The following is a 227299-nucleotide window of genomic DNA, read 5'->3' on the forward strand; positions in this document are numbered from 1 at the left end:
GTGGACGTTTCGGTCGTTCGGCTCGCTCGAGGGGATGGTGCTGCGAAGGCAAGTCGGCTCGATTCCGCTGAACTCAGAGCATTGTGGTCAGATCCCGTTCTGAAATACACCAACGTCCTTGACGGTCTGTTCCACCGGCTTGTGGTAGTCGCCGAGGCTGAAGGTGATTGTGCCTTCTTGGCAGCAGCACTCGACTGCGAGGGACGGGAAGAAAGTCCGCTGCCGCGGAACGAGATTCTCTTCGTTCCTACAGGTGGCAAGGATGGCATGGCGAAGGTGTGTGCTGCGCTCAATGCTGTGGATGTTCCAGTGGTTGCCGCGCCTGATCTAGACATGCTGTCGGACCGGTCAAAGCTCCGCGCTCTTGTCGAGGCGGTGGGAGGGGCCTGGACCGACGACATGGAGCGGGATTGGACTGTAGCGACCGCCAGCATGCGCTCGGCCCGTGAGCCTGCCCGCGTTGGCCATGTGCTCGACGCTGTAACCTCCGCCCTTGAAGACAACCGAGATGAGCCGTACTCGTCGGCCTATCGCGAAATCGTGCTGGCACAGCTTCGTACGAGTGGGTCCCCTTGGGGGTCGGTGAAAGAGCACGGGATGTCGGCGTTTCGAGGCGACGCTCGTAGGGCGGCTGCGGACCTCCTGCGTCAGCTCGACGCCATCGGCGTAGTGCTCGTGGAGCAAGGTGAACTCGAGCGCCTAGCCCCTGAAGTTGCAGTTCGAAAGGGGCCGGGCTGGCTCCACGCGGCGCTGTCCGAACGGGCCCAGTGCAATGCAACGACGCAGGCCCATGTTGACCGCGTTATTGCGGCGGGCAAGCGTGGCCTAGTGCCTCAACGAGACGGTTGAGTTTGCACGACGCACACATCGCGTGCCCGTGGTGCTACATCGGCAAGCGCCACCTCGAGGCCGGCCTCGCCGCGCTCGGCGACGACGCGCCCGACGTGGAGATCGAGTACCACTCGTTCGAACTGTCGCCCGACACCCCGCTCGACTTCGAGGGTTCGACGACCGAGTACCTCTCGAAGGCCAAGGGCCTGCCCCTCGAGCGCGTCGAGCAGATGCTCGACCACGTGACCGGCGTCGCCGCGCATGCCGGGCTCGACTACCACTTCGAGACCGTCGCGCACGTGAAGACGCTGAAGGGCCACGAGCTGCTGCACCTCGCGAAGGCGCACGGCGTGCAGCTCGAGATGAAGGAGCGCCTGCTGAAGGCGTACTTCACCGAGGGCGGCCGGGTGAACCGGATCGAGGAGCTCGTGGGGTGGGCCGAGGAGCTCGGCATCGACGCCGCGGAGGCACGCGACGCGCTCGAGTCGGGGCGCTACGCCGACGACGTCCAGGCCGACATCGCGCAGGCGCGGGCGTACGGCATCCAGGGCGTGCCGTTCTTCGTGTTCGAGGGCAAGTACGGCGTCTCGGGCGCGCAGCCCGCCGAGGTCTTCTCGCAGGTGCTCGCACAGGTCGACGGCGAGCGCGAGGGCGCCGCCGCGTGAGCGCCTCCGAGCGCACGGATGCCACGGTGCCGACGGATGCCGCGCCGCAGGAGCACCCGACGACGGATGCCGCACCGGCCCCGTTCACGATGCTCGGCGACGCCTCGGCCATGGCCTGCGAGGGCGACGCCTGCCTGATCCCCGGCTCACCCCTGCCCGACCCTGCGACCTGACCGTCCCTCGCCCACCCGGCGCCGAGGTCGCGCGAATCGACCCGCGGCCCGCCCCGCGAGTCGATTCGCGCGACATCGGCGGGTGCGCGCGGTGGGCGCGCGCGGCGGGCGGCTACTCGGGGTCGCTGATGTCGGCGACGGTCGCGTCGAGCGCGCGGATCAGGGCGTCCGCATCGACGAAGAGGCTGCGGCCGTGCTCGCCGGCGCCCATCGACACCCGCCGGCCGACGATCGCCAGGTCGGCGACGACCGGCCACTCCGTGCTCGAGCCGAGCGGCGTGATCGTGCCGCGCTCGTAGCCGGTCGCGGCCAGCGCGAGCGACGCGTCGGGCAGCTGCAGCTTGTTCACGGCGAGGAGCGCGCGCAGCTTCGGCCAGCTGATCTTGCGACCGCCGGGCACGAGGGCGAACACGTAGGTGTCGTCGCTGCGCTTGACGACGAGCGACTTCACGATGTCGCCCGGCGTGATGCCCAGCAGCTCCGCGGCCTCCTCGAGGCTGCGCGCCGCGGGGCGCTGGATCACCTCGATGTCGAGCCGCCGCTCCGCGGCATCCGCCCGCACGCGTTCGACGCCCTCGAGTCCCTCGAACCGCGCCATCGACGTCCTCCCCGCTCTCGGCCTGTCCGCATCCTACGTGCCCACGTGGCGCGCTCGGCCGGATCGGGCCGTCCGTCTGGGAGAATCGAAGGCGATGCCAACGACCACGACCCCCGCCCGCCCGCTCTCGATCGGCGGCCTCGACCTCGAGGTGCCGGTCGTGCTCGCGCCCATGGCGGGCATCACGAACACCGCGTTCCGGCGGCTCTGCCGCGAGTTCGGCGCCGGACTGTACGTCTCCGAGATGATCACGAGCCGCGCGCTCGTCGAGCGCACGCCCGAGTCGATGCGCCTCATCACGCACCACGAGTCCGAGACGCCCCGCTCGATCCAGCTGTACGGCGTCGACCCGAAGACCGTCGCCGAGGCCGTCACGATGCTCGTCGCCGAGGACCGCGCCGACCACATCGACCTGAACTTCGGCTGCCCGGTGCCCAAGGTCACGCGCAAGGGCGGGGGAGCGGCGCTGCCGTGGAAGTCGGGCCTGTTCCGCGACATCGTCGAGGGTGCGGTGCGGGCTGCCGGCGACGTGCCCCTCACGGTCAAGATGCGCAAGGGCATCGACGCCGACCACCTCACCTACCTCGAGGCCGGCCGCATCGCCGAGGGCGCCGGCGTCGCGTCGATCGCACTGCACGCCCGCACGGCGGCCGAGTTCTACTCGGGCCAGGCCGACTGGCCGGCGATCGCGAATCTGAAGGAGACGGTCTCCGGCGTGCCGGTGCTCGGCAACGGCGACATCTGGTCGGCCGACGATGCGCTGCGGATGGTCGAGGAGACCGGCTGCGACGGGGTCGTCGTGGGGCGCGGATGCCTCGGCCGGCCGTGGCTCTTCGGCGACCTCGCGGCGGCGTTCCGGGGCGAGCACGTCAAGGCCGAGCCGACGCTCGGCGAGGTGGCGCGGACGTTCCGCCGGCACGCGGAGCTGCTCGCCGACTTCTTCGACAGCGAGGAGCGCGGCTGCCGAGACATCCGCAAGCACGTCGCCTGGTACTTCAAGGGGTATCCGGTCGGCGGCGACCTGCGCGCCCGCCTCGCGACCGTCGAGTCGCTCGCGCAGCTCGACGACCTGCTCGGCACGCTCGACTGGTCGACGCCGTACCCGGGCGAGGGCGCCGAGGGGCCCCGCGGCCGCGCGGGCACGCCGAAGAACCCGGCGCTGCCCGACGGCTGGCTCGCTTCGCAGGACCTGGTGGGCCACGACCGGGCGACGCTCGTCGACGCCGAGCTCGACACGAGCGGCGGCTGAGCGCGTGCGCGACCGACTGTTCGGCGGCTACGACGACGCCGACGCCGAGCGCTACCTGCCCGAGCAGCACGAGAACCGGCGTCGCAGCGACTTCGCTCGCGACCGCGCGCGACTGCTGCACTCGAGCGCCCTGCGCCGACTCGCGGCGAAGACGCAGGTGCTCAGCCCCACCTCCGGGCTGGACTTCGCGCGCAACCGGCTCACGCACTCGCTCGAGGTCGCCCAGGTCGGGCGCGAGCTCGCGACGAGCATCGGGCTCGACCCCGACGTCGTCGACACCGCGTGCCTGGCCCACGACCTCGGCCACCCGCCCTTCGGCCACAACGGCGAGAAGGCGCTGAACGCGTGGGCCGCCGACATCGGCGGCTTCGAGGGCAACGCCCAGACCCTGCGGATCCTGACACGGCTCGAGCCGAAGGTGTTCTCGCCCGATGGCCGCTCGCTCGGGCTGAACCTCACGCGCGCGAGCCTCGACGCGAGCTGCAAGTACCCGTGGGCCGAGGCCGCGGGCGTCGGCGACCCCAGCGGCCGCACGAAGTTCGGGTTCTACGCCGACGACATCGACGTCTTCGAGTGGATGCGGCGGGGCGCGCCCGAGCGGCGCCTCTGCATCGAAGCCCAGGTCATGGACCTCTCGGACGACATCGCCTACTCGGTGCACGACTTCGAGGACGCCGTCGTCGGCGGCTACATCGACGTGGCGGCGCTCGGGCGCCGGGTCGACCACGACGAGCTCGTCGACTCGATGGTCGAGTGGATCGGCGGGGCGTTCGGGCACGACGAGCTCATCGCCGCGTTCGACCGGCTCGACACCCTCGACGTGTGGCTCTCGGAGTGGACGGGCAGTCGCCGCGACCAGGCGGCCCTGAAGAACCTGACGAGCCAGCTCATCGGGCGCTTCGCGCACGCGGCCACCGAGGCCACGCGCGCGCACCACCCCGTCGCGAGCCTCATCCGCTTCGACGCCGACGTCGTGGTCCCGCGCGGCATCCAGGCCGAGATCGCGGTGCTCAAGGGCATCGTGGCCGCCTTCGTGATGTCGCGGAACACGCGCCAGCCGATCTACTCGCAGCAGCGCCAGGTGCTCACGACCCTCGCCGACGCCCTCCATGCGACCGGCGACGCGCACCTCGACGCGGGCTTCGCGGAGGACTGGCGCGCCGCAGCGGATGACGCGGCCCGCACGCGCGTCGTCGTCGACCAGGTCGCGAGCCTCACCGACCAGTCCGCTCTGGCCTGGTACGAGCGGCTCGTGCAGCGATGAGGTCCGGACCGGGCCCCGTGGCCGGATCCGCGGAATAGGATTGACGACATGGCGGGCCGCATTCGACAGAGCGATGTCGAGGAGGTCAAGGCCCGCACGAACATCGCCGACATCGTCGGCGAGCACGTCTCGCTGAAGTCGGCCGGCGTCGGCTCGATGAAGGGCCTCTGCCCGTTCCACGACGAGCGCAGCCCGAGCTTCCACGTGCGCCCGCAGCTCGGGTTCTACCACTGCTTCGGCTGCGGGGAGTCGGGCGACGTCTACACGTTCCTGCAGCGCATGGACCACGTGACCTTCACCGAGGCCGTCGAGCGGCTCGCCGGGCGGATCGGCTTCGAGCTGCACTACGAGGACGGCGGCCAGCACGAGGGCCCGGGCAACCGCGCCCGGCTGCTCGCGGCCAACAGCGCCGCCGAGGAGTGGTTCGTCGAGCAGCTCACCACGCCCGAGGCGGAGGTCGGCCGGCGGTTTCTCGGCGAGCGCGGCTTCGACGCCGAGGCCGCCCGGCACTTCGGGGTCGGCTTCGCACCCAAGAGCTGGGAGTCGCTCACGCGCCACCTGCGCGGCAAGGGCTTCACGACCGAGGAGCTCGCGGCGTCGGGCCTCGTGTCGCAGGGCGACCGGGGCGTCTACGACCGCTTCCGCGGCCGGCTGATCTGGCCGATCCGAGACGTGACCGGGCAGACCGTCGGCTTCGGCGCCCGCAAGCTGCTCGAGGACGACCCCGGGCCGAAGTACCTCAACACGCCCGAGACCGCGGTCTACCACAAGGCGCAGGTGCTGTACGGGCTCGACCTCGCCAAGCGCGAGATCTCGAAGACCCACCGCGTCGTCGTGGTCGAGGGGTACACCGACGTCATGGCCTGCCACCTCGCCGGCGTGACCACCGCGATCGCGACGTGCGGCACGGCGTTCGGCGTCGACCACATCAAGGTGCTGCGCCGCGTGCTCGGCGACGACTCGGCCGACGGCGAGGTCGTCTTCACGTTCGACGGCGACGCCGCCGGGCAGAAGGCGGCGATGCGCGCCTTCGCCGAGGAGCGCAGGTTCGCCGCACAGACCTTCGTCGCCGTCGCCCCGGACGGCCTCGACCCGTGCGATCTCCGGCTCGCGCGCGGCGACGCGGCCGTGCGCTCGCTCGTGGACACCCGCACGCCCATGTTCGAGTTCGTCATCCGCCACACGCTCGCTCGCTTCGACCTCGAGACGGTCGAGGGCAGGGTCGCGGCGCTCCGGGCCGCCGCCCCCGTGGTCGCGGAGATCCGCGACGCCTCGCTGCGACCTGGCTACACGCGCGAGCTCGCCCGCATGCTCGGCATGGAGCTCGACGAGGTGACCCGCGCGGTGCGCGCCGCCGGGTCGCGGGCCCGGAACGGAGCTGGTGGTGGCGACGAGCGCCGATCGGGCGGTGGGGCGGGCGGTCGCGACGAGCCGCGGGCCGGTGGCTCCGGCCCCGCCTGGCCGCCGGGGCCCGGCGGCGCTCCCGCCCGCGGACCGGAGGACGGCGGATTCGACCCTGCGATCGCCGTGGCGACCGAGGACCGTCCGTTCTCGATCGCCCAGCTGCCGGCGGATCCGGCGACCCGGCTCGAGCGCGACGCGCTCCAGGCGATGCTCCAGTACCCCGAGCTCGTGGGCGAGGAGCTGCTCCGCCACGGCGTGGACTGCCGGTTCGGCAACGGCACGCTCGCGGTGGTGCGCGACGGCGTCGCGTCGGTGCTGGCCGCGGCATCCGTCTCGACCTCCACGACCGGTGCGCCGGTCGCGACCCGCACGATCACGGTCGACCGCGTCGTCGCCGAGGTGCCGCCGCCGTTCGCCTCCATCGTGCAGCAGCTCGCCGTCTTGCCCGTGCCGCAGCGCAGCGGCGCGGAACTCGAGGGCTGGGCCCGCGGCGTGGTCGGCTCGCTCGTGGACCGCGAGCTGCTCCGCCAGAAGCAGGAGCTGCTCGGACGGCTCCAGCGGACCGATCGCGCGGACACCGCGACCTACGCCATGATCCAGCGCGCCCTCGTCGAGATCGAGGGCGAACGGCGGGCGCTGCGCGGCGACTGACCGGGCGGCCCGACGGTGGGCGCCGACCGCTCCCGGCGTGCTCGGGGCGACCGGCTCCCGCGGGCGCCACCGCGTGCGGATCGACGATCGTCGGATGCGAGGACTGCTCATCGTGTGCGCTCCCCGAGGGGGGCAAGGTTGCAGATCGATCACATTCAGGCCCCGGGAGCTCCCCAGCACACCCTCGCGATCAGCCCCGTGTGCTAGCTCTGGGAGATACGCGATCGCGCGGCGGTGAACCCGCGTGCGCGGTCCCACTCGACAGGAAGAGGTAGACGGATATGGCATCCGCATCCACGAACCGCCGGCGCGTCCTCGCGCTCGCTGCGGGCTTGTCCGCCGCGACGCTCGCGCTCGCGGGCTGCTCGGCCGGCGGCGCCGACGAGGAGAGCTCGTCGGGCGGTGGCACGCTGACCATCGGCACCACCGACAAGATCACGACGCTCGACCCCGCGGGCTCGTACGACAACGGCTCCTTCGCGGTCATGAACCAGGTGTTCCCGTTCCTGATGAACTCGCCGTACGGCACCTCCGACGTCGAGCCCGACATCGCCGAGTCGGCCGAGTTCACCTCGCCGACCGAGTACACCGTCACGCTGAAGTCGGGCCTGACGTTCGCCAACGGCAACGACCTGACGAGCTCGGACGTGAAGTTCTCGTTCGACCGCCAGCTCGCGATCGCCGACGAGAACGGCCCCTCGGCGCTGCTCTACAACCTCGACTCGGTCGACGCGCCCGACGACACGACCGTCGTGTTCAACCTCAAGAGCGAGAACGACCAGATCTTCCCGCAGATCCTCTCGAGCCCGGCCGGCCCCATCGTGGACGAGGACGTGTTCTCCGCCGACGAGCTCACCGCCGACGAGGACATCGTCGACGGCAACGCCTTCGCCGGCCAGTACGTGATCACGAGCTACGACTTCAACAACCTCGTGGCGTACAAGTCGAACCCGGACTACGAGGGTCTCCTCGGCGCACCCGACACCGAGACGGTCAACGTCAAGTACTACGCCGACGCGTCGAACATGAAGCTCGACGTCCAGGAGGGCAACATCGACGTCGCGTTCCGCAGCCTCTCGGCGACGGACATCGACGACCTCCGAGGGAACGACGCCGTCAAGGTCGTCGAGGGCCCCGGCGGCGAGATCCGCTACATCGTGTTCAACTTCAACACGCAGCCCTACGGCGCCGAGACGCCCGAGGCCGACGAGGCCAAGGCCCTCGCCGTCCGCCAGGCCGTCGCCGACCTCCTCGACCGCGAGGAGATCGCCGACCAGGTCTACAAGGGCACCTACACGCCGCTGTACTCCTACGTGCCGGACGGCCTGACGGGCGCGATCAAGCCGCTGCAGGACATGTACGGCGACGGCTCGGGCGGCCCCGACGCCGACAAGGCGGCGCAGACCCTCGAGGACGCGGGCGTCGAGACCCCCGTCGAGCTGAACCTGCAGTACTCGAACGACCACTACGGTCCGTCCTCGGGCGACGAGTACGCGCTGATCAAGGACCAGCTCGAGGCGACCGGCCTCTTCACCGTGAACCTGCAGACCACCGAGTGGGTGCAGTACTCGAAGGACCGCACGTCCGACGTCTACCCGGAGTACCAGCTCGGCTGGTTCCCGGACTACTCCGACGCCGACAACTACCTGAGCCCGTTCTTCCTGACGGACGTCAACTTCCTCGGCAACCACTACTCGAACCCCGAGGTCGACGACCTCATCCTCGAGCAGTCGGTGACCCAGGACGCGGACGCGCGCACCGCGCTCATCGAGGAGATCCAGGAGAAGGTCGCCGCCGACCTGTCGACCGTGCCGTACCTGCAGGGTGCGCAGGTCGCGGTCGTGGGTGCGGACGTCTCCGGCACCGAGGACACGCTCGACGCGTCGTTCAAGTTCCGCTACGGCGCCCTCTCGAAGGGCTGACGCGGACGAGACGCTAGAGTCTCCTACACGAAACAGGAACGGGCGGCCCGCTTCTCCACGGAGCGGGCCGCCCGCCTTCGAGTCCAGAATGGCGAACATGGCTTCAACGGTGACCGCGCCGCCGGCTTCCGGCGGCACCGCGCCCACCCGGCGCGTCCCACGATCGGCGGGGGGTGGTCTCGGGCGGTACATCCTGGTCCGCGCCCTGCTCATCATCCCGACCGTCTTCATCCTCGTGACGCTCGTCTTCGTCGCGATGCGTGCGACGGGCGACCCGATCACGGCCGCACTCGGCGACCGGCTCACGGCGGCGCAGCTGCAGGAGCGCATCCACGAGGCGGGCTACGACCGGCCGATCATCGTGCAGTACTTCGAGTACGTCGGCCAGATCTTCACCGGCGACTTCGGCACGACGATCAGCGACAACCGCCCCGTCGTGCAGGTCCTGCTCACGTACGGCAGCGCGACGCTCGAGCTGGTGTTCTACTCGCTCATCGTCGCCTTCATCGTCGGCATCCCGCTCGGCATGGTGGCGGCCTACTTCCGCGACCGCGGGCAGGACGCAGCGCTGCGCGTGTTCGCGATCCTCTGCTACGCGACCCCCGTCTTCTTCGCCGGCATGCTGCTGAAGCTGATCTTCTCGGTCTGGCTCGGCTGGCTTCCCGTCGCGGGGCGCGCCTCGACGCGCGCCGAGCTGCAGATGCAGTTGCTGCCCGACCCCTCCGGCCTCTACACGATCGACGCGATCCGCACCGGGAACCCCGCGGTGCTCGGCGACGTGCTCGCGCACGCCGTGCTGCCGGCCATCGCGCTCGGGCTGCTCACCGCGGGCGTCTTCCTCCGACTGGTGCGCACCAACGTCATCGGCACGCTCGCGACGGACTACGTCGACGCGGCGCGCTCCCGCGGCGTCAGCGAGTACCGGCTCGTCCGCCGGCACGCGTACCGCCCGGCCCTCATCCCGATCATCACCGTCATCGGCCTGCAGATCGCGCTGCTGCTCGGTGGCGCGGTGCTGACCGAGACCACGTTCGAGTGGAAGGGACTCGGCTTCCAGCTCGCCGAGTACCTCCAGGCACGCGATTTCATCGCCGTGCAGGGCATCGTCGCCCTGCTCGCCGTGATCGTGGCGCTGACCAACTTCATCGTCGACGTCATCGCGGCGCTCATCGACCCGAGGGTGAGGTACTGACATGACCGGCACCGCAACCGCCGCCCCCAGCGCCGGCCACCGCTGGCGCGATCGCATCCCGGTCGTGCACCAGCTCCGCCAGAGCGTGGGCCTCCAGCGCGGCATGCTCGTGACGGGCCTCGTGATCACGACCGTGTTCGTGCTCACGGCCATCTTCGCGCCCCTCCTCGCCCCGTACGGCTACAACCAGCTCCGCGGCCCGGACGGGCTGTTCGGCGCGCAGCAGCCGCCGTCGCCCGAGCACCTGCTCGGCACGACCGTCGGAGGGTACGACGTGCTCTCGCGCGTGATCTGGGGCACCCAGACGGCGATCCTCGTGATCATCGTCGCCGTCGCCCTGTCGATCTTCGCCGGCGTGTTCCTCGGCCTCGTGTCCGGCTACCTCGGGGGATGGCTCGACCGGGTGCTCGTCGTCATCTGCGACGCCATCTACGCGTTCCCGTCGCTGCTGCTCGCGATCGTGATGGCGATCGTCATCTCGGGCGGCCAGTCGAACCTCTGGGGCGGCATCCTCGCCGCCGCGATCTCGATCACGGTCGTCTACATCCCGCAGTACTTCCGCGTGATCCGCGCCGAGACCGTGCGGATGAAGGCGGAGGCGTTCGTGGAGTCGGCGAAGGTGCTCGGCGCCTCGAATCCGCGCATCATCTTCCGGCACATCCTCCGGAACGCCACGCGGACGCTTCCGCTGCTGTTCACGCTCAACTCGTCCGAGGCGATCCTCACCCTGGCCGGCCTGGGCTTCCTCGGGTTCGGCATCGAGCCGACCGCGGCGGCCGAGTGGGGCTACGACCTGAACAAGGCGCTCTCCGACGTGACCAGCGGGATCTGGTGGACGGCGCTCTTCCCGGGCCTCGCGATCGTGATCACGGTGCTCGGCATCACGCTCGTCGGCGAGAGCCTGAACGACCTGGCCGACCCGCGCCTGCGCGGACGACGCCGGGTCGCACAGGCGGCGGGCGAGGTCGCCGAGACCTCGGTCGTGCCGGGCGGCACCCTCGACGCGGGCCCCGGCGGCCTCGACGGCCTCGAGGACGGGGAGACATTCGACGAGCACGGGATCGAGGTCAGGCAATGAGCACGGTGGTCGACATCCAGGGCCTGGGCGTCTCGTTCTCGACGGACGCGGGCGCCGTCAAGGCGGTCGACGACGTGAGCCTCTCCGTCGAGCGCGGCGAGGTGCTCGCGATCGTCGGCGAGTCCGGGTCGGGCAAGACGGTGACCGCGAAGACGATCCTCGGCCTCCTCCCCGAGACGGCGACGACGTCCGGCGCCGTCGTGCTCTCCAACCGCGAGGGCACCGACGAACAGGATGTCATGTCGCTGAGCGGGGCGGAGCTCCGCGGCGTCCGCGGCACCGACGTGGCGATGGTCTTCCAGGAGCCGTCGACCGCGCTGAACCCCGTCTACACCGTCGGCTGGCAGATCATGGAGGGCCTCCGCGCCCACGGGAAGGTCACGAAGGCGGAGGCGCGGAAGCGGGCGATCGACATCCTCGGCCGCGTCGGGATCCCCGACCCCGAGGACCGCATCGACCACTACCCGCACCAGTTCTCGGGCGGCCAGAAGCAGCGCATCGTCATCGCGATGGCGCTCGTGCTCGAGCCCGGGCTGATCGTCGCCGACGAGCCGACCACCGCGCTGGACGTCACGGTGCAGGCCGAGATCCTCGACCTGCTGCGCCGCGTCCGCGACGAGTTCGGCACGGCGATCGTGCTGATCACCCACAACATGGGCGTCGTGGCCGACCTCGCCGACCGGGTCGCGGTGATGTACCGCGGCCGCGTCGTCGAGGAGGCCGACGCCCGCGAGCTGTTCGCCGACCCCAAGGCCGAGTACACGAAGTCGCTGCTTTCGGCCGTGCCCTACGTCGGGCACGGTGCGGCCCGGGCCGTCGAGCGGGCCGCCGCGCGCCCGGCCGACTGGCTCGAGCAGCAGCCGGTGGTCGAGGCTCGCGGGCTCGAGATCGAGTACCCGGGGCGTCTCGGGCGAGCCGGCTTCCGCGCGGTCGACGGGGTCGACCTCGTCATCCGCCCGGGCGAGGTGCTCGGGCTGGTCGGCGAGTCGGGCTCCGGCAAGACCACGATCGGCCGGGCGATCGCCGGGCTGACCCGGGTGACGGGCGGGTCGCTCCGCGTGCTCGGCCACGAGATGCTCGGCATCCGCGAGCGGCAGTTCCGCCCCTCGCGCAGCCGGATCGGGTTCGTGTTCCAGGACCCGGCCTCGAGCTTCAACCCACTGCTCACGATCGCGGAGTGCGTCGCCGAACCGCTCGTCATCCACGACCGCGCGGTCGACGCGCGCGACGCGCGGCCACGCGTGAACGAGTTGCTCGAGGCCGTGCAGCTGCCGGCCGCGTACGGCGATCGGTACCCGCACGAGCTGTCGGGCGGACAGCGGCAGCGTGCGAGCCTCGCTCGCGCGATCGCGCTCGAGCCCGAGCTGCTCATCGCCGACGAGCCCACCTCAGCGCTCGACGTGTCGGTGCAGGCCCGCGTGCTCGAGCTCTTCTCCGAGCTGCAGCGCGAATTCGGCTTCGCCTCGCTGTTCATCAGCCACGACCTCGCCGTCGTCGACCTGCTCGCCGACCGGATCGCGGTGCTGTACCGCGGTCGGCTCGTCGAGGAGGGCACCGGCGCCGAGGTGCTCGGCGCGCCGAAGGATCCGTACACTCAGCGGCTGCTCGCCTCGCTGCCCGTGCCCGACCCGGTGGCGCAGGCCGAGCGTCGCGAGGAGCTCCACCGCATCCGCGAGGCGGCGGCGCGATGAGTCGCCCGGCCGCGCACGGCTACCCGGTCGTCGTCAGCGACCTGTCGGTCGAGTACCCCGCCCGCAGCGTGAGCGCGGCGCACGTCGCGCTCCACGGCGTCGACTTCCGGGTCGCGCCCGGCGAGGTGCTCGGCATCATCGGCTCGGCCGGCAGCGGGACGACGACGCTCGCCCGCGTGCTCTCCGGGGCCGCGTTCGAGCCGTCGCCGGCCGGCGGCGAGGTGCGGCCCGTGATCACGGGCGGCGAGGCCACGGTGCTGAACCGTCCGCTCCGGGGCATCTCGAAGCGGAAGCTCAACGAGCTCCGCTTCCACGTCGGCTACCTCGCGCAGGACGCCTCCACCACGTTGCCGTCGGATCGCACGGTGGCGGAGATCATCGGCGAGCCGATCCTCGAGCGGGACCACCGGTACAACCGGGCGGCGCTCGCGACGCGGGTCGCCACGATGCTCGACTCCGTGCGGCTGCCGCTCGGGATGCTCGAGAAGTTCCCGTACCAGCTGAGCGGCGGCCAGCGGCAGCGCGTCGCGCTCGCGCGGGCGCTGGTCCTCGGACCGTCGCTGCTCATCGCCGACCAGCCGACGGCGGGCATCGACGTCACCGTGCGCGACGCGGTGTCGCACCTGCTCACCGAGCTGCGCGACGGTCACACGTTCTCGGCGATCGTCATCTCGCACGACCTGCCCGTGCTGCGCCAGGTGGCGGACCGCCTCGCGGTGCTCGACCAGGGCCGGGTCGTGGCGATCGGCACGATGGACGAGGTGTTCGACGACCCGTCGCACCCGTACGTGAAGGCCCTCGCGGGTGCGATCGACGACGGGCACGCCCGTGTCGAGGACCCGGCACCGGACCGCCTTCGGTGAGCACGGGCGAGTCCGCGACCGGCCGGCACCGGCCGGTCGCCGGGGCGCCGGGGGTTGCCGCCCGGACGGGTGCTCGGCCTGAGCCCGGGCCGGTCGCGATCGAGCCCGAGGCGCAGCCGGCGTTCGTCGCGGCGGCGCGGTCGGCGGGCGCCGACGTGCAGCCGCTGTCGGCCGCGACCCGGGGGCTCGTGTGGACGAGCTCGTCGGGGGAGGGCGACCTCGAGGCCGTCCTCGCCGCACACCCGGGCATCTCGTGGGTGCAGCTGCCGTGGGCGGGCGTCGACGCCTTCTCGGGCCTGCTCGCCCGCCACCGCGGCGACGGTCGCACCTGGACGAGTGCGAAGGGCGCGTACGCCCAGCCGGTCGCGGAGCATGCGCTCGCCCTGACGCTCGCGGTGCTGCGGGAACTCCCGCGCCGTGTGCGGGCCACGGGCTGGGAGGCCGACGAGCGCGGCCGCAGCCTCTACGGCGCCCGGGCCGTGATCGTCGGGGCCGGCGGCATCGCCGTCGAACTGCTGCGCCTCGTGGCGCCCTTCGACGTGCGCGCGACCGTCGTGCGACGGGCTGATGCCCCGGTGCCGGGTGCCGCCCGGACGCTGACGTTCGACCGCCTCCACGAGGCGCTGGCCGATGCCGAGGTCGTCGTCGTCGCGGCGGCGCTGACGGCCGAGACCCGTGGTCTCCTCGGCGCGTCGGCGTTCGCCGCGATGCCCGACGGCGCCGTCCTCGTGAACGTCGCCCGCGGGGCGGTCGTCGACACCGACGCCCTCGTCGCGGCGCTCGCCTCCGGCCGGCTCGCGGGCGCCGGCCTCGACGTGACGGAGCCGGAACCGCTGCCCTCGGGGCATCCGCTGTGGCGCGCGTCGAACTGCCTCGTGACGCCGCACGTCGCCGACACGGAGGCGATGACGGTGCCGCTGTTCGCCCGCCGCATCGCGGAGAACGCGGCGGCGTTCCTCGGCCACGGAGCCTTCGCCGGGCGCATCGATCTCGGGGCCGGATACTGACCGACGTGAGGCGGTCTCGGATTGGGAGTCCGGCGATCGCTTTGCTAGAGTATCTCTGCGCGCAGCGCGCGATCCTCCATAGCTCAATTGGCAGAGCAATCGGCTGTTAACCGATAGGTTCTTGGTTCGAGTCCAAGTGGGGGAGCAGCAGAAGGCCCGGTCCACGACCGGGCCTTCGTCGTCTCCGGCGGAGGCCGATCCGGTCTCCGGCGGAGGCCGATTTGCGCCGCGCGGCGCGTCCCGGTCAACTGGGGGAGTGAGCACCCCCGACGTCGACGCCTCCGTGCGCGGCGCGCGCCGGGACGGGATCGCCGTGGGGCTCGCGACCGCCGCCTACGGCATCTCGTTCGGCGCGCTGTCGGTCGCGTCGGGGCTCGACGTCTGGCAGACGTGCGTCCTGAGCCTCGTGATGTTCACCGGGGGATCGCAGTTCGCGCTCGTGGGCGTCCTCGGCGCGGGCGGGGCCGCGGCCGGCGGCTCGGCGATCGCCGCGGCGGCGCTGCTCGGCGTGCGGAACGTCGTCTACGGCATGCGCATGCGCCCGGTGGTCGGCGAGCGCGGCGTCGCGCACCGGGTCGCGGCCGCGTGGCTCACGATCGACGAGTCCACCGCGGTGGCGCTGGCGCAGACGACCGAGCGCGGTGCGCGGGTGGGCTTCTGGGTCACGGGCCTCGCGATCTTCGTCGGCTGGAACGCGACGACGCTCGCCGGCGCGCTCATCGGCGACGCGCTCGGCGACACCCGCGCCTACGGCCTCGACGCGGCCGCGGCGGCGGCCTTCCTCGGGCTGCTGTGGCCGCGGCTGAAGCGACTGCAGGCCGGCGCCGTGGCGGTGCTCGCCGCCGTGGTCGCGACGGTCGCGACGCCGGCGCTGACGCCCGGGCTGCCCGTGCTCGTCGCGGCGGTGGTCGCGGTCGTCGTCGGCTGGTTCGACCTGTTCCGCCGGCGGGAGGACGCGCGATGACGGTGTGGCACGTCGTGCTCGTCGCGAGTACGGCGACGCTCGCCCTGAAGCTCTCCGGTCACCTCGTGCCGGCCGGCTTCCTGGAGCGCGAGCGTCCGGCCCGCATCGCGGACCTGCTCACGGTCGCCCTGCTCGCGGCGCTGATCGCGGTGCAGACGCTCGGCGACGGGCAGGCGCTGACGGTCGACGCGCGCGTGCCCGCGCTCGTCGTCGCGGCCGCCCTCTACGCCGTGCGCACGCCGTTCATCGTGGTCGTCGGGGTGGCGGCGGCGGTGGCCGCCGGCATCCGGTTCGTCGGCTGAGCGCTCCGGCCGCCCGGTTCCGGCACTCGACGACGGATGCCGCGGCTCAGGCCTCGAGGTCGTCGACGCCCGGCATCCAGCTCGACCCGGGCCGCCCCCAGCCGCGCTTGCGCGTGATCTTCTGCACGATGCGCTGGTCGTGGTCGTCGAGCCGGTCCAGGTAGAGCACGCCGTCGAGGTGGTCGTACTCGTGCTGGAAGATGCGCGCAAGCCATCCCTCCGCCGAGATCTCGTACGCCTCGCCCTCGAGGTCCGTGGCCCGCAGGATCGCACGCTCCGCGCGACGCAGTGCGAACCGCTCGCCCGGGAACGACAGGCATCCCTCGGACTCCTCGTCCTCGTCGGGCATGCCGGGCTCGAGCGGCGAGATCCACAGCTCCGGGTTGATCGCGACGCCGCGCCACTCGCGGTCGTCCTCGTCGATCCAGCCGTAGGTGAAGACGCGGAGGGGCACCCCGACCTGTGGGGCCGCGAGCCCGACGCCGGGCGCGGCATCCATCGTCTCGAACAGGTCGCGGACCAGGGCCCGGATCTCGTCGTCGATGGACTCGACCGGCGACGCCGGCGCGTGGAGCACGGGGTCGCCCGTGATTCGGATCGGGAGCACGGCCATTCGCCAAGGATATCGACGGACGAGCCGGTAGGGTCGAGGGGTGGATCCGGACCTCAGCGAGCTCACCGAGCTGATTCCGCTCGATCCGACGCAGTTCATCGGGATCCCGCTCGCGCTCGTCGGAGCGGTCTTCCTGTCCCTCGGGGCCCAGTTCCAGCACCGCGGCGTGGTCAAGGTCGAGGCGAACACCGCCGACACGCTCGGCAAGGGCCTCAGCGGCCGCCAGCTGGCGCTCCTGCTGGCGCGCCCGTCGTGGGTGCTCGGCACGCTCATGCTCGGTCTGGCCATCGCGTTCCAGCTCTCGAGCCTGTATTTCGCGCCCCTCATCGTCGTGCAGCCGCTCGGCGCGCTGGCGCTCGTGATCACGTCGATCCTCAACTCCCGCCTCAACCACGTGAGCCTGAACCGCAGGTCGGTCATGGCGATCGTCATGTGCGTGGGCGGCGTCTTCGTGTTCGTCGGGGTCGCCGCGTTCACGGCCGTCGACAAGCCCGTGCAGGCGCGGCAGCTGATCACGATCCTGATCATCCTCGCGGTGGTGCTCACCGCGGCCGCCATCACCTTCGCGCTCTTCCGCCAGCGCATCCGCGCCGTGTTCTACGTGCTCATGGCCGGCGTGCTCTACGGCTTCGTCGCCACGCTCGCGAAGGTCGTGCTCGCGCGGGTCGACCAGGGCGACTTCGAGTGGCTCACGCTGCTCTGCGTCGTCGCCCTGCTCGCCGCCACCGCGCTCGGCGCCTACTTCGTGCAGAACGCGTACGCCAGCGGCCCGCCCGACCTCGTGATCGCCGGCCTCACGGTCGTGGACCCGATGGTGGCGGTGCTCATCGGCATCGTCGTGCTCGACGAGGCGTCGCAGGCGCCGCCGTGGGCGATCGTCACGTTCGTGATCACCGGCGCCGTCGCGATCTGGGGCGTGTTCCTGCTCGCGAAGAACCACCCGCAGACGCGGCTCTGACGCACGCGCGGCCGCGGCCGGCACGGCACGTTCGCCGCTCATCTGCGCACCGAGAGGCGCGCGAGATCGCTGCTGCGCGGCCCGCTCTCGTAGACTAGGGTCGGTTGAACCCAGTCTGCGCGGCCCGTCACGACCATCGTCGGACGCCGCCGCGGCCCCACCCCGTTCCACGAACAGCGAGGTACAGCACCACGTGTCCGACTCATCGAGCGTGCCCGCCGAACCCGGCCAGGATCGACCCCTCCGGATCCTGATCGGCGCCGACACCTTCGCTCCCGACGTCAACGGCGCAGCCCGGTTCGCCGAGCGCCTCGCCGCGGGCCTCGTCGAGCGCGGTCACGACGTGCACGTCATGGCCCCCGCCGCGAGCCGCAAGCACGGCACGTGGAAGGAGGTGCATGAGGGTCAGGAGCTCACCGCGCACCGCCTGCTGAGCTGGCGCTGGTACCCGCACGACTGGCTGCGCTTCGCGCTCCCGTGGCGCATCAAGCAGAACAGCGCCCGCGTGCTCGACGCCGTGAAGCCCGACGTCGTGCACTTCCAGTCCCACATCGTGGTCGGTCGCGGGCTCTCGATCGAGGCCGCGAAGCGCGGCATCCGCATCATCGGCACGAACCACTTCATGCCCGAGAACATGCTCGAGTTCACGCTCATCCCGAAGGCGTGGCAGGACTGGTCCGTCGGACTCGCCTGGAAGGCGGCACGCCGCACGTTCGGCCGCGCCGAGGCCGTCACGACGCCCACCCGCCGCGCCGCGGACTTCCTCGAGAAGTACACGGGCCTGCACGACGTCCACGCGATCTCGTGCGGCATCGACGCCCACAAGTACTCGCCGAACTGGGAGCCGCGCACCGAGAACCGCATCGTCTTCGTCGGTCGCGTGACGGGCGAGAAGCACATCGACGTGCTCCTCAAGGCCGTGACGCTGCTCCCGGCCGAGCTGGACGTGAAGGTCGAGATCGTCGGCGGCGGCGACCAGAAGCGCAACCTCGAGCACATGGCCGTCGAGCTCGGCATCGCCGACCGCGTGACCTTCACCGGCTACGTGACCGACGAGGAGCTCCGCGAGGCGTACCACCGCGCGTCGGTGCTCGCGATGCCGTCGATCGCCGAGCTGCAGAGCATCGTGACCATGGAGGCCATGGCCTCGGCGCTGCCCGTCGTGGCCGCGAACGCGATGGCCCTGCCGCACCTCGTGCACGACGGCGAGAACGGCTACCTGTTCGAGCCCGGCAGCGCGGAGGACATGGCGGCGAAGCTGCGGCAGGTGCTGGAGGCGTCGCCCGACGACTACAACGCGATGAAGTCGCAGTCGCTCAAGCTCATCAAGGCGCACGACATCACCCGCACGCTCGACACCTTCGAGAGTCTGTATCGTGGTGAGCGCGTGACCGATCCGGTCACCGAGTCGATCCCGGTCATCGTCCCGGACTGAGGTCGCTCGCGGGGCGGTAGCTCAGCCGGTTAGAGCAGTGGACTCATAATCCATCGGTCACGGGTTCAAGTCCCGTCCGCCCTACTCCGAGGTCTTGATTCGATCTGTGGCCGGCCGCAGGCCCGCCGACGACTGCGTCGCGTGCGACCGCGCCGCCGCGATGACCGGCGGACGCGGTGCAGTGCGCCTACTCGTGCTCGGGCAGCATCGGCGGCGACCAACCCGGGTCGCGACCGAGGTGCGCGGCGCGCGCGACGGATGCCGCACCGAAGCGATCTCGGACCGCGTCGAGCACCGTGTCGAGGTGCGCGTCGTCGTCCCAGTCGATCGGCAGCTCCGGGTGCAGGCTGTCGGCGCGCGCCAACTGCGACAGCGAGACCCCGATCAGGGTGATGCCGCGCTCGGCGACCTCGCCCTGCGCGCCGTCGAGCAGCTCTCGGGCGACCGCCAGCAGCACGGCGGTGCGGTCGGTCGCGGGGTGGATCGAGTGCGACCTGGTGGCCCTCGTGAAGTCGCCGAAGCGGAGCCGCAGCACGACCGTGCGGCACACCCGGGCGCCGTCGCGGAGGCGGCGCGCGAGTCGATCGACGATCTGGGTGAGGATGAGTTCGAGTTCCTCGGCGGAGCGCGGGCGACTGCCGAGCGCCCGTTGCGAACCGATGGAGGCGCGGCGGCGGGTGGTCTCGACCGGGCGCGGGTCGCGGAGCCGGGCCAGCGCGTGCAGGTGCGCGCCGGCCGCTCTGCCGAGCAGTTGCTCCGCGCTCGCGGCTTCGAGCTCGGCGAGCTGCCCGACGGTGCGGATGCCGAGCCGGTGCAGCTTCTCGGCGGTGACCGCGCCGACGCCCCACAGCCGTTCCACCGGCAGGGGGAGGAGGAAGGCCGCCTCGCGTTCGGGCTCGACGACCAGCAGCCCGTCGGGCTTGCTGACGGCGCTGGCGACCTTCGCGAGGAACTTGGTCCGAGCGATCCCGACTGAGATCGCCAGCCCGACCTCCGCTCTGACCCGCTCACGCAGTCGAATCGCGATCTGCTCGGGCGTGCCCGCGATGCGTCGGAGACCGCCGACCTCCAGGAACGCCTCGTCGATGGAGAGCCCCTCCACGAACGGCGTCGTGTCGCGGAAGATCGCGAACACGGCACGACTGGCCGTCGAGTAGGCCTCCATCCGCGGCGGAACGACGACGGCACCGGGGCAGAGGTCGCGCGCCTGGCGGCCGCCCATGGCGGTCCGCACCCCGAAGGCCTTCGCCTCGTAGCTCGCCGCCAGCACGACGCCGCCGCCGACGATGACGGGTCGCCCGCGCAGCTCGGGCGCGTCACGCTGCTCGACCGAGGCGTAGAACGCGTCGAGGTCGGCGTGCAGCACGGTCGCCTCGCCCCGCATCCCGTCCTCCCGCCGATCGTCCGTCATGCGGATCGTCGCACGCACCGCGGACACCGGATGCGCCGTTCCCGCCACCGCCTCCCGGGCGCGCGGACGCGCTAGCCGCGGGGAGGCCGAGTCGTGGCATCCGGCCCGCGGACGAGGGCGCGTACGAACGCGACCACCGCCGCCAGGATGCCGACCGCGGAACCGACGATCGCGAGCATGAGCAGCGTGCGCACGACGATGTCCCACGGGAAGGTCGAGTCGCCGAAGTCGAATGGGTAGACCTGCCAGACCCGGATCGTGACCGCGAGGCCGACGCTGGTCGTCACGAAGTCGCCGAGGGCCTTGAGCCACGCGCGATCGAAGATGAACTCGATCAGGTTGACGACGACACCGGTCGCGAGGGAGACGTTGATCCACGGGAGCACGTCGACGGTCTCGGCGGTGAGGAAGGGGAGGACCTGCCACCCCGGCCAGACGTTCACGAACAGCAGGAGGAGCATGCCGACGACGACCCCGATCGCGGAGCCGAGTCGCCGCGCGGCGGGGCTCGCGGCGCGACGCCGTCGTGGCGTCGGCTGCCCGATCTCCTGCGAATCCGCGGTCACGGTGCCAGCATCGCGCTCGATCGGCTCGCGGGCCGGGTCGAACGACCCGCGCGCGTCGCCGAGTTCCGGCGGCGGCACCTGTCGACCGTCCCGCAGCCGAGGGCTCGTGAGGGGCGGACCGCCCAGGCTCACCGGACCGCCGCGGCCTCCGCCTCCGGCGCGTCCGAGAACGCCAGCTTCGGCACGAACGCCAGCACGACGGCCGCGACCGCCGCGGTCGCGCCGCAGACAACCCAGACCGTGACGTAGCCGGCGAAGGTACCCGCCGTTCCCGTCGCGGCCTCGCCGGCGGCGCCGAGGAGCGCGATGCCGAACACGCACGACGCGATCGCCCCGCCGACGGTCTTCACCGAGTTCGTGAGGCCCGTCGCCACGCCCGTCTGCTGCGCCGGAGCGGCCGCGGCGGCGGCGGCCGGCAGCGCCGCGACGAGGGCCCCGGAGCCGATGCCGGCGATGACCATGTTCGTGAGCGCCTGCGGGTACGCGTCGTGGAACGGCAGGAACAGCAGGTAGCCGATCGCGACCATCGCGCTCGCGCCGATGAGCGCGATGCGCGGCGTGACCCACCGCGTCGCCAGCGGGAAGAGCATGGCCCCGACGACGAGCGACAGCACGTACGCCCCGATCAGGAGGGAGGTCTGGAAGCTCGTCGCGCCGAGGCCGTAGCCGACCTCCGCGGCATCCGTCCTGGCGAAGGTCGACAGCGGCGCCTGCGCGCCGAGCACGCTGACGCCGAAGAGGCCCGCGGTGAGGAACACCGGCCACAGCGACGGCGAGCGGAACATGCGGACGTCGATGAGCGGGTCCGGATGCCGCAGCTCGTAGCGCACGAACGGCACGACCAGCAGCAGGCCGAGTGCCACGAGCGCCCACGAGAGCAGGTCGGCGGGGCCGTTCAGCCGCAGGAACGACAGGCCGCCGGTGAGCGCGAGCAGCGCGAGCGAGATGAGCACGAGCCCGCCGGTGTCGAGCGTGCCGCCGGCGAGGTCGGGCGATTCGCGGACGCCGAAGAGGATCACGAAGAAGCACGCGACGACGGCGACGGCCGGAACGAGCAGCAGTGCCTGGATCGGGAGCGCCTCGGCGAGCGCGCCCGCAGACAGCGCGCCGGCGATCGCGCCGGTCTCGAGCGCCGCGACGAGGAGGCCCGCGGCCTTGCGCGTCATCGCGGCCGGTCGGTCGGCCGATCGGCTGCGCGACCAGACCAGCGCGATCTCCAGCGGCAGCCAGACGACGTAGAACCCCTGCAGCGCCCACGCGACGAGGAACACCCAGAACTGGTCGGTGAAGGCGAGCGCGGTCGAGGCGACGGCCGTGATCGCGGTCGACCAGAGCAGCATCCGCTTGTGGCCGACCATGTCGCCGAGCTTCGCGAACGCGGGCACGACGAGTGCCGAGAGCATCAGCTGCGAGCCCTCGAGCCAGTTGACGTCGGCGTCGTGCACGCCGAGGTGGCGGGCGATGTCGGTGAGCAGGGGCGTGTAGTAGCCCTGGATGATGCCGCTCGTGAACTCGACGAAGGCGAGGAAGCCGACGATGGCGGCGACGGGTCCGAGTCTCGCAGCGCGCGCCATCGGGTCCTCCGGGTGGGTGGGTCGGGGGTGGTTCGGGTGGATTCACCCTAGTCCGCGGGAGGTCTCATTCCGGCAACGAACGGATGAGCGTCCGGTGGAACCGCTCACCCCGCTCCAGGCTGTCGATCGTGACCCGCTCGTCGACGCCGTGGATCGAGGCGCGCTGCGCGGCGGTCATCGCGAGCGGCGCGAACCGGTACACGGCCGGCGCGTACCGGTGGAAGTGCCGGGAGTCGGTCGCCGCCATCATGAGGTACGGCGCGGTGGTCGCCTCAGGGTAGGAGGCGGCGACCGCGTCCACGATCGCCGCGAACTGCGGGCCGTCGGTCGGCGACTCGGGCGACGGCGCGTACCCCTCGACGACGTCGATCTCGATGTCGCGGTCCCGGATCGTGCGGCGCAGGCGCCGCACGACCGAGTCGACGTCCTCGCCGATCGCCACCCGCAGGTTCACCGTGGCGGACGCGCGCGCGGGGAGCACGTTCGCCGCGCTGCCGCCGTCGAGCATGGTCGGTGCGACCGTCGTGTGCACGAGCGCGGCGGGCTCCCCGCCGAGCCGGGCGAACACCCGCGCCGTCAGCCACGGGAACGCGGTGAGCACGCGCAGCAGCAGGCGTGCGCCGCCGCGCGCGTGCGGCGTGAAGCTCGCGAGCATGGCGCGCATCGATCGCGGCATCCGCTTGGGGAACGGGTTCGGGTCCAGGCGCGCGACCGCGCGGGCCACGCGGGCGGCCGCCGTGAGCCGAGGCGGCGCCGATGCGTGACCGCCGTCGCCGCGCGCGCGGATCCGGATGGTCATCACGCCCTTCTCGCCGACGCCGACCATCGCCGCCGGCACCTTCAGGAACGGCAGGGGCGCATCGACGACCGCGCCGCCCTCGTCGAGCACGAGCCAGGGGATGACGCCGCGCTCCTCGAGCAGCCGGGCCGCCGTGATCGCGGCGTCGCCGTACGACTCCTCGTTGCCGCCGAACCAGAGGTACACGTCGCGCGCCGGCACGAAGCCCTCGGCGAGCAGGTTCTCGACGGCCTCGAGCAGCACGATGAGCGGGCCCTTGTCGTCGAGGGTTCCGCGGCCCCACACCGACCCGTCGTGGATACGGCCCTCGAACGGCGGGAACGTCCACCCGTCCTCCTCATGCGCCGGGACGACGTCGAAGTGCGCCATGAGCACGACCGGGTCGCCGTCGCCGCGTCCGCGCCAGTGGAAGAGCAGGCCCAGGTCGGTCACCGGCTCGAACGCGAGGTGCTCGTGGACGAGCGGGTAGAGCTCGGCGAGCAGGTCGCCGAAGCGATCGAAGTCGGCGGTCCCGCGTCGGTCGAGCTCGGCGGAGACGGTCTGCAGCCGGATCATGCGGGACAGGCGTTCGGGAGCGCCGGGTCGGACCACGGGGGAGTGGGACATGCGTCCCACACTAGAGCGCCGGATGGCGCCGGCCGACCGATCACCCCCGCGCGGGGCACGGACGGATCGCGGGGCCCGGTGGGACAATGACTCGGATGACCGGGGTCCCCACGGCAGCGATGATCGGACGCGAGACCGAGATGCACGCGCTCCGAGCGGCGTACGCGCGCTCGCGCGAGGGCGACCCGTCGGTGGTCGTGGTGGGCGGCGAGGCCGGCATCGGCAAGACCCGCCTGGTCGAGGAGTTCCTCCGCGTCGTCGACGGCGACGCGATGGTGGCGCGCGGGCAGTGCGTGGAGCTCGGCGACGACGGTGCGCCCTTCATCCCCATCCGTGCGGTCATGCGCTCCATCGTCGACCTCGCCGGGGCGGACGCCGTCCGCACGGCGGCCGGCGCGGCGCTGGACACGCTCGCCCCGCTGCTCCCGTCGGAGATCGCCGGTGGAGCGCCGGAGGCGGACCTGCGCGTCGGCCGGTTGCACGACGAGTTCACCCGGATGGTCGAACGCGTCTCGGACCTCGAACCCGTCGTCGTCGTCGTCGAGGACGTGCACTGGGCCGATGCGCCGACGATGCAGCTGCTGCGGTACCTCGCGCGCATGCTCCACGACGGCCGGGTGATGCTCGTCATGACCGCGCGCACGGCCGAACTGCCGCGACGTCATCGACTTCGCGAGGACCTCGCGGAGCTGGAGCGGCTCCGCTCGGTCTCGGAGCTCGAGCTGCCGCGACTCTCCCGGGACGAGGTGTCGCGCATGGTCGCCACGTCGGAGGCCGCGTCCGATGCCGGGGAGCTCTTCGAGCGCAGCGGCGGCGTCCCGTTCTTCGTCGAGGAACTCCTCGGCGCGGGCGCGGACGGCGCGCTCCCGCGACGGCTGAGCGACCTGCTCGCCGCACGCTACGAGCGCGCCTCCGCCGCCACCCGCGCCGTGCTGCGACTCATGGCCGTCGGCGGCGCGCGGGCCGAGCACGACCTGCTCGAGCAGGTCTACGGCGGCGACCCGGTCGAGCTGGATGCCGCGATGCGGGAGGCCGTCGAGGTGGGGCTCGTCGTCGCGGACGAGTCGGGGTACGCGTTCCGGCACGCCCTCGTCCGCGAGGTCGTCGAGTCGGAGCTGCTGCCCGGCGAACGTGCGCGCCATCACGCGACCTACGCCCGCGTGCTCGCGGACGGACCGGCGCGACCCGGCGTCTCGGTCGAGGTGTCGACGCACTGGCTCGCCGCCCGCCGCTTCCCGGAGGCGTTCGACGCGGCGGTCGCCGCGATGCAGGAGGCGTCGGCGAGCTACGCGCTCACCACGGCCGCTGCCATGGGCGAACGGTGCCTCGACCTCTGGGAGCTGGTCGACCGCCCTGAGGAGCGTGCGGGCGTGGACCACGCCGGCATGGCGGGCCTGACGGCGCGGGCGCATCGCCGCGCGGGCGACATGGAGCGCTCGGTCGCGCTGGCCGACCTGCGGATCTCGCTGGCGGACCCGGGAGATCCCGTCGAGCGCGCGGACCTGATGTTCGAGAAGGCGCTCGGCATGGGCCTGATGGGCATGCCGGGCGCTGCCGACGTGCTTCTCGAGGCGCTCCAGCTCGTCGCCGACCGCGACGACCGTCGGGCCTTGGCCGTCCGCGCGCGCGTGCGCTCGGAGCTCGCCGCGCGCCGCATGCTCGCGGGCGACCTGCAGGACGCCATCGACCAGGGCATGCTCGCCGTCGCGGACGGGCTCGCGGCGGGCGAGGACGGGCGCCGCGCCGCCTCGATCGCCGCGAACATCGCCGCGACGACGATGGCCGACCTCGACGGCGCCGGCCCTGAGGACGTGGAGCGCTCGCTCGAGATGTTCGAGCGCGCCCGCGAGTACGCCGGAGACGACTGGGACGCCCGGGTGCGGCTCGCGATCAACCGCTCGGACACGCTGATCAAGCTCGGCCGGTACCGCGACGCGCTCGGCGTCGCGTACGAGGCGCTCGACGAGGCGCGACGCCGCGGGGAGGAGGGCAACGTCGGCGCCATCCTCGCCACGAACGCGATCGAGCCGCTCATCGCGCTCGGCGAATGGGATCGCGCGCGCACGCTCGTCGACCGGGCACTCCGGTACGAGACGCCGCTCGTCTTCCGTCTCGGCCTGGAGGACCTGAAGCTGGAGCCGCTGATCTGGTCGGACGCCCTCGACGACGCCCGGGAGTTCGTCGACGAGATCCGGGAGCGGCACGCGGAGCTCGCTCGCGTCGATCGCCAGATCGAGTTCGGGTGGGTCCGTGATCAGTGCGAGCTCCACCTCGCGCTCGACGAGCCCGAGCTCGCATGGGCCGTCGTGGAGCCGCTGCTCTGGGACGGCCGCACCGAGCGACCCACCGACCGGATGCGACTGCTGGCGTTCGCGGCACGCGCGCACGCTGCCATGTCGCGCCGCGGTCGGCGGCCGTCCAGGTCGACGGACGAGGTACGATCGGCGATCGCGCAGTTCGACGTGTGGGAGCACGGTGCGATGTGGCGGGAGTTGGGCGAGGCGGAGATCGCCGACGACCTCGGCGAACGCATCAGGAGGTTCGGGCGCGTCGCCGAACTCGTCGATGCGGGATCGGGATGGCGTCATCTCGGCGGGTACGCGCTCGTGCAGCGCGCGATCGCCGAGCTCGAGTCCGGGGACCGCGCGGCGGCCGAGGCGAGCCTCGACGCGGCGCGTGCGGCGGCAGCGGAGATCGGTGCGCACCTGGTGACCAAGATGGCGGACGAGGTGGCCGCGCGCGGGCGCCTCGGCCGCACCAGGTCGGGCGGCGGCGACGAGCTGACCGCTCGCGAGCGGCAGGTGCTCGACCTCGTCGCTGCCGGCTTCTCGAACCGGCAGATCGGCGAGCAGCTCTTCATCAGCGGCAAGACCGTGTCGGTTCACGTGTCGGCGATCCTGCGGAAGCTCGGCGCCGCGAGCCGGACCGAGGCCGCGGCGATCGCGCGATCGAGGGGACCGGCGGCCGAGTCGGGACCCGGTTGAGGCGAACGGCGCTCCGGCGTCCCGCGCCTATCGCGGCGAGCCGGAGTTCGGATGCCACGCCAATCCGGTCCAGGCGGAGGGGCCCAGGCTCGGGACGATCCGACGCGCCGCCGATCCGTCCAGGCTCATGACGACGATGCCGCGCCTGCCCACGTAGTCGATGGCCGCGATCTGCTCGCCGTCGGGCGACCAGGTCGCCGCGATGAAGTGACTCGAGGCGATGGGCTCGGGGACGCGCGCCGGAACGGAGGTGTCGGGCGCAGCGTCCACCACGTAGAGGTTCGTGTTCTGGGGGCCCACCGGAGCGCCGGTCAGGTTCACGCCGTTCAGCTTCTGGTACGTGCCCGCGACGACGAGCAGTCGCGTCCCGTCCGGTGACCAGGTCTCGTGCCTGATGAAGTCGACCCCCGGGATGCGCAGCTCTCGAGTGGTGCCCGCGACGAGGTCGAGGACGAAGATCGACGGCCGGGTCCACCCCACCACGTCCTCGTACACGCGGAGGGCGACTCGCGTTCCGTCGGGCGACCACGCCTCCGCGATGACGGGCGGGCCGTCCTCCCGTCCGAATGCCGGATCGACGTCGACCAGGCGCGGTCTCGTGAGCCCGCCGACGTCCCGGAGCCGCAGCCGACCCGGCGCGACGAATTCGGCCACGGTGGAGCCGTCGGGCGCGAGCCAGGGGTCGCTCACGAAGAGGCAGCATCCGGTCCCGGCGGCCGTGACGACCGCGCCGCCGGCATCGAGGACGTAGAGCTTCCCGGCGTCCTCGGAGGTGAGGGCGAGCCGTGTCCCGTCGGCCGACCACCCCGACACCATCGCCAGGGAGTCCACCTCGTCGGGCAGCGCCACCCGTCGGACGTCCGTCGGATCGGCCGGGTCGACGGCCCGCAACTCCCCGTCCGCAGCCCAGACGATGCGACCGCGCAGCGGCTCGAACATCCCGAGTGTCGTCTCGCCCACGGTGCCGCTCACCGCCGTGCCCCGATCGTCCGACGTACCCCCGCCGGGTGTCGCCATGATGGTGATCGCGGCGACGCTGGCGGCCGCGGCCGCCGCCGCCGCCGCGACGCCCCCGATGACGAGTCGTCTGCGCCGTGCGCGCCGTCTCGCCTCGCCGATGAGCACTTCGACGGGTGCGCGAGCGGCGGATTCGTCGACCGCCTCATGCGCGCGCGGAGCGTCAGCGTCGGGCCGGCTGCCAGGCTCGCGCGATCCGGTCCCATCCGGCTCCGGCGGAGTGGACGACGACGTTGCGGGGCGAGTGGTGGTGATCATCGGGACACCTTGGCTTTGGTGCTAATGCTACTAGCAGCATTCGCGATGTCAAGACGGAGAGCGCCGAGCGTCCGCGCGGTTCGTCGTCCCCGACCCCGAACGGAACGGGGCCGGCACCGTGGATGCGGTGCCGGCCCCGTCCGGGGATCCGATGGGTCAGTCGCCGACGGTGTGACGGGCGCCGTCGCGCCCCGCGATCGTGCCGCCCGCGAGCCCGGCGAGGATGGCGCCCACGTCGAGGCCGGTGAGCGACTTCACGACCTCCGTGCCCTCGCCCAGCACCTGTCCGACCGTCTTCGTCATCGCCGACGCCCCGTCGGTCGAGACGACGGTGAGGGTGTCGATGCTGCCGATCGGCTCGGCCGCGGCGCGGACGATCTCGGGCAGGCGCGAGATGATCTCCTGCGCGAGGGCGGCCTCGCCGTACTTCTTCAGCGCCTCGGCCTTCGCGTCCGTGGCGGCGGCCTCGGCGACGCCCTCGGCCTGGACCGCATCGGCACGTGCCTCGCCCTCCGCGCGGATACCCGCGGCGAGGGCGACCTGGCGGTCGCGCTCGGCCTCACCCGCGAAGCGCACCGCGGCGGCGGCGGCCTCGGCATCCTGGACCGCGGCGACCTTGTTGGCCTCGGCGATCTTCGTGCGCTTGAACGCGTCGGCCTCGGTCGCGGCGTTCGCGGCGTCGCGCTGCGCGGTCGCGCGCTGGACCTCGGCATAGGCCTCGGCCTCAGCGGGCTTGCGGATCTCGATGTCGAGGCGCTCCTGCGTGACGAGGGCCTGCTCCGACAGCGCGTCGCGCTCCTGCACGGCGACCAGCTTGTCCTGCTCGGCCTTCGCGAGCTGGCCGGACGCCTCGGCCTCGGCGTTCGCCTTGTCGGTCTCCGCCTTGATCGCGGCCTGCTTCAGGCTCAGGGCCTTCTGGCGCTCGGCGATCTGCTCGGCGGCCTCGATACGGGCGAACTCGCTCGCCCGAGCCGCCTCGGCCTCGCTCACCTCGGCGACCTGACGGGCACGCGCGGACTCGGCACGGCCGAGGTTGGCGAGGTAGTCGCTGCCCGGGGTGGAGATGTCGCTGATGTTCAGCAGGTCGACCTGCAGGCCCTGCTCGGCGAGGTCCGCCTTGGTTTCGGCGACGACGCGGTCCGAGAGCGACTTGCGATCGGAGATGATCTGCTCGATGGTCATGTCGCCGACGATCGAGCGCAGCGAGCCCTCGAGGGACTCGGAGATGATCTCGGTGAGCAGGTGCTGCTGCGAGAGGAAGCGCTGCGCGGCCCGGCGCACGCCCTCCTCGGTGCCGCTCACCTTGAAGTTGATCGACGCCTTGATGGCGATCTTGATGCGGTTGCGGTCGACGCCCTCGACCGTGATGCCGATCTGGCGCTGCTCGAGCGAGATCGGGAAGCCCTGCTGCAGGATCGGCCAGACGAAGGTACGGCCGCCGATGACGACCCGCTGGCCGGATCCGCTCGTGGAGGCGCGGCCGGCGCCGCGGCCGACGATGATGAGGGCCTCGTTCGGCGGCACGCGCCGGATGCGGCCGGCGATGAAGCCGAGCAGGCCGAGGAATGCGACGACGATCGCGACGATCGCGCCGATCTGGATGACTTCGGGGGTCATCATGGGGTCCTTCCGTTCGGGGCGAGGGGGTGGAGGTGCGTGGGGTTGCGTGGGCGGATGGGGCGTCACGCCGTCGCCGCGGGCGCCGTCGCTGCGTCATGCGGATGAGGACGGTGCTGATCCGACCCGCGTCAGGCGCTGTCAGGCGTGCTCGGGCTCGACCTTGACGCGGCTGCCGGCGTGCGCGACGACCCGGATGCGGGCTCCCTCGTCGATCTCCGCGTCCGCGTATGCCATGCGCCGCTCGACCTCTGCCGGGCCGTCGAGGCTCACCTCGCCGCCGGCGGGGGAGATCGAGGCCGTGGCGACGCCCGTGAGCCCCACCGCGGAGGCGGGCACGCCGTCGCTGCTGCGCGCGAGCGACCGGACGACGAGGACCGACACGACGTACGCCGCGATCGCGAGGATCGCCGAGACGACGTAGGCCCAGACCAGGGCCAGCCCGCTCGTCGCGGTCAGCGCGCCGGAGGCGCCGAAGACGGTGAGCCCGATCGCGAGCGCCGTGCCGGAGATGGCGCCGTCGCCGATCTCGAAGTGGTCGAGCACGTCGCCGATGACGAGCGAGATCAGGAGCAGGACGAGGCCGAGGCCTCCGATGATGAGGAACGGGAGCAGCACTGCGGGGGAGCCTCTCTACATGGCGGCGTCCCCGCCCGGGTCAAGCGGAGACGTCTCTCACCCTATCGACGCCGAGCGGCGCCGCGCCAGAGCGTCGCCGCGTACCGGGCCCGTGACGAGCAGCGCGTCCACGGCCGCATCGCCGCGGATGTCGCGCAGCATCCGCACGACTGCGTCGGCCACGGCGGGCGTGATGCCCCGGCACGGGATGCTGTAGGGCCCGAGCGGCGCGAGCCCGCCCCCTCGGATCCGGATCACCTCCCAGCCGACCTCGCGCAGCACCTCGTCCTTCTCGACGTCCGAGCCCTCCTTGAGACCGCGGTGCGCGCGGCGCGACCGCCCCGGGTCGTCGTACTCGATCGCGACGCGGAGCTCGGCGACGAGGATGTCGGGCCACACCTCCTGGCGCCCGTGGAACATGCGCGCCGTGCGGACGGCGTTCGCACGGTGGTGGAGCCGGATCCGCTCACCGAGCAGCACGCGCAGGCGCTGCTCGGTCATCGACGTGCCCACCCTGAGGCCGTGCTTCATGAACGGCATGCCGGCCTCGCGGGCGGCGCCGGGTGCGGCTGCGTTCGCGCGGCACTTCGGGCACCCGGTGCCGGTCAGCACGTCCATGACGCTCGCGCGGTACCGGTCGTGGCCGCGCCGGCACGCCCAGTCGTACTCCGCACCGATGCGCGTCTCGGCGGCGAGCCGACGGCGCTGTGCCGGCGCGACGCGGCCGAGCAGCTCGGCGCGGGTCCGTTGCGTCTCCTGCAGGAGCATGCACACGGGGCATCCGCGCCGCAGGGTCGCCGCCGGCTCGCCCTCCGCTGCGCCATGGCCGCACCCGAACCTCACCGCGACCACGTCGCACTCCGCCCTCGCATGCCCACATGGTCGCGGACACCGCCGACATCGGGCGGGCATGCCGCCACGGTCCGTCGCGGCCGTGGGCGGCGCGCGTTCCCGACGGCCCGCCCACGCGCCATGTCGCCGGGCCGCGGGAGAATCGAGACGTGCGGATCGCGATGGCGACGACGGGCGCGGGGCGCGTGGAGTTCTTCGACCCCGACGGCGACCTGCACCACGAGCTGCCGGCCGCCGAGGCGAGCGCCGAGGTCGCGCGACTCGAGGCCGAGTCGTCGCCGCGGTGGATCTGGCGCGACGCACGCGAGTGGGCGCCGATGCTGCTCGCCGACGGCGTGCGAGTGGCGCGCTGCCACGACCTGCGGCTCTGCGGGGCGATCCTCGCGTCGTCGACGGCCGTCGCTGCGGGATCGATCGTCCGCGCCCGGCCTGCGTGGCTGCCGGCGGGCCCCGCCGAGTCCGGCGCCGACGCGCAGCCGGCGGCCGCGGCATCCGTCGACCGCGGGCCCGCACTCTTCGACCTCGACCGCGTGCCGGTGGCAGCCGCGGCGGAGGCGCCCGGCGCTGCGGAGCTCGCCGCCGAGCACGATCGCCAACTCGCGCTCGTCGCGGCCGCGGATCGCCCTGCGGCGCTCCGGCTGCTCCTCGCCGCCGAGTCGGCGGGCGCCCTCATCGCGGCGGAGCTGCACGCGGCCGGCCTGCCGTGGCGTCGCCTCGTGCACGAGCGCGTGCTCGAGGAGGCGCTCGGTCCGCGCCCGCCGTTCGGCCGCAAGCCCGAGCGCATGGAGGCGCTGGCCCAGCGGGTGCGCGACGAGCTCGACGCGCCGTCGCTGCGCCTCGATTCCCAGGCCGACCTGCTGCGGGCGCTGCGGGCGGCCGGCATCGGCGTGGACTCGACGGCGAAGTGGGAGCTGCGCGAGCACGACCACCCCGCGGTCGCGCCGCTCCTCGCCTACAAGCGGCTCGCGCGACTGCTGTCGGCGAACGGCTGGGCGTGGCTCGACGAGTGGGTCGTCGACGGCCGGTTCCGCGCCGACTACGTCGCGGGCGGCACCGCGACGGGCCGATGGGCGACCTCCGGCGGCGGCGCGCTGCAACTGCCGAAGGCCGTGCGGGCGGCGGTGGTCGCCGATCCGGGGTGGAGCCTGGTGGTGGCGGATGCCGCGCAGCTCGAGCCGCGCGTGCTCGCCGCGCTCGCACGAGATCCGGCGATGGCGGCGGCGGGTCGCGGTCGCGACATGTACCGCGCCATCGTCGACGCGGGCGTCGTCGCGACGCGCGACGAGGCGAAGGTCGCGCTGCTCGGCGCGATGTACGGCGCGACCACGGGCGACAGCGGCCGTCTCGTGCCACAGCTCGCGAAGGCCTACCCGCGGGCGATGGGCCTCGTCGACCGTGCCGCCCGCGACGGCGAGGCGGGCCGCCAGGTGACGACGCTGCTCGGCCGTTCGTCACCGCTGCCGCCGGCCTGGTGGCGCGAGGCGCAGGCGGCGGCGTCCCAGCCGGAGGCGACGGCGGCCGAGGAACGGCGGGCGCGATCCGCGGCGCGCGACTGGGGCAGGTTCACGCGGAACTTCGTCGTACAGGGCACCGCGGCCGAGTGGGCGCTGTGCTGGCTGGCGGGCGTGCGCACGCGGCTCTCGGCGATGGCATCCGGCGAGCGGAGCGCCGGCGTCCCCGGCCCGGCGTTCGCCCGCAGCCCGCACCTGGTCTACTTCCTGCACGACGAGCTGATCGTGCACGCGCCCGCCGGCATGGCGGACGACGTCGCCGTCGCGGTCCGCGAGGCCGCGGCGGAGGCCGGGCGCCTGCTCTTCGGCGAGGCGCCCGTCGAGTTCCCCCTCGACCTCGCGGTGACCGAGAGCTACGCGTCGGCGGGGGCCTGATCCGCGACGTTCGTCCGGGCGGGGCGACGGCCGCGCCTCGGCCGTTCCGTCGATGGTGCGAGGGCCGATGCCGCCGGGTCGGACGCGGCGACGCGGTCGAGCCAGGCCAGCATGGCGTCGGCACGCGCGGCATCCGCGTCGCCCGCCGTGGCCCGCAGCGCGGCGCGGGCGTCGGCACCCGGCGCGGTGCCCGGCGACGTGACGGCATCGCCGCGCCGGGCCCGCCATCGCTCCCGCTCCGCGTCGAGCACGGGCGTCGCGTCGACCGCAGGCATCGACAGGGCGATCAGCACGCGGTCCACGCTCTCGTGCCACGGGTCCGTCCCGGCGCCGTCGGCGCCGTCGAGCCAGCCGCGGGCCGCGGCGCGCCCGGATCGCGTGAGCCGATGCAGGGGGAGGCCGTCGTCGGTGGACCCGGCGGGCTCGACGAGGCCCTGTGCCGTCAGGCGCTCCAGCGTCGCGTACGTCTGACCCACGTTGACGTCGCGTCGCCCGCCGGTGCGGGCCGCGAGGTCGCCGTGCAGCTGGAATCCGTACGCAGGGCCGTTCATCAGCAGGACGAGCAGTGCATCGCGAACGGCCACGCCGCCTCCTCACGGGTCGATGGCAATCACTCACCGGGTAGGCAGTTTATCGCCCGAGGCGCGGATCGCCGGGGAACTCCCTTGTCAGTGCGGTCGATGCGGGGCATACTCGACCTGACGACACGCTCGTCACAACCGAACACGCACTGCCATCGGCACCGCCTCGAGGTCGTAGGGGAAGACGCACCTCACGAGGAACGGAGCAGGAGATGGCGGAACAGGTCACGCGGGCCCAGCGCGCCGCGCGAGGCATGCTGTTCGTGCACTCGTCCCCGCGGGCGGTCGGCCCGCACGTCGAATGGGCGGTCGGTCGCGCCCTCGGCACGCCCGTCAACTTCGAGTGGACGGAGCAGCCGGTGCTTCCCGGCACGCTCCGGTCCGAGTTCTCCTGGACCGGCGAGCCGGGTTCCGGCGCGCGCATCGCGTCGGCGCTCCGCGGCTGGGACCAGCTCCGCTTCGAGGTGAGCGAGGATCCCGGCCTCGGGACCGAGGGTGCGAGGTGGATGCACACCCCCGAGCTCGGGATCCACTACGCGCAGACCGACACGGCGGGCAACGTCGTGATCCCCGAGGACCGCGTCCGCTACGCGATGGAGGTGGCGGCGTTCGATGCCGCCGAACTCCACCGGGAACTGCGGCTCGCCCTCGGCCAGGCGTGGGACGACGAGCTCGAGCCGTTCCGGCACGCCAGCGACTTCGCCCCCGTGGTGTGGCTGCATCGCGTGGGTTGAGGACACCGCCGGTGGCGTGACGCGTCGGCTGGTCGACTCCGGTCCCGGCGGCGCACGATCGAAACCGTGTGCGGTGGAATGCAGCGGGCCCCGACGCCGTGCGGCGATCGGGGCCCGATGCATGAACGGATGCCGCGGCATCCGCCTCGCTCAGACGGCGCGGAACGCGGCGACCGCGTTGTGCCCGCCGAAGCCGAACGAGTTGCTGATGGCGATGAGCTCGCCGTCGCCGAGCTCGCGCGGCGACGTCACGACGTCGAGCGGGATCTCGGGGTCCTGCTCGTCGAGGTTGATCGTCGGGGGAGCGGTGCGCTCATGCAGCGCCATCACGGTGAAGATCGACTCGATCGCACCGGCACCGCCGAGGAGGTGGCCGGTCGAGGCCTTCGTCGCGGTCACCGCGATGTCGTCGAGCCCGTCGCCGAACACGCGCCGCAGGGCGTTGTACTCGGCGATGTCGCCGACCGGGGTGCTGGTCGCGTGCGCGTTGATGTGGCGCACGTCCGAGAGTGCGGCGCCCGCCTGCTCGATCGCGGCCTTCATCGCGCGCGCGGCCGCCGAGCCCTCGGGGTCCGGCGCCGTGATGTGGTACGCGTCGCTCGTGATCGCGCCGCCGAGGAGTTCGGCGTAGATGCGCGCACCACGGGCCTTGGCGTGCTCCTCGGTCTCGAGCACCAGCGCCGCTGCGCCCTCGCCCATGACGAAGCCGTCGCGGCCGACGTCGTAGGGCCGGGAGGCGATCGCCGGGTCGTCGTTGCGGCGCGACAGGGCCTGCATCGAGGCGAACGAGGCGATCGTGATCGGGTGGATCGCCGCCTCCGAGCCGCCCGCGATGACGACGTCGGCGACGCCGTCCTGCAGGTGCTCCCAGGCGTTCACGAGCGACTCGGTGCTCGACGCGCACGCGGAGACGACGGTGCGGATGCCGGCGCGCGCGTGCAGGTCCATGCCGACCGCGGCACCCGGGCCGTTCGGCATGAGCATCGGGACGGTCATCGGGAGCACGCGCCGCGGCCCGCGCTCGCGCAGGGTGTCCCATGCGTCGAGCAGCGTCCAGACGCCGCCGATGCCGGTCGCCCAGTCGATGGCGAGCCGCTCGGGCTCGACCTCGGGTGCACCGGCGTCGGCCCAGGCCTCACGACCGGCGATCAGGGCGAACTGGCTCGAGGGGTCGAGCCGCTTGAGCTCGTGCCGCGCGAGCACGTCGGCCGCGGGCACCTCGGCCGTCGCGGCGAAGGTCACGGGCAGCTCGTACTTGGCCGCCCACTCCTGCTCGAGGCTGCGCGCGCCGGACTCGCCGGCGAGCAGCGCCTTCCAACTGTCACGGGCGGTGCCGCCGATGGGCGTGGTGGCACCGATGCCCGTGATCACGATCTTCTTGGTCATACGAAATCACTCCGATGGGCGGTGGGGACGACACGGACGGGCCGGCCTGAGCCGGCCCGTCCGGACGTCACTAGGCCTGCGCGTTGACGATGAAGTCGACGGCGTCACCGACGGTCTTGAGGTTCTTGACCTCTTCGTCGGGGATCTTGACGTCGAACTTCTCCTCGGCGTTGACGACGATCGTCATCATCGAGATGGAGTCGATGTCGAGGTCGTCCGTGAACGACTTGTCGAGCTCGACCGTGTCGGTCGCGATGCCGGTCTCGTCGTTGATCAGCTCGGCCAGGCCGCCAAGCACTTCTTCGCGGGTCGCTGCCATGGTTCTTCTCCTTGCAGGGGTGTCTCGTATGACCGAGACACAGTCTAGATGGACGGGGGTCGGCGGCTCAGGGCAGAACCACCACTTGGGCGCCGAACACGAGTCCGGCGCCGAAGCCGATCTGGAGGGCGAGCCCTCCGGAGAGCTCGGGGTGCTCCTCGAGCAGTCGGTGCATCGCGAGCGGGATGGAGGCGGCCGACGTGTTGCCGGTCGTCGCGATGTCGCGCCCGATCACGACCGAGTCCGGCAGCTTCAGCTGCTTCGCGAACTCGTCGATGATGCGCATGTTCGCCTGGTGGGGGAGGAAGGCGGCGAGGTCGTCCGACGTGATGCCGGCGGCGTCCAGCGCCTGCTTGGCGACCTTCGCCATGTCCCACACGGCCCAGCGGAAGACGGTCTGGCCCTCCTGGCGGAGCGTCGGCCACCCTGATGCGCCGTCGCGGAACTCGACGAGCGTGTGGTTCATCCCCACGGCGTCGGCCTTGGAGCCGTCGGACCCCCACACGGTCGGGGCGATCGCCGGCGCGTCGCTCGGGCCCACCACCACCGCGCCCGCGCCGTCGCCGAGCAGGAACGAGATGGTGCGGTCGGTCGGGTCGACGACGTCCGAGAGCTTCTCGGCGCCGATCACGAGCGCGTAGTGGGCCGCACCGGCTCGGATGAGGGCGTCGGCCTGCGCGACCGCGTACGCGTAGCCGGCGCAGGCGGCGTTCATGTCGTACGCGGCCGCCGGGTTCGACCCGACGCGGTCGGCGACGACCGCGGCGATCGAGGGCGTCTGCTGCACGTTCGAGATCGTCGCGACGATGACGAGGTCGATCTGCTCGGCGGGGATGCCCGAGCGCTCGATCGCCTCGCGCGCGGCATCCGTCGCCAGGTCGACCGCCTGCACGTCGGCGCCGGCGCGGGTGCGCGTGATGATACCGGTGCGCTGGCGGATCCACTCATCGGAGGAGTCGATCGGCCCGACCAGGTCGTCGTTGGGGACGGCGTTCTCGCCGCGCGCGGCGCCCACCGACAGGAGGCGGGTGAAGGCGGGGCCGGTCGACTGGCTGAGCGTGGGGTGCGTCATGCGTTCTCTCGTGTCGTGGGTGCGGGCGTCAGGCGGCCTGGTCGAGCAGGTCGATGGCGGCGGGCAGGTCGTCCGGCGTCTTGACGGCGACGGTGGGCACGCCCTTCAGGGCGCGCTTGGCGAGGCCGACGAGGGCGCCCGCGGGGGCGAGTTCGATGAGGCCCGTGACGCCGGCGTCGGCGAACGACGACATGCAGCGGTCCCAGCGCACGGGCGAGGCGACCTGGCCGACGAGGAGGTCGACGAAGGCGGTGCCGGATGCCACGGTGGAACCGTCGCGGTTCGTCCACAGTCGCAGCTCGGGGTCGCTCGGCGCGAGGCCGGCGGCGACGTCGGCGAGCCGCTCACGGGCGGGCTGCATGTAGCGCGTGTGGAATGCGCCGGCCACCTGCAGCGGGATGACGCGGGCGCCGGCGGGCGGCTCCGACTTGAGCCGGTCGAGCGCGTCGACGGCACCGGCGACGACGACCTGGCCTCCGCCGTTGAAGTTGGCGGGCTCGAGGCCGAGCTCGTCGAGCCGGGCGAGCAGGTCGGTCTCGTCGGCGCCGATCACGGCGCTCATGCCGGTCGGCTCGAGTGCCGCGGCGGCGGCCATCGCGCGTCCGCGCTCGCCCACGAACCGCATGGCGTCGGCGTCGCCGAGCACGCCGGTCGAGGCCGCGGCGGTGATCTCGCCGACGGAGTGCCCGGCCACGCCGCCGACCTTCGCGCGGCGGCCCTCGGCCGTCAGCGCGTCGAAGGCCAGGATGCCGGCCGCCACGATGAGCGGCTGCGCGATCGAGGTGTCCCGGATGGTGTCGGCGTCGCTCTCGGTCCCGTGCAGCGCCAGGTCGACGCCCGCGGCCTCGGAGAGGCCGCCCAGGCGCTCGGCGAAGGCCGGCTCGGTGAGCCAGGGAGCGAGGAAACCGGGGGTCTGGGAGCCCTGTCCAGGGCAGACGACGACGATCACCGTCTCAGTCTGCCAATCCCGGCACGGTCGTGTGTGTGCACTCGACACAAGGTATTCGCCGGACGCTTGTATCGCCAGCACATACCGACGTTCAGTTCGTCGGTCGGCGGCGTGGCGTGGACTCGTGGTCGCTCATCGACCCGATGATCAGCGCCGATTGCAGGATGAGGGCCTCGCGCGCGCCCGTCGCATCCCAGCCGATCACGTCGGAGACGCGCTTGAGCCGGTATCGCACCGTGTTCGGGTGCACGAACAGTTCGCGCGCGGTCGCCTCGAGCGACCGCCCGTTGTCGAGGTAGCTCCAGAGCGTCGTGAGCAGCTCGGTCGAGTGCGCCTGCAGCGGCCGGTAGATCCGGTGCACGAGCGTGGCGCGGGCCAGCGGGTCGCCGGCGAGGGCGCGCTCGGGCAGCAGGTCGTCGGCATGCACCGGGCGCGGGGCATGCCGCCACGAGCGGGCCACCGCGAAGCCGGCGAGCGCCGCCTTCGCGCTCTTGGAGGCGTCGACGAGGTTCGGCACCTCGTGGCCGAGCACGAGGTGCCCCGGCCCGAAGTGCGGCTCGAGCTGGGTGGCGATCTCGATGAACGTGAGCGCCGGAGCGGTGCCCACGGCCTCCTCGGTCTCGGTGCCGCGCGGTTCGGCTCGGCCGATGACGACGACGAGCCGGTTGCCCTGCACGCCGACCAGGACGTCCGCCTGCATGTGGCGGGCGGCACGTCGCACCTGGTCGACGTCGAACTGCTTCGGCGCCGTGCCGACGAGCACCGCGACCTCGCCGTGACCGTGCCAGCCGAGGGCGGCGATGCGGCTCGGCAGCTCGTCGTCGTACTCGCCCGACAGGATCGAGTCGACGACGAGCGCCTCGAGGCGCGCGTCCCAGAGGCCGCGCGCCTCGGCGGCGCGGGCGTAGACGTCGGCGGCGGCGAAGGCGATCTCGCGCGAGTACAGCAGGATCGCCTCGCGCAGCGGCTCGCCGCCGTCCTTGACGCGCTCCTCGACGACCTCGACCGTCACGCGGATGAGCTGCAGCGTCTGCTGCAGGCTCACCGAGCGCAGCAGCTCGCGCGGCGCGGCGCCGAACACGTCGGCGGCGATCCACGGCGTCGACCGCGGGTCGTCGAACCAGGCGATGAACGAGGAGATGCCGGCCTGCGCGACCAGCCCGACGGCCGACCGCCGGCTGGGCGGCATCTCCCCGTACCAGGGCAGCGTGTCCTCCAGGCGCTTCAGCGTCTGCGTCGAGAGTTCACCCGAGATCGTCCGCAGCCATGCGAGCGTCTCCGCCTTGGTCCTGGGCTTCGCTGCCACCGTCGCGACGCCTGCTAGCTCTCGCCGCCGGCGTTGCCGGTCGTGCCCGCGTTGACGTCGTGCAGTCGGTAGCGGTCGATCGCTTGGCCGACGACCGAGCGGTCCACCTCCCCGCGGTCTGCGAGCAGCTGGAGGGTCCGGACGACCACCGACGGCCCGTCGATCTTGAAGAACCGACGCGCCGCGGGACGCGTGTCCGAGAACCCGAAGCCGTCGGCGCCGAGCGTCGCGTACTCGCCGGGCACGTACGGCCGGATCTGCTCCTGCACCGCGTGCATGTAGTCGGAGACCGCGACGAACGGACCCGCGGCGCCCTCGAGCTTCTGCGACAGGTACGAGACGCGTCGCTCCTCGTCGGGGTGCAGGAAGTTGTGCTCGTCGGCGGCCTGGCCGTCGCGTGCGAGCTCCGCCCAGCTGGTCACCGACCAGACGTCGGCCGAGACGCCCCAGTCCTGCGCGAGCAGGTGCTGCGCCTCGAGGATCCACGGCAGCGCGACGCCCGAGGCCATCAGCTGCGCCTTCGGACCCTCGCCGGAACCGGCGGAGACCCGGTGGATGCCGCGCACGATGCCCTCGACGTCGACGCCCTCCGGCTCGGCGGGCTGGACGAGCGGCTCGTTGTACACCGTGAGGTAGTACATGACGTTCGGGTCGGGGTGCGATCCGCCGTACATGCGCTCGAGGCCGGCACGCACGATGTGCCCGATCTCGTAGCCGTAGGCGGGGTCGTACGACACGACCGCGGGGTTCGTCGCGGCGAGCAGCGGCGAGTGGCCGTCTGCGTGCTGCAGGCCCTCGCCGGTCAGCGTCGTGCGGCCTGCGGTGGCGCCGATCATGAAGCCGCGCACCATCTGGTCGCCGGCCGCCCAGATCGCGTCGCCCGTGCGCTGGAAGCCGAACATCGAGTAGAAGACGTAGATCGGGATGAGCGGCTCGCCCTGCGTCGAGTACGACCCGCCGATCGCGGTGAACGCGGCGAGCGCGCCCGCTTCGTTGATGCCGACGTGGACGATCTGGCCCTGCGGGCTCTCCTTGTAGGCCAGGAGCAGCTCGCGGTCGACGGACGTGTAGTGCTGCCCCATCGGGTTGTAGATCTTCGCGTTCGGGAAGAACGCGTCCATGCCGAAGGTCCGGGCCTCGTCGGGGATGATCGGAACGATCCGGTTGCCGAAGTCCTTGGACCGCATGAGGTCCTTCAGGAGACGCACGAACGCCATGGTCGTGGCGATCTCCTGGTGGCCGGAGCCCTTCTTGGCGATCGCGTAGGCGGAGTCGTCCGGGAGGGAGATCGCGGTGTGCGTGGTCCGGCGCTCGGGCAGGTAGCCGCCGAGGTCGCGACGCTTCTCGTGCAGGTACTGGATCGCCTCGTCGTTCTCGCCCGGGTGGTAGTACGGCGGGAGGTAGGGGTTCTCCTCGAGCTGCGCGTCGGAGATCGGGATGCGCATCGTGTCCCTGAAGGTCTTCAGGTTGTCGAGCGTCATCTTCTTCATCTGGTGCGTGGCGTTGCGGCCCTCGAAGGCGGGGCCGAGGCCGTAGCCCTTGATGGTCTTCGCGAGGATGACCGTGGGCTGACCCTGGTGCTCGGTGGCCGCCTTGAACGCGGCGTAGACCTTGCGGTAGTCGTGACCGCCGCGCTTGAGGTTCCAGATCTGCTCGTCGGAGAGGTCCTTCACGAGTTCGAGCGCACGCGGGTCGCGGCCGAAGAAGTTCTCGCGCACGTAGGCGCCCGACTCGGCCTTGTACGTCTGGTAGTCGCCGTCGGGCGTGACGTTCATGAGGTTGCGCAGCGCGCCGTCGTGGTCGCGGGCGAGCAGGTCGTCCCACTCGCGGCCCCACACGACCTTGATGACGTTCCAGCCGGCACCGCGGAAGAAGCTCTCGAGCTCCTGGATGATCTTGCCGTTGCCGCGGACGGGACCGTCGAGGCGCTGCAGGTTGCAGTTGATGACGAAGGTCAGGTTGTCGAGGCCCTCGTTCGCGGCGACCTGGAGCTGGCCGCGGCTCTCGACCTCGTCCATCTCGCCGTCGCCGAGGAACGCCCAGACGTGCTGGTCGGAGGCGTCCTTGATGCCGCGGTTGGTGAGGTACTTGTTCAGCTGCGCCTGGTAGATCGCGTTGATGGGGCCGAGGCCCATCGACACGGTCGGGAACTGCCAGAAGTCGGGCATGAGGCGCGGGTGCGGGTACGACGAGAGGCCGTTGGGGGCGTGCGACTTCTCCTGGCGGAAGCCGTCGAGCTGGTCGGCCGAGAGCCGGCCCTCGAGGAACGCGCGGGCGTACGTGCCGGGGGAGGCGTGGCCCTGGATGAAGATCTGGTCGCCGCCGCCGGGGTGGTCCTGCCCGCGGAAGAAGTGGTTGAAGCCGACCTCGTAGAGCGCCGCAGAGGACGCGTAGGTCGAGATGTGGCCGCCGACCGCGATGCCCGGGCGCTGCGCGCGGTGCACGAGCATGGCGGCGTTCCAGCGGATCCAGGCGCGGTAGCGGCGCTCGATCTCCTCGTCGCCGGGGAACTCCGGCTCGTTCTCGGGGGCGATCGTGTTCAGGTAGTCCGTGGTCGGCACCATCGGCACGCCGAGGTGCAGCTCCTTCGAGCGCTTGAGCAGGCTGAGCATGATCTCGCGCCCGCGCTGGTGGCCCTTCTCGGCGACGAGGGCGTCGAGGGACTCCGCCCACTCGTTGGTCTCCTCCGGATCGGAGTCCATCGCCTCGACCGAGTACGGGTCCTGGTCGTTGACAGTCACACTCGACCTCTCTCTTCAGCAGATCGTGCCTCTGACTCGTGCGTCGGCACGACGAAGACCGGGTCACGGTCCGGGGGGCACCACGCCATCCTAGTGATTCTATGCCGGTGCATGACCGGGCTAGGCTGGCGCGCGTCCAGACCGCATCCCGGGGAGGCTCCGTGATCCTCGGACCCGGCGCCCGAGCGCCCGAGTTCGTCCTGCCCGACCAGTTCGGCGCGCCGCAGCGGCTCGTCGACCGGCTCGGCGTCGCGCCGACCGTGCTCGCGTTCGTGCCGTTCGCGTTCTCGCGCGTGTGCACGGGGGAGCTCCGGGAGCTGGATGCCGCGCGGCCGATGTTCGACGAGGCCGGCGCGCGGCTCTTCGTCGTCTCCGTGGATGCGAAGTACGCGCTGCGCGCCTGGGCGGAGGCCGAGGGCGTGGGCGTGGCGCTCCTGTCGGACTTCTGGCCGCACGGCGCGGTGGCGCGCGCGTACGGCGCCTTCGAGGAGGACGCGGGGTTCGCACGCCGCGCCTCGTTCGCGATCGGCGCCGACGGCGTCATCCGCTCCTCGTTCGCGTCCGAGCCCGGCGAGCCGCGTCCGATGTCGGCCTACCGGGAGGCGCTCGACGCGCTCCGGTGACGCGCGGCGGGGCGGATGCCACGGGCCGCCGACGCTACGATCGAAGTGCCGCCGCGCGCGGCGAGGGCCTTTAGCTCAGTTGGTAGAGCGCCACGCTTACACCGTGGATGTCGTCGGTTCGAGCCCGGCAGGGCCCACCCGGATCGTCCCGACCCCGGGTCAGGCGGGCAGCACCCACTCGTCGTCCGTGATGATCGGGATCACCCGGCCGTCGCCGGCCACCCCGGCGATCGACACCCCGGGACCGCCGACGACGACATCGGTGTGCACGGCGGCCACGCGGTTCACGCCGCTCGTCGCGTCGCCGTCGGGCACGACCATCGGGAAGCCCTGGCCCCAGGCGATGTGCGATCCCGCGTTCTCGTCGTACAGCATGTCGTGGAAGAGCACCCCGGCGCGGCGCACACGGGAACCGCCGTCGACGAGCGCGACCTCGCCGAGCCGGCGGGCGTTCGGATCCGAGTCGAGCTGCGCGATGACCGCGTCCAGCCCGCGCTCCGCGGTCGCATCGACGATGCGACCGCGCTCGAACGTCAGCGTCAGGCCCTCCACGAGCACCCCGCTCGGTAGGAGGAGGAACGGGCGGGTCGTCGCCACGGTGCCGTCGGCGCGCGCCGGATCCGGCGACGTGAAGACCTCCTCGGTCGGGATGTTCGGGCTGAACTCCACGCCGGTCGCGGTGTGCATGGTCGCGGCCATCCAGCGCCACTCCGGGACGAGACCGATCTCGAGGTCGGTGCCCGGGCCCGCATACCGCACGGCCGTGAGGTCGAGCGCCTCGACCGCCGCCGCACGACGGCGGAGGCGTGCGGTGTGCGCCAACCAGTCGGCGACCGGGTCGTCCACGTCGAGTCCGACTGCGGTGCCGACCGCCTGCCAGAGCCGGTCGACATCGGGCTCGCCGTAGACCGCCCGCGCCCAGCCCTCGTTCGGGGCGGCGACGATGCACCACTGGAGTCCGCCCGCCATGAGCGCGGCGCGCTCGCGCGCGGCCAGATCGACGGGGCTCGCGGCGACCACCGCGGCGGCGTCGACGTCGTCCATCAGGTGCGGTTCGGGGTTCCCCGTGATGCGGAGGAACGCCAGGCCGGGCTCCTCCAGCCGCTCGGTCGCGGCGCGATCGCGGGCGGTCCCGGCCGCCATCGCCGGACCCGCGCCGTGCACGATGCCCGATCGGCGCACGTGATCGTCCTGGTACTCGACGTCGACGAACCCCGCGCCCGCGTCGTAGGCCGCCTCGACGATCGCGCGCACGAGTCGGGCATGCTCCACGAGCGCCCGCACCACCAGCGTCTGGCCCGGCTGGAGGTTGAGCCCGCCGCGGACCACGACGTCCGAGTAGCGGGTGAGGAGCTCGGACGTCGCGAGGTCGGTCATGCCGCGGATGGTAACGAGGCCGGGTGCAGGCGGCAACCGCGGACCCGGCCCGCCGCGAGGTTCGGCGTAGGCTGGGGCGCGTGCCAGTCCGCCTCGCCGACGTCCTCTCGACCGTGGAACGCCTGTGGCCACTCTCCGGCGCCGAGGCGTGGGATGCGCCGGGGCTCGTGACGGGCGACCCGGCCCGCGAGGTCTCCCGGGTGCTGCTCACCGTCGACGCGGTCGCGGCGACCGTCGACGAGGCCGTCGACACCGGTGCCGACCTGATCGTGGCGCACCATCCGCTGCTGCTGCGCGGCGTCACCTCGATCGCCGAGGACCGCTACAAGGGCGCGCTGCTCGCGAAGCTCATCCGCGCCGACTGCGCGCTCATCGGGGCGCACACGAACGCCGACGTCGTCGAGACCGGCACCTCCGCGGTGCTGGCCGATCGCCTCGGCCTCGTCGATGCGATCCCCATCGTGCCGAACGCGACGGACGCCGCGCGCGGACTCGGTCGTGTGGGGCGCCTCGCCGAGCCGACGACGCTCGGCCGCCTCGCACGTCGTCTCGCCGAGATCCTCCCGCCCACCGCGACCGGCGTGCGCGTCGCCGGCGGGTTCGACGATCCGGTCGAGACGGTCGCCGTATGCGGCGGCGCCGGCGACTCGCTCCTCGGCCACGAGCTGGTGCGCGCCGCGGACGCCTACGTGACCGCCGACCTGCGGCACCATCCGGCCTCCGAGGCCCGCGAGCAGGCCATGCTCGGCGGCGGCCCTGCGCTCGTCGACGTGTCGCACTGGGCCGGCGAGTGGCTGTGGTTGGATGCCGCCGCGCGCGAGCTGCGCGAGGCGCACCCCGATCTCGAGGTCGCCGTGAGCGACCTCCGCACCGATCCGTGGGACTTCCAGGTCGTGCAGTGACCGCCGCCCGGATCGCCCCGACCCCCGACCCTCCCGCCCCGACCCCGAGGAGCACCACGTGAAGGCCAGCCCCGCCGACCAGGAGCAGCTGCTCCGCCTCCAGGCCATCGACACGCGCCTGCAGCAGATCGCGCACCGGCTGCGCTCGCTGCCGCAGACCGCGGAACTCGCCGCCCTCGGCGAGCGCGACACCGCCGTGCGCGGCCGTCGCGCCGAGGCGATCGGCACGCTCGAGGACGCGCGCACCGAGCTCGGGCGCATCGAGTCCGACGTCGAGGTCGTCGAGAAGCGCATCGCCCGCGACGGGGACCGGCTGACGCACACGTCGTCCCTGAAGGACGTGCAGGCGCTCGAGGCCGAGCTGGTGTCGCTGCGGAAGCGGCTCAGCGACCTCGAGGACGCCGAGCTCGTGGTCATGGAGAAGGTCGAGGAGGCCGAGGGGCGCGTCGCGGAGATCGATCGCGAGCGCGCGGAGCTCGCGGAGTCGGTCGCGTCCGTCGAGGCCGCGCGCGACGAGGCGGCCGGCGGCCTCGGCACCGAGCGGGAGCAGGCCGAGCGGGATCGCGGCGCGATCGCAGCAGCCGTCCCCGGCGAGCTCCTGGGCTTCTACGAGGACCGCCGCGTGCGCGGCGGCGGCATCGGCGCGGCGCTCCTGCGCCAGCGGACGTGCGGCGGCTGCACGATCACGCTGACCGGATCCGACCTCGACGCGGTCCGGCGCGCCGCGGACGACGAGGTCGTGCAGTGCCCCGAGTGCGACCGGATCCTGGTCCGCACGGCCGAGTCCGGCCTCTGATCCGACCGTGCGCTCGACGGACCGCCCCGGCGCGGTAGCCTTGGAGGGCGAGCGGGTCGGCAAGACGGCCGCGTCGTCCGAGCGATCGGGCGCCGAGGAACGTCCGGGCTCCGCAGGGCAGGACGGTGGGTAACGCCCACCCGGGGTGACCCGCGAGACAGTGCCACAGAGAGCAGACCGCCACGGGCTCCGGCCCGGGGTAAGGGTGAAAGGGTGGGGTAAGAGCCCACCAGCGGCCGCGGTGACGCGGTCGGCTCGGTAAACCTCGTCCGGAGCAAGGCCAGACAGGGGACCATGGGGCGGCCCGTCCCGTCCCCGGGTAGGCCGCTGGAGGGCTGCGGCGACGCAGCTCCGAGAGAGATGGCCGTCCAGCCGGTGTCGCGCAAGCGCCCGGTGAACAGAACCCGGCGTATCAGCCGGCCCGCTCGCCTCGTTCGCCGGCTCAGAACTTCGCCGCGAGCGCGGCGGCGCCGAGGATCCCGGCGTTGTTGCGGTGCACCGCGGGCACGATCGGGGTCTTCAGGTCCAGCAGCGGCAGGAAGTGCTCGTGGTGCTTCGACACGCCGCCGCCGACGACGAAGAGGTCCGGGGAGAAGAGGAACTCCACGTGCGAGTAGTAGCGCTGCAGCCGCTTCGCCCAGTGCTCCCATGAGAGCCCCTGGCGCTCCATCACCGAGTACGCCGCGCGCGACTCCGCGTCGTGCCCGTCGATCTCGAGGTGGCCGAGTTCGCTGTTCGGCACCACGACGCCGTCGTAGATGAGCGCCGAGCCGATGCCCGTCCCGAGGGTCGTCAGGATCACCAGGCCGTCCTCGTCGCTCGCGGCGCCGAACTGCGCCTCGGCGTAGCCGGCGGCATCCGCGTCGTTGATGAAGTGGATCTCGCTGCGCAGCTCCTGCTCGAACATGTGCTCGGCGTCGAGGCCGATCCACTCGTCGGAGACGTTCGCGGCCGACAGCGTGCGGCCGTGCTTGACGATCGCCGGGAAGCAGACGCCGAGCGGCAGGGACGTGTGGCCCAGGTCGGCCACCTGGGAGAGCAGTTCGCCCGTCGCCTGCAGGATGTCGGCCGGACGGCCGCCCTCGGGCGTCTTGACCTTGATGCGCTCGGTGACCAGGTCTCCGGTGCCGAGGTCGACGACCGCCCCCTTGATGCCCGTGCCGCCGATGTCGATGCCGATCGCGCGATTGGTCGCCATGGCGCCAGACTACCGCGGCGCCTCAGGCGACGACGTCACGCGAGCGTGAGCACGTCCGCGCCGCGCTCGGTCACGACGAGCGTGTGCTCGAACTGCGCCGTGAGCGACCGGTCGCGGGTGACGACCGTCCAGTCGTCGTCCCAGAGGTCCCACTCGGTCGTGCCGAGCGTGAGCATCGGCTCGATCGTGAACACCATGCCCGGCTCGAGCACGGTCGTCGCGTTCGGGTCGTCGAAGTGGGGGATGACGAGGCCGGTGTGGAATGCCCGTCCGACTCCGTGGCCGGTGTAGTCGCGGACGACGCCGTAGCCGAACCGCTTCGCGTACGACTCGATCGCGCGGCCGATGACGTTCACCTGCCGGCCCGGTGCGACCGCGCGGATGCCGCGGGCGAGCGCCTCGCGCGTGCGCTCGACGAGCAGTCGTGCGTCCTCGCCCGCCTCGCCGACCAGGAGCGTGGCGTTCGTGTCGCCGTGCATGCCGTCGAGGTAGGCCGTGACGTCGAGGTTCACGAGGTCGCCGTCCTCGAGCACGGTGTCGTCGGGGATGCCGTGGCAGATCACCTCGTTGACCGACGTGCACGACGACTTGGGGTAGCCCCGGTAGCCGAGCGTCGACGGATACGCCCCGTGGCCGACGACGAACTCGTGCGCGATCCGGTCGATTTCGTCGGTGGTGATGCCGGGACGGACGGCCTCGGCCGCCGCCTCGATCGCGCCCGCGGCGACGCGGCCTGCGGCCCGGATGCGCTCGACCTCGTCGGGGGTGTACCGATCGCCACCCGTGTTCGGCGACGGCGCCGGCCGCCCGACGTACTCGGGCCGGGCGATCGTCGCGGGGACGGGCCGCGCGGGGGAGCGCCGACCGGGGATCAGGTGGCCGTCAGGGTCCTTGGGCATAGGATCAGCCTATGTCGAGGGACGTCGAGCATCAGTTCTGGTACAACCTCAACACCGGTGAGGTCGAGGAGGGGTTGGTCTCGCCGGCCGTCGAGCGCGTGGGTCCGTTCGAGACGCGCGCCGAGGCCGAGCAGGCGCTGGAGATCCTTCGCGCGAACAGCGCGAAGTGGGCCGAGGAGGACGCCGCAGAGGAGTGATCCGCCGACGGCGGGCTCCGGCGGGCGACCGCCGGTGCCCGCACGATCAGTAGGAGTGCTCGTCGGTCGGGTAGGCGCCGGACGCGACATCCGCCCGCCACGTCTTCGCGGCGTCGCCGAGGACCTCGGCGAGGTTCGCGTACTGCTTGACGAACCGCGGGATGCGGCCGGTCGTGAGGCCGGCCCAGTCGGTCCAGACGAGCAGCTGGCCGTCGCAGTGCGGACCGCCGCCGACCGAGATCGTCGGGATGTCGAGCAGCTCGGTGACCTGCCGCGCCGCGTCGGCGGGCACCATCTCGAGGACGACCGCGAACGCCCCGGCCTCCTGGACGGCCTTCGCGTCGGCGAGCAGCTGCTTCACGCCCTCGCCGCGGCCCTGGATGATGTGGCCGCCGAGGCCGTGCTCGCTCTGCGGCGTGTAGCCGATGTGCGCCATGACCGGGATCCCGGCGCCGACGATGCGGCGGATCTGCTTGTGGCTGCGTTCGCCGCCCTCGAGCTTGACCGCGTGGGCGCCGGCCTCCTTCATGAAGCGGATGGCGGTGTGCAGCGCCTCGTCGGGCCCGTTCTCGTAGGAGCCGAACGGCATGTCGCCGACGACGAACGCCCGCTGCACCGCCCCCGCGACCGCGCGGGTGAGCGGGATGAGCTCGTCGACGGTCACGGGCAGCGTCGTCTCGTACCCGAGCACGTTGTTGCCGGCCGAGTCGCCGACGAGGAGGAAGTCGATGCCGGCCTCGTCGAAGATGCGCGCCGTCAGCTGGTCGTAGCTCGTCAGCCCGGTGATCTTGATGCCGTCGCGCTTGGCGTTCTGGAAGTGCCTCGTGCGGACCCGCTTGGGGCCGCCCGTGGCGGTGGAGGCGCCGCCGTAGGGGTTCTCCGCCTGCGGGGTTTCGGACGCGGACGCCGCGCCGTCGGGTGCGTGGTCGGACATGGCGCCAGTCTGGCACAGCACCGCCGACATCCGGGCCGGACCGGGGGAGCCGACCCAGTACGCTGAGAGCATCGAGGAAGGGTGTGCATGGACAAGCAGCGCGACTTCGTTCTCCGAACCATCGAGGAACGCGGGGTCAAGTTCGTCCGGCTCTGGTTCACCGACGTCGTCGGGACGCTGAAGTCGGTCGCGATCGCGCCCGCAGAGGTCGAGGGAGCGTTCACCGAGGGCATCGGGTTCGACGGGTCGGCGATCGAGGGCCTCAGCCGCACGTTCGAGTCCGACCTGCTGGCGTACCCCGACCCGACGACCTTCCAGACGCTGCCCTGGCGCGGGGACATCGACCCCACGGCGCGGATGTTCTGCGACATCACCACGCCCGACGGCGAGCCCGCCGTCGCCGACCCGAGGAACGTGCTGAAGCGCACGCTGGCGCGCGCCGCCGACGCCGGCTTCACCTTCTACACGCACCCCGAGATCGAGTTCTACCTGCTCAAGTCGAGCAAGTACGGTCCGGAGGGGCCGCAGCCCGTCGACTCCGCGGGCTACTTCGACAACGTGCCCGGCGGCACGGCGCATGACTTCCGGCGCCGCTCGGTCCGCATGCTCGAGGACCTCGGCATCTCGGTCGAGTTCAGCCACCACGAGGCGGGCCCCGGCCAGAACGAGATCGACCTGCGCTACGCCGACGCGCTCACGACCGCGGACAACATCATGACCTTCCGCACCGTCGTGAAGGAGGTGGCGATCGAGCAGGGCGTGTACGCGACGTTCATGCCGAAGCCGTTCTCCGACAAGCCCGGCTCGGGCATGCACACGCACCTCTCGCTCTTCGAGGGCGATGCGAACGCGTTCTACGAGGCCGGATCGCAGTACCAGCTCTCCAAGATCGGCCGGCAGTTCATCGCGGGGCTGCTGCGCCACGCGAACGAGATCTCCGCGGTGACGAACCAGTTCGTCAACTCCTACAAGCGTCTGTGGGGCGGCGACGAGGCGCCGAGCTTCATCTGCTGGGGGCACAACAACCGGTCGGCACTCGTGCGGGTGCCGCTGTACAAGCCCAACAAGGGGCAGAGCGCCCGCGTCGAGTACCGCGCCATCGACTCAGCGGCGAACCCCTACCTCGCCTTCTCACTCCTCCTGGCGGCCGGCCTGAAGGGCATCGAGGAGGGCTACGAGCTCCCGACCGAGGCCGAGGACGACGTGTGGGCGCTGACCGACAGCGAGCGCCGCGCGCTCGGCTACCGGCCGCTCCCGGCGAGCCTCGACCACGCCATCGAGTACATGGAGACCTCCGAGCTCGTCGCCGACACGCTGGGGGAGCACGTCTTCAACTACGTGCTCGCCAACAAGCGTTCGGAGTGGCGGGACTACCGCACCCAGGTGACGCCCTTCGAGCTGCAGCGCAACCTCGAGATCCTCTGACGATCGGCACCGGATGACGCGGCAGGCTGCGACACTCGGGGCGCTCGCGCGCGCCGGATTCGACGACCTCGAGCTCGCCGCGACCCGGTCGTCCGAGCTGGCCGAGGCCACCGGCGTCGAGGCCGAGGACCTCGTCCGGGTGCTCGGTGCGGCGGCGGATCCCGACCAGGCGCTCGACGAGCTGCTCCGCCTGCACGAGCGCACGCCCGACGCGATCGAGGCGCTGCTGCGCGACGCCGCTGCGGCGGACCGGACGGTCCGGCTGCTCGGCGCATCGCGCGGCTTCGCCGAGTTCTTCCTCCGCAACCCCGACGAGCTGGCGCTGCTGCACGAGGAGCCGTCGCGGCCGCCGACCGCCGCGGCCGCCGCGGCCGAGCTCGTCGGGGTGGTCGACGCGCTCGACGAACCCGTCGCGACGCGCGCCGAGGTCGGCGCCCGGGCGCTGCGCGTCCGCTACCGCCGCCTGCTCGCCGGCGTCGCCGTCTGGGACCTCACCCGCGACGACGCCGTCGCAGCCCTCGACGTGGTGGCGGCGGGCCTCGCCGACCTCGCCGGGGCGGCGCTCGAGGCCGCGCTGGAGCTGGCGCGACGCGTCGTCGGTCGCGCCGAGGGCGAGCCCGCCGGGCCCGGACGGTTCCCGGCGGAGCAGGTCGACGGCACCCGACTCGCGGTCATCGGCATGGGCAAGGCGGGGGCCCGGGAGCTCAACTACGTCAGCGACGTCGACGTCATCTTCGTGGGCGGAACGGCCGATGAGGAGCAGGTGTCCACCGCGCGGGCGCTCGACGTGGCGACCCGACTCGCCATGACGATGATGCGGGTGATCGGCGAGCCCGGGATCGAACCGCCGCTGTGGGAGGTGGACCCGAACCTTCGCCCCGAGGGCAAGGACGGCGCCCTCGTGCGCACCCTCGAGTCGCACCTGCAGTACTACGAGCGCTGGGCCAAGAGCTGGGAGTTCCAGGCGCTGCTGAAGGCCCGGCTGATGGCGGGCGACCGCGACCTCGGCGCGCGGTACGCGGCCGGCGTCGCTCCGAAGGTGTGGTCCAGCTCCTCCCGCGACGGCTTCGTCGACTCCGTGCAGCGGATGCGCGAGCGGGTCACCGAGCACATCCCCGCCGACGAGGTCGCGGTGCAGTTGAAGCTGGGCCCCGGCGGCCTCCGCGACATCGAGTTCACGGTGCAGCTGCTGCAGCTCGTGCACGGCGCGAACGACGAGTCCATCCACCAGGCCGGGACCCTGCCGGCGCTGGCCGCCCTCGCGGAGCACGGGTACGTCGGTCGTGAGGAGTCGGCGGAGTTCTCGCGCGACTACCGCGTGCTCCGCGTGCTCGAGCACCGGCTCCAGCTCTCGCGACTCCGGCGCACGCACCTCATGCCGCAGGACGACGCGGCCCGCCGCGTCCTCGGGCGCGCATCGGGGCTCGGCCGTTCGGCCCGCGAGTTGACGGACACATGGCAGGCCACCCGTCGGCGCGTGAGAGGACTCCACGAGCGCCTCTTCTACCGGCCCCTCCTCTCGGCGGTCGCCGCCCTGCCCGCCGACGGCCTCGAACTCACGAGCGAGCAGGCAGAGGCCCGCCTGGCCGCCATCGGCTTCCACGACCCCCGCGGCGCGCTCGCGCACATCGCCGCGCTGACGGCCGGCGTCTCGCGCCGTGCGACCATCCAACGGCACCTCATGCCCGTGCTCATCTCGTGGTTCGCCGACGGCGTCGACCCGGACTACGGCCTGCTCGCCTTCCGGCGGATCAGCGACGCCCTCGGCACCACGCACTGGTACCTCCGCCTGCTCCGAGACTCGTCGGACGCCGCCCTCCGGCTCACGCGCGTGCTCTCCGGCTCGCGCTTCGCCGGCGAGCTGCTCGAGCGCATCCCCGAGGCGGTGGCCTGGCTCGAGGACGAGGACGAGCTCCGCCCGCGCCCGCTCGCCGCGCTCCGCGAGGAGGGCGATGCCGTGCTCGCCCGGCACGGCGAGCTCGACGCCGCGGCGAAGGTGCTCCGTGCGATGCGCCGCCGCGAGGTGCTCCGGCTCGCGCTCGCGGCGCTGCTCGACGTCTGCACGATCGAGGAGCTCGGGCACGGGCTCAGCGACCTCGTGGAGGCCCACCTCGAGAGCCTCGTCCGCGCGATCCGGCGCGACGACGACGGCATCGAGTTCGCCGTCATCGGCATGGGCCGCTTCGGCGGCCGAGAGCTCGGCATCGGCTCCGACACGGACATCCTCTACGTGTACCGTGCGACGACCGCGGAACCGGATGCCGCGCACACGCGCGCCCTCAAGATCGTCTCGGAGCTGGTCCGCGTCAGCGAGGACGCCAGACTGCCCTTCGAGCTGGACGCCGGACTCCGCCCGGAGGGCCGCAACGGCGTGGTGGCCCGGTCCCTCGACGCGTACCGCGCCTACTACGCGCGCTGGTCGCTGACGTGGGAGGCGCAGGCCCTGCTGCGAGCGCGCGGCGTCGCGGGCGACCGCGCCCTCATCGACGACTTCACCGAGCTCGCCGACACCGTGCGGTACCCGGACGGCATCGCCCCGCAGGAGGTCCGCGAGGTCAAGCGCATCAAGGCGCGCGTGGAGAACGAGCGGCTGCCGCAGGGCGCCGATCCGACCCGGCACCTGAAGCTCGGCCGGGGGTCGCTCAGCGACGTGGAGTGGTTCGTGCAGCTCATCCAGCTGCAGCACGCGGCATCCGTCCCCGCCCTCCGGACCACGTCGACGCTGGACGCGCTGTCGGCCTCGGTGGCGGCCGACCTGATCGCGGCGCGCGACGCGGAGACGCTGCGGGCTGCGTGGGTGTTCGCGTCGCGAGCGCGCTCGGCGCTCACGCTCTGGCTCGACAAGACGACCGACGTGCTCCCGGTGGAGCGGACGCAGCTCGAGGGCGTCGCACGGATCATGGGCTATCCGCCCGGGTCGGCGACGGCGCTCGAGCACGACTACCTGGCCGTGACCCGTCGCGCGCGCGCCGTCTTCGAGGACGGCTTCTACGGCGCCCAGCCGCGACGCGAGCCGACCATCGGATAGCCGGGCCGCCCCGAGCCCGGCGCGCGCATCGCGCAGTCGCGACCCCCCCACACGACACGAGGGCCCGTGCCATGCGGCACGGGCCCTCGCGCTCTCCGGGGGGACTGGGGAGAGAGCCTAGACGCCGTAGTACAGCTCGTACTCGAACGGGTGCGGGCGCTGGGCCAGGGGCTTCAGCTCCTTCTCGCGCTTGTAGTCGATCCAGGTCTCGATGAGCTCCGGCGTGAACACGCCGCCCTCGAGGAGGAAGTCGTGGTCGGCCTCGAGTGCGTCGAGCACGGCGTCGAGCGTCGCGGGCACCTGCGGGATGGCCTTGGCCTCCTCGACGGGGAGCTCGTAGAGGTCCTTGTCGACGGGCTCGTGCGGCTCGATGCGGTTCTTGATGCCGTCGATGCCGGCCATGAGCTGCGCGGCGAACGCGAGGTACGGGTTGCCCGACGAGTCCGGCGCGCGGAACTCGATGCGCTTGGCCTTCGGGTTGGTGCCCGTGATCGGGATGCGGATCGCCGCCGACCGGTTGCCCGCCGAGTAGACGAGGTTGACGGGCGCCTCGAAGCCGGGGACGAGGCGGTGGTAGGAGTTCACCGTCGGGTTGGTGAAGGCGAGGATCGACGGCGCGTGCTTGAGGATGCCGCCGATGTACCAGCGCGCGACGTCCGACAGGCCGCCGTAGCCGGCCTCGTCGTAGAAGAGGGGCTTGCCCTCGTTCCAGAGCGACTGGTGGGTGTGCATGCCCGAGCCGTTGTCGCCGAACAGGGGCTTCGGCATGAACGTGGCCGTCTTGCCCCACTCGAGCGCCGTGTTCTTGACGATGTACTTGAACTTCAGGATGTCGTCCGCGGCGGAGACCATCGTGTCGAACTTGTAGTTGATCTCGCCCTGGCCGGCGGTGCCGACCTCGTGGTGCGAGCGCTCGACCTCGAGGCCGGACTCGATGAGCTTCACCACGATGTCGTCGCGCAGGTCGGCGTGCTGGTCGACCGGCGAGACGGGGAAGTAGCCGCCCTTGTACGCCGTCTTGTTCGCGAGGTTGCCGCCCTCCTCGACGCGACCCGAGTTCCACGCGCCCTCGCTCGAGTCCACCGAGTAGAAGCTCGAGTTCTGCTTCACCTCGTAGCGCACGTCGTCGAAGATGTAGAACTCGGCCTCGGGCGCGAAGAAGGCCGTGTCGGCGATGCCGGTCGAGGCGAGGTACTTCTCGGCCTTCTTGGCGACCTGACGGGGGTCCTTCGCGTAGATCTCGCCGTTGCGCGGGTTGTAGATGTCGAAGACCATGACCAGCGTGCGCTCGGCGCGGAACGGGTCGACGTAGGCGGTCGACACGTCCGGGATCAGCTGCATGTCCGACTCGTGGATCGACGCGAAGCCGCGGATCGACGAACCGTCGAAGAGCTGGCCGACCGTGAAGAAGTCCTCGTCGACGGTCGAGGCCGGGATGTTGAAGTGCTGCTGCACACCCGGGAGGTCGGTGAAGCGGATGTCGAGGAACTTGACGTCCGTCTCCTTGATGAACTTGAGGACTTCGGAAGAATCACTGAACATGTGACGGTGCTCCAAGGGCAGATAGAGGGCGAGGACGCAGTCGTTCGACCGGTCCCGACGCTATCCGCCCGGGATTTCCCTGCCATGACGCAAATGTTTCGACCGTGTTACACGCGTCCCGATCGGTAGACTCGTCCGGTGCCCGACCCTGCAGCGACTCCCGGTGACATCCCGCCGAGCATCTACCCCGGCGAACGGCTCGGCCTCCCGGAGGAGGGTCCGGGCTCCGTCGGCCGGGTCGGCCGTCGCGTCGTCGCCCTGCTCATCGACTGGGCGATCGCCAACGTGATCGCGCTCCTCGTCGGCCCGTACGCCTCGACGGCGCAGTCGTGGGCGACGCTCGGCATCTTCGCGCTCATGCAGGTGCTGTTCATCCCCACCATCGGCGGCAGCGTCGGCCATCGGCTGCTCGGCATGCGGGTCGTCCCCGTCCGAGGCGGGTGGGTCGGCCCGTGGCGCCCGATCGTGCGCACGCTGCTCCTGGTCGTCGTCGTGCCCGCGCTGGTCTGGGATTCCGACCAGCGGGGCTTCCACGACAAGGTGGCGGGCACGGTCCTGATCCGCGCCTGACCTGCCGCAGACGACTGCGGCATCCGCTCACTGGGAACGGATGCCGCAGGCAGGACGAGGACGTCAGCGCATGCGACCGCGCTGCGGGCGCACGCGCATCGGGTCGATGCCCTTGGGGATGGGCAGCGGCGCCTGCAGCGAGTTGAGGCGGTTGGTCACGGCGAGCACCTCCGGCTTGGTCAGCGAGCGCTTCGTCTTGCGCAGCGTCGCCGCGAGTCGGTGCAGCTCGACCGAGCCCTCCTCGTGGCCGACCGAGATGGTCGAGACGGGCACGTTCGGCAGCACTCGCTCCACCTTGCGCTTCTCGTCGGTGAGCATGCGATCGGTCCGCGAACGAGGTCCCTCGCTGATCAGCACGACCCCGCCGCGGCCCACGGCGCGATAGACGGCGTCCTGCGTCTTGCCGTTCACGGCCACCGGCATCTCGTTGCCGGTCCAGCTGCCGCGCAGGCCGCTCTTGAGCACCGCGCCCACGGCGCCCGGCTGGCCGTCGATCTGCGAGTACGCGGCCCGTTCGGCGCGACGACCGAGGATGACGAGTGCGATCAGCAGGCCCGCGAGCACGCCGGCGATGATCCACAGCGCGATCGTGAAGCCGTTGCCTCCGCTCAGCCACAGTGCGAGGCCGAGGCCGACCACGACGGGAAGCAGGAAGCCGAGGAGCATGAGCCACTGGGCGCTGGAGTCGTAGCGGCGGGTCATCTGGAAGACCTGCCACATCTGCTTCATGCGGCCGGGCTCCTTCGCGGGCTTGGGGGAGGACCCGGCGTCCTTGGTGCGTGCCATGCCTCAAGGATACCGGCGGCGGGCCCGACCTCCGACCGTCCTGAGGACGGTCGGAGGGGTCGGGCCCTCGTCGTCAGCCGACCGCCTGTGCGAAGCCGAGCGAGGCGTCGGCGAGGTGGCCGAGCTCCTCGGGCACCTCGCGGCCCTTGGCGCGCATCGACTGCGCCCACAGCCGCCCTGCCCGGTACGACGACCGGACGAGCGGGCCGGCGAGCACGCCGAGGAAGCCGATCTCCTCGGCCTCGTCCTTCAACTCCACGAACTCCTCGGGGCGCACCCACCGGGCGACCGGCAGGTGACGCGGACTCGGTCGGAGGTACTGCGTGATCGTGATGATGTCGGTGCCCGCGTCATGGAGGTCGCGCAGGGCCTGCGAGATCTCCTCGCGCTCCTCGCCCATGCCGAGGATCAGGTTCGACTTCGTGATCAGGCCCGCGTCGCGACCCTGCGTGATCACGTCCAGCGATCGCTCGTAGCGGAAGGCCGGCCGGATGCGCTTGAAGATCCGCGGCACCGTCTCGACGTTGTGCGCGAAGACCTCCGGCTGCGCGGAGAAGACCTCGCCGAGCAGCGCGGGGTTCCCCGAGAAGTCGGGAACCAGGATCTCGACCCCGGTCCCGGGCGACTGCGCGTGGATCTGCCGGATCGTCTCGGCGTACAGCCAGGCACCCTCGTCGGGGAGGTCGTCGCGTGCGACGCCGGTGACCGTCGAGTAGCGCAGCTGCATGCGGACGACCGACTCGGCGACGCGACGCGGTTCGTCCACGTCGTAGTCGGCCGGCTTTCCCGTGTCGATCTGGCAGAAGTCGCACCGGCGCGTGCACTGCGACCCGCCGATCAGGAAGGTCGCCTCGCGATCCTCCCAGCACTCGTAGATGTTCGGGCAGCCCGCCTCCTGGCAGACCGTGTGCAGCTCCTCAGTCTTCACGAGCTGCTGGAGCTGCCGGTACTCGGGACCCATCCGTGCACGGGTCTTGATCCACTCGGGCTTGCGTTCGATCGGGGTCTGGGCGTTCCGGACCTCGAGCCGCAGCATCCGGCGCCCGCCGGGATCCGCGCTCATGCGGGCACCGCCGCGAACTCGGCGTCGAGTCGGGCCCGCACCGGTCCGGCGACGTCGGCGGGGGTCACCGTGCGGCCGAGGACGCGCGACATCGTCGTGACGCCCGCGTCGCGGATGCCGCAGGCGACGATCTTCGCGTACGGCTCGAGGGAGTTCGAGCAGTTCAGCGCGAAGCCGTGCATCGTGACGCCCTCGGCGACGCGGATGCCGATCGCGGCGATCTTCTCCGTCGCGCCGTCGCGCGCGATCCAGACGCCGGAGCGACCGTCGACGCGGACGCCGTCGATGCCGAATCCCGCGAGGACGTCGATGAGGACGCCCTCGAGCCGCCGGACGTAGCCGACCACGTCGATCGGCTCGACGAGGCGCAGGATCGGATAGCCCACGAGTTGGCCCGGACCGTGCCAGGTGATCTTCCCGCCGCGGTCGACGTCGATGACGGGGGTGCCGTCGGTCGGACGTTCATCGGGGGAGGTCCGCTTGCCGGCGGTGTACACCGGCTCGTGTTCGAGGAGGATGACGGTGTCCGGTCGCTGACCGGAGACCACCGCCTGATGGACGGCGCGCTGGAGGGAGAGGCCCTCGTCGTACGGCACGGAGTTGGCGCTTAGCCCCGTGTCGACATAGTCGAGCATGTCCCCAGTCTAGGCGTCGTCCCGTCCTCCACCGCGCCCGGACCTCGGCGCTCGACCCCCGCCGGCCGCGGATCGCAGCGCGGCCGCGTGGCGGGACCGGCATCGTCGACGGCATGACCCGCCGCGTCGCCCGCCACGCCCACGACGATCCGCCACCCCGGCGAGACGCGCCCGCGCCGTCGGGAGCCGTGCTGGCCGGGTACCGGCTCGTGCGGCGGCTTGCGACCGGCGACCGTGCCGACCTCCACCTCGCCGTCGTCGACGAGCCCCGGACCGGAGGCGCGGAGGCCCCCGCAGCCCCGCCGTCGCTCGTGGTCGTTCGGGTGTACGGCACGGATGCGGATGCGACGGCGATCGCGGTCGAGATCGACGCCATGGAGCGCGACGCCACCGGCACCACCCCGACGCTCGTCGACGTCGCGAGGCTGCCCGACGGTCGGGTGTGCGTCGTGGTCGAGCGCGTCGGGACCCACTCCCTCGGTGGCATCCTCGACGCCGGGCCGATCTCGGCCGGACAGGCCGTGACCGCGCTCGCGCCCGTGGTCGTCGCGGTCCGCGAGCTGTCGCGGGCGGGATTCGCGCACACCCGTCTCTCGCCGGCGGACGTGCTGGTCGATGCGACCGGGCGCCCCAGGCTCGTCGGGCTCGGCGCCCTCGAGCGGGTCGGAGCGGAGACGCCGATGGCGGAACGGCGCGACCGCAGCCGCCGAGCCCACGCCGCGCTGCTCGACCTGGTGACCGTCGTGGCGTCCGCGACCGGCGCGGCCTCGCGGTTCGCGCCCGTCGTGGAGCTCGTGCGCGAGCCGCTCGAGCGCCGTCCGTTCGCTCCGGACCACGTCGCGATCGAACGTGCGCTGTTCGCGGTCGCCGACCCGACACCGCTGCTGCCGGCGCCGCTGGTGCCCCACGTCGACTCCGTGCCGTCGCGGGTCGGCGGTCGGCCCGACCGCGAGCGCGTCGTACCGTCGGTCCCCGCCGCGTCGGCCGTGCCGTCCGGGCGGGACCTCGGCCGCACACTGGCGGAGCTCGCGCAGGTGCCCGGGGAACTCGTCGACCGGCTGGGGGAGACCGCGGACTCGGGCCCGACGGCGGCAGTGCGCCGGCGAGCGGCGGCCTGGGCGGGCCGCAGGCGCCCGGTGCTCGCCGTCGGGACGCTCGTCGGGGCGGCGGTGCTCGTCATGCTGCTCACCGCGGTGCCGCCGAGCGGACGTGCCGAACCGGACGGGAGCGCCGCGCCCGCGCCGTCCAGCTCGGCGCCGCCGGCGACGGGCCCGTGGTCGGGAGGCGACGAGCCCGCGACCGAGTCGGCACCGACCGGCGCGTCGACCGACCCGGAGCGGGCGGCAGCTGATCCCGAGGCGCCGGCCGCGGTCGCCGCCATGCTCCTGGAGATCCGCGCCGGCTGTCTCGCCGCCCGCGATGTCGCCTGCATCGGCGCCTACGCCCAGGACGGTTCACCGCTCGCCGTCCGCGATCGCGCGGCGATGGACTCGGACGCCGCGCCGGAGGAGCCGATCGTCGGGCTCGACGGGATCACGGTCGCGGGCGAGCTCGGGGATGCCGTCGTCCTCGCCGTGCCGACGGCGGCCGGACGCGAACCGGCCTCGCTCCTCATGATGCGGAGCGAGGCCGGTTGGCGACTGCGCGAGTGGTTCGACTAGACGCCGAGGTCGCCCTCGAAGTCGCCCTCCTCGAGTCGGGCCTTCACGGCCGTCAGGAAGCGCGCGGCGTCGGCGCCGTCGATGATGCGGTGGTCGTACGACAGTGCGAGGTAGACCATCGACCGGATCGCGATCGCGTCGGAGCCGTCCTCGGAGACGATGACCGGGCGCTTCACGACCACGCCCGTGCCGAGGATCGCCGTCTGCGGCAGGAACACGACCGGGGTGTCGAACAGCGCGCCGCGCGAGCCGGTGTTCGTCAGCGTGAAGGTGCCGCCGGCGAGCTCGTCGGGCTTGAGCTGGTTGTTGCGCGTGCGCTCGGCCAGGTCCGCGATCTGCTTCGCCAGCCCGGCGATGTCGAGCTCGCCCGCGTCGCGCACGACCGGCGTGAGGAGGCCGCGCTCGGTGTCGACCGCAATGCTGAGGTTCTCACGCTCCGGGTAGACGATCGAGTCGCCGTCCACCGTCGAGTTGACGATGGGGTAGGCGCGGAGCGCCTCGACCGCCGCGAGGGCGAAGAACGGCAGGAACGAGAGCTTCGTCCCCGTCTTCTCGTGGAACGAGCCCTTGACGCGGTCGCGGAGGCGGGCGACCCGCGTGACGTCGACCTCGACCACCGAGGTGAGCTGGGCGGTCGACTGCATCGACACCACGGCGCGCTCGGCGACGACCTTGCGCAGTCGCGTCATCGGCTGGGTGGTGCCGCGCAGCGGCGAGGTCTCGAGCGGCTGGCGCTCGGCCTTCGCAGCGGGCGCCCCAGGGGCGGCCGAACCGGCCGACAGCACGTCCTGCTTGCGGATCCGGCCACCGACTCCGGTGCCCTGGACGCTCGCGAGGTCGACGCCCTGCTCGTTGGCGAGCTTGCGGACGATCGGCGTGACGTAGCCGGACGTGCCGGCGTGCGCGCCACCCTGCTGCGGCGCCTCCTGCGGGGCCGGCGCCTGCTGGGCGGGCGCCTGCTGGGGCGCCGGAGCCTGCGGGGCCGGCTGCTGCGCCGGAGCCTGCTGCGCCGGAGCCTGCTGGGGTGCCGGAGCCTGCGGTGCGGGAGCGGCGGGCGCCTCCTGCTGGGCCGGCGCCTGCTGGGCCGGCGCCTGCTGGGCCGGTGCCTCCTGCGGAGCAGGAGCGGGTGCGGCCGGCGCCTCCTGCTGGGCGGGTGCCTGCTGCGCGGGCGCCTCCTGCGGGGCGGGGGCCTGAGCCTGCTCCGCCGGCGCCTCCTCCTGTGCCGGGGCCGGCGCCGCCTCGGCCTGCGGTGCCTCGGCGGGCGCCCCGCCGCCGGAGCCGTCGCCGATGGTCACGAGCGCGGTGCCGACCTCGACGGTCTCGTCCTCCTGGACGAGGATCTCCTCGATCACGCCCGCGACGGGCGAGGGGATCTCGGTGTCGACCTTGTCGGTCGAAACTTCGAGCAGCGGCTCGTCGACCTCGACCCGGTCGCCCACGTTCTTCAGCCAGCGGGTGACCGTGCCCTCGGTGACACTCTCGCCGAGTGCCGGGAGGCTGACGGATTCGCTCATTCGCTTGTCTCCTTCACAGCGTGTGACGCGTTCTAGCTTATTGCAGTCGTATTTCGGCGCGACGGGGTCAGAGCGCGTGCAGCGGCTTGCCGGCGAGCTTCAGGAACGCCTCGCCGAGCGCCTCGTTCTGCGTCGGGTGCGCGTGGATCAGGGGCGCGATGTCCTCGGGGTACGCCTCCCAGTTCACCGCGAGCTGCGCCTCGCCGATCAGCTCGCCCACGCGGGCGCCGATCATGTGCACGCCGACCACGGGGCCGTCGTTGACGCGGACGACCTTGATCGAGCCGCTGGTCTCGAGGATGTGGCTCTTGCCGTTGCCCGCGAGGTTGTACTCGTACGACGACACCTGGTCGGCGCCGAACTTCTCGGCCGCGCGCGCCTCGGTGTAGCCGATCGAGGCGACCTCGGGCTCGCAGTAGGTGACCTTGGGGATGTTGACGTCCTCGACGACGATCGGGGACAGGCCCGCGATCTCCTCGGCGACGAAGATGCCCTGCTGGAAGCCGCGGTGCGCGAGCTGCAGGCCGGGGACGATGTCGCCGACCGCGTACACGCCGGGCACGCTCGTCTCGAGGCGGTCGTTCGTGATCACGAAGCCGCGGTCGACCGTGACGCCCGCCTCCTCGTAGCCGAGGTTCGCGGTGACGGGGCCGCGGCCGACGGCCACGAGCAGCAGCTCGGCCTCGACCGTGTCGCCGTTCTCGAGCGTCACGACGACGCCGTCGTCGTGCTGCGTGACGCCCTGGAACCGCACGCCGAGCTTGTAGTCGATGCCGCGCTTGCGGAACGCGCGCTCGAGCTGCTTCGAGATCGACTCCTCCTCGTTGGGGACGAGGTGGGGGAGGGCCTCGATGACGGTGACCTCGGAGCCGAACGACCGCCACACGCTCGCGAACTCCACGCCGATGACGCCGCCGCCGAGGATCGCGACCTTCTTGGGGACGAAGTCGAGCTCGAGCGCCTGCTCGCTCGTGATCACGCGGCCGGCGATGTCGAGGCCGGGCAGCGAGCGCGAGTACGAGCCGGTGGCGAGCACCACGTTCTTACCGACGAGGCGCTGGTCGCCCACGACGACCGTCTTCGGGCCCTCGAGGCGGCCCTCGCCCTCGACGACGGTGATGCCGCGCGCCTTGATGAGGCCCTGGAGGCCCTTGAACTTGCTGGAGACGATGCCCTCGCGGTAGCGCGTCACGGCCGCGACGTCGATGCCCTCGAACGACGACCGGACGCCGAACTTCTCCGACTCGCGCGAGCTGTCGGCCACCTCGGCGGCGTGCAGCAGCGCCTTCGTCGGGATGCAGCCCCGGTGCAGGCACGTGCCGCCGAGCTTGTCCTTCTCGACGAGGGCCACGCTGAGGCCGAGCTGGACGGCGCGCAGCGCCGCTGCGTACCCTCCGCTGCCGCCTCCGAGGATGACGAGGTCAAAGTTCTGCTCGGACAAACGGAATCTCCCTTGCGCATCGGATCTGCGGCGCGAGTCACCCGGTTTCGTGGCCGGGGAACGTCTGGGGCGAGGAACGCCCCAGACGACTGTACTACCTGGCGGAGGACCGCTCGCCCAGCGCGATGAGCGTCCGCACGGCCGCGCCCGTGCCACCGGTGCCGGTGAATCCCCACGCCGCCGCCGAGTTGAACGACGGGCCCGCGATGTCGAGGTGGGCCCACGGGATGCGGGGGGCCTCGTCGCCGTCGCGTCGACCGACGAACTGCTGCAGGAAGACCCCGGCGAGCAGCATGCCCGGTACCACCGTCCCGAGCTTGGTGTTGGCGAGGTCGGCGACGTCCGACTTCAGCAGGGGGAGCAGGTCGTCGGGCAGCGGCATCGGCCAGGTCGGCTCGCCTGCGGCGTCCGCCGCGCCGCGGATGCGCGCGACCAGGTCGTCCTCGCCCATGAGCCCGGTGATCCGGTTGCCGAGCGCGACGACCTGGGCGCCGGTGAGCGTCGCGACGTCGATGATCGCGTCGGGCTGATCCTCGCTCGCGGCGGCGAGGGCGTCGGCCATCACGAGACGTCCCTCGGCATCCGTGTTCAGGACCTCGACCGTGGTGCCGCCCTTCATGCGGATGACGTCGTTCGGTCGCGCGGCCGTACCCGAGGGCATGTTCTCGGCCAGGCACAGCCAGCCGGTCACCCGCACGGGGACCGCGAGCTCGGCGAGGGCGACGATCGCGGAGAGCACGGCGGCGGCGCCCGCCATGTCGGACTTCATCCCGACCATCGACGCCCCGGGCTTCAGCGAGAGGCCGCCGGAGTCGAAGGTGATGCCCTTGCCGACGAGGGCGAGGTGGGCGGACGCCTCGGCGGGCGCATAGTCGAGCCGGACCAGGCGCGGGGGACGCGAGGAGCCGCCGCCGACCGCGAGGATCCCGTTGAAGCCGCCCTCCGCGAGCGCGGCCTCGTCGTACACCCGGACCTCGACGCCCGCGGCGCCGGCCGCGTCGGCGGCGAGCTCCGCCATCACGGCCGGCGGCAGGTCGTTCGGGGCCGCGTTCACGAGGTCCTTGGTGCGCGCGACCGCCGCGACCACGCGGCGCACGCGATCGAGCCGGACCTCGTCGGCCGAGTGCGCGGTGTGGAGCGTGATCGCCGTCGGGCCGGTCGGGCCCTCGCGGTACTCGGTGTACGTGTAGGCCCCGAGGCCCGCGCCCTCGAGCAGCGCCTCGGCGAGCGGGGCATCGAGCCCGCCCGCGGCGACGGCGACCGCCTCGGCGGAGGCGAGGGCGCGCAGCGCGGCCCCGCCGGCCAGCCGCAGCCCCGCGGCATCCGCCGTCTCGCCCACGCCGGTCGCGACGACGAGCCGGCCGCCCTCGCCGGGCGCGACGAGCCGGGTGACCTCGTCCGCGGAGCCCTTCGCACCGAGCAGGGCGAGCGCTGCGGGAACCCAGTCGAACCCGTCGGGCGCGAGGAGCTCGGGGCCGTCGGCGGTGCGCCGCACGGGGAGGACGAGGGCGTCGGCGCCGGACTCGGCGGCGGGGGAGTCGGACAGGTCGATCGTGGGAACGGACATGCGATCGATGCTAGGTGTTCGCTCTGGGCATGTCCGCCACCTCCGCGCGCCGGCGGGGGCCCGCCGACCCCTCGGTACCCTTGACGTATGCGCGATCCCCGCTCCCTGTACGAGCTCAACGCCGATGTCGAGGTGCCTTCCGGGCTGCCCCTCGTCGCCGGGCTGACGGGGTTCGCCGACGCCGGCTCGGCCGTCGCGCAGACGACGGAGTACCTGCTGGGCACCCTCGACACCGAGGTCGTGGCGACGTTCGACGCCGACGAGCTGCTCGACTACCGGGCGCGCCGTCCGATCATCCTCTTCGACGCCGACCACCTGACGGACTACCGTCCGCCTCGCCTGTCGCTCGACCTCGCGCGCGACGAACTCGGCCAGCCGTTCCTGCTGCTGACCGGGTACGAGCCCGACTTCCAGTGGGAGCGGTTCGGCGCCGCCGTGCTCGGGTTGATCGAGCGCTTCGAGGTCGGTTCGACCACGTGGATCAACTCCATCCCGATGCCCGTGCCCCACACACGGCCGATCGGCGTGACGGTGAGCGGCAACCGCGGCGACCTCATCGAGGCGATGTCGGTGTGGCGGCCGACGACGCAGGTGCCGGCGAACGCGCTGCACCTCGTCGAGTACCGCCTGCAGGAGCTCGGGCACCCGACGACCGGGTTCGTGCTGCTGGTGCCGCACTACCTCTCCGACGCGGAGTTCCCGTCGGCGGCCGTGGCGGCGCTCGAGGCGGTGAGCGCCTCGACCGGCCGGATCTTCCCCACCGACGCGCTCCGCGAGCAGGGACGGGAGTTCCTCGGCAGGATCGACGAGCAGGTCGCCGAGAACGGGGAGCTCGCGAAGCTCGTCCGCACGCTCGAGGAGCGGCACGACGACTACATGGAGGGGACCTCCCTCCGCTCGCCCCTGACCGACGAGGACGGGGAACTGCCCTCCGCCGACGAGATCGCCGCGGAACTCGAGAAGTTCCTCGCCAGGCGGCGCCACGCCGACGGCGAAGGAGCCTGATCAGGCTCGGGTTCCCGGGAATTCCGGCGCACTGCACGGCGTTGTAGGAGGCGATGGGTCGAACGCGTCCCGATCCCGTGGCGTGGCGGGTCGGCCGACGTGAGATCCCTGTATAATAGGGGGCAGGACCCGGTCTGGTCCGCCGAGCGATTCACGTCGCCACACCCAGCGGACTTGACATGGGTCCTCATCGTGTCCGAAATCACGTCAGGCGCGACGCGGCAGCCCGACCGCACGCCCGGCGACGGGCACGGCCGCGCGACGGTGAGGAAGAGGTTCAGAACACATGCCAGCCAAGACCACCCCGGCGGCGACCGACGAGTCGACCGAGGCGCCCCGCGCCACCGGAACGGCGACGAAGCGCGCCACGACGTCGAAGTCGGCGTCGACCAAGACCACGTCCGCGAAGGCGGGCACCAAGACCACCGCGAAGTCCACCGCGTCCAAGGGCGCGGGCAAGGGCGCGACGACCGCCTCGAAGACGCCCCGCGCCTCGACGGCGAAGGGCGGCAAGGCGAAGTCCGCGAAGTCGAAGGCCGCGTCCGCCGAGGACGAGGAGCTCGACGACGACGCCGAGGTCGAGGACGCCGACCTCGAGACGAGCGACGCCGAGGCGTCGGAGTCCGCCGAGGACGAGTCCGGCGACGAGGAGGCCAAGCCCGCGAAGGCCGAGCCGCACCCCACCGGTGCGATCGTGCTGCGCGCCTCCGACGACGAGGACGAGCTCCCCGTCTACTCGACGACGATCACGGGCGCCACGGCCGACCCGGTCAAGGACTACCTGAAGCAGATCGGCAAGGTCGCGCTCCTGAACGCGGCCGAGGAGGTCGAGCTCGCGATGCGCATCGAGGCGGGCCTCTTCGCCGAGGAGATGCTGTCGCAGATGAGCGACCAGGAGCGGCGCAGCCAGTACGGCCGCGAGCTCCAGTGGGTCGCCCGCGACGGCCAGCGCGCGAAGAGCCACCTGCTGGGCGCCAACCTGCGCCTCGTGGTGTCGCTCGCCAAGCGCTACACGGGCCGCGGCATGCAGTTCCTGGACCTGATCCAGGAGGGCAACCTCGGTCTCATCCGCGCGGTCGAGAAGTTCGACTACACCAAGGGCTTCAAGTTCTCGACCTATGCGACCTGGTGGATCCGTCAGGCCATCACGCGCGCGATGGCCGACCAGGCCCGCACCATCCGCATCCCGGTGCACATGGTCGAGGTCATCAACAAGCTCGCCCGCGTCCAGCGCCAGATGCTGCAGGACCTGGGTCGTGAGCCCACGCCCGAGGAGCTGTCGAAGGAACTCGACATGACCCCCGAGAAGGTCATCGAGGTCCAGAAGTACGGCCGCGAGCCGATCTCGCTGCACACCCCGCTGGGCGAGGACGGCGACAGCGAGTTCGGCGACCTCATCGAGGACACCGAGGCGGTCGTCCCGGCCGACGCGGTCGGCTTCACGATGCTGCAGAAGCAGCTGGAGTCGCTGCTCGACTCGCTGAGCGAGCGCGAGGCCGGCGTCATCCGCATGCGCTTCGGTCTCGGCGACGGCATGCCGAAGACCCTCGACCAGATCGGCGACACCTTCGGCGTGACGCGCGAGCGGATCCGCCAGATCGAGTCCAAGACGATGGCGAAGCTGCGCCACCCGTCCCGGTCCCAGTCGCTGCGCGACTACCTCGAGTAGGCCGCACGTGAAGTACGCGCCGGCGATCCTCGTCGGCCGGCTCACCAGGATCGCCGCTCGGCTGCGCAAGCCGGGCGGCGGTTCCGCGGTGCCCGGCCTGGTCGTGAACACGATCGCCCCCGGCTACCTCCGCACCACCCTCTCCGGCTTCCCGCAGGGGCTCGTCGTCGTCTCCGGGTCGAGCGGCAAGTCGACCACGACGAAGATGCTCGTGTCGATCCTCCGCGCGCACGGCGAGCGGGTCTTCACGAACCCGTCGACCGCCAACATCAGCCAGGGCCTCACGTCGGCGCTCCTCGAGCAGGCCGACTGGCGTGGGCGCGTGCCGGGCGACGTCGCCGTCCTCGAGATGGACGAGGGCCACGGCGCCCGCGTGATGGAGGGCGTCGACGCGAGGGTCGTGACGCTCACGAACGTCATGGTCGACCAGATCGACCGCTTCCACGACTCCGAGATGGTCGCCGGCATGCTCGGCCGGATCGCGGCGCGCGCCCACGGCGCCGTCGTCGTGAACGCCGACGACGGGTACCTCGCACGGCTCGCCGCCGACGTGGCCGACGGCGTGGAGGTGCGCCGGTTCGGCGTCTCGGCCGAGGTGCTGGCGACCGCCCCCCGCGGGCTCGGCCACACCGAGACGACGCCGGAGCGGCTCGACCGCGGCGACGGCATCGTCGTCGCCTCCGTCGACGGTGCCTCGGCCGTGCTCGCCGACGGCGCGACGGACGTCGCCGTCGGACTGCCGGCCCGCGGCATCCACTACGCGGTGGACGCGGCGGCCGCCTACGCGACGGCGAGCGCCGTGCTCGGCGAGCGATTCGACGCGGAGCTCGCGGCTCGGGCGCTCAGCTCGATCCCCGCGGTCTTCGGGCGCGGCGAGCGCGTCACGGTGCGCGGCCAGGAGGTCGACTTCGTACTCGTGCAGAACCCCGCGAGCTACCAGCTCAACGTCGACAGCATCCCGAGCGGCACCGAGCAGGTGCTGTTCGCGATCGGCTCGGACGTGCGCGACCCGTCCTACTTCTGGCCGACGGATGCCTCGTCGCTCGGCCGCGTCGCGGTCGTCAGCGGGTCCAAGGCCGACGAGGCGGCGCTCATGCTCGCCTACGACGGCGTCGAGATCGACCGGGTCGAGCACGACCTCGGCCGGGCGCTCGACGACTTCCTCGCGGCGCCGCCGCCCACGGCCGGGGTCAAGACGATCGTCTTCTCGGCCGACGCCATGCGCCGCACGCGCGCCCACCTCGGACTGACGGGAGCGGAATGAGCCTCACGATCGTCTCCCTGCTGCCGTCGCTGCAGAACACGAACGGCGACGCGGAGAACGCGGCGGTCCTGGCCGCCCGGGCCCGCTGGGCGGGACTCGACGCCCGCGTCGTGGCCGTCGAATCGGCGGCCGACCTGCCCGAGCGCGTGGACGCCGTGGTGCTCGGCTCGGGGAGCGACGCGTCGCTCGACCGCAGTCGCGCCGCGCTCCTCGGGATGCACCACGAGCTCCGTCGCTGGGGCACCGAGGGCGTGCCGATCCTCGCCGTCGGCACGGGTTGGGAGCTGCTCGGCTGGGGCATCGAGCTCGCCGACGGCGGCACGATCGAGGGGCTCGGGCTCGTCGCCGGGCGCGCGGTGCCGCGCGACGGCCGCGTCGCGGGCGACCTCGTCGTGAACGCCTCGGGCGGGCTCGGCCTGCTGGTCGGCTTCGAGAACCATGCCCGTGACTACGTCGGCGCCGAGGGCTCGCCCATCGGCCGCGTACAGGCGGGTTCGGGCAACGGCCGCGGGTCCGGGCAGGAAGGCGTCCGGATGGGCGACGTGCTCGGCACGCACCTGCACGGACCGGTGCTGGCGAAGAACCCGCGCCTGGCCGACGCGATCCTCGCTCGCATGTGCGAGCGCGCGGGCCTCGACTACGTCCCGGGGGAGCGGACCGCCGTCGTCGACGGGTACGCCGAGGCGGCCCGCGCCGCACAGCTGCGTGCAGCGGGCGTCGCGGCATCCGCCACCGCCTGACGCCCCCGCAGCCACACACGACGAACGCCCCCGGAATGCTCCGGGGGCGTTCTCGTCGTCGTGAGACGCGTCAGTCGCGCGTGTCGGTCAGGAGCCGGCTCGACTCGTCGTGCCAGCTGTGGGCGATCTGGGAGAGCTTCTCCTCGTGCTTGCGACCGTGGTGGGCGCAGAAGAGGAGCTCGCCGCTCGAGACGACCACACGGATGTAGGCCTGAGCGCCGCAGGCGTCGCAGCGGTCGAGCGCCGTGAGCTCATGCGGGGTGTCGACCTCGTCGACGGCACCGGCGGTTTCGGTGTACTGGGTCATGGCGCCTCCTTCGTGTGGTTCACGGGCCGTTCCCTTCACTCAATGAAAACACGTCGGGGACCGCGAACCTTCCGCCGGGGCCCCATTTCGCTCACCGCGAAGCGCCTGCACGAGGGAGTGGGCGGCCCTCACTAGGCTTGTCCGACGTGAGCTCCGACTATTCCGCCCGCCATCTCTCCGTCCTCGAGGGCCTCGAGGCGGTGCGCAAGCGCCCGGGCATGTACATCGGCTCGACGGACTCCCGCGGCCTCATGCACTGCCTCTGGGAGATCATCGACAACTCCGTGGACGAGGCCCTCGCCGGCCACGGCACCGAGATCGAGGTGCTCCTCCACGCCGACGGCAGCGTCGAGGTCCGCGACTCCGCGCGCGGCATCCCGGTCGACGTCGAGCCGAAGACGGGCCTGACGGGCGTCGAGGTGGTCTTCACCAAGCTGCACGCCGGCGGCAAGTTCGGCTCGGGCTCGTACTCGTCGTCCGGTGGCCTCCACGGCGTCGGAGCGTCGGTGGTGAACGCGCTGTCGGAGCGCCTCGACGTCGAGGTCGACCGCGACGGCGCGACCTGGGCGATGTCGTTCCACCGCGGGGAGCCGGGCGTGTTCGACGACGACGGCACCCCGTCGCCGAGCGCCCCGTTCCGCCCGTTCGAGCAATCGAGCGAGTTGCGCAAGGTCGGGCGTGTCGCCAAGGCCGTGACGGGCACCCGCGTGCGCTACTGGGCCGATCCGCAGATCTTCACGCGCGGGGCCGGCTTCCAGGTCGAGGACCTGCTGAACCGCGCCCGGCAGACCGCGTTCCTCGTCCCCGAGCTCGGCATCACCGTGATCGACGAGAGCAGCGACGAGCCCGAGCGCCATCGCTTCCAGTTCGACGGGGGAATCTCGGAGTTCGTCGAGCACCTCTCGGTCGACGGCCCGGTGACCGACACCTGGCGGCTCACCGGCGACGGCCGGTTCACCGAGACCGTGCCCGTGCTCAACGACCACGGCGCCATGATCCCGACCGACGTCGAGCGGCACTGCCACGTCGACATCGCGCTCCGGTGGGGCACGGGCTACGACACCGTGATGCGCAGCTTCGTGAACATCATCGCGACGCCCAAGGGCGGCACCCACCAGGCCGGCTTCGAACAGGGCCTGCTGAAGTTCCTGCGCCAGCAGGTCGAGCAGAACGCCCGTCGCCTGAAGGTCGGCAACGACAAGCTCGACAAGGACGACATCCTGGCCGGGCTCACGGTGGTGCTCACCGTCCGCCTGCCGGAACCGCAGTTCGAGGGCCAGACCAAGGAGGTCCTCGGCACGCCGGCCGTCCGCTCGATCGTGGCGTCGGTGGTGCAGAAGGCGCTCGGCGAGCGCTTCGCCTCGACGAAGCGCGACGACAAGGCGCAGACGTCGCTGCTGCTGGAGAAGATCGTCTCCGAGATGAAGGCGCGCATCTCTGCGCGCACCCACAAGGAGACCCAGCGCCGGAAGAACGCGCTCGAGACGTCGTCGCTTCCGGCGAAGCTGGTCGACTGCCGGTCGACGGATGTCGCGCAGAGCGAGCTGTTCATCGTCGAGGGCGACTCCGCGCTCGGCACCGCCAAGCTCGCGCGCGACAGCGAGCACCAGGCGTTGCTGCCGATCCGCGGCAAGATCCTCAACGTGCAGAAGGCGAGCATCGCCGACATGCTCGGCAACGCGGAGTGCGCCTCGATCATCCAGGTGATCGGCGCCGGTTCGGGGCGCAGCTTCGACCTCGCGACCGCGCGCTACGGCAAGGTCATCATCATGAGCGATGCCGACGTCGACGGCGCGCACATCCGGACCCTCCTGCTCACCCTCTTCTTCCGGTACATGCGGCCCATGATCGAGGACGGCCGCGTGTTCGCCGCGGTGCCGCCGCTGCACCGCGTGGTCGTGATGAACCCGGGCTCGAAGCCGAACGACGTCATCTACACGTACTCCGAGAAGGAGCTCTCGGGCGTGCTCGCGACGTTGCGGAAGCAGGGCAAGAAGTACCAGGACCCGATCCAGCGCTACAAGGGCCTCGGCGAGATGGATGCCGACCAACTGGCGTCGACGACGATGGACCCCCGCCACCGCACCCTCCGGCGCGTCGGCGTCGCCGACGCCGAGAACGCCGGACGTGTCTTCGAGCTGCTCATGGGCAACGAGGTCGCACCGCGCAAGGAGTTCATCGTCGACAGCGCGGCAGCGCTCACGCGCGAGCGCATCGACGCCTGACCACGCGTCGGAACGACGAAGGCCCGCGCACCGATCGATCGGTGCGCGGCCCTTCGTCGTTCGCCCGGCCGGTGGCACGACCGCGTCGAGCGGCTGGCCGGAACCGTCGCGCTTCGCGCCGCCCTCGGGCAGGGAGCGCAGCGAGCCGTCCATGCCGAGCGCGCGAGCGGGACCCGGCCCGACCCACGCGGCCGAGAGCCCGTCCTGGCCCTTGAGGAACCGGTGCGCCCGCACGCCGCCGGTCGCGCGGCCCTTGCCGGGGAACTCGGCGAAGTCGCTGACCTTCGCGGCGCCCGGGTCGGTGCCGAGCAGCGTGTCGCCCGTCGCCGCCACCGTCACGACGACGGCCGACTCGAGGTCGGCGCGTGGCAGCACGGTGAAGGACACGACGCGGTCCTCCGCGCCGAGCTTGATGCCGGCCATGCCGCCCGCCGCGCAGCCCTGCGGACGCACGGCGGACGCCGGGAAGTGGAGCAGTTGCGCCTCGCGGGTCACGAACACGAGCTCGTCGTCGTCTCCGCCCTGGGCGACGCCGACGACCCGGTCGTCGGCCTTGAGCGAGATGACCTCGAAGTCCGGTCGGGTCGGGTAGCCGCCCGGCGTGACGCGCTTCACGACGCCCTGCTCGGTGCCGATCACGATCGGCTGCTGCGAGTCGAGCGAGACGACCGCGAGCACCTGCTCGGACCGGTCGGCGAGCGCGAGGTAGTCCGCGACGCGCACGCCGGCGCCCAGCTGGACCGAGTTCGGCGGCAGCGCCGGCAGGTCGAGCGGCGAGAACCGGACGAGCCGGCCCGTCGAGGTCACGGCGCCGATCTCGGTGCGGCTCGTCGTGAGCACCTCGGAGCGGACCGCGTCGTGCTTGGAACGGCGGCTCGGCGGCGTGATGGCGACGACGGTCTCGCCATCGGGAGCGTCGACGCGGGCGATGCGGCCGGTCGCCCCGAGGATGACGCGGCAGGGCACGTCGGCGTGCTCGAGCGACGCGGGGTCGATGGCCTTGCGCGTCTTGGGCTGCACGCGCGCCTCGGTGAGCAGCGTGCGCCGCGGCGTGCCGAACTGCTCGGCGGCGCGGTCGAGCTCGTCGGCGACCTGGCGGCGGATGCGGGCGTCGCTCGCGAGGAGCTCCTCGAGCGCGGCGATGTCGGCGAGCAGCTGGTCTCGCTCGGTCTCGAGCTCGAGGCGCGAGAACTTCGTGAGGCGGCGCAGGCGGAGCTCGAGGATGTACTCGGCCTGGAGGCGGCTGAGGTCGAACACCTCCTCCAGGCGGGTGCGCGCGACCTCGGCGTCGTCGCTCGACCGGATGACCTGGATCACCTCGTCGATGTCGAGGATCGCGATGAGCAGGCCCTCGACGAGGTGCAGGCGCTCCCGCTTGCGGGCCAGCCGGAACTCCGAGCGACGGGTGACCACGCGGATGCGGTGCGCGAGGTAGACCTCGAGCAGCTCGCGCAGCCCGAGCGTCTGCGGCTGCCCGTCGACGAGCGCCACGTTGTTGAAGTTGAAGGAGTCCTCGAGGGGCGTGAGCCGGTACAGCTGCTCGAGCACGGCCTGAGGGTTGAAGCCGGTCTTCACGCCGATGACGAGCCGCAGGCCGCGCGTGCGGTCGGTCAGGTCGGTGACGTCGGCGATGCCCGTGATCTTCTTCGCGTTGACGCCGTCCTTGATCTTCTCGATGACCTTCTCGGGGCCGACCAGGTACGGCAGCTCGGTCACGACGAGGCCGCTCTTGCGCGGCGTGAGCTGCTCGATCGACACCTTCGCGCGCGTCTTGAACGACCCGCGGCCGGTCGCGTACGCGTCGCGCACGCCGGAGAGCCCGACGATCGTGCCGCCCGACGGGAAGTCCGGTCCGGGGACGAACTCCATGAGCTCGTCGAGCGTCGCCTCCGGGTTCAGGATGAGGTGGCGAGCCGCGGCGACCACCTCGACGAGGTTGTGCGGCGCCATGTTCGTCGCCATGCCGACCGCGATGCCGCTCGCGCCGTTGACGAGCAGGTTCGGGAAGGCGGCGGGCAGCACCTCGGGCTGCTGGTGGGAGTTGTCGTAGTTCGGGATGAAGTCGACGACGTCCTCGTCGAGGTGCTCGGTCATGGCGACGGCGGGCGGCGCCATGCGCGCCTCGGTGTAGCGGGCGGCCGCCGGGCCGTCGTCGAGCGAGCCGAAGTTGCCGTGCCCGTCGACGAGCGGCACGCGCATCGTGAACGGCTGCGCGAGGCGCACGAGCGCGTCGTAGATCGCACTGTCGCCGTGCGGGTGGAGCTTGCCCATGACCTCGCCGACCACGCGGGCCGACTTCACGTGGCCCCGGTCGGGTCGCAGGCCCATGTCGCTCATCATGTAGAGGATGCGGCGCTGCACGGGCTTCAGGCCGTCGCGCGCATCGGGCAGGGCGCGGGAGTAGATGACCGAGTACGCGTACTCGAGGAACGACCCCTGCATCTCCTCCGCGACGTCGATCTCGTCGATCCGCTCAGCGATCTGTGGGGAGGGGGACTCGTTCTTGGCTGGGGTCATTCGTCGTCTCTGCGCAGGGCGTGCCGGGGCACGCGCGGGGAACGGGGCCGCGCCCGGCCTGTGCCAGACTGGGCGCGATGCCAGCAATGCTACCGGTGCCCGCCGACGGAGCCCCGCGGCTCACCGGCGTCCTGCCCGCCGCGCTCGCCTCCATCGGCGGGGGAGCGGGGCCCTTCGACCTCCCGGCCGTCGAGTCGGCCGTCGTCGTCCTCGTGGACGGCCTCGGCGCGCACAACCTCCGAGCGCGCGCGGGCCATGCACGGTTCCTCGCCGGCCGCATGGCCAAGCGCGACGTCATCCGGACCGTGTTCCCCTCGACGACGGCCGCGGCGATCGGGAGCTTCGCCACGGGCCTCATGCCCGGCGCGCACGGCCTCATGGGGTTCCGCGTGCCCGACCGGGCGCACGACCGCGTGGTCAACCAGCTGAGCGGCTGGGACGGGCGGATGGTGCCCGAGGCCTGGCAGCCGCACCCGACCGTCTTCGACCACGCGGGGGAGCGGGGCGTGCGGGCCGTCGCCGTGGGCGGGACGCGGTACGCCACCTCGGGCTTCACCCGCGCGGTCCTGCGCGGCGCCGAGTACCGCGCCGGCGCGAAGATCCCCGACCGCTTCGCCGAGGCGTTGCGCGTGCTCGATGAGGGACCGGCGCTCGTCTACCTCTACGTCTCGGAGCTCGACCAGATCGCCCACGCGCACGGCTGGGAGTCGGACCGCTGGCTGGCCGCGCTCGAGGTGCTCGATGCCGAGCTCGCGGCCTTCGAACAGCGGATGCCGCGCGGCACCGGACTCCTGGTGACCGCCGACCACGGCGTCATCGACGTGCCGCCCCACCGCCACGTCTTCATCGACGCGGACCCGGCCCTCGTCGACGGGGTGCGGCACGTGGCCGGTGAACCGCGCTGCCTGGGGCTCGTGCTCGAGGACGGCCTCGACGACGACGCCCGCGCCGTGCTCCTGGAGCGGTGGCGCGCCGCCGAGGGCGAACGCGCCTGGGTGATGTCGGGCGACGAGGCGATCGCCGCGGGCCTGTACGGCGACGTCGAGCCGGCCAACGTCGACCGCGTCGCCGACATCCTCGTCGCCGCCCGCGCCGGCGTCGCGTACTACGACCGGCGCGAGCCCGATCGTCGCGGCGAGGACATGGTCGGCCAGCACGGCTCGCTCACCGACGAGGAGACGCGCATCCCGCTCGTGCGGCTCGGCGCCTACGCGCGCGACTGAGCGGTCGGGCGCACGACGCGACGGATGCCGCGGCGCGCCGCCGCGGCATCCGTCGTCGTGCTCGCCGACCGCGGCCGGCGCTGGATCAGGAGGGGTACTGCCCGCGCTTGACCTGGGGCTTCGGCAGCCGGAGCGGCCGCAGCTGCAGGGCGCGCATCGCCGCGTACCACCGGAACCGCTCGACCTTGGTCGCACCGAACTTCGCGGCGAGCTTGCGCTGCAGCGTGAAGCCCAGGACGATCACGTCGAGCACGGAGACCAGGAAGAAGCCCCACAGGGCGAAGATGCCGATGGTCTGCACCTCGTAGCTCGGCACGAAGGTGAGCACGATCACGACGAACATCACGGGGATGAGGATCTCGCCGATGCTGAAGCGGGCGTCGACGTAGTCGCGCACGAACTTCTTCTGCGGACCGCGGTCGCGGGCGGGCAGGTAGCGCTCATCGCCGGCGGCCATGCCGACGCGGGCACGCTCGCGGGCCTCGGCGGCCTTGGCGCGCGCCTGCCGGGCGGCCTCCTTGCGGTCGTTCGGCACGAGCGGTCGCCGGTTGGCGGCTTCGCGCTCGGCGCGCGTGGGCGTCGGTGCGCCCTTGCCGACCTTCGGCGTCGCCTGCGCGTCGGTCTCGGAGCTGGTGGAGTCGGTACTGGGGTGCTTGGCCACGGGGAAGTCCTCGTCGAAATCGGTTCCTCTTAAGATTACCCGCATGACCGAGACCCGACCCGACCCCGTTTCCGACACGGCCGCCGACGACGGCGCGCCCACCGCCGAGCGCCTCCGCTCCGCCGTCGAAGCGGGGTTCCCCACCACCGTCGCCGACCTGACCGACCTCGTGCGCATCCCCTCCGTCTCCTGGCCGGCGTTCGACCCCGAACACGTCGCGCGCAGCGCGGAGGCCGTCGCCGACCTGGTCCGCGGACTCGGGCTGTTCGACGTCGTCGACATCCGCCGTGCCCCCGTGGCCGAGGGCGGCGAGCTGGGGCAGCCGGCCGTCGTCGCCCGCCGCGCCGCCCGGAACGGCCGACCGACGGTGCTGCTCTACGCGCACCACGACGTGCAGCCGCCCGGACGCGACGAGGACTGGACGTCGTCGCCGTTCGAGCCGACGCTCCGCGGGGACCGCCTCTACGGGCGCGGCGCCGCCGACGACAAGGCCGGCGTGATGGCGCACATCGCCGCCATCCGCGCGTTCCTCGAGGTGGCCGGTCCCGACCCCGACCTCGGGATCGCGCTCTTCATCGAGGGCGAGGAGGAGGACGGGTCGCCCTCGTTCTCGGCGTTCCTCCGCGAGCAGCGCGACCTGCTGGAGGCCGACGCGATCGTGGTGGCCGACTCGAACAACTGGGACGTGGCCACGCCGGCGCTCACCGTCGCACTGCGCGGCAACGTGACCTTCCGCCTCACCGTGTCGACGCTCGACCACGCGTCGCACTCGGGGATGTTCGGGGGCGCGGTGCCGGACGCCATGCTCGCGACGGTGCGACTGCTCGACACCCTCTACGACGAGGACGGTGCGGTCGCCGTCTCGGGCCTGTCCTCCGCGGAGCTCGACACGCCGGAATACGACGAGGCGCAGCTCCGCGCCGAGACGGGGCTTCTCGACGGCGTCTCGCCGATCGGCCGAGGCACGATCCTGTCGCGCATCTGGGCGCAGCCCTCGATCACGATCACGGGCATCGACGCCCCGTCCGTGGCGAACGCGTCGAACACCCTGATCCCGAAGGTCTCGGTGCGCCTGAGCACCCGCGTCGCGCCCGGGCAGGACGCACGCGAGGCCTACGAGGCGCTCCGGGCGCACCTGCTCGCCGGTGCGCCGTTCGGCGCCCACGTCGAGATCGACGACGTCGACACCGGGCAGCCGTTCCTCGTCGACACGAGCGGATGGGCCGTCGCCGACGCCCGCGCCGCCATGTCAGCGGCATGGGGCGTCGAGCCGGTCGACATCGGCGTCGGCGGGTCGATCCCGTTCATCGCCGAACTCGTCGAGGAGTTCCCCGACGCGCAGATCCTCGTGACGGGCGTCGAGGACCCCGACTCGCGCGCGCACAGCCCGAACGAGTCGCTCCACCTCGGCGTGTTCCGTCGCGCGATCCTGACCGAGGCGCTGCTGCTGGCCCGCCTCCAGAAGCGCGCGGGGGAGTGAGCCCGGCCGTCGTGCAGGGCGCGGCGCGGGCGGATGCCGCGGCCGGCGTCGAACGAATGGAGGCGCCTCAGGGGGAACACCCATTCGACGCGGGTATCATCGACCTGAACGTACGTCCATGAGGAGCGATATGAGCGACACGATCACCGACGTCATCCACGGCGTGAAGCTGAGCGATCCGGCTGCCGACAAGGTGCGCAGCCTCCTCGAGCAGGAGGGTCGCGACGACCTGCGCCTGCGGGTCGCCGTGCAGCCCGGCGGCTGCTCGGGGCTCATCTACCAGCTCTACTTCGACGAGCGACTGCTCGACGGCGACGCCGTCGTGGACTTCGGCGGCGTCGAGGTCGTGGTGGACAAGATGAGCGTGCCGTACCTGGACGGCTCGACGATCGACTTCGAGGACACCATCCAGAAGCAGGGCTTCACGATCGACAACCCCAACGCGCAGGGCAGCTGCGCGTGCGGCGATTCGTTCCACTGATCCGCCCGAACCACGTACGAGGGAGACCGCTCCGGCGGCCTCCCTCGTCGCGTTTCCGGTGGTCGGAGCGGAGTTTCGCCGCACATCCGGCCGAACCCGCCCCGATGGTGCACGAGCGGGGTGCTGAGTCGGAGTAGGCTAGGGCTGATCAGTGCGCTTCGCTGAGAAGCGCCTTCGAATCTCCCGAAAGGTCACCGGTGCGTCACAATCGCCGTCTCCGATGGGCTGCAGTTCCGATCGCAGCGACGCTCAGCCTCGTCCTCGCCGGATGCACGCAGGCTCAGCTGAACGGATTCCTTCCCGGCTTCGTCGAGGGCGAGGCGCCCGTCACGAACCACACCGAGCGCGTCTCGGGCCTGTGGGTCACGTCGTGGATCGTCCTCCTCGTCGTCGGAGTCGTGACGTGGGGCCTGACCATCTGGGCCGTGATCGCGTACCGCCGCCGCAAGGGCCAGACCGGCCTCCCGGTGCAGCTGCGCTACAACATGCCGATCGAGGTGTTCTACACGGTCATCCCGCTGATCCTGGTGCTCGGCTTCTTCGCCTTCACCGCGCGCGACCAGCAGGCGATCGAGCAGCGGTTCGCCGAGGGCGAGATCGACGTCAAGATCGAGGCGATCGCCAAGCAGTGGGCGTGGGACTTCAACTACGTCGACGAGGACGTCTACTCCGCGGGCATCCAGGCCCAGCTCGACGAGGGCGGCCCCGCCGGCTCGGTCAAGCAGGAGGAGCTGCCCACGCTGGTGCTGCCCGTCGGCGCCAAGGTCGAGATCGCGCTCGAGTCGCGCGACGTCATCCACTCGTTCTGGGTCGTCGACTTCCTCTACAAGAAGGACATGTTCCCGGGCAAGACGAACTACATGTCGTTCATCCCGGAGCGTGAGGGCACGTACGCCGGCAAGTGCGCCGAGCTCTGCGGCGAGTACCACTCGCTCATGCTCTTCAACGTCGAGGTCGTCTCCCAGTCGGAGTACGACGACTACATCGACTCGCTCCGCGCCGCGGGCTACGAGGGCCAGCTCTCCAGCGAGTACGACCGCAACCAGAACCTGCCCGGAACGGGCGCGCCCGAACTGAGTGAGGAGCACGCAGGCGAATGAGCACCACCACCGCACCGGCTCGCCCCACGGCCTCGTCGCAGCCGTTCGGCGCCGCGAAGGTCGAGCGCAAGGGCAACGTCCTCGTCAAGTGGATCACCTCCACCGACCACAAGGTCATCGGGTACCTCTACCTGATCACCTCGTTCATCTACTTCTGCGTCGGCGGCGTGATGGCCCTCATCATCCGCGCGCAGCTCTTCGAGCCCGGCCTCGAGGTCATCCAGACGCGTGAGCAGTACAACCAGCTGTTCACGATGCACGGCACGATCATGCTGCTCATGTTCGCGACCCCGCTGTTCGCGGGCTTCGCGAACGTGCTGATGCCGCTCCAGATCGGCGCGCCCGACGTCGCCTTCCCGCGCCTCAACGCGTTCGCGTACTGGGCGTTCAACTTCGGCTCGCTCATGGCGGTGGCCGGCTTCTTCACGCCCCAGGGAGCCGCCTCGTTCGGCTGGTTCGCGTACCAGCCACTCGCCTCGACGACGTTCTCACCGGGCATCGGCGGCAACCTCTGGATGCTCGGCCTCGGCCTCTCCGGCTTCGGCACGATCCTCGGCGCCGTGAACTTCATCACGACGATCGTCACGATGCGTGCCCCGGGCATGACCATGTTCCGCATGCCGATCTTCACGTGGAACACCCTCGTGACCTCGATCCTCGTGCTCATGGCGTTCCCGGTCCTCGCCGCCGCGCTCCTCGCCGCGGCCGCCGACCGCGTCTTCAACGCGCACATCTACGATCCCGCCAACGGCGGCGTCATCCTCTGGCAGCACCTGTTCTGGTTCTTCGGCCATCCCGAGGTGTACATCATCGCGCTGCCGTTCTTCGGCATCGTGACCGAGATCTTCCCGGTGTTCAGCCGCAAGCCCGTCTTCGGGTACAAGACGCTCGTGTACGCGACGATCGCGATCGCGGCTCTCTCCGTCACGGTCTGGGCGCACCACATGTACGTCACCGGCTCGGTCCTGCTGCCGTGGTTCGCGCTCATGACGATGCTCATCGCGGTACCGACGGGCGTGAAGATCTTCAACTGGATCGGCACCATGTGGCGAGGCTCGATCACCTTCGAGACGCCGCTGATCTGGTCGGTCGGCTTCCTCATCACGTTCGTGTTCGGCGGCCTGACGGGCGTCATCCTGGCCTCGCCGCCGCTGGACTTCCACGTGTCCGACACGTACTTCGTCGTCGCCCACTTCCACTACGTCGTGTTCGGCACCGTGGTGTTCGCGATGTTCGCCGGGTTCTACTTCTGGTGGCCGAAGTGGACCGGCAAGATGCTGAACGAGACCCTCGGCAAGTGGCACTTCTGGCTGCTGTTCATCGGCTTCCACACCACGTTCCTCATCCAGCACTGGCTGGGCGTCGTGGCCATGCCGCGCCGGTACTACTCGTACCTGCCGGAGGACAACATCACGTGGATGAACCAGCTTTCGACGATCGGTGCGTTCATCCTCGCGATCTCGCTGATCCCGTTCTTCCTGAACGTCTACATCACGGCGCGTCGTGCGCCGAAGGTGACCGTGAACGACCCCTGGGGCTACGGAGGCTCGCTGGAGTGGGCGACGAGCTGCCCGCCGCCGCGGCACAACTTCACCTCGATCCCGCGCATCCGCTCGGAGCGCCCGGCGTTCGACCTGAACCACCCCGAGGCCGGCGTGCCCGTCGGCATCGGCCCGGCGAAGGACGCCCCGCACGCCCCCGTGATCGACGCCGAGACCAAGGAAGTCAAGTAGATGCGCGCCAATGTCGTCCTGTTCTGGGTCCTGACCGGCTTCTTCGCCCTCTCGGCGGCCGTCTACACGTTCTGGACGCTGATCGACGAGCATGAGCCCGGCGTCGAGTGGGTCGGCCTCGTGGCGATCTCGCTCAGCGCGGTCCTCAGCGCGTTCATCGCGTTCTACCTCGGCCGCGTGCATCGCGAGCAGGGGGGCGAGCTCCCGGAGGACCGCCTCGATGCGAACATCGACGACGGCGACGCCGAGCTCGGCTTCTTCAGCCCGTGGAGCTGGTGGCCGATCATGCTCGCCGGTTCGGCGGCGCTCGTGTTCCTCGGCCTGGCGGTCGGTGTCTGGATCTCGTTCCTCGCGATCGGTCCGGCGCTGGTCAGCCTGGTTGGCTGGGTCTACGAGTACTACCGCGGCAACTTCGCGCGCTGACCATAGCGACTTCACGACGTCCCCGGCGCCTCGGTGCCGGGGACGTCGGCGTTTCAGGCGCGATGCGCGCTCGCGATGCGCCAGGTGCCGGCACGGGAGACGTCGTCGATCGCGAAACCCGCCCGACGCAGCACGTCGTACATGTCCGCGGGGGAGTGGACGAACCCGCGGTACTCCCGTCTGCGCAGGCGCATGACGACGTTGCCGACCGACACCATCGCGCGCGACAGCCAGGTGCGGGGTGGATGGCTGAAGATCACCGACCTCCGGGCATGGGCGGCAGCGGCGGCGAGCAGTGCCATCGCGTCGGGATAGCAGCAGACCACACGGTGCAGGATCACGTGGTCGGCGACGGGCACGCGTCCCCCGTCGGTCGCGAGGTCGATCCCCACGATCCGTCGCGCATGGTCGGCGACGCCGGCTTCCTCCAGCAGTGCACGCGCTTCGGACTCGTAGGCACTGGACAGCTCGAGGTTCGTCGATGAGGCGGCACCTCGTCGGAGGAGTTCGAGCTGGATCTCGCCGATGCCGCCGCCGACCTCGAGCACGGCGGAGTCGGCCACGCCTTCTGCGGCGACCCGTTCCAGGATCCGGCGCTCCGGACGCGTGAGTCCGCGCCGTCGGTATCGGCGCGCGAGGTCCCCGGCGAAACGCGCGTCGAAGACCGCGTCGTACCGCGCCTGGCCGCGGCCGCAGCAGTCGTCCATGCGCCCAGTATGCACCCGGGCGGCCTCCGGAGCTGCGGGTCAGCGCGACGCGAGGGAGAAGGAGAGCACGTCGACGCTCACGGTGACCTCCTGCGGCCCTGAGCCGTCCGAGGCGGCCGAGAGTGCGTCTGCGTGGTGCGCGGACGGTCCCATGCCCGTCAGGAGTCGCTGCAGCGCACCATCTGCGTCGACGGCGTACTCCACTCGCGTCGCCGCCGACCGCATGAAGCCCGCTCCGCCCAGCCGGTCGGTGACCGCGGCGTCCTTCTCGGGCGGGATGTCGAGCAGCATGCCCCGTGAACGGAGCTGGTGGAGGTGGTTCGCGGCCGGAACGACGACGACGAGGCGGCCCGCCGGACGCAGCACGCGCGCGAACTCGTCGGGGTTCCGCGGCGCGAACACGTCGAGGATGACGTCCGCCACCGCATCGCGGAGGGGGAGTGGACGCCAGATGTCCAGGACCACGCCGGTGGCGTCCGGAACCGCCCGCAGCGCCATCCGGACGGCGTCGGGGGAACGGTCCGCGAGCAGGACGTCGACGTCTGGAATCTCATCAGCGAGGCGCGCGGAGTAGTAGCCGGTCCCGCATCCGAGGTCGGCGACCCGGAGGCGCTGGGCCGCAGCCTCCGGTGGCGTCATCGCCGCCGCTGTGGACGCTGCCGTGACGATCGCGTCGGCGATCGGCGCGAACGTTCCGCCCTCGAGCAGCTCCGCCCGAGCGGCGAGCATCGATCGATCGTCGCCCGACGTGCCCGGCGCCCTCGGCGGCAGGAGCGTCAGGTAGCCGAACTTCGACCGATCGAACCGGTGCCCGTGGTCGCATCCGAAGACCCGGTCATCGACGTCGTGCAGGTCGGCGAAGCAGTTCGGGCACCGGAGCCAGGTCGAATCGATCGACATGGTCCGGTGCCCGAACTGACGTGGAGGGTGGCTCAGTGGTGCTGCGAGTGCGCGGCCTCGAGCTCGCCCTTCGTGACCGGCGCGATGCGGTCCTCGAAGAACCAGCGCGACATGCCGGCGCGCAGGCGCTGTCCGGGCGTGATCCTGCCGCGGGCGTTCGGGCGCAGCATGAGCGGCTCGTACGACTCGTAGCTCACGAGACGCCAGCGGTCGTACTCGTCGAGGGGCTGGTGCACCTCGATGAACTCGCCGCCGGGCAGTTTCACGATGCGGCCGGACTCGTAGCCGTGCAACACGATCTCGCGGTCCTTCTTCTGGAGCGCGATGCAGACGCGCTTGGCGACGAAGTAGGCGATGATCGGGCCGAAGATCAACATCGCCTGCAGGGCGTGGATGACGCCCTCCATCGTCAGCTTGAAGTGCGTCGCGATGAGGTCCGAGCTGGCCGCCGCCCACAGGACCGCGTAGAAGGTCACGCCGGCCGCGCCGATGGCGGTGCGGGTCGGGTTGTTCCGCGGACGGTCGGCGATGTGGTGCTCGCGCTTGTCGCCGGTGACCCACGCCTCGATGAAGGGGTAGATCAGGACGGTGGCGATGAACAGGCCGAGGCCGACCAGCGGGATGAGGATGTTGAACGACCAGGTCCGGTCGAACAGCACGAACTCCAGCCCCGGCGGGATCAGGCGCAGGGCGCCGTCGGCGAAGCCGATGTACCAGTCGGGCTGCGTACCGGCCGAGACGGGCGACGGGTCGTACGGACCGTAGTTCCAGATCGGGTTGATCGTGAACAGCGACGCGATGAGCGCGAGCACGCCGAAGACCAGGAAGAAGAAGCCGCCGGCCTTGGCCGCGTAGATCGGCAGGATGGGCGGGCCGACCGCGTTCTGCTGGGTCCGCCCGGGCGCCGCGTACTGCGTGTGCTTGTGCACGACGACGAACATCAGGTGCAGCGCGATCAGCGCGAGCAGGATCACCGGGAGCAGCAGGATGTGCAGCGTGTACAGGCGGCCCACGATCGCCGTGCCGGGGAACTCGCCGCCGAAGAGCAGGAACGAGGTCCAGGTGCCGATCAACGGGATGCCCTTGATCATGCCGTCGATGATGCGGAGGCCGTTGCCCGAGAGCAGGTCGTCGGGGAGCGAGTAGCCGGTGAAGCCCTCGCCCATGGCCAGGATGAACATCACGAAGCCGATGACCCAGTTGAGCTCGCGCGGCTTGCGGAACGCACCGGTGAAGAAGATGCGCAGCATGTGGAGGCCGATCGCGGCGACGAACATGAGCGCGGCCCAGTGGTGCATCTGGCGGACGAAGAGACCGCCTCGCAGGTCGAACGAGATGTCGAGCGTCGACGCCATCGCGACCGACATCTCGACGCCCTTCAGCGGCACGTACGATCCGTCGTACTCGACCTCGGCCATCGAGGCCTGGAAGAAGAACGTCAGGAACGTGCCGGTGATCAGGATGACCAGGAAGCTGAAGAGCGCGACCTCGCCGAGCAGGAACGACCAGTGGTCGGGGAAGGCCTTGCGACCGAGTTCCTTGACGAACGTCGAGACGCTGGTGCGCTCATCGATGTAGTTCGAGGCTGCCGCCGTGAAGGTTCGACGCTGCGGCGGGCGGGTGGTTGCGGTGCTCAATGACGCTCCCAGAAGCTCGGGCCCACGGGTTCGGTGAAGTCGCTCTGCGCGACGAGGTAGCCCTCGTCGTCCACCTCGATGGGCAGCTGCGGCAGGGGCCGTGCGGCCGGGCCGAAGATGACCTCGCAGTGGTTGGCCACGTCGAACTGCGACTGGTGGCACGGGCAGAGGAGGTGGTGCGTGTGCTGCTCGTAGAGGGCGACCGGGCAGCCGACGTGGGTGCAGATCTTGGAGTACGCGACGATGCCGTCGTACGACCAGGACTCGCGCTCCGGGAGCTGGTTGAGCTCGTCGGGGTTGAGGCGCATGAGGAGCACGGCCGCCTTGGCCTTCTCCTCGAGCTTGCCGTGGTGCAGTTCGCTGAGGCCCTCGGGGATCACGTGGAAGGCGCTGCCGATGGTGACGTCGGCGGCCTTGATCGGGACGCCCGACGGGTCGAGCGTGAGGCGCGTGCCCTGCTTCCACATGGTGTGGCTGAGCAGCTCCACGGGGTTCTCGTCCTGCGGCGCGAGGCCTCGGAAGAGCACGACCGCCGGAAGCGGGAAGACGAGCAGGGCACCGATGAGGCTGTTCCGGATGACGGAGCGCCGCGTGAAGCCCGACTCGCGGTCCGCGTCCTCGAAGACCTTCACCGCGCCGGCTCGCGCGACTTCGTTGCCGCCGATCTTGTGACGCTCGTCGACCAGCTCGACGTCGGTCATGACCGATTTCGCCCAGTGGACGGCGCCGAAGCCGATCCCGAGGAGGGCGAGGGCGGCGCCGAGGCCGATGAACAGGTTGTTCAGGCGGACGTCGCCGACGTTGTTCGACTCGATCGGGAACAGCATGTACGCCGCGATCGCCCAGATGCTGCCGAGGATCGACAGGTAGAAGAGCGTGTAGACCGTGCGCTGTGCACGCTTCTCCTTGTTCGGGTCCTCGTCGGTCACCCGCGGACGGTGCGGCGGGAAGCCGGGGTTCTCGAACGCGTCCGCCTGGACGAGGGCGGTGCCCGTCTTCACGGCGGGGACGGTCTCGGCGTGCGACGAGTCGGCAGCGGCGAGTTCCGTGCCGCTGTGGTCGTCCTGTGCCATGGTTCTCCTTCTTCGCTTCTTCGGTGCGGGCCCTAGTTGGACTTCGCCGTGATCCACACGGTGATCGCGACGATGGCGCCGAGACCGAAGACCCAGATGAACAGACCCTCCGCGACCGGACCGAGCGAGCCGAGCTCGAATCCTCCGGGCGAACGGTTGTCCTGCACGTACTGCAGGTAGGTGATGATGTCGCGCTTGTCCTCAGGCGAGATGTTGAGGTCGTTGAACACCGGCATGTTCTGCGGGCCGGTGACCATCGCCTCGTAGATGTGCACGCCCGAGACATCCGTCAGCGGGGGAGCGAACTTGCCCTCGGTGAGCGCGCCGCCGGCGCCGGCCACGTTGTGGCACATGGCGCAGTTGATGCGGAAGAGCTCCGCGCCGTTGGCCGCGTCGCCGCCGCCGTTGACGAGGCTGTCGGCGGGGATGTCCGGGCCCGGGCCGAGCGATGCCACGTAGTAGGCGAGCTGCTTGACCTGCTCGTCGGTGAACTGCACCGGCTTCTGCTCGGCCTGCGGGCCCTGCATCTGCATGGGCATGCGGCCGGTGCCGACCTGGAAGTCGACCGCGGCGGCACCGACGCCGATGAGGCTCGGGCCGTTCGCGGTGCCCTGGGCGTCGAGTCCGTGGCAGGTCGCGCAGTTCGCCTGGAAGAGCTTGCCACCCTCCTCGATCGTCTCCTGCGACGTGGGGGAGGCCTCGGCCTGGGCGGTCGACGTGCTGAAGGCGGCGTAGGCGCCGCCGGTGAACACGAGGCCGAGCGCGAGCAGCGCGGCGGTGGCGAGCGGGTGCCGGCGGCCGGTGCGTCGCTTCGAGCGGTTCATTGATCTCTTCCTGTTCACGGGCATTGCGGGGTGGGCGCTCCTGGCTCTGGCCTACTTGAGGACGTAGATGACGAGGAAGAGGCCGATCCAGACCACGTCGACGAAGTGCCAGTAGTACGACACGACGATCGCGCTGGTGGCCTCCTTGTGGCCGAAGTTCTTGACGGCGAACACGCGGCCGAGCACGAGGAGGAAGGCGATCAGGCCGCCCGTGACGTGGAGGGCGTGGAAGCCGGTGGTGAGGTAGAAGGCCGAGCCGTAGGCGTTCGAGTCGAACGCGATGCCCTCGGACACGAGCTGGGCGTACTCGAGCGACTGCCCGGCGACGAAGATCGCGCCCATGACGTAGGTCACGAAGAACCACTCGACCATGCCCCAGTCGCGCAGCTTCCAGCTGGTGCGATACGGCTGCATGCGCTCTGCCGCGAACACGCCGAACTGGCACGTGAACGACGAGGCGACGAGGACCAGGGTGTTGACGAGGGCGAACGGCACGTTGAGGCGCCCGGCCTCGAAGTTCCACAGCTCGGGCGACGTCGACCGCAGCGTGAAGTAGATCGCGAACAGGCCGGCGAAGAACATGACCTCGCTGCCAAGCCACACGATGGTACCGACCGCGACGGTGTTCGGCCGCTTGATCGCGGGCGCACTCGTCTGAAACGTCATTGAGGTGCTCGTCACGTTCACCATTATGGCTGATCCTCGGACGTGTTTTCGGACGGGGCGGGTCCGGATGCCGATGATTCTCCACGATGCGTCCCCGATCGGGCTGCCCGTAACCCGTGAATCCACCGCGAATCGGCGCGGATAGGATCGATCGCATGCCCACCACGCACACCTGGCCGGAAGTTCTGAACGCGCTCCTCGCGGGCGAAGACCTCAGCGTGTCGGATGCCGCGTGGTGCATGGAGCAGGTGATGACGGGCGTCGCGACCGACGCCCAGCTCGCCGCGTTCCTGGTCGCGCTGCGCGTCAAGGGGGAGACGGTCGACGAGATCGTCGGCTTCCGCGACGCGATCCTCGACCACGCCGTGGAGCTGCCCGTCGACCCGATGGCGCTCGACATCGTGGGGACGGGCGGCGACCGCTTCGGCACGGTGAACGTCTCGACCATGGCATCCGTCGTCTCCGCCGCGGCCGGCGTCCCGGTCGTCAAGCACGGGAACAAGGCCGCGAGCTCGGCGTCCGGCTCCTCTGACGTGCTCGGCGCCCTCGGCATCGACCTGACGATGCCCGCACACCGCGTCGCCGAGGTGCTCGACGAGACCGGCATCACGTTCGCGTTCGCGGCGGCGTTTCACCCCGGCTTCAAGCACGCGGGTCCGGTGCGCGCCCAGCTCGGCGTGCCCACGGTGTTCAACTTCCTCGGACCGCTCTGCAACCCGGCCAGGCCCGAGGCGTCGGCGGTCGGCGTGGCGCACCTCGACCGCGTCCCGCTCATCGTCGGCGTCTTCCAGACGCGTGGCGCGACCGCACTCGTCTTCCGCGGCGACGACGGGCTCGACGAGCTGACGACCACCGGCCACAGCCACATCTGGGAGGTGTCGCGCGGCACGGTCAAGGAGCACGACCTCGATCCGCGCGACCTCGGCATCCCGCGCGCGACGATCGAGCAGCTGAAGGGCGGCGACGCGGCGCACAACGCCGAGATCGTGCACCAGGTGCTGGCCGGCGCACGCAGCCCGATCCGCGACATCGTCGTGCTGAACGCCGCGGCCGGCCTCGTCGCGTTCGAGCTGGCCAAGGATCCGAGCCAGTTCCAGCGATCGATCATCGAGCGCTTCCACGAGAAGATGGCGATCGCCGAGGGTGCGATCGACAGCGGCGCCGCCGCGCGCAAGCTCGACGAGTGGGTCGCCGCGACCCGACGCTGACGTCGACCCGGACACGGCGACGGGGCCCCGCGTCGCGGGACCCCGTCGTCGGTCGAGCGGAGGTCACTGCACGTCGTCGTCGACCCAGTCGAAGGTCTTGGTGACGGCCTTCTTCCACAGGCGGAGCTGGCGCTCGCGCTCGGCCTCATCCATCTGGGGCTCCCAGCGGCGGTCCTCCTGCCAGTTGGCGCGGAGGTCGTCGAGACCGGACCAGAAGCCCGTCGCGAGACCGGCCGCGTAGGCGGCGCCGAGCGCGGTCGTCTCGGCGACGACCGGACGGACCACCGGTACGCCGAGGATGTCGGCCTGGAACTGCATCAGGGTGTTGTTGGCGATCATGCCGCCGTCCACCTTCAGCTCGGTCAGGTCGACGCCGGAGTCCGCGTTCACGGCGTCGAGGACCTCGCGCGTCTGGAACGCGGTCGCCTCGAGCGCGGCACGCGCGATGTGCCCCTTGTTCACGTAGCGGGTCAGGCCCACCAGGGCTCCGCGCGCGTCCGGACGCCAGTACGGGGCGAAGAGCCCCGAGAAGGCCGGTACGAAGTACGCGCCGCCGTTGTCCTCGACGGACTTCGCGAGCTCCTCGACCTCCGGGGCCGACGAGATGATCCCGAGGTTGTCGCGCAGCCACTGCACGAGCGACCCCGTGACCGCGATCGCCCCCTCCAGCGCGTAGTGCGCCGGCTGGTCGCCGAGCTTGTACCCGAGCGTGGTCAGCAGGCCGTTCTTCGAGTGGACGACCTCGGTGTCCGTGTTGAAGATCAGGAAGTTGCCCGTGCCGTAGGTGTTCTTCGACTCGCCCTGGTCGAACGCCGCCTGGCCGAACGTCGCGGCCTGCTGGTCGCCGAGGATGCCGGCCACCGGCACCTCGCGGAGCAGGCTGGACGACTCGACCGTGCCGTAGACCTCGGAGGACGACTTGATCTCGGGCATCATCGAGCGCGGCACGCCGAAGGTCTCGAGGATGTCGTCCCGCCAGGAGAGCGACTCGAGGTCCATGAACATCGTGCGGCTGGCGTTGGTGACATCCGTCGCGTGCACGCCGCCGTCGACGCCGCCGGTGAGGTTCCAGAGCACCCAGCAGTCGGTGGTGCCGAACAGCAGGTCCCCGGCCTCCGCCTTCTCGCGCGCGCCGTCGACGTTCTCGAGGATCCAGACGATCTTCGTGCCGGAGAAGTAGGTCGCCAGCGGCAGGCCGACGTCGTGCTTGAACCGCTCGACGCCGCCGTCGGCCGCGAGGCGGTCGACGATCGGCTGCGTGCGCGTGTCCTGCCAGACGATCGCGTTGTAGACGGGCTCGCCCGTGTTCTTGTCCCAGACCACGGCGGTCTCGCGCTGGTTGGTGATGCCCACCGCGGCGATGTCGTGGCGGGTCAAGTCGGCCTTGCCGAGGGCCTGCCCGATGACCTCGCGCGTGTTCTTCCAGATCTCCATCGGGTCGTGCTCGACCCAGCCCGCCTTGGGGAAGATCTGCTCGTGCTCGAGCTGCCCCGAGGAGATGATGGAGCCCGAGTGGTCGAAGATGATCGCTCGAGTGCTGGTGGTTCCCTGGTCGATCGCCAGGATGTAGTCGGCCATGTCCGATGCGTCCTCTCTGTCGCAATGGTGGAATGTGCCAGTCCGTGGCCGGCGGATCGCGCCGGCGGGCACGGACGGACGAGGGGCCGGTCGTGCGACCGACCCCTCGGGTGATCAGCCCAGGACGGGGAGCGCGACGAGCGCCGCCCATCCGGCGAGCACGCCGCCGATGATGGGGCCGACGACCGGGACCCAGGAATAGGACCAGTCGCTGCCGCCCTTGCCCGCGATGGGCAGGAAGGCGTGCGCGATGCGCGGTCCGAGGTCGCGGGCCGGGTTGATCGCGTACCCGGTCGGGCCACCGAGCGAGGCGCCGATGCCGATCACCAGGAGGGCGACGGGCAGCGCGCCGAGCGCCGCGAGGCCGGACGCGTCGCCGTTGCGGCCGAAGCCGAGCACGACGAACACCAGGACGAACGTGCCGATGATCTCGGTCACGAGGTTCCAGCCGTACGAGCGGATGGCCGGCCCGGTCGAGAACACGCCGAGCTTGTTGGCCGCCTGCGGCTCCTCGTCGAAGTGCTGCTTGTATGCGAGCCACACGACGATCGCACCGAGGATGGCACCGACGAGCTGGGCGCCGATGAAGGTGAGCACCGACACGAAGTTCACCGGAACCGTCGTGCCGTATGCGGGGTTGCCGAACTCGGTCGCGCCGTTCGCGACGAGTCCGAGGGTCACGGCCGGGTTGATGTGGGCGCCGGACGCGTAGGCCACGACGACGCCGGAGAAGACCGCGAGGCCCCAGCCGATGTTGACCATGAGGAAGCCGCCGTTGTAGCCCTTGTTCTTCACGAGGGCGACGTTGGCTACGACTCCGCACCCGAGCAGCACCAGCATCGCGGTGCCGACGAGTTCGGAGAGGAACAGCACTCCGAGATTGTCCACGTTGACCTTCCATCCTTTCGCCGTGCCCGAGGGCCGCGCCCAAGGGCGGATCAGCGCCCACCCTACTCGCGCGGCTCAGACGCGGGGAAGGGCGCGCCCCAAAAGGCGGAGAGCCCTTTCATGATCGGTGCCGCGGGGGGTAGCTTGGCGGGGGAGTGCCGCGTCAGCGTCGACGGCGACGGGCCGGACGTGTGCGGCCGAGGGGAAGGGACGTTTTCGTGAAGAAGATCATCAACGATCCCAAGCACGTGGTCGACGAGTCCGTTGCGGGGTTCGGCCTCGCGCACGCCGACCTCGTGAGGGTCGAGACGGATCCGATCTACGTGGTGCGCGCCGACGCACCGGTGTCCGGCAAGGTCGGGCTGGTGTCGGGCGGCGGCAGCGGCCACGAGCCGCTCCACGCCGGCTACGTCGGCCACGGCATGCTCGACGCCGCGGTGCCCGGCGCGGTCTTCACCTCGCCCACGCCGGATCCCATCCTGGCGGCCACCAAGGCCGTCGACGGCGGCAAGGGCGTCCTCCACATCGTGAAGAACTACACGGGCGACGTGCTGAACTTCGAGACGGCCGCCGACCTCGCCGCCGCCGACGGCATCGAGGTGCGCGCGGTGGTCACGAACGACGACGTGGCGGTGAAGGACTCGCTCTACACGGCTGGACGACGCGGCGTGGGCGGCACGGTGCTCGTCGAGAAGATCGCCGGCGCCGCCGCCGAGCGTGGAGACTCGCTCGAGCAGGTCGCGGACATCGCGGAGCGGGTCAATGCGAATGCGCGTTCGATGGGCATGGCGCTCACGCCGTGCATCGTCCCGCACGCCGGGGAGCCGAGCTTCACGCTCGCCGACGACGAGATCGAGATCGGCATCGGCATCCACGGCGAGCCCGGGCGCGAGCGGATCAAGATCGAGCCCGCCGACGCGATCGTCGACCGGCTGATCACGCCCGTCATCGAGGACCTGCCGTACTCGGACGGCGACCGCGTGCTGCTCTTCGTGAACGGCATGGGCGGGACGCCGCAGATCGAGCTGTACATCGCCTACCGCCGCGCCGCCGACGTGCTGGCCGAGCGCGGGGTCACGGTCGAGCGGTCGCTCGTCGGCAACTACATCACCTCGCTCGAGATGCAGGGCTTCTCGATCACGCTCCTGAAGCTCGACGACGAGATGGTCGAGCTCTGGGACGCGCCCGTGCACACGGCTGCACTGCGGTGGGGCCGGTAGGGGCGCGCGGTGGGGCTGGACATCACCTGGGCGGTCGACTGGGTCAGGCGGGGCGCTGAGACGCTCTCGGAGCATCGGGTCGAGCTGATCACGCTCGATCGGGAGATCGGTGACGGCGACCACGGCGAGAACATGGACCGTGGCTTCCAGGCCGTGCTGCCGAAGCTCGACGACCTCCCGGCCGGGTCGACCCCGGCCGACGTGCTCAAGCTCGTCGCGACGACGCTGATCTCCACGGTCGGCGGCGCGGCCGGACCGCTGTACGGCACCGCGTTCCTGAAGGGCTCCGTGGCGATCGCGGGGGAGTCCTCCATCGACGCCGCCGGCGTCGCCACCCTGCTCGAGGCCGCGCGGGACGGGATCGTCTCGCGCGGCAAGGCGGAATCGGGCGACAAGACCATGGTCGACGCCTGGACGCCGGCGGTGGACGCGGCGCGCTCGGCGGCCGACGGCGGCGCCAGCGCCGCGGAGACGCTGCGCGCGGCAGCGGATGCCGCGGCGGAGGGCGCCGTGGCGACCGAGCCGCTCGTGGCGAGGAAGGGGCGCGCGAGCTACCTCGGCGAGCGCTCCGCCGGGCACCGGGACCCGGGCGCCCAGTCCACGGCCTACCTCCTCGAGGCGGCGGCCGCGGCGGCGACGAACGGGACCAGTGCCTGAGATGCCATCGTCGTCCCGCGTCGGCATCGTCATCGTCTCGCATTCGGACCTGATCGCCCGCGGCGTCGTCCAGCTCGCCCTGCAGATGGCGCGGAACGTGCGCCTCGAGGCGGCGGGCGGCACGGACGACGGCCGGATCGGCACGAGCTTCGACCTCGTGTCCGCGGCCATCACCGCAGCGGATGACGGCGCGGGCGCGGTCGTGCTGTGCGACCTCGGCTCGGCGATCCTCACGGCCGAGACGGCGATGGACTTCCTCGACGACGACCTGCGCGAGCGGGTCCGGATCGCCGACGCGCCCCTCGTGGAGGGTGCCGTCGCGGCCGCCGTCGCCGCGGAATCGGGCGATGACCTCGACGCCGTGCTCCGTGCCGCCGAGACCGCGGGCGGGGGAGGGGGCGGCGAGGACGTCGCCCCGGCGCCGCCGGGGCCGGAGATCGGAGCGGGGTCGATCACGCGGCGCGTGACGCTCGTCAACTCCGACGGGCTGCACGCGCGCCCGGCGGCGGAGTTCGTGAAGCTCGCCGGCACGTTCCCGCAGAAGGTCGCGGTCAACGGCATCGACGCGAAGAGCCTGCTCGCGATCATGGCGCTCGGACTGGTGAAGGGGGACGAGATCGAGATCACCTCCGATGACCCCGAGGCGCGCGAGGCGGTCGATGCGCTCGCCGACCTCGCGGAATCCGGCTTCGGCGAGCACTGAGGCGCGGGGGAGCGACCCGGCCAGGAGCCGGGTCGCTCCGTCATGCCCGATCCGTTCCGGACGCGAGGTTCGCTCGCGTCCGGTCGCCGCCGAGGAGTAGCATCGGCCGCATGGCACGCGAAGAGGCGGGTCACGGCGACGGGAACGCGTTCACCAGGTTCTTCGACCGGATGGACCGGGTGATGACCCCAGCGTTCGAATCGCCGCGGATGGCCCCGGAAGAGCCCGAGGATCGCAGTCACTCGGGGGAGAAGCCGTGTCCGCTCTGCGGGCACCCGATGTTCGAACACACGATCGACGAGTCGACGCCGAACGTCCTGCTCGAATGCCCGACCGACGTCCGCCTGCCCGAGCCCGCTGCAAGCGGCCCCCTGAACGAGTTCGGGATGCCCGCAGGCGAGGCGCGAATGGAGAAGCTCAGGCGGAACGAGCGCGCCTGACTCGAGACGTGATCGCGCGACCCCGTGTCGCGGTTGGCGCCGTCGGCCGTCCCCGGATGCTGGGCGGCTTCATCGTGAAGGCACTTCATGATGCGCGCAGTACGACGAGAACCTGGGTCGTGCATTCGATGGTTCCTGCGACGAGCCCGGTCCTCGGGGAGCGGCGACGCAGGGCGCTCCCCACCGAACGGACATAATGCACATTATCGGCGTAAAACCAACGGGAGTTTAAGTGGATGCGACTACTCCCGTCGGTCGAGGTTTGTTGCGTTTCCCCAGGTCAAGCTCCCAATTGCGATGAGACGACCCGCGGCGTGCGAATCCGCCTCTTGCTGCATCTGCGCAGGCCGTCGTAGGTTTCTTGCATTAGATGCAGGTTTCCACGATGCGAGGTGCGTGTGCAGGGTGTTCCGGGGTTCGTCCCTCGGGTTCTTCGAGACGCCGAGGTCGGCTTGTTCCGAGCCGAAGATCGCGTGTTCGACGCGATGCTCGACGGCTGGAAGGCACAGATGTTGGCTCGTGGGCTGACCACGCAGACGATTGAGGGCCGCTGCCGGGTCCTGCGGCGGTTCCAAGAGTACGCCAGCACGTTCCCGTGGACCTGGCGGCCCGTCGACTTGGACGATTACATGGCAGAGCGCCGCTCGGGCGAGAAGCCGATCAGCCTGACGACGCTACGATCGGACAGCAACGCGATCGCAATGTTCTGTGCTTACCTCTCGTCGCCAGCCTACGGCTGGGGTGCGTTCTGTGAGCAGACCTTCGGCGACGTGCCTGCCCAGATCGCGTTCGACTGGAACGCCCCTCGCCACACGACTGATGACGCGGTGCCGCCACGACGGCGAGCGTTCAAACGGAACGAGCTGCAGAAGCTCTTCGACTACATGGATGACCTCGTCGACCGGGAGTACGCGGCCGGCAGCAAGCGCTGGCTTCCCGCGCTGCGGGATTCGATCGCGTTCAAGGTCTGCTACGCCTACGGTCTGCGCCGCCGAGAGGTGACGATGCTCGACCTGCACGACTTCGGCCCGAATCCGCACGTTCCGTCGTACGGTGAGTTCGGCGCCGTGACGATCCGGTGGGCCAAGGGCACCGCGGGATCCGGCCCCCGTCGCCGTACTGTTCTGACGGTTCCCGAGTTCGAGTGGGTTGTAGACCTTCTTCGTTTCTGGATCTGCGAAGAAGGTCGCGACCGATTTCATACTGCTGACCGCTCGGCGGCGCTGTGGCCCAGCGAACGTGCGGACCGGATAGCGCTGGGAAGCCTTGGCGACTCCTTCGCCGCGGCTCGCGACGCGGTGGGCCTCTCCGGAGAGCTAGGCCTTCATTGCCTGCGCCACTCGTACATCACCCACCTCATCGAGGCCGGGTATGACCCGGCGTTCGTGCAGACACAAGTCGGCCACGCCTACGCCTCGGTCACCAGCGTCTACACGTCGGTTGGTGATGACTTCAAGCAGAAGACGATTCAGAAGATGATTGCCCGCCGCATTACGCGTCCCGAGGAGGCGAATCCAGATGGCTGAGCAACGCCGCATCGGCTACAAATGGAACCTGCGTACGGTAATGGCGCAGCAGAACCTTTGGAAGAGCACTGAGCTCATGCCGTTGCTCAAGTCCCGGGGCATCAACCTTTCCGAGAGCCAGGTCTATCGACTCGTCACCGGGACCCCGGAGCGCATTCCTGCGCGCACGTTCGCCGCCCTGTGCGACATCCTCGACTGCGAGCCCAACGACCTGTTCGAGCCATACGTCGAAATGCGCGCGGCCAAGACCGCGGACGCGCCCAAGCAGCCAGAGGGCCTCGGCGTGAAACCGGGCAACCCGATCGCGCGGCGAGTCAGAATCGTGCAAGACGACCAGAATGGCTAGGCCGCGTAGGCAGGGCGATCCGAACCATTGGCCGGTCCCCTGCAGCCGCTGCGGTGAGCACCACCCGATCGCAGTGAACTGGCCCGACGGCGGCGCGTGCGGCTACTGCTACCAGGAAGCAAAGCGAACACGCGGCACCTGTGTATGCGGCCATGATGGCATCCTCCCCGGCCGCATCGACGGGCAGCCAGCCTGCAGACGATGCTCCGGCGTCAAACTCAACATCGACTGCAAGACGTGCAGCACGGAGGACGAGCTCTACCGCGGCAGCAGATGCTGGTCATGCGAGCTCGCAGTCCTCGTCGATCACCTGCTCATCAACCCTGATACCGACGTGATGGCAGCCGAGCTGGCTCCGGTCGCCGCGGCACTGAAGGCGATGAAGCGATCCAACAGCGGAGTGACGTGGATCAGACAACGCCACGTCACTGCCTTCCTCAAGGACCTGGCCGTCGCGCCGAGCATCACCCACGAGAAGCTGGACGAGCTGCCCGGCGCAGATCGCACACGCAATTACGTCCGCGGCCTGCTGGTTGAGCACGGCGCCCTGCCGCGCCGCGACGAACTCGCCGTCCGCTACGACCAGTGGGCGACCATCGCACTTGAGCGCGTCAGCAGCAACCATCATCGCGACGTCGTTCGCCGATACATCCGCTGGAATCTGCAGCGGCGGATGAACCAGATGGAGTTTGTGCCGCACGGCACGTTCTTGCGATCGAAGCAGACGGTCACCGTGGCGATCGAGTTCCTGAACTGGCTTCACGCGCACGGCATCACAGTTGAAGAGCTCAGGCAGGAGCACCTCGATGCCTGGCTGGCGGATGGCCCGAGCACGCGTAGGTTCGTCGACCGATTCATCCCGTGGGCGATCAAGGCCAAGCTCGTCGATCCCGAACTGATGATCCCGCGGCATCGCCGCGGAACCAGCCCCAAGTTGCACAAGTTCGAGCAGGACGCAGTCGTTGAGCGCGTGGTCCACACCGACGAGCTCAGCGTGCGCGACCGCGCCGCCGCCATCTTGGTCATCGTCTTCGGCCAGCACATCGAACATGTCGTCCGGCTTACCTGGAACGACGTCACCGTTACCGACGACGTCGTCACGATCAGGCTCGGGAAGACCGAGTTCGCACTCCCCTCCCCTTTGGACGAGCCCATGCGACAGCTCGCGGCTGCGCCAGGCAACGACCTCACCGCGGCCCATACGAACAGCAGCTGGGTGTTCCGCGGCTACTCCCCCGGCCAGCACATCCACGGCGCGAGCTTGCGACAGCGGCTGAAGGTCGTCTTCAGCACCCGTGCGGCTCGACTCGGAACCCTGCACGAGCTGACCAAGCTGGGCCCTGTGCCGGTCATCGCTGATGCACTCGGCTACCACCCATCCACCATCGAGCGCCACGCGATCGGGTCGGCAAGCACCTACGCTGAGTACATCGCGGCCGCACGCGACCAAAGGCGGACCTCGTGAGCAGACCACCCGAGATCATCAAGTACCTCACGGATCTGGAACGTCCTTATGATCCCGGCGAGGCTCGCGCATATGAATGGGGCGCGACAGTCGAGTCGGCCCAGTCAGTGGTGACCGGGCCGACTCGACATTCTTTTAGCACAGCAGAGCGTGCCTATTGTCCGGTCTTTCGGCGGCGGCTGGCCAGCGTCATTGCACATCTTCCGCATATGCCAGGCAGGACTTCTCGTCTAGCCCGTTCGCTTCCAACTGTGCCCAGACCTCGGTTGCCGATTCGCTTGCCGGGACACCACTTGCGTTCAGACATGCCTGATACATCTTGGTCGTGAACGACTCGTCCTCGTGTGCGAGTTGCCAGCGCTGATCGATCTCGGCAAATTCGCTCAGGTAGCACCTATCGTCACTTCCTGTTGACACGGCGTCAGCGGGGACCGAGTATTCGATGAGGTTCCCTCGCTCTTTGATCGAGACAACCTCGAACCCGTCATCTTTAAGGCAGTCGCGATATCGAGAGAACGCGGACGTATACTCCCCGCGAGTCACGGAATCGTCAGCGAGTGCGGAGCGTTGCTCGAGACTCTGCTGGATGGGCGGAAGATCCTCGCGCGCTACGCCACTTCCTGCCTTAGCCGTAGCCGCGGCACAGCCGGTCGTCGAGAGAACCGCACCGGCAATCACTAGGCCGAGAAGAAGAGTCCGTGCTCTCATGATTCGTCCTTCCAACTCACGTCTGCCATGAGCCGTGCCCGCTGATCTGATGTTCACCCTTCGATGTCCCCGACTGATACTTCGTCACCGAGGGGCCGCTCGTCGAGGACCAGCTTGTCCAGTACGAAGGCCCGCCCGGATAGGATGCATAGAGAACTCGCACTGACGCGACCAATACGTAGCAGTCAGGCGTCCGTGATGTCTGACCGCCGCCACTGAAGTCAGCGTTACGCCAGGAATATCCGTATGCGACGCCTGTGCCCCCTGTGCCGTACACACAGTTGATGTTCTTGCTCCCGAGTGCCGCTGCCGGCGTCGCGGTCGCTATAGCAAGCGCTGCGGCCACCAGTACCGCCCCTACGGCCCGACCGAAACGTGGTCTTCGCCCCATATGCATCCTCCTCATTGAGTGCGCTCAAATGACGTGGAAGCACTTTCCCACGAATTCTCATCGGTGTTCAATCTTGACATTTGGCCACTCGCTTGATCGTTGCAGCCAAGCCGGGCGACTGTCGCGACACCCGCGCCGGCGATTCCGATGGGGACCGGCAAGATGCCCGCTCATGGATCATGTTGTGCGCCGCTTCATCGCGGCCGCGAAGCTGGCGGCAAGGGAGCTCCAGCCCTCTACTGGCACGCCGGGATCTCGTCGCGCGAGGTGCCCCAGAACGTCTTCGACCGCCCACCACTCGTAGTCCGCCGTGAGGTATGGCTCGGCTGTACGCCCGAGTGCGAACGCCGCCATCGCGCCATTCCGCCGCTCGCTCCTCGCCACGCAGATGTATGCCGACGCCGGATCAACGCCCGGGAACTCTGATGTCCACGGCCAATTGCGCCACGCGGAAGAGAACGCAGACTCGATGCGCACCTTCGACGAAGACGTCCCAGTCGCACCGACGGCGACGAGACCGGCAGCGAGGCCCTCGATGACCGCCCGCCACTGTTGGTCCTTCGTCATGCCGGCCATTTGTAGATCTTGCTCTGCTCGAAGTACCGATCGAACTCGCGCCGATCGGTGATGTCGTTGATCAGCCGACCCGGCTGGTACGGGCGGTCCATCACGATCAGCTGCCCGTCGCGATGTTCCGGAACCGGCAGGATCGCACGGCCGCCATCGACACTTGCCATGAGCACGCCGTCGTGGACGGCCGCTGAGGAATCCCGATCATGTCGATGATCCCTCATCATGCGTTCTGTCGTTGACAGTCAGTTCTGCCCACGGGCAGGATCAGCCCAATCGACGTCGGCAAGGGCCGGCAGAACGGAAGCAGCTATGACCCTACGCAAGCTGGCTCACTCAGGTCCTCGGAAGGTACGGGCGGTGAGTGGTGCAATCTCGACCGCGATGATCAGTGTTTTGATGCTGGCCGGAACGACGGCCGCCCCGGCGGCCGCCGACACGACGTCGACCCAGACGTACCGAACGGACATCGTCCACGTCTGCCAGGACGAGTCGCTGAACCTAATTCGTGCCGATGGAACAAGGTTGGGCGGTATCGACCTGGCGAGAGCAATTTCAGCCATCCGCGACTAATGCGCGGGGATCCCCTCACCCAAAGCTCCTGCGTCGGGCGATGATGCCGTGACCCCGATGGGCACCGCCTACGGCATCTACATCCGCAACAGCACCCAATCGAAAACGTTGACCTGCCCGTGCGGACCTTCGTACCGATCGTGGAGTATCGACGTCAACGCTAGCGGTGTGCCTTATAACGGCACCCTGAACAACCTCAACGTGATCTACCGCATCGGGCCGAGTTCGGGCTCTTGGGAGTACGGACCATCTCTCGGTATCACTACGTATGGGTACCTTCCGACCGTCTCGGGCTCGATGTCGACAGCTCAGTACGTCACCAGCATTGCCACCCTCTACAAGGCTGGTACGACCAAGATCGATCAGGTGCAAGCCGTAGCACCGTGATGACCGGTCCGCGTTCTAGCACCAAAGTGACGACCGTTTCGGGCATCCAGGCGGTCGTCACTGTCCGTCGTTCCCGCTCTTCAGTAGAGATCGTGGCTGAAGCGGTTCGATCCGACGCAACGGAGGCCTTCGATCGGGCGTACGAAGCAGAACTCTCTGCGTACGCTGCGCGAGTTGAGCAGAGCGGTATGCGTACTGCGGGGATTCCCCCGCAATGCGGCGCGGATAGACACCTCAGCGAAATCGAGATCCTTCCGCCTGAGGAGCTGCGTGGCATAGGCCGTCTGGTTCGTTGGTCTGGCGGTACGGGCAGCGAATGGACTGTGCGCTGGTTCTGGGGGGACTGCCACCCGAAGGCGGGCTGGACCTTCGAGGTGTGCACGAAAGGGAGATCGGACCTTCTCACCTTGCCCTAAGGTGTGCGCGGTGACCGGCCGGGTGGTCCCGAATCAAGGCGTCGCCTGGCCCCGATTCAGGTTGACAAAGTCAAGCCTCGCGTGAGGATCCGCAACGAAGGCGGACAGAGAGCTGGCGCAGACCGAGCGACGACATCGTCGACTACGGGCTCGAACTCGACATGAACTGGGTTGAGATCGTCACGGACAGCGTCGCTAGGGTCGACTCCCGGCTCGTCGATTCCCGTTCCTGCCAGTTTGCCGAGTGTGGCTGGGAGCCGGAGTCCCGACCGAATTCAGCGCAGCCCGCGGTCGTCCTGTGAGACGTTCAGCGTCAGGTCCGCCAGGATGAGCAGAGTGCTCAGCGATCAGGATTCAGGCACTCGAGGTCGCTCGCCGCGATCCCGAAACGCGCCGTCTCGTCGTCGGTCACCCCGATCTCGGCCGGCGCTTCGTCCGAACCGGCAGTCGCCGACGAAGGCGCCGGGTCAGCCCGCCGCGCGGGTCACGAGCGAGACGATGCGTTCCTCTGCGTCCGGCGTCAGCTCGGTCAGTGCGAACGACGTCGCCCACATCGGCCCGTCGTCGAGCATCGCCGTGTCCTGGAACCCGAGCGTCGCGTACCGCGCCTTGAACTTCAGGGCGGGCTGGAAGAACACGAGCACCTTGCCGTCTTTCGCATAGGCGGGCATGCCGTACCACGTCTTGGGCTCGAGCTGGGGCGCGTGCTCGGTGATGAGCGCGTGGATGCGTTCGGCCATGACGCGGTCCTCCCCCTCCATCTCGGCCACCTTCTCGAGGAGGTCGGTGAGGCCGTCCTTCTTCTTCCTGCCGCGCACCTCCTTGGCGCGCTCCTTCATCGCGGCGCGTTCCTCCTCAGTGAAGCCCTCGCCGTCCTCGTCGCGTGCGCGGGTCGTCTTCTCAGCCATCTCCGGTCCCTTCGTGTTCGGTCGGTGCAGATCCCGAGGCGGCGACGACGGATGCCGCCGATCGCGGCGCCACGGGTGCGGAGGACGTCGGACCGAGGTCGCGGGAGTACACCACTCCCCCGGACTCGTATGCCGAATGCAGGCACATGGATCGTCCTCTCGATACGGGTGGGGGTATCAGGCGCCCACGTAGTCGGCGAGATGCTTCCCCGTGAGCGTCGCGCGAGTCGCGACGAGGTCCGCGGGCGTGCCCTCGAAGACGATCCGCCCACCGTCGTGGCCCGCGCCCGGCCCGAGGTCGATGATCCAGTCGGCGTGCGCCATGACCGCCTGGTGGTGCTCGATGACGATCACCGTCTTCCCGGAGTCGACCAGGCGGTCGAGCAGCCGCAGCAGGTTGTCGACGTCGGCGAGGTGCAGGCCCGTCGTGGGCTCGTCGAGCACGTAGGCGTCGCCCGTCTCCCCCATCGCGATCGCGAGCTTGACGCGCTGGCGCTCGCCGCCGGACAGGGTCGACAGCGGCTGCCCGAGGCTCAGGTAGCCGAGCCCGACGTCTTCGAGCCGGCCGAGGATCTTCGCCGCGGCCGGGATCTTCGCCTCGCCCGTCGAGAAGAACTCGCGCGCCTTCGCGACGGGCAGGTCGAGCACCTCGGTGATGTCGAGTCCCCCGAGCGTGTACTGCAGCACGCCCGGCTGGAAACGCTTTCCCCCGCAGTCCTCGCACGGGGTCTCGATCGTGTCCATGAATCCGAGCTCGGTGACGATGACCCCGGCCCCCTTGCACGTCGGGCAGGCGCCCTCGGAATTGGCGCTGAAGAACGCCGGCTTCACGCCGTTCGCCTTCGCGAACGCCTTCCGGATCGGGTCGAGCAGGCCGGTGTACGTGGCCGGGCTGCTTCGGCGAGAGCCCTTGATGGCGCCCTGGTCGATCGAGACGATGCCCTCGCGCGGCGACACGGACCCGTGGATGAGCGAGCTCTTGCCCGAACCCGCGACGCCCGTGACGACGGTGAGGACCCCCAACGGGATGTCGACGTCGATGCCCTGGAGGTTGTGCTCGTCGGCCCCGCGCACCTCGATGGCGCCCGAGCTCCGCCGCACCCCCGGCTTGATCGAGGCACGGTCGTCGAGGTGCCGTCCGGTGGTCGTGCCGCTCGCCGTGAGGCCTTCGACCGTGCCCTCGAAGCCGATCTCCCCGCCGTCGCGACCGGCCCCCGGGCCGAGGTCCACGACGTGGTCGGCGATCGCGATCGTCTCCGGCTTGTGCTCGACCACGAGGACGGTGTTGCCCTTGTCGCGCAGCTGCAGGAGGAGTGTGTTCATGCGCTGGATGTCGTGCGGGTGCAGGCCGATCGTGGGTTCGTCGAAGACGTACGTGACATCCGTCAGCGACGAACCGAGGTGCCGCAGCATCTTGATGCGCTGGGCCTCGCCTCCGGAGAGCGTGCCCGACGGTCGCTCGAGGCTCAGGTAGCCGAGCCCCAGCGTGACGAACGCGTCCAGGTTCGCGCCGAGCGCCTCGAGGAGCGGGCCCGCATCGGCGCGATCCAGGCTCCGGACCCACTCCGCGAGGTCGGTGACCTGCATGCGGCACGCGTCGGCGATGCTCACGCCGTCGATCGTGGACGAGCGGGCGGCCTCCGTGAGGCGCGTGCCGTCGCACTCCGGGCAGGCCGTGAACGTCGCCACGCGCTCGACGAACGCGCGGATGTGCGGCTGGAGCGCCTCGAGGTCCTTGGAGAGCATCGACTTCGTGATCTTGGGGATCAGCCCCTCGTAGGTCATGTTGATGTTCTGGATCCGGACCTTCGTCGGCTCGCTGTAGAGCAGTGCGTGCCGCTCCTTCTCGGTGAACTCGGCGATCGGCGTGTCGGGATCGTAGAAACCGGATTCGGCGAACCCGCGGACCATCCATCCGTCCGCCGTGTAGCCGGGAACCATGATCGCGCCCTCGTTCAGCGACCGGCGCTCATCGATCACCTGCGAGAGGTCGAGGTCGGACACCGAACCGCGACCCTCGCAGCGCGGGCACATGCCGCCGAGGTAGACCACGTCGCGGACGATCGTCTTGTCGCCGGTCGCCGACGTCATGACGCCGCTGGCCTTCTGCGTCGGGATGTTGAACGAGAACGCCGTCGGACCGCCGATGTAGGGCTCGCCGAATCGGCTGAACAGGATGCGCAGCATCGCGTTCGCGTCGGTCACCGTGCCGACCGTCGACCTCGGGTTGGCGCCGAGCCGTTCCTGGTCGACGATGATGGCCGTCGTCAGCCCCTCGAGGACGTCGACGTCGGGACGCGGCACCGAGGGCATGAAGCCCTGCACGAACGCGCTGTACGTCTCGTCGATGAGCCGGCGTGACTCGGCGGCGATGGTGTCGAACACGAGTGAGCTCTTGCCGGAGCCGGACACGCCCGTGAACACCGTCAGCCGGCGCTTCGGCAGGTCGACCGACACGTCCTTCAGGTTGTTCTCGCGAGCGCCCCGGACGCGGATCCGGTCATGGGCATCGGCCGGGGCCGGGGCGGATGCCCCCGGGGTCGAGGTGGTCGTCATCGTCTCTCCATGGTTCGGGTCGGGGCCGCCGGGAGAACGCTCCGCGGCCGGGCGTGGCCGGTGCGCCTGCTCAGGCGACCTGCTGGATCCGGATCAGGTTTCCCGCGGGGTCGCGGAAGGCGCAGTCGCGCAGCCCGTAGGGCTGGTCGACGGGTTCCTGGACCACCTCGGCGCCCGCCGCCTCGAGCCGCGCGAACGTCTCGTCGAGGTCGGTCGCGGCGAGGTTCGCGCCGAAGTAGCTGCCCTTCGCGATGATCTCGAGGAGGGCCTTCCGGTCGTCATCGGTCATGCCGGGACCGACGCCGGGCGGGTGCAGCACGATGGCCGTGTCGGGCTGCTCCGCCGGCCCGACCGTGATCCAGCGCATGCCCTCGTAGCCGACGTCGTTGCGCACCTCGAAGCCGAGCACGTCCCGGTAGAAGGCGAGCGAGGCGTCGGGGTCCAGGTGCGGGAGGAAGCTCGAGTGGATGGTGATGGTCATGGCTGCCACGCTATCCGCGGGCACCGACGGGCGCTTCTCGATTCCTGACCGGCTTCGTCACCTGCTTGGCGACGCACGGCAGCATCCCCAGCGTCGCTCCGGTGTACCGCTCGCGGTAGACGCTCGGCGGCACCCCGACCAGTTCGGCGAACCGCGTGCTGAAGGTCCCGAGCGACGAGCACCCGACCTCGAAGCACACGTCGGTCACGCTGAGGTCGCCGCGACGCAGCAGCGCCATGGCGCGCTCGATGCGACGGGTCATGAGGTAGGAGTACGGCGATTCGCCGAACGCCTCCCGGAACCGCCGGCTCAGGTGCCCGGACGACATGTTCGCACCACGTGCGAGCGCCTCGACATCGAGCGGCTGCGCGTACTCGCGGTCGATCCGGTCGCGCACGCGGCGCAGCACCGCCAGGTCGCGCAGGTGCTGCGCGTCGCCGGTTCCCATCCCCACGTGCGCGATGCTGCCACCTCCCGGAGGTCGTGTCCAGCGCGTCGGGCCCTCCGCCCCGTCCGGCCCCCGCGCCGGTGCGACAATATGGCCATGGGCTCCGGGAAGGTCGCGTTCGTGCTCGGCGGCGGCGGCGTGCTCGGTGCCGTGCAGGTCGGCATGCTGCGGGCCGTGCTCGAGCGCGGCATCCGCCCCGACCTCGTGGTGGGGACCTCGATCGGCGCCATCAACGGCGCCATCATCGCCGCTGACCTCGACCATGCCCTCGACCGGCTCGAGGAGGCCTGGAGCTCGAAGGAGGCCCGGCAGTTCACGAGCGGCACGGGGCTTCGCCCCGGTCGAACGCACGTGATGTCGACCGACCTGCTGCGCCGGCTGCTGGAACGCGGACTGGCCGGGGTGGAGACCTTCGAGGAGCTCGACGTCGAGTTCCGGTGCTGCGCCGCGAGCGTCGAGCGCGCGGCCGAGCACTGGTTCGCGGCGGGGCCGCTGGTGCCGGCCGTGCTCGCCTCCGCGGCGTTGCCGGGCGTCTTCCCGGCCGTCCGCATCGGCGACGAGCACTTCGTCGACGGCGGCATCGTGAACTCCATCCCGGTCGGCGAGGCGGCCGACGCCGGGGCGACCGACATCTACGTGATGCAGGTGGGACGCATCGAGCACCCGCTGACGCCGCCGCGCAACCAGCTCGACAACGCGCGCGTCGCCTTCGAGATCTCGCGCCGCCACCGGTTCGCCAGGGACGCGGCGGGCCTCGCGGCGGGTACCCGGATGCACGTGCTCCCCACGGGAACGGCATCCGCCCGCTCGAACCGGATCTCCCGCAACCTCTCCCCCGCCGCGGTGCGGCGCCGCATGGACACCGCGTACGGTGCGGCGACCGCCTACCTCGATCGCGAGGACGCGACGCCCGAGGGCGACATCGGAGGGTCGGGCTGATGCGGCTCCCGCCGAAGTGGGTCCGGCGCGTGATCGTCGCGCCCCTCGTCGTGATCGCGGCGCTGGTGCTCACCGCGCTCCTGCCGCTCTGGCTGCTCATCGCGCTCATCGTGTCCATCGCCGTGCGGCCGCGGCTGCGGGCGCCGCGGCTCTTCTGGATGGCCTACGTCTACCTGCTCTGGGACGCCGCGTCGCTCGTGGCGCTGTTCGTCCTGTGGGTCGCCTCCGGGTTCGGATGGCGCATCCACTCGCCCGGATTCCAGCGCGCCCACTACCGCTTCGTCGCGCGCATGCTCGGCATCCTCTTCTGGAACGCCCACTGGGTGCTCCGCCTCGACATCGACGTGCGCGTGCCCGAGGGCTTCCACGACGACGACGGTCCGCGCATCATCGCGAGCCGGCACGCCGGCCCCGGCGACTCCTTCATCCTGATCCACGCGGTGCTCAACTGGTTCGATCGTTCACCGCGGATCGTGCTCAAGGACACGCTGCAGTGGGATCCGGCGATCGACGTCGTCCTGAACCGGCTCCCCAACCGGTTCATCGCGCCGCCGCCGGTCACCCCGCGCCGACGAACGGGCGACTCCGTCATCCAGGACCGCATCCGCGAGCTCGCGACCGGCATGGCGGAGCGGGACGCGCTCGTGATCTTCCCGGAGGGCGGCAACTTCACGCCCGAGCGACGTGCCCGGGCGATCGACCGGCTGCGTGCGGCCGGGTTGACGGCGGCCGCCGAGCGCGCCGAGCACCTGATGAACGTCATGGCGCCGCGACCGGGCGGGCTGTTCGCCGCGCTGGACGCCGCGCGTGGTGCCGACGTGTTCCTCGTCGCGCACACCGGACTCGATCGGATCCGCACGATCGCGGACGTCTGGCGCGAGCTGCCCACCGACAAGACGATCACGATGCAGTTCTGGAACATCCCCCGCTCCGAGATCCCCGACGACCACGACGCGCGCACCGACTGGCTGATGGCCGAGTGGGAGCGGATCGACGACTGGATCGAGGCGCGTCGCCCGGAGGAGTCGCTCGCGCCGGGACGCGCCGGTCGTCCCGATCCGCGACACGCCGAGTGAGGGACCAAGGGCTCCCCCGACGGACCGCTCGCTGGGAATAGCCTGAGACCGAGCGCGCCACCCGGGTCGCGCCGGAAGGAGTCGGAATGTCCTCTCCGCAGTCCAACAGCATGTTCGCCGCGTTCGCGTTCGATTCGTCCGAACTGACGAAGTCGGCGGTGAACTCGATCCGCGTCGCGCTCGGGGTGACGGGCGTCATCGCCCTGATCATCGGAGTGTTCATCACGTTCTGGCCCAAGAACTCGGCCGTCGTGCTGACGGTGATGCTCGCGATCTACTTCCTGATCGCCGGACTCGCGTACGTCGGCCTCGGCCTGTTCTCGAGGGGCATCACCGGCGGCGCCAGGGCGCTCGACATCATCCTCGGCATCCTGTTCGTCATCGGCGCCATCCTGATGTTCTCGAACCCGACGGAGAGCGCCGTGGTGATCGGCATCTTCCTCGGGGTCATGATCGGCATCCTCTGGATCATCGAGGGCGCCGTCGCGCTCGCCCAGTCCGGGAACTCGTCCTCCCGGGGATGGAGCATCTTCTTCGGCATCCTGAGCATCATCGCCGGCATCGTGCTGCTGTTCTCGCCGTTCTGGGGCGCCGTCGTGCTCTTCTGGGTGGCGGGCATCGCGCTGATCGTGCTCGGCATCGTGCAGATCGTCCGCGCGTTCACATTCGGCCGCGGGATGCAGGTCTCGGCCTGACCGCCGCGTCCGCCGGACGACACGAGGGCGGGGCCGGTCGAACCGGCCCCGCCCTCGTCGTGCGTCGTCGCGGGGATCAGCCCTCGACGGCGAAGCCCGAGACGTCGCCCACGTAGCGCGTGTGCTCCGCGGGGATCGGGTCGACGGCGGCCGAGGCGACCTCCGCGGCGAACTCGGCGACGTTGTAGAGCTTGCCCGCGTCCTCCTTGCGGGCGGCGATCGCACCGGGGTTGGCTCGCTCGAGGAGGGTCGCGGTGATGGTGCCCTCGATCATGTCGCCGGACACCACGACGAAGCCCACGCCCTTCGCGTCGAACTCGGGCAGCTTCTTGCGGAGGGCGTCCTCGCCGGCGCGCTTGGAAAGCGCGACGGGCTCGTACTCCGGCATGGTCGGGGTGGTGCGGATGAAGTGCGCCTGGTGGCTCGTGACGAAGACGATGCGCGCACCCTCGGCGAGGTGCGGGAGCGCACGCTCGACGACGTTGACCTGCGCGTCGCGGTTGAGCCGCATCGCGTAATCCTCGCCCATGCCCGTCTCCATGCCGCCCGAGGCGTTGAGCACGAGCAGGTCGACGGGCCCGAATGCCTCGACGGCCCGCTCGAACATCGACTCCACCGAGGCGGCGTCGGTCAGGTCGGCGCCGACGGCGATCGCGCGACCGCCCGCGGCCTCGATCTCGCCGACGATCTTCTCGGCGCGGGGCGCCTTGCTGCGGTAGTTGATCACGACCGCCGCGCCGGCCTCGGCGAGGTACCGGGCGGTGTCGGCGCCGATGCCGCGGGACGAGCCCGTGACGAGGGCGACACGACCGTCGAGCGATCCGGGGGCGAGCGGGTTGGTCACGATCAGGGCTCCTCGAGGTGGGGGACGTCTGCGCGCACGGCGCGCCGCACCGAGAATACCAACTCCCCCACCGGCGTCCCTCGCGCTGCTAGGTTGACTGCGGGGGACGGCCCCGAAGGAGACGAAGTGGATGTCCTGACCCAGTACGCGTGGATCGCCTGGCTCGTGCTGATCCTCGTGTTCGCGACCATCGAGGTGTTCACGCTCGAGATGACGTTCCTGATGCTCGCCCTCGGCAGCGTCGCGGGGCTCCTCTCCGGGCTGACGGGGATCCCGTGGTGGGCGCAGTTCGTGATCGCGGCGGTGGTCGCGGTGCTGCTCATCCTGACGCTCCGACCGCCGCTCCTCCGGCGGCTGCAACGCGGGGGCGACCCCGCGAAGAGCAACGTCGACGCACTCATCGGGGCCGCCGGCACCGTGGTCCGCACGGTCGGCCCCGCGGGCGGCCAGGTGCGCCTGCAGAACGGCGACGTCTGGACGGCGCGTCTGTCGCCGATCACCGAGCAGGCGGATGTCGCGGTCGGCGCCCACGTGCTCGTGACCGGCATCGACGGGGCGACGGCGGTCGTCGTCCCGATGGAGAGGAGCAGCCAGGCGTGAGCGACGTCGGCCCCATCATCACCCTGATCTTCGTCGTCGCGATCGCGATCTTCGCGATCGTCGTCATCGCGCGGTCCATCCGCATCGTCCCGCAGGCCTACGCGGGCGTCGTGGAGCGGCTCGGCCGGTACCGCAAGACGCTGACGCCGGGCCTGAACATCCTCGTGCCGTTCATCGACCGGCTCCTTCCCCTGGTCGACATGCGCGAGCAGGTCGTCTCCTTCCCGCCGCAGCCGGTGATCACCGAGGACAACCTGGTCGTCTCGATCGACACCGTTGTCTACTTCCAGGTCACCGACGCCCGCGCCGCGACCTACGAGATCAACAACTACCTCGGCGCCGTCGAGCAGCTGACCACCACGACCCTCCGCAACGTCGTCGGCGGACTGAACCTCGAAGAGGCGCTGACCAGCCGCGACAACATCAACGGGCAGCTGCGCATCGTGCTCGACGAGGCCACCGGCAAGTGGGGCATCCGGGTCTCCCGCGTCGAGCTGAAGGCCATCGACCCGCCCCTCTCCATCCAGGACTCGATGGAGAAGCAGATGCGCGCCGAGCGCGACCGCCGCGCCGCGATCCTGACCGCCGAGGGAACCAAGCAGTCCGCGATCCTCGAGGCGGAGGGCAAGCGGCAGGCGGCCATCCTGCAGGCCGAGGGCGACGCGAAGGCGGCCGTGCTGCGCGCCCAGGGCGAGGCCGAGGCGATCCTCACCGTGTTCGACGCCATCCACAAGGGCGACCCCGACCCGAAGCTGCTGGGCTACCAGTACCTGCAGATGCTGCCGCAGCTGGCCGAGGGCGCGTCGAACAAGCTCTGGATCGTGCCGAGCGAGCTCACCGAGGCGCTCAAGGGCATCGGCTCGGCGTTCACGCCGAAGGGTGACGGCGGCACGCCTCCCCGCGCCGGCGCCGCAGGCTGACCCGCGTGGGCGCCGGCTGGTTCGGTCCGCCCGCACCGCGGGTCCTCGCCCACCGCGGGCTCGCCCTCGAGGCCCCCGAGAACACGCTCGCCGCATTCGAGGCGGCGGTGCGCGCCGGAGCCGCCTACCTGGAGACCGACGTCCACCCGAGCGCGGACGGAGCCGCCGTCCTCGCGCACGATCCCACCCTCCGGCGGGTCGCCGGCCGTGACGACGACGTCGCGGCGCTCCCGTTGTCGGAGCTCCGTCGCGTCGACCTCGGCGGCGGCCACGGCTTCGCCGCCCTCGACGAACTGCTGCACGCGTTCCCCGAGGCGCGCCTCAACATCGACGTGAAGACGGATGCCGCGGTCGACGCCACGATCGACGCCGTCCGACGCGCGGCGGCCGCGGATCGGGTGCTGCTGACCGCCTTCTCCGATCGCCGCCGTCGTCGCGTGGCCGCGGCCGTCCCCGGTTCCGCGACCTCGGCGGGCCGCGCCTCCGTGCTGCGCGCGGCCGCGGCATCCGTCGTCCGGAACCCGCGTGCGATGCGCCGCGGCGTCGCCGGAGCCGACGCCCTGCAGATCCCCGAACGCGTCGGCCGTGCCCGGCTCCTCTCCCCCGCGCTCATCGAGACCGCGCACGCCGCGGGCCTCGAGGTGCACGTCTGGACGGTCAACGATCCGGACGACATGCGGCGCCTGCTCGCACTCGGCGTCGACGGCCTCGTCACCGATCGCGCCGACCTCGCCCTCCGCGTCGTCGCGGCAAGCTGAGAGTTGCCCGGCAAAACCCCAGCCTGCGGGAAGGTGGCGCACAGCTTGATCGTTTATACCTGATTGACGATCGAGAGGAGTACGCCATGGCGGACCGGAGCCTTCGGGGCATGCGTATCGGCGCCCAGAGCCTGCAGAGCGAGGACGGCGTGGTCTTCGCCGACCGCGCGGAGTACACGTACCGCTGCGAGACCTGTGGCCGTGACACGGTGATGACCTTCTCGACCGAGGCCGAGCTTCCGGAGACCTGGGAGTGCCGTCACTGCGGCAACTCCGCGGTGCTGCTCGTCGACTCCAAGCCGGTCGAGGTCGACCGTTCGGGTGAGAAGGTCGCCCGCACCCACTGGGACATGCTGCTCGAGCGCCGCACGCGCGCCGAGCTCGAGGAGATCCTCGAGGAGCGCCTCCAGTACCTGCGCGCCCGTCGCGGGCAGCAGAAGATCGGCGCCTAGCCCACGTCAGCCGAATCAGCACGCCCGGCCGCGGACCTCGTCCGTCGCCGGGCGTTCCGCTGTGCGAGCACGCCCGCGAGCACGAGCCCGGCGAGCGAGCCGAGCACGATCAGGAGCGGCACCGCCGCTCCGAGGACGACCGACGGCGTGAGGCCGGTGCGGAGTTCGACGTCGGTCACCATCGAGCCCGCCTCGTAGGCCGGGAGCGAGTCGATCGTGCGGCCGGTCGGGTCGATGACCTGGCTCGTGCCGACCGTCGAGATGTTGACGACGGACCGGCCGGTCTCGATCGCGCGCAGCCGCGCGATCGCCAACTGCTGCTCGTTCTCGTCGGTGCCGCGGAAGTCGGCGTTGTTCGTCTGGAACATGTACACCTCGGCGCCGTCACGGGCGCCCTCCCAGATGAGGCCGTCGTAGATGACGTCGAAGCAGATCGCGAGCCCCGTGACCGTATCGCCGAGGTCGAACACCGGCGGCTCCGTGCCGGGCGAGTAGCCGCGCTGGATGAGCCCGGTGAGCTCGGGGACGATCGCATCGTAGAACCAGCGGTCCGGGATGTACTCGCCGAACGGCACCGGGTTCCGCTTCGCGAAGCGGTCGACGGCGCCCTCGCCCGCCTCCCAGAGCAGGGAGGTGTTGTAGAAGCGGTCCCCGTCGACCGTGACGGTGTTGAGGATGACGGGTGCGTCCAGCTGCTCCGACAGCCCGTCGAAGACGCGCGCGACGTCCGGGCTCCGCGTCGGGTCGATGTCGGATCCGCCCTCCGGCCAGAGCAGCACGTCCACGTCGCCGTCGGCCAGCACGGGTGCCGTCGCGTCGAGCTGCGACCGGAGGATGTCGCCGGGCTCGCGGGCGTCGAAGTAGCCGGCGGGGCCGTTCCCCTGCACGCTCCCGACGCGCAGCGTGCCCGCCGCAGTGGTCGGGAACGCGGGGACCGTGATCGCGAGGACGAGCAGCGCCGCGACCGGGACGGCGGTGCGGAGGTCGCCCCAGGCGCGCACGCGGACCCACTCGATCGTGCCCGCGGTCAGCGCGACCATCACGAACCCGAGGCCGGTCGAGCCGATCCACGACACGACCGGCGCGAACGGGCTCTCGGACTGGCTCAGCGCGGCCCGGCCCCACGGGAAGCCGCCGTACGGCAGGGTCCCGGTGACGGTTTCGCGGAGGACCCAGAGCCCCGAGACGAGCGCGGGAAGCGCCAGGAGCTGCACCCAGCGCGACGCGCTCGCCCGCGGCACCCACCGGTACGCCAGCGTGATGAGCAGCGCTCCGCCGGCGACGAACAGCGACTCGAAGATCGAGAGCGCGAGCCACGGGATCGGCCCGAGGTACAGCGACGTCCACGACACGTGCGACAGGTAGAACGCGAGGCCGAACGCCAGTCCGACGTGGAACGACGAGAGCAGCGATCGGCCGACGAGGGGCACGAGCGCCATCGCGATGCCGACGAACGCGAGCGGCCACACGCTCGCGCCCGGGAAGCCGAGGTCGTAGACGAAGCCGCCGAGGGCCGACACGAGGAGCGCAGCCCAGAGCGGCAGGATCGGCCGCGGGCCGACGGCCGACGTCGCGGCATCCGTCGCGGGCGCGTCGCCCGTGGGCGACGGCGCGGCCGACTGCACGCTCGGCTCCGGTTCCACGCTCGACTCCGCGGTCATGCGGCCGCCCCGTATGCGACCACGCCGCGGCGAACCGCGTCGATGGCCGCGCGCGCGTTCGCACCGAGCTCGGCCTCCGCCACGATCGAGACCTGGTCGAGCAGGTCGATCACCTGTTTCGCGAGCCGGACGAAGTCGCCGGCCGCGAGTTCGGTGTCGGCGAGCACCTGCGCGAGCCCGGCCCCGCGCGCCCACGCGTGCATCGCCGAGGCCAGCGCCGGCGACGGCTGCTCGGTGCCGGTCAGGCGGTGGTCCCGCTCGACGTCGTCGAGCTCGCTCCAGGCGTCCGTCGTGCGATCGAACGCCTCGCGGAATCCGCCCTTCGGCAGGCGGTACTGGACGCCGCGATCGTCGCGACGCGGCTCGTAGACGAGTGCCGCCGCCATGGCCGCGATCGACGGCACGTCGAGGCCGTCCCACAGCCCGCGGCGGAGCGCCTCGGCCACGAGCAGGTCGCGTTCGCCGTAGATGCGCTTGAGCGTGCGGCCCGCCGACGTCGGCACGAGCTCGCCGCCACCGTCGCGTTCGAGGTAGCCGAGCTCCGCGAGCACGTCGGCGACGCGGTCGAACCGCTTCGCGACCTGACCGGTGCGGCTGCGGATCTGGCGGGAGAGGTCGTCGTGCTCGCGCTTGAGCCGCCACCAGCGCTCCGCCCACCTGGCGTGCTGCTCGCGCTCCGCGCACCCGTGGCAGGGATGGGCGCGGAGCCGCTTGCGCTCCGCGGCGAGCTCGCGCTGCAACCGTTCACGCTGCGCGTGGGTCGGGTTGCCCTTGGACGTCTGCCGCTCGAGGTCGCCGATGCGTCGGCGAATGGCGGCGTACTCCGCGAAGTCGCCGAGGTGGCAGCGCATGGCCCCCTCGAACCCGGCCATCGACTCCTCCTGCTTGCGCAGCGTGCGGGCCAGGTCGACGACCGCTCGGTCGGCCTGGAACTGGGCGAACGAGAGCTCGAGCACCTGCCTCGTGCGCTCCCGGCCGAACTGGTCGATGAGGTTGACCGCCATGTTGTACGTCGGCGTGAAGCTCGAGTTCAGCGGGTAGCTCCGTCGCGACGCGAGGGAGGCGACGGCCTCGGGGTCGAGCCCGTCCACCCACTGGATGACCGAGTGGCCCTCGATGTCGATGCCGCGCCGGCCGGCCCGGCCGGTCAGCTGCGTGTACTCGCCCGGCGTGATCGGCACGCGCGCCTCGCCGTTGAACTTCTCGAGCTTCTCGAGGACGACCGATCGCGCCGGCATGTTCACGCCGAGCGCGAGCGTCTCGGTCGCGAAGACCACCTTGAGGAGCTTGCGCTGGAACAGGTCCTCGACGATCTCCTTGAACGTCGGCAGCATGCCGGCATGGTGCGCGGCGACGCCGCGCTGCAGCCCCTCGATCCACTCCCAGTAGCCGAGCACCGCGAGGTCCTCGTCCCGCAGCCGGCGGGCGCGTTCCTCCACGATCGCGCGGATCTCCGTGCGCTCGTCGGCGTCGGTGAGGCGGATGCCGCTGCGGAGCACCTGGCGCACGGCCTGGTCGCACCCGGCCCGCGAGAAGATGAAGAAGATCGCCGGGAGCAGGTGCTTGCCGCTCAGCAGTTCGACGACGGCGGACCGCTCCATGCGCCCCTCGCCGGGCGACGGGCGGTGGTACCGACCGCGATCGCTCCCCCGCCGACCGCGTTGGGACCGGCCTCGGATGGAGCGCCCGCCGGCCGAGCGCGCGAGCCGCTGCAGCTCGGGATTCACCCGGTGCGTCGCCGCCTGACCGGACGAGTCGAACAGGTCGACCATCTTGCCGCCGACGAGCACGTGCTGCTCGAGCGGCACGGGCCGCTGCTCGGAGACGATGACGTCGGTGTCGCCGCGCACGGCCTGCAGCCAGTCGCCGAACTCCTCGGCGTTCGAGACGGTCGCGCTCAGCGACACGAGCCGCACGTGCTCGGGAAGGTGGATGATGACCTCCTCCCAGACGGCGCCGCGGAAGCGGTCGGCGAGGTAGTGCACCTCGTCCATCACCACGTAGGAGAGCCGTTCGAGCAGGGGCGACTCGGCGTAGAGCATGTTCCGGAGCACCTCGGTCGTCATGACGACGATGCGCGCACCGGAGTTGATGTTGGTGTCGCCCGTCAGCAGGCCGACGCTGCGCTCCCCCCACGCCTCGACGAACTCCTGGTACTTCTGGTTCGAGAGCGCCTTGATGGGCGTCGTGTAGAAGACCTTCTCGTCGGAGGACTGCATGGCCAGGTGCACGGCGAACTCCGCGACGGCGGTCTTGCCCGCCCCGGTGGGCGCCGCGACGAGCACGCTCCGTCCGTCGTCGAGGGCGGCGCACGCCGCCCGCTGGAACGGGTCGAGGTCGAACGAGAGCGTTGCCGCGAACTCCTGCAGCCTGGGTTGCCGACGCTGCTGCCGGGACTGCGCGTAGCGTTCGGCCGGCGAGAGGCTCATCACCCCTCCAGCCTAGACAGCGTCGCCGAACTCCAGCTGCGCGCGCTTGGCGGCCCGACGATCGTGCAGGAACGCGATGCCGTACGCCGCGAAGTAGAGGCCGATCATCGGCAGCGCGAGCATGAACATCGACACGATGTCGGCCGACGGCGTCGCGAACGCGGTGAACAGGACGATGACGAGCACGGCGATGCGCCACGACTTGATGATCGCCGCGGCGCTCAGGATGCCGGCGAAGTTCAGCAGCACGATGAACACGGGCACCACGAACGCGATGCCGATCGCCACGACGAGCTTCAGGACGAAGTCGATGTACTCCTTCGCCGTGAGCAGGGTCTCCGCGCCGTCGGGCACGAAGCTCGTCATGAGCTTGACGATGTTCGGCAGCACGAACCAGCCGGCCGCGCAGCCGGCGAAGAACAGCGGGATCGCGGTCGCGAAGAACCCGAACGTGTACTTCCGCTCCTTCGAGTTCAGCCCGGGCACCAGGAAGGCGAACACCTGGTAGAGCCAGACCGGCGCGGAGATGACGACGCCGAGCGTGAACGCGATCTGCAGGCGCAGGTCGAACGCGCTCGAGATCGTCGGGAAGATGATGCCGGCGGTCGCCGCGTCGGTGCCCTGCTGGGCCTCGACGACGCGATTCACGGGCTCCTGGATCGCCTGCCACACGAACAGGTCGGTCAGGATCCAGCCGGCGACCATGCCGACGACGATCGCGATCGCGGACCGGAAGAGTCGCTTGCGCAGCTCGACGAGGTGCTCGCCGAGCGACATCCGCTTCTCGCGGTTCTTCTCCCCGCGATCCCTCACCGCGGTCATGCGGCTCAGGCGCTCGGGCCGGAGTCCGCGCGCTTGGGCTGCTCGGACGGGGTGGCGGGCGTCGTCGACGCCGTCGACGCCGACGAGGTCGAGGAGGCCGGAGCCTCGGTGTTCGCTGCGTCGCCGTCCTTGGCGTCGGCACCGTCGTCGTCGGAGCGGACCTCGTTCTTGAGGATCTTCATCGACTGGCCCAGGCTCCGCGCGAGCGCGGGGAGCTTCGGCGCACCGAAGAGCAGCAGGATCACCAGGAGGATGATCAGCGCGTGCCAACCGGTGAAGGCGTTTCCAAACATAAGGTAGTCGTCCATTCTGGCGGGATGGTGCGGCCAGTCTACCTGCTCGCCCGAGCGGGCGCCCTCACACCCCGGCTTCGATCCCATCACGATCGGACGGGTCGTCCGGATAGGCCGCGAGACCGGCCTCGGCCCACGCCGCCACGACCTCCCGGGCCTCGGCCGGCGCGACCACGGTGACCAGTCCGGGCAGGCCCGCGACGAGCCGCTTGAGCCCGTGCACGTGCGCCAGCCGCAGCGTGACGCGGAGCCGGTCGCCGACCTCGGTCGTCGTCGAGTCGGCGAGGTAGTCGGCCAGCAGCGGAAGGCTCTCGGGCGCCACGTCGACGACGATCTCGAGGTCGTCGGGCGAGGCCTGGAAGAGCGTCTCGGGGATGGCGCGGCCCGTATGGTCGGCGATCGGCTCGTCGGTGACCTGCAGTCCGCTCATGCGGTCGATGCGGAAGTTGCGGACGTCGTCGCGGAGCTGGTCGTAGGCCTGCAGGTACCAGTCCGCCCCGAGCGACGCGATCCGGAGCGGGTCCACGCGACGACGGCGATGCTCGCCGCGCGCGTTGAGGTAGTCGAACTCGAGGCGGTGCCCCGCGGCCACCGCGCGCCGCACCTCCGCGAGCGTGGCATCCGCCGCCTCCTCGGCGACGGCGAGGCGGCTCGGTTCGGCCGAGGCGCCGGCCCTGAGCTTCTCCGTGAGCGCCGCGAGCGAGGCGCTGTCGGCGTTCTCCGGCGACGCCGACAGGTACTGGAGCCCGGCGATGAGCGCCGCCGCCTCGCGCGCCGACAGCTTCGGCGCGTCGTCGATCGCCACGTGGTGGACGATCACGATCACGTCGTCGTCCTCGAAGGAGTCCCAGTCGATGTCGAACAGGTCGTTCGGCTGGTACGTGCCGGTCGCCCCGGGCAGGCCCGAGGTCGCGATGAGCATGACCGCGTCGCGGATCTCCTGCTCGCCCACGCCGAAGTGGGCAGCCGCCTCCGAGACGTCGACCACACGCTGCTCGAGCAGGTACGGCACGAGCGAGAGCAGGAACACCAGACGGTCGGGCGCGCGCAGGCCGGCCGGCCGCCGCGAGGGGCGTGCGCTCATTCGGCGCCCCCGTCGCGGTGGGCCGCGGCCACGGCCGCGAGCCGGGAGCGGACGGCCTCGCGCAGCGATTCGGGCGCGATCACGCGCACCTCCGGTCCGTACGATGCGAGCTCGTCGGCGAAGACGGCCTCGTCGGTGTAGTGCAGGCGGATGACGCCCGCGTCCTCGTCGGTGCGGACCGCGCGCTTGCCCAGGCGAACCTCCGCGTCGGACCCCGCGCTGACCGCCAGGTCGGCCGAGTTCGCGAGCCGCAGCGCCTGCAGGTCGGCGAGCACCCGGTCCTGCACGTCCGCCGGCGGCGGGTCGAACGGCGCGCCCGGGAGCACCTTCACGTCGCCCACGATCCGGGAGAGCAGGAACGTGCGCGGGGCCGCGACGTCGACATCGCGCCCGTGCAGGTGCCACCTTCCCTCGTGCAGCACGACGGCGTACGGCTCGACGGTCCGCAGGCGCGGCGCCTGCTCGCCGGGCTTGAGGTAGCGGAACCGCACCCGCTGCCGTCGGTCGAGCGCCTGGCGCAGCGGGTCGAACGCGGCATCCCGAACCCGCAGCCGCGGCGCATAGCCGATCACAGGCTCGCGCGGCTCGATGCCGAGCGAGCGGAGCTTCGTGAGCGCGCGCTGCGAGTCTGCGGAGAGGGACGCCTCGCGCCACACCTCGGCCGCGAGGCCGAGGAGCGCGAGCTCGTCGGGCGTGAAGCGGACGTCGACCGGGAGGTCGTAGTCGCCCTTCGGGATCCGGTAGCGCAGCGCCTGGTTGTCGCCGGGGCGGTCGGGCGACTCCACGGTCTCGAGCGGGATGCCGAGGTCGCGGATGTCGTCCTTGTCGCGCTCGAACTGCCGCTCGAGGTTCGCATTGCCGCCGCGCGGATCGTACCGCTCCGCGTACCCGCGCACGGTCGACAGGATCTCGGACTTCAGCAGTCCCGTCTCGGTCGCGAGCAGTGCGAGCACGAGGCTGAACAGCCGGTCCTCGACCGGGATCCGAGACTCCCCCGCGGGCTTGGATGACGCCACGTCAGCGATCATACTGAAGCGCTCGCGGCGGCAGGACGGCCGCCGGGCGTCACACCACGCCGAGGATGTCGATGACGAAGAACAGCGTCGATCCCGCGGGGATGCCGGCCTGCTCGGTGTCGCCGTAGCCGTCCTCGGGGGTGACCACGACGCCGACCTGCGAGCCGACCTGCTGGCCGATGAGGGCCTTCGCGAAGCCCGGGATGACCTGCGAGCCGGAGCCCTCGCTCACGACGAACGACGCCGGCGCCCCGCTCTCCCAGCTGGAGTCGAACACCTCGTTGTCGTCCCACAGCACGCCCGTGTAGTGGACGACGACGCGGTCGCCGTCCTCGATCGTCTGCCCGGATCCCTGCTTGAGCACCTCGACCTCGGTCGTGTCGAACGGCGGGTTGTCGGGCACGGTGATGCCGGGCCGGCCGTCGGGGGCGGTGACCACCGCGGGGAAGCCGTCGCGCGTGATGCGCGGCGAGCCGTTCGCCTTCGGCAGGAAGACCTGCTGCACGTCGAAGATCACCACGATGCTGTCGTCGGGCCCGATCCCGATGCTCGCCTGGCCCTGGTCGCCGAACGCGTCGGACGGCGGGACGACGACCGCGACGCGCGATCCCTCGCGCGCGCAGCTGAGGCCCTTGCTCAGGCCGGGGAGCGTGCCGCCGCCGACGACGACCGGCACCGGGTCCTCGCTGCCGAAGCCGGTGACCTGGATCTCCTCGCCCGTCGCGCCGTTGTAGACGGCGAGGCCGACGAGCGCCTCCTGGCCCTCGACGAGGTGGTCGCCGGAGCCCTCGATGAGCTCGGTGCACTGCGTCTCGCCCGGGGCGAGCGGGGTCGGGAAATCGACGCGCGGGGTGTCGCCGAGGTCGCCGCGGACCTCCACCAGGTCCGAGGACTGCCCGGAGCTCGCCTGGGGCTCGGGGGCGGAGCTGCAGCCCGTGAGGGCGAGCGCGACGGCGGTCGCGGTGGCGGTGAGTGCGAGCGGGAGGCGCACGGATCCTCATTTCGTCTTCGGGTGAACGGGCGCAGACAGCCTAGTCGGCGTCGGCGGGGTCGGTGTCGGGCCGTGGATCGGCGTCGTCGTCGAGGTCGCCCCGCGAGCGCCGTGCCGCGGCATCCGCGGCGCGTGCGCGCTTGCGCAGCACCTTGTCGCTGACGTTGCGCTCGCCGAGCGCCCCGGGCGTCCAGGCCTCGACGTCGTCGTCGCTGAACTCGGTCTTCGACGGTCGCCGCTTGAGCTCGGGCAGGATCGTGTCGGGCGCGAGCCGGCGGGCGGTGAGCAGGAATCCGGTGTGCGCGATCATGCGGTGGTCGGGTCGGACGGCGAGGCCCTGCACGTGCCATCCGCGCACCATCGTCTCGTTCGCGACGGGCTCGGTGTACGAGCCGGTCGCGCGGATCGCCTCCGCGACGCGGGAGAGCTGCGTCACGGTGGCGACGTAGCAGAGCAGCACTCCTCCGGGCTTCAGCGCGGTCGAGACGGCGTCGAGGCACTCCCACGGCGCGAGCATGTCGAGGACGACGCGATCGACCGAACCGGGCTCCGCCTGCTCGGGCAGCGCATCGGCGAGGTCGCCGAGCGTGATCGACCAGTTCTCCGGGTCCTCGCCGTGGAAGGTCGCCACGTTGCCGCGGGCGACGTCGGCGAACTCGTCGCGACGCTCGAACGACATCAGCCGGCCCTCCGGTCCGATCGCCCGGAGCAGCCAGAGCGAGAGGGCGCCGGAGCCGACGCCCGCCTCGACGACGGTCGCGCCGGGGAACACGTCGGCCTGCGCGAGGATCTGCGCGGCGTCCTTCGGGTACACGATGGCGGCGCCGCGCGGCATCGACATCACGAAGTCGCTGAGCAGCGGCCGCAGCGCCAGGTACTCCACGCCCATCGCGTTCGCCACCACCGACCCGTCGGGCAGCCCGATCAGGTCGTCGTGCGCAATCGGCCCCTTGTGCGAGTGGAAGACCTTGCCGGGCTCGAGCGTGATGGTGTGCAGGCGTCCCTTCGGACCGGTCAGCTGGACGCGGTCGCCGACGCGGAACGGCCCGCTGGACTCGCCGCGGCTCATGCGCGCGCCCACTTCCCGATCGCGACCTCGACGAGGTCGTCGAGCGTGCGGCCGTCGAGGCTCTCCCAGAGGGCGTCGGCGGGCGCCCCGTCGAGCGGGAGCATGTGCGGCACGCCGATCGTGACCGCTCCGGCCGAGGACGCGGCGGCGAGGCCGGTCGGCGAGTCCTCGATCGCGACGCAGTCCGCGATGTCGACGCCGAGCCGCCCTGCCGCGGTCAGGTACGGCTCGGGGTGCGGCTTCGGCGCCGCGACCTCGTCGCCCGTGACGAGGTCGTCGAAGGCGGCGAACGGGATGGCGCCGACGACGTCCTCGGCCATCGAGCGGATGGACATCGTGACGAGCGCGGTCGGGATGCCGGCCTCGCGGATCTCCCGGAGGAGCGCCTGCGCACCGGGCTGCCACGGGACGCCGTGCTGGGCGAGCTGCTCGCGCACCCGCTCGGTCAGGCGCGCGACGATCTCGTCGGCCGGGAGCTCGACGCCGGCGGCGCGGAACACCTCCGCGGCGTCCCAGAGGCCCATGCCGACCATCTTCAGGGCGTCGTCGTGGGTCCACGTCCGGCCGAACTCCGACACGAGTTCGATCTCGGCTCGCATCCAGTACGGCTCGGTGTCGACGAGGGTGCCGTCCATGTCCCACAGGACGGCGGCGGGGAGGCGCTTGGTCACAACGGGAGATTCTACGGGCACGCCCTATTGTGGAGGTGAGTCCGGAGGTCCCGGGCTCGGGAAGCGGGGCGGACCGAGTGCAGCAGCCGACCGGGTTCGAGGGCGGACGACTCCTCGTGGTGGCGTTCGAGGGTTGGAACGACGCGGGCGAGGCGGCGACCGGCGCGGCGCGACTCCTCGCCGAGCGACTGGGCCTCGTCGAGATCGCCGCGGTCGACCCGGAGCTCTACTTCGACTACCAGTTCACCCGCCCCACCATCGAGGCGATGGCCGACGGCTCCCGAACGCTCAAGTGGCCGGGCGCGGCGATCCTCGGTCCGAGCGGCGAGCCCGTCGAGCCGGACGACGACGAGGTCGTCACCGGCCCCGGCGCGGACCGGCTCCACGTGCTCCTCGGCGCCGAGCCCGCGCGCACCTGGAAGGGCTTCGCCGCCGAGCTCATCGACGCGGCGCTGACCGCCGACATCGAGGGCATCGTGCTCCTCGGCGCGATGCTCGCCGACGCCCCGCACACGCGGCCGCTGTCGGTGTACGCCTCGAGCGAGAACCCCGAGGTCCGGGCGGCGCTCGGCGTCGACCGCTCGAGCTACGAGGGTCCGGTCGGCATCCTCAGCGTGATCGCCGACCAGGCCGAGCGCGTCGGCATCCCGACGGTCTCGCTCTGGGCGTCGGTCCCCCACTACGTGCACAACGCCCCGTCGCCGAAGGCGGTGCTGGCGCTCCTCGGCAAGGTCGAGGAGCTGACGGGGCTCAGTATCCCCCGCGGCTCCCTCGAGGTCGAGGCGAGCGCCTGGGAGGCGAGCGTCGATGCGCTCGCCGCCGACGACGAGGAGATGGCGGGCTACATCGCGCAGCTCGAGCAGGCGCGCGACGCCGCCGACGCGCCCGAGGCGTCGGGCGAGGCGATCGCCCAGGAGTTCGAGCGCTACCTGCGCCGTCGCGGCGACCAGCCGGGCGGCGGACCGTGGCGCCCGCGCGACGGCGCCTGACGCGGCATCCGCCGCACGCGGCATCCGCCCCGGCTCAGTAGGGCTCGATGACGCCCGCGCCGAGCAGGACGAACACGGTGATGCCGAGCAGGATGCGGTAGATCACGAACGGCAGGAAGCTGTGCCGCGAGATCCACTTCATGAAGAAGGCGATGACGAGGATGGCGACCACGAACGCCACCACGGTCGCCACGGCGGTCTCGAGGCCGTTGTACACCCCCGGTTCGTCCCAGCTCTTGAACAGCTGGTAGAAGCCCGAGCCGAACACGGCCGGGATGGCGAGCAGGAACGCGTACCGGGCCGCCGCGGCGCGCTCGTAGCCGAGCAGCAGTCCCATCGTGATGGTGCCGCCCGACCGGGAGACGCCCGGGATCAGCGCGAGCGACTGCGCGAGGCCGAAGTAGACGCCGTGGGGGTAGGTGAGGTCCTGCAGGCGCCGGCGCTTCTCCCCCGCCCAGTCGGCGATGCCGAGCACGACGCCGAAGACGATGAGCATCGTCGCCGTGATGTAGAGGGAGCGCAGCACCGTCTCGATCTGGTCCTGGAAGACCAGGCCGAGCACGACGATCGGGATCGAGCCGATGATGATGAGCCAGCCCATGCGGGCGTCGGGGTCGTTGCGCGGCACCCGGCCGAAGAGCGCGCCGAACCAGCGCGAGACGATCCGGACGATGTCGCGCCAGAAGAAGACGACGACCGCCGCCTCGGTGCCGAGCTGCGTGATCGCGGTGAACGCCGCCCCCGGGTCGGCCGCGTTGGGCAGGAACTCGCCGAGGATGCGCAGGTGCGCGCTCGAGGAGATCGGCAGGAACTCGGTGAGTCCCTGCACGAGGCCGAGGATGATGGCTTCGAGCACGTGGAGCATCGCCTTCCGCCCTCGGCACGCTTGGCCGCGGGACCGTCGGGGTCGGACCTGGTCGGCGTCAGTACGCCAGCAGCAGGCCCTTCAGGACCTGCCTACCGAAGACTAATGCGTCGAGCGGCACGCGCTCGTCCACGCCGTGGAACATCGCGGGGAAGTCGAGGCCGTCGGGCAGGCGCAGCGGCGCGAAGCCGTAGCCGGCGACCCCCAGCCGTGAGAGCGCCTTGTTGTCGGTGCCGCCGCTGAGCAGGTACGGGAAGACGGATGCCTCGGGGTCGTGCGCGCGCAGCGACCCCGTCACGGCGTCCACGAGCGGGCCGTGGGTCGGCGCCTCGAGGCCGACGTCGCGGTGCACGATCTCGATCTCGATGTCGGGGCCGATGAGCTCGGCGACCTCGGCGAGCACCGCGTCCTCCTCTCCCGGCAGGGTGCGGATGTCGACGAGCGCCTCCGCGCGGTCGGGGATGACGTTGTGCTTGTAGCCGCCCTGGAGCTGCGTGGGGTTCGACGTCGTGCGCAGCGTCGCCGTGATGAACCCGGAGGCGGAGCCGGTCGCGAGCGCCAGCTCGTCGGGCGAGACCTGCTCGGGGTCGACGCCGAGGGCGCCCGCGATCGCGGCGAGCAGTTCCCGGGTCGTGCCGGTCAGGCGCACGGGCCACTCCCGCCGGCCGATGCGGGCGATCGCGTCGGCGAGCTTCGTGACCGCGTTGTCGCGGACGAGGCGCGAGCCGTGCGCGGCCGTGCCGTGCGCGATGAGTCGGACCCAGACGAGCGACTTCTCGCCGGTCTGCAGCAGGTAGGCGCGCTGCCCGCCGACCGTGATCGAGTAGCCTCCGACCTCGCTGATCGCCTCCGTCGCGCCGGCGAAGAGTCCGGGGTGCTCGTCCACGAGCCAGCTCGCGCCGTAGAGCCCGCCCGCCTCCTCGTCCGCGAAGAAGCCCAGGACGAGCTCGCGCTCGGGGAGGCGGCCCTCGGCGAGGATGTCGCCGACGGCGGTGAGGATCATGGCGTCCATGTCCTTCATGTCGACGGCGCCGCGCCCCCACAGCATGCCGTCGCGGACCTCGCCGGCGAACGGGTCGACGCTCCAGTTCCGCGCATCGGCGGGCACGACGTCGAGGTGGCCGTGCAGCACGAGCGCGGGCTTGTCCGGGTTCGCCCCCGGCACCCGCGCGACGACGTTGGCCCGCCGCGGCGCGGACTCGAGGACGACCGGGTCGAGTCCGATCCGCCGCAGGTGCGCCTCGACGTACTCGGCGGCCTCGCGCTCCCCGTTCGACCGGCCCTCGCCGTGGTTGGTCGTGTCGAACCGGATCAGGTCGCGCGCGATGACGGCGGTCTCGTCCAGCTCGGGGGTCGTCGGGGTCGTCTCGGCCATGCGGTCAACGCTATCGTCCGGGTCCGCCGATCGTCCGTCGGGCGGGGTGCCGGGGCTCGGGAAACCTGCTTTCCCGGCGTGACCGGCACCTCCGTCGCGGGCGGGCGCGACGGTGTCCGGGAGTGGTCGGCGGGCCCCGAAAACCGTGCTAATGTCTTCTACGGCCGCTGAGCGATCAGGGCCGAGGCAACGCGCGGGTGGCGGAATTGGCAGACGCGCTAGCTTGAGGTGCTAGTGCCCGGATAGGGCGTGGGGGTTCAAGTCCCCCCTCGCGCACGCGTTGTCGAGAAGGTCGGATCTTCGGATCCGGCCTTCTTGTGTTTAACGCTATGCCTTGCGCGCCAGCTTGGGAGAATGAGCGCGCAGCCCCTCTGGAACGGGCTGCACGGCGCACTGATGAGCGGGGAGTCCGATGGCAGAGTCCGATAGTCACGACTTCGACCTAGGCCGCGCTCCTCTTGCATCCGCGCAGGCGCGGCAAGTCGTCGAACGTCTCCTGAGCCATCGCGAGTCAGCCACATTCGCGCTCGTCGGAGAATGGGGTTCCGGCAAGACTTGGCTGCTTGACGCATTGCTGAACGACCTGACGAAGAACCCGGACTGGGTTACGACGCGATGTACCGTCGTGTACTTCAATCCTTGGTACTACGCCGACGAACAGGCCCTATTTGCAGGGTTCGCGTCTCTATTGGTCCAGCAGACTTTGAAGAAGGGCCGTGCCCGCGCTCGGCTCGCGGGGTTGCTGAAGCTGGTCGGACCCTCCGCGAAGTTTGGCACGGTCGATCTCACCGCTGTCGTGAATCAGGTGGGAACGGCTCTTGAGTCAACTACACCATCTCGTATTCGTGACGCAATAACGGGTGGGCTTGCGAAGTCCGGACGACGGTTGCTCATCGTGATGGACGACCTCGACCGCCTGAATCCGGATGAACTCCTTATCCTCTTCAAACTCGTGCGTCTTGTTGGCGATGTGCCGGGTCTGAACTACCTCCTTGCATACGATGAGGACACCCTGCACCACCTCCTGAAGCAGACAGCGATTGCCGCGGGATCGTCCGAACGCGCCCGGCGGTACTTGGAGAAGATCGTCGAGCGCCGTTGGGAGGTCCCGCCGCTTACTGACGCTCAGCTCGACGAAATCCTCTTCGCCAGGCTGTCCCTCAGAGAAGGCGACCCAAGCGATCCCGGAGTCGGCTACCGGCTCGAATCCCTCATCCGAGCGGTAGTAACGACGCCGCGTGCTGCCGAACGGTATGTCAATCTCGCCAATTCAATCCCTGAACGAGTGAGAGACGAACTCCATCAAGGTGACCTTCATTTGACACTCTTTCTTCGCGTCGCCGCTCCCACCCTCTGGAAGGCGATCATTCAAGAAAGGCAGCTTCTAGTGGTGGGTGGGCAGTATCTGATAGACAGCGACCGCAAGGAGCACGCTGAGGCGGCGCTAGAGCGATTCCGCGCCGCCACCGGCGATCTGGCATTCGGCCCAGATCTCCTTGACCTGGTCGTGGACAGCTTTCCATCGTTCGCCCACGCTCTCGATCCAAAGAACACGCGGTCGGCGGACGCACCCCGAATTGGACACAGCGACTTTGTGGATCACTACCTCTGGCTTGATCTACCGCCAGGCTCCATCTCCGAGACGGCAGTGACGAGCGCGCTTCGGCGACTGCCCGACGATGCGGCCGAGCGAGAGATTCGTGACCTTCTTCTCGACTCGCCTCGCCTCACGCTTGATTCAATCTGGCGAAATACACGAGCCGACGGAGTTAGCAGGCCGCAGGTGTTCATGCTGTTCGAGCGGCTGTATGGGACTCACGGTGTTACAGCCACGTTTGGCGTTTTCGCCACGAGCGTAGATCGGCGCATCTTCTCGATCGCGAACGACCTGTTGACGCAGATGTCCGCGGAGGAACTGAGCGAGCTCGTCATTGCGCCGAACTACGGGAACCGGCCTCTTCTGGTCGAGCTCAGTGCCCGACTGCGTGCACGGCCGGAAACTGGCGCCGACGTGCTCAACAACTTTGTGACGGAGATCACCCGTCCGATCGCGAGCACCCTGACGGGCCGGCTTGAGAGCGCCCGAACCCCGGCTTTCCCAGAGAGTTCTACACGGGACGACCTGCGAATGCTGTTTGAGCTTGATTCGGACTCGGCACGCTCGTTAGTTCAGCGACGACTCGAATCGCGCGCATGGCGCGAGGATGACGTCGGGTCTGTTTATGTCGGACTGCAGCTATCTACGTCCGCCGGGTATCGCTGGTATATCGACGTGCAGCGGATGCGGGCGAACTTGGGAGACGAGCTTGCTGCTCGCGTTGAAAATGCGATCCGCACATCGAATGAGGAAGATGTTGCGGCCGACATCCTTGCTCAAGTGCCGGCCGGTGAACGCCCGCCGACGGCCGAGGAAGGACGCATGTTGACCCGATTCCTGCTCGCGCGTGAGCGACGAGAGACAAGCCATGAGGAGGAATGACCGAGTGGCGGGGTACGGCGGGTACCGTCGCCAGTGTCGAGGCGGTCAGTAATTGATGGATCAGGCTGTTCACCCTTCGAGCAGCCTTACAGCCCGAGTCCGCGGTCGGGCGTCCCGACCGTTCTCCCTAGGCGCCGATTCATGATCCTCGAGCGAGGGAATCGAGTGCGTTCAAGTCCCCCCGGCACGCACTGTTGAGAAGGCCGGTTCCTCGGATCCGGCGTTCTCGCGTTGGGCGCGCTCGTCGCGTCCTTCACTGGAGGACGTAACCACGACGCGACCCCCGCTCGGGGGCGTGGACGGGTGGCCTCCACGACTTGCCGTATTCGAACATGTGTTCGAACATTGAGGGGTGACGATGACCGCTCCCCGATCCGCTCCGGACGCCCCCACGGCGCCGGCGGCGCGGATCGAACGGGTCGAGGAACTGCAGGCCCGCATCCGCGGGATGCAGTCCACCAGGCTCGACTCGCGCGCCGTGCCGACGCACCCGGCGCTCGCCTCGGTGCTGCCCGGCGGGGCGCTCCGCGAGGGGGCGGTCGTGCAGGTCGAGGGCTCGATCACGCTGCTCATGGCCGCGCTCGCCGGGCCCTCGCGCAGCGGTCGCTGGGTCGCGGTCGCGGGCATCCCCGAGTTCGGGGTCGAGGCGGCCGCGCGGTTCGGCATCGACCTCGAGCGGCTCGTGCTCGTGCCCGATCCGGGCCGGCAGTGGCTCACGGTCGCCGCCGCGCTCGCCGACGTGATCCCCGTCGTCGCCGTGCGGCCGGCGGGGCGGCTCGCCCCGGCCGAGGCCTCGCGGTTCGCGGCCCGGCTGCGCCAGCGCGGCGCGCTGCTGCTCGTCGACGGCGCGTGGCCCGGCAGCGACGCCCGGCTCGAGCTCGAGCGCAGCGACTGGACCGGGCTCGAGCGCGGCCACGGCCACCTCGCCGAGCGCGAGGTCGTCGTCCGCGTCACGGGCCGCGGCGAGGTCGGTCGGGGCAGCCGGCGCCGCCTGCGGCTTCCCGCGGGCGACCTGGGGTTCGCCGCCGTCGACGAGGCCTCGGGCGGCGGGGAGGGCATCGGTGCGGATGCCACGGCCCACGCCGCCGGCCCCGCGGCATCCGTCGCCCCGGACGCGACCGGCATCGTGCACCGCCCCGACTTCGCCGCGAGGGCCTCGTGAGCGCGGTCGTGCGCACGATCGTGCTGTGGTGTCCCGACTGGCCCGTGCTCGCGGCGTGCCGTGAGGCGGGCCTCGACCCGGCCGCACCCGTCGCGCTCACCGAGGCGGGGCAGGTGCACTCGTGCTCGGCGGCCGCGCGGCGCGACGGCGTGATGCGCGGGCTGCGGCTGCGCGAGGCGCAGTACCGCTCCCCCGCGCTCGCGGTGCTGCCGTACGACGCGGCGCTCGACCATCGCGCGTTCGAGCCGGTCGTGCGCGGCATCGAGGCGATCGTGCCGGGCGTGCAGGTGCTGCGGCCGGGCTCGCTCGCGATGCGGGCGCGCGGCCCCGCGCGGTACTACGGCGGTGAGGATGCCGCGGCGCGGGCGCTGCTCGCGGCCGCCGCGGAGCTCGGCGTCGCCGACGCGCGCGTGGGGGTGGCCGACGGCCCGTTCGCGGCCGAGCAGGCGGCGCGCGCGGCCGGAAGGCCGGGAGACCCCGAGGCGGCGGGCGGTTCCGTGCACGTGGTCGCGCAGGGCGGCTCGGCCGCCTTCCTGGCGCCGCTGCCCGTGTCGCTCGTCGCCGACGCCCGCACGACGACGCTGCTGCACCGGCTCGGCGTGCGGACGCTGGGCGAGTTCGCGGCGCTGCCCGAGGAGGATGTGCGGCGCCGGTTCGGCGCGGCCGGTGCGTTCGCGCACGATCGGGCGGCCGGCCGCGAGCAGTCGCGCGTGGCGCCGCGCACGCCGCCGCCCGACTTCGAGGCGGAGCAGGACTTCGAGCCGCCCCTCGACCGCATCGACCAGCTCGCGTTCGCGTTCCGCGTGCGGGCCGAGGAGTTCATCGAGCGGATGCGGGCCGTGCGGCTCGTGTGCACCGGCATCCGCGTCGAGCTCGACGACGAGCGCGGCGGGCACTCGAGCCGGAGCTGGCTGCATCCGCACTGGTTCACGCCGGCCGACGTGGTCGACCGGGTGCGCTGGCAGCTGCAGGGGGCGGGCACCGCCGACGCGGGGCTCGACTCCCCGATCGTGCGGCTCCGGATCGTGCCCGAGCGGGTCGACTCCACGGGCAACCACGAGGAGGGCCTGTGGGGCGGCGGGCCCGACGAGCGCGTGCACCACGGCCTCACGCGCGTGCAGAGCATGCTCGGGCACGAGGGCGTGGTCACGGCCGCGGTCGGGGGCGGACGCATGCTCGCCGACCGCCAAGTGCTCGTGCCGTGGGGCGACCGGGCGCCGGAGCGCACCGCGGGCGAGGCGCCGTGGCCGGGGAGCCTGCCCGCGCTCGCGCCGGCGAGCGTGTTCCGCGACCGGCAGGCGGTCGCGCTCGTCGACGGCGGCGGCGCCCCCGTGTCGGTCGATGCGCGCGGGGCGATCTCGGCGGCGCCGGAGTCGTTCGCGGTGGCGGGCGGGCGGGCGGCGCCCGTCCGCGCCTGGGCGGGCCCGTGGCCGGTCGTGGAGCGATGGTGGGACGCGGAGCGCGCCCGGCGCGTGCACCGGTTCCAGGTGGTCGACCACGACGGCTGCGCGTGGCTGCTCGTGCGCGACGACGACGGCTGGTGGGCCGAGGCGAGGTACGACTGATGGGCTGGAACAACCCGGAGATCCCGTGGTCCGAGCTCGAGCGGCGGCTCTCCGACCGGCAGCGTCCCGGCAACGGATCCGGCAGCGGGTCGGCGGGCCGATCGAAGGTACTGGGCGACGGCGGCGACAGCCCGGCCTGGAGCCGGAAGCGGCATCCGTACCGCCCGCCCGGGGCCGGCGAACCGGCCGGCTCGCCGGCAGGACCGGTCGTGCCGTACGCCGAGCTGCACGCGCACTCGACCTTCAGCTTCCTTGACGGCGCATCGGGCCCCGAACGACTCGTCGAAGAAGCGCACCGGCTGGGGCTCACGGGCATCGCGATCACCGACCACGACGGCTTCTACGGCATCGTGCGCTTCGCCGAGGCGGCCGAGGCGTACCCCGAGCTCGAGACCGTCTACGGCGCCGAGCTGTCGTTCGGGCTCACCGAGCCGCAGATGGGCGCCGCCGACCCCGAGGGCGACCACCTGCTCGTGCTCGCCGCCCGCGAGGAGGGCTACCACCGGCTCGCCTCGGCGATCACCGCCGGCCAGCTCGCGGGCGGCGAGAAGGGCCGCCCGATCTACGACCTGGAAGACCTGGCCGAGCGCGCCGACGGGCACTGGGTCGTCTCGACGGGGTGCCGCAAGGGCGCGGTGCGCCGGGCGCTCGCCGGGGAGGGCGGGGCGGATGCCGCGTGGCGCGAGCTCGATCGGCTCGTCGCGCTGTTCGGCCGCGACCACGTCGTCGTCGAGCTCACCGACCACGGCGACCCGCTCGACCAGGTGCGCAACGATGCCCTGGCCGCGCTCGCCGCCAGGGCGCGCGTGCCCGTGCTGGCCACGAACGCGGTGCACTACGCGACGCCGGGCGAGCACCGGCTGGCGTCCGCGCTCGCGGCGGTGCGCGCCCGGCGCAGCCTCGACGAGCTCGACGGATGGCTGCCCGCGACCGACGGGCTGCACCTGCGCTCGGGCGCCGAGATGCTCGCCCGCTTCGGCCGGTACGGCGGCGCCGTCGAGCACTCGGCGACGCTCGCGCGCGACCTGTCGTTCCGGCTGCGCAGCGCCCGCCCGCGCCTGCCTCGCCAGGAGGTCCCCGAGGGGCACACGCCCATGTCGTGGCTGCGCGAGCTCGCGTGGCAGGGCGCCGAACGGCGCTACCCGGGCGTGCCCGACCACGTGCGCGAGCGGTTGGCGAAGGAGCTCGACGTGATCGAGCAGAAGGACTTCCCCGGGTACTTCCTGATCGTCCACGACCTCGTGCAGGAGGCGCGCCGCCGCGGCATCCTCTGCCAGGGTCGCGGATCGGCGGCGAACTCGGCGGTCTGCTACGTGCTCGACATCACCGGGGTCGACTCGATCTACTACGAGCTCCCGTTCGAGCGGTTCCTGTCGTCGCTGCGCGACGAGGAACCAGACATCGACGTCGACTTCGACTCCGACCGGCGCGAGGAGATCATCCAGTACGTCTACGGCAGGTACGGCCGGCAGAACGCCGCGCAGGTCGCGAACGTGATCAGCTACCGGCCGAAGGGCGCGGTGCGCGACATGGCGAAGGCGCTCGGCTACTCGACCGGGCAGCAGGACGCGTGGTCGCGGCAGGTCGAGCGCTGGGGGTCGGTCGTCGAGACCGACGACCACGACATCCCCGGCCCGGTGGTCGAGCTCGCGGAGCAGCTGCTGACCTTCCCCCGTCACCTCGGCATCCACTCGGGCGGCATGGTGCTCACCGACCGGCCCGTCGGCGAGGTGTGCCCGATCGAGCACGCGCGCATGGAGGACCGGACCGTCCTGCAGTGGGACAAGGACGACTGCGCCTGGATGGGCCTCGTGAAGTTCGACCTGCTCGGGCTCGGCATGCTCGCCGCGCTGCAGTACACGTTCGACCTCGTGCGCGAGCACACGGGCGAGGAGTGGGAGCTCGCGACGATCCCGAAGGAGGAGCCCGCGGTCTACGACATGCTGTGCCGGGCCGATTCGATCGGCGTGTTCCAGGTCGAGTCGCGTGCGCAGATGGGCACGCTCCCCCGGCTGCAGCCGCGCTGCTTCTACGACCTCGTCGTCGAGATCGCGCTCATCCGCCCCGGTCCGGTGCAGGGCGGCGCGGTGCACCCCTACATCCGCCGCCGCACCGGCGAGGAGCCGGTCGCCTACCTGCACCCGAAGCTCGAACCGGTGCTGCGGCGCACGCTCGGGGTGCCGCTCTTCCAGGAGCAGCTCATGCAGATGGCCGTCGCCGTCGGCGACTGCGACGCGGCCGACGCCGACCTGCTGCGCCGCGCGATGGGCTCGAAGCGCGGCGTCGAGAAGATCGAGCGGCTGCGCGCGAAGCTCTACGCGGGCATGGCGCGCAACGGCATCGACCCTGAGACCGCCGACGCCATCTACGAGAAGATCGAGGCGTTCGCGAACTTCGGCTTCGCCGAGAGCCACGCCATCAGCTTCGGGCTGCTGGTCTATGCGAGTTCGTGGCTGAAGCTGCACTACCCCGCGGCCTTCCTCGCCGCGCTGCTGCGCGCCCAGCCGATGGGCTTCTACTCGCCGCACACGCTGACCGCCGACGCGCGGCGGCACGGCGTCGAGCTGCTTCGGCCCGACCTCGCGCGCTCCGGCGTGCACGCAGGACTCGAGGCGCTCCCGCCGCGGGATGCCGACGACGGTGCGGCGGCCGGCGGGATCGACGCCGAGGAACCGGCGACGGATGCCGCGGCGGGGGCGAGCGGCATCCGTCGCCCCACCGGCATGCCGGGCTGCGCCGATGCCGCCCAACCCCCGGTCGGGCCCTTCCACCGCGAGGCGCCGGACGTCTCCGTCGACCACCGCCGCGACGGCGCGTTCGCGGTGCGCCTGGGTCTGGCCGACGTCGCCTCGATCGGCACCGGGGTCGCCGAGCGGATCGTGGCCGAGCGCGAGCAGTACGGCCCGTACCGCGACATGGCCGACCTGTCGCGCCGGGCCGACCTCGACGCGACGCAGCTGGAGGCGCTCGCCGCGGCCGGCGCGTTCGCGTGCTTCGACCTCCAGCCGCGGCAGGCGCTGTGGCTCGCCGGCGAGGCCGCACAGGACCGGGCGGACTACCTGCCGGGCGCCGTCGTCGTCGTGCAGCCGCCGCTGCTGCCGATGCTGAACGACGCCGAGCAGGTGGTCTACGACCTGTGGGCGACGGGCATCTCGCCCGACGACCACCCCATCCGGCACGTCCGCGACCGGCTGGAGGCGCGAGGGGCGCTGCGCATCGACCGGCTCCGCGACGCCGAGTCCGGGCGTCGGATCGAGGTGGGCGGCGTCGTCACGCACCGGCAGCGGCCGGCGACCGCGAGCGGCATCACGTTCATGAACCTCGAGGACGAATCCGGCACGCTCAACGTGATCGCGAGCGTGGGCGTGTGGTCGCGGTACCGCCGGATCGCGCGCGAGGCGCCGGCGATGGTGGTCCGCGGCATTCTGGAGCGCTCGCGCGAGGGCGTCGTCAACCTCGTCGCCGACCGGTTCGAGCCGCTGACCGTGTCGACCACCAACCGGTCGCGCGACTTCCGCTGACGCGGCGACTCCTGACGCGGCACCGCCTCGGGTCCGGCGTTCGTCGCCGCTACGGCGCGGCCGCCGCCGCCGGTCCGCTCCGCCCGGCGTCCAGCCCGACGGCCGCGACATTGCGGATGAACAGGATGATCCAGGTGAAGACGAGGATGCCGGCGACGAGCTCGACCGCGGTCAGCGTGTACAGCCCGATGACGAAGTACACGACGAGCAGGAGGATCACCGCCATGAACGCCCAGCCGACGACGACGAAGGTCCTCGAGATGCCCGGGACCCAACGGCGCAACGCGACCACCAGGACGAAGAACGTGATCGCCATCCCGGACGCCGAGGCCGTGTGGATCCAGAAGTGCGTGTCGACCGGGAAGATCCCGACGCCCGCGAGCAGGACCCCGATGAGCACGAGGCAGACGAGCACGTTGCGCCGACCGTGCGGATGCGGCGTCGTGACCGTCGACGTGGCCCATCGGGCGAGCGTGGTCACGATGAACCCGGCGACGATGAGGGTCAGGTTGAACGTCCGGGCCGACAGGTCGTTCGTCATGCCGAGCGCGCTCAGGTGCTCGGCCCACCAGTGCGGGTCGGAGGCCGTCAGCATGCTCGCCAGCATGCCCTCGACGAGGAAGACCGCGAGCACGATCGCGAGCAGCAACAGGTCGAGGTGCGTCGCGGAGGAGAAGACCACGTAGGCGGTGACCGCCCCGGCGGATCCCGCGATCACCAGCAGCGGGATGGCGAACACCGGTGCGTCGATGAACGCGCGCTCGAGGATGGCCGCGAGCAGGGTCCACGTCAGGAGGGCGATCACGGCGTGCGCGATGGCGAGCGCCACCACGTCCAGCACGCCCAGGACGCCGAGCCGATCACCCTCTCGTCGTGCGACGCTGAAGCTGCCGGCGACGAAGACGACGAGGGCGACGACGGCACTCGCCACGGCGGCGTACTCGCCGATCGAGCCCGGACCCGAGATCGGTGCATCCCCGAGGTCGAACACCGGGATCGCGATCAGCCCCACGGCGGCGAAGGAGACCGCGCCGGCGACCAGTGCGAGCGATTCCAGCGAGCGCTCGGAGCCGAGGAGCGCGACCCGGATCGCCTGACGGTCGGTCGGCACGGCTCGCTCCCCTCGTCGACGACGCCGTCCGCGCATCCTCGCCCGACGGACGGGGATGCGGACGACGTCGTTCCTCGAGCGACACGGTAGCGCGGAGTCCGGTCCCGTGGCGACACCGCGTCGGCGCGGAGGGTCTCGGACCGCCTCGTTGGGGACGCCCCCTGCGGCGGCCCCCGCACGGCGATACGCTGGCCACGGCCCGGACGCGCGACGCGCACGCGACGCGAGGAGGTGGCCGGATGGCCGGATCGACGCGGGAACCGCTGTTCACGCGCGCCTTCATCGCGCTCGCGGCCGCCGAACTGGCCTACTTCACGGCCACCGGCCTCGCCCTGTTCGCCCTGCCGCTCTACGTGACGGGTCCGGTCGGGGGCGATGAGGCGTCGGCCGGGGTCGCCGTCGGCGTCTTCGCCGTCTCCGCGCTCGTGCTGCGCCCCTTCGCCGGCCGCGCGTCCGACCGGTACGGGCGCCGGCCCATGCTCGTCGGGGGCGCCCTGCTCGCGGCGGCGTCGCTGCTCCTGCTCGCGGTGACGCAGGACCTCGCCGTCATCATCGGCCTCCGGCTGCTCGCCGGGGTCGCCGAGGCGGCCTTCTTCGTCTCGGTGTTCGCGGCGCTCGCCGACCTCGCGCCCGCGTCGCGGATGGGCGAGGCGCTCTCGTACAACTCGCTCGGGCTCTACCTCGGCATCGCGTTCGGGCCGCTCATCGGACAGGCGCTGCTGGATGCCGCGGGGTTCCGCGCCGTCTGGCTGGGCGGCGCCGCGCTCGCCGTGCTCGCGGTGGGACTCGCGATCGCGATCGGCGAGACGCGGACGGCAGCGCCCGAGGTCGGCGTACCGCTCCGGATCGTCCATCGACCGGCGATCCCGGCGTCGATCGGCTTCCTCAGCTCGCTCGCCGCGGTCGGCGGCTTCATCGCGTTCGCGACGCTCTGGGCGGAGCGTATCGGCCTCGCCTCGCCGAGCCTCGCCCTCGTCGCCTACGGCGCCATCGTCGTCGTGTGCCGCATCGCCTTCGCCCGGGTCCCCGACCGCCTCGCGCCGCTCCCCCTCGCCGCCTGGTCGCTCGTGCTCATCGGCATCGGCCTCGTGATCGCCGCCGCGTGGCAGGACGGGTGGGGGCTGCTCGTCGGCGTGGTGTTCATGGCGGTCGGCATCACTTTCACGACGCCCGCATTCTTCGCCGCGGTCTTCGCCACGGCGTCGCCGTCGGAGCGCGGGATCGCGTCGGGGACGGCCAGCGCGGCCCTCGACCTCGGGCTCGGGCTCGGGCCGATCGCGCTGGGGCTCATCGCGGCGCCGTTCGGCATCCCGTGGGCGTTCGCGCTCGCCGCCGGCATCGCCTTCGCGGGGGCGGGATGGACGGCCGGTCTCGTGCGGCGCTCTCCCGCCCGGGCCTGAGCGGCGTCGTCGTGTCGACCCGGCCGGGCGTGCCGGGTTCGCTAGCCTCATCCGGTGCCACCTGCGACCCATGACCGAACCGGACCCGACCGCTACGGCGACGACGTGCTCGCCGGCGACTGGCGCGCCGCCGGCCGCCGCACCATCCCGGAGGTTCCGGCCGCGCGGGACCTCGTCGTCGAGCTCGCCGCCGACGGCTACTGCGGCGCGGTCGTGGCCGTCGAGAAGCAGACCGTGACGCTCGAGGACCGCCACGGCCGAACCCGCCTGTTCCCGCTCGGCCTCGGCTTCCTCGTGGACGGGGAGCCCGTGCGGCTCGTCGCGCCGAAGGCGACTGCGCCGCGGGGACGACTGCGCACGGCCTCGGGATCGTACGCCGCGGAGCCCGGGCGCCCCGCGAAGGTCGCGTTGCCGAGCCGGATCTTCGTCGAGGGTCGGCACGACGCCGAGCTCGTCGAGCGGATCTGGGGCGCCGACCTGCGCGTCGAGGGCGTCGTCGTCGAGTACCTGGAGGGCGTCGACGTGCTCGACGCGGTGCTCGACGAGTTCGCGCCGGGGCCCGGACGACGCGTCGGGGTGCTCGTCGACCACCTCGTGACCGGATCCAAGGAGCAGCGCATCGCCGACGCGGTGATGCGAGGCCGCCACCGCGGCCACGTCCTCGTGGTGGGGCACCCGTTCATCGACGTCTGGCAGGCCGTCAAGCCCGCGCGGATCGGCCGGGACGGGTGGCCCGTGATTCCCCGCGGCACATCCTGGAAGCACGGCGTCTGCGCCGAGCTCGGCTGGCCGCACGAGGACCAGGCCGACATCGCCCGCGCGTGGCAGCGCATCCTCGGGAGCGTGCGCGGCTACGGCGACCTCGAGCCGGCGCTCCTGGGTCGGGTCGAGGAGCTCATCGACTTCGTGACCGCGCCGACCGACTGAGCGGGCGGGCCGAAGGGCCCGACCGACCGGCCGGGCTGGGCCGGGTCAGCCGATCGTGGTGCCGAACGCGAGCCCGAGCACGTAGGTGACGGCGGCCGCACCGAGTCCGATGCCGAGCTGGCGCAGCGCGCGCCGCAGCGGCGAGGCGCCCGACAGCAGGCCCACGGTCGCACCGGTCAGCAGCAGCGCGATGCTCACGAGGACGGTCGCGGTCACGATGGCCGCGAGGCCCGACATGCCGAGGATCCAGGGCAGCACCGGGATGAGGGCGCCCGAGGCGAAGAACAGGAAGCTCGAGATCGCCGCGCTCATGCCCGTGCCCACGGCTTCGTCGTCGTGCTCGACGGCTCCGATCGCGTCGGTCGGCGCCTGGACGCGCTCCGCGGCCTGGACGCGCGCGAGCACGAGCGCCGCCTGCTCGACGGCGTCCTGCTGCGCCATCCCGCGAGCCCGGTACACGAGCGCGAGTTCGTTCGCGTCGAGGTCGAGGTCGCCGAGCGCGTCGCGCGCGCCCGGGTCGGGCGCGGAGGCCTCGAGCAGCTCGCGCTGCGAGCGGACCGAGACGTACTCGCCCGCGCCCATCGACAGCGCGCCGGCGAGGAGCCCGGCGATGCCGGTGAACAGCACCACCGGGGCGGGGACGCCGGTCGCGCCGATGCCGAGCACGAGCGCGAGGTTGGAGACCAGTCCGTCGTTGGCGCCGAAGACCGCCGCGCGGAACGTGCCCGCCAGTCGCCGACGGCCGCGGGCGGCGAGCCCGCGCACGACCTCGCCGTGGATCCGCTCGTCGGCGGCCATGGCGGCCGTCGCGTCGGGGTCGCTCGCGTACGGCGACCGGGACTCGGCGCGCTGCGCGAGCGCCAGCACGAAGATCGAGCCGAAGCGTCGGGCGAGCCCCCCGAGCATGCGCGTGCGCACGTCGGCCCGCGGGATGCCGGTCTCGTCGCCGTCGAGGAGGCGCAGCCAGTGCGCCTCGTGCCGGCCCTCGGCGGCGGCGAGCGCGAGCAGGATCTCGCGTTCCTCGCCGTGGCGCCGCGCGGCGAGTTCGCGGTAGACGGCGGCCTCGGCGCGCTCGTCGGCGAGGTAGCGCTTCCAGCGGGCGCGGTCCGCGGGCGTCGCCTGGGGCTCGGGGGTCATGGTGCTCCATCCGTGGCGGCGCCCGGCATTCCCTCGACGCGCGGGCGTCCGCGTCGTCGCGTGGCGGCCCGATCGGGCCCCGCGAAAGGCTAGTGCGACTCGGGTCGCCGCGTCCCGCTCCGGGGCTGGATTGGCAGCATTTCGGAGCGCCGAAGCGCCCTCGCTCAGCCGACGAGCTTCTGCCAGCCGTCGCCCTCGGCGTGCTCGAAGATCAGGTTCGTCTCGGTGTGCGCGACGGCCGGGTGCCCGGTCAGGTGGGCGAGGACGAACTCGCGCAACTCCTCCGCATCGCGTGCCGCGACGTGCAGCAGGTAGTCCTCCGCGCCCGCCATGTGGAACACGCCGACGACGCCGGGAAGGTGCGGGACCGCGTTCCGGAACGCGTCGATCTCGCTCCGGTCGTGCTTGACGAGCCGCACGGCGATGAGCGCCTGCAGCGAGACCCCGAGTGAGGCGAGATCGACGTCCACGCGGTAGCCGCGCACCGTACCGAGCGCCTGGAGCCGGCGGAGCCGGAGCGAGACCGTCGACTCGGCGACGCCGACCTCGGCGGCCAACGCCGCGCCGGACGCCCGGGCGTTCGCCGACAGCGCCGTGAGCAGTGCGCGGTCGACGCGATCGAGTTCGGGCTTCTGCGCCATCATCGAGCTCCCCTCGCCGGTTGCTGCAGATTCTGCACAGATTCTCTCATTCATTGAATGATCTGCGCAACAGCCCCGAATGGGTGACAGATTCTGTACCCTGCTCGCATGCTGACACCGTCGTCGAACCTCGAGACCCGCGCCGTCCACTCCGGGATGGAGGGCATCCGCGAGCAGGGCTCGCACGTGCCGTCCATCGATCTTTCCACGACCAACCCGCTGGGCGACGTGGAGAACGGCGGCCTGTCGTACGAGGAGCTGGCGACGGGCGGATGCCTCACCGAGGGGCGGTCCGCGGTCTACCAGCGCCTGTGGCAGCCCGGCGTGGCGCGCTTCGAGACCGCACTGGCCGACCTCGAGGGCGCCGAGGGCGCGGTCGCGTTCGCGAGCGGCATGGCCGCCCTCGCGGCCGTGCTCATCGCCGCCACCACCGAGGGGACCCCGCACGTCGTCGCCGTCCGTCCGCTCTACGGCGGCAGCGACCACGTCCTCGAGAGCGGCCTGCTCGGAACCAGCGTGACGTGGACCGGCGTCGACGGCATCGCCGACGCGATCCGGCCCGACACGGGCCTCGTCGTCGTCGAGACGCCCGCGAACCCCACGCTCGAGCTCGTCGACATCCGTCGGGTGGCGGATGCCGCGGGCGAGGTGCCGCTCCTCGTCGACAACACCTTCGCGACCCCGATCCTCCAGCGCCCGGTCGAGCACGGCGCCACGCTCGTGCTCCACAGCGCGACGAAGTACCTCGGCGGGCACGGCGACGCGATGGGCGGCGTCGTCGCGGGTCCGATCGAGTGGGTCGAGCGGCTGCGCCGCGTGCGTGCGCTCACGGGCGGGCTGCTCCACCCGATGGGCGCATACCTGCTGCACCGCGGCATCCGCACCCTGCCGATCCGCGTGCGGGCGCAGCAGGAGACGGCCGGCGAGCTCGCCACCCGCCTCGAGGCCCACCCCGCGGTCGCGCGCGTGCGCTACCCCGGGCTTCCGGGCCAGGATCCGAACGGCCTCATCGGCCGCCAGCTCGACGGCGCGGGCTCGATCATCGCGCTCGAACTCGTGGGCGGCTACGACGCCGCGTGCCGGTTCACCGAGGCGTGCCGGCTCGTCACGCACGCCGTCTCGCTCGGCGGCGTCGACTCGCTCGTGCAGCATCCTGCCTCGCTCACCCATCGCCCCGTCGCCGCCGAGGCGAAGCCCGACGGCAACGTCGTGCGACTCTCGATCGGACTCGAGCACGTCGACGACCTCACGGCCGACCTCATGTCGGCGCTCGACGCCGCCGCCGACGCTCAGGACCTGGGGCGTTCGTCGGAGCTCGCCGCGTCGGGCGCGGACGTGCGCGGCTGACCGTCCGCCGGGTCGGCCTCGACGGTCGACCCGGCCGCATCCGCCGTCTCCGTCGTCGCCGCCGCGCCGGCATCCGCCGTCTGCGACGGGTTCCGGATCCCGATCCACGACACGACGCCACCGACGAGGAGCAGTGCCGCCGTCACGATCGCGACCCGGTGGTACCCCGAGACGTCGAGCTGCCCGGCCACGATGACGCCGATCGAGGCCACCGACACGAGACCCGCGATGCGGGCGACCGCGTTGTTCACGGCCGACCCGATGCCGGCGCGCGACGGATCGACCGCCCCGAGGATGGCCGAGGTGAGCGGCGCGACGGTCATCGACATGCCCAGGCCGACGACGAGCATGCCCGGGAACACCTGCCACCAGTACTCGACCGGCACGTCGACCATGAGCGTGAGCAGGTAGCCCACGGCGACCACGATCGGTCCGGCGGACATGAAGAACCGCGGGCCGAACCGCCCGCCGAGCGTGCCGAACCACGACCCGAGCACGACCAGCATCGCCGTCGGCGGCAGGGTCGCCAGGCCCGCGAGCGTCGCCGGGAACCCGCCGACCTCCTGCAGGAAGATCGGCAGCGCGAACAGGCCGAGCATGAACGCCGCGTAGATGAACCAGGTCGCGAGGTTGCCGGCGGCGAAGTTCCGCGCCTCGAAGAGCGACAGCGGCAGCATCGGGTGCGGGGCGCGGCGTTCCCACAGCACGAACGCGACGAGCGCGACCACGCCTACGACCGCGGGGACGAACACGAGCGGATCCGCCCAGCCGAGCCGGCCCTGCTCGATGAGGGCGAAGACGGTGCCGCCGAGCCCGACCACCCCGAGGGTCGCCCCGAGCCAGTCGACACGGGCGCGGTCAGGGTTCGGCTCGTCGCGCCCGAGCGGGTGCATCATGACCAGGGCGACCGCGATCGGCACGACGTTGATCGCGAACACGAGGCGCCACGAGACGAGGTCGACGAGGGCGCCGCCCAGGATCGGCCCGATCAGGAACGCGCTCGTCGTCCACGCCGTCCACCGGCCGATCGCGCGGCCCTGCTCCGCCGACGGGAAGTTCGCGATGATGAGCGCGAGCGAGCTCGGGACGAGCAGGGCACCCGCGGCGCCCTGCAGGGCCCGCGCGACCACGAGCACGGTGCCGTCCATCGCGATCGCGCACACGATCGAGGTGAGTCCGAAGCCGTACAGGCCGATCCGGAGGATCCGCAGCCGGCCGAAGGAGTCGGACAGCGATCCGGCGAGCAGGATCAGCGATCCGAGCGTCAGCAGGTAGGCGTCGACCGCCCACTGCTGGAGGGTCAGCCCGCCGCCGAGCTCGGCCTCGATGGCCGGCAGGGCGATGTTGATCACCGCGCCGTCGAGGAACGCGATGAAGGCGACGACGATGGCGATGACGAGCACGCGCGTGCGGCGGTCCATGCCGGTCATGCTACGCCCGTGCGCCGACGCGGGGTCGCGGCGTCGGCATGCCGGCATCCGCTCACGCGGTATGCGGCAGGCCGGACGCTCAGCGCCCGGAGAGCCGCTTCCGGAGCAGCTCGATGCGCGACTGCAGCTGGGTCACCGTGGCCTGCGCGACCTCGGGTCCGCCGCAGGCGCGCCGCAGCTCGGCGTGCACCAGCGAGTGCGCCTGGCCCGTCTGGCGGGCGTACAGCCCGACGAGGCTGTTGAGCAGCGTCCGCTGCTCCTTCAGGGTCCGGTACAGCGCGACCGGCTCGGCCGCGGCCGTCTCGCCGTCGTCGTCGGCCGCAGCGTGCCGACGACGGTCCGCCGCGCGTCGGGCCTGGCGCGCCTGTCGATGCCGCAACAGCTCGCTGACCTGCTCGGGCTCGAGGATGCCGGGCAGGCCGATGAAGTCGAGCTCCTCGTCGCTGCCGGGCTCGGCGAGCGTGCCGAAGTCGGTGCCGTCGTAGACCACCCGGTCGAACGTCGCGTCCGACCCGAGCGCCTGCCACGTGAACTCGTCCTGCAGCTCGTCGGACGCCCGGTCCTCGCGGTTCGCCGACTCGAGCAGGCCGTCGTCGAGCCCCGGGTCGTCGTCGCCGTCGCCGGACCTGCGATCGAGGGCGTGGTCGCGCTGCCGCTCGAGCTCGCCCGCGAGCCCCATGAGCACCGGCACGTTGGGCAGGAACACCGACGCCGTCTCGCCCCGCCGACGCGCGCGCACGAAGCGGCCGATCGCCTGCGCGAAGAAGAGCGGCGTCGAGGAGCTCGTGGCGTAGACGCCCACGCAGAGGCGCGGCACGTCGACGCCCTCGGACACCATACGGACCGCGACCATCCACCGGCTCGTGCCGTTGGAGTACTCCTCGATGCGTCCCGACGCCTCCTTCTCGTCGGAGAGGACGACCGTCACCGGCTCGCCGCAGATGCCGCGGAGGATCTCGGCGTACGCCCGGGCGGTCGACTGGTCCGTCGCGATCACCAGCCCGCCGGCGTCGGGGATCGCGTGCCGGACCTCGGTGAGCCGCCGGTCCGCCGCCTGCAGCACGGCGGGGATCCACTCCCCCGTCGGTTCCAGTGCCGTCCGCCACGCCGCCGAGTGGATGTCCTTCGTCGCGTCCTCGCCGAGCCGGGCCTCCATCTCGTCGCCGGCCTTCGTGCGCCAGCGCATGCTGCCCGCGTAGACCATGAAGAGCACCGGGCGCACGACCCCGTCCTGCAGCGCCCGTCCGTAGCCGTAGTCGTAGTCGGTTCGCGAGAGCCGCACGCCCTGCGCGTCGGGCGCGTAGTCGACGAACGGGATCGGCGCCGTGTCGCTTCGGAACGGCGTGCCCGTGAGCGACAGCCGGCGCGTCGCGGGCGCGAAGGCCTCGCGGATGGCGTCGCCCCAGGACAGCGTGTCGCCGCCGTGGTGCACCTCGTCGAGGATCACCAGCGTGCGTCCGGACAGCGTGAGCTCGCGGTGCAGCGCGGGGCGCACGGCGACCTGCGCGTAGGTCACCGCGACGCCGTGGAAGTGTCGCGCCGCGCGGCCGTGCGCGTTGCGGAACCCGGGGTCGAGGCGGATGCCGACGCGCGCCGCGGCATCCGCCCACTGCCGCTTGAGGTGGTCGGTGGGGGCGACGACGGTGACGCGGTCGATCGTGCCCCGGGCCCGCAGCTCGGCCGCCAGGCGGAGCGCGAAGGTCGTCTTGCCCGCGCCCGGCGTCGCGGCGGCGAGGAAGTCGCGCGGCTCGGTCTCGAAGTACTGCTCGAGCGCCTCGGCCTGCCAGGCCCGGAGCTTCGAGGCCGTTCCCCACGGAGCGCGGGCGGGGAACGAGGGTGAGAGATGCTCGGCGGCCGAGGTGCCCGGCAGGTGGCTGCCGGAGGGGGTCGCGGTACTCACTCTGCAGCACTGTAGTCGAGGCCGACGACACGGACGGCCACCCGCACGCACGTGCACGCGACACGCCCGAACGATCCCGTCGGCGTGTGCAGAATGGGGGGATGGTCACCCAGCAACATCCCTGGTCGCGCTACGTCGCCGTCGGCGACTCCTTCACCGAGGGCATCGGCGACCCCGAGCCCGGCGTGGCCGGCGGCCACCGCGGCTGGGCCGATCGCGTCGCCGAGGTGCTCTCGCAGGGGACCGACGACTTCGCGTATGCGAACCTCGCGATCCGCGGCCGGCTCATCCAGCAGATCATCGACGAGCAGATCGAGCCCGCGCTCGAGCTCCGGCCCGACCTCATCACGATCTCGGCGGGTGGGAACGACGTCATCCGGCCACGGACGGACCCGGACGAGATCTCGGCGCGCTTCGAGTACGCGATCGAGCGGCTCGCGCGCGACCGCGCGACCATCGTGATCTTCACGGGCGTGGACGTCGGCTTCTCCCCCGTCTTCCGCGGGATCCGCGGCAAGGTCGCGATCTACAACGAGAACCTCCGCGCGATCGCGCAGAAGCACGACTGCCTCGTGGCCGACCAGTGGGCGCTCGCGGCCATCCAGGACCAGCGGATGTGGGACCGGGACCGCCTGCACCTGAACTCCCTCGGCCACCACGAGGTCGCGCGGATGGTGCTGCGCGCCCTCAACGTCGAGAACGACCTCGAGCCGATGAAGCCGGAGCCGCTGCCCGAGCGGACCTGGCGCGCCGCTCGTGTCGAGGACCTGTCGTGGGCCCGCGAGTACCTCGTGCCGTGGGTCATCCGCCGGATCCGGCACCAGTCGTCGGGCGACTTCGTCACGGCCAAGCGCCCGGAGGCTGGGCCGTACGCGTCGCGACCGGACGCCTCGGAGGACTAGGCCGAGGCGCGTCGGCCGCCCGTTCAGCCTGCGGGCGTCGGACGCGCGGCGGGCGGATCGGCGGCGACGCCGTGATCCAGTCCGCCGGGGTTCGACAGCCGCCACCATGCGCCCGGGTCGTGGATCCCCGCGTCGAGCACGATCGGGACCTCGATGACCTCGCTCCCGGCCGTCACCGTCGCGGTGCCGACCTCGTCGCCCTCGTCGGCCGTGCGGAGCGACGAGACGTCGACCGCCACGTCGACGGGCGTGTCCGACCACACGACGACGGACGCGCCCTCCTGCGCACGACCCGTGGCCGTCTCGCCCCATGGCGTCGCCCAGGCCGCGAGCGGCCGGCCCGCCTCGAGGGCGTCGACCTCGTGGAAGCCCGGTCCGATCGAGTCGACCAGGTCGGCGACGGCACTGCGCACGAGCGCGTGCGTGTCGCCCCCGAGCACCACGCCCACGAGCGTGACGGACGAGTCGCCGACGGCGACGTCGGCGGAGAAGAGCAGGTTGGCGGCGTCGTCGGTCGTGCCGGTCTTGATGCCGTCGATGCCGTGCGTGCCGAGCAGCTTGTTCGAGTTCTCGAGCGGGCCGAGCTCCGGGATGTCGACGGACCTCGTGGCGACGATCTCGGCGAGCGTCGGGTTCTCCAGCGCGATCTCGCCGAGTCGGACGAGGTCGGCCGCGGTGCTCACGTCGTCGAGCGAGAGGCCGCTCGTGTCGACGATCGTGGTCTGGTCGAGCCCGTGGTCGGCGAGCCAGCCGCGGGCGCGCTCGACGTACGCGTCGACCGAGCCGAAGGCCCAGTTCGCGAGCGAGATGCTGTAGTTGTTGCCCGACGGCAGCAGCATCGCCTCGAGGCTCTCCTTCAGGCTCAGCGTCGAGCCGGGCACCACCGGTGCCACCGAGCCGTTCTGCGCGACCATGTCCCAGTAGATGTCGACATCCGCGTCGGTGTAGGCGATGTCGGGCCCGCCCTCGCCCTCGGGGATCGGGTGCTCGTCGAGGATCACCAGCGTGGTGACGACCTTCGCGATGCTCGCCATCGCCATCGGGGTGTCCTGTCCGCCCGCGGACATCAGTCCGTCGAAGCCCACGGCGCCGACCGCCCACGTTCCGAACCCGGGTTGCACCACCGCCTGCGGCTCCGACGCGATCGGGTCCGGATCGTCGACGGCGGGGGCCGCGGCGGGGATCGGCGCGCCGAGCGCCGACGTCGTGTACACGCCGCCGCCGATGAGCAGCCCGAGCACGATCGCGAGCGCGGTGAACACCACGATCCGCCGCCGTCGGTAGACCGCCGGCGACGGGCGCGAGGGGGACGGCGGGGCGGGTGGGGCCGACTCGAGCGTGCGTGACATCCGTTGCAGGATACCCAGCGGACCTATGCGAGCGCGTACAGCGCCACGGCCGCAGCGGCAGCGACGTTGAGCGAGTCGACGCCGTGCGCCATGGGGATCGTGACCACGCGGTCGGCGGCGGCGATGGCCTGTCGTGAGAGCCCGTCGCCCTCGCTGCCGAGCACGAGGGCGAGCTTCGCGGGCGGATCGGCGGCGAGCTCCCGGAGCGTGACGGCGTCGTCGGCGAGCGCCAGCGCGGCGACCCGGACCCCGTGCGCGGTGAGCAGCTCGCGAGCCTCGGGCCATTCGGGCAGCCGGGTCCACGGCACCTGGAACACGGTGCCCATGCTCACGCGCACGCTGCGCCGGTACAGCGGGTCGGCGCACCGCGGGGTCACGAGCACGGCGTCGGCGCCGAGCGCCGCGACGGAGCGGATGATCGCGCCGACGTTGGTGTGGTCGACGATGTCCTCGAGGATCACGACCCGGCGCGCGCCCTCCAGCAGGGCGCCCGGGTCGGGCAGCGCGGGCCGCTCGAACGCGGCGAGCGCGCCGCGATGCACGCGATACCCCGTGATCGCCTCGAGCCCGGCCTGGTCGGCGAGGTGGACGGGGATGTCGAACGGTGCGAGGTGCGGCTCGAGGTCGGCGAGCCACTTCTCCTCCATGAGCACGGAGCGCGGCCGGTACCCGGCGCCGATCGCCCGCCGGATGACCTTCGCGGACTCGGCGATGAACACGCCCCGCTCCGGCTCCGTGATGCTGCGCAGCGCCACGTCGGTGAGCCGGGCGTAGTCGGCGACGGCGTCGGATGCCGCGTCCGTGACGTGTTCGATGCGCATGTGGTCCTCCGAGTCGTCGTGCGGCAGCCGGAAACATTCCGGTAAAGCCGCATGTCTAGAATCGCAGCACCGTCGAAGGGAGACGCGCGTGGTCACTGGGATCGAGGCTCCGGCGCCGTCCGATGTGCTGCTCGACGAGGCGATCGGCCTCATGCGGGGCTCGCGCGTGGCCGTGCTCACGGGTGCGGGCGTGAGCACCGACTCCGGCATCCCCGACTACCGCGGCGAGGGCGCCCCGGTGCGCACGCCGATGACGGTGCAGACCTTCCTCGCCTCCGAGGGCGCCCGCCGGCGCTACTGGGCCGGCAGCCACCTCGGCTGGCGCAGCTTCGGCACGGCGGGGCCGAACGAGGGGCATCGGGCGCTCGCCGAGCTCGAGTCCGGCGGCGTCGTGTCGGGCGTCGTGACGCAGAACGTCGACGGCCTCCATCGCCGCGCGGGCAGTTCGCACGTGGTCGAGCTGCACGGTGCCTCCGACCGCGTCGTCTGCCTCTCCTGCGGCCAGGTGTTCGCGCGCCAGTCCGTCGCGGATCGGCTGGCCGAGCTCAACCCCCACGTCGACCTCGACGTCGCGATCCGGCCGGCGCCCGACGGCGACGTGGAGGTCGACGACATCGTCGACGCGATGGTGATCCCCGCGTGCACGGTCTGCGGCGGCACGTTGAAGCCCGACGTCGTGTTCTTCGGCGAGTTCGTGCCGACGCCCGTGTACCGCCAGGCCGCGGCGCTCGTGCAGCGCGCCGACGTGCTGCTCGTGGCCGGGTCGTCGCTCGTCGTCAACTCCGGCGTGCGCCTGCTCGAGATCGCCCGCCGGCGCCGCGTGCCGATCATCGTCGTGAATCGCGGGCTGACGAAGGGCGACAGCCGGGCGACGGTGAAGCTCGATGCCGGGGCGACCGAGACCCTGACCGCGATGGCCCGGGCGCTCGTGTGATCGTCCGGCTCCACGCGTCGGCCGACGACCCGGCGATCTCGGCCGACGGCCCGGCGATCGCGGCCGCCGGCCCGGCGACGGTCGTGCTCGTGCGGCACGGCGAGACGGACTGGAACCGGCAGGGCCGGATCCAGGGCGCGACCGACATCCCCATGAACGGGGCCGGGCGCGGGCAGGCTCGCGCCGTGGCGGAGCGACTCGCCGCCGACGGCGTGTGGTCGGCCGCGGCGACCAGCCCCCTCTCCCGCGCGTCGGAGACCGCGACGATCATCGCGCAGCGGCTCGACCTCCCCGACCCGGCCGTGGTGCCGGGCCTGCGGGAGCGTCGCCACGGCACGCTGGAGGGGCTGACGTCGCAGGAGCGACGCCGGCTCGATGCGGCCGCGATCCCGATCGAGGGCGTGGAGTCGCGCACGGCGGTCGTCGCCCGGGCGGTGCCGGCGCTGCACCGGCTCGGGTCCGCGCACGCCGGCGGCGCGGTCGTCGCGGTCACGCACGGCGGCGTCATCCAGTCGCTCCTGCTGCACCTGCTCCAGCGCCGGTCCCTGCCGAGCGGCGCGGTCGCCAACGGGTCGGTGCACCGGTTCCGCGTCGAGCCCGACCGGCTCGTGCTCGTCGAGTCGGACGCCCTGCCCCTCGAGGAGCCCACGGCGACCGCTTGATCACGGTGCTGCCCGACGGCGCCGTGCGACCCGTCCCGGAGGTCGCGGTTGGCCGTGGGGGTCGGCGGGGTCAGCGGTTCCGACGCGCGTGCGCGGCGGAACCGGTCGCACCGCCGACCTCGAGGAGCAGCTCGAGGAGGCGCTCGGCCGACGCGCTCCACGTGAAGCGCGCTGCGGCGGCGGCCGACGCCTCGGACCGGCGCTCCCACTCGCCCGGCAGTTCCAGGCCGGCGATCGCGCGCGCCGCGGCATCCGCGTCGTCGACGGGGAAGAACGCCGCGGCGTCGCCGCCGATCTCGCGGAAGATCGGGATGTCGCTGACGACGACGGGCGTGCCCAGCCGCATCGCCTCGACGAGCGGGATGCCGAACCCCTCGGCCTTGGACGCGGTGACGAGCGCCGTGGCGCCCGCGAGCACGTCCGCGTACTCCTCATCGGTCGCGCCGTCGTGGAACACGAGCCGCGCCTCCGGCGCGAGCCGGGTGAGCCGGCGGCGCTCGTCCTCCGAGATGCGGCTCATGAGGTGCAGTTCGTGGTCGGGCAGCGTCGCGACCGCCTTCACGAGCGTGTCGACGCCCTTGTACGGCATGAACGAGCCCATGTAGACGAGGCGCCCGCCTTCGGGCCGCTGCCGTGGGAGCTCGGGCGTGCCGAGTTCGTCCGAGGCGTTCGGGATGACCGTGAGCGGCCGCTTCGTGAGCCGGCGCCGCCGGATCAGTCCGGCCGTGGTGTCGGAGACGGTGACCACTGCGTCGGCGCGGTTCAGGAGCATCCGCTGCGGCCACCACGCGAGGTGGTAGAGCCGCCACAGCACGCGCACGAACGCCGGCAGGTCGCGCGGCGGCGTGCGGTTCTCGTAGTAGATGAGGTCGTGCAGGGTGAGCACGAGCCCGTACGTGCGCCCCCAGGAGCCCATCGTCTGCATCGGCGAGAAGACCACGTCGGGGCGGAGCTTGCGCACCTGGCGCGCCACCCACGGCTCGCGGACGCTCGTCGGCGAGCTCACGAGCTCCCACGGCAGGGCGGGCAGCTTGTCGAGCTGCCGTCGGTCGCTGATGAGCATCGTGATCGGATGCCGCTTCGCGAGCTCGGCGACGAGCCCCGCCGTGAAGCGGCTGATGCCGTCGTGGTGGCCGACCCGGACGTACCGGCAGTCGACGACGATCCTCACGCCCGCTCCCCCTCGACGAAGACGCGGATGTGCGCGGCCGCCTCGCCGGGGGTCTCGTAGTGGACGAGGTGCCCGACGTCCGGGATCACCGCGAGCGTGGCATCGGCGAACAGCGGCTGGAGCCGGTGCTGGGCCGGGAGCGGGGTGACGTCGTCCTGCTCGGCGACCACGAGGAGCACGGGCAGGTCGATGCCGGGCGCGTATTCGCGGACGTCGTGCGAGACGGATGCCTCGAACGCCTCGAGCACGGCGTCGCGGTCGTCGAACGCCGAGAAGTACCGGTCGTGCTGGTCGTGGATGAACCGTCGCAGCTCGGCGTCGCGGGTCTTGGCCATCGTCACGCTCATGATGCGGACGATCCCCCGGTTCCGGAGCAGGGCGAACCCGGCCCGCTCGGGGAGCGCCGCTGCGGCGCGGTAGTACGCGATCGCGAGCTGCGTCATGATCGCGCGCGGCCCCTCGAGCGCCGGGGCGCCGATCGGGTTGACGAGGATCAGCCGGTCGGGCGAGAGGCCGGATGCCACGGCCGCGCTGGTCACGATCGAGCCGAACGAGTGGCCGAGCAGGGTCCAGCCCTCGCCGGTCGCCGCGGCCCCGGTCGCGCCGCACGCCTCGGCGAACCCGACCAGCCACGCGGCGTACGCATCGATGTCGTGGACGCCGTCGGCGAACGTGGACGACGCGCCGAACCCCGGCAGGTCGGGGATCACCACGCGGTAGCCGGGCAGCTTCGCGACGATCGGCTCGAGTCCGTGGTGGTCGCCTCGGAAGCCGTGCACGGCGACCATCAGCGGGCCGTCCTCGGGGCCGTACTCCCACCAGGCGGTCTCGCTGCCGAGGACCCGGGCACGGTGCTCGCGGACGGGGATGCGCGCGAGGTCGACGGCGTACGGTGAGGCGATCATCCGTGTCATCCTACGGCGCGGCACCTGAACGCTGTCGGCGGGCGCGGATACCGTGACCGGCATGGAGCACTCCCCCGTCGCATCCTGGGCCGACACCCTCGCGGTGTTCGACCTCGAGACCACCGGCATCGACATCGACACGTGCCGGATCGTCACCGCCCACGTGGGCGTGATCGGCGCCGACGGGGCCGTGCTCGAGCAACGCCAGTGGATCGTCGATCCCTGGGTCGAGATCCCGACCGCGGCGACCCTGATCCACGGCATCACGACCGAGCAGGCGCGACTCGAGGGGCTGCCGGCGGCGCAGGGCGTCGCCGAGATCGTCGCGGCGCTGCGCGACGTCGCCGCGCGCGGGCTCCCGATCGTGGCGTACAACGCCGCGTACGACCTGTCGGTGCTGCACCGCGAGGCGGAGCGCTACGGCCACGAGCCGTTCCGCGGACCCGGGCACGTCGTCGACCCCCTGGTCATCGACCGTGCCGTCGACCGCTACCGCCGGGGCAAGCGGACGCTGACCGCCGCGTGCGAGCACTACGGCGTCGAGCTCACGGCGGCGCACGACGCCGGCGCCGATGCCATCGCCGCGGGCCGTGTGGCGCAGGCGATCGCGCGCGCGTTCCCCGAGCTCGCCGCCGTCGCGGTCGGGGAACTGCACGCCCGACAGGTCGGCTGGTGCCGCGAGCAGGCGGAGAGCTACCAGGAGTGGCGGCGGAGCAACGGCGAGCCGGAGTTCACGACGTCGGGCGCCTGGCCGTTGCGCTGACCCCGGGTCGGAAGACCGTCGCGTCGGCGGGCGCGGCGTGCGATCCTTGGGCCATGGCCGCACCTGCCCCGGACCGGACCGCGATCGAAGCGCTCGTCGAGGCGAGCGCGCTGTGGATCCTGGGTGACAGCCCGCCGAGCTTCCTGGTCGACGCCGCCGTGGAGGCGACGGTCGCCGGTCTCGACGCGCCGGCGCTGCACGAGCTCGCGGGAATGTCGGACGCGGACTCGCCGTGGGCGCTCCGCGAGGCGCTCGGGCGCGCACTCGGCGAGCTCGGCGCCGCGGTGCCCGATCCGCTCGACGCGGCGACCGTGCCGCTCGCCCTCCGGGAGCTCGCCGCGCAGTTCCTGCACGAGCGCATCTCGATCCGGGAACTCGTGGATCGTGCGCGGTCGGTGATCGACGAGGGCACCGGGACGCCCGACGACGCGCGGGCGCTGCTCGCGACCGGCGAGGCGCTCGACGCCGAGCGGATCACGGCGCACGAGGCCCAGGTCGACGCGCTCGACTGGGCGGCCGGGCTCACCCGCACGCCCGCCGACGGGCGCTGAGGCCGCGGCCGCGCGAGCGCGGGGACGCCGAAGGGGCGGACGACCGAGGTCGTCCGCCCCTTCGCAAGCGCCTTACGCGCCGAAGTTCTTGAAGCGCTTGTTGAACTTCTCGACGCGACCCGCCGAGTCCATGATGCGCTGCTTGCCCGTGTAGAACGGGTGCGACGCCGACGAGATCTCGACGTCGATCACCGGGTAGGTCTCGCCGTCGAGCTCGATCGTCTTCTCGCTGGTGACCGTCGAGCGGGTGAGGAACGTCTCGCCCGAGGCGAGGTCGCGGAAGACGACGGCGTTGTACTCGGGGTGGATGTCGGCCTTCATGAAGAGTCCTTGCGTGATCGGATGATGGGTTCGCCCCGCCTCGGGGCAGGGAAGCGTGTCGGCCATTGGCCAAAACACGATTCTAGCAGAGACGACGACGCCGGTGCGTCATCGTGCGGCGCGCGCCGTGTAGCGCCCGTCGTGCTCCTCGAGCTCGATCGGCATGCCGAACGTCTCGGTGAGGGTCTCGGAGGTCAGCGCCTCGGCGATCGGCCCCGCCGCACGGACCGTGCCGTCGGCGAGCAGCATCGCGTGCGTGAAGCCCTCGGGGATCTCCTCGACGTGGTGGGTCACCATCACGATCGCGGGCGACGTGGCCGAGGACGCGAATCCGCCGAGCAGCGCGACGAGTTCCTCCCGCGCGCCGAGGTCGAGGCTCGCCGCCGGCTCGTCGAGCAGCAGCAGCTCGGGGTCGGTCATGACCGACCGGGCGATCTGCACGCGCTTCTGCTCGCCGTCCGAGAGGCTGCCGAAGCGGCGGTCGGCGAATCCGTCGAGGCCCCACTCCTTGAGCACGCGCTGCGCGCGCCGGTCGTCGATGCCCTCGTACTCCTCGTTCCAGCGGCCCGTCACCGAGTAGGCCGCGGTGATGACGGTGTCGATGACCGACTCGCCCCGCGGGATCTGGCGGGCCATCGCGGTGGAGGCGAACCCGATCATCGGACGCAGTTCGAACACGTCGACCTTGCCGAGCGATTCCTGCAGCACCTCGGCGGTGCCGCGGGTCGGGTGCATGGCGGCGGCGGCGATCTGCAGCAGCGTGGTCTTGCCGGCGCCGTTCGGGCCGAGGATCACCCAGCGCTCGTCGGACGCGACGCTCCAGTCGATGTCGTCGAGGATCGTGTTGCCGTCGCGGACCACCGACACATTCTGGAACTGGAGAACCGTAGACGCCATGGCCTCCATGCTAGTGGGACGGATGACCCCCTCCTGCGCACCGCGGGAGGCCTCAGCGGCCGGCCAGCACCCGCTCGTACAGGGCACGCGTCTCGGACGCGATGGCGTCCCAGGCGAAGTGCTCCTCGGCGCGCCGGCGACCGGCCGCGCCCATCTCCCGGGCACGGTCGGGGTCGGACACCACGCGTTCGAGCCCCGCCGCGAGGTCGGCAACGAACCGATCCGGATCCACCGGCGTGCCGGTGCCGTCGTCGAGCTGCTCGATCGGGACGAGCACGCCGGTCGCGCCGTCGTCGACGACCTCAGGGATGCCGCCGGTCGCGGTGCCGACGACGGCAGCGCCGCACGCCATCGCCTCGAGGTTGACGATGCCGAGCGGCTCGTACACCGACGGGCAGACGAAGCAGGTCGCGGCGGTGAGCAGTGCGGTGAGCTCGTTTCGCGGCAGGTGCCGGTCGATCCACACGACGCCCTCGCGGGTCTCCGCGAGCTCGGCCACGAGCCCCGACACCTCGGACATGATCTCCGGGGTGTCCGGGGCGCCCGCGCAGAGCACGAGCTGCACCTCGGGCGGCAGGGACCGCGCGGCCCGGAGCAGGTAGGGCAGGCCCTTCTGCCGCGTGATCCGCCCGACGAACACGATCGACGGCCGGTCGGGATCGACGCCGAGCGATCGCGCGAGGTCGGCGTCGGGGTTCGGCGTCCAGTCGGCCAGGTCGATGCCGTTGTAGACGACCGAGACCCTGTCCGGGTCGATGTCCGGGTACGAGCGGAGGATGTCGCGGCGCATGCCGTCGCTGACGGCGATCACCGCGTCGGCGTCCTCGAACGCGGTCCGCTCGACCCAGCTGGAGACACGGTAGCCGCCGCCGAGCTGCTCGGCCTTCCACGGCCGCAGCGGCTCGAGGCTGTGCGCGGTCACCACGTGCGGGATGCCGTGCAGCTGCTTCGCGGTGAAGCCCGCGAAGTTCGCGTACCACGTGTGGGAGTGGACGAGGTCGGCGCCGGTCGCGTCCTGCGCCATGAGCAGGTCGACGCCCATGGTGGCGAGCGCCGCGTTCGCCGTCGTGAACTCGGCCGGAGTCGGGTAGGCCGTGGTGCCGGGCTCGGAGCGGAGCGCGCCGAAGCAGCGCACCTGGACGTCGATGTCGCGCCGCAGCGCCCGGACGAGCTCGGCGACGTGCACCCCCGCCCCTCCGTAGATCTCGGGCGGGTACTCGCGCGTGAGCAGGTCGACTCGCATGTCGCCACGTTAGCCCGTTGCGGTCACGCGCCGTCAACCACCTGTCGCGCGCGGCATCCGCCTGACTACGCTGGGCACATGGCTACGCGGAAGATCTTCGGCATCGTGCTCGCCGGCGGTGAAGGGAAGCGGCTCATGCCGCTGACCGAGGATCGCGCCAAGCCGGCCGTCCCGTTCGGCGGCCAGTACCGCCTCATCGACTTCGCGCTGTCGAACCTCGTCAACTCGGGCCTGCGGCAGATGGTCGTGCTGACGCAGTACAAGTCGCACAGCCTCGACCGCCACGTCTCGCAGACGTGGCGGCTCGACGGCATGCTCGGGTCGTACATCGCGTCGGTCCCGGCGCAGCAGCGCCTCGGCAAGCGGTGGTTCTCCGGTTCGGCCGACGCGATCCTGCAGAGCCTGAACCTCATCTACGACGAGCAGCCCGACATCATCGTCGTGGTCGGCGCCGACCACGTCTACCGCATGGACTTCAGCCAGATGATCCAGGCGCACATCGACTCCGGGGCGGATGCCACGGTCGCCGCGATCCGCCAGCCGATCTCGCTCGCGAACCAGTTCGGCGTCATCGAGGTCGACGCGAAGTCGCCGGACCGCATCCACCGCTTCCTCGAGAAGCCGAGCGACCCGGAGGGCCTGCCCGACTCCCCCGGCGAGGTGCTCGCCTCGATGGGCAACTACGTCTTCAACGCCGACGCCCTCATCGACGCGGTCCTCCGCGACGGCGAGCGCACCGACTCGAGCCACGACATGGGCGGCGACATCATCCCGGCGTTCGTCGCGCAGGGGAACGCCGGCGTCTACGACCTGAAGCGCAACGACGTGCCCGGGTCGACCGACCGCGACCGCTACTACTGGCGCGACGTGGGGACCATCGACTCGTTCTTCGAGGCCCACCAGGACCTGATCTCGGTGCTGCCGGTCTTCAACCTGTACAACCAGGAGTGGCCGATCTTCAGCCAGCAGGTCAACTCGCCGCCGGCGAAGTTCACGCGCGACGCCCGCGGCTCGCTCGGCACGGTCATCGACTCGATCGTCTCGCTGGGCTCGGTCATCTCCGGCGCGCACGTCGAGCGCAGCGTGCTGGGTCCGTGGGCGATCGTCGGTTCGGGCGCGAACGTGTCCGACTCGATCCTGTTCGATCGGGCGCGCATCGAGGCCGGCGCGACCGTGCGCCGCGCGATCCTCGACAAGGAGGTCGTCGTCGAGGCGGGCGCCCACATCGGCGTCGACCGGGCCGAGGACCTCGCGCGCGGCTTCGTCGTGACCGACAGCAACATCACCGTCGTGGGCAAGGGGTCCCACGTCCGGAAACGCGCGTGAGCCGCCGCGCCCCCGGCCGCCCCGGCGGCCTCCTCGTCGTGCTCGACGCCGATTCGACGCTGATCCGCGAGGAGGCGATCGAGCTGCTCGCCGAGGCGGCGGGCAGCCTCGCCCACGTCGCCGCGGTCACGGAACGCGCGATGCGCGGCGAGCTCGACTTCGCCGCGAGCCTGCGCGAGCGCGTCGCGACGCTGGCGGGGCTGCCCGTCGCCGAGGTCGCGGCCGCGCGGTCGCGACTGACCCCGACGCCCGGCGTCGAGGAGCTCATCGACGGCGTGCACGCCGTGGGCGGCGCCGTCGGCGTCGTGTCCGGCGGCTTCCACGAGCTGCTCGATCCGCTCGCCGACCGCCTCGGGCTCGACTTCTGCCGGGCGAACCGGCTCGAGGTCGACGACGACCGCCTCACCGGCCGGGTGCTCGGCGACATCGTCGACGCGGAGGCGAAGCGGCGTTCGCTGGAGGAGTGGGCCGCGGCATCCGGCACGCCGCTCTCGCAGACCATCGCGGTCGGCGACGGCGCCAACGATCTCCGCATGCTCGACCGGGCCGCCCTGGGCGTCGCCTTCTGCGCGAAGCCGGTCGTGCGGGCCCAGGCGGATGTCGCGATCGACCGCGTCGACCTGAGCGGCGTCCTCGCGCTCGCGGGCCTGCGAGGCTGACGCGTCCGCCGGCGGGCTGGGAGTCCCATCCGAACCCGCACCGCACTGACGCGACGCGCCTAGCCTGAGCGCATGACCAGCCGCACCGTCGCACGCTCGTCCGCCGTGGGCGCGTTCGCCGCGCTCCTCGCCGTCGCCGTCGCCGCACCGGCCTCGGCGCTCGCGCCGTCATCCTCCGGAGGCGGTGCGGTTGAATCGATCATCGAACTGCCGGACGGCTTCCAGCCCGAGGGCATCGCGATCGCCCCGGGCGGCACGGCGTACTTCGGCTCGCTCGCCGACGGCGACATCTACGCGGCCGACCTGCGCACGGGCGACGGCGAGGTCGTCAGCGACGGACCCGGCACGCCCTCGGTCGGGCTCGACCTCGACGCGCACGGGCGGCTGTTCGTCTCCGGCGGCCCGACGGGCGAGGCGCGCGTGATCGACCCGGCGTCCGGCGACGTGCTGGCGACCTACCAGCTGACGGACGGCCCGGCGTTCATCAACGACGTCATCGTGACGCGGGATGCCGCGTGGTTCACGAACAGCTTCGCCGGCGAGCTCTACCGGCTCCCGCTCGGACCCGGCGGCGCGCTGCCCGACCCGTCCGAGGTCGAGACCGTGGCGCTCGGCGGCGACTGGGTCCAGCAGGGCGGGTTCGACGCCAACGGCATCGTCCAGACGCCCGATCATCGGGCCCTGCTCGTGATGCAGACCTCGACGGCGACGGTCTACCGGGTCGATCCGGCCTCGGGCGACGCCACCGCCGTCGACCTGGGCGGTGCGAGCGTGCCGAACGGCGACGGGATGCTCGTCATCGGTCGCACGCTGTACGTCGTGCAGAACCAGTCGAACCAGGTCGCCGAGATCCGGCTGGATCCGTCCGGCACGTCCGGCGAGGTCGTCGACGTGCTCACCAGCCCGGACTTCGACGTGCCGACGACCGTCGACTCGTTCGGCGACGGGCTCTACCTGCCGAACGCCCGGTTCGGGACGCCGGCGACCCCGACGACGCCCTACCAGGCGGTGCGGATCGACCGCTGACGCGGGGTCAGTGCCCCATGCCGAGGCCGCCGTCGACGGGGATGACGGCGCCGGAGACGTAGCCGGCGTCCTCGCCCGCGAGCCAGGTGACGACCCGGGCGACCTCGCCGGGCGTCGCGAAGCGGCCTGCGGGGATGTTCTTCCTGTACTCGGCCTGCTGGGCCTCGGGGAGCGCATCGGTCATGTCGGTCTCGATGAAGCCGGGGGCGACGACGTTCGCGGTGATGTTCCGGGCGCCGAGCTCGCGCGTGAGCGACCGGGCCATGCCGACGAGTCCGGCCTTGGACGCCGAGTAGTTGACCTGCCCGGCCGAGCCGTAGAGGCCGACCACGCTCGAGATGAGCACGATGCGACCGAAGCGGGCCTTGAGCATGCCCTTCGATGCGCGCTTCACGACACGGAAGGCCCCGGTGAGGTTGGTGTCGACGACGCTCGTGAACTCCTCTTCGCTCATGCGCAGGAGCAGGGTGTCGCGGGTGATGCCGGCGTTCGCCACGACGACCTCGACCGGTCCGAGCTCGGCCTCGATCTCGGAGAACGCCCGGTCGATCGATTCGGCGTCGGTGACGTCGGCCCGGACCGTGAGCGTCCCCTCCGGCCCCTCGCCCGAGCGGGCGGTCACGGCGACGCGGTGTCCCTGCGCCACGAACTCCTCGGCGATGGCGTAGCCGATGCCGCGGTTGCCTCCGGTCACCAGCACCGTGCGGCTCGTGGTCATGGCGGGACTCCGTCTCTGTCGGGGTGCGACCGGCGATCACGGGGATCCCGGCGGGGTGGTCGTGGGGCGCGGCCCGCGCGCCGCGTCCCAGCATAGAGGTTGCCGAGTGCGTGACTCCGGTCGCCCGCAGCGGACGTAGGCTTGAGGGAGAGGAGCGCCGCAGTCCACGGCGATCAGCATGAAGCACCAGCACTTGCAGTCGATCACGTCGCTGCCTCCCTCGCCCGAGGAGGAACGGCGCGCACGCATGATCAAGTACACGGTCATGATGTCGATCCGTGTCGTCTGCATCGTCGCGCTGCTGTTCGTGCAGGGCTGGTGGCTGCTCGTGTTCGCGGCAGGGGCCGTCTTCCTCCCGTACTTCGCCGTGGTCGTCGCGAACGTGGCCACGTCGCGACGCGGTGACGACGTCGTCAGTCCCGGCGGCCTCGTCCCGCTGCGTCGGCCCGACGGCGGCACCGACTGGACGACGGAGGACGCACCGGCATCCGGCTCGACCGGCACGACGCCGCAGGACGACTCTGACCGCCCCGGCGGCACGCCGCCCGCGTCCGAGCACCGGGAGGACGACCGGTGATCGGCCTCTCCTCGGCCGCCCCGCAGGGCGGCTGCTCCCGCGCGGGATGCCGCGAGGCGGCGACGTGGCGCGTCGATTGGCGCAACCCCCGCATCCACGCAGAGGACCGCGTGAAGACGTGGCTCGCGTGCGACGAGCACGTCGAGTTCCTCCGCGACTTCCTCGCGTCGCGGTCGTTCCCCGTCCGGGTTTCGGCGTTCGAGACGACGGATGCCGCGGCCGCGACGCCGCGGGTCGGCGACGGCACGACGGGCGGTGACGGCGCGTGAGTGGATGGCGCTTCCTCGTCGCTCCGCGCTGGGCGGGCTACCTCGCCCTGGTGATCGTCTTCGCGATCGCGTGCTCCGCGCTCGGCACGTGGCAGCTGAACCGTCGGGCGGAGGCCCTCGCGGAGGTCGCCCGGATCGACGCGAACTACGACGCCGAGCCGATCCCGCTCGCGGATGCGCTGCCGGACCCGGCCGGCTTCGACATCGACCAGCGCTGGCAGGTCGTCTCCGCCTCGGGGAAGTACCTGACGCAGGCGGAGGTCGTCGTCCGCAACCGCCCGTTCCAGGGCAGCACGGGCTTCGAGGTGATCACGCCGTTCCTGCTCGACGACGGCACCGTGTTCATGGTCGACCGCGGGTGGATCCCGCAGGACTCCGACGGCCGCCCCTCCGAGATCGCGCCGCCGCCCTCCGGCGAGGTCGAGGTCGTCGCGCGACTGAAGGCCGGCGAGGACACGATCGCCGGCCGGACCTCGTCGGGCTCCGAGCTCGCGACCATCGACCTCGACGAGGTGTCCGACCGGATCGGCGCGCCCGCGTACACGGGGGCGTACGGCATCCTCGTCCAGGACGGCGCCGACGCCGGCGATCCCCCGCTCGCCCTCCCCCGCCCCGTCCGCGACGAGGGCCCGCACCTGTCCTACGCGCTGCAGTGGTTCGTCTTCGCATTGCTGGCGTTCGTCGCCCTCGGCTGGTTCGCGAACCAGGAGCGCCGGGCGCTCGCCGGGGACGCCCGTGACGGGGATGCGGACGGAAGCGGCGACGGAGAGCCGCCTCGCGGGCCGCGGGCCGGCTCGCGCCCACCGCGCCGCACTGCGCCGCAGCCGCGCCCCGCGAGATCGGGACGCAGATCCGACGCGGACGTGGAGGACGAGATCCTCGACCGGCACTAGCCTTCGGCCGCTTCGTGTCGGAGATTTGCCGTCGCTCGCGAGCACGCCATCGCGTGGGAACGGTGCACGCTCCCGACGATGAATCCGGGCCTTCGTGCAGTCGCTTCACGAATCGGCGAGTCGAGCTCGACGCCCGCCGCGCCCGGGATCAGGCCAGCGTGGCCGCTCGCCGGAGCAGCGGATCCGACTCGCTCGACCATCGCGCCACGATCCGGCGGGCGCGGCCGGCCTCGGCTCCCTCGAGCCGGTCGACCAGCGGTCGCACGACGTCGGCGGCGAGCGGGTCGACCAGTTCGCCGACGCGGGCGTCGCGCAGGAACTGCTCGAGCCGCGTGAGGTCCGATGCCCGGAGCATCGCGACGTGCCGTTGGAGCAGGACGATCGCAGCGAGCCGGCGTTCGAACACCGGTTCCGCCCACAGCTCCGCGGCGAGCGCGGTCACCTCGTCGTGCGTGAGCCCCGGATGCCGCAGGCCGGCGTCGCGGACCGTGCCGCGCACCGCGCCCACCGAGGCGCCGTACGAGCGCAGGCCGCCCCCGATCCGCGCCGCATCCGCCTCGGCGCGCTCCGGAGAGCCCTCCATGCGGAGCGTGCGGTCGATGAACTCGGCGGCCGGGGTGGTCACCACTCCATCTTCACGCCGACGGCCGTCGGCGGCCTCGGAGGCGATCGCGGCGACCTACGCGAGCTCGATGAGCTCCTGGTACTCGCGGCTCCAATGGTCCTCGACGCCGTCGGGCATGATCAGCACGCGCTCGGGGTTCAGCGATTCGACCGCGCCCGGGTCGTGCGAGACGAGCACGACCGCGCCCTCGTAGTGGGCGAGCGCGTCGAGGATCTCGGTGCGACTCGCCGGGTCGAGGTTGTTCGTGGGCTCGTCGAGGAGGAGCACGTTGGCACCCGAGACGACGATCGTGGCGAGCGCGAGGCGCGTCTTCTCGCCGCCGGAGAGCACGCCGGCGGGCTTGTGCACGTCGTCGCCCGTGAAGAGGAAGGAGCCGAGCACCTTGCGGGCCTCGGTCTCGGTGAGGTTCGGCGAGGCGCTCACCATGTTCTGCAGCACGGTGCGCGAGACGTCGAGCGTCTCGTGCTCCTGCGCGTAGTACCCGATGCGGAGTCCGTGGCCGGCCTCGACGACGCCGGTGTCGGCCCGGTCGACGCCCGCGAGCAGCCGCAGGAGCGTGGTCTTCCCCGCGCCGTTCAGCCCGATGATGACGACCTTCGAGCCGCGGTCGATCGCGAGGTCGACGGCCGTGAAGATCTCGAGCGAGCCGTAGCTCTTCGACAGGTCGCTCGCGGTCAGCGGCGTGCGACCGCAGGGTGCGGGCGTCGGGAAGCGGAGCTTCGCGACGCGGTCGACGGCCCGCACCTCCTCGAGTCCGGACAGCAGCTTCTCGGCGCGCGCGACCATCTGGTGCGCGGCGGCGGCCTTGGAGGCCTTCGCCCCGAACTTCGCGGCCTGCTGGCGCAGCGCGTCGGCCTTCTTCTCCGCGTTGGCGCGCTCCTTCTTGCGGCGTTCCTCGTCGGCGGCGCGCTGGCGCAGGTAGTGCTTCCACCCCATGTTGTACACGTCGATGACCGAACGGTTCGCGTCGAGGTAGAACACCCGGTTCACGACCTCGCCGACCAGCTCGACGTCGTGGCTGATGACGATCACGCCGCCGCGGTAGCCCTTCAGGAACTCGCGGAGCCAGATGACCGAGTCGGCGTCCAGGTGGTTCGTCGGCTCGTCGAGGATCATCGTGTCGGCGTCGGAGAACAGGATGCGCGCGAGCTCGATGCGTCGGCGCTGGCCGCCCGAGAGCGTCCGCAGCGGCTGGTCGAGGATCCGGTCGGGCAGGTTGAGGTTCGACGCGATCGACGCGGCCTCCGCCTCGGCGGCGTACCCGCCGAGAGCCGTGAACCGATCGGTGAGCGTCCCGAAGCGCTTCATCGCCTTCTCGGCGACGACGGGGTCGGACGAGCCCATCTTCTCCGACGCGTCGTGCATGCCGACCACGAGCGAGCCGAGCCCGCGAGCGTCGAGGATGCGCGTGCGGGCGAGCATGTCGGGATCGCCGGAGCGCGGGTCCTGCGGGAGGTAGCCGATCTCGCCGGAGCGGTCGATGCGCCCGCCGGTGGGCAGCGTCTCCCCCGCGAGCGTCTTCGTGAGCGTGGTCTTCCCGGCGCCGTTGCGGCCGACGAGGCCGATCTTGTCGCCCGCCGAGACGCGGAAGCTCACGTCCTCCATCAGCAGGCGCGCGCCGACGCGGATCTCCAGGTCGTGGACGGCGAGCACGGTGACCTCCGGAAGCGGCAGACGATGAGGGGGTGGGTGCCGATCGGCACAGCCCTCCAGTCTAGACCCCGACGAGGGATGCCGCGTGTCGGCGGCGCACGGCAGACTGGCCGCATGCCCACCGGTGCGTCCCCGCTCGCCCGCGCCGTGCGCCTGCAGGCGCACGGGCTCCGCACGCCCTCCGACGACGCGGTCGCCGTCGTCGAGCGGATGGGGGCCATGCAGGCGCAGGACCTGGGCGCGGCGAAGTGGGCGATCGGTTCGCGGATGGCGCATCCCGCGCTCGACGCCGTCGACGCCGCGCTCGCCGATCGGCGCGTCGTCCGATCCTGGCCGATGCGCGGCACGCTGCACGTCATGCCGACGCGCCTCCTGCGGCCGACGCTGCGGCTCACGGCATCGCGCGTGCTCGGCGGGGCGCGGCTCCGCCACGAACGGCTCGAACTCGGCGACGCCGAGTACCGCACCGCACGCGGCGTGGTCGAGCGCGAGCTCGCCGGAGGTGCGACGGCGACCCGCGAGGAACTGGCCGCCCTGTGGGCGGCGGCGGGCATCGCCGCGACGGGTCCACGCACGTACCACCTCATCTGGTGGCTCGCACTCGACGGCGTGCTGTGCGGCGGGCCGGTCGACGGCCGCGTGCAGCACTTCGCCCTGCTCGACGCCTGGGCGCCGCCCGGAGCCGACGAGCCCGACTCCCGTGAGGCGACGCTCGCGGAGCTCCTGACGGCGTACGTGACGGGCCACGGACCCGTGACGCTGGCCGACTTCGCGTGGTGGTCCGGCCTCACGATGCGCGACGCGCGCGACGGGCTCGAGGGTGCGGGCGACGCGATCGAGCGCTTCGCCGAGGCATCCGCCCGGGATGCCACGGAGCGGTTCGTCGCGGCCGGGGCGACGGAGGCCGCGGCGAGCCGCCCGAGCGGGGCGTTCGCGCTCGCGGCCTTCGACGAGTACTTCCTCGGCTACGCCGACCGCTCGCCGGTGTGCGATCCACGGTTCGCCGACCACGTGATCCCCGGCGGCAACGGGGTGTTCCAGCCGTTGCTCGTGCTCGACGGGCGGGTCGTCGGCACCTGGCGGCGTACCGGGACGGCGGCGAGGCCGCGCGTCGAGCTGCGCTGGTTCACTACGCCGGCCGACACGGTCGCGGGTCGGTTCGACCGGCCGGTCCGGGCGTGGGCGAGGTTCCAGGGCCTGGAACTCCACGGCATCGACGCGGCGGTCCTCGGCGCAGCATGAGCCGACGCCGCTGGTGCGCAGGTCCGGCGTCCGCGCGACGCGACGGTGCGGAGACGATCGACGGGCCGCACCCTCCACCGGCGCGACCCGTCGATCGGTCATCTCGGCCCGCCTCGCGGCGGGCGCGGCGTCAGTCCTGGACCAGCGCCGCCTGCAGCTCGAGCGTGATGGTGACCTGCTCGCCGAGGAGCACGCCGCCGGTCTCGAGGGCCGCGTTGTAGGTGAGGCCGAAGTCCTCGCGGTTCACGACGGCCTTCGCCGTGGCGCCGCCCTTGTAGTTGCCGTACGGGTCGCCGCCGAAGCCGCCGAAGTCGAAGTCGAAGGTCACGGGCTTCGTGACGCCGCGCATCGTGAGCTCGCCGTCGACCTTGAACTCGCCGCCCTCGACGCGGACGCCGGTCGAGACGAAGTCGATGGTCGGGTGCTGCTCGGCCTCGAAGAAGTCGCCCGTGCGCAGGTGCGCGTCGCGGTTGGGCTCGTTCGTCGTGATCGAGGCGACCTCGGCCGACGCGGTCACGCGCGACTCCAGCGGGTCCTCGGCGGTGATGAAGGTGGCGTCGAATCGCTCGAACTTGCCCTTGACCTTGCTGATCATGAGGTGCCGGATGCTGAAGCCCACCTCGCTGTGCGTCGGGTCGATCTTCCAGGTGCCGGCGCGGTAGCCGGGGATCTCAAGGGTCGTCGCGGTCGTCGTCATCGGGTAACTCTCCCAGTCGTTGCGTTCACGGGCCGGTCGGCCACGATCAATGCAAACGTATCGAACTGCGGGATCTATTCCCCGGACGCGCCTGAGAGTTCACGGCGGAGCTCGAGCACGCGGATCGCGGCGTCGTCGAGGCGCTCCCGCGGGATGCGCCCGTCGGCCACGGCCCCGGCGATCGAGTCGGCCAGCCCGCCGACGCTGATGCCGAACTCCGACGGGTCGGCGGGCAGCACGTAGAGCAGGAGGTCGCTCCCGGCGGCGACCGCGCGGATCGCGTTCTCCCCCGCGTCCTGGTACTCGGCGAGCCCGTTGTGCTGCAGCATCAGCATGTCGTCGGTGACCAGCACGCCGTCGAAGCCGAGCTCGTCGCGCAGGATCCGGTGCCACTCCGGCGAGAGCGACGCCGGTGCGGCGTCGACCGAGGGGTAGGCGAGGTGGCCGGTCATCACGAGTTCGACGTCAGCGTCGACCGCCGCGCGGAACGGCAGCGCGGGCCCGGCCCGCCACTCGTCGAGCGTGAGCGGCGCCGACGGCACCGACACGTGGGAATCGCCCGGCGCGGCGCCGTGGCCCGGGAAGTGCTTGACGGTGCTCGCCACCGCGCCCCGCTCGCCCTCGACGGCCGCGGCGACCCGGTCGGCCGACGACTGCGGGTCCGTGCCGAGCACGCGGTCGTAGATGAACGAGCCGGGATCGTCGGTGACATCGGCGACGATGCCGAAGTTCACGTTGACGCCGGACGCCTCGAGCGCGCCCGCCCGCGCGGCGAACGCGTCGCGCGTCGCCTCGGCCGGCTGGTCGCGCAGCTCCCAGGGCGGCGGGGCCGGGTCCCAGTCGATGCGGCTGACGATCCCGCCCTCCTGGTCGATGCCGATGAGGGTGGCGGCATCCGGATCGGCCTGCAGGTCGGCCGTGAGCGCGGCGAGCTCGCCCTCGCTGCCGGGGATGTTGTCCCCCATCAGGATGACGCCGGCGATGCCCTGGTCGACCAGCGCGCGCATCGCCCCGGGGTCGGTTCCGGGGGCGTGCAGCATGAGGAGGGAGGCCGCCTTCTGCTCGTCCGTCATGTCGGCGACGCGCTCCGCCGCCCACTCCTCGGGCGTCGGCGGGGTCGGCGTGGGCGTCGGACTCGGCGCGGCCTCCGCGGTGGGACTCGGTGCGGCTACGCCCGACGGCGCGCTGCAGCCCGCCAGGGCCGCCGCACCGATGACGACGACCGCGAGCGGGAGGAGGCCCGGTCTGCGACGCACCCGGCGAGTCTACGCGGCACGGCTGGACGGTTTCCCGACGACGTACGGCGAGACTGGACGGGTGAGCGACGACGACCTCCACGCCGACCGCGCGATCCTCCGACGGCACGCCGCGGACGCCACGCTGATGGCCGGCGGTGCCGCGGCCATCCTCCTGCAGCTGGCCGACCCGCGCATCGCCGCCGGAGTCGCGCGGCACAGCCGGTTCCGCGAGCGACCGCTCGACCGGCTCGTCGCCACGCACGGCTACCTGACGGCGCTCGTGTTCGGCGACGAGGGCGACATCCGCCACGCCGCCCGCATCGTCGATGCCCGACACGCCCGGGTCCGCGGGAGCGGCGAGCCCGGGTACGACGCGCGCGACCCCGACGCCCAGCGCTGGGTGGCGGCGACCCTGCTCGCGGTGGCGCTCGAGCTCGAGGAGCGGCTCCGCGGCGCGCCGCTCGACGCCCGCACCGCGGACGCACTCGTGCGCGGGTACGCACCCATCGCCGCGCGACTCCAGGGCGGCCCGGCCGGATGGCCCGACTCGCGGGCCGACTTCGAGGCGTGGTGGACGGAGCGACTGACGCGACTCCGGGTCGGGGACGACGCGCGCGCGGTCGCCCGCGACCTCCTGGGCGGCCCCGGCCTGCCGCCGGCGCTGGCGCTGCTCATGCCGCCGGTCCGGCTCGTCACGGCGGCCCTGCTGCCGCCCGCGCTCCGCGACGCCTACGGCTTCCGATGGACGCCGCGCGCGCGTCGCGTCGCCGGCGCCTGGATCGCGGCCCTCGCCGTCGCACGGAGGGTGCTCCCCGCACCGGTCCGCGCCGTCCCGACGAGTCGATCGCTCCGTCGGCTGCGGCGTCGCACCCGGTACGCTGTGAGTGACCCGCGAGGACGAGGATGACCCAGCACGCACCGCACCACGGCGAGCCGCTCGATGCGATCGATCGTCGCATCGTCGCGGAGCTCAGCCGCGACGGCCGGCTCTCCGTCCGCACCCTCGCCGAGCGCGTCCACGTCTCGCGCACGGCCGCGCACAACCGCGTGCTCGCACTGCAGCAGCGCGGGGTGATCACGGGCTTCGGCGCGCAGATCGACCGCAAGGCGATCGGACTGAACATCTCGGCGCTCGTCGTGGTCCGGATCGGCGACGTCTCGTGGGAATCGATCGCGGCCAAGCTCGCCACCCTGCCGTTCGTCGAGAAGGTCCAGGCCGTCTCGGGCGACATCGACATCATCCTCACCGTGAGCGCGCCCGACCACGAGCAGCTGAGCCAGGCGATCCTCCGCGACATCCACGACATGCCGGGCGTCGTGTCGACCAGGTCGCACCTGATCCTCGAGGAACTCGACGGCCGACCGCCCGCGCAGTCGCTGGACATCTGGCGCGTCTGACGGCATCGAAGCGGGACGAGCGGTTCGGGTTTCGACCCTCGCGAGCCGTTCGTTCACCGTTGCCCCGGACCTCCAGCGGGGGCCCGGGATACTGGCGCACCATGGCCACATGAGCCTCAATGTCGAGCACCATGACCCACGCGTCCTCCCCTCCGAGAAGCCGCTGCGACTCCTCGACAACGCGGGCCACGCGCTGCACGGGCGTGAGACCGGCGGGTTCGAGCTGCCGCCCGTCGAGACGCTGCTCGAGCTCTACCGTCGCATGGTCGTCGCTCGCCGGTTCGACGTGCAGGTGACCGCCCTCACCAAGCAGGGCCGCCTCGCCACCTATCCCTCGGCGTACGGGCAGGAGGGCTGCGAGATCGGCGTGGTCTCGGCGATCACGGCCGACGACTGGTTCTTCCCGACCTACCGCGACAGCATCGCGCTGCTCACCCGCGGGCTCGCGCCCGGCGAGATCCTGCAGTCGTTCCGTGGCGACTGGCACAACGGCTGGGACCAGCACGAGCATCGCACCGCCGCGATGGCCACGCCGCTCGCCACGCAGGCCCTCCATGCGGTCGGACTCGCCCACGCGGCTCGGCTCCGGCACGACCCGATCGTGACGCTCACCTACCTCGGCGACGGCGCGACGAGCGAGGGCGACGCCCACGAGGCGTTCAACTTCGCGGCCGTCTGGCAGACGCCGACGATCTTCCTCGTCCAGAACAACCAGTTCGCGATCTCCACCCCGCTCGCCCGGCAGTCGCACGCGACCACCCTCGCCGACAAGGCCGTCGGCTACGGCATGCCCGGCTACCACGTCGACGGCAACGACGTGGCCGCCATGTACGCCGTCGCGACGGCGGCCGTCGATCGCGCCCGCTCCGGCGGCGGCCCGACCCTGATCGAGGGGCTCACGTACCGCATCGAGCCGCACACGAACTCCGACGACCCGACCCGGTACCGCGAGTCCCGCGACGTCGAGCACTGGAAGCGGCGCGACCCGATCGAGCGACTCGAGAAGTACCTCGTCTCCGAGGGCGCGCTGGGCGACGACGTCCGCGCCGAGATCGCGCAGGCCGGCGAAGACCTCGCGGCGCGCACGCGCGACGCGATGGGCGAGACGCCCGACCTCGACCCGCTCGAGCTGTTCGACCACGTCTACGCGCACCCGCGCGCGTCGCTCGCCGAGCAGCGCGCCGCCCTCGAGGCGGAGCTCGCATCTCACGCCGCCGACGCCCCCGCCGAGGCGGTGGCCCGATGAGCACGACCGCCGCCGAACGTGCGACGCCGCCCGAGGCATCCGGCACCGCACCCATGACCATGGCCGGCGCGCTGAACGCCGCGCTCCGCGACGCGATGGAGGCCGACGACCGCGTGGTCGTCTACGGCGAGGACGTCGGCCCGCTCGGCGGCGTGTTCCGCGTGACCGACGGCCTCCAGGCGACCTTCGGCGACGAGCGCGTCTGGGACTCCCCGCTCGCCGAGGCCGGCATCGTCGGCACCGCGGTCGGCATGGCCATGTACGGCCTGCGCCCCGTCGTCGAGATGCAGTTCGACGCCTTCAGCTACCCGGCCTTCGAGCAGATCGTCTCGCACGTCGCGAAGATGCGGAACCGCACCAAGGGCCGGGTGAGCCTGCCGATGGTCATCCGCATCCCGTGCGCGGGCGCCATCGGCGGGGTCGAGCACCACTCCGACTCGTCCGAGGCGTACTGGACGTCGACGCCGGGCCTGACCGTCGTGATGCCCTCGAACCCGGCCGACGCGTACTCGATGCTGCGCGAGGCGATCGAGAGCGACGACCCCGTCGTGTTCATGGAGCCGAAGAGCCGGTACTGGTCGAAGGCGGAGCTGGCGCTGCCCGTGCGGACCGCGCCGATGGACCGGGCGCAGGTCGTCCGCGAGGGCACGGACGTCACGCTCATCGGCTACGGCCCGACGGTGCGCACCGCGCTGGATGCCGCGGCCGCAGCTGAGGCGGAGGGCCTGTCGATCGAGGTCGTCGACCTCCGCAGCCTCTCGCCGTTCGACGACGAGACCGTCGGCGCGTCGGTCCGCAAGACGTCTCGCGCCGCCGTCATCCACGAGGCGGCGCAGTTCGGCGGCTACGGCGCCGAGGTCGCTGCGCGACTGACGGAGCGGAACTTCTTCCACCTCGCGGCCCCGATCCTCCGGATCACGGGGTTCGACATCCCGTACCCGTCGCCGAAGCTCGAGGAGCACTACCTGCCGATGCCGGACCGGGTGCTCGATGCACTCGCCTCGTGGGAGTGGGACCTGGCATGAGCGCGCGCGAGTTCATCCTGCCGGACCTCGGCGAGGGCCTCACCGAGGCCGAGGTCGTCGCGTGGCTCGTCGCGCCCGGCGACGAGGTCGCCGTCGACCAGCCCGTCGTCGAACTGGAGTCCGCCAAGTCGGTCGTGCAGCTGCCGACGCCGTTCGCCGGCGTGGTCGAGTCGCTCGGCGGCGAGGTCGGCCAGGTGCTGCACGCCGGCGAGGTCCTGATGCGTCTGACGCCGGTCGGCGCCGCGGCTGAGGCCGCCGCCGACGCTCCCGCGGCCACCGCGCGTGCCGACGTGCCGGCGCGCACGGCGCCGGAGGCCGCCGAGCCGGGCATCGCGGTACCGACCGAGTCCGCGGGCGAGGAGTCCGGCGCGGTGCTGATCGGCTACGGCACGCGGGCGACGGCCGCCACGGCGCGCGCCGCGTCGGCGCCGTCGCGCTTCGGGGCAGGCCGCGCGATCGGTGGCACGTCGGCCGCAGGGCCGACCGGCGACGGCACCGCCGACGACCGTCCCGCATCGCCCCCGACGGGCGCTCAGGATCTCTCGCCTGCGGGCGAGACGCCGCACCGCGACGAGGGCGACGACCCGGCGGTCGCCGAGGCGCACGCCGCGCACACGCTCGAGCACGGCCGCCACTCCCCCGTGATCTCGCCCATCGTGCGGCGCCTCGCCCGCGAACACGGATTCGACGCGAGCGAGCTGCTCGGGACGGGGCCGGACGGCCTCGTCAGCCGGGCGGACGTCGAGGCCTTCATCGCCGAGCTCGAGGAGGCGCGCGCCGGCCGTACGGCACCCCACGCGGGCCTGCCGACCGTGGCCACGGCCACGCCGCCCACGCCCGACACGCGCGCCGGCGAGCACCGCGTGCCGCTGGACCGCATGCAGCGCGCCGCCGCGGCGCACTTCAGCCGCTCGCGGCGCGAGATCCCCGAGGCGACGGTCTGGATGGACGTCGACGCGACGGAGCTGCTGGCCGCGCGCCGGCAGCTGAACGACGCCACCGGCGAACGGTTCGGCGTCACCGCGCTCGTCGCAAGGTTCGTGGTCGCCGCGCTCCGGCGGCATCCATCGCTCAACGCCAGCTTCGACGCCGAGCGCGACGAGCTCGTGCTGCACGACGGGGTGAACCTCGGACTGGCCGCGCAGACGCCGCGCGGCCTGCTCGTGCCCGTCGTCCACGGCGCGGAGCGGATGTCGCTGCGCGAGCTGCGCGACGCCGTCCAGGCCCGCACCGAGCAGTCCGCCACGGGCGCGTTCCCGCCGGACGCGCTCTCTGGCGGCACCTTCACGCTGAACAACTACGGCACGCTCGGCGTGGACGGCTCGGCCGCCATCATCAACCACCCCGAGGCCGCGATGCTCGGGATCGGCCGCCTCGTCGAGCGGCCCTGGGTCGTCGACGGCGCCCTCGCCGTGCGCACGGTCACCGAGCTCACGATCTCGTTCGACCACCGCGTGTGCGACGGGGCGGAAGCCGCGGCCTTCCTGACCTACGTCGCCGGCTGCATCGAGCGTCCGATCTCGCTGCTCGCCGACCTCTGACCGGGCCGGGCCGACGCCGGCGGCGCGCACATGGCGAAGGCGCATCCGTCACGGATGCGCCTTCGTCGTTCCGGGCTCCCGCCGGTCTAGAAGAAGTCGTCGGGCGTGCCGGCGGCACGCTCCACGTCGCGGGTCTCGATCCGAGCCGCCTCGAGCTTCGCCACCGCGACGCGCAGACCGGATTCCATCTGCGCGGCCCACGCGTCGGACTCGCGCGCGCTCGTCTCCGACGCCCGCGCACGTGCCTCCGCGGCCTCCGCCGCCCGGCGCGCGTCGGCGACCTGGCGGAGCGCGAGCGAGATGCCGTAGTACGCGGCGACCATCGTCGCGATCGGCGCGGCCACGATCGCGAGCGCGGCGATCCCCGACGCGTCGGGACTGAATGCGACCACGAGCGCGAACGCGAGGAACAGCGCGACGATCGCCGCGAGCACCACGAGCATGAAGCGCAGGTCGCGACTCCAGGCGCCGCGCTTCGCGGCCGGCTCGGCCGGCGCTCCGGCCTCCGGCTCCGTCTGGAACACCACCGTGTCGCCGTACGCGGCGTCGCCGCTCGACGGGTCGGAGTTGCGGGCGGTCGTGTCGCTCATGTCGCGGTATCCCCCTGAGTTGGCATGTCCCCCAATTGTGGGCCGGGCACGAGGGGCGGTCAAGCAAGCGCGCCGAGCGTCCGATCGCCCCGATGTCGGTGGGTGGTGAGAACCTCTCAGCATGGGAATCGTCGAACTGATGCAGGCCAGGGAGCTCGCCGTGGGCGACACCCTCGTCAGCGCGACCGGCGCCTCGTACGAGATCACGAAGGTCGCCCGGGTCGGCCGCGGCATCCGCGTGCAGTACCTCACCGAAGACGGCAGATCCGGCCGATTCACGGCGGCGCCGGAGTCGGTCGTCCGCGGCCGACGCGAGAGCGGCGCGCACGCCGCCTGATCGACCACATCCCCGAGACGACGAAACCCCCGGGCATCTCGCCCGGGGGTTTCGGTGGTGGATCTGAGGGGACTCGAACCCCTGACCCCCTGCATGCCATGCAGGTGCGCTACCAGCTGCGCCACAGACCCGTACTCAGTTTCGCTGCCCGCTCGGGGCAACGAGTTCAGCTTACCCCAGTCCTCGCGCGGAAACGAAATCGAGGCGGCCTCACGGCTGCCCACCGCCGCCGGACGGCGCAGAGGAGCCGTCGCGCTCGAGCAGCGGCGCGACCGGGATGGCCGGGCAGTCGCGCCAGAGTCGCTCCAGGCCGTAGTACATGCGCTCCTCGCGGTGGAAGACGTGCACGACGAGGTCACCGAAATCGAGCAGCGCCCAGCGGCCGCCGTCGCGTCCCTCACGGCGGAGGACTTCCTGTCCCTCGTCGCGGACGGCCTCCACGACCGCATCGGCGATCGCGACGACGTTGCGCTCCGCCGTGCCGTTGACGAGCAGGAACACGTCGGCGAAGGGCAGCGGCTCCGACACGTCGATCGCGACGAGGTCCTCACCACCCTTGGCGTCCGCCGCGCGGGCGGCGACGGTCAGCAGACGTCGTGCGTTGTCGGATGCGGTCATGTCCTCGACTTCCCGGGTACGACCGGCATCCCGGTCGCTCCCCTCATCTGCGCGCCCATGGGATCAGAACAGGCCCGTCATGGCGCCGACGACGAGCGTCGCGACGACGCCGAGCGCCAGCACGCCCGCGGTGACCGCGAGCACGAGGGGCACGTTCATGCCCTCCTTGGACGGCGGCGCCATCATGGCCCGGTTCGGCTGCTGGGTGCTGATCGCGCGCGTCGCCGCGATCGGCGCGACGCCCGGACCCGACACGTCCTCGACGGAGTCGAAGATGCGGTCCACGTCGCTCGAGTCGATCTGGCTCGGGTGCACGCCCGTCGCGCCGTAGCTGCGTGGCAGGTCGATCGATCCGGTCACGATGATCTCGCCGCTCGGGGCGAAGGGCTGGCCGATCGCCCCCTCGTCGGGCAGCGAGGGCAGGATCAGCGCGTTCGTCGTCGTCGGGACCCCACCCGACGACCCCCCGCGCGAGAGGAGCTGGTCGTAGGGCTCCGACCGGTCCTCCGGCAGGTTCAACTGGCTGGTCCAGTGGCCGACGGGCTTCGGCGCGGCGACCGGCTCGTCGAGTCCGCCGTCGACCGTGGTGTGCGGCGCGGCCGCGCGCGACGGCGCGGGGTGGTGCGGTGGCCGGTGCGGTTGGCCGGGGCCGCGCTCGCCGCCCGGGCCCTGGGGTGCACGCTGGGGCATCCCCGCGGCAGGGGCGGGTCGTCGCGGAGCGGACTGGGGCTCGACGTCGTCGACGTCCTCGAAGCCGTCGCCGGCGTGGGACTCGAGCATCGCGCGCAACTCGCGTCGCGTGAGCGTCCGCTCGGGCGTCGTCTGCGGTGCGGGGGCGCTGCGCGGAGGCCCCTGCGGCGGGCGGGCCGGCCCGCCCTGCGGAGGGTACTGGCCCGGTGGCGGGCCCGGCGGCGGCTGACCCTGCGGCGGATACCCTCGTCCGCCCGCGGGGACCGGCATCGGCCCCGACGCGTTCGCGGGCCGGGGCTGCTGCTGCTGCTGGGGCACCGCCATCGGTCCGGAACGGGTCGGCCCACGCGTGCCGTCCTGCGGCGGACGCCCGCCCTGCTGGCGCGGGTCGGACCAGCCCTGCGGCGGCCGCTGCGGGGGCGGACCACCCTGCGCGGGTGCCTGCGGCCGCGGTCGACCGCCCTGACGCGGGTCGCCGCCCTGCGGGTAGGCGGGACGCTGCTGCGGCGGATACCCCTGCGCCGGCGGCTGCTGCGGCGGCTGGTGCTGCCGGGGCGGCGGGGCCTGCCCGGCGGGTGCCTGACCGCCGCCGTCGGGCGACGCCGCGGCGCGCTGCTGCTCGCGCAGGCGCTCGCGTTCGCGCAGCTCACGTCGCGTGAGCGGCGGTTCCTGCGACGACGTCATTCGACACTCCGATAGAGGTGGTGCTTGGAGATGTACTGGACGACCCCATCAGGCACCAAGTACCACACCGGTGATCCCCGGTGCACGCGATCCCGGCAGTCGGTCGATGAGATCGCGAGCGCCGGGACCTCCAGCAAGCTTACGTCCTGCTCCGGCAGTCCCGAAACGGACAGCACATGTCCCGGGCGACTCACAGCCACGAAATGGGCCAGGCTCCAGAGCTCCTCGACGTCCTTCCACGACAGGATCTGCGCGATCGCGTCGGCACCCGAGATGAAGAACAGGTCGGCCTCGGGCCGCTCACGACGGATGTCGCGGAGCGTGTCGATCGTGTACGTCGGCTTCTCGCGGTCGATGTCGACCCGGCTGACCGTGAACCGCGGGTTGGACGCGGTCGCGATGACCGTCATCAGGTAGCGGTGCTCGGCCGGGGTGACGACCTCCTTGTAGTACGGCCGGCCGGTCGGGACGAACACGACCTCGTCGAGGTCGAACTCGTTCACCACTTCGCTCGCCGCCACGAGGTGCCCGTGGTGGATCGGGTCGAAGGTGCCGCCCATCACGCCGAGGCGCGGGCGCCGCGCTTCCGAGGCCATGGCCGGAACGACGGGGTCAGTGACCGCCGTGCTCGCCTCCCGAGTGGCGGGCGGCGTAGGCCTCCGCCTTGGCACGGTGGCGGTTCGCCACGTCGCGGTACGAGTAGACGACGAATCCGAAGACCACGAACACCGAGAAGACGATGACGCCGAACCAGATCGGGTCGAACGGCAGTTCCCTCGCGTGCACGGTCTCGGTCAGGACCGTGCTCGTCTGCAGTGCGGTCGCCAGGCTCATCTGCCGTTCCTCCAGGTCTTTCGGGTGACGCTCAGGACAGTGTACCGGTGGGCGGGGTCGGGGCGCGGATCAGGCACGGACGTGGCCCGCGCCGCGCACGATCCACTTCGTGCTCGTGAGCTCCGGCAGGCCCATGGGTCCCCGTGCGTGCAGCTTCTGCGTCGAGATGCCGACCTCGGCGCCGAAGCCGAACTCGGCGCCGTCCGTGAAGCGGGTCGACGCGTTCACCATGACGGCCGCGGCATCCACCTCGTCGAGGAACCGCTCGGCGTTGCCGAGGTCGTTCGTCACGATCGACTCGGTGTGCCGCGTGGAGTAGCGGCGGATGTGCGCGAGCGCGTCGTCGAGCGAGTCGACCACCCCCACGTTGAGGTCGAGGCTCATGTGCTCGGTGCCCCAGTCCTCCTCGGCCGTCGGCAGCGCGCCCGGGTGCAGCGCGCGGACGCGGTCGTCCCCGTGCACCGTGACACCGGATGCCTCGAGCCGGGCCAGCACGGGCGGGAGGAGCCGCTCGGCCGCGTCGGCGTGCACGAGCAGCGTCTCGAGCGCGTTGCAGACGCTCGGCCGCTGCACCTTCGCGTTGTGCACGAGGTCGACCGCCCAGTCCTCACGCGCGCTCGAGTCGAGGAACATGTGCACGACGCCGGCGCCCGTCTCGATGACCGGCACCGTCGCCTCGTCGACGACGGCACGGATGAGCGCGGCGCTCCCCCGCGGGATCAGCACGTCGACGTGGTCGCGGGCCCGCATCAGGTGGCGGGCGCCCTCCCGACCGAAGTCGTCGACCGTCTGCACGACGTCCCCGGGAAGCCCGGTGCTCGCGATCGCCTCGCGGAGCACCTCGACGAGCACGGCGTTGGTGCGCTCGGCCGCGCTGCCGCCGCGCAGGGCGACGGCGTTGCCGCTCTTCAGGGCGAGGGCCGCGATGTCGACGGTCACGTTGGGTCGCGCCTCGTAGATCGCGCCGACCACGCCGAGCGGCACGCGCACCTGCTCGATGCGCACGCCGATCGGCAGCGTCTTCCCGCTCACGGTCTCGCCGACCGGGTCGCCGAGCTGCACGACGTCGAGCACCGCGTCCGCGATGGCGTCGATGCGTCGGGCGTCGAGCGTGAGCCGGTCGAGCAGCCCGGCGCCGAGGCCTGCCTCCCGGCCCGCATCGAGGTCCTCGCGGTTCGCGGCGACGATCTCGTCGGCTCGCGCCCGGAGGCGGTCGGCGATGGCCGCGAGCGCGGCATCCTTCTCGGCCGTGGTGGCTCGGGCGAGCCGGCGCGACGCGTCCTTCGCAGCGGCGAGGCGCGCGTCGAGCACCTCGGCGATCTCGGCGGGGGCGGGGCGGACGTCGGTCATGCTGCCAGCCTAGTTCCGGCGGCGTCGACGGATGCCGCGTGTGACGTCAGTCGGCGGCGGGCTCGAACCAGGTGCCGACGCGCTCGCCCGCGAGCGCCTCTGCGACGAGCGAGGTGGCCGTGACGAGCACGCCCGTTCCGGCGGCCGCGGCGATCCGCGCGGCGGACACCTTGGTCTCCGCGCCGCCCGTGCCCACGCCGGCACGGCCGACCGAGCCGATCTCGATGCCAACGAGCTCGTCGCCGTGGGGCACGTGCGGGATCCGCTCGGCGCCGTCGAGGTGCGGCGGCCGGGTGTAGAGCGCGTCGACGTCGGAGAGGAGCACGAGCAGGTCGGCGCCCGTCAGCTCCGCGACGAGCGCGGCGAGCCGGTCGTTGTCGCCGAAGCGGATCTCGTGCGTGGCGACGGTGTCGTTCTCGTTGACGATCGGGAGGATCCGCAGCCCCAGCAGTCGCTCCATGGCGCGCTGGGCGTTCAGGCGGTGGGTGGGGTTCTCGAGGTCGCCCGCGGTGAGCAGCACCTGCCCGGCGACGATCGCGTAGCGGCGCAGCGACTCCTGGTAGCGGTAGATCAGGATGTTCTGGCCGACGGATGCCGCGGCCTGCTGGGTCGCGAGGTCGTCGGGTCGCGCGTCGAGCTGCAGGTACGGCATGCCCGTGGCGATCGCGCCCGACGACACGAGCATCACCTCGGCCCCCCGCTCGTGCGCGGCGGCGAGGGCATCGACGAGCGGGGCGATCTGCCCGACGTTCTCGCCGGAGATCGACGACGATCCGACCTTGACGACGATCCGGCGCGCCGAGGCGATGCCGTCGCGCGTCAGACCCGTCATGCCTGCTCCTCGTCGTCGCCGGTCCAGATGCCGGCCTCGCGCTCGCGCTCGAGCTCGGCGCGCGCCTCGGCCTTGGCGTCCATGCGCTCGTGGTAGCCGCTGCGTCGCTCGGCGCGCGTCGCGCGTCGGCGGTCGTCGAGGCGCTCGTCGGAGCCGCGCGGCGAACTGATGAGCTCGGCGGTCGACGAGAGCGTCGGCTCCCAGTCGAAGATCACGCCGGCCCCGGGGCCGATCACGACGGTGGAGCCAGCGACCGCGCCCGCCCGGACGAGCTCGTCCTCGACGCCGAGGCGCGCGAGGCGGTCGGCGAGGTAGCCGACGGCCTCGTCGTTCTGGAAGTCGGTCTGCGCGACCCAGCGCTCTGGCTTGGTGCCGAGCACGCGGTAGATCGTGCCGTAGCTGCCGCCCTCGGGGCGGACCACGAACTCGGCCTCCTGCACGGCCCTCGGGCGCAGGACGATCCGCGGTGCCTCGGGCTCCGCCGCGGCCTCGGCGCGCGCACGGTCGACGACCTCGCCGAGCGCGAAGCCCAGCTGCCGGAGCCCCTCGTGGCTGACGGTCGAGATCTCGAAGACGCGGTAGCCCCGCGACTCGAGCTCGGGCCGGACGAAGTCGGCGAGCTCGCGCGCCTCGGGCACGTCGACCTTGTTGAGCGCGACGAGCTGCGGACGCTCGAGCAGCGGCACCTGGCCCTCGGGCACCTCGTACGCCTCGAGCTCCGCGAGGATGACCTCGAGGTCCGAGATCGGGTCGCGCCCGGGCTCGAGGGTCGCGCAGTCGAGCACGTGCAGCAGCGCCGAGCAGCGCTCGACGTGGCGGAGGAACTCGAGGCCGAGGCCCTTGCCCTCGCTCGCGCCCTCGATCAGGCCGGGCACGTCGGCGACCGTGAACCGGTGGTCTCCGGCCTGCACGACGCCGAGGTTCGGGTGCAGCGTGGTGAACGGGTAGTCCGCGATCTTCGGCCGCGCTGCGGACATGGCGGCGATGAGGCTCGACTTGCCGGCGGACGGGAACCCGACGAGCGCGACGTCGGCGATGGTCTTCAGCTCGAGGGTGACGTCGCCCTCGAAGCCGGGCGTGCCGAGCAGCGCGAAGCCGGGGGCCTTGCGCTTCGGCGAGGCGAGCGCGGCGTTGCCGAGGCCGCCCTGGCCGCCGTGGGCGACGATGAAGCGCATGCCGGCCTCGGTGAGGTCGGCGAGCTCGACGCCGTCGTCGTCCTTGACCACCGTGCCGACCGGCACGGGGAGCTCGAGGTCCACGCCGGCGGCACCGGAGCGGTTGTCGCCCTGGCCGGGCTGGCCGTTGTCGGAGGCGCGGTGCGGTCGCCCGTGGTACGACAGCAGCGTCGTGACCTGAGGGTCGGCGACGAGCACGATGTCGCCGCCGTCGCCGCCGTTGCCCCCGTCGGGGCCGGCGAGCGGCTTGAACTTCTCGCGGCGCACCGACACGCAGCCGTTGCCGCCGTGGCCGGCGCGCAGGAACAGTCGCACCTGGTCGACGAAGCTCACCATCGCCGCATCACTCCTCTCGCGAAACACGTGAGGGCGGGCCGAAGCCCGCCCTCACGCTCACCGGTCGCTGCTTACGCGTCGACCGCGACGATGTTCACGACCTTGCGGCCGCCCTTGTTGCCGAACTCGACGGCGCCCGCCTCGAGGGCGAACAGCGTGTCGTCGCCGCCACGACCCACACCCGCACCGGGGTGGAAGTGCGTGCCGCGCTGGCGGACGAGGATCTCGCCCGCCGAGACGACCTGGCCACCGAAGCGCTTCACGCCGAGGCGCTTCGCGTTCGAGTCACGACCGTTGCGAGTGGAGCTCGCACCCTTCTTGTGTGCCATTCTGCCTGTCTCCTCTGGCCGTTACTTGATGCCGGTGACCTTGACGCGCGTGAGCTCCTGACGGTGGCCCTGACGCTTCTTGTAGCCGGTCTTGTTCTTGAACTTCTGGATCACGATCTTCGGGCCGCGGAGGTCGCCGAGGACCTCGGCCGTGACCGTGATCTTGGCGAGCGACTTCGCGTCGGAGGTGATCTTGTCGCCGTCCACGAAGAGGACGGGCGTGAGCTGGACGTTGCCGTCCTTGTCGGCCTTGATCCGGTCCATCGTCACGATGGTGCCGACCTCGACCTTCTCCTGCCGGCCACCGGCGCGCACTACTGCGTAAACCACTTCTCGTACCTATCTCTGGGGAGCCCCGAGGGCTCCGACTGCCTGGATGGGATGTCACTGCGCGGATGACCCCAGCGGGAGAGAGGGTCGTCACTGCCAGAAAACTGTTCGTGCCCGCCGGGATAAGCCGGTGGCACCAGCGGTCGAGTCTACCGGATGCCGCTGGGGCGGTCAAACGAGCGTGAGTCGCGTGTCGGCACCGATCCGAGCGGATGCCGCGAGCCGGCGGCGTACACTCTGCCCATGGCCGTGCTCATCGACCCCCCGCTCTGGCCGAAGCACGGCACCGTCTGGTCGCACCTCGTCAGCGACCGCTCGATCGAGGAGCTCGTCGCGTTCGCCGACCGGGCCGGGATCCCGCGCCGCGGGTTCGACCTGGATCACTACGACGTGCCCGCCGAGCGCTACGACGAGCTCGTCGCGGCCGGGGCGGAGCCCGTCCCGGCGCGCGACCTCGTCCGCCGCCTCGCGGCGAGCGGCCTGCGGGTCACGCCGCGCGAGCGGCGCGCCTCACTCGGACGCTGAGTCGCCCGACGCCTCGTCGGGCCGCGTGATGACCGGCGGGGCCCCCGCCGGACTCAGCGCGGTCGTCGTGACCCGCCGGCTCTTCGTCCGCGACCGGCCCTCGCCGGCCGCCTTCGGGGCCGGGAGCGCGTCGAGGACGGATCCGAGGAGCGTCTCGGTGTCCTCGGTGCGCGCCGGACGGTCGCGCCGCGCCGGTGCCTCGGGGAGGTCGATCAGTGGTGCCTGGCGGGACTCGTCGCCGTTCGCCGTCTCCGCGGCGCGCTCCTCGCGCCGCGACGCCTGCTCGGGGGCGGGACGCTCGGCCCGCGCGGCCTCGGTCGTCTCCGCAGGCTCCTCGCCGCCGCGGCGATCGCCGCCCGACGTGGCCGCCGAGCCTCCGGATCCGCGCGATGCGCGGCGCCGACCGCGGCGACGCTCGGAGCGGGGCTGGTCGCCCTCACGGCGCTGCGCGGAGTCGTCGGTCGGGGCCGCAGCGGCGCCCGACTCCGGTGCCCCGGCCGTCTCGCCCGTCGCCGCCGGAGCCTGCTCGCCCTCGGCGGGCCGCTGCTCCTGGTGCGCGACCGTCGACGCCGCGATCTGCGCGAGCGCGTGCTTGACGTCGTCCGTGATGCTGTGGGTGCCCTGGTGGGCCTTGTCGCCGCCCTGCTGGCCGGAGCCGCCGCCGTTGCCGCCGCCCCCGCCGCTGCCGCTGCCACCGCCGCTGCCGCCGCCACCGCGGTTGCGACGGCGCTCGACCTGCTGCTGGGGAGCGCGGTGCTTCGCGATGGGCTCGTGGTGCACGATGATGCCGCGACCGGCGCACACCTCGCACGGCTCGCTGAACGACTCGAGCAGGCCGAGGCCCAGCTTCTTGCGGGTCATCTGGACGAGGCCGAGCGAGGTGACCTCCGCGACCTGGTGCTTCGTCCGGTCCCGCGAGAGGCACTCGACGAGACGCCGCAGCACGAGGTCGCGGTTCGACTCGAGGACCATGTCGATGAAGTCGACCACGATGATGCCGCCGATGTCGCGCAGGCGGAGCTGTCGGACGATCTCCTCGGCCGCCTCGAGGTTGTTCTTGGTGACCGTCTCCTCGAGGTTGCCGCCGGACCCGACGAACTTGCCCGTGTTGACGTCGATGACCGTCATCGCCTCGGTGCGGTCGATGATGAGCGATCCGCCGGACGGCAGCCACACCTTGCGCTCGAGCGCCTTCTCGATCTGCTCGGAGATGCGGAACTCGTCGAACGCGTCGCGCTCGTCCTCGTACGCCTCGACGCGCTCGAGGAGGTCGGGGGCGACCTGGCCGAGGTACTTCTCGATGGTCCGGCGCGCGTCGTCACCGGAGATGATCATCTTCTGGAAGTCCTCGTTGAAGACGTCGCGGACGATCTTGATGAGCAGGTCGGGCTCGGAGTGCAGCAGCGCGGGCGCCTGCACCTTCTCGACCGTGGCCGAGATGTCCTTCCACTGCGACACGAGGCGGTTGACGTCGCGCGTGAGCTGCTCCTCGGTGGCGCCCTCGGCCGCGGTGCGCACGATGACGCCCTGGTTCTCGGGGAGCACCTCCTTGAGGATCTTCTTTAGGCGCGCGCGCTCGGTGTCGGGGAGCTTGCGGCTGATGCCGTTCATCGAGCCGTTCGGCACGTACACGAGGTAGCGGCCCGGCAGCGAGATCTGGCTGGTGAGGCGGGCGCCCTTGTGACCGACCGGGTCCTTCGTCACCTGGACGAGCACGCGATCGCCGGGCTTCAGCGCCAGCTCGATCCGGCGAGGCTGGTTCTTCTCGCCGTTCTCGGCCGCGGCGTCCCAGTCGACCTCGCCGGAGTACAGCACGGCGTTGCGGCCGCGGCCGATGTCGACGAACGCGGCCTCCATCGAGGGCAGCACGTTCTGGACGCGCCCGAGGTACACGTTGCCGATGAGCGAGGCGTCCTGGTTGCGGGCGACGTAGTGCTCGACGAGCACGTCGTCCTCGAGCACGCCGATCTGGATGCGGCCGCCCTTCTGGCGCACCACCATCTGCCGGTCGACCGACTCGCGGCGGGCGAGGAACTCGGCCTCGGTGATCACGGCGCGCCGGCGACCCGCGTCGCGGCCGTCGCGGCGGCGCTGCTTCTTCGCCTCGAGGCGCGTCGAGCCCTTGACCTTCTGCGGCTCGGTGATGAGCTCGGGCTCGCGGGGCTTGCGGACCTTGACGACCGTGTTCGCCGGGTCGTCGCCGTTCCCCCGCGACTCCTCGCCGCTGCGGCGGCGGGACCGGCGGCGCACGCTCGAGCCCTCGCGCTCGCCGGACTCGCGCTCGCCGGCGCGCTCACCGCGCTCGCCGCGTTCCGGCTGCGCCGGCGGCTCGAACACGGGCGGGGCGTGGAAGATCAACGACGTGGTCGACAGCGCCGTCGGGATCGTCGGCTCGGCAGACGCCTCCTCGGCGGGCTCGACCGGCGCGTCCGGGGCAGGCTCCGCCGGCGCATCCGCGGCCGCAGTCGTCGCCTCGGCCCCGCCGTCCGGGGCGGCCGTGGGCTCGTCGCCCTCGACCGGTGCCACGACGTCGGTCGTCGAGCCGGCGCCGTCGGCATCCGCCTCGGTCGCCTTCGCGTCGGTCGCCTCGGCGTCCGGGGCCCGCTGGGCCTCCTCGGTCACGACCTCCGCCTCCACGGGCGGGGTCGAGGTGTCGTCGGCGTCCGCGGCGGGGCCGTCGGCCGCGCCATCCGTCGTCGCCGATCGGGGCACGACCTGCGCGCGACGGCGACCGCTGAAGATGCCGTTGCGCCGCCGGGGCGACTCGCCCTCGGGTGCGTTCGGCGGTGTTGCGTTCTCTTCCACCATCTCTGGTGCACTCCTACACCGGGATCGACGGCCGCGCCATCGTTCCCGTACTCCTCAGAGCGGTCCGGCGCGATTCGCGCTGGACCACCAATCCTTCTCTGCTGCGCCCGGCGGGTGCCGGTGACGCCAAATCTCGCGGTTCCTCCGCGGGTGGGATGCGGTGCATCCTCGAAGCCTCCGTTGGCGCCGCTCCGGGCGCGGCCCGGGCGACTGACTTCGATTATCGCACGGTCTCCCAGCAGACCGCCGAACCGGCGTGCCAGAATCGTGGGCATGCCCGACTCCCCCCGCGCGGCACGGCCGGTCGCGCTCGCCGTCTTCCTCGTCGTCGCCGGAGCCCTCGGGCTCCTCGCCGCCTTCGAGCTCTCGCTCGAGAAGGTGCTCACGCTGCTCGATCCGAGCCACGTTCCGAACTGCAACGTCGGCGTCCTCGTGGGCTGCAGCACCAACCTCGCCTCGTGGCAGGGCAGCGTGTTCGGCTTCCCCAACCCGTTCATCGGGCTGATGGCATGGCCCGTCGTGATCACGATCGGGATGGCACTGCTCGCCGGGGCGAGCTTCTCGCGCTGGTTCTGGATCGGCCTCGACGTCGGCGTCACCGGCGCGGTGGTCTTCGTCGGCTGGCTGATCTACCAGAGCATCTACGTGCTCGACGTGCTCTGCCCCTGGTGCATGCTCACCTGGGCCGTGACGATCCCGACCTTCTGGGCCGTCACCTTCCGGAACCTCCGCGAGGGCGTGTACTCCGGTGCCGCCGGCGCGCGCCGCGTCGGCGCGGTCGGCATGAGCTGGATCGTGGTGATCACGGCGGCCACCTACGCGATCGTTATCATCCTCGCGCAGGCGCAGATGAACGCCATCCCCCGGGTGATCCTCGACCTGCAGGGCCTCTTCTAGCGAGCCGGATCGTCGTGCTGCGGCCGCAGCGGCACCGGGCGCGACGACCGCGGGGCCGCGGCATCCGCTCAGCGGATGCCGCGGCCCCGCGTCGCACGTCGGCTCAGGCGAACCAGAGGGCGAGCTCGCGCTCGGCCGACTCGACCGAGTCGGAGCCGTGCACCAGGTTCTGCTGGACCTTCAGCCCCCAATCGCGACCGAAGTCGCCGCGGATCGTGCCCGGCAGCGCCGTCGTCGGGTCGGTCGCGCCCGCGAGCACCCGGAAGCCCTCGATCACGCGGTTGCCGGCGACGCGCATGACGACGACCGGACCGGACTCCATGAACTCGAGCAGCGGCTCGTAGAACGGCTTGCCCTCGTGCTCGGCGTAGTGCTCGGCGAGGAGGTCGCGCGTCGGCTGGATCATGCGGATGTCGACGAGCGAGTAGCCCTTGGCCTCGATGCGGCGGAGGATCTCGCCGGTGAGGTTGCGCGCGACGCCGTCGGGCTTGACGAGGACGAGGGTCTCTTCGATGGCGGTGGTCATGCGGGTTCCTTTCCTGGGTCCTGCTCCGCGGCGGCGTGGGCCGCGCGGGCACGGTCGATGCGCGCACCGACGATCATGCAGTAGGCCCACATGCCGCCGAACAGCGCGCCGACGATGAACATCGCCGGGTTGAGCAGCCCCGACGCGACGAGCAGCACCTGCAGGGCCCAGCCCAGCACGTACGCCCATTCGAACCGGAGCAACGGGATCGTGATCGCGAGGCCGACGATGAGGATGCCGCCGGCGGCCAGCGGCGCCCACGAGGGCAGGCCGAACGCGCCGCCGTCCTCGCGCGACAGCCCCCAGATCACGAGGGCCGCGAGGAACACGACGACGACCTCGAACGTGAGGACGATCGAGCCGAGGCTCTCGCGGGTGGACCGGGGTCGCCGGGCCGGGCGCGCGGGCGCGGCATCCGCCGACCCGTCGCCTCCGGCACCGTCGTCGGCCGGGTCCGCCGGACGGGGGTCCTCGGCCGGCGGGGGCGTCTCGGCGCTCATCGGCCGCTCCACTCGCGGTCCTCGGCGATCGCGAGCACGTCGGCGACGAGGGTGATCGAGCCCGTCACGAGGACGCCGCGCCGCTCGCCGCGTCCGGCCCAGTCGCGCGCCTCGTCGAGCGCGTCGTCGAGCCGCTCGGCGACGGTGACGCGCTCCGGTGCGATGACCGCGGCCACGCGGGCCGCCAGCCGGTCCGCGGGGATGGCGCGGTCGGACTCGGACGCCGTGACCACGAACGTGGCGCCCGTGGGCTCGAGCGCCTGCACGATGCCCTCGACGTCCTTGTCGGCGAGCACGCCGAGCACGATGACGAGCTCGTCGAAGTCGAAGTACTCCTCGAGGGACTGCACGAGGGCCGCGGCGCCGTGCGGGTTGTGCGCGGCGTCGACGAGCACGGTCGGTTCGGTCGAGACCAGCTGGAGCCGACCGGGCGAGGTGACCTCGGCGAAGCCGACCTCGAGCACCTCGTCGGCGAGCCGGACCTCGCGGCCGAGGAACGCCTCGACGGCCGCGACCGCGACCGCCGCGTTCTCGGCCTGGTGCCGTCCGTACAGCGGCAGCGCGAGATCGCGGTACTCCCCCGCAAGCCCTCGGATCGAGACCAGCTGGCCGCCGACGGCGACCCGTGAGTCGAGCACGGCGAAGGCGCCGCCCTCGACCGCCAGCGTCGCGCCGGTGCGCTCGGCCGCGTCGCTCAAGACCTGCAGCGCCTCGGGCGGTTGGAAGGCGGTGACGACCTCGGCGCCGGGCTTCACGATGCCCGACTTCGTCCGGGCGATCTCCTCGACGGTGCGCCCGAGCCGCTCCTGGTGGTCGATCGCGATCGGGGTCACCACGGCGACCTGGCCGTCGGCGACGTTCGTTGAGTCCCACTCGCCGCCCATGCCGACCTCGAGCACCACGACGTCGACCGGTGCGTCCGCGAACGCGGCGAAGGCGAGCACGGTGAGCGCCTCGAAGAACGTGAGCGGAGCCTCGCCCCGCGCCACGAGCTCGGCGTCGACGAGTTCGATGATCGGCGTGATCTCGTCCCAGATGCGCGCGACCGCCTCGTCGGCGATGGGCGCGCCGTCGATCCGGACCCGCTCGGTGAAGCGCGCGAGGTGCGGGCTCGTGAGCAGGCCGGTCCGCAGGCCCTGGGCCCGCAGGATGGACTCGATCATGCGGCTCGTCGAGGTCTTGCCGTTCGTGCCGGTGAGGTGGATGACGGGCGCCGCGCGATGCGGGTCCCCGAGCAGTTCGACGGCGCGCCGGGTCGCGTCGAGCCGCGGCTGCGGCGCGGCCTCGCCGATGCGCGCGAGCAGGTCGGCGTAGACGGCGTCGGCCGCGTCGCGTTCCTCGGGCGTGGACTCGATCGTCATGCCTTCTCGACTCCGATCTGCACGCGGGTCCCGCCCGCGAGCGGCTTCGTGGCGTCGGCGTCCGCCGCGTCGAGCTCCCGCACGTCGAGCTCGACTGCCAGCGTCTCGCCCGTGATCAGCTCGCGGTGCGCGACCGCCGCCTCGCGGCTCGGCGCGTCGAGGGCGAGCGAGAGCCGGATGCGGTCGCCGACCTCGAGGCCCGCCGCCTTGCGCGACTCCTGCACGGCGCGCACGATGTCGCGCGCCATGCCCTCCGCCTCGAGTTCGGGCGTCGTCGCGATCTCGAGCAGGGCGAATCCGCCGTCGGCGAGCAGCCCGAGCGCCGACCCGTCGGCGTCGGCCCCGCCGGCCTCGAGCACGAGGTCGTACTCCCCCGGCTCGAGCGCGATCCCGCCGGCCACGACGATGTCGCCGTCGACCGACCAGTCGCCCGATCGAGCGCCCCCGATGGCCTGCTGCACCTGCTTGCCGAGTCGCGGACCGGCGGCGCGGGCGTTGACCGTCAGCCGCTTCGTCACGCCGTAGGCGGCGGCGCTCGAGTCGTCGAGCTGGACGAGCTCGACCCGCTTGACGTTGAGCTCGTCGCGCAGGATCGCCTCGAACGGCGCGAGGGCCGCCGCATCCGCCGTCACGACCGTGAGCGACGCGAGCGGCAGGCGCACGCGGCGGCCCGACTGCTTGCGCAGGGCGAGCACCGCTCCCGTCACCTCGCGCACGGCGTCCATCGCCGCCACCAGCTCCGGGTCGGCCGGGAACTGGTCCGCGTCGGGCCAGTCGGCCAGGTGCACGCTGCGTCCGCCCGTGAGCCCGCGCCAGACCTTCTCGGTCACGAGCGGGAGCAGCGGGGCGGCGAGCCGCGTGAGCGTCTCGAGCACGGTGAAGAGCGTGTCGAACGCCTCGGCGCCCGTGCCGTCCTCGGCGACGCCCTCCCAGAACCGGTCGCGCGAGCGGCGCACGTACCAGTTCGTCAGCACGTCGCCGAAGTCGCGCAGCTTCTGCGCCGCCAGCGGCGAGTCGAAGTCCTCGAGGTCGGCCGTCACGGCCTCGACGAGGTCGCGCAGCTTCGCCAGCAGGTAGCGGTCGAGCACGTCGGCCGAGTCGGTGCGACGGGATGCCTGGTAGCCGCCCTCGCGCGCCGTGTTGGCGTAGAGCGAGAAGAAGTACCAGGTGCTCCAGAGCGGGAGCATGAGCTGGCGCACGCCCTCGCGGATGCCCTCCTCGGTCACGACCAGGTTGCCGCCGCGCAGCACCGAGCTCGACATCAGGAACCAGCGCATCGCGTCGGAGCCGTCGCGGTCGAACACCTCGTTCACGTCGGGGTAGTTGCGCAGCGACTTCGACATCTTCTGGCCGTCGTTGCCGAGCACGATGCCGTGGCTGACCACGTTCTGGAAAGCCGGGCGGTCGAACAGCGCGGTCGAGAGCACGTGCAGCGTGTAGAACCAGCCGCGCGTCTGCCCGATGTACTCGACGATGAAGTCGGCCGGGCTGTGCGTGTCGAACCACTCGCGGTTCTCGAACGGGTAGTGCACCTGCGCGAACGGCATCGACCCGGAGTCGAACCACACGTCGAGCACGTCGGGGATGCGCCGCATCGTGCTGCGGCCCGTCGGGTCGTCGGGGTTCGGGCGCGTGAGCTCGTCGATGAACGGGCGGTGCAGGTCGGGCTGGCCGTGCTGGTTCAACGGGAGCCGGCCGAAGTCGCGCTCGAGCTCCTCGAGCGAGCCGTACACATCGATGCGCGGGTACGCGGGGTCGTCGCTCTTCCACACCGGGATCGGCGAGCCCCAGTAGCGGTTGCGGCTGATCGACCAGTCGCGCGCCCCCGACAGCCACTTGCCGAACTGGCCGTCCTTGACGTTCGCGGGCACCCACTCGATCTGCTGGTTGAGCTCCTCCATGCGGTCGCGGAACTCCGGCACGCGGACGAACCAGCTCGAGACGGCCCGGTAGATCAGCGGGTTCCGGCACCGCCAGCAGTGCGGGTACGAGTGCTCGTAGCTGGCCTGCCGGAGGAGCCGCCCCTCGGCCTTGAGCAGCTGCGTGAGCGGCTTGTTCGCGTCGCTCCAGAGGAGCCCCGCGACATCCGTCACGTCGGGCAGGAACTTGCCGCCGTCGTCGAGCGAGAGCACGACCGGGATCCCGGCCGCCTCGCACGCCTTCTGGTCCTCCTCGCCGTAGGCGGGCGCCTGGTGCACGATGCCCGTGCCGTCCTCGGTCGTGACGTAGTCGGCGACGAGGATCGTCCACGCGTTCTCGAGGCCCCAGCGCTCGACGTCGGCGTAGTAGTCGAACAGGCGGTCGTAGGTCACCCCCTCGAGTTCGGCGCCGCGCACGGTCCGGCTGACGGCCGCACGCGCGTCGTCGGCGGACTCGTAGCCGAGCTCCTTGGCGTAGTTGCCGACGAGGTCGCGGGCGATGAGGTACTCGGCGCCGAGGACCTCGGTGTCGGATGCCGCGCCGGCGCGCTCGCGGAGCACCGTCGCGTCGGGCGTGCCGTTCGGGCCGGCCGGCACGACGGCGTACTCGATGTCGGGCCCGACCGCCAGGGCGAAGTTCGTCGGCAGCGTCCACGGCGTCGTCGTCCACGCGAGCGCCCGCACGGCCGTGAGGCCGAGCGACTCGGCCTTCGCGCCCGTGAGCGGGAACGTGACCGTGACGGTCTGGTCCTGCCGCATCTTGTAGACGTCGTCGTCCATGCGGAGCTCGTGGTTCGACAGCGGCGTCTGGTCGCGCCAGCAGTACGGCAGCACGCGGTGGCCCTCGTAGGCGAGGCCCTTGGCGTGCAGCTGCTGGAACGCCCAGATCACGGACTCCATGAAGGTGACGTCGAGCGTCTTGTAGTCGTTCTCGAAGTCGACCCAGCGGGCCTGCCGGGTGACGTACGCCTCCCACTCCTCGGTGTACCGGAGCACGGCGTCGCGGGCGGCCTGGTTGAAGGCCGCGATGCCCATGCGCTCGATCTCGCTCTTGTCGGTGATGCCGAGCTGTCGCTCCGCCTCGAGCTCGGCGGGCAGGCCGTGGGTGTCCCAGCCGAAGCGGCGGTGCACCTGCTTGCCGCGCATGGTCTGGAACCGCGGGAACAGGTCCTTCGCGTAGCCGGTGAGCAGGTGCCCGTAGTGCGGCAGGCCATTGGCGAACGGCGGGCCGTCGTAGAAGACCCACTCCTCCGCGCCCTCGCGCCGGTCGATCGAGGCCTGGAAGGTGCCGTCGGCCTTCCAGTGGGCGAGCACCTCCTGCTCGATCGCCGGGAAGGACGGCGACGGCGTGACGGACTGCTGCTCTGGGTCGTGGCCCTTGGGGTACAACGCTCGCTCCTGATCGGGGATCACCGGTCCACGAGGACGGCGGGTTCGTCGAACCCCTCCGCGGTACCACCCCGCTTGCCCCGGCGATGCCGGAGCCGCTCGTTCTTCAGCTGTGACGGGCTGGTCCCGTCCGGTTCTACTGACGGCCCGGATGCCTGCGCACCCGTTCCGCGTTCTTCCGGAGACTCCCCGGTGATGGCCGGATCGATGTCGTTGCCGACCATCGTACCGCGCGGCCCGGCCACGGCGCGCGGTACGGGCCGTCGAGGTTCAGCGCCACGCCTCGCGCACGAGCGCGAGCAGCGCCACCTCGTCGACGCCGTTGAGCCGCGCCTCGTCCACGAGGTCGTGGATGGCGCCTGCGAGGGCGGTGTGGTGCCCGAGGCGCTTGGCGACGGTCGCGCCGCGACCCGGGTGCAGTTCGATGAATCCCTCGTCGCGCAGCACCCGGTAGGCGCGCAACACGGTGTGCACGTTGACGTCGAGGCCCTCGGCGAGGTCGCGCGACGGTGGCAGGCGTTCGCCGAAGCCGATCCGGCCGTCCACGATCGCCGCACGCAGCGCGTCGGCGAGTCGCGCGAAGATCGGGCCGGGCGCCGTGGGGTCGAGGTGGATGCGCACGCCACGACCGTAGCGCGCACCGCGGGTCGATTCAACGTATTGCGCTAGTGCGAATAGCGCATTCGGCTTGTCCCGGCATCCGCCCGCTGTCAGGATGGCTCCCCGTGACCACCGAAGCCCCCTCCCCCGCTTCCCTTCCCGCCGCCTCATCGCCCGTGCGCCGTGTCGCCTGGGCGTCGATGGTGGGCACCTCGCTCGAGTCGTTCGACTTCTACGTCTTCGCCTACTTCAGCGCGTACTTCATCGGGCCGCTCTTCTTCGACCCGCTCGGCCGGTTCGGCGGCACGCTCGCCGCCTTCGCGACCATCGGCGTCGCGTTCGTCGTGCGCCCCCTCGGCGCCGCGATCTTCGGCCACATGGGCGATCGCCTCGGCCGCCGCGCGACCCTGCTGTGGACCGTCGCCATCATGGGCGTCGCCACGGGCCTCATCGGCCTGCTCCCGACGTACGCGCAGGCCGGCTGGCTCGGCGCGGTGCTCCTCGTGCTGCTCCGCATCGCCCAGGGCCTCTCGCTCGGCGGCGAGTGGGGCGGGTCGATCCTGCTCGCGACCGAGCACTCGAGCCCGGTCAAGCGCGCCTTCTACGCCGCCGTGCCGCAGCTCGGCTCGCCCGTCGGCTCGATCCTCTCCGCGGTCGTGTTCATCGTGATGACACTCGCCCTGCCGGCCGCGGAGCTGGCCGCGTGGGGCTGGCGCATCCCGTTCCTGCTCGCCATCCCGCTGCTGCTCGTGTCGCTGTACCTGCGACTGACGATCGACGAGACGCCCGTCTTCACGGCCGTCGTCTCGGAGCAGCGTCGCGACCGCGTTCCGTTCGCGACCATGTTCCGCGCCCAGCCCGTGGCGCTCGCCGTCGCCTTCGGCGCCGCACTGCTCGGTATCGGCTCCTACTCGCTGATGAACACCTACACGATCAACTACGGCGTCACCACGCTCGGCTTCAGCTTCCAGGACCTGCTCGTGGCGACGACGATCGGCGGGCTGCTGCAGCTGGTCACCATCCCGCTGTTCGGCTGGTGGGCGACGCGCGCCGGCTCCGCGCGCGTGGTCGCGTACGGCGCGCTCGGCACGCTGCTCATCACCTTCCCCATGTACTGGCTGCTGCAGTTCGCGAGCTTCCCGGTGCTGGTGGGCACGATGATCGTCGGCGGCATCCTGCCCACGATGGCGTGGGCCGCGCTCGGCGGGCTCATGAACGACCTCTTCGCCGACCACTACCGCTACTCGGCGCTGTCGGTGGCCTACGCGGTCGCCGCGGCCGTCAGCGGGTTCATCCCGCTCCTGACGACCCTCCTCGGTGAGGCGACCGGCTACGTCTGGTGGCACCCGGGCGTCGTGCTGGCGCTGCTCTCCGCGATCACGCTCGTCTCCGCGTGGGCGGCGGCGCGCATGCGGCACGCGCCGATCGCCGAGGACGGCCGGGAGGTCGCGCCCGCGACGGTGTGAGGCAGGGGCGGATGCCGCGGGGCGCCGGCCCCGCGGCATCCGTCGTCTCCGCTCCCGATGCGACCTCCGCGGTCGCGCCCGGTCAACGCGGACTTCGGCCGTGTCCGGTAGGCTTGACCGTCGCACATTCAGGCACCCCCATGGACTCGGTGCCGCACATACCGAACCGGAGCATCATGACCGACACCGCGCGCATCCCCGACAAGCCGGCACTCGAGGGCCTCGAATCCAAGTGGGGCGGTGTCTGGGAGACCGAGGGCACGTACCGGTTCGAGCGCGAGGGCGCGACCCGCGAGTGCATCTACTCGATCGACACGCCGCCGCCCACCGCATCCGGGTCGCTGCACATCGGGCACGTCTTCTCGTTCACGCACACCGACCTCGTCGCGCGCTTCCAGCGGATGCGCGGCAAGCACGTCTTCTACCCGATGGGCTGGGACGACAACGGCCTGCCGACCGAGCGCCGCGTGCAGAACTACTACGGGGTGCGCTGCGACCCTTCGCTGCCCTACGAACCCGACTTCGCGCCCCCGTTCCAGGGCGGCGAGGGCAAGAGCGTCAAGGCCGCCGACCAGAAGCCCATCAGCCGCCGCAACTTCATCGAGCTGTGCGAGCAGCTGACGGTCGAGGACGAGCAGCAGTTCGAGGCCCTCTTCCGCCAGCTCGGCCTCTCGGTCGACTGGACCCAGACGTACCGCACGATCGCCGACGAGGCGCTGTTCACCTCGCAGCTCGCGTTCCTCCGCAACGTGGAGCGCGGCGAGGCGTACCAGGCGCTCGCACCGACGCTCTGGGATGTGACCTTCCGCACGGCGGTCGCGCAGGCCGAGCTCGAGGACCGCGAGCAGCCCGGTCACTACCACCGGGTCGCGTTCGCGAAGCCGGACGGCGGCCACGTCGAGATCGAGACGAGCCGTCCCGAGCTCATCCCCGCCTGCGTCGCCCTCGTCGCGCATCCCGACGACGAGCGCTACCAGCCGCTCTTCGGCACGACCGTCACGACGCCCGTGTTCGGCGTCGAGGTGCCGGTCGTGGCGCACCACCTGGCCCAGAAGGACAAGGGCACCGGCATCGCGATGATCTGCACCTTCGGCGACGTGACCGACGTCGTCTGGTGGCGCGAGCTCGACCTCCCGAACCGGGCGATCATCGGCTTCGACGGCCGGATCGTCGCCGAGGCCCCCGACGCGATCACCTCGGAGGCCGGGCGCGAGGCGTACGCGAAGCTCGCCGGCAAGACCCCGTTCTCGGCCAAGCAGGCCGTGGTCGAGCTGCTCCGCGAGTCGGGCGACCTGCTCGCCGACCCCAAGGCCATCACGCACCCCGTCAAGTTCTTCGAGAAGGGCGAGCGCCCGCTCGAGATCGTGTCGACGCGGCAGTGGTACATCGTCAACGGCGCGCGCGACGCGGCGCTGAAGTCGAAGCTGCTCGACCGCGGTCGTGAGATCGACTGGCACCCCGACTTCATGCGCGTGCGGTACGAGAACTGGGTCGGCGGCCTGTCCGGCGACTGGCTCATCTCACGGCAGCGCTTCTTCGGCGTGCCGATCCCGGTCTGGTACCCGATCGACGCCGAGGGGAACCCGGTGTTCGACGAGCCGATCGTGGCCACCCGCGAGATGCTGCCGGTGGACCCGTCCTCGACGGCCGCCCCCGGCTACGAGGAGTCGCAGCGCGACCAGCCGAACGGCTTCGTCGGCGAGCACGACGTGATGGACACGTGGGCCACCTCCTCGCTGACCCCGCAGCTGGCGGCCGGCTGGGAGCGCGATCCCGAGCTCTTCGACCTGCTCTTCCCGTACTCGCTCCGTCCGCAGGGCCAGGACATCATCCGCACCTGGCTGTTCTCGACGGTGCTGCGCGCCGAGCTCGAGCACGACGTCGCCCCGTGGGCGAACGCCGCCGTGTCCGGCTTCATCGTCGACCCCGACCGCAAGAAGATGTCGAAGTCCAAGGGCAACGTCGTGACCCCGGCAGGCCTGCTGGAGCAGCACGGCGCCGACGCGGTGCGGTACTGGGCCGCGTCCTCGCGCCTCGGCACCGACGCGGCCTTCGACCCGCAGAGCCCGACGCAGGTCAAGATCGGCCGACGCCTCGCCATCAAGGTGCTGAACGCCGCGAAGTTCATCCTCGGCTTCGAGGGCGCAGCGGACGCCCCGGTGACGGTCGCCGTCGACCGGAGCATGCTCGCCGGGCTCGCGACGGTCGTCGAGCACGCCACGCGCGCGCTCGAGTCGTACGACCACGCGCGGGCGCTCGAGGTCTCCGAGACGTTCTTCTGGACGTTCTGCGACGACTACCTCGAGCTGGTCAAGGAGCGCGCCTACGGCGAGGCGAGCCCCGAGCAGGCCTCCGCGGTCGCCGCCCTGAAGACGGCGCTCAGCGTGCTCCTGCGCCTCTTCGCCCCGGTGATCCCGTACGCCGCCGAGGAGGCGTGGAGCTGGTCGAACGACGGCTCCGTGCACCGGGCAAGCTGGCCCGCGGTCGAGGAGCTCGCGGCGCGCGGCGACGCCGGCGTGGAGCTGCTCGAGCTCGCGAGCCTCGCGCTGACCGGCATCCGCCGCGCCAAGACCGACGCGAAGGCCTCGCAGAAGACGCCGGTTACCTCCGCGGTGATCGCCGCGCCCGCCGCGGCGACGGCCCTCCTCGCCTCGGCCGAGGGCGACCTGCGCGCGGTCGGCCGAATCGCCGACCTCGGATTCGCCGAGGCCGAGGAGCTCGCCGTCCGCGACATCGTGCTGGACACCCCGCAGGAGGAGGCCCGCGCATGACCGTGACCGTCCGGGAGGTCGCCGAGAACGACTTCTTCGGCTGGCTGCCGCTGTTCGACGCATACTGCGCGAGCCGCGGCCGTCAGCTGGACGACACCAAGGCACTGATCGTCTGGAGCTGGATCCAGGACCCGCGCAGCGCGCTGCGCGCCACGGTCGCCGCGGACGAGGCGGGCGACCTGGTCGGACTCGTGCACTACCACCCGGAGCCGCGCACGCTCGATGCGAGCATCGGCCTCGTCGTCGACGACCTGTTCGTCGCCGACGAGCACCGCCGCGGCGGCGTCGCCGCGGAACTGCTCGGACGCGTCCGGGCGATCGCCGGCGAGCTCCGCGCCACGCGGATCACCTGGGCGAACGACCCCGGCGACGCCGACGGCCTCCGCGTCTCGGAGGAGCTGGCTCGCCGCTCCCCCGCCATCGTCTTCGAAATGGACCTCTGATGCAGCTGGGTACGCGATGGGCCTTCGGCGACGAGCCGCCGCGATCCGTCCCGATGGAGCTCCGCCCCGGCATCCGGGCGGCGGAGGCCGACACGACCGATGGCGTCGGTCGCCACTGGACGCTGACCTGGCTCGAGGGCCGGCCCATCGCGGAGCTCGACGACGGGACGACGGTCACGCTCGAACGGCTCCCGGACGCGACGGACGAGGACGGCGCCGACGACGACTGGTGACCCGCCGGGCGCGTCGCGTCGCCCGCTCCGGGCGCGGAGCGGTCAGGCCCGGGCGACGACCTCGCCATGCGGCATGAGGAACCACCCGTCCGGATCGGCCGCCCAGCGGCGCCACGCGGCCGAGACGGCCTCGAGCTCGGCCCGGGACGAGTGCCCCGACTCGATCGCGTGCGCCGCGAAGGTGGACTCGAGCGCGCGCTCGGCCCAGTTCCCACCCCACCATTCGCGATCGTTGTCCGAGGCGAAGACCCAGACCGACCCCGTCGCCTGGAGGTCGCGGAACCCTGCCTCCCGGACCCACGACGTCAGGTGGCGGCCGGCGTTCCCGTCGCCGCCGTTCCAGCGCGTCACGGCCTCGTTGAGCTCGCGCCACCGCTCGAGCTCGGCCGACGCCGGACTCCAGATGACGCCGCCGTAGTCGACGTCGCGGACCGCCACCACGCCGCCCGGCCGCAGCACGCGGCGCGCCTCGCGAAGCGCGTCGACGGGTCGGGCGAGGTGCTGCAGGACCTGGTGGGCGTGGACCACGTCGAAGGAGTCGTCCTCGAAGGGCAGCGCGTACGCGTCGCCCGTGCGGAACTCCGCGTTCGGCACGCCCTCGCTCCGGGCGAGCCCGTTCGCACGTGCGACGACGTCCGCCGACGCGTCGACGCCGACCACCCGGCCCGGCCGCACGATGCGGGCGAGGTCGAGGCTGATCGTGCCCGGCCCGCTGCCGAGGTCGAGCACGGCGAGCCCCTCGCGGAGGTGCGGCACCAGGTAGGCCGCGGAGTTCGCGACCGTCCGCCACTCGTGCACGCGGAGCACGCTCTCGTGGTGTCCGTGGGTGTACGCGTCTCGGGGTGGAGCGGGTGTGCCGTGCATGCTCCGAGCCTATGCCCGGGCAGGCGACGAGGGAGGCCCCGGACGGGACCTCCCTCGCGCGATGTCGTGCGTCAGATCGCGAAGCCGAGCGCGCGCATCATGTCGCGCCCGTCGTCGGTGATCCGCTCCGGGCCCCACGGCGGCATCCACACCCAGTTGATGCGGAACCGCTCGACGGTGCCGTCCAGCGCCTCGGCGGTCTGCTCCTCGATGACGTCCGTCAACGGGCAGCCGGCGCTGGTCAGGGTCATGTTGACGACGAGCGCGTCGTGCTCGTCGTCCCAGTTCAGGTCGTAGATGAGCCCGAGGTCGACGATGTTGACGCCGAGCTCCGGGTCCACGACGTCCTTCAGCGCCTCGCTGATCTCGTCGTAGCGCTCGGGTGCGAGTGAGGTGACCATGTCGTCAGGATACGCCCGGTTACTGGGTCGCCGACTCGGCGACGTGGTAGCGGTCGTAGCCCTCCTCCTCGAGGCGGTCGGCCAGCTCGGGGCCGCCCTGCTCCGCGATCTTGCCCGCGACGAACACGTGCACGAAGTCTGGCTTGATGTAGCGGAGGATGCGCGTGTAGTGGGTGATCAGCAGGATGCCGAGCCCGGTGTTCTCGTGGGCGCGGTTGACGCCCTCCGAGACGACCTTGAGCGCGTCGACGTCGAGGCCCGAGTCGGTCTCGTCGAGCACCGCGAACTTCGGCTTGAGCAGCTCGAGCTGGAGGATCTCGTTGCGCTTCTTCTCGCCGCCCGAGAAGCCCTCGTTGACGTTGCGCTCGGCGAACGCGGCATCCATGCGGAGGTTCGCCATCGACTGGCGCACGTCCTTCAGCCAGCCGCGGATCGCCGGCGCCTCGCCGTCGATCGCGGTCTTCGCGGTCCGCAGGAAGTTGGTGACGGTGACGCCGGGGATCTCGACCGGGTACTGCATCGCGAGGAACATGCCGGCGCGGGCGCGCTCGTCGACGGACATCTCGAGGACGTCCTCGCCGTCGAGGAGGATCTCGCCCTCCACGACCGTGTACTTGGGGTGGCCGGCGATCGTGTAGGCGAGGGTGGACTTGCCGGAGCCGTTCGGGCCCATGATGGCGTGGATCTCGCCCTCGCGGATGGTCAGGTCGACGCCGCGGAGGATCTCGCGGGTGCCCTGGTCGGTCTCGACGTTGACGTGCAGGTTCTTGATCTCGAGCACGGACATGGTGATTCGGTGGTCTCTTTCGTTCGTGGCGGCCGCGCGGGCCGGATGTCGGTGAAGTCGGTGGTCAGACGGCGAGCTTCACCGTCGGGTCGATGAACACGCCCCCGTCGGTGATCTCGACCTGGTAGACGGGCACGGGCTCGTACGCGGGCAGCGTGAGCGGCTTGCCGGTGTGGAGCGAGAACTTGGAGCCGTGGGCCCAGCACTCGAGCGTGTCGTCCTCGACGAACCCCTCGGAGAGCGAGATGTCGCCGTGGGTGCAGGTGTCGCCGATGGCGAAGATGTCGCCGGCGGTGTCCTTCACGACGGCGATCGGGACGCCGTCGACGACGAACTTGCGGGCCTCGTTCTCGGCGAGGTCGTCGACCCCGCACACGCGCGTGGATGCCACGTCAGCTCCCCTGCAGTTCCGCTTCGAGCGCCAGGGTCAGGCGCTCCTCAAGCTCGGCGTCGCCGATCTGCTGCACGATCTCCGTGAGGAACCCGCGCACGACGAGGCGACGCGCCTCGTCCTCGGGGATGCCTCGGGCCTGGAGGTAGAACAGCTGCTCGTCGTCGAACCGGCCGGTCGCCGACGCGTGCCCGGCGCCCTCGATGTCGCCGGTCTCGATCTCGAGGTTCGGGACCGAGTCGGCACGCGTGCCGTCGGTGAGGACGAGGTTGCGGTTCTGCTCGTAGCTGTCGGTACCGGTCGCGGCATTGCCGATGAGCACGTCGCCGATCCACACGCTGCGCGCGCCCTCACCCTGCAGCGCGCCCTTGTAGGTCACGCGCGAGCGCGTGTGCGGGGCGTCGTGGTGGACGAAGACCTGCTGCTCGAGGTGCTGCCCCGCGTCGGAGAAGTACATGCCGAGCGCCTCGATGTCGCCGCCCTGCTCGGCGAGGTGGGTCGACGGGTTGACCCGCACGACCTTCCCGCCCAGCGAGACGACGATGTGCTTCAGCTTGGCGTCGCGCCCGATCCGGGCGAAGTGGCTCGCGAGGTGGACCGACTCGTCGGACCACTCCTGCAGCGAGACGACCGTGAGGTTCGCGCCCTCGCCGACGACGATCTCGACGTTCTCCGACAGGCGGGCATCGCCCGTGCCGCGGAGCACGACGAGCCCGCGGCTGTTCGGGGCGGCCTCGATCACGGTGTGCGCCGCACGCGGCGTCGCCCCGAGGCCCGAGCGGGTCACGGTGGCCGTCTTGGCCTCCTCGCCGGCGACCTCGATGAGGAGGGCCTTCTCGAAGCCCGACCAGGCATTCGCCGAGGCGCGCTCCTCGGGAATGCCGGCGCGCCCGATGCGGGCGTCGTCGCGCGGGATCCACGAGTGGGTCACGCCGTCGACCGGAGTCGACTCGACCTCGGCGCGCGAGCCGTCGAGCTCGCCGGAGGTGAGGTCGGCGAAGGCCGCGACCGGCGAGTACTTCCACTCGTGCTCACGGCCGGTGACGGCCTCGAACGCCGCGACATCCGTCGAGCGGAAGCGCTCGGAGCGCGTCTGGACCGGCACGACCGGCCCGTCGGAATGGGGGCGGAAGCCGTGCTGCTCCGCGGTGGGCATGGCGGTGCTCTGCATCGTCGTGCTCATCTGTCAGCCGACCGATCCTTCCATGCCCATCTCGATGAGCTTGTTGAGTTCCATCGCGTACTCCATGGGCAGCTCGCGGGCGATCGGCTCGATGAAGCCGCGCACGATCATCGCCATGGCCTCGTCCTCCGGCATGCCGCGCGACATGAGGTAGAACAGCTGCTCCTCGCTGACCTTCGAGACCGTGGCCTCGTGGCCGAGCTGGACGTCGTCGACGCGGATGTCGATCGCCGGGTAGGTGTCGGAACGCGAGATCGTATCGACGAGGAGGGCGTCGCAGCGCACGGTGTTCGCGGAGTGGTGCGCGTTGGCATCCACCCGCACCTCGCCGCGGTAGCCCGCCCGGCCGCCGCCGCGCGCGATCGACTTGGAGACGATCGACGACTGCGTGTACGGCGCCATGTGGATCATCTTCGCGCCGGCGTCCTGGTGCTGTCCCGGACCGGCGAAGGCGACCGACAGGGTCTCGCCCTTGGCGTGCTCGCCCATGAGGAAGATCGAGGGGTACTTCATCGTGACCTTGGAGCCGATGTTGCCGTCGACCCATTCCATGGTGGCGCCCTCGTGCGCCACCGCGCGCTTGGTGACGAGGTTGTAGACGTTGTTCGACCAGTTCTGGATCGTCGTGTAGCGCACGCGCGCGTTCTTCTTCACGATGATCTCGACGACGGCCGAGTGCAGCGAGTCGGACTTGTAGATCGGGGCGGTGCAGCCCTCGATGTAGTGGACGTAGCTGTCCTCGTCGGCGATGATCAGGGTCCGCTCGAACTGGCCCATGTTCTCGGTGTTGATCCGGAAGTAGGCCTGCAGCGGGATCTCGACGTGCACGCCCTTCGGGACGTAGACGAACGAGCCGCCCGACCAGACGGCGGTGTTCAGCGCGGCGAACTTGTTGTCGCCCGCGGGGATCACGGTGCCGAAGTACTCCTCGAAGAACTCGGGGTGCTCGCGCAGCGCGGTGTCGGTGTCGAGGAAGATGACGCCCTGCTCCTCGAGGTCCTCGCGGATCTGGTGGTAGACGACCTCGGACTCGTACTGGGCGGCGACGCCCGCGACGAGGCGCTGGCGCTCGGCCTCGGGGATGCCCAGGCGCTCGTACGTGTTGCGGATGTCCTCGGGGAGGTCCTCCCAGGTCTGGGCCTGCTTCTCGGTGGACCGGACGAAGTACTTGATGTTCTCGAAGTCGATCTCCGACAGGTCGGCGCCCCAGGACGGCATGGGCTTGCGGTCGAAGAGCTGCAGCCCGCGCATGCGTCGCTGCAGCATCCACTCGGGCTCGTCCTTCAGCCGTGAGATGTCGGCCACCACTTCGGGCGACAGGCCGCGGCGAGCGGATGCCCCGGCCACGTCGGAGTCGGACCAGCCGAACTCGTACGTGCCGAGCCCCTCCAACTCGGGGCGGTCGATGAGTACGTCCGTCATGCTCTCCCTCTTCTCCTCCCGCGTACCGGCTATCAGTCCGGCCCACCCCCGGCCTTCCGGTCGAGGTTCCGGTTCGGTCGTGGGGTGATGTGCGGGTGGCTTCGTCGCGAACCTACAATGGTGATGCTCCGCGCGCGAGAGCGCGCCGAGTCGCATCAACCAATCAAGTCTATAGGGTCGACCGGTTCCGAGGGCCCGACTCCCAGCGCCCTCCCACCGCGATCCGGATCAGGAAACACGAGCGTGAACCGCCTCATCGCGTGGCTGCCCGACCGCATCGACCGCCGCGTGCGCGTGGTCGCCTGGCTCTCCTTCCTCGCCCAGACCGTCATCATCGGCACGGGCGGCGCGGTGCGCCTGACCGGCTCGGGTCTCGGCTGCCCGACCTGGCCGCTCTGCACGCCCGAGTCGCTCGTGACGACGCCGGAGATGGGCATCCACGGCATGATCGAGTTCGGCAACCGACTGATGACCGGCGTCGTCGGGATCGTGGCCCTGCTCGTCATCGCCTCGATCTGGCGGCTCCGGAAGGAGCGGCGCGACCTCTGGACGCTCGGGCTGGTCGTGCTGCTCGGCATCATCGCGCAGGCGATCGTCGGCGGCATCACGGTCTGGACCGGCCTCAACCCGTTCATCGTCGGCTTCCACTACGTCGCCTCCCTCGTGCTCGTGTGCGTGACGGCCGCCTACCTCGTCCGCCTGGGCACCGCGACGGGCGCCCGCGTGCTCGCCGTCCCCCCGTGGTTCGCGATCCTCACGCACGTCACGACGGCGGTGCTCGCGATCTCGATCGCGTTCGGGGTGCTGACCACCGCGTCGGGCCCGCACTCCGGCGACGCCGACGCGGGTCGCACCGGCTTCAACGCCGAGCTCCTCGAGCACGTGCACGCGTGGCCGGGGTACGCGCTGTTCGCGCTCACGGTGGTGCTCGCCGTCGCCGCGTGGCGACTCCGGCTGCCGGTCGCGCGCTGGGTGCTCGCCCTGCTGGCGGTCGAGCTCGTCCAGATCGCGGTCGGGCTCTACCAGGCCCGGAACGGGCTGCCCCCGCTCGCGGTCGGCGTCCACATGGTCCTCGCGGCGCTGACGGCGGCGACGATGACGGTCGTGGTGCTGAGGCTCAAGCGCCCCGCGACGACGGATGCCGCGTCCGACGCGTCGGCCGTGGCGGCATCCGCTCGCTGAGCCGCCCGTCACCTCGCGGCGCCGCCGCCGTCCCGGTGGGCGCCATCCTCCGTGCCGTTGCCGTCGCCGTCGTGCTGGTCGAGCCGGTGCACCAGCCGGGCCAGTTCGACGCGGTTCGCCGAGCCGGTCTTGTCGAGCAGGTGCGAGACGTGCGTGGAGACCGTCTTCTCGCTGATGACGAGTGACCGGGCGATCTCCGAGTAGGTGCGCCCGACCGCGATGAGGGCGAGGACCTCGCGCTCCCGGTCGGTGAGGCCCGGCACGACCGGCGTCGGCTCCGGCATCGCCCGATCCGGTTCCTCGACGGGCACGCGCGCTCGCCGCGCGAGGTCGAGCAGCTCGCCCTCGACCGGCCGCGCGCGGAGACGCCGCGCGAGCGCGAGACCCGACCGCAGCATCTCGGCGCCGGCCGCCCGATCTCCACCCCGCCCGAGGAGCGCTTCGGCTGCTCGCCAGCGGGCGTACGCCTCCTCCCATGGAAGGCGCGCGCTCACGCACTGGGCCGCCGCGAGCGACCACGCATCGGCGGCACCGGGCTCCGCGCGGGCGCGGGCGCACTCCGCGGCGTACAGGCCGTCGAGCGCCGCGTCCTGCCGACGCACGAGCTCCGTCGCCGTGCCCACGTCCTCGATGATGTGCGGGAAGCGTTCCACCAGCGCATCCAGGCGGTCGAGGACCTCGTCGACGGGGTCGCCCGCGTCGCGCGCGGACTGCGCCTCGTCGGCGAGGGCGCGGGCGGCGAACGGCATGAGCCATTCGGCCATCGTCGGCGCCACCCCTCGTTCCACGGCGCCCTCGAGCGCGGCGTCGTACGCCCCGGCGGGGTCGCCCAGCGCGAGCCGGACCTCCGCGCGCACCGCGTCGTACTCGAGCGGCAGGAACGCCGACCCGTCGACGACGAGCTCCTCGACGCGCAGCAGGTGCGCCTCCGCCTCGCGCAGCTGCCCCTGGAGTGCGGCGAGCCGCGCCGCGGCCAGGCGGGCCTCGACGTCACCGAGCGGGCCGGGATCGGACCCGAGCGCGACGCGGAGCCGCTCGTCGGCCTCGCGCCATCCGCCACTGGCCAGGTGCGAGTTGGCCTCGGCGGCCGACAGCCACGCGACGTACGGATGCGGTCCACCGTTGGCCTCGAGTTCCTTCCTGCGGTCCCCGATCCGGGCGGCGTACTCCGCGCTCGCCCACGTCTCGATCGCGTTCGCCTCCCAGAGGGCGGCGTGGACGTACCCGAACCAGTCGCGCGCCTGCAGCGCAGGGGCCATCGCCTCGCGACCGAAGCCGGCGGCGGCGACGACGTCACCGGCGAGGGTCGCCGACATCGACGCCACGCTCAGCGCGAACGAGAGCGCCCTCGGATCGCCGGCGGAGCGCGCGCGAACCAAGGCCGTCGCCGCGCGAGCTCCCGCAGAGGTCGCGCCGTGCCAGAGCTCCGTCTGGGCCAGCTCCGCCGAGGCGAGCGCATACTCGGGGCTGGCGAGGTCGGCCGACGCGAGTCGCACCGCGTCCTCCATCTCCGGCACCTCCGCGAACGCCAGCCCTCGCATGAACCGGAGGTGCATCCGACGCACCAGGAGCGCCGCCGCCCGGAGCGGATCGGCTTCCCCATCGATGCGGTCGAGGAGCAGGTCCACCGCCTCGAGCTCCTCCGCGGTGGCACCGGCCACCTCGGCCGCGCGGATGAGTCGCCCGAGGAGTTCGTCCATCGACCGCTCGTCTCCGGGCAGCTGGGCGCGGAGGTCGACGCCGCGCCGGAGCAGCCGCAGTTCCTCCGCCGTGCCCGAAGCCGCTCGCGCGGCGCTCGCCGCGCGCAAGGCCCAGTCGAGAGCGGACCTCGCCTCCCCCGAGCGGTAGCGGTGGTCGGCGACCGCCACGGCCGTCGCCACGGAGGTTTCCGCGCCGCCCGCGGCCTCGATGGCGTCCGCGAAGCGGCGGTGCCACTCGCGCCGCTCGTCCGCGCCGAGCGTCGCCTCGAGCGCCTCGGCACCCAGCGGATGGTGGAACCAGAACCCGCCGTCGTCGAGCAGGTCGAGCGTTCCGGCGCCGACCGCCTCGAGCAGGAGCGATCGCGTCGCCGCGACATCCGCCTCGCCCGCCACCGCTGCGAGGTCGTCGGCCCGCATCGCCCGGCCGCCGACCGCGAGCACCGTCGCGAGCTGCCTGGTCGGCTCGGAGAGCCGGTACCAGGACTGCAGGACCGCCGACCTGAGGTCGGCCGGGAAGGACGCGGGCACGGCTCGCGCGCCCGGAGGCAGCCCGGTGACGAGCAGCCGCGTGAAGTAGGGGTTGCCCCGGCTGTGGGCCTGCACGTCGTCGATCAGCGACTGGTGCGGCGAGGTGCCGAGCACGGCCTGGAGTTGCGCGGCCGTGCCCGCGCGATCCAGCGGGCCGAGTTCGAGCTCGGTCGTCCGGGGAAGGCGGCGGACGTCCGCGAGCCAGCGCTGCAGCGGATGGCCGAGGCCGACCTCTCCGGCGCGCAGCGTGACGACGATCGCGAGGCGGCGCGCGGCCGGCCCGGCCACGGCGTACATGAGCGTGTCGAGCGTGCTGCGATCGGCCCACTGCACGTCGTCGACGACCAGCGTGAGCGCTCGCCGCTCGCACTGCTCGTCCAGCCAGGCATCGAAGCGCACGGCGAAGTCGCGCCCCTCCCCGTCGACCGCGGCGATCGGCGGCGCGACCAGCCGGGGGTTCGCGCGGAGCGCGGAGCGGATCGGCAGGAACGGGATCGACATCGAGGTGAGCGGCAGGCACGCGCCGAACAGGGCCTCGCCATCCGACTGCCGGAGCGCGCACGCCGCCGCGACGAGCGCGGTCTTGCCGGCGCCGGCATCCCCCGAGACGACAAGGGTCTGCGCCTCCTCGCCCCATGCCCGGTCGAGGAGTCCCCCCACGGTGTCGAGCTCCCGCTCGCGGCCGACCAACTGCGGCCCGGCGGTCGCGGCTGGCACGACCACCCGACCAGTCTGGCATCGACACGGCCGGGGATCAGGTCTTTCGTCATCCATCTCAGGACTGGGACCCGATCCGGGAGGGCCGACGGGAGCGCATGGTCGTGGGTGTCGACGATGTCGACGCCATCCCGGAAGGACACGATCATGCGCATCACCACCACCGCCATCACCACCTCGGCGCTGGTCGCCTCGGCGGCCGCGCTCCTCACGGCCATCGCCGCCGCCCCAGCGGTCGCCCGTCCCGAGCCCGGACCGGAACCGGCGCCGGCGGTCGTCGCCGTCGAGCGGGCGGACGCTCCGGTGTGCCTGCTCGAACGCATCGACGCCCAGTTCGTCCGGTGCGACGACCTCACCGGCGCGGGCGTCCCCGCCCCGTCCTGGATCCCGGAACAGGACTGACACCCCGACGCGGGCACGCTCGGAGGCCACGGGGTGGAGCCTCCGAGCGCGTTCGCGTCGGCGCGGCGCAGGTCGGCGCGGCAGGGATCGTCGTGTCGTGGGCGTCGCGCGGGCCGCGCTAACGTCGGCAGCGCGATCGACGACCGAACGGAGTTCCATGCTGCACCTGCACCACGTCCAGGTCGCCTGTCCCGTGGACGGCGAGGACGGCGCCCGCCGCTTCTACGGCGACGGTCTCGGTCTGGACGAAGTGCCGAAGCCCGCCGACCTCGCCGGGCGCGGCGGATGCTGGTTCCGGGCGTTCGACGTGGCCTCGGCTGTCACGGCCGAGGTCCACGTCGGCGTCGAGGAGCCGTTCGCGCCGGCCCGGAAGGCGCATCCGGCATTCGTCGTCGAATCGCCAGCCGAACTCGATCGGGTCGCCGAGCGCCTCGAGCGACTCGGCTTCGACGTGGACCGGACCGATCGGCACACGTTCGCCGGCCACCTCAGGTTCCGCACTCGGGACGCCGCGGGCAATCGCGTCGAGGTGCTCAGCCCGCTGCGGTGAGCGCGCCGTCCCGGACGCGGCCCGCCCGCCGGCGTGCACTCGGGCGGCGTGCTGCGACCCTAGAACGGCAGCAGCGGGTCGATGCCGACCGCGAGGAAGAGCAGCGAGAGGTACACGATCGAGCCGTGGAAGACGCGCATCGGCGAGACGTCCTCGCCGCGGATCGCGAGCGAGTAGAGCCGGTGGCACTCGCCGACGAACCAGGCGCCGGACACGATCGCGACGCTCGTGTAGAGCAGCCCCATGCCGGCCACCGGGATCAGCAGCAGCGACGCGGCGACGGTGGCCCACGCGTAGAGGATGACCTGGAGGCCGACCTGCGCGCGGCCGCGGACCACCGCGAGCATCGGCACCCCGGCCGCCGCGTAGTCGTCCTTGTACTTCATCGACAGCGGCCAGTAGTGCGGCGGCGTCCACAGGAAGATGATCAGGAAGAGGATGAACGGCGCCCAGCTGAGGCTCTCGGTCACGGCGGCCCAGCCGATGAGCACGGGCATGCAGCCGGCGACGCCGCCCCACACGATGTTCTGCGCGGTCCGGCGCTTGAGGATCAGGCTGTAGAAGACCACGTAGAGCAGGATCGCGCCGAGCGAGAGCAGCGCGGCGAGCCAGTTCGTGAACACCCAGAGCCAGGCGATGGATGCGGCGCCGAGGGCCCACGCGAACACCAGGGCCTCGCGATCGGTCAGCTCGCCGGTCACCAGCGGGCGCCCCTTCGTGCGCTTCATGACGCGATCGATGTCGCGATCGATGTAGCAGTTGAACGCGCCGGCGGAGCCCGCGCTCATGGCGCCGCCGATGAGCGTGGCGACGACGAGCCAGAGGCTCGGCAGCCCGTCGGCGGCGAGGACCATGGTCGGCGCCGTGACGACGAGCAGCAGCTCGATCACCCGTGGCTTGGTGAGGGCGACGTACGCGGCGACCTTCCGTCGCACGCTCGTCGTCCGTCGAGCTTCACGGATGGTCGGCGCGGCCTGCATTCTTTCCTCTTCCGGGCGCGCGCCGACGAAGCGGGGGCGCGCGCATCCGGAATGATTCTAGGGCATGGCGCCCCCACCGGACGGACGCGTCAAGCCCCGTCATACGGCGCCCCGCACTCCATATACTGAGGTGAGCGCGCCCGGTGCGCGGATTCGACGTGCAACTCCACCTGACGCATGACCGGATCGGTCCCGGGCTCCACCGCGCCGTCGCGTTTCCCGGCGGGTCCGGGGCCGAATGGAGAGGCCCCCGACGCCGTCACGACCGGAAGGAACAGCAACCCGTGGCAACTCTGCACTGGGACCCCATCGACGATCGCGCGGTCGACACGGCGCGCGTGCTCGCCGCCGATGCCGTGGAGAAGGTCGGCAACGGCCACCCCGGCACGGCGATGAGCCTCGCCCCCGTCGCCTACCTCCTCTTCCAGAAGGTGATGCGGCGCGACCCCGCCGACCACGACTGGCTGGGCCGCGACCGGTTCATCCTGTCGGCCGGCCACAGCTCGCTCACGCAGTACGTGCAGCTCTATCTCGCCGGCGACGGTCTCGAGCTGTCCGACCTCGAGGCGCTGCGCACGTGGGGGTCGAAGACGCCCGGCCACCCCGAGTACGGCCACACGGCCGGCATCGAGATCACGACCGGCCCGCTCGGCCAGGGCCTGGCTTCGGCCGTCGGCTTCGCCTACGCCTCGCGCTACGAGCGCGGCCTCTTCGACCCCGACGCGCCCGCCGGCGAGAGCCCCTTCGACCACCACGTCTACGTGATCGCCTCCGACGGCGACCTCGAGGAGGGCGTGACCAGCGAGGCATCCTCGCTCGCGGGCCACCAGCAGCTCGGCAACCTCGTCGTCATCTACGACTCGAACCAGATCTCGATCGAGGACGACACCGACATCGCCTTCACCGAGGACGTCGCCAAGCGCTACGAGGCCTACGGATGGCACGTGCAGACGGTCGACTGGAAGAAGTCGGGCGAGTACGTCGAGGACGTGCCCGAGCTCGACCGGGCGATCGAGGCGGCGAAGGCCGAGACCGGCAAGCCGTCCATCATCGTCCTGAAGACGATCATCGGCTGGCCCGCGCCCAACAAGCAGAACACCGGCAAGATCCACGGCTCCGCGCTCGGCGCCGACGAGCTCGCCGCGACCAAGGATGTGCTGGGCTTCGACCCCGCGCAGAGCTTCGTCGTCGCGGACGAGGTCATCGAGCGCACGCGCGGCAACGCGCGCGACCGCGCCGTCGAGGCCAAGCAGGCCTGGCAGGCCTCGTTCGACGCGTGGGCGTCGGCGAACCCCGAGCGGAAGGCGCTGCTCGACCGGCTCGAGGCCGGCGAGTTGCCCGAGGGCCTCGAGGACGCGCTCCCCGTGTTCGAGCCCGGCAAGGACGTCTCGACGCGCGCCGCGTCCGGCAAGGCCATCAACGCGCTCGCCGCGCACCTGCCCGAGCTCTGGGGCGGGTCCGCCGACCTCGCCGAGTCGAACCTCACCACGATCAACGGCGCGCCGTCGTTCATCCCGGCCGAGCACTCGACCCACGAGTTCCCCGGCAACCCGTACGGTCGCGTGCTCCACTTCGGCATCCGCGAGCACGCCATGGGCGCCATCCTGAACGGCATCGTGCTGCACGGACCGACCCGCGCCTTCGGCGGCACGTTCCTGATCTTCAGCGATTACATGCGCCCCGCGGTCCGACTCGCGGCACTCATGCAGATCCCGTCGATCTTCGTCTGGACGCACGACTCCGTCGCGCTCGGCGAGGACGGCCCGACGCACCAGCCGATCGAGCAGCTCAGCGCCCTGCGCGCCATCCCGCACCTGTCGGTCGTGCGTCCGGCGGACGCGAACGAGACCGCCTGGGCGTGGCTGGAGATCGTCAGGCGCCGCGGAGGCCCCGCCGGCATCGCGCTGACCCGCCAGAACGTCCCCGTCTTCGAGCGCGGCGACGGCGAGGCCTCCGGCGACACGCTCGCCGCAGCGTCGAACGTCGCGAAGGGCGCCTACGTCCTCGCCGAGGCCGCCTCGGGCACGCCCGACGTGATCCTCATCGCGACCGGATCCGAGGTGCAGGTCGCCCTCGCCGCGCGCGAGCAGCTCGCCGCGGAGGGCGTCGCCGCGCGCGTCGTGTCCGCGCCGAGCCTCGAGTGGTTCGAGGAGCAGCCTGCGGAGTACCGGGAGTCGGTGCTGCCGTCGTCGGTGACCGCGCGCGTGAGCGTCGAGGCGGGCCTCGCGCTCAGCTGGTACCGCTACCTCGGCAACCGCGGCCGCGCCGTGTCCATCGAGCACTTCGGTGCGTCCGCCGACTACAAGACCCTGTTCCGCGAGTTCGGCATCACGGCGGAGCACGTCGTCGCCGCCGCGAAGGAATCGCTCGCGTCGAACTGACCGGGCACGAAGGAGACCATCACCATGAGCACGACCCCCACCGCCGCCCTCTCGGAGGCCGGCGTCAGCATCTGGCTCGACGACCTGTCGCGCGAGCGCATCACGTCCGGCGGCCTCGAGCGCCTCATCGCCGAGCGGAACGTCGTCGGCGTGACCACCAACCCGACGATCTTCGCCGGCGCGCTCGCCAACGGCGACGCGTACCGCGACCAGGTCGCCGCACTCGCCGCCGACGGCGCCGACGTCGACCGCGCCGTGTTCGAGATCACGACGGACGACGTCCGCGACGCCGCCGACCACTTCCGCCCGATCTACGACCGCAGCGGCGGCTACGACGGGCGCGTCTCCATCGAGGTCGCACCCGGCCTCGCCCGGGAGACCGAGGAGACCATCGCGGAGGCGCACCGCCTCTGGGACAAGGTCGACCGGCCGAACGTCATGATCAAGATCCCCGCGACGCGCGAGGGCCTGCCCGCGATCACCTCGGCGATCTCGGCCGGCATCAGCGTGAACGTGACGCTCATCTTCAGCCTCGACCGGTACCGCGAGGTCATCGACGCCTACCTCACGGGCCTCGAGCAGGCCAAGGCCGCCGGGATCGACCTCTCGACGATCCACTCGGTCGCGTCGTTCTTCGTCTCGCGCGTGGACACCGAGATCGACAAGCGGCTCGAGGCCATCGGCACGCCCGAGGCGCTCGCCCTCAAGGGTCGGGCCGGGGTCGCGAACGCGCGCCTCGCGTACGAGCTGTACCAGCAGCAGTTCGGCGCGCCCCGCGCCGCCGCGCTGCTCGAGGCCGGCGCGAACCACCAGCGCCCGCTCTGGGCCTCGACCGGCGTGAAGGACCCGTCGCTGCCCGACACGCTCTACGTGACCGAGCTCGTCGCGCGCGGCGTCGTGAACACGATGCCCGAGAAGACGCTCGAAGCCACCTTCGACCACGGCGTGGTCGAAGGCGACACGATCACCGGCGCGTTCGCCGAGGCGGGTCGCGTGCTCGACGCGCTCGCGAGCGTGGGCGTGGACTACGACGACGTCACGCAGGTCCTCGAGAACGAGGGCGTCGACAAGTTCGTCGTCTCCTGGAACGAGCTCCTCGACACCGTGCGCGGCGCCCTGGAGGCGGCTCGGTGAATGCCCGGATCTCCGTGAGCGGCCCTCCGGCCGCCGCGGTGCGCCGCGTCGTGCCCGCGCTCGTGGCCGACCGGATCGCGACGGGCATCACCGGGCTCGACGCCGCCCTGTGGGGACCGGATGCGGAGGCGGAGGCCTCCAAGCGACTCGCCTGGACCGAGGCCGTCGCCGTGTCCCGGCCGCTGGTGCCGGAGATCGTCGCACTTCGCGACGAGCTCCGCGCCCGCGGGGTCGACCACGTCGTACTCGCCGGCATGGGCGGGTCGTCGCTGGCCCCGGAGGTGATCGCGCGGACGGCGCGTGCGCACCTCACCGTGCTCGACTCGACCGAACCCGGCCAGGTGCGCGCGGCGCTCGCGGACCGGCTCGAGCGGACGGTGCTCGTCGTCTCGTCGAAGTCGGGCTCGACCGTCGAGACCGACTCGCAGCGGCGCGCGTACGAGCAGGCGTTCGCCGATGCCGGGATCGACCCCGCCACGCGGATCGTCGTGGTCACCGACCCCGGCTCCCCGCTCGAGGCATCGGCCCGCGAGGCGGGCTACCGGGTCTTCACCGCCGACCCTGAGGTGGGCGGCCGCTACTCGGCGCTCACGGCCTTCGGCCTGGTGCCCACCGGCCTCGCGGGCGTCGACCTGGGGGAGCTCCTCGACGAGGCGCAGGCCATCGAACTCGCCCTCGCGGTCGACGCGCCGGACAACCCCGGCCTCGTCCTCGGCGCGGCCATCGCCGCGACCGAGCCGCGACGCGACAAGCTCGCGATCGTGGCGGACGGCACCCACCTCGTCGGCTTCGGAGACTGGGCGGAGCAGCTGATCGCGGAGTCGACGGGCAAGGACGGCACGGGCATCCTTCCGGTCGTCCTCCCGCCGGAGGCGCCCGAGCTCGCCGAGCGACCGGCCGACCTCCAGGTCGTCCGCCTCGTGGACGACGCCGGCGCCGACCTCTTCGTCGACCGCACCGACGGCGAGATCCGCGTGTCGGGCACCCTCGGCGCGCAGTTCCTCGTGTGGGAGTACGCGACCGCGGTCGCCGGTCGCCTGCTGGGCATCAACCCGTTCGACCAGCCCGACGTCGAGTCGGCCAAGGTCGCCGCGCGCGGGCTGCTCGAGGCGCGACCCGAGCCGTCGCCGGCCGCGTTCGTCGCCGACGGGATCGAGGTCCGCGGCACGCCCGACGTGATCGGCGCCGCGAGCGACCTCGCGTCGGCGATCGAGGTGCTCCTCGAGGAGGTGGCCGGCGACGGCTACCTCGCCGTGCAGGCGTACGTCGACCGGGTCGCGCACCCGGAGTTCGCCGACCTCCGCGACCTGCTCGCCGCACGCAGCGGCCGCCCGGTCACGTTCGGTTGGGGACCACGGTTCCTGCACTCGACCGGTCAGTACCACAAGGGCGGCCCCGCGAACGGCGTGTTCCTGCAACTGGTGCAGCGGCCGCTCGACGACCTCGCGATCCCCGGCCGGCCGTTCACCTTCGGCGAGCTGATCGCCGCCCAGGCCTCGGGCGACGCCGCCGTGCTCGCCGAGCACGGGCGCCCGGTCCTCACCCTCACCCTCTCCGACCCCCGCGCCGACCTCGCAGCCCTCCGCGGCGCCATCGACTGAGCAGGAGACCAGATGCATCCGGTCGAGATCACCGCGACGCAGAACCCGCTGCGCTCGCCCAAGGACTACCGCCTCAACCGCATCGCCGGCCCGTCCAGCCTGATCATCTTCGGCGTGACGGGCGACCTGTCGCGCAAGAAGCTGATGCCGGCCGTGTACGACCTCGCGAACCGCGGCCTCCTGCCGCCGGGCTTCGCCCTCGTCGGCTTCGCCCGGCGCGACTGGGAGGACCAGGACTTCGCGAAGGTCGTGCACGACTCGGTCAAGCAGTACGCCCGCACCGAGTTCCGCGAGGACGTGTGGCAGCAGCTCGCCCACGGCATCCGCTTCGTCCAGGGCACGTTCGACGACGACGCGGCGTTCGAGCGCCTGCGGCACACCGTCGAGGCGCTGGACCGCGAACGCGGGACCATGGGCAACCACGCGTTCTACCTGTCGATCCCGCCGAAGTCCTTCCCGCAGGTGACGGAGCAGCTCAAGCGCTCGGGCCTGACGGAGCAGCGGGACGGCAAGTGGCGACGCGTCGTCATCGAGAAGCCGTTCGGGTCCGACCTGAAGTCGGCGATCGAGCTGAACGACGTGGTCGCGTCGGTGTTCCCGCCCGACTCGGTGTTCCGCATCGACCACTACCTCGGCAAGGAGACCGTCCAGAACATCCTCGCCCTGCGGTTCGCGAACCAGCTCTACGAGCCGATCTGGAACGCGAACTTCGTCGACCACGTCCAGGTCACGATGGCCGAGGACATCGGCGTCGGCGGCCGGGCGGGGTACTACGACGGCATCGGCGCGGCGCGCGACGTCATCCAGAACCACCTGCTGCAGCTGCTGGCACTCACCGCGATGGAGGAGCCGATCTCGTTCGACGCCGCCGACCTGCGCGCCGAGAAGGAGAAGATCCTCCGCGCCGTGCGGCTCCCCGAGGACCTCGCCGCCGCCACCGCTCGCGGGCAGTACTCGGGGGGATGGCAGGGCGGCGAGAAGGTCGTCGGATTCCTCGACGAGGACGGGATGAACCCGGACTCGACGACGGAGACCTACGCCGCCATGAAGCTGCTCATCGGCACCCGCCGGTGGGCCGGTGTGCCGTTCTACCTCCGTGCCGGCAAGCGGCTCGGCCGACGCGTCACCGAGATCGCGGTCGTCTTCAAGCGCGCGCCCCAGCAGGTGTTCGCGGACAGCCAGACCTCGCAGCTCGGACAGAACGCCCTCGTGATCCGCGTGCAGCCCGATGAGGGCGTCACCATCCGGTTCGGCTCGAAGGTGCCGGGCGCCGGCATGCAGGTGCGCGACGTCACGATGGACTTCGGCTACGGCCACGCGTTCACCGAGGCGAGCCCCGAGGCGTACGAGCGCCTCATCCTCGACGTGCTCCTCGGAGACCCGCCCCTCTTCCCCCGACAGGAGGAGGTCGAGCTGTCCTGGAAGATCCTCGACCCCATCGAGCGGTTCTGGGCCACGCAGGGCCGCCCCGAGCAGTACAAGCCCGGTTCGTGGGGCCCGGCCTCGGCCGACGAGCTCCTCGCCCGTGACGGACGCACCTGGAGGCGCCCATGATCGTCGAACTTCCCGACACGACGACGAGCCAGATCTCGAAGGTGCTCGTCAAGATCCGCGAGGAGGGCGGCGCCGTCGCGCTCGGCCGCGTGCTCACCCTCGTCATCGCGACCGCCAAGGACGGCGAGGAGGAGGCCATCGAGGCGGCGAACGACGCCTCGCGCGAGCACCCGATGCGCGTCATCGTGCTCTCCACCGAACCGGACGAGGCCGAGGAGGGCGTGAGCCGGCTCGACGCGGAGATCCGCGTCGGCGGCGACGCCGGGGCGAGCGAGGTCATCGTGCTGCGCGCCCGCGGCGACGCCGCGGAGGACGAGCAGAGCCTCGTCATGGGGCTCCTCCTGCCGGATGCGCCGGTCGTCACGTGGTGGCCGGGCAGCTCGCCGGAGGTGCCGGGCGACTCGCCGCTCGGCCGCATCGCGCAGTGCCGGATCACGGATGCCTCGACGCAGCCCGATCCGCAGGCCGCGCTCGAGCACCTCGCCCGCAGCTACCGTCCCGGTGACGCGGACTTCGCGTGGACGCGCCTCACGCTCTGGCGCGCCCAGCTCGCGGCGGTCCTCGACCAGCCGCCGTACGAGCCCGTGACGACCGTCCGCGTGACCGGGTCGATCGACTCCCCCTCGACGACGCTGCTCGCGGCCTGGCTGTCGATGCAGCTCGGCGCCTCGACGGACTGCACGCTCACCGGCCTCGAGCACGGGTCGCACGGGATCCGCGGCGTCTACCTCGGCCGCGCGACCGGCACCATCGAGCTGGTGCGCGACGTCCCCGGCGTCGCCACGCTCCGCCAGCCCGGGCAGCCCGTCCACGACGTCGCACTCCCCCGGCGCAGCCTCCGCGACTGCCTCGCCGACGAGCTGCGACGGCTCGACCCCGACGAACTGTACGGTGAGGTGATCACCAGCGGCCTCGGCCTGCTCCCGGAGCGCCGGACCGTCGACGACGAAGGAGTCACTGCATGACGAACGAGCGGCGCGTGCTCGTCCACCCCGACAAGTCCGCCCTGGCGGGATCTGTCGCCGCGCGGTTCATCACGAAGGTGCTGGACCTGCTCGACGTGCAGGAGACCGTGCACGTGGTGCTGACGGGCGGGTCGATGGGCGGCGCCGTCCTCGAAGCCGTCCGGAACTCCCCCGCGCACACGTCGATCGACTGGTCGCGCGTGCACTTCTGGTGGGGCGACGAGCGCTGGGTGCCGGACGGCGACGCCGAGCGGAACGACCGTCAGTCGCGGGAGGCGCTGCTCGACTCGCTCGACCTGCCCGAGGGACACGTCCACCCCTTCCCGGCATCGGACTCGGGCCTCTCGCTCGACGACGCAGCGACCGCGTACGCGAACGAGCTGGCGCGCTTCGGGATGGACGGGCTGCCGCATCCGGTGTTCGACATCGTCTTCCTCGGCGTCGGTCCGGACGGCCACATCGCCTCGCTGTTCCCGCACCGCTCCGGCATCCAGGTCGTCGACCGCCCCGTCATCGCGGTGCGCCAGTCGCCGAAGCCGCCGCCCGAACGCCTCAGCCTGACCCGGCCCGTCATCAACGCGTCGCAGCGCGTCTGGCTGGTCCTCGCCGGGGCCGACAAGGCCTCGGCGCTCGGCCTGGCGCTCGCGGGCGCGAGCCGCGACGAGGTGCCCGTGGCCGGCATCAAGGGCCGGCGACGCACGGTGTTCTTCGTGGACCGCGACGCGGCCGCCGAGGTGCCCGAGGCGCTCATCGCTCGCGACTACTGACCACCCACGGGTCCGACGTGCGTCGGACCCGCGAACGACGAAGGGCCGCCCCGAGGGGCGGCCCTTCGTCGTTCGCGCGAGTGCGTCAGTCCTGCGTCGCGGTGCCCCGACGGGCGCGCAGCTGCTGCAGCGCCTCCTCGAGGAGTGCGGCGGCCTCCTCCTCGGTGCGCCGCTCCTTCACGTAGGCGAGGTGCGTCTTGTACGGCTCGGTCTTCGACACGGCCGGCGGGTTCTCCTTGTCGCGGCCGGCCGGCAGGCCGGTCGACGGGCTGTCGATGACGTCGGGGATCTCCTCCTCGGGGAGGTTCGCCGCGAAGTACCGGACCGTCTCGTTGCCCTGGGCGTCCCAGTAGCTCACCGCGACGCGATCGGCGTGGAAGCCGCGGTCCTGCTCGCCCATCGGTCCCGAACCGACCCGCGAGCCGCGGATCGCACTGTTTCCAGAAACCACGTTGCCTTCGCCCCCGTCAGATTCCGGCGTCGAACTTCGTGATGAGCCCGAGCACGACGATGCACGTGACCCAGACGAGTCCGAGGATGATCGTGATGCGGTTGAGGTTGCGCTCCGCAACGCCCGAGGCACCGAGGCTGGACGTCATGCCGCCGCCGAACATGTCGGACAGGCCGCCGCCGCGGCCCTTGTGCAGCAGGATCAGGAGCGTGAGCAGGATGCTCGTGAGGCCGAGCAGGACCTGCAGGACGACCTGGAGAATCTCCACGGTGAAACCTTTCCGGGCATGCGGGGTTGTCGATGCCGCTGAACGAGTATAGCCGCCGCGTCGTCCGGCCCGCGTGCGGGCGGGCCGGACGACGCGGCGGCGGAGGGGTGCCGGGGTCAGGCCCCCACGTGCTTCTTGAAGCGCACGATGCTGGAGAACTCGTCGAGGTCGAGGCTCGCCCCGCCGACGAGCGCGCCGTCGACGTCGGGCTCGCGCATGAACGCCGCGATGTTCGCGGCCTTCACGGACCCGCCGTAGAGGATGCGGGTCGCCGCGGCGAGCTCGTCGCCGGCGATCTCGGCGAGCACGGCCCGGAGTGCGGCGGCCACCTGCTGGGCCTGCTCCGGCGTGGCCGCCTGGCCCGAGCCGATCGCCCAGACCGGCTCGTACGCCACCACGAGGCCCTTCGAGACGTCGACGCCCTCGAGGGCCGCGCGGAGCTGCGCGACCGGCACGGCGCTCGCACCGTGCTGCTCGAGGTCCTCGGCGGTCTCGCCGACGCAGAGCACGGGCACCAGGCCGTGCCGGTGCGCAGCCTGGACCTTCGCTCCGACGACCTCGTCGGTCTCGGCGTGCATCGTCCGACGCTCCGAGTGGCCGATGATCACGTACGCGCAGTCGAGCTTCGCGAGGAACGCGCCGGACACCTCGCCGGTGTACGCACCGGAGTCCTTCGCCGAGAGGTCCTGGGCACCGTACTTCACGGCCAGGTCGTCGGCGGCGACGAGCGTCTGCACCGAGCGCAGGTCGGTGAACGGCGGGAAGACCGCGACCTCCGCGTCGGCCGCGTCGTGCTTCGCGTCGGCGAGGTTCCACGCGAGCTTCTGCACGAACGCGATCGCCTGGAGGTGGTCCAGGTTCATCTTCCAGTTGCCCGCGATGAACGGGGTGCGGGTCACTGCCATCCGAGGACCTCCAGTCCGGGGAGTTTCTTGCCTTCGAGGAATTCCAGGCTCGCGCCGCCGCCCGTCGAGATGTGCCCGAAGGCGGCCTCGTCGAATCCGAGCTGCCGCACGGCCGCGGCGGAGTCGCCGCCCCCCACCACGCTGAGCCCGTCGACCTCGGTGAGGGCGGACGCCACGGCGCGGGTGCCGTCGGCGAACGGCGCCAGTTCGAACACGCCCATCGGGCCGTTCCAGAACACCGTCTTCGCGCCGCGGACGCGGTCCGCGAAGGCCACCGACGTCTCGGGACCGATGTCGAGCCCGAGGCCGGACGCGCCGAACGGCGTCTCCTCGATCGCATCGGCCGCGGCGACCACGTGGTCGGCCTCGGCGGAGAACGCCGCGGCGACCACGACATCCGTCGGCAGCACGATGTCGACGCCGCGCTCCGCGGCATCCGCGAGGTAGCCCCTCACGGTGTCGAGCTGGTCGGCCTCGAGCAGGCTCGACCCGACCTTGTGGCCCTGCGCGGCGAGGAAGGTGAACAGCATGCCGCCGCCGATGAGCAGCGCGTCCACGCGCGGGAGCAGGTGCTCGATGACGCCCAGCTTGTCGGACACCTTCGAGCCGCCGAGCACGACGACGTACGGTCGCTCGGGGTTCTCGGTGAGGCGGTCGAGCACCTCGAGCTCCTCGGCGATCAGCAGCCCTGCGGCACTGGGCCGGAGCTGCTCGAGCTCGTAGACGCTGGCCTGCTTGCGGTGCACCACGCCGAAGCCGTCGGAGACGACGGCGTCGGCGAACTCGGCGAGCCGGCCCGCGAAGGCGGTGCGCTCGGCCTCGTTCTTGCTCGTCTCGCCCGGGTTGAAGCGCAGGTTCTCGAGCACGAGCACCTCGCCGTCGCCGAGGGCGGCGACCTTGGCCGCGGCGTCGTCGCCGACCGTGTCGGCGGCGAACGCCACCGGCGCGTCGAGGAGCTCGCCCAGCCGGGTCGCGACGGGCGCGAGGCTGTACTTCGGGTCGGGCGCGCCGTCGGGGCGGCCGAGGTGGGAGACCACGATCACCCTGGCGCCCTGGTCGACCAGTCGGGTGAGCGTGGGGACCGACGCGCGCACGCGGCCGTCGTCCGTGATGACCCCGTCCTTGAGCGGGACGTTGAGGTCGCAGCGGACGACGACACGCGTGCCGGCGAGCGGACCCAGGGAATCGATGGTTCGGAGGGTCACGTCGTCTCGATTCAGAGGCGCTCGGCCACGTACTCGGTCAGGTCGACCAGCCGGTTCGAGTAGCCCCACTCGTTGTCGTACCACGACGACAGCTTGACCTGGTCGCCGATCACGCGGGTCAGGCCCGCGTCGAAGATCGACGAGTGCGGGTCGGTGACGATGTCGCTGGACACGATCGGGTCCTCGGTGTACTTGAGGATGCCCTTCATCGGACCCTCGGCGGCCTTCTTGTAGGCGGCCTTGACCTCGTCGACCGTGACGGGGCGCGAGGAGGTCACCGTCAGGTCGGTGATCGAGCCCGTCGGGACCGGCACGCGCAGGGCGAAGCCGTCGAGCTTGCCGACGAGCTCGGGCAGCACGAGGCCGATCGCCTTGGCCGCACCGGTCGAGGTCGGGACGATGTTGATCGCGGCGGCACGGGCCCGGCGGAGGTCCTTGTGCGGGCCGTCCTGCAGGTTCTGGTCGGCGGTGTACGCGTGCACCGTCGTCATCAGGCCGCGCTCGATGCCGAACTCGTCGTTGAAGACCTTGGCGAGCGGCGCCAGGCAGTTCGTGGTGCACGACGCGTTGGAGATGATGTGGTGCGCGTCGGGGTCGTACGAGTCCTCGTTGACGCCCATGACGAAGGTCGCGTCCTCGTCGGTCGCGGGTGCCGAGATGAGCACCTTCTTCGCGCCGGCGTCGAGGTGCTTTCGGGCGTCGGCCGCCTTCGTGAAGAAGCCGGTCGACTCGATCACGATGTCGACGCCGAGCGCGCCCCACGGGAGGTTCGCGGGATCGCGCTCCGCGAACGCCTTGATGGCCTTGCCGTCGACGATGAGGTTCTCGTCGTCGTACTCGACCGAGACGTCGAGCCGCCCGGTGATCGAGTCGTACTTCAGCAGGTGCGCGAGCGTCTTGTTGTCGGTGAGGTCGTTCACCGCGACGATCTCGAGGTCCGCGCCCTGCGCGAGTGCGGCGCGGAAGTAGTTGCGGCCGATACGGCCGAAGCCGTTGATGCCGATCTTTACAGACACAGGTTTCTCCCCTGTAGTGACGGGCGCGAACGCGCTTTCGAGGTGGATCTGACCGGACGGCGGTGTCCCCGGACGGCGCCCGGGGACACCATCCGCTATGACAGTAGCAGCAGCCCTGAGGTCTTCTCAGAGGCGACCTGGAAGCGCTGCTGGACGTTGCCCCAGTCCACGATGTTCCAGAACGCCTTCACGTAGTCGGCGCGCACGTTCTTGTAGTCGAGGTAGTAGGCGTGCTCCCACACGTCGAGCATGAGCAGCGGCACGATGCCCGCCGGGAGGTTCGCCTGCTGGTCGAAGAACTGCAGCACGATGAGGCGGGCCCCGATCGAGTCCCACGCCAGCACGGCCCAGCCGGAGCCCTGGACGCCCATGGCGGTCGCGGCGAAGTGCGCCTGGAACTTCTCGAACGAGCCGAACTGGTCGTCGATCGCCGAGGCGAGCTCGCCGGTCGGCTTGTCGCCGCCGTCGGGCGACATGTTCGTCCAGAAGATCGAGTGGTTCACGTGACCGCCGAGGTTGAACGCGAGGTCCTTCTCGAGCTTGTTCACGTTCGCGAGGTTGTCGGAGTCGCGCGCCTCGGCGAGCTGCGCGAGCGCCGTGTTCGCACCGGTCACGTAGGCCTGGTGGTGCTTCGAGTGGTGCAGCTCCATGATCGTGCCGCTGATCGACGGCGCGAGCGCCGAGTAGTCGTACGGCAGGTCAGGGAGGGTGTAGTCAGCCATTGCTTCTCCTTGTCAGCAGCCGGGTGAACCCGGACGTCTGCCCGGTGACCGCGGCGTGTTCGATCCTATGCCCGTGCCGGGCGTGCATGACGGGGGTTGACCCCGTTCGGCCGGCGTTCGGCCGCCGTTCAGACGTCGTCGAGGTCGGCGGGCAGGTTGGCCTCGGTGCCGGGGACCCCGAGGTCGGCGGCGCGCTTGTCGGCCATGGCGAGCAGGCGACGGATGCGGCCGGCGACCGCGTCCTTCGTCAGCGGCGGGTCGGCGTGGTGCCCGAGCTCGTCGAGGCTGGCGTCGCGGTGGGCGAGCCGGAGCTCGCCGGCGTAGCGCAGGTGCTCCGGCACCTCGTCGCCGAGGATCTCCATGGCGCGCTCGACGCGCGCGCACGCCGCGACGGCGGCCTGCGCGGATCGCCTGAGGTTGGCGTCGTCGAAGTTCACGAGGCGGTTCGCGGTCGCCCGCACCTCGCGGCGCTGCCGCAGCTCCTCCCAGTTGCGCACGGTCTCGTCGGCACCCATGAGAGCCAGCATCGCGCTGATGGCCTCGCCGTCGCGGATGACGACGCGGTGCACACCGCGCACCTCGCGCGCCTTCGCCGAGACCCCGAGCCGCCCGGCCGCGCCGACGAGCGCCATGGCGGTCTCGCCGCCGGGGCAGGTCACCTCGAGGGCTGCGGAGCGACCGGGGTCGGTCAGGCTGCCCCGCGCCAGGAAGGCGCCCCGCCAGACGGCGGCGACCTCGTCGCGCGACCCGGTGGTGAGCTTGTTCGGCAGTCCCCGGACAGGGCGACGCCGGGCGTCGAGCAGGCCGGTCTGCCGGGCGAGGGTCTCGCCGCCGTCGAGCACCCGCACCAGGTACTGGTTCGTCCGCCGCAGGCCGGATGCGGAGATCACGGAGACGTCGGGCCGGACGCCGTACAGCTCGCCGAGGTCGCGCGTCACGCGGCGCGCGATCGCGGGCGAGTCGAGTTCGGCCTCGATCGCGATCCGCCCCGAGATGATGTGGAGTCCCCCGGCGAATCGGAGCACGGACGCAAGTTCCGCGGCGCGCACCGAGGTCCGGGTGACCTCGACCTTCGCCAGCTCCTCTTTCACCTCAGCGGTCAGGGCCACGTGGTCGTCCTCTCTGTCGTGCGATGGCGCCGTCGGCGCCGGTTCATTCCCGTCCGAGGTCGCGGTGCTTCACGCTGACCGCCAGTCCGGGGATCGATCTCAGTCGCGCGGCGAGCTCGCGGACCATGGCGACCGAGCGGTGCTTGCCGCCCGTGCAGCCGATCGCGATCGTCGCATGGCGCTTGTTCTCGCGCTGGTAGCCGTCGAGCACGGGTCGCAGCGCCGCGACGTACGCGTCGAGGAACTCCCGCGCGCCGTCCTGGTCGAGCACGTACTCGCTCACCTCGGCGTCCTCGCCGGAGAGCGGGCGGAGTTCGGGCACCCAGAACGGGTTCGGCAGGAAGCGCGCGTCGGCGACGAGGTCGGCGTCGGGCGGGAGCCCGTACTTGAACCCGAAGCTCTGGACGGTCACGCGCAGCCCCGCGCGGTCCTCCTCCGCGAACGTGTCGGTGACGAGGTTCGCGAGCTGGTGGATGTTCAGGTCGGACGTGTCGACGATGATGTCGCTCGACTCGCGCACCTCTGCGAGTCGCGTGCGCTCGGCGCCGATGCCGTCGAGGAGCGTCCCGTCGCCCTGCAGGGGGTGCGGCCGGCGCACCGACTCGAAGCGCCGCACGAGCACGGCGTCGTTCGCGTCGAGGAAGACGACGCGGACGTCGACCTTGTCGCGGAGCGACTCGACCATCTCCTGCAGCTCGGAGAAGAACTCGCCGCCGCGGATGTCGACGACGGCCGCGATCCTCGGCAACGAGGCGCCGGCGCGCTGCACGAGCTCGACGAGGGGGCGGAGCATCTGGGGCGGGAGGTTGTCGACGACGTACCAGCCCAGGTCCTCGAGCGCATCGGCGACGGTCGATCGGCCGGCCCCCGACATCCCCGTGACGATGAGCATCTCCTGGCGATCGCCGTCGGTCATGCGTTCGGCGCTCCCTTCCTGCAGTCCCCCGGGCGTCCAGCCTAGTCGGCGGCGGATCGCGTCGTTCCCTCCAGGTGGGTGCGGATGGCGCTCGCGAGGCTCGGCCCGATGCCAGGCACCTCCGAGATCGCGGACGCGTCGGCCTGTCGGAGCCGCGACACGGACCCGAAGTGCTTCAGCAGGGCCTTGACGCGCGCGGGGCCGAGCCCCGGCACCTCGGAGAGCACGGTCGTGATGTCGCGCTTGCGCCGCTGCCGCTGGTGCGTGATCGCGAAGCGATGCGCCTCGTCGCGGACCCGCTGGAAGAGGAACAGCGCGTCGCTGTTGCGCGGGAGGATGACCGGGAAGTCCGACTCGGGCGTCCAGATCTCCTCGAGCCGCTTCGCGATGCCGCAGAGGTAGATGCCCTCGACGCCCGATTCGCGCAGTGCGCGCTCGGCCGCCGCGACCTGCGGCTGGCCGCCGTCGACGACGAGCAGGTTCGGGCGATACGAGAACTTCGCCCGGCGTGAGGGCGTCACGACCTCGCCGTCGGCGGTGGCCACCTCGGCGACGTCGTCGACGGCCCCCTCTCCCGCGACCGCCTCCTCGGAGCCGGGGTCGGCCAGGTAGGCCAGGCGCCTCGTGAGGACCTGGTGGATCGAGTCGGTGTCGTCCGTCGAACTCGGGATCGTGAAGCGCCGGTACTCGTCCTTCCGCGGCAGTCCGTCCTCGAAGACCACCATCGACGCGACGATGTTGGTCCCGCTCAGGTGCGAGACGTCGAAGCACTCGATCCGCAGCGGGGCGTCGGCCATGCCGAGCGCCTCCTGGATGTCCTCCAGCGCGCGCGACCGCGCCGTGAAGTCGGCGCTGCGGCGCGTCTTGTAGAGGACGAGCGTCTGGCGGGCGTTCTGCGTGGCGGTCTCGAGCAGTGCGGCCTTGTCGCCCCGGCGAGCGGCGCGCAGACGCACCTTCCGGCCGCCCAGGCCGGCGAGCCAGCCCTCCAGCGCGTCGGCGTCGTCGGGCAGCGCCGGGACGACGACCTCGGCAGGGGGACGGATGTCGTCGCCGTAGGCGTTCTGCACGACGGAGTCGACGAGGTCGCCGAGGTCCATGTCGAGTTCGGTGTCGACCGTCCAGGAGCGGACACCGCGGATGCGGCCGCCCCGCACGATGAACAGGTGCACCGCGGCAGCGAGCTCGTCGTGGTCGATCCCGAACACGTCGACGTCGACGTGCTCCCGCAGGACGACGGCGCTCTTCTCGAAGAAGGACTCGGCGGCCTGCAGCTCGTCGCGGCGACGTGCGGCGGTCTCGTAGTCCTGGACGGCCGCGGCGGCGCGCATCTGCTGCGTGAGGTCGGTGACGATCCGGCGGTCCTGGTTCTGCATGAACGCGACGAACCGCTCGACGTTCGCCCGGTGCTCGGCGATGGTGACCGCGCCCGAGCAGGGCCCGAAGCACCGCCCGATCTGCCCGGCGAAGCAGGGCTTGCCGGTCTGCATCGCGCGCTTGTAGTCGGAGTCTTTGCAGGTGCGGATCGGGAAGAGCTTCAGCAGCAGGTCGAGCGTCTCGTTGACGGCCCACACCTTCGGGTAGGGGCCGAAGTACTTCGCACCCGGGATGCCGCGCCGGCGGGTCACGATCGCGCGCGGTGCCTCATCGGCGAGCGTGACGGCCAGGTACGGGTAGGACTTGTCGTCGCGGTACTTGACGTTGAACGGCGGGTCGAACTCCTTGATCCACGTGTACTCGAGCTGCAGCGCCTCGATGTCGTTGCCCACGACGGTCCACTCGACGGACGACGCCGTCGTCACCATCCGCCGCGTCCGCTCGTGCAGCGTGTACAGGGGTGCGAAGTAGTTCGACAGGCGCGCGCGGAGGTTCTTCGCCTTGCCGACGTAGAGCACGCGCCGATCAACGTCGCGGAAGCGGTAGACCCCGGGATCGGTCGGGATCTCCCCCGGCCGCGGTCGGTACGGGACGGTGTTCGCCATGCTCAGCTGGCGGCGACCGCCGGGCCGGCGGCGGCCTCGAAGATCTCGCGCAGGAAGTACCCCGTGTGGCTCTCGTGCACCTCGGCCACCTGCTCGGGCGTGCCGGTCGCGACGACCTGGCCGCCGCCCGAGCCGCCCTCGGGCCCGAGGTCGATGATCCAGTCGGCGGACTTGATCACGTCGAGGCTGTGCTCGATCACGATCACGGTGTTGCCCTTGTCGACGAGCTTGCCGAGCACCTTCAGCAGCTTGCGCACGTCCTCGAAGTGCAGGCCGGTGGTCGGCTCGTCGAGTACGTACACGCTGCGTCCGTTCGACCGGCGCTGCAGCTCCGTCGCCAGCTTCACCCGCTGGGCCTCGCCGCCGGAGAGGGTCGTCGCGCTCTGGCCGAGCTGGACGTAGCCCAGCCCGACGTCCACGAGCGTCTTCAGGTACCGGTGGATCGCCGAGATCGGCTCGAAGAACTCGGCCGCCTCGCTGATCGGCATCTCGAGCACCTCGGCGATGTTCCTGCCCTTGTAGTGCACCTGCAGGGTCTCGCGGTTGTACCGCTTGCCGCCGCACACCTCGCACGCGACGTAGACGTCGGGAAGGAAGTTCATCTCGATCTTGATGGTGCCGTCGCCCGAGCACGCCTCGCACCGGCCGCCCTTGACGTTGAAGCTGAAGCGGCCCGGCAGGTAGCCGCGCGCCTTGGCCTCGGCCGTCTCTGAGAACAGGGTGCGGATCCGGTCGAACACGCCCGTGTAGGTCGCCGGGTTCGACCGCGGCGTGCGGCCGATGGGTGCCTGGTCGACGTGCACGACCTTGTCGAGGTGCTCGAGCCCGGTGACGCGACGGTGCTTGCCCGGCACCTTGCGCGCCCCGTTGAGCCGGTTGGCGAGCACGCGGTAGAGGATGTCGTTCACGAGCGAGGACTTGCCCGACCCGCTCACGCCCGTCACCGCCGTGAAGGTGCCGAGCGGGAACTCGACGTCGACCCCGCGGAGGTTGTTCGCCTGCGCCCCCTCGACGCGGATCACGCGCTCGCGGTCGATCGCGCGCCGGGACGGCGGGATCGCGATCTCCTTGCGCCCGGCGAGGTAGTCGCCGGTCAGCGACTCGGTGTTCTTCATCAGCTCGGCGTAGCTGCCGCTGTGCACGACCGTGCCGCCGTGCACGCCGGCACCGGGGCCGATGTCGACGATCCAGTCGGCCGTGCGGATCGTGTCCTCGTCGTGCTCGACGACGATGAGCGTGTTGCCGAGGTCGCGCAGCGCGACCAGCGTGTCGATCAGCCGGCGGTTGTCGCGCTGGTGCAGGCCGATGCTCGGCTCGTCGAGCACGTAGAGCACGCCCGTGAGGCCCGAACCGATCTGCGTGGCCAGGCGGATGCGCTGCGCCTCGCCGCCGGACAGCGTGCCGGCTGCGCGGGCGAGGTCGAGGTAGCTGAGGCCGACCCGGATGAGGAAGTCGAGCCGCAGCTTGATCTCGCGGAGCACCTGCGCCGCGATCGTCTGCTCGCGGTCGGTGAGCTCGAGCCGGTCCATGAACGCTCGTGCGTCGTGCAGGCTGAGGCGGCAGACGTCGGCGATCGACGCGTCGTGGATGAGCACGGCGAGCACCTCGGGCTTCAGCCGGTCGCCGCGGCAGACCGGGCAGGGGACCTCGCGCAGGTACTCCGCCCACCGGGCCCGCTGCACGTCGGTCTCGGCCTGCAGGTACTGCCGCTCGATGTAGGGCACGACCCCCTCGAAGCCGGACGTGTAGCTCATCTCGCGGCCGTAGCGGTTGCGCCAGCGCACGCGCACCTCGAAGTTGTCGCCCCGGAGCACGGCGTTGCGCGCGTCGTCGTCGAGCTCCTCCCACGGGGTGTCGAGGGAGAAGTCGAGGTCGCGGGCGAGCCCGTCGAGGAGCTTCTCGTAGTAGTTGTAGAGGCTCTTGCCCTGCGAGGTCCAGGGCAGGATGACGCCCTCGGAGATGCTGAGCGACGGGTCGCCGAGCAGCAGGTCCTCGTCGACCGACATGCGGGTGCCGAGGCCCGAGCACTCCGGGCACGCCCCGAACGGGGCGTTGAACGAGAACGTGCGCGGCTCGATCTCGGTGAGCGCGATGGGGTGCTGGTTCGGGCAGCTCAGCTTCTCGGAGAACGTCTGCCACGCCGCGTCGCCGTCGCGGTCGACGTAGTTGACCTGGACGAGCCCGTCGGTCAGGCGCAGCGCCGTCTCGAGCGAGTCGGTGAGGCGGCCGAGGATGTCGTCGGAGGCGACGAGTCGGTCGATCACGACCGAGATGTCGTGCTTGACCTGCTTCTTCAGCTTCGGCGGCTCGTCGAGCCGGATGAGCTCGCCGTCGACGACCGCGCGGGAGTAGCCCTGCCCGGAGAGCTCGCGGAACAGGTCGACGAACTCGCCCTTCTTCTGCGAGACGACCGGGCTGAGCACCTGGAAGCGCGTACCGGACTCGAGCTCCATGAGCCGGTCGGCGATCTGCTGCACGGTCTGCCGCTGGATCCGCTCGCCGCACACGGGGCAGTGCGGGACGCCGATGCGCGCCCACAGCAGTCGCATGTAGTCGTAGATCTCGGTGATCGTGCCGACCGTCGATCGCGGGTTGCGGTTCGTCGACTTCTGGTCGATCGAGACCGCGGGGCTGAGCCCCTCGATGAAGTCGACGTCGGGGCGGTCGACCTGCCCCAGGAACTGGCGCGCGTACGCGGAGAGCGACTCGACGTAGCGACGCTGGCCCTCGGCGAAGATCGTGTCGAACGCGAGCGAGGACTTGCCCGACCCGGACAGTCCAGTGAAGACCACCATCGCATCGCGGGGGATCTCGACATCGACGTCGCGCAGGTTGTGGACGCGGGCCCCGCGGACACTCAGGCGCGCATGGGCATCGAGACGTGAAACTGGCACCCTACGAGTCTACGAACGACCTCCGACACTCCTGCCGCACGCGCTCGTGCTGAGAGCGAACACACGTTCGAGGCGTCGGCGGACCGGGGCGCCGCTCCCCCGTTCGCCGACTAGCCGAGGTGGCCCGCCTTCTCCATCTGCCTGAGCTCGCGCTTGAGCTCGGAGACCTCGTCGCGCAGCCGGGCGGCGAGCTCGAACTTCAGCTCGCCCGCGGCCTCGAGCATCTGGTCGTTGAGGTCGCGGATCAGTTCCTCGAGGTCGTTCGCGCCCGCAGCGGCGATGCCGTCGCGCTTCATCGGCACGGGCGAGGTGGACCGCGCATCGCGCCCGGCGAACAGCGCCGCGGTGTCGGCGCCCTCGCGGGCGAGCACCTCGGTGATGTCGGCGATGCGCTTGCGGAGCGGCGCCGGGTCGATGCCGTTCACCCGGTTGTACTCGAGCTGCTTCTCGCGGCGGCGGTTCGTCTCCTCGATCGCGAGCTGCATCGACTCCGTCTCGACGTCGGCATACATGTGCACCTGACCCGACACGTTGCGCGCCGCACGGCCGATGGTCTGGATGAGCGAGGTCGACGAGCGCAGGAAGCCCTCCTTGTCGGCGTCCAGGATCGCCACGAGCGAGACCTCGGGCAGATCGAGGCCCTCGCGCAGCAGGTTGATGCCGACCAGTACGTCGTAGACGCCGGCTCGGAGTTCGGTGAGCAACTCGACCCGTCGCAGCGTGTCGACGTCGGAGTGGAGGTAGCGGACGCGCACCCCCGCCTCGGTGAGGAAGTCGGTGAGCTCCTCCGCCATCCGCTTCGTGAGCGTCGTCACGAGCACGCGCTCGTCGCGCTCGGCGCGAGCCCGGATCTCCTCCAGCAGGTCGTCGATCTGGCCCTTCGTGGGCTTCACCACGATCTCGGGGTCGACGAGTCCCGTCGGGCGGATGATCTGCTCGACCACGCCGTCGGCGATGCCCAACTCGTACCTGCCGGGGGTCGCCGAGAGGTAGACGGTCTGCCCGACCCGGTCCTTGAACTCGTCCCACTTCAGCGGCCGGTTGTCGAGCGCGCTGGGCAGGCGGAACCCGTGCTCGACGAGCGTCCGCTTGCGCGACGCGTCGCCCTCGTACATCGCGCCGATCTGCGGCACCGTGACGTGCGATTCGTCGATCACCACGAGGTAGTCGTCGGGGAAGTAGTCGAGCAGGCAGTGCGGCGCCTCGCCCGGCGCACGGCCGTCGATGTGCCGCGAGTAGTTCTCGATACCGGAGCAGAAGCCGATCTGCTCCATCATCTCGAGGTCGAACGTCGTGCGCATGCGCAGGCGCTGCGCCTCGAGCAGCTTGCCCTCGCGCTCGAGCTCCTGCAGCCGCTCGTCGAGCTCGTCGCGGATGGTGCCGATGGCGCGCTGCATGACGTCGACGCTGGCGACGTAGTGCGACGCCGGGAAGACCGGCACCGCGTCGAGCTTGGCGATCACCGAGCCGGTGAGCGGGTGCAGGCTGTGCAGCGCCTCGACCTCGTCGCCGAACATCTCGATGCGGATCGCGTGCTCCTCGTAGACCGGGATGATCTCGATGGTGTCGCCGCGGACGCGGAAGGTGCCGCGCGAGAACGCGACGTCGTTGCGCTGGTACTGCATCGACACGAACTTGCGGATGAGCCAGTCGCGGTCGACGCGCTGCCCGACCTGGAGCGGCATCATCGCGTTGAGGTACTCCTCGGGCGTGCCGAGGCCGTAGATGCACGACACCGTCGATACGACGACGACGTCGCGGCGGCTCAGCAGCGAGTTCGTCGTCGAGTGACGCAGCCGCTCGACCTCGGCGTTGATCGAGGAGTCCTTCTCGATGAAGGTGTCCGTCTGCGGGACGTAGGCTTCGGGCTGGTAGTAGTCGTAGTACGAGACGAAGTACTCGACCGCGTTGTTCGGCATGAGCTCGCGGAACTCGTTCGCGAGCTGTGCCGCGAGGGTCTTGTTGTGCGCGAGCACGAGCGTCGGCCGCTGCACCTGCTCGATGAGCCACGCGGTCGTGGCCGACTTGCCGGTGCCGGTCGCGCCGAGGAGCACGACGTCGGTCTCGCCGGCGTTGATCCGGCCCGCCAGGTCGGCGATCGCCTGCGGCTGGTCGCCGCTCGGTGCGTACTCGCTGACGACCTCGAACGGGCGCACGGAACGGGTGGACTGCATGGATTCGAGTCTAGGTTCGCCCACCGACAGCGCGGCCGGGATCGCGGTCAGCGAACGCCGCGCCCCGCGTCATCCGCTCGGTCGCTCCCGCGCCTCGCGCTGCGAGTGCTCGATGTCGACCCAGAGCGCATCGGCCTGCCCCATCGTGTGGGCGAGCGTGCCGCCCGTGTCGATGACGACATCGGCCACGGCGCGACGCTCCTCGTCGCTCACCTGGGCGTCGACGCGCGCCTCGGCCTGGATGGGATCGAGCCCCCGCTCCTCGACGAGCCGGCGGACCTGCGCCCGCTTGGGCGCGCTCGTGACCACGACGAGGTCGAACGGATGGTCCACCTGCGCCTCGACGAGCAGCGGCACGTCGTACACGACCACCGCGTCCGGATCCTCGGCCTCCGCCTTCGCGATGAGCCGGCCGGAGAGCTCGCGGACGGCCGGGTGCACTATGGCGTTCAGCCGTGCGCGCGCCTCGTCGTCCTGGAAGACGATCTCGCCGAGCCGCTGCCGGTCGAGGGTGCCGTCCGCGCGGACGACCTCGTCGCCGAACGCGTCGACGATGGCCTGGAGGCACGCGGTCCCCGGCTCGACCACGCGGCGCGCGAGCTGGTCGGCGTCGAGGTGGATGGCGCCGTGCTCGACGAGCCGGCGGGCGACGGTGGACTTGCCCGACGCGATGCCGCCGGTGAGGCCGATGAGGTACACGAGCGCAGTCTATCGAGCGCGCGTGGCGGCTCCGCGCGACCGGGTCGCCCGCGATTCAGGCCTCGACGAGCCCGGTCCGGTAGGCGATGACGACGAGCTGCGCGCGGTCCCGCGCCGCCAGCTTGACCATCACGTGGCTCACGTGGGTCCGCGCGGTGGCCGGACTGAGGAAGAGCTCCTCGGCGATCTCGGCGTTGTTCATGCCGCGGCCGACGAGGGAGAGGACCTCGCGCTCCCGCTCGGTCAGGACCGACAGGCGCTCCTCGGCCTCGCGCTCCGCCGTGCGCCGGGTGGCGAACCGGGCGATGAGGCGTCGCGTGATGCCCGGTGCGAGCAGGGCCTCGCCGTCCGCCACGACGCGGATCCCATGGAGCAGCTCGGCCGGGCCGGCGTCCTTGAGCAGGAAGCCGCTCGCACCGGCCTGCAGGCCCTCGAAGACGTAGGCGTCGGTGTCGTAGGTGGAGAGGATCAGCACCCGCCCCGCGCTGCGCTCGCTCGCGAGTCGCCGCGTCGCCTCGATGCCGTCCATTCCCGGCATCCGGATGTCCATGAGCACGACGTCCGGTCGAAGCGCTCGAGCGCGCTCGATGGCCTCGGCACCGTCGGCGGCCTCGCCCACGACCTCGACGTCCTCCTCGACCTCGAGCAGCAGGCGGAATCCCGACCGGACCAGGTGCTCGTCGTCCACGA

206 protein-coding genes, 5 tRNA genes, 1 other RNA gene and 1 pseudogene (2 of these 213 only partly in view) are annotated in these 227299 nt (G+C 71.6%); 100 read left to right on the forward strand and 113 right to left on the reverse strand.

The window, feature by feature from the left end:
• The 3 genes in view from ABD230_RS00835 to ABD230_RS00845 are tightly spaced (at most 2 nt apart) and all read left to right on the forward strand, a layout consistent with a single transcriptional unit that may run on beyond the window.
• On the forward strand, positions 1-849 hold the 3' end of the coding sequence (locus ABD230_RS00835) for an ATP-dependent nuclease (protein WP_344368774.1). Its footprint begins 954 nt before the window's first position; 849 of the gene's 1803 nt are visible here — the last part of the coding sequence; its start codon lies off the left edge, out of view; the stop codon is at positions 847-849.
• Between the two features lie 2 nt (positions 850-851).
• Complete coding sequence (locus ABD230_RS00840) at positions 852-1496, forward strand: DsbA family oxidoreductase (protein ID WP_344368775.1); 645 nt, start codon at positions 852-854, stop codon at positions 1494-1496.
• Entirely contained in the window at positions 1493-1669 is a 177-nt protein-coding gene (locus ABD230_RS00845) for a hypothetical protein (protein ID WP_344368776.1), read from the forward strand. Before ABD230_RS00840 ends, ABD230_RS00845 begins: the two co-directional genes overlap by 4 nt.
• A gap of 112 nt (positions 1670-1781) precedes the next feature.
• Here ABD230_RS00845 and ABD230_RS00850 read toward each other — a convergent pair whose 3' ends face one another.
• Positions 1782-2267: an aminoacyl-tRNA deacylase gene (locus ABD230_RS00850; RefSeq protein ID WP_344368778.1), complete on the reverse strand. Its 486-nt coding sequence runs from the start codon at positions 2265-2267 to the stop codon at positions 1782-1784.
• A gap of 94 nt (positions 2268-2361) precedes the next feature.
• Between ABD230_RS00850 and dusB the strand changes: the two genes are divergently transcribed.
• From dusB to ABD230_RS00910, 12 genes are all read left to right on the forward strand, one after another.
• Complete coding sequence (dusB, locus tag ABD230_RS00855; RefSeq protein WP_344368779.1) at positions 2362-3516, forward strand: tRNA dihydrouridine synthase DusB; 1155 nt, start codon at positions 2362-2364, stop codon at positions 3514-3516.
• Positions 3517-3520: 4 nt separating this feature from the next.
• Positions 3521-4780, forward strand: a complete 1260-nt coding sequence (locus ABD230_RS00860; RefSeq protein ID WP_344368780.1) for a deoxyguanosinetriphosphate triphosphohydrolase — start codon at positions 3521-3523, stop codon at positions 4778-4780.
• A 48-nt stretch (positions 4781-4828) separates the two neighbouring features.
• Entirely contained in the window at positions 4829-6835 is a 2007-nt protein-coding gene (dnaG, locus tag ABD230_RS00865; protein ID WP_344368781.1) for a DNA primase, read from the forward strand.
• Between the two features lie 281 nt (positions 6836-7116).
• Positions 7117-8757 (forward strand): ABC transporter substrate-binding protein, encoded by a 1641-nt coding sequence (locus ABD230_RS00870; protein ID WP_344368783.1) that lies wholly within the window; start codon positions 7117-7119, stop codon positions 8755-8757.
• 97 nt (positions 8758-8854) lie between these two features.
• Complete coding sequence (locus tag ABD230_RS00875; RefSeq protein WP_344368784.1) at positions 8855-9949, forward strand: ABC transporter permease; 1095 nt, start codon at positions 8855-8857, stop codon at positions 9947-9949.
• A gap of 1 nt (position 9950) precedes the next feature.
• Entirely contained in the window at positions 9951-11027 is a 1077-nt protein-coding gene (locus ABD230_RS00880; RefSeq protein WP_344368785.1) for an ABC transporter permease, read from the forward strand.
• The gene (locus tag ABD230_RS00885) at positions 11024-12718 is read left to right on the forward strand and encodes a dipeptide ABC transporter ATP-binding protein (protein ID WP_344368786.1); all 1695 of its coding nucleotides are present in this window, start codon (positions 11024-11026) and stop codon (positions 12716-12718) included. The genes ABD230_RS00880 and ABD230_RS00885 overlap by 4 nt, the downstream gene beginning before the upstream one ends.
• The gene (locus ABD230_RS00890; protein WP_344368787.1) at positions 12715-13581 is read left to right on the forward strand and encodes an ATP-binding cassette domain-containing protein; all 867 of its coding nucleotides are present in this window, start codon (positions 12715-12717) and stop codon (positions 13579-13581) included. Before ABD230_RS00885 ends, ABD230_RS00890 begins: the two co-directional genes overlap by 4 nt.
• Positions 13578-14588: an NAD(P)-dependent oxidoreductase gene (locus ABD230_RS00895; protein ID WP_344368788.1), complete on the forward strand. Its 1011-nt coding sequence runs from the start codon at positions 13578-13580 to the stop codon at positions 14586-14588. The genes ABD230_RS00890 and ABD230_RS00895 overlap by 4 nt, the downstream gene beginning before the upstream one ends.
• A 72-nt stretch (positions 14589-14660) precedes the next feature.
• Positions 14661-14733 (forward strand) — tRNA-Asn (locus ABD230_RS00900).
• Between the two features lie 111 nt (positions 14734-14844).
• Complete coding sequence (locus ABD230_RS00905) at positions 14845-15552, forward strand: AzlC family ABC transporter permease (RefSeq protein WP_344368789.1); 708 nt, start codon at positions 14845-14847, stop codon at positions 15550-15552.
• The gene (locus ABD230_RS00910) at positions 15549-15854 is read left to right on the forward strand and encodes an AzlD domain-containing protein (RefSeq protein WP_344368790.1); all 306 of its coding nucleotides are present in this window, start codon (positions 15549-15551) and stop codon (positions 15852-15854) included. The genes ABD230_RS00905 and ABD230_RS00910 overlap by 4 nt, the downstream gene beginning before the upstream one ends.
• Before the next feature lie 46 nt (positions 15855-15900).
• Here the strand turns inward: ABD230_RS00910 and def are convergent, their stop codons facing one another.
• Entirely contained in the window at positions 15901-16467 is a 567-nt protein-coding gene (gene def, locus ABD230_RS00915) for a peptide deformylase (RefSeq protein ID WP_344368791.1), read from the reverse strand.
• Between the two features lie 40 nt (positions 16468-16507).
• Here def and ABD230_RS00920 point away from each other — a divergent pair, with 40 nt between their 5' ends.
• The 3 genes from ABD230_RS00920 to ABD230_RS00930 all read left to right on the forward strand — a co-directional run bounded on the left by ABD230_RS00920 (position 16508) and on the right by ABD230_RS00930 (position 18944).
• Positions 16508-17425 (forward strand): DMT family transporter, encoded by a 918-nt coding sequence (locus ABD230_RS00920; RefSeq protein ID WP_344368793.1) that lies wholly within the window; start codon positions 16508-16510, stop codon positions 17423-17425.
• A 193-nt stretch (positions 17426-17618) separates the two neighbouring features.
• Entirely contained in the window at positions 17619-18860 is a 1242-nt protein-coding gene (locus ABD230_RS00925) for a glycosyltransferase (protein WP_344368794.1), read from the forward strand.
• 10 nt (positions 18861-18870) lie between these two features.
• Positions 18871-18944, forward strand: a tRNA-Ile gene (locus ABD230_RS00930).
• Between the two features lie 103 nt (positions 18945-19047).
• Here ABD230_RS00930 and dinB read toward each other — a convergent pair.
• The 4 genes from dinB to ABD230_RS00950 form a co-directional block, all read right to left on the reverse strand.
• Complete coding sequence (gene dinB / locus ABD230_RS00935) at positions 19048-20244, reverse strand: DNA polymerase IV (RefSeq protein WP_344370091.1); 1197 nt, start codon at positions 20242-20244, stop codon at positions 19048-19050.
• 98 nt (positions 20245-20342) lie between these two features.
• Positions 20343-20915 (reverse strand): hypothetical protein, encoded by a 573-nt coding sequence (locus tag ABD230_RS00940; RefSeq protein ID WP_344368795.1) that lies wholly within the window; start codon positions 20913-20915, stop codon positions 20343-20345.
• Positions 20916-20965: 50 nt separating this feature from the next.
• Positions 20966-22411, reverse strand: a complete 1446-nt coding sequence (locus ABD230_RS00945; protein ID WP_344368797.1) for an MFS transporter — start codon at positions 22409-22411, stop codon at positions 20966-20968.
• A gap of 64 nt (positions 22412-22475) precedes the next feature.
• Positions 22476-23816 (reverse strand): M20/M25/M40 family metallo-hydrolase, encoded by a 1341-nt coding sequence (locus tag ABD230_RS00950; protein ID WP_344368798.1) that lies wholly within the window; start codon positions 23814-23816, stop codon positions 22476-22478.
• A gap of 95 nt (positions 23817-23911) precedes the next feature.
• On the opposite strand from ABD230_RS00950, the gene ABD230_RS00955 reads away from it, so the two are divergent.
• The gene (locus ABD230_RS00955; protein ID WP_344368799.1) at positions 23912-26800 is read left to right on the forward strand and encodes a helix-turn-helix transcriptional regulator; all 2889 of its coding nucleotides are present in this window, start codon (positions 23912-23914) and stop codon (positions 26798-26800) included.
• Positions 26801-26827: 27 nt separating this feature from the next.
• Here the strand turns inward: ABD230_RS00955 and ABD230_RS00960 are convergent, their stop codons facing one another.
• The 4 genes from ABD230_RS00960 to ABD230_RS00975 all read right to left on the reverse strand — a co-directional run bounded on the left by ABD230_RS00960 (position 26828) and on the right by ABD230_RS00975 (position 31084).
• A complete protein-coding gene (locus ABD230_RS00960; RefSeq protein WP_344368801.1) occupies positions 26828-27772 on the reverse strand; it encodes a TolB family protein in 945 nt (314 codons plus the stop codon).
• A gap of 459 nt (positions 27773-28231) precedes the next feature.
• Positions 28232-29695, reverse strand: a complete 1464-nt coding sequence (locus ABD230_RS00965; RefSeq protein WP_344368802.1) for a flotillin family protein — start codon at positions 29693-29695, stop codon at positions 28232-28234.
• 138 nt (positions 29696-29833) lie between these two features.
• Positions 29834-30310, reverse strand: coding sequence for an NfeD family protein (locus ABD230_RS00970; RefSeq protein ID WP_344368804.1), 477 nt, complete (start codon positions 30308-30310; stop codon positions 29834-29836).
• A gap of 57 nt (positions 30311-30367) precedes the next feature.
• Positions 30368-31084, reverse strand: a complete 717-nt coding sequence (locus tag ABD230_RS00975) for a zinc-ribbon domain-containing protein (protein ID WP_344368805.1) — start codon at positions 31082-31084, stop codon at positions 30368-30370.
• A 239-nt stretch (positions 31085-31323) separates the two neighbouring features.
• Here ABD230_RS00975 and ABD230_RS00980 point away from each other — a divergent pair, with 239 nt between their 5' ends.
• A complete protein-coding gene (locus ABD230_RS00980) occupies positions 31324-33048 on the forward strand; it encodes a bifunctional 3'-5' exonuclease/DNA polymerase (protein ID WP_425546188.1) in 1725 nt (574 codons plus the stop codon).
• Here the strand turns inward: ABD230_RS00980 and ABD230_RS00985 are convergent.
• Positions 33027-33632 (reverse strand): PadR family transcriptional regulator, encoded by a 606-nt coding sequence (locus tag ABD230_RS00985; protein WP_344368809.1) that lies wholly within the window; start codon positions 33630-33632, stop codon positions 33027-33029. The genes ABD230_RS00980 and ABD230_RS00985 overlap by 22 nt on opposite strands.
• Before the next feature lie 209 nt (positions 33633-33841).
• Here ABD230_RS00985 and ABD230_RS00990 point away from each other — a divergent pair, with 209 nt between their 5' ends.
• Positions 33842-34363: a DUF3145 domain-containing protein gene (locus ABD230_RS00990; RefSeq protein ID WP_344368811.1), complete on the forward strand. Its 522-nt coding sequence runs from the start codon at positions 33842-33844 to the stop codon at positions 34361-34363.
• Positions 34364-34513: 150 nt separating this feature from the next.
• Here ABD230_RS00990 and ABD230_RS00995 read toward each other — a convergent pair whose 3' ends face one another.
• The 6 genes from ABD230_RS00995 to aceE all read right to left on the reverse strand — a co-directional run bounded on the left by ABD230_RS00995 (position 34514) and on the right by aceE (position 42136).
• Entirely contained in the window at positions 34514-35749 is a 1236-nt protein-coding gene (locus tag ABD230_RS00995) for a beta-ketoacyl-[acyl-carrier-protein] synthase family protein (RefSeq protein ID WP_344368812.1), read from the reverse strand.
• 70 nt (positions 35750-35819) lie between these two features.
• Positions 35820-36068 carry an acyl carrier protein gene (locus tag ABD230_RS01000; protein WP_155841654.1) on the reverse strand — a complete coding sequence of 83 codons (249 nt, stop codon included), beginning with the start codon at positions 36066-36068 and terminating at the stop codon, positions 35820-35822.
• A gap of 67 nt (positions 36069-36135) precedes the next feature.
• The gene (locus ABD230_RS01005) at positions 36136-37140 is read right to left on the reverse strand and encodes a beta-ketoacyl-ACP synthase III (protein WP_344368814.1); all 1005 of its coding nucleotides are present in this window, start codon (positions 37138-37140) and stop codon (positions 36136-36138) included.
• Between the two features lie 28 nt (positions 37141-37168).
• Positions 37169-38089: an ACP S-malonyltransferase gene (locus tag ABD230_RS01010; protein WP_344368816.1), complete on the reverse strand. Its 921-nt coding sequence runs from the start codon at positions 38087-38089 to the stop codon at positions 37169-37171.
• A 91-nt stretch (positions 38090-38180) separates the two neighbouring features.
• On the reverse strand, positions 38181-39395 hold the full coding sequence (locus tag ABD230_RS01015; protein ID WP_344368818.1) for a PucR family transcriptional regulator: 1215 nt from the start codon (positions 39393-39395) through the stop codon (positions 38181-38183).
• 14 nt (positions 39396-39409) lie between these two features.
• Positions 39410-42136, reverse strand: coding sequence for a pyruvate dehydrogenase (acetyl-transferring), homodimeric type (aceE, locus tag ABD230_RS01020; RefSeq protein WP_344368819.1), 2727 nt, complete (start codon positions 42134-42136; stop codon positions 39410-39412).
• A 161-nt stretch (positions 42137-42297) separates the two neighbouring features.
• Between aceE and ABD230_RS01025 the strand changes: the two genes are divergently transcribed.
• Together ABD230_RS01025 and ABD230_RS01030 are read left to right on the forward strand one after the other, a co-directional pair.
• Positions 42298-42759 (forward strand): peroxiredoxin, encoded by a 462-nt coding sequence (locus tag ABD230_RS01025; RefSeq protein ID WP_344368820.1) that lies wholly within the window; start codon positions 42298-42300, stop codon positions 42757-42759.
• A 64-nt stretch (positions 42760-42823) separates the two neighbouring features.
• Positions 42824-42896: transfer RNA gene (locus ABD230_RS01030), tRNA-Val, on the forward strand.
• Positions 42897-42918: 22 nt separating this feature from the next.
• On the opposite strand, the gene ABD230_RS01035 is transcribed toward ABD230_RS01030, so the two are convergent.
• Complete coding sequence (locus ABD230_RS01035) at positions 42919-44136, reverse strand: aminopeptidase (RefSeq protein WP_344368822.1); 1218 nt, start codon at positions 44134-44136, stop codon at positions 42919-42921.
• A gap of 80 nt (positions 44137-44216) precedes the next feature.
• Between ABD230_RS01035 and ABD230_RS01040 the strand changes: the two genes are divergently transcribed.
• The 3 genes from ABD230_RS01040 (at position 44217) to rnpB (ending at position 46262) form a co-directional block, all read left to right on the forward strand.
• Entirely contained in the window at positions 44217-45038 is an 822-nt protein-coding gene (locus ABD230_RS01040; RefSeq protein WP_344368823.1) for a Nif3-like dinuclear metal center hexameric protein, read from the forward strand.
• A 58-nt stretch (positions 45039-45096) separates the two neighbouring features.
• Entirely contained in the window at positions 45097-45834 is a 738-nt protein-coding gene (locus ABD230_RS01045; RefSeq protein WP_344368825.1) for a zinc ribbon domain-containing protein, read from the forward strand.
• Between the two features lie 52 nt (positions 45835-45886).
• Positions 45887-46262, forward strand: an RNA gene (rnpB, locus tag ABD230_RS01050) — RNase P RNA component class A.
• A gap of 14 nt (positions 46263-46276) precedes the next feature.
• Here rnpB and ppgK read toward each other — a convergent pair.
• Positions 46277-47032 carry a polyphosphate--glucose phosphotransferase gene (gene ppgK, locus ABD230_RS01055; RefSeq protein WP_344368826.1) on the reverse strand — a complete coding sequence of 252 codons (756 nt, stop codon included), beginning with the start codon at positions 47030-47032 and terminating at the stop codon, positions 46277-46279.
• Between the two features lie 35 nt (positions 47033-47067).
• Positions 47068-47931 (reverse strand): type I methionyl aminopeptidase, encoded by an 864-nt coding sequence (gene map / locus ABD230_RS01060; protein ID WP_344368828.1) that lies wholly within the window; start codon positions 47929-47931, stop codon positions 47068-47070.
• Between the two features lie 11 nt (positions 47932-47942).
• Here map and ABD230_RS01065 point away from each other — a divergent pair, with 11 nt between their 5' ends.
• Positions 47943-48128 carry an SPOR domain-containing protein gene (locus ABD230_RS01065; protein WP_344368829.1) on the forward strand — a complete coding sequence of 62 codons (186 nt, stop codon included), beginning with the start codon at positions 47943-47945 and terminating at the stop codon, positions 48126-48128.
• A 46-nt stretch (positions 48129-48174) separates the two neighbouring features.
• Here ABD230_RS01065 and panB read toward each other — a convergent pair whose 3' ends face one another.
• Positions 48175-49062: a 3-methyl-2-oxobutanoate hydroxymethyltransferase gene (gene panB, locus ABD230_RS01070; RefSeq protein ID WP_344368830.1), complete on the reverse strand. Its 888-nt coding sequence runs from the start codon at positions 49060-49062 to the stop codon at positions 48175-48177.
• 87 nt (positions 49063-49149) lie between these two features.
• Between panB and ABD230_RS01075 the strand changes: the two genes are divergently transcribed.
• Both ABD230_RS01075 and ABD230_RS01080 read left to right on the forward strand, forming a co-directional pair.
• Positions 49150-50487 (forward strand): glutamine synthetase family protein, encoded by a 1338-nt coding sequence (locus ABD230_RS01075; RefSeq protein ID WP_344368831.1) that lies wholly within the window; start codon positions 49150-49152, stop codon positions 50485-50487.
• A gap of 13 nt (positions 50488-50500) precedes the next feature.
• On the forward strand, positions 50501-53515 hold the full coding sequence (locus ABD230_RS01080; protein ID WP_344368833.1) for a bifunctional [glutamine synthetase] adenylyltransferase/[glutamine synthetase]-adenylyl-L-tyrosine phosphorylase: 3015 nt from the start codon (positions 50501-50503) through the stop codon (positions 53513-53515).
• Positions 53516-53632: 117 nt separating this feature from the next.
• On the opposite strand, the gene glnA is transcribed toward ABD230_RS01080, so the two are convergent.
• Positions 53633-55057, reverse strand: coding sequence for a type I glutamate--ammonia ligase (glnA, locus tag ABD230_RS01085; RefSeq protein WP_344368834.1), 1425 nt, complete (start codon positions 55055-55057; stop codon positions 53633-53635).
• A 138-nt stretch (positions 55058-55195) separates the two neighbouring features.
• Here glnA and ABD230_RS01090 point away from each other — a divergent pair, with 138 nt between their 5' ends.
• The gene (locus ABD230_RS01090) at positions 55196-55627 is read left to right on the forward strand and encodes an RDD family protein (RefSeq protein ID WP_344368836.1); all 432 of its coding nucleotides are present in this window, start codon (positions 55196-55198) and stop codon (positions 55625-55627) included.
• A gap of 63 nt (positions 55628-55690) precedes the next feature.
• Here the strand turns inward: ABD230_RS01090 and ABD230_RS01095 are convergent, their stop codons facing one another.
• From ABD230_RS01095 to lipB, 3 genes are all read right to left on the reverse strand, one after another.
• On the reverse strand, positions 55691-56413 hold the full coding sequence (locus ABD230_RS01095) for a DUF4191 domain-containing protein (RefSeq protein WP_344368837.1): 723 nt from the start codon (positions 56411-56413) through the stop codon (positions 55691-55693).
• A 73-nt stretch (positions 56414-56486) separates the two neighbouring features.
• Complete coding sequence (gene lipA / locus ABD230_RS01100) at positions 56487-57476, reverse strand: lipoyl synthase (RefSeq protein WP_344368839.1); 990 nt, start codon at positions 57474-57476, stop codon at positions 56487-56489.
• Entirely contained in the window at positions 57473-58111 is a 639-nt protein-coding gene (gene lipB, locus ABD230_RS01105; protein WP_344368840.1) for a lipoyl(octanoyl) transferase LipB, read from the reverse strand. Before lipB ends, lipA begins: the two co-directional genes overlap by 4 nt.
• A 113-nt stretch (positions 58112-58224) precedes the next feature.
• Here lipB and ABD230_RS01110 point away from each other — a divergent pair, with 113 nt between their 5' ends.
• A complete protein-coding gene (locus tag ABD230_RS01110) occupies positions 58225-59772 on the forward strand; it encodes a hypothetical protein (protein ID WP_344368841.1) in 1548 nt (515 codons plus the stop codon).
• On the opposite strand, the gene sucB is transcribed toward ABD230_RS01110, so the two are convergent.
• From sucB to ABD230_RS01125, 3 genes are all read right to left on the reverse strand, one after another.
• The gene (sucB, locus tag ABD230_RS01115) at positions 59769-61286 is read right to left on the reverse strand and encodes a 2-oxoglutarate dehydrogenase, E2 component, dihydrolipoamide succinyltransferase (protein WP_344368842.1); all 1518 of its coding nucleotides are present in this window, start codon (positions 61284-61286) and stop codon (positions 59769-59771) included. The two genes, ABD230_RS01110 and sucB, sit on opposite strands and share 4 nt — an antisense overlap.
• 67 nt (positions 61287-61353) lie before the next feature.
• A complete protein-coding gene (gene lpdA / locus ABD230_RS01120) occupies positions 61354-62727 on the reverse strand; it encodes a dihydrolipoyl dehydrogenase (protein WP_344368843.1) in 1374 nt (457 codons plus the stop codon).
• A gap of 94 nt (positions 62728-62821) precedes the next feature.
• Positions 62822-64294: a leucyl aminopeptidase gene (locus ABD230_RS01125; protein ID WP_344368844.1), complete on the reverse strand. Its 1473-nt coding sequence runs from the start codon at positions 64292-64294 to the stop codon at positions 62822-62824.
• Between the two features lie 87 nt (positions 64295-64381).
• Here ABD230_RS01125 and ABD230_RS01130 point away from each other — a divergent pair, with 87 nt between their 5' ends.
• The 4 genes from ABD230_RS01130 (at position 64382) to ABD230_RS01145 (ending at position 68972) form a co-directional block, all read left to right on the forward strand.
• Entirely contained in the window at positions 64382-65299 is a 918-nt protein-coding gene (locus ABD230_RS01130; RefSeq protein ID WP_344368845.1) for a proteasome assembly chaperone family protein, read from the forward strand.
• Positions 65300-65585: 286 nt separating this feature from the next.
• Positions 65586-66968 (forward strand): RNA polymerase sigma factor, encoded by a 1383-nt coding sequence (locus ABD230_RS01135; protein ID WP_344368846.1) that lies wholly within the window; start codon positions 65586-65588, stop codon positions 66966-66968.
• Positions 66969-66975: 7 nt separating this feature from the next.
• Positions 66976-68232, forward strand: a complete 1257-nt coding sequence (locus ABD230_RS01140) for a Mur ligase family protein (protein WP_344368847.1) — start codon at positions 66976-66978, stop codon at positions 68230-68232.
• Positions 68229-68972 carry a type 1 glutamine amidotransferase gene (locus ABD230_RS01145; protein WP_344368848.1) on the forward strand — a complete coding sequence of 248 codons (744 nt, stop codon included), beginning with the start codon at positions 68229-68231 and terminating at the stop codon, positions 68970-68972. Before ABD230_RS01140 ends, ABD230_RS01145 begins: the two co-directional genes overlap by 4 nt.
• A gap of 70 nt (positions 68973-69042) precedes the next feature.
• Here ABD230_RS01145 and ABD230_RS01150 read toward each other — a convergent pair whose 3' ends face one another.
• Complete coding sequence (locus ABD230_RS01150; RefSeq protein WP_344368849.1) at positions 69043-69279, reverse strand: DUF7455 domain-containing protein; 237 nt, start codon at positions 69277-69279, stop codon at positions 69043-69045.
• Between the two features lie 146 nt (positions 69280-69425).
• On the opposite strand from ABD230_RS01150, the gene ABD230_RS01155 reads away from it, so the two are divergent.
• Positions 69426-71504, forward strand: a complete 2079-nt coding sequence (locus ABD230_RS01155) for a DNA gyrase/topoisomerase IV subunit B (protein ID WP_344370092.1) — start codon at positions 69426-69428, stop codon at positions 71502-71504.
• A gap of 57 nt (positions 71505-71561) precedes the next feature.
• Here ABD230_RS01155 and ABD230_RS01160 read toward each other — a convergent pair.
• Positions 71562-74021: pseudogene (locus ABD230_RS01160) on the reverse strand (DNA gyrase/topoisomerase IV subunit A); the annotation flags it as partial.
• Positions 74022-74098: 77 nt separating this feature from the next.
• On the opposite strand from ABD230_RS01160, the gene ABD230_RS01165 reads away from it, so the two are divergent.
• Positions 74099-75244: an alkaline phosphatase family protein gene (locus tag ABD230_RS01165; protein ID WP_344368851.1), complete on the forward strand. Its 1146-nt coding sequence runs from the start codon at positions 74099-74101 to the stop codon at positions 75242-75244.
• 85 nt (positions 75245-75329) lie between these two features.
• On the opposite strand, the gene ABD230_RS01170 is transcribed toward ABD230_RS01165, so the two are convergent.
• Complete coding sequence (locus tag ABD230_RS01170; RefSeq protein ID WP_344368852.1) at positions 75330-75905, reverse strand: DUF3043 domain-containing protein; 576 nt, start codon at positions 75903-75905, stop codon at positions 75330-75332.
• Between the two features lie 43 nt (positions 75906-75948).
• Between ABD230_RS01170 and ABD230_RS01175 the strand changes: the two genes are divergently transcribed.
• From ABD230_RS01175 to ABD230_RS01195, 5 genes are all read left to right on the forward strand, one after another.
• On the forward strand, positions 75949-77385 hold the full coding sequence (locus ABD230_RS01175; protein ID WP_344368853.1) for a dipeptidase: 1437 nt from the start codon (positions 75949-75951) through the stop codon (positions 77383-77385).
• A gap of 130 nt (positions 77386-77515) precedes the next feature.
• Positions 77516-77866: an iron-sulfur cluster insertion protein ErpA gene (erpA, locus tag ABD230_RS01180; protein WP_344368855.1), complete on the forward strand. Its 351-nt coding sequence runs from the start codon at positions 77516-77518 to the stop codon at positions 77864-77866.
• A gap of 197 nt (positions 77867-78063) precedes the next feature.
• On the forward strand, positions 78064-78966 hold the full coding sequence (gene ctaC, locus ABD230_RS01185; protein WP_344368857.1) for an aa3-type cytochrome oxidase subunit II: 903 nt from the start codon (positions 78064-78066) through the stop codon (positions 78964-78966).
• Positions 78963-80699: an aa3-type cytochrome oxidase subunit I gene (gene ctaD, locus ABD230_RS01190; RefSeq protein WP_344368859.1), complete on the forward strand. Its 1737-nt coding sequence runs from the start codon at positions 78963-78965 to the stop codon at positions 80697-80699. The genes ctaC and ctaD overlap by 4 nt, the downstream gene beginning before the upstream one ends.
• Entirely contained in the window at positions 80700-81122 is a 423-nt protein-coding gene (locus ABD230_RS01195; RefSeq protein ID WP_344368861.1) for a cytochrome c oxidase subunit 4, read from the forward strand.
• Positions 81123-81175: 53 nt separating this feature from the next.
• Here ABD230_RS01195 and ABD230_RS01200 read toward each other — a convergent pair whose 3' ends face one another.
• The 6 genes from ABD230_RS01200 to ctaE are packed head-to-tail and all read right to left on the reverse strand — an operon-like array spanning position 81176 to position 86953.
• Entirely contained in the window at positions 81176-81829 is a 654-nt protein-coding gene (locus tag ABD230_RS01200; protein ID WP_344368863.1) for a class I SAM-dependent methyltransferase, read from the reverse strand.
• Between the two features lie 39 nt (positions 81830-81868).
• Complete coding sequence (locus ABD230_RS01205; protein ID WP_344368865.1) at positions 81869-82729, reverse strand: methyltransferase domain-containing protein; 861 nt, start codon at positions 82727-82729, stop codon at positions 81869-81871.
• Between the two features lie 32 nt (positions 82730-82761).
• Complete coding sequence (qcrB, locus tag ABD230_RS01210) at positions 82762-84366, reverse strand: cytochrome bc1 complex cytochrome b subunit (protein WP_344368867.1); 1605 nt, start codon at positions 84364-84366, stop codon at positions 82762-82764.
• Positions 84363-85439: a cytochrome bc1 complex Rieske iron-sulfur subunit gene (qcrA, locus tag ABD230_RS01215; RefSeq protein WP_344368869.1), complete on the reverse strand. Its 1077-nt coding sequence runs from the start codon at positions 85437-85439 to the stop codon at positions 84363-84365. The genes qcrB and qcrA overlap by 4 nt, the downstream gene beginning before the upstream one ends.
• Positions 85440-85471: 32 nt before the next feature.
• Positions 85472-86263 carry a cytochrome bc1 complex diheme cytochrome c subunit gene (gene qcrC / locus ABD230_RS01220; RefSeq protein WP_344368871.1) on the reverse strand — a complete coding sequence of 264 codons (792 nt, stop codon included), beginning with the start codon at positions 86261-86263 and terminating at the stop codon, positions 85472-85474.
• 51 nt (positions 86264-86314) lie between these two features.
• Positions 86315-86953, reverse strand: a complete 639-nt coding sequence (gene ctaE / locus ABD230_RS01225; protein WP_344368873.1) for an aa3-type cytochrome oxidase subunit III — start codon at positions 86951-86953, stop codon at positions 86315-86317.
• A gap of 131 nt (positions 86954-87084) precedes the next feature.
• Here ctaE and trpD point away from each other — a divergent pair, with 131 nt between their 5' ends.
• On the forward strand, positions 87085-88137 hold the full coding sequence (gene trpD / locus ABD230_RS01230; RefSeq protein ID WP_344368875.1) for an anthranilate phosphoribosyltransferase: 1053 nt from the start codon (positions 87085-87087) through the stop codon (positions 88135-88137).
• Positions 88138-88200: 63 nt separating this feature from the next.
• On the opposite strand, the gene glpK is transcribed toward trpD, so the two are convergent.
• Positions 88201-89715 carry a glycerol kinase GlpK gene (glpK, locus tag ABD230_RS01235; protein ID WP_344368877.1) on the reverse strand — a complete coding sequence of 505 codons (1515 nt, stop codon included), beginning with the start codon at positions 89713-89715 and terminating at the stop codon, positions 88201-88203.
• Positions 89716-89829: 114 nt separating this feature from the next.
• A complete protein-coding gene (locus ABD230_RS01240; protein ID WP_344368879.1) occupies positions 89830-90603 on the reverse strand; it encodes an MIP/aquaporin family protein in 774 nt (257 codons plus the stop codon).
• 218 nt (positions 90604-90821) lie between these two features.
• Between ABD230_RS01240 and dhaK the strand changes: the two genes are divergently transcribed.
• From dhaK to ABD230_RS01275, 7 genes are all read left to right on the forward strand, one after another.
• Complete coding sequence (gene dhaK / locus ABD230_RS01245; protein ID WP_344368881.1) at positions 90822-91823, forward strand: dihydroxyacetone kinase subunit DhaK; 1002 nt, start codon at positions 90822-90824, stop codon at positions 91821-91823.
• A 9-nt stretch (positions 91824-91832) separates the two neighbouring features.
• On the forward strand, positions 91833-92480 hold the full coding sequence (gene dhaL / locus ABD230_RS01250; RefSeq protein WP_344368883.1) for a dihydroxyacetone kinase subunit DhaL: 648 nt from the start codon (positions 91833-91835) through the stop codon (positions 92478-92480).
• A 1-nt stretch (position 92481) separates the two neighbouring features.
• Positions 92482-93183, forward strand: coding sequence for a dihydroxyacetone kinase phosphoryl donor subunit DhaM (gene dhaM, locus ABD230_RS01255; protein WP_344368885.1), 702 nt, complete (start codon positions 92482-92484; stop codon positions 93181-93183).
• Positions 93184-93293: 110 nt separating this feature from the next.
• Positions 93294-93623 carry a hypothetical protein gene (locus ABD230_RS01260; protein WP_344368887.1) on the forward strand — a complete coding sequence of 110 codons (330 nt, stop codon included), beginning with the start codon at positions 93294-93296 and terminating at the stop codon, positions 93621-93623.
• Between the two features lie 473 nt (positions 93624-94096).
• Positions 94097-95149, forward strand: coding sequence for a tyrosine-type recombinase/integrase (locus ABD230_RS01265; protein ID WP_344368889.1), 1053 nt, complete (start codon positions 94097-94099; stop codon positions 95147-95149).
• The gene (locus ABD230_RS01270) at positions 95142-95495 is read left to right on the forward strand and encodes a helix-turn-helix domain-containing protein (protein ID WP_344368891.1); all 354 of its coding nucleotides are present in this window, start codon (positions 95142-95144) and stop codon (positions 95493-95495) included. Before ABD230_RS01265 ends, ABD230_RS01270 begins: the two co-directional genes overlap by 8 nt.
• Positions 95496-95568: 73 nt before the next feature.
• Positions 95569-96960, forward strand: a complete 1392-nt coding sequence (locus ABD230_RS01275) for a Fis family transcriptional regulator (protein WP_344368893.1) — start codon at positions 95569-95571, stop codon at positions 96958-96960.
• Positions 96961-97149: 189 nt separating this feature from the next.
• Here ABD230_RS01275 and ABD230_RS01280 read toward each other — a convergent pair whose 3' ends face one another.
• The 3 genes from ABD230_RS01280 to ABD230_RS01290 form a co-directional block, all read right to left on the reverse strand.
• Positions 97150-97668 carry a hypothetical protein gene (locus ABD230_RS01280; protein WP_344368894.1) on the reverse strand — a complete coding sequence of 173 codons (519 nt, stop codon included), beginning with the start codon at positions 97666-97668 and terminating at the stop codon, positions 97150-97152.
• A 568-nt stretch (positions 97669-98236) separates the two neighbouring features.
• Positions 98237-98626 carry a hypothetical protein gene (locus tag ABD230_RS01285; RefSeq protein ID WP_344368895.1) on the reverse strand — a complete coding sequence of 130 codons (390 nt, stop codon included), beginning with the start codon at positions 98624-98626 and terminating at the stop codon, positions 98237-98239.
• The gene (locus ABD230_RS01290; RefSeq protein ID WP_344368896.1) at positions 98623-98856 is read right to left on the reverse strand and encodes a hypothetical protein; all 234 of its coding nucleotides are present in this window, start codon (positions 98854-98856) and stop codon (positions 98623-98625) included. Before ABD230_RS01290 ends, ABD230_RS01285 begins: the two co-directional genes overlap by 4 nt.
• A gap of 394 nt (positions 98857-99250) precedes the next feature.
• Here ABD230_RS01290 and ABD230_RS01295 point away from each other — a divergent pair, with 394 nt between their 5' ends.
• On the forward strand, positions 99251-99589 hold the full coding sequence (locus tag ABD230_RS01295) for a hypothetical protein (RefSeq protein WP_344368898.1): 339 nt from the start codon (positions 99251-99253) through the stop codon (positions 99587-99589).
• An 883-nt stretch (positions 99590-100472) separates the two neighbouring features.
• On the opposite strand, the gene ABD230_RS01300 is transcribed toward ABD230_RS01295, so the two are convergent.
• The 4 genes from ABD230_RS01300 to ABD230_RS01315 all read right to left on the reverse strand — a co-directional run bounded on the left by ABD230_RS01300 (position 100473) and on the right by ABD230_RS01315 (position 104398).
• A complete protein-coding gene (locus ABD230_RS01300) occupies positions 100473-100913 on the reverse strand; it encodes an iron chaperone (RefSeq protein WP_344368899.1) in 441 nt (146 codons plus the stop codon).
• Between the two features lie 177 nt (positions 100914-101090).
• Complete coding sequence (locus ABD230_RS01305) at positions 101091-103469, reverse strand: ATP-binding cassette domain-containing protein (protein WP_344368900.1); 2379 nt, start codon at positions 103467-103469, stop codon at positions 101091-101093.
• A gap of 70 nt (positions 103470-103539) precedes the next feature.
• Positions 103540-103950, reverse strand: coding sequence for a VOC family protein (locus ABD230_RS01310; protein ID WP_344368901.1), 411 nt, complete (start codon positions 103948-103950; stop codon positions 103540-103542).
• Positions 103951-103960: 10 nt separating this feature from the next.
• Positions 103961-104398 carry a helix-turn-helix transcriptional regulator gene (locus ABD230_RS01315; RefSeq protein ID WP_344370094.1) on the reverse strand — a complete coding sequence of 146 codons (438 nt, stop codon included), beginning with the start codon at positions 104396-104398 and terminating at the stop codon, positions 103961-103963.
• A gap of 96 nt (positions 104399-104494) precedes the next feature.
• Here ABD230_RS01315 and ABD230_RS01320 point away from each other — a divergent pair, with 96 nt between their 5' ends.
• The 3 genes from ABD230_RS01320 (at position 104495) to ABD230_RS01330 (ending at position 107108) form a co-directional block, all read left to right on the forward strand.
• Positions 104495-105337 (forward strand): patatin-like phospholipase family protein, encoded by an 843-nt coding sequence (locus ABD230_RS01320; RefSeq protein WP_344368903.1) that lies wholly within the window; start codon positions 104495-104497, stop codon positions 105335-105337.
• Positions 105337-106413 (forward strand): 1-acyl-sn-glycerol-3-phosphate acyltransferase, encoded by a 1077-nt coding sequence (locus ABD230_RS01325; protein ID WP_344368904.1) that lies wholly within the window; start codon positions 105337-105339, stop codon positions 106411-106413. Before ABD230_RS01320 ends, ABD230_RS01325 begins: the two co-directional genes overlap by 1 nt.
• A gap of 86 nt (positions 106414-106499) precedes the next feature.
• Positions 106500-107108 (forward strand): HdeD family acid-resistance protein, encoded by a 609-nt coding sequence (locus ABD230_RS01330; protein WP_344368906.1) that lies wholly within the window; start codon positions 106500-106502, stop codon positions 107106-107108.
• Between the two features lie 76 nt (positions 107109-107184).
• On the opposite strand, the gene ABD230_RS01335 is transcribed toward ABD230_RS01330, so the two are convergent.
• Complete coding sequence (locus ABD230_RS01335; protein WP_344368907.1) at positions 107185-107952, reverse strand: SDR family oxidoreductase; 768 nt, start codon at positions 107950-107952, stop codon at positions 107185-107187.
• A 126-nt stretch (positions 107953-108078) separates the two neighbouring features.
• Here ABD230_RS01335 and ABD230_RS01340 point away from each other — a divergent pair, with 126 nt between their 5' ends.
• The 4 genes from ABD230_RS01340 to ABD230_RS01355 all read left to right on the forward strand — a co-directional run bounded on the left by ABD230_RS01340 (position 108079) and on the right by ABD230_RS01355 (position 110682).
• A complete protein-coding gene (locus tag ABD230_RS01340; RefSeq protein ID WP_344368908.1) occupies positions 108079-108552 on the forward strand; it encodes an NfeD family protein in 474 nt (157 codons plus the stop codon).
• Positions 108549-109472, forward strand: a complete 924-nt coding sequence (locus ABD230_RS01345; protein WP_344368909.1) for an SPFH domain-containing protein — start codon at positions 108549-108551, stop codon at positions 109470-109472. The genes ABD230_RS01340 and ABD230_RS01345 overlap by 4 nt, the downstream gene beginning before the upstream one ends.
• A gap of 5 nt (positions 109473-109477) precedes the next feature.
• Positions 109478-110230 carry a glycerophosphodiester phosphodiesterase family protein gene (locus ABD230_RS01350; RefSeq protein WP_344368910.1) on the forward strand — a complete coding sequence of 251 codons (753 nt, stop codon included), beginning with the start codon at positions 109478-109480 and terminating at the stop codon, positions 110228-110230.
• Positions 110231-110316: 86 nt separating this feature from the next.
• A complete protein-coding gene (locus ABD230_RS01355; RefSeq protein WP_344368912.1) occupies positions 110317-110682 on the forward strand; it encodes an RNA polymerase-binding protein RbpA in 366 nt (121 codons plus the stop codon).
• Here the strand turns inward: ABD230_RS01355 and lnt are convergent.
• The 9 genes from lnt to ABD230_RS01400 are packed head-to-tail and all read right to left on the reverse strand — an operon-like array spanning position 110679 to position 120718.
• The gene (lnt, locus tag ABD230_RS01360; RefSeq protein WP_344368913.1) at positions 110679-112343 is read right to left on the reverse strand and encodes an apolipoprotein N-acyltransferase; all 1665 of its coding nucleotides are present in this window, start codon (positions 112341-112343) and stop codon (positions 110679-110681) included. The genes ABD230_RS01355 and lnt overlap by 4 nt on opposite strands.
• Positions 112340-114772: a DEAD/DEAH box helicase gene (locus ABD230_RS01365; RefSeq protein WP_344368914.1), complete on the reverse strand. Its 2433-nt coding sequence runs from the start codon at positions 114770-114772 to the stop codon at positions 112340-112342. The genes lnt and ABD230_RS01365 overlap by 4 nt, the downstream gene beginning before the upstream one ends.
• Before the next feature lie 12 nt (positions 114773-114784).
• Positions 114785-115549: a twin-arginine translocase subunit TatC gene (gene tatC / locus ABD230_RS01370; protein WP_344370095.1), complete on the reverse strand. Its 765-nt coding sequence runs from the start codon at positions 115547-115549 to the stop codon at positions 114785-114787.
• Positions 115550-115599: 50 nt separating this feature from the next.
• A complete protein-coding gene (tatA, locus tag ABD230_RS01375; protein ID WP_425546178.1) occupies positions 115600-115902 on the reverse strand; it encodes a twin-arginine translocase TatA/TatE family subunit in 303 nt (100 codons plus the stop codon).
• A 49-nt stretch (positions 115903-115951) separates the two neighbouring features.
• Positions 115952-116971: a helix-turn-helix transcriptional regulator gene (locus ABD230_RS01380; protein WP_344368916.1), complete on the reverse strand. Its 1020-nt coding sequence runs from the start codon at positions 116969-116971 to the stop codon at positions 115952-115954.
• Positions 116968-117987 carry a helix-turn-helix transcriptional regulator gene (locus ABD230_RS01385; protein WP_344368917.1) on the reverse strand — a complete coding sequence of 340 codons (1020 nt, stop codon included), beginning with the start codon at positions 117985-117987 and terminating at the stop codon, positions 116968-116970. The genes ABD230_RS01380 and ABD230_RS01385 overlap by 4 nt, the downstream gene beginning before the upstream one ends.
• Positions 117988-118036: 49 nt before the next feature.
• Positions 118037-118978 carry an FKBP-type peptidyl-prolyl cis-trans isomerase gene (locus tag ABD230_RS01390; RefSeq protein WP_344368918.1) on the reverse strand — a complete coding sequence of 314 codons (942 nt, stop codon included), beginning with the start codon at positions 118976-118978 and terminating at the stop codon, positions 118037-118039.
• Positions 118979-119018: 40 nt separating this feature from the next.
• Positions 119019-120047, reverse strand: a complete 1029-nt coding sequence (locus ABD230_RS01395; protein ID WP_344368919.1) for a tRNA (adenine-N1)-methyltransferase — start codon at positions 120045-120047, stop codon at positions 119019-119021.
• Positions 120044-120718 (reverse strand): HAD family hydrolase, encoded by a 675-nt coding sequence (locus ABD230_RS01400; protein ID WP_344368920.1) that lies wholly within the window; start codon positions 120716-120718, stop codon positions 120044-120046. The genes ABD230_RS01395 and ABD230_RS01400 overlap by 4 nt, the downstream gene beginning before the upstream one ends.
• Before the next feature lie 77 nt (positions 120719-120795).
• Between ABD230_RS01400 and ABD230_RS01405 the strand changes: the two genes are divergently transcribed.
• Positions 120796-121707 (forward strand): PAC2 family protein, encoded by a 912-nt coding sequence (locus ABD230_RS01405; RefSeq protein WP_344368922.1) that lies wholly within the window; start codon positions 120796-120798, stop codon positions 121705-121707.
• Between the two features lie 34 nt (positions 121708-121741).
• On the opposite strand, the gene ABD230_RS01410 is transcribed toward ABD230_RS01405, so the two are convergent.
• Complete coding sequence (locus ABD230_RS01410) at positions 121742-122572, reverse strand: undecaprenyl-diphosphate phosphatase (protein ID WP_344368924.1); 831 nt, start codon at positions 122570-122572, stop codon at positions 121742-121744.
• A 58-nt stretch (positions 122573-122630) separates the two neighbouring features.
• On the reverse strand, positions 122631-123947 hold the full coding sequence (locus ABD230_RS01415) for a M20/M25/M40 family metallo-hydrolase (RefSeq protein ID WP_344368926.1): 1317 nt from the start codon (positions 123945-123947) through the stop codon (positions 122631-122633).
• 191 nt (positions 123948-124138) lie between these two features.
• On the opposite strand from ABD230_RS01415, the gene ABD230_RS01420 reads away from it, so the two are divergent.
• The 5 genes from ABD230_RS01420 to ABD230_RS01440 all read left to right on the forward strand — a co-directional run bounded on the left by ABD230_RS01420 (position 124139) and on the right by ABD230_RS01440 (position 132674).
• Positions 124139-124223: transfer RNA gene (locus tag ABD230_RS01420), tRNA-Leu, on the forward strand.
• Between the two features lie 136 nt (positions 124224-124359).
• Positions 124360-126426 carry a KAP family P-loop NTPase fold protein gene (locus tag ABD230_RS01425; protein WP_344368928.1) on the forward strand — a complete coding sequence of 689 codons (2067 nt, stop codon included), beginning with the start codon at positions 124360-124362 and terminating at the stop codon, positions 126424-126426.
• 358 nt (positions 126427-126784) lie between these two features.
• The gene (locus ABD230_RS01430) at positions 126785-127588 is read left to right on the forward strand and encodes a hypothetical protein (protein ID WP_344368929.1); all 804 of its coding nucleotides are present in this window, start codon (positions 126785-126787) and stop codon (positions 127586-127588) included.
• The gene (locus ABD230_RS01435; RefSeq protein WP_344368930.1) at positions 127585-129153 is read left to right on the forward strand and encodes a DNA polymerase Y family protein; all 1569 of its coding nucleotides are present in this window, start codon (positions 127585-127587) and stop codon (positions 129151-129153) included. The genes ABD230_RS01430 and ABD230_RS01435 overlap by 4 nt, the downstream gene beginning before the upstream one ends.
• Complete coding sequence (locus ABD230_RS01440; protein ID WP_344368931.1) at positions 129153-132674, forward strand: error-prone DNA polymerase; 3522 nt, start codon at positions 129153-129155, stop codon at positions 132672-132674. Before ABD230_RS01435 ends, ABD230_RS01440 begins: the two co-directional genes overlap by 1 nt.
• 49 nt (positions 132675-132723) lie before the next feature.
• Here the strand turns inward: ABD230_RS01440 and ABD230_RS01445 are convergent, their stop codons facing one another.
• Complete coding sequence (locus tag ABD230_RS01445) at positions 132724-133785, reverse strand: DUF998 domain-containing protein (protein ID WP_344368932.1); 1062 nt, start codon at positions 133783-133785, stop codon at positions 132724-132726.
• On the opposite strand from ABD230_RS01445, the gene ABD230_RS01450 reads away from it, so the two are divergent.
• Positions 133716-135185, forward strand: a complete 1470-nt coding sequence (locus ABD230_RS01450; RefSeq protein WP_344368933.1) for an MFS transporter — start codon at positions 133716-133718, stop codon at positions 135183-135185. The genes ABD230_RS01445 and ABD230_RS01450 overlap by 70 nt on opposite strands.
• A gap of 54 nt (positions 135186-135239) precedes the next feature.
• The gene (locus tag ABD230_RS01455; protein WP_344368934.1) at positions 135240-136112 is read left to right on the forward strand and encodes a DUF3097 domain-containing protein; all 873 of its coding nucleotides are present in this window, start codon (positions 135240-135242) and stop codon (positions 136110-136112) included.
• Positions 136113-136157: 45 nt separating this feature from the next.
• On the opposite strand, the gene ABD230_RS01460 is transcribed toward ABD230_RS01455, so the two are convergent.
• Together ABD230_RS01460 and ABD230_RS01465 are read right to left on the reverse strand one after the other, a co-directional pair.
• Positions 136158-137249: a VIT1/CCC1 transporter family protein gene (locus ABD230_RS01460; RefSeq protein WP_344368935.1), complete on the reverse strand. Its 1092-nt coding sequence runs from the start codon at positions 137247-137249 to the stop codon at positions 136158-136160.
• Positions 137250-137413: 164 nt separating this feature from the next.
• Positions 137414-137893, reverse strand: a complete 480-nt coding sequence (locus ABD230_RS01465; RefSeq protein WP_344368937.1) for an Lrp/AsnC family transcriptional regulator — start codon at positions 137891-137893, stop codon at positions 137414-137416.
• 105 nt (positions 137894-137998) lie between these two features.
• Here ABD230_RS01465 and ABD230_RS01470 point away from each other — a divergent pair, with 105 nt between their 5' ends.
• Positions 137999-139237, forward strand: coding sequence for a trans-sulfuration enzyme family protein (locus ABD230_RS01470; protein WP_344368938.1), 1239 nt, complete (start codon positions 137999-138001; stop codon positions 139235-139237).
• Here ABD230_RS01470 and ABD230_RS01475 read toward each other — a convergent pair.
• Positions 139180-140667 (reverse strand): MFS transporter, encoded by a 1488-nt coding sequence (locus ABD230_RS01475; RefSeq protein WP_425546179.1) that lies wholly within the window; start codon positions 140665-140667, stop codon positions 139180-139182. The two genes, ABD230_RS01470 and ABD230_RS01475, sit on opposite strands and share 58 nt — an antisense overlap.
• 79 nt (positions 140668-140746) lie before the next feature.
• Positions 140747-142567, reverse strand: coding sequence for a DEAD/DEAH box helicase (locus ABD230_RS01480; protein WP_344368940.1), 1821 nt, complete (start codon positions 142565-142567; stop codon positions 140747-140749).
• Between the two features lie 101 nt (positions 142568-142668).
• Between ABD230_RS01480 and ABD230_RS01485 the strand changes: the two genes are divergently transcribed.
• Entirely contained in the window at positions 142669-143469 is an 801-nt protein-coding gene (locus ABD230_RS01485; RefSeq protein WP_344368941.1) for an SGNH/GDSL hydrolase family protein, read from the forward strand.
• A 23-nt stretch (positions 143470-143492) separates the two neighbouring features.
• On the opposite strand, the gene ABD230_RS01490 is transcribed toward ABD230_RS01485, so the two are convergent.
• The gene (locus ABD230_RS01490) at positions 143493-144818 is read right to left on the reverse strand and encodes a D-alanyl-D-alanine carboxypeptidase family protein (protein WP_344368943.1); all 1326 of its coding nucleotides are present in this window, start codon (positions 144816-144818) and stop codon (positions 143493-143495) included.
• A gap of 23 nt (positions 144819-144841) precedes the next feature.
• Complete coding sequence (locus ABD230_RS01495) at positions 144842-145639, reverse strand: TrmH family RNA methyltransferase (protein ID WP_344368945.1); 798 nt, start codon at positions 145637-145639, stop codon at positions 144842-144844.
• A gap of 151 nt (positions 145640-145790) precedes the next feature.
• Between ABD230_RS01495 and ABD230_RS01500 the strand changes: the two genes are divergently transcribed.
• Together ABD230_RS01500 and ABD230_RS01505 are read left to right on the forward strand one after the other, a co-directional pair.
• Entirely contained in the window at positions 145791-146573 is a 783-nt protein-coding gene (locus tag ABD230_RS01500) for a Sir2 family NAD-dependent protein deacetylase (protein WP_344370098.1), read from the forward strand.
• Positions 146570-147235 (forward strand): histidine phosphatase family protein, encoded by a 666-nt coding sequence (locus ABD230_RS01505; RefSeq protein ID WP_344368947.1) that lies wholly within the window; start codon positions 146570-146572, stop codon positions 147233-147235. Before ABD230_RS01500 ends, ABD230_RS01505 begins: the two co-directional genes overlap by 4 nt.
• A 70-nt stretch (positions 147236-147305) precedes the next feature.
• Here ABD230_RS01505 and ABD230_RS01510 read toward each other — a convergent pair whose 3' ends face one another.
• Positions 147306-148406 (reverse strand): glycosyltransferase family 4 protein, encoded by a 1101-nt coding sequence (locus ABD230_RS01510; protein WP_344368948.1) that lies wholly within the window; start codon positions 148404-148406, stop codon positions 147306-147308.
• The gene (locus ABD230_RS01515; protein ID WP_344368949.1) at positions 148403-149311 is read right to left on the reverse strand and encodes an alpha/beta fold hydrolase; all 909 of its coding nucleotides are present in this window, start codon (positions 149309-149311) and stop codon (positions 148403-148405) included. The genes ABD230_RS01510 and ABD230_RS01515 overlap by 4 nt, the downstream gene beginning before the upstream one ends.
• 61 nt (positions 149312-149372) lie before the next feature.
• Here ABD230_RS01515 and ABD230_RS01520 point away from each other — a divergent pair, with 61 nt between their 5' ends.
• On the forward strand, positions 149373-150074 hold the full coding sequence (locus ABD230_RS01520; protein ID WP_344368950.1) for an exonuclease domain-containing protein: 702 nt from the start codon (positions 149373-149375) through the stop codon (positions 150072-150074).
• Between the two features lie 53 nt (positions 150075-150127).
• Positions 150128-150625, forward strand: a complete 498-nt coding sequence (locus tag ABD230_RS01525; protein WP_344368951.1) for a hypothetical protein — start codon at positions 150128-150130, stop codon at positions 150623-150625.
• Positions 150626-150697: 72 nt separating this feature from the next.
• On the opposite strand, the gene ABD230_RS01530 is transcribed toward ABD230_RS01525, so the two are convergent.
• The 3 genes from ABD230_RS01530 to glgA all read right to left on the reverse strand — a co-directional run bounded on the left by ABD230_RS01530 (position 150698) and on the right by glgA (position 153086).
• On the reverse strand, positions 150698-150946 hold the full coding sequence (locus tag ABD230_RS01530; RefSeq protein ID WP_344368953.1) for a type B 50S ribosomal protein L31: 249 nt from the start codon (positions 150944-150946) through the stop codon (positions 150698-150700).
• A 108-nt stretch (positions 150947-151054) separates the two neighbouring features.
• Positions 151055-151843 (reverse strand): ABC transporter ATP-binding protein, encoded by a 789-nt coding sequence (locus ABD230_RS01535; protein WP_344368955.1) that lies wholly within the window; start codon positions 151841-151843, stop codon positions 151055-151057.
• 52 nt (positions 151844-151895) lie between these two features.
• Positions 151896-153086 (reverse strand): glycogen synthase, encoded by a 1191-nt coding sequence (gene glgA / locus ABD230_RS01540; protein ID WP_344368956.1) that lies wholly within the window; start codon positions 153084-153086, stop codon positions 151896-151898.
• A gap of 78 nt (positions 153087-153164) precedes the next feature.
• On the opposite strand from glgA, the gene glgC reads away from it, so the two are divergent.
• From glgC to ABD230_RS01555, 3 genes are all read left to right on the forward strand, one after another.
• Positions 153165-154412: a glucose-1-phosphate adenylyltransferase gene (gene glgC / locus ABD230_RS01545; protein WP_344368957.1), complete on the forward strand. Its 1248-nt coding sequence runs from the start codon at positions 153165-153167 to the stop codon at positions 154410-154412.
• On the forward strand, positions 154409-155071 hold the full coding sequence (gene serB, locus ABD230_RS01550) for a phosphoserine phosphatase SerB (RefSeq protein ID WP_344368959.1): 663 nt from the start codon (positions 154409-154411) through the stop codon (positions 155069-155071). Before glgC ends, serB begins: the two co-directional genes overlap by 4 nt.
• 72 nt (positions 155072-155143) lie before the next feature.
• Entirely contained in the window at positions 155144-156097 is a 954-nt protein-coding gene (locus ABD230_RS01555) for an SMP-30/gluconolactonase/LRE family protein (protein ID WP_344368960.1), read from the forward strand.
• Between the two features lie 7 nt (positions 156098-156104).
• On the opposite strand, the gene ABD230_RS01560 is transcribed toward ABD230_RS01555, so the two are convergent.
• Complete coding sequence (locus ABD230_RS01560) at positions 156105-156815, reverse strand: beta-ketoacyl-ACP reductase (protein WP_344368962.1); 711 nt, start codon at positions 156813-156815, stop codon at positions 156105-156107.
• A gap of 178 nt (positions 156816-156993) precedes the next feature.
• Between ABD230_RS01560 and ABD230_RS01565 the strand changes: the two genes are divergently transcribed.
• The 3 genes from ABD230_RS01565 to ABD230_RS01575 are packed head-to-tail and all read left to right on the forward strand — an operon-like array spanning position 156994 to position 158554.
• Positions 156994-157392 (forward strand): DUF3099 domain-containing protein, encoded by a 399-nt coding sequence (locus tag ABD230_RS01565; protein WP_344368964.1) that lies wholly within the window; start codon positions 156994-156996, stop codon positions 157390-157392.
• On the forward strand, positions 157389-157661 hold the full coding sequence (locus tag ABD230_RS01570) for a hypothetical protein (protein ID WP_425546180.1): 273 nt from the start codon (positions 157389-157391) through the stop codon (positions 157659-157661). Before ABD230_RS01565 ends, ABD230_RS01570 begins: the two co-directional genes overlap by 4 nt.
• Positions 157658-158554, forward strand: a complete 897-nt coding sequence (locus tag ABD230_RS01575; RefSeq protein ID WP_344368966.1) for an SURF1 family cytochrome oxidase biogenesis protein — start codon at positions 157658-157660, stop codon at positions 158552-158554. The genes ABD230_RS01570 and ABD230_RS01575 overlap by 4 nt, the downstream gene beginning before the upstream one ends.
• A gap of 148 nt (positions 158555-158702) precedes the next feature.
• On the opposite strand, the gene ABD230_RS01580 is transcribed toward ABD230_RS01575, so the two are convergent.
• On the reverse strand, positions 158703-159179 hold the full coding sequence (locus tag ABD230_RS01580; protein ID WP_344368967.1) for a DNA alkylation repair protein: 477 nt from the start codon (positions 159177-159179) through the stop codon (positions 158703-158705).
• Between the two features lie 54 nt (positions 159180-159233).
• Positions 159234-160832: an ABC-F family ATP-binding cassette domain-containing protein gene (locus ABD230_RS01585; protein ID WP_344368968.1), complete on the reverse strand. Its 1599-nt coding sequence runs from the start codon at positions 160830-160832 to the stop codon at positions 159234-159236.
• Positions 160833-160946: 114 nt separating this feature from the next.
• Here ABD230_RS01585 and ABD230_RS01590 point away from each other — a divergent pair, with 114 nt between their 5' ends.
• On the forward strand, positions 160947-162074 hold the full coding sequence (locus tag ABD230_RS01590; RefSeq protein ID WP_344368970.1) for a winged helix DNA-binding domain-containing protein: 1128 nt from the start codon (positions 160947-160949) through the stop codon (positions 162072-162074).
• A gap of 130 nt (positions 162075-162204) precedes the next feature.
• Here ABD230_RS01590 and ABD230_RS01595 read toward each other — a convergent pair whose 3' ends face one another.
• Both ABD230_RS01595 and ABD230_RS01600 read right to left on the reverse strand, forming a co-directional pair.
• Complete coding sequence (locus ABD230_RS01595; RefSeq protein WP_155843072.1) at positions 162205-162771, reverse strand: YceI family protein; 567 nt, start codon at positions 162769-162771, stop codon at positions 162205-162207.
• A gap of 74 nt (positions 162772-162845) precedes the next feature.
• Positions 162846-164027: a glycoside hydrolase family 3 N-terminal domain-containing protein gene (locus ABD230_RS01600; protein ID WP_344368971.1), complete on the reverse strand. Its 1182-nt coding sequence runs from the start codon at positions 164025-164027 to the stop codon at positions 162846-162848.
• Positions 164028-164088: 61 nt separating this feature from the next.
• Between ABD230_RS01600 and ABD230_RS01605 the strand changes: the two genes are divergently transcribed.
• From ABD230_RS01605 to ABD230_RS01625, 5 genes are all read left to right on the forward strand, one after another.
• Positions 164089-164916 (forward strand): oxygenase MpaB family protein, encoded by an 828-nt coding sequence (locus ABD230_RS01605; RefSeq protein ID WP_344368973.1) that lies wholly within the window; start codon positions 164089-164091, stop codon positions 164914-164916.
• Complete coding sequence (locus tag ABD230_RS01610) at positions 164913-165407, forward strand: Lrp/AsnC family transcriptional regulator (protein WP_344368974.1); 495 nt, start codon at positions 164913-164915, stop codon at positions 165405-165407. The genes ABD230_RS01605 and ABD230_RS01610 overlap by 4 nt, the downstream gene beginning before the upstream one ends.
• A gap of 109 nt (positions 165408-165516) precedes the next feature.
• Positions 165517-166653 (forward strand): pyruvate dehydrogenase (acetyl-transferring) E1 component subunit alpha, encoded by a 1137-nt coding sequence (pdhA, locus tag ABD230_RS01615; RefSeq protein ID WP_344368976.1) that lies wholly within the window; start codon positions 165517-165519, stop codon positions 166651-166653.
• The gene (locus ABD230_RS01620) at positions 166650-167678 is read left to right on the forward strand and encodes an alpha-ketoacid dehydrogenase subunit beta (RefSeq protein ID WP_344368977.1); all 1029 of its coding nucleotides are present in this window, start codon (positions 166650-166652) and stop codon (positions 167676-167678) included. Before pdhA ends, ABD230_RS01620 begins: the two co-directional genes overlap by 4 nt.
• Entirely contained in the window at positions 167675-169219 is a 1545-nt protein-coding gene (locus ABD230_RS01625) for a dihydrolipoamide acetyltransferase family protein (protein ID WP_344368978.1), read from the forward strand. Before ABD230_RS01620 ends, ABD230_RS01625 begins: the two co-directional genes overlap by 4 nt.
• An 86-nt stretch (positions 169220-169305) precedes the next feature.
• On the opposite strand, the gene ABD230_RS01630 is transcribed toward ABD230_RS01625, so the two are convergent.
• Positions 169306-169809 carry a hypothetical protein gene (locus ABD230_RS01630; protein WP_344368980.1) on the reverse strand — a complete coding sequence of 168 codons (504 nt, stop codon included), beginning with the start codon at positions 169807-169809 and terminating at the stop codon, positions 169306-169308.
• 121 nt (positions 169810-169930) lie between these two features.
• On the opposite strand from ABD230_RS01630, the gene ABD230_RS01635 reads away from it, so the two are divergent.
• Positions 169931-170146 carry a hypothetical protein gene (locus ABD230_RS01635; RefSeq protein WP_344368981.1) on the forward strand — a complete coding sequence of 72 codons (216 nt, stop codon included), beginning with the start codon at positions 169931-169933 and terminating at the stop codon, positions 170144-170146.
• A gap of 55 nt (positions 170147-170201) precedes the next feature.
• Here the strand turns inward: ABD230_RS01635 and ABD230_RS01640 are convergent.
• The 10 genes from ABD230_RS01640 to rplU form a co-directional block, all read right to left on the reverse strand.
• Positions 170202-170277 (reverse strand) — tRNA-Ala (locus ABD230_RS01640).
• Positions 170278-170356: 79 nt separating this feature from the next.
• A complete protein-coding gene (gene rsfS, locus ABD230_RS01645; RefSeq protein ID WP_344368984.1) occupies positions 170357-170764 on the reverse strand; it encodes a ribosome silencing factor in 408 nt (135 codons plus the stop codon).
• 63 nt (positions 170765-170827) lie between these two features.
• Positions 170828-172138, reverse strand: a complete 1311-nt coding sequence (locus ABD230_RS01650) for a hypothetical protein (RefSeq protein WP_344368986.1) — start codon at positions 172136-172138, stop codon at positions 170828-170830.
• The gene (nadD, locus tag ABD230_RS01655) at positions 172135-172734 is read right to left on the reverse strand and encodes a nicotinate-nucleotide adenylyltransferase (protein WP_344368987.1); all 600 of its coding nucleotides are present in this window, start codon (positions 172732-172734) and stop codon (positions 172135-172137) included. The genes ABD230_RS01650 and nadD overlap by 4 nt, the downstream gene beginning before the upstream one ends.
• Positions 172735-172750: 16 nt before the next feature.
• Positions 172751-172972: a hypothetical protein gene (locus ABD230_RS01660; RefSeq protein ID WP_344368988.1), complete on the reverse strand. Its 222-nt coding sequence runs from the start codon at positions 172970-172972 to the stop codon at positions 172751-172753.
• A 69-nt stretch (positions 172973-173041) separates the two neighbouring features.
• The gene (locus ABD230_RS01665; protein WP_344368990.1) at positions 173042-174322 is read right to left on the reverse strand and encodes a glutamate-5-semialdehyde dehydrogenase; all 1281 of its coding nucleotides are present in this window, start codon (positions 174320-174322) and stop codon (positions 173042-173044) included.
• A 46-nt stretch (positions 174323-174368) separates the two neighbouring features.
• Positions 174369-175154: a glutamate 5-kinase gene (gene proB / locus ABD230_RS01670; protein ID WP_344368993.1), complete on the reverse strand. Its 786-nt coding sequence runs from the start codon at positions 175152-175154 to the stop codon at positions 174369-174371.
• Entirely contained in the window at positions 175151-176665 is a 1515-nt protein-coding gene (gene obgE, locus ABD230_RS01675) for a GTPase ObgE (protein WP_344368995.1), read from the reverse strand. The genes proB and obgE overlap by 4 nt, the downstream gene beginning before the upstream one ends.
• Positions 176666-176736: 71 nt before the next feature.
• Positions 176737-176994 carry a 50S ribosomal protein L27 gene (gene rpmA, locus ABD230_RS01680; protein ID WP_092669961.1) on the reverse strand — a complete coding sequence of 86 codons (258 nt, stop codon included), beginning with the start codon at positions 176992-176994 and terminating at the stop codon, positions 176737-176739.
• A 21-nt stretch (positions 176995-177015) separates the two neighbouring features.
• The gene (gene rplU / locus ABD230_RS01685) at positions 177016-177324 is read right to left on the reverse strand and encodes a 50S ribosomal protein L21 (protein ID WP_344368996.1); all 309 of its coding nucleotides are present in this window, start codon (positions 177322-177324) and stop codon (positions 177016-177018) included.
• 243 nt (positions 177325-177567) lie between these two features.
• Here rplU and ABD230_RS01690 point away from each other — a divergent pair, with 243 nt between their 5' ends.
• On the forward strand, positions 177568-177849 hold the full coding sequence (locus tag ABD230_RS01690) for a DUF4031 domain-containing protein (protein ID WP_344368997.1): 282 nt from the start codon (positions 177568-177570) through the stop codon (positions 177847-177849).
• Here ABD230_RS01690 and ABD230_RS01695 read toward each other — a convergent pair.
• Positions 177835-180657 carry an Rne/Rng family ribonuclease gene (locus tag ABD230_RS01695; protein WP_344368998.1) on the reverse strand — a complete coding sequence of 941 codons (2823 nt, stop codon included), beginning with the start codon at positions 180655-180657 and terminating at the stop codon, positions 177835-177837. The genes ABD230_RS01690 and ABD230_RS01695 overlap by 15 nt on opposite strands.
• Positions 180658-180930: 273 nt before the next feature.
• Between ABD230_RS01695 and ABD230_RS01700 the strand changes: the two genes are divergently transcribed.
• Entirely contained in the window at positions 180931-181554 is a 624-nt protein-coding gene (locus ABD230_RS01700) for a vitamin K epoxide reductase family protein (RefSeq protein ID WP_344368999.1), read from the forward strand.
• 103 nt (positions 181555-181657) lie between these two features.
• Here the strand turns inward: ABD230_RS01700 and ndk are convergent, their stop codons facing one another.
• The 5 genes from ndk to ABD230_RS01725 form a co-directional block, all read right to left on the reverse strand.
• Positions 181658-182080, reverse strand: coding sequence for a nucleoside-diphosphate kinase (ndk, locus tag ABD230_RS01705; RefSeq protein WP_344369000.1), 423 nt, complete (start codon positions 182078-182080; stop codon positions 181658-181660).
• Positions 182077-182580: a DUF4233 domain-containing protein gene (locus tag ABD230_RS01710; RefSeq protein ID WP_344369002.1), complete on the reverse strand. Its 504-nt coding sequence runs from the start codon at positions 182578-182580 to the stop codon at positions 182077-182079. The genes ndk and ABD230_RS01710 overlap by 4 nt, the downstream gene beginning before the upstream one ends.
• A complete protein-coding gene (locus ABD230_RS01715) occupies positions 182577-183941 on the reverse strand; it encodes a bifunctional folylpolyglutamate synthase/dihydrofolate synthase (protein ID WP_344369004.1) in 1365 nt (454 codons plus the stop codon). Before ABD230_RS01715 ends, ABD230_RS01710 begins: the two co-directional genes overlap by 4 nt.
• A complete protein-coding gene (ileS, locus tag ABD230_RS01720) occupies positions 183938-187249 on the reverse strand; it encodes an isoleucine--tRNA ligase (protein WP_344369006.1) in 3312 nt (1103 codons plus the stop codon). The genes ABD230_RS01715 and ileS overlap by 4 nt, the downstream gene beginning before the upstream one ends.
• Positions 187250-187519: 270 nt before the next feature.
• Positions 187520-187870 (reverse strand): GntR family transcriptional regulator, encoded by a 351-nt coding sequence (locus ABD230_RS01725; protein WP_344369008.1) that lies wholly within the window; start codon positions 187868-187870, stop codon positions 187520-187522.
• Positions 187871-187974: 104 nt separating this feature from the next.
• Between ABD230_RS01725 and ABD230_RS01730 the strand changes: the two genes are divergently transcribed.
• From ABD230_RS01730 to ABD230_RS01745, 4 genes are all read left to right on the forward strand, one after another.
• A complete protein-coding gene (locus tag ABD230_RS01730; RefSeq protein WP_344369009.1) occupies positions 187975-189315 on the forward strand; it encodes an MFS transporter in 1341 nt (446 codons plus the stop codon).
• A gap of 176 nt (positions 189316-189491) precedes the next feature.
• Positions 189492-192086: a valine--tRNA ligase gene (gene valS, locus ABD230_RS01735; RefSeq protein ID WP_344369010.1), complete on the forward strand. Its 2595-nt coding sequence runs from the start codon at positions 189492-189494 to the stop codon at positions 192084-192086.
• Entirely contained in the window at positions 192083-192529 is a 447-nt protein-coding gene (locus ABD230_RS01740) for a GNAT family N-acetyltransferase (RefSeq protein WP_344369011.1), read from the forward strand. Before valS ends, ABD230_RS01740 begins: the two co-directional genes overlap by 4 nt.
• Positions 192529-192762 carry a hypothetical protein gene (locus ABD230_RS01745; protein ID WP_344369012.1) on the forward strand — a complete coding sequence of 78 codons (234 nt, stop codon included), beginning with the start codon at positions 192529-192531 and terminating at the stop codon, positions 192760-192762. The genes ABD230_RS01740 and ABD230_RS01745 overlap by 1 nt, the downstream gene beginning before the upstream one ends.
• Before the next feature lie 42 nt (positions 192763-192804).
• Here the strand turns inward: ABD230_RS01745 and ABD230_RS01750 are convergent, their stop codons facing one another.
• The 6 genes from ABD230_RS01750 to sufB form a co-directional block, all read right to left on the reverse strand.
• Positions 192805-193626, reverse strand: coding sequence for a methyltransferase domain-containing protein (locus tag ABD230_RS01750; protein ID WP_344369014.1), 822 nt, complete (start codon positions 193624-193626; stop codon positions 192805-192807).
• Between the two features lie 71 nt (positions 193627-193697).
• Positions 193698-194027, reverse strand: a complete 330-nt coding sequence (locus ABD230_RS01755) for a metal-sulfur cluster assembly factor (protein WP_344369016.1) — start codon at positions 194025-194027, stop codon at positions 193698-193700.
• 19 nt (positions 194028-194046) lie between these two features.
• Complete coding sequence (sufC, locus tag ABD230_RS01760; RefSeq protein WP_344369018.1) at positions 194047-194814, reverse strand: Fe-S cluster assembly ATPase SufC; 768 nt, start codon at positions 194812-194814, stop codon at positions 194047-194049.
• 64 nt (positions 194815-194878) lie between these two features.
• On the reverse strand, positions 194879-195205 hold the full coding sequence (locus tag ABD230_RS01765; RefSeq protein WP_344369020.1) for a non-heme iron oxygenase ferredoxin subunit: 327 nt from the start codon (positions 195203-195205) through the stop codon (positions 194879-194881).
• A 1-nt stretch (position 195206) separates the two neighbouring features.
• Positions 195207-196376, reverse strand: a complete 1170-nt coding sequence (gene sufD / locus ABD230_RS01770) for a Fe-S cluster assembly protein SufD (protein ID WP_344369021.1) — start codon at positions 196374-196376, stop codon at positions 195207-195209.
• A gap of 15 nt (positions 196377-196391) precedes the next feature.
• A complete protein-coding gene (sufB, locus tag ABD230_RS01775) occupies positions 196392-197810 on the reverse strand; it encodes a Fe-S cluster assembly protein SufB (RefSeq protein ID WP_344369022.1) in 1419 nt (472 codons plus the stop codon).
• 243 nt (positions 197811-198053) lie between these two features.
• Here sufB and ABD230_RS01780 point away from each other — a divergent pair, with 243 nt between their 5' ends.
• Positions 198054-198992 (forward strand): COX15/CtaA family protein, encoded by a 939-nt coding sequence (locus tag ABD230_RS01780; RefSeq protein ID WP_344369024.1) that lies wholly within the window; start codon positions 198054-198056, stop codon positions 198990-198992.
• 8 nt (positions 198993-199000) lie between these two features.
• On the opposite strand, the gene ABD230_RS01785 is transcribed toward ABD230_RS01780, so the two are convergent.
• A complete protein-coding gene (locus ABD230_RS01785; protein ID WP_344369025.1) occupies positions 199001-201943 on the reverse strand; it encodes a helix-turn-helix transcriptional regulator in 2943 nt (980 codons plus the stop codon).
• A 141-nt stretch (positions 201944-202084) separates the two neighbouring features.
• On the opposite strand from ABD230_RS01785, the gene ABD230_RS01790 reads away from it, so the two are divergent.
• Positions 202085-202339 carry a hypothetical protein gene (locus ABD230_RS01790; RefSeq protein WP_344369026.1) on the forward strand — a complete coding sequence of 85 codons (255 nt, stop codon included), beginning with the start codon at positions 202085-202087 and terminating at the stop codon, positions 202337-202339.
• A gap of 157 nt (positions 202340-202496) precedes the next feature.
• Positions 202497-202889: a VOC family protein gene (locus ABD230_RS01795; protein WP_344369027.1), complete on the forward strand. Its 393-nt coding sequence runs from the start codon at positions 202497-202499 to the stop codon at positions 202887-202889.
• A gap of 59 nt (positions 202890-202948) precedes the next feature.
• Here ABD230_RS01795 and ABD230_RS01800 read toward each other — a convergent pair whose 3' ends face one another.
• Positions 202949-203869, reverse strand: coding sequence for a heme o synthase (locus ABD230_RS01800; RefSeq protein WP_344369028.1), 921 nt, complete (start codon positions 203867-203869; stop codon positions 202949-202951).
• Positions 203870-204153: 284 nt separating this feature from the next.
• Between ABD230_RS01800 and tkt the strand changes: the two genes are divergently transcribed.
• Genes tkt through pgl form a run of 6 tightly spaced genes read left to right on the forward strand, consistent with a single transcriptional unit; the run spans position 204154 to position 212271 of the window.
• On the forward strand, positions 204154-206250 hold the full coding sequence (tkt, locus tag ABD230_RS01805) for a transketolase (RefSeq protein WP_344369029.1): 2097 nt from the start codon (positions 204154-204156) through the stop codon (positions 206248-206250).
• Between the two features lie 24 nt (positions 206251-206274).
• Complete coding sequence (tal, locus tag ABD230_RS01810) at positions 206275-207384, forward strand: transaldolase (protein WP_344369031.1); 1110 nt, start codon at positions 206275-206277, stop codon at positions 207382-207384.
• The gene (locus ABD230_RS01815) at positions 207381-208985 is read left to right on the forward strand and encodes a glucose-6-phosphate isomerase (protein WP_344369033.1); all 1605 of its coding nucleotides are present in this window, start codon (positions 207381-207383) and stop codon (positions 208983-208985) included. Before tal ends, ABD230_RS01815 begins: the two co-directional genes overlap by 4 nt.
• A gap of 12 nt (positions 208986-208997) precedes the next feature.
• Positions 208998-210539, forward strand: a complete 1542-nt coding sequence (gene zwf, locus ABD230_RS01820; RefSeq protein ID WP_344369035.1) for a glucose-6-phosphate dehydrogenase — start codon at positions 208998-209000, stop codon at positions 210537-210539.
• On the forward strand, positions 210536-211504 hold the full coding sequence (locus ABD230_RS01825) for a glucose-6-phosphate dehydrogenase assembly protein OpcA (RefSeq protein ID WP_344369037.1): 969 nt from the start codon (positions 210536-210538) through the stop codon (positions 211502-211504). The genes zwf and ABD230_RS01825 overlap by 4 nt, the downstream gene beginning before the upstream one ends.
• Positions 211501-212271 (forward strand): 6-phosphogluconolactonase, encoded by a 771-nt coding sequence (pgl, locus tag ABD230_RS01830; RefSeq protein ID WP_344369038.1) that lies wholly within the window; start codon positions 211501-211503, stop codon positions 212269-212271. The genes ABD230_RS01825 and pgl overlap by 4 nt, the downstream gene beginning before the upstream one ends.
• Before the next feature lie 85 nt (positions 212272-212356).
• Here pgl and ABD230_RS01835 read toward each other — a convergent pair whose 3' ends face one another.
• From ABD230_RS01835 to ABD230_RS01895, 13 genes are all read right to left on the reverse strand, one after another.
• On the reverse strand, positions 212357-212722 hold the full coding sequence (locus ABD230_RS01835; protein WP_344369039.1) for an RNA polymerase-binding protein RbpA: 366 nt from the start codon (positions 212720-212722) through the stop codon (positions 212357-212359).
• Positions 212723-212738: 16 nt separating this feature from the next.
• Entirely contained in the window at positions 212739-212990 is a 252-nt protein-coding gene (gene secG, locus ABD230_RS01840; RefSeq protein WP_344369040.1) for a preprotein translocase subunit SecG, read from the reverse strand.
• A 116-nt stretch (positions 212991-213106) separates the two neighbouring features.
• Positions 213107-213895 (reverse strand): triose-phosphate isomerase, encoded by a 789-nt coding sequence (gene tpiA, locus ABD230_RS01845; RefSeq protein WP_344369042.1) that lies wholly within the window; start codon positions 213893-213895, stop codon positions 213107-213109.
• The gene (locus ABD230_RS01850; protein ID WP_344369043.1) at positions 213886-215100 is read right to left on the reverse strand and encodes a phosphoglycerate kinase; all 1215 of its coding nucleotides are present in this window, start codon (positions 215098-215100) and stop codon (positions 213886-213888) included. Before ABD230_RS01850 ends, tpiA begins: the two co-directional genes overlap by 10 nt.
• An 11-nt stretch (positions 215101-215111) precedes the next feature.
• The gene (gap, locus tag ABD230_RS01855; RefSeq protein WP_344369044.1) at positions 215112-216116 is read right to left on the reverse strand and encodes a type I glyceraldehyde-3-phosphate dehydrogenase; all 1005 of its coding nucleotides are present in this window, start codon (positions 216114-216116) and stop codon (positions 215112-215114) included.
• 95 nt (positions 216117-216211) lie between these two features.
• Positions 216212-216838 carry a superoxide dismutase gene (locus ABD230_RS01860; RefSeq protein WP_344369045.1) on the reverse strand — a complete coding sequence of 209 codons (627 nt, stop codon included), beginning with the start codon at positions 216836-216838 and terminating at the stop codon, positions 216212-216214.
• 128 nt (positions 216839-216966) lie between these two features.
• Positions 216967-217947, reverse strand: a complete 981-nt coding sequence (gene whiA, locus ABD230_RS01865) for a DNA-binding protein WhiA (RefSeq protein WP_344369046.1) — start codon at positions 217945-217947, stop codon at positions 216967-216969.
• Between the two features lie 43 nt (positions 217948-217990).
• A complete protein-coding gene (gene rapZ, locus ABD230_RS01870; protein ID WP_344369047.1) occupies positions 217991-218863 on the reverse strand; it encodes an RNase adapter RapZ in 873 nt (290 codons plus the stop codon).
• 41 nt (positions 218864-218904) lie between these two features.
• Positions 218905-220842 (reverse strand): excinuclease ABC subunit UvrC, encoded by a 1938-nt coding sequence (gene uvrC, locus ABD230_RS01875; RefSeq protein ID WP_344369048.1) that lies wholly within the window; start codon positions 220840-220842, stop codon positions 218905-218907.
• A gap of 2 nt (positions 220843-220844) precedes the next feature.
• Positions 220845-223736 carry an excinuclease ABC subunit UvrA gene (gene uvrA, locus ABD230_RS01880; RefSeq protein ID WP_344369049.1) on the reverse strand — a complete coding sequence of 964 codons (2892 nt, stop codon included), beginning with the start codon at positions 223734-223736 and terminating at the stop codon, positions 220845-220847.
• Between the two features lie 110 nt (positions 223737-223846).
• Positions 223847-225910: an excinuclease ABC subunit UvrB gene (gene uvrB / locus ABD230_RS01885; RefSeq protein ID WP_344369050.1), complete on the reverse strand. Its 2064-nt coding sequence runs from the start codon at positions 225908-225910 to the stop codon at positions 223847-223849.
• A 69-nt stretch (positions 225911-225979) separates the two neighbouring features.
• Positions 225980-226609 (reverse strand): dephospho-CoA kinase, encoded by a 630-nt coding sequence (gene coaE, locus ABD230_RS01890; protein WP_344369051.1) that lies wholly within the window; start codon positions 226607-226609, stop codon positions 225980-225982.
• Between the two features lie 55 nt (positions 226610-226664).
• A protein-coding gene (locus ABD230_RS01895; RefSeq protein ID WP_344369052.1) for a response regulator crosses the window boundary here: on the reverse strand, positions 226665-227299 show its 3' portion. 46 nt of this gene lie beyond the right edge of the window; 635 of the gene's 681 nt are visible here — the last part of the coding sequence; its start codon lies off the right edge, out of view; its stop codon occupies positions 226665-226667.

The organism is Agromyces tropicus (assembly GCF_039531345.1).
Lineage (GTDB): Bacteria > Actinomycetota > Actinomycetes > Actinomycetales > Microbacteriaceae > Agromyces > Agromyces tropicus.

Bases quoted from the DNA above. Each gene is read 5' to 3' on its own strand.
- ABD230_RS00850 (WP_344368778.1), bottom strand. From the start codon at position 2,267: ATGGCGCGGTTCGAGGGACTCGAGGGCGTCGAACGCGTGCGGGCGGAT.
- dusB (WP_344368779.1), top strand. From the start codon at position 2,362: ATGCCAACGACCACGACCCCCGCCCGCCCGCTCTCGATCGGCGGCCTC.
- dnaG (WP_344368781.1), top strand. From the start codon at position 4,829: ATGGCGGGCCGCATTCGACAGAGCGATGTCGAGGAGGTCAAGGCCCGC.
- ABD230_RS00870 (WP_344368783.1), top strand. From the start codon at position 7,117: ATGGCATCCGCATCCACGAACCGCCGGCGCGTCCTCGCGCTCGCTGCG.
- ABD230_RS00875 (WP_344368784.1), top strand. From the start codon at position 8,855: ATGGCTTCAACGGTGACCGCGCCGCCGGCTTCCGGCGGCACCGCGCCC.
- ABD230_RS00880 (WP_344368785.1), top strand. From the start codon at position 9,951: ATGACCGGCACCGCAACCGCCGCCCCCAGCGCCGGCCACCGCTGGCGC.
- ABD230_RS00885 (WP_344368786.1), top strand. From the start codon at position 11,024: ATGAGCACGGTGGTCGACATCCAGGGCCTGGGCGTCTCGTTCTCGACG.
- ABD230_RS00890 (WP_344368787.1), top strand. From the start codon at position 12,715: ATGAGTCGCCCGGCCGCGCACGGCTACCCGGTCGTCGTCAGCGACCTG.
- ABD230_RS00910 (WP_344368790.1), top strand. From the start codon at position 15,549: ATGACGGTGTGGCACGTCGTGCTCGTCGCGAGTACGGCGACGCTCGCC.
- def (WP_344368791.1), bottom strand. From the start codon at position 16,467: ATGGCCGTGCTCCCGATCCGAATCACGGGCGACCCCGTGCTCCACGCG.
- dinB (WP_344370091.1), bottom strand. From the start codon at position 20,244: ATGCGGGGCGAGGCGACCGTGCTGCACGCCGACCTCGACGCGTTCTAC.
- ABD230_RS00945 (WP_344368797.1), bottom strand. From the start codon at position 22,411: ATGGCGCGCGCTGCGAGACTCGGACCCGTCGCCGCCATCGTCGGCTTC.
- ABD230_RS00950 (WP_344368798.1), bottom strand. From the start codon at position 23,816: ATGTCCCACTCCCCCGTGGTCCGACCCGGCGCTCCCGAACGCCTGTCC.
- ABD230_RS00955 (WP_344368799.1), top strand. From the start codon at position 23,912: ATGACCGGGGTCCCCACGGCAGCGATGATCGGACGCGAGACCGAGATG.
- ABD230_RS00965 (WP_344368802.1), bottom strand. From the start codon at position 29,695: ATGATGACCCCCGAAGTCATCCAGATCGGCGCGATCGTCGCGATCGTC.
- ABD230_RS00980 (WP_425546188.1), top strand. From the start codon at position 31,324: ATGGCGACGACGGGCGCGGGGCGCGTGGAGTTCTTCGACCCCGACGGC.
- ABD230_RS00990 (WP_344368811.1), top strand. From the start codon at position 33,842: ATGGCGGAACAGGTCACGCGGGCCCAGCGCGCCGCGCGAGGCATGCTG.
- ABD230_RS00995 (WP_344368812.1), bottom strand. From the start codon at position 35,749: ATGACCAAGAAGATCGTGATCACGGGCATCGGTGCCACCACGCCCATC.
- ABD230_RS01000 (WP_155841654.1), bottom strand. From the start codon at position 36,068: ATGGCAGCGACCCGCGAAGAAGTGCTTGGCGGCCTGGCCGAGCTGATC.
- ABD230_RS01005 (WP_344368814.1), bottom strand. From the start codon at position 37,140: ATGACGCACCCCACGCTCAGCCAGTCGACCGGCCCCGCCTTCACCCGC.
- ABD230_RS01035 (WP_344368822.1), bottom strand. From the start codon at position 44,136: ATGACCGACCTCGCGACGTCCGAGCTCCTCACCCGCTACTCGGACGTC.
- ppgK (WP_344368826.1), bottom strand. From the start codon at position 47,032: ATGGCGACCAATCGCGCGATCGGCATCGACATCGGCGGCACGGGCATC.
- map (WP_344368828.1), bottom strand. From the start codon at position 47,931: ATGCCCAAGGACCCTGACGGCCACCTGATCCCCGGTCGGCGCTCCCCC.
- ABD230_RS01065 (WP_344368829.1), top strand. From the start codon at position 47,943: ATGTCGAGGGACGTCGAGCATCAGTTCTGGTACAACCTCAACACCGGT.
- panB (WP_344368830.1), bottom strand. From the start codon at position 49,062: ATGTCCGACCACGCACCCGACGGCGCGGCGTCCGCGTCCGAAACCCCG.
- ABD230_RS01075 (WP_344368831.1), top strand. From the start codon at position 49,150: ATGGACAAGCAGCGCGACTTCGTTCTCCGAACCATCGAGGAACGCGGG.
- ABD230_RS01080 (WP_344368833.1), top strand. From the start codon at position 50,501: ATGACGCGGCAGGCTGCGACACTCGGGGCGCTCGCGCGCGCCGGATTC.
- glnA (WP_344368834.1), bottom strand. From the start codon at position 55,057: ATGTTCAGTGATTCTTCCGAAGTCCTCAAGTTCATCAAGGAGACGGAC.
- ABD230_RS01095 (WP_344368837.1), bottom strand. From the start codon at position 56,413: ATGGCACGCACCAAGGACGCCGGGTCCTCCCCCAAGCCCGCGAAGGAG.
- lipA (WP_344368839.1), bottom strand. From the start codon at position 57,476: ATGAGCGCGGATCCCGGCGGGCGCCGGATGCTGCGGCTCGAGGTCCGG.
- lipB (WP_344368840.1), bottom strand. From the start codon at position 58,111: ATGCTCGACTATGTCGACACGGGGCTAAGCGCCAACTCCGTGCCGTAC.
- ABD230_RS01110 (WP_344368841.1), top strand. From the start codon at position 58,225: ATGACCCGCCGCGTCGCCCGCCACGCCCACGACGATCCGCCACCCCGG.
- sucB (WP_344368842.1), bottom strand. From the start codon at position 61,286: ATGAGCGAATCCGTCAGCCTCCCGGCACTCGGCGAGAGTGTCACCGAG.
- ABD230_RS01125 (WP_344368844.1), bottom strand. From the start codon at position 64,294: ATGTCCGTTCCCACGATCGACCTGTCCGACTCCCCCGCCGCCGAGTCC.
- ABD230_RS01130 (WP_344368845.1), top strand. From the start codon at position 64,382: ATGCGCGATCCCCGCTCCCTGTACGAGCTCAACGCCGATGTCGAGGTG.
- ABD230_RS01135 (WP_344368846.1), top strand. From the start codon at position 65,586: ATGCCAGCCAAGACCACCCCGGCGGCGACCGACGAGTCGACCGAGGCG.
- ABD230_RS01145 (WP_344368848.1), top strand. From the start codon at position 68,229: ATGAGCCTCACGATCGTCTCCCTGCTGCCGTCGCTGCAGAACACGAAC.
- ABD230_RS01150 (WP_344368849.1), bottom strand. From the start codon at position 69,279: ATGACCCAGTACACCGAAACCGCCGGTGCCGTCGACGAGGTCGACACC.
- ABD230_RS01165 (WP_344368851.1), top strand. From the start codon at position 74,099: ATGCCAGCAATGCTACCGGTGCCCGCCGACGGAGCCCCGCGGCTCACC.
- ABD230_RS01175 (WP_344368853.1), top strand. From the start codon at position 75,949: ATGACCGAGACCCGACCCGACCCCGTTTCCGACACGGCCGCCGACGAC.
- erpA (WP_344368855.1), top strand. From the start codon at position 77,516: ATGAGCGACACGATCACCGACGTCATCCACGGCGTGAAGCTGAGCGAT.
- ctaD (WP_344368859.1), top strand. From the start codon at position 78,963: ATGAGCACCACCACCGCACCGGCTCGCCCCACGGCCTCGTCGCAGCCG.
- ABD230_RS01195 (WP_344368861.1), top strand. From the start codon at position 80,700: ATGCGCGCCAATGTCGTCCTGTTCTGGGTCCTGACCGGCTTCTTCGCC.
- ABD230_RS01200 (WP_344368863.1), bottom strand. From the start codon at position 81,829: ATGGACGACTGCTGCGGCCGCGGCCAGGCGCGGTACGACGCGGTCTTC.
- ABD230_RS01205 (WP_344368865.1), bottom strand. From the start codon at position 82,729: ATGTCGATCGATTCGACCTGGCTCCGGTGCCCGAACTGCTTCGCCGAC.
- qcrA (WP_344368869.1), bottom strand. From the start codon at position 85,439: ATGGCACAGGACGACCACAGCGGCACGGAACTCGCCGCTGCCGACTCG.
- qcrC (WP_344368871.1), bottom strand. From the start codon at position 86,263: ATGAACCGCTCGAAGCGACGCACCGGCCGCCGGCACCCGCTCGCCACC.
- ctaE (WP_344368873.1), bottom strand. From the start codon at position 86,953: ATGGTGAACGTGACGAGCACCTCAATGACGTTTCAGACGAGTGCGCCC.
- trpD (WP_344368875.1), top strand. From the start codon at position 87,085: ATGCCCACCACGCACACCTGGCCGGAAGTTCTGAACGCGCTCCTCGCG.
- glpK (WP_344368877.1), bottom strand. From the start codon at position 89,715: ATGGCCGACTACATCCTGGCGATCGACCAGGGAACCACCAGCACTCGA.
- dhaM (WP_344368885.1), top strand. From the start codon at position 92,482: ATGCCATCGTCGTCCCGCGTCGGCATCGTCATCGTCTCGCATTCGGAC.
- ABD230_RS01260 (WP_344368887.1), top strand. From the start codon at position 93,294: ATGGCACGCGAAGAGGCGGGTCACGGCGACGGGAACGCGTTCACCAGG.
- ABD230_RS01270 (WP_344368891.1), top strand. From the start codon at position 95,142: ATGGCTGAGCAACGCCGCATCGGCTACAAATGGAACCTGCGTACGGTA.
- ABD230_RS01280 (WP_344368894.1), bottom strand. From the start codon at position 97,668: ATGAGAGCACGGACTCTTCTTCTCGGCCTAGTGATTGCCGGTGCGGTT.
- ABD230_RS01285 (WP_344368895.1), bottom strand. From the start codon at position 98,626: ATGACGAAGGACCAACAGTGGCGGGCGGTCATCGAGGGCCTCGCTGCC.
- ABD230_RS01290 (WP_344368896.1), bottom strand. From the start codon at position 98,856: ATGATGAGGGATCATCGACATGATCGGGATTCCTCAGCGGCCGTCCAC.
- ABD230_RS01300 (WP_344368899.1), bottom strand. From the start codon at position 100,913: ATGGCTGAGAAGACGACCCGCGCACGCGACGAGGACGGCGAGGGCTTC.
- ABD230_RS01305 (WP_344368900.1), bottom strand. From the start codon at position 103,469: ATGACGACCACCTCGACCCCGGGGGCATCCGCCCCGGCCCCGGCCGAT.
- ABD230_RS01310 (WP_344368901.1), bottom strand. From the start codon at position 103,950: ATGACCATCACCATCCACTCGAGCTTCCTCCCGCACCTGGACCCCGAC.
- ABD230_RS01315 (WP_344370094.1), bottom strand. From the start codon at position 104,398: ATGGGAACCGGCGACGCGCAGCACCTGCGCGACCTGGCGGTGCTGCGC.
- ABD230_RS01320 (WP_344368903.1), top strand. From the start codon at position 104,495: ATGGGCTCCGGGAAGGTCGCGTTCGTGCTCGGCGGCGGCGGCGTGCTC.
- ABD230_RS01325 (WP_344368904.1), top strand. From the start codon at position 105,337: ATGCGGCTCCCGCCGAAGTGGGTCCGGCGCGTGATCGTCGCGCCCCTC.
- ABD230_RS01330 (WP_344368906.1), top strand. From the start codon at position 106,500: ATGTCCTCTCCGCAGTCCAACAGCATGTTCGCCGCGTTCGCGTTCGAT.
- ABD230_RS01355 (WP_344368912.1), top strand. From the start codon at position 110,317: ATGGCGGACCGGAGCCTTCGGGGCATGCGTATCGGCGCCCAGAGCCTG.
- lnt (WP_344368913.1), bottom strand. From the start codon at position 112,343: ATGACCGCGGAGTCGAGCGTGGAACCGGAGCCGAGCGTGCAGTCGGCC.
- ABD230_RS01365 (WP_344368914.1), bottom strand. From the start codon at position 114,772: ATGAGCCTCTCGCCGGCCGAACGCTACGCGCAGTCCCGGCAGCAGCGT.
- tatC (WP_344370095.1), bottom strand. From the start codon at position 115,549: ATGTCGCTCGGCGAGCACCTCGTCGAGCTGCGCAAGCGACTCTTCCGG.
- tatA (WP_425546178.1), bottom strand. From the start codon at position 115,902: ATGGACGACTACCTTATGTTTGGAAACGCCTTCACCGGTTGGCACGCG.
- ABD230_RS01380 (WP_344368916.1), bottom strand. From the start codon at position 116,971: ATGAGCGCACGCCCCTCGCGGCGGCCGGCCGGCCTGCGCGCGCCCGAC.
- ABD230_RS01395 (WP_344368919.1), bottom strand. From the start codon at position 120,047: ATGAGCCGCGGCGAGTCCAGCGGGCCGTTCCGCGTCGGCGACCGCGTC.
- ABD230_RS01410 (WP_344368924.1), bottom strand. From the start codon at position 122,572: ATGCTCCACGTGCTCGAAGCCATCATCCTCGGCCTCGTGCAGGGACTC.
- ABD230_RS01415 (WP_344368926.1), bottom strand. From the start codon at position 123,947: ATGGCCGAGACGACCCCGACGACCCCCGAGCTGGACGAGACCGCCGTC.
- ABD230_RS01425 (WP_344368928.1), top strand. From the start codon at position 124,360: ATGGCAGAGTCCGATAGTCACGACTTCGACCTAGGCCGCGCTCCTCTT.
- ABD230_RS01430 (WP_344368929.1), top strand. From the start codon at position 126,785: ATGACCGCTCCCCGATCCGCTCCGGACGCCCCCACGGCGCCGGCGGCG.
- ABD230_RS01440 (WP_344368931.1), top strand. From the start codon at position 129,153: ATGGGCTGGAACAACCCGGAGATCCCGTGGTCCGAGCTCGAGCGGCGG.
- ABD230_RS01460 (WP_344368935.1), bottom strand. From the start codon at position 137,249: ATGACCCCCGAGCCCCAGGCGACGCCCGCGGACCGCGCCCGCTGGAAG.
- ABD230_RS01465 (WP_344368937.1), bottom strand. From the start codon at position 137,893: ATGATGGCGCAGAAGCCCGAACTCGATCGCGTCGACCGCGCACTGCTC.
- ABD230_RS01470 (WP_344368938.1), top strand. From the start codon at position 137,999: ATGCTGACACCGTCGTCGAACCTCGAGACCCGCGCCGTCCACTCCGGG.
- ABD230_RS01475 (WP_425546179.1), bottom strand. From the start codon at position 140,667: ATGACCGGCATGGACCGCCGCACGCGCGTGCTCGTCATCGCCATCGTC.
- ABD230_RS01485 (WP_344368941.1), top strand. From the start codon at position 142,669: ATGGTCACCCAGCAACATCCCTGGTCGCGCTACGTCGCCGTCGGCGAC.
- ABD230_RS01490 (WP_344368943.1), bottom strand. From the start codon at position 144,818: ATGTCACGCACGCTCGAGTCGGCCCCACCCGCCCCGCCGTCCCCCTCG.
- ABD230_RS01495 (WP_344368945.1), bottom strand. From the start codon at position 145,639: ATGCGCATCGAACACGTCACGGACGCGGCATCCGACGCCGTCGCCGAC.
- ABD230_RS01500 (WP_344370098.1), top strand. From the start codon at position 145,791: ATGCGGGGCTCGCGCGTGGCCGTGCTCACGGGTGCGGGCGTGAGCACC.
- ABD230_RS01515 (WP_344368949.1), bottom strand. From the start codon at position 149,311: ATGATCGCCTCACCGTACGCCGTCGACCTCGCGCGCATCCCCGTCCGC.
- ABD230_RS01520 (WP_344368950.1), top strand. From the start codon at position 149,373: ATGGAGCACTCCCCCGTCGCATCCTGGGCCGACACCCTCGCGGTGTTC.
- ABD230_RS01525 (WP_344368951.1), top strand. From the start codon at position 150,128: ATGGCCGCACCTGCCCCGGACCGGACCGCGATCGAAGCGCTCGTCGAG.
- ABD230_RS01530 (WP_344368953.1), bottom strand. From the start codon at position 150,946: ATGAAGGCCGACATCCACCCCGAGTACAACGCCGTCGTCTTCCGCGAC.
- ABD230_RS01535 (WP_344368955.1), bottom strand. From the start codon at position 151,843: ATGGCGTCTACGGTTCTCCAGTTCCAGAATGTGTCGGTGGTCCGCGAC.
- glgA (WP_344368956.1), bottom strand. From the start codon at position 153,086: ATGCGAGTCGACCTGCTCACGCGCGAGTACCCGCCCGAGATCTACGGA.
- glgC (WP_344368957.1), top strand. From the start codon at position 153,165: ATGGCTACGCGGAAGATCTTCGGCATCGTGCTCGCCGGCGGTGAAGGG.
- ABD230_RS01555 (WP_344368960.1), top strand. From the start codon at position 155,144: ATGACCAGCCGCACCGTCGCACGCTCGTCCGCCGTGGGCGCGTTCGCC.
- ABD230_RS01560 (WP_344368962.1), bottom strand. From the start codon at position 156,815: ATGACCACGAGCCGCACGGTGCTGGTGACCGGAGGCAACCGCGGCATC.
- ABD230_RS01565 (WP_344368964.1), top strand. From the start codon at position 156,994: ATGAAGCACCAGCACTTGCAGTCGATCACGTCGCTGCCTCCCTCGCCC.
- ABD230_RS01590 (WP_344368970.1), top strand. From the start codon at position 160,947: ATGCCCACCGGTGCGTCCCCGCTCGCCCGCGCCGTGCGCCTGCAGGCG.
- ABD230_RS01595 (WP_155843072.1), bottom strand. From the start codon at position 162,771: ATGACGACGACCGCGACGACCCTTGAGATCCCCGGCTACCGCGCCGGC.
- ABD230_RS01610 (WP_344368974.1), top strand. From the start codon at position 164,913: ATGACCCAGCACGCACCGCACCACGGCGAGCCGCTCGATGCGATCGAT.
- pdhA (WP_344368976.1), top strand. From the start codon at position 165,517: ATGAGCCTCAATGTCGAGCACCATGACCCACGCGTCCTCCCCTCCGAG.
- ABD230_RS01620 (WP_344368977.1), top strand. From the start codon at position 166,650: ATGAGCACGACCGCCGCCGAACGTGCGACGCCGCCCGAGGCATCCGGC.
- ABD230_RS01625 (WP_344368978.1), top strand. From the start codon at position 167,675: ATGAGCGCGCGCGAGTTCATCCTGCCGGACCTCGGCGAGGGCCTCACC.
- ABD230_RS01630 (WP_344368980.1), bottom strand. From the start codon at position 169,809: ATGAGCGACACGACCGCCCGCAACTCCGACCCGTCGAGCGGCGACGCC.
- ABD230_RS01635 (WP_344368981.1), top strand. From the start codon at position 169,931: ATGGGAATCGTCGAACTGATGCAGGCCAGGGAGCTCGCCGTGGGCGAC.
- rsfS (WP_344368984.1), bottom strand. From the start codon at position 170,764: ATGACCGCATCCGACAACGCACGACGTCTGCTGACCGTCGCCGCCCGC.
- ABD230_RS01650 (WP_344368986.1), bottom strand. From the start codon at position 172,138: ATGACGTCGTCGCAGGAACCGCCGCTCACGCGACGTGAGCTGCGCGAA.
- nadD (WP_344368987.1), bottom strand. From the start codon at position 172,734: ATGGCCTCGGAAGCGCGGCGCCCGCGCCTCGGCGTGATGGGCGGCACC.
- ABD230_RS01660 (WP_344368988.1), bottom strand. From the start codon at position 172,972: ATGAGCCTGGCGACCGCACTGCAGACGAGCACGGTCCTGACCGAGACC.
- ABD230_RS01665 (WP_344368990.1), bottom strand. From the start codon at position 174,322: ATGACCGACGTCCGCCCCGCCCCCGCCGAGATCGCCGAGGTGCTCGAC.
- proB (WP_344368993.1), bottom strand. From the start codon at position 175,154: ATGACGGGTCTGACGCGCGACGGCATCGCCTCGGCGCGCCGGATCGTC.
- obgE (WP_344368995.1), bottom strand. From the start codon at position 176,665: ATGGTGAGCTTCGTCGACCAGGTGCGACTGTTCCTGCGCGCCGGCCAC.
- rpmA (WP_092669961.1), bottom strand. From the start codon at position 176,994: ATGGCACACAAGAAGGGTGCGAGCTCCACTCGCAACGGTCGTGACTCG.
- ABD230_RS01690 (WP_344368997.1), top strand. From the start codon at position 177,568: ATGGCCGTGCTCATCGACCCCCCGCTCTGGCCGAAGCACGGCACCGTC.
- ABD230_RS01695 (WP_344368998.1), bottom strand. From the start codon at position 180,657: ATGGTGGAAGAGAACGCAACACCGCCGAACGCACCCGAGGGCGAGTCG.
- ABD230_RS01700 (WP_344368999.1), top strand. From the start codon at position 180,931: ATGCCCGACTCCCCCCGCGCGGCACGGCCGGTCGCGCTCGCCGTCTTC.
- ndk (WP_344369000.1), bottom strand. From the start codon at position 182,080: ATGACCACCGCCATCGAAGAGACCCTCGTCCTCGTCAAGCCCGACGGC.
- ABD230_RS01710 (WP_344369002.1), bottom strand. From the start codon at position 182,580: ATGAGCGCCGAGACGCCCCCGCCGGCCGAGGACCCCCGTCCGGCGGAC.
- ABD230_RS01715 (WP_344369004.1), bottom strand. From the start codon at position 183,941: ATGACGATCGAGTCCACGCCCGAGGAACGCGACGCGGCCGACGCCGTC.
- valS (WP_344369010.1), top strand. From the start codon at position 189,492: ATGACCGACACCGCGCGCATCCCCGACAAGCCGGCACTCGAGGGCCTC.
- ABD230_RS01740 (WP_344369011.1), top strand. From the start codon at position 192,083: ATGACCGTGACCGTCCGGGAGGTCGCCGAGAACGACTTCTTCGGCTGG.
- ABD230_RS01745 (WP_344369012.1), top strand. From the start codon at position 192,529: ATGCAGCTGGGTACGCGATGGGCCTTCGGCGACGAGCCGCCGCGATCC.
- ABD230_RS01750 (WP_344369014.1), bottom strand. From the start codon at position 193,626: ATGCACGGCACACCCGCTCCACCCCGAGACGCGTACACCCACGGACAC.
- ABD230_RS01755 (WP_344369016.1), bottom strand. From the start codon at position 194,027: ATGGTCACCTCACTCGCACCCGAGCGCTACGACGAGATCAGCGAGGCG.
- sufC (WP_344369018.1), bottom strand. From the start codon at position 194,814: ATGTCCGTGCTCGAGATCAAGAACCTGCACGTCAACGTCGAGACCGAC.
- sufD (WP_344369021.1), bottom strand. From the start codon at position 196,376: ATGCAGAGCACCGCCATGCCCACCGCGGAGCAGCACGGCTTCCGCCCC.
- sufB (WP_344369022.1), bottom strand. From the start codon at position 197,810: ATGACGGACGTACTCATCGACCGCCCCGAGTTGGAGGGGCTCGGCACG.
- ABD230_RS01790 (WP_344369026.1), top strand. From the start codon at position 202,085: ATGCGCATCACCACCACCGCCATCACCACCTCGGCGCTGGTCGCCTCG.
- ABD230_RS01795 (WP_344369027.1), top strand. From the start codon at position 202,497: ATGCTGCACCTGCACCACGTCCAGGTCGCCTGTCCCGTGGACGGCGAG.
- ABD230_RS01800 (WP_344369028.1), bottom strand. From the start codon at position 203,869: ATGCAGGCCGCGCCGACCATCCGTGAAGCTCGACGGACGACGAGCGTG.
- tal (WP_344369031.1), top strand. From the start codon at position 206,275: ATGAGCACGACCCCCACCGCCGCCCTCTCGGAGGCCGGCGTCAGCATC.
- zwf (WP_344369035.1), top strand. From the start codon at position 208,998: ATGCATCCGGTCGAGATCACCGCGACGCAGAACCCGCTGCGCTCGCCC.
- ABD230_RS01825 (WP_344369037.1), top strand. From the start codon at position 210,536: ATGATCGTCGAACTTCCCGACACGACGACGAGCCAGATCTCGAAGGTG.
- pgl (WP_344369038.1), top strand. From the start codon at position 211,501: ATGACGAACGAGCGGCGCGTGCTCGTCCACCCCGACAAGTCCGCCCTG.
- tpiA (WP_344369042.1), bottom strand. From the start codon at position 213,895: ATGGCAGTGACCCGCACCCCGTTCATCGCGGGCAACTGGAAGATGAAC.
- ABD230_RS01860 (WP_344369045.1), bottom strand. From the start codon at position 216,838: ATGGCTGACTACACCCTCCCTGACCTGCCGTACGACTACTCGGCGCTC.
- rapZ (WP_344369047.1), bottom strand. From the start codon at position 218,863: ATGACCGACGGCGATCGCCAGGAGATGCTCATCGTCACGGGGATGTCG.
- uvrC (WP_344369048.1), bottom strand. From the start codon at position 220,842: ATGGCGAACACCGTCCCGTACCGACCGCGGCCGGGGGAGATCCCGACC.
- uvrB (WP_344369050.1), bottom strand. From the start codon at position 225,910: ATGCAGTCCACCCGTTCCGTGCGCCCGTTCGAGGTCGTCAGCGAGTAC.